This is a genomic window from Nocardia tengchongensis (assembly GCF_054781395.1).
Genome location: NZ_BAAGUM010000006.1, coordinates 1,423,920 through 1,649,135, shown reverse-complemented (window position 1 = coordinate 1,649,135; position 225,216 = coordinate 1,423,920). Strand labels below are relative to the sequence as shown.

General features: G+C 69.1%; 227 protein-coding genes (1 of these 227 cut by a window edge). 137 read left to right on the top strand and 90 right to left on the bottom strand.

Annotated features, from left to right (window positions below):
* Positions 1–111 precede the first annotated feature (111 nt).
* Positions 112–1,584 (bottom strand): amidase, encoded by a 1,473-nt coding sequence (locus tag ACYVKL_RS18555; RefSeq protein WP_379164927.1) that lies wholly within the window; start codon positions 1,582–1,584, stop codon positions 112–114.
* Between the two features lie 192 nt (positions 1,585–1,776).
* On the opposite strand from ACYVKL_RS18555, the gene ACYVKL_RS18550 reads away from it, so the two are divergent.
* From ACYVKL_RS18550 to ACYVKL_RS18540, 3 genes are read left to right on the top strand one after another with little or no spacing between them, the layout of a single operon-like run.
* Positions 1,777–4,323 (top strand): serine/threonine-protein kinase, encoded by a 2,547-nt coding sequence (locus ACYVKL_RS18550; RefSeq protein ID WP_379165783.1) that lies wholly within the window; start codon positions 1,777–1,779, stop codon positions 4,321–4,323.
* Positions 4,320–6,608 carry a protein kinase domain-containing protein gene (locus ACYVKL_RS18545; RefSeq protein WP_379164925.1) on the top strand — a complete coding sequence of 763 codons (2,289 nt, stop codon included), beginning with the start codon at positions 4,320–4,322 and terminating at the stop codon, positions 6,606–6,608. Before ACYVKL_RS18550 ends, ACYVKL_RS18545 begins: the two co-directional genes overlap by 4 nt.
* 19 nt (positions 6,609–6,627) lie before the next feature.
* Complete coding sequence (locus tag ACYVKL_RS18540) at positions 6,628–7,305, top strand: nucleoside/nucleotide kinase family protein (protein WP_343223307.1); 678 nt, start codon at positions 6,628–6,630, stop codon at positions 7,303–7,305.
* On the opposite strand, the gene ACYVKL_RS18535 is transcribed toward ACYVKL_RS18540, so the two are convergent.
* From ACYVKL_RS18535 to ACYVKL_RS18525, 3 genes are read right to left on the bottom strand one after another with little or no spacing between them, the layout of a single operon-like run.
* Positions 7,290–8,183 carry a PfkB family carbohydrate kinase gene (locus ACYVKL_RS18535; protein WP_379164922.1) on the bottom strand — a complete coding sequence of 298 codons (894 nt, stop codon included), beginning with the start codon at positions 8,181–8,183 and terminating at the stop codon, positions 7,290–7,292. The two genes, ACYVKL_RS18540 and ACYVKL_RS18535, sit on opposite strands and share 16 nt — an antisense overlap.
* A 20-nt stretch (positions 8,184–8,203) precedes the next feature.
* On the bottom strand, positions 8,204–9,034 hold the full coding sequence (locus ACYVKL_RS18530; RefSeq protein WP_213559019.1) for an SDR family oxidoreductase: 831 nt from the start codon (positions 9,032–9,034) through the stop codon (positions 8,204–8,206).
* Positions 9,034–10,647: an aldehyde dehydrogenase family protein gene (locus tag ACYVKL_RS18525; protein ID WP_379164920.1), complete on the bottom strand. Its 1,614-nt coding sequence runs from the start codon at positions 10,645–10,647 to the stop codon at positions 9,034–9,036. The genes ACYVKL_RS18530 and ACYVKL_RS18525 overlap by 1 nt, the downstream gene beginning before the upstream one ends.
* Positions 10,648–10,802: 155 nt before the next feature.
* Between ACYVKL_RS18525 and ACYVKL_RS18520 the strand changes: the two genes are divergently transcribed.
* Positions 10,803–12,071: a PucR family transcriptional regulator gene (locus ACYVKL_RS18520; RefSeq protein ID WP_379164918.1), complete on the top strand. Its 1,269-nt coding sequence runs from the start codon at positions 10,803–10,805 to the stop codon at positions 12,069–12,071.
* 11 nt (positions 12,072–12,082) lie between these two features.
* Here ACYVKL_RS18520 and ACYVKL_RS18515 read toward each other — a convergent pair whose 3' ends face one another.
* The gene (locus ACYVKL_RS18515) at positions 12,083–12,352 is read right to left on the bottom strand and encodes a DUF2277 family protein (protein ID WP_213559021.1); all 270 of its coding nucleotides are present in this window, start codon (positions 12,350–12,352) and stop codon (positions 12,083–12,085) included.
* A gap of 194 nt (positions 12,353–12,546) precedes the next feature.
* Here ACYVKL_RS18515 and ACYVKL_RS18510 point away from each other — a divergent pair, with 194 nt between their 5' ends.
* The gene (locus tag ACYVKL_RS18510; protein ID WP_379164915.1) at positions 12,547–13,371 is read left to right on the top strand and encodes a DUF1266 domain-containing protein; all 825 of its coding nucleotides are present in this window, start codon (positions 12,547–12,549) and stop codon (positions 13,369–13,371) included.
* A gap of 45 nt (positions 13,372–13,416) precedes the next feature.
* On the opposite strand, the gene ACYVKL_RS18505 is transcribed toward ACYVKL_RS18510, so the two are convergent.
* Complete coding sequence (locus tag ACYVKL_RS18505; protein ID WP_379164913.1) at positions 13,417–14,283, bottom strand: hypothetical protein; 867 nt, start codon at positions 14,281–14,283, stop codon at positions 13,417–13,419.
* Between the two features lie 366 nt (positions 14,284–14,649).
* On the opposite strand from ACYVKL_RS18505, the gene ftsH reads away from it, so the two are divergent.
* The 22 genes from ftsH (at position 14,650) to ACYVKL_RS18395 (ending at position 35,989) form a co-directional block, all read left to right on the top strand.
* Positions 14,650–17,010, top strand: a complete 2,361-nt coding sequence (gene ftsH, locus ACYVKL_RS18500) for an ATP-dependent zinc metalloprotease FtsH (protein WP_379164911.1) — start codon at positions 14,650–14,652, stop codon at positions 17,008–17,010.
* Positions 17,011–17,186: 176 nt separating this feature from the next.
* Positions 17,187–17,786 (top strand): GTP cyclohydrolase I FolE, encoded by a 600-nt coding sequence (gene folE / locus ACYVKL_RS18495; RefSeq protein WP_213559025.1) that lies wholly within the window; start codon positions 17,187–17,189, stop codon positions 17,784–17,786.
* Between the two features lie 202 nt (positions 17,787–17,988).
* The gene (gene folP / locus ACYVKL_RS18490) at positions 17,989–18,846 is read left to right on the top strand and encodes a dihydropteroate synthase (protein WP_379164909.1); all 858 of its coding nucleotides are present in this window, start codon (positions 17,989–17,991) and stop codon (positions 18,844–18,846) included.
* A complete protein-coding gene (gene folB / locus ACYVKL_RS18485) occupies positions 18,843–19,259 on the top strand; it encodes a dihydroneopterin aldolase (protein ID WP_379164907.1) in 417 nt (138 codons plus the stop codon). Before folP ends, folB begins: the two co-directional genes overlap by 4 nt.
* Positions 19,260–19,261: 2 nt before the next feature.
* Positions 19,262–19,798: a 2-amino-4-hydroxy-6-hydroxymethyldihydropteridine diphosphokinase gene (folK, locus tag ACYVKL_RS18480; RefSeq protein WP_213560794.1), complete on the top strand. Its 537-nt coding sequence runs from the start codon at positions 19,262–19,264 to the stop codon at positions 19,796–19,798.
* Entirely contained in the window at positions 19,795–20,262 is a 468-nt protein-coding gene (locus ACYVKL_RS18475) for a DUF3180 domain-containing protein (RefSeq protein ID WP_213559026.1), read from the top strand. The genes folK and ACYVKL_RS18475 overlap by 4 nt, the downstream gene beginning before the upstream one ends.
* A 69-nt stretch (positions 20,263–20,331) precedes the next feature.
* On the top strand, positions 20,332–21,357 hold the full coding sequence (locus ACYVKL_RS18470) for a DUF6779 domain-containing protein (protein ID WP_379164904.1): 1,026 nt from the start codon (positions 20,332–20,334) through the stop codon (positions 21,355–21,357).
* 191 nt (positions 21,358–21,548) lie between these two features.
* Positions 21,549–22,478, top strand: coding sequence for a Rossmann-like and DUF2520 domain-containing protein (locus ACYVKL_RS18465; RefSeq protein WP_379164902.1), 930 nt, complete (start codon positions 21,549–21,551; stop codon positions 22,476–22,478).
* Positions 22,479–23,405 (top strand): pantoate--beta-alanine ligase, encoded by a 927-nt coding sequence (panC, locus tag ACYVKL_RS18460; RefSeq protein WP_379164900.1) that lies wholly within the window; start codon positions 22,479–22,481, stop codon positions 23,403–23,405.
* Positions 23,406–23,418: 13 nt separating this feature from the next.
* Positions 23,419–23,838 (top strand): aspartate 1-decarboxylase, encoded by a 420-nt coding sequence (gene panD / locus ACYVKL_RS18455; RefSeq protein ID WP_040854277.1) that lies wholly within the window; start codon positions 23,419–23,421, stop codon positions 23,836–23,838.
* A gap of 10 nt (positions 23,839–23,848) precedes the next feature.
* Entirely contained in the window at positions 23,849–24,661 is an 813-nt protein-coding gene (locus tag ACYVKL_RS18450; RefSeq protein WP_213559028.1) for a type III pantothenate kinase, read from the top strand.
* Positions 24,662–24,836: 175 nt separating this feature from the next.
* Complete coding sequence (locus ACYVKL_RS18445; RefSeq protein ID WP_379164897.1) at positions 24,837–25,448, top strand: cysteine dioxygenase; 612 nt, start codon at positions 24,837–24,839, stop codon at positions 25,446–25,448.
* Positions 25,445–25,876 carry a rhodanese-like domain-containing protein gene (locus ACYVKL_RS18440; protein ID WP_213559030.1) on the top strand — a complete coding sequence of 144 codons (432 nt, stop codon included), beginning with the start codon at positions 25,445–25,447 and terminating at the stop codon, positions 25,874–25,876. Before ACYVKL_RS18445 ends, ACYVKL_RS18440 begins: the two co-directional genes overlap by 4 nt.
* Positions 25,877–26,034: 158 nt before the next feature.
* The gene (gene lysS, locus ACYVKL_RS18435) at positions 26,035–27,501 is read left to right on the top strand and encodes a lysine--tRNA ligase (protein WP_379165782.1); all 1,467 of its coding nucleotides are present in this window, start codon (positions 26,035–26,037) and stop codon (positions 27,499–27,501) included.
* A gap of 116 nt (positions 27,502–27,617) precedes the next feature.
* Positions 27,618–27,980 (top strand): histone-like nucleoid-structuring protein Lsr2, encoded by a 363-nt coding sequence (locus ACYVKL_RS18430; protein ID WP_379164895.1) that lies wholly within the window; start codon positions 27,618–27,620, stop codon positions 27,978–27,980.
* Between the two features lie 188 nt (positions 27,981–28,168).
* Complete coding sequence (locus ACYVKL_RS18425) at positions 28,169–28,792, top strand: FHA domain-containing protein (RefSeq protein ID WP_379164893.1); 624 nt, start codon at positions 28,169–28,171, stop codon at positions 28,790–28,792.
* Between the two features lie 151 nt (positions 28,793–28,943).
* Positions 28,944–29,540 (top strand): anthrone oxygenase family protein, encoded by a 597-nt coding sequence (locus ACYVKL_RS18420; RefSeq protein WP_379164891.1) that lies wholly within the window; start codon positions 28,944–28,946, stop codon positions 29,538–29,540.
* 190 nt (positions 29,541–29,730) lie between these two features.
* On the top strand, positions 29,731–30,684 hold the full coding sequence (locus tag ACYVKL_RS18415; protein ID WP_357190203.1) for an esterase/lipase family protein: 954 nt from the start codon (positions 29,731–29,733) through the stop codon (positions 30,682–30,684).
* Positions 30,685–30,734: 50 nt separating this feature from the next.
* Positions 30,735–31,685, top strand: a complete 951-nt coding sequence (locus ACYVKL_RS18410; RefSeq protein WP_379164889.1) for an esterase/lipase family protein — start codon at positions 30,735–30,737, stop codon at positions 31,683–31,685.
* A 273-nt stretch (positions 31,686–31,958) separates the two neighbouring features.
* The gene (locus ACYVKL_RS18405; protein WP_379164887.1) at positions 31,959–34,517 is read left to right on the top strand and encodes an ATP-dependent Clp protease ATP-binding subunit; all 2,559 of its coding nucleotides are present in this window, start codon (positions 31,959–31,961) and stop codon (positions 34,515–34,517) included.
* 114 nt (positions 34,518–34,631) lie between these two features.
* Positions 34,632–35,420: a phytanoyl-CoA dioxygenase family protein gene (locus ACYVKL_RS18400; protein WP_379164885.1), complete on the top strand. Its 789-nt coding sequence runs from the start codon at positions 34,632–34,634 to the stop codon at positions 35,418–35,420.
* Positions 35,421–35,476: 56 nt separating this feature from the next.
* The gene (locus ACYVKL_RS18395; protein ID WP_379164883.1) at positions 35,477–35,989 is read left to right on the top strand and encodes a hypothetical protein; all 513 of its coding nucleotides are present in this window, start codon (positions 35,477–35,479) and stop codon (positions 35,987–35,989) included.
* On the opposite strand, the gene ACYVKL_RS18390 is transcribed toward ACYVKL_RS18395, so the two are convergent.
* Positions 35,990–36,652, bottom strand: coding sequence for a response regulator transcription factor (locus ACYVKL_RS18390; RefSeq protein ID WP_213559037.1), 663 nt, complete (start codon positions 36,650–36,652; stop codon positions 35,990–35,992).
* A gap of 22 nt (positions 36,653–36,674) precedes the next feature.
* Positions 36,675–37,901, bottom strand: coding sequence for a sensor histidine kinase (locus ACYVKL_RS18385; protein WP_379164880.1), 1,227 nt, complete (start codon positions 37,899–37,901; stop codon positions 36,675–36,677).
* A gap of 148 nt (positions 37,902–38,049) precedes the next feature.
* Between ACYVKL_RS18385 and ACYVKL_RS18380 the strand changes: the two genes are divergently transcribed.
* Positions 38,050–38,946 (top strand): ABC transporter ATP-binding protein, encoded by an 897-nt coding sequence (locus tag ACYVKL_RS18380; protein WP_379164878.1) that lies wholly within the window; start codon positions 38,050–38,052, stop codon positions 38,944–38,946.
* Entirely contained in the window at positions 38,943–39,818 is an 876-nt protein-coding gene (locus tag ACYVKL_RS18375) for an ABC transporter permease (RefSeq protein WP_379164876.1), read from the top strand. Before ACYVKL_RS18380 ends, ACYVKL_RS18375 begins: the two co-directional genes overlap by 4 nt.
* A 61-nt stretch (positions 39,819–39,879) precedes the next feature.
* Here the strand turns inward: ACYVKL_RS18375 and ACYVKL_RS18370 are convergent, their stop codons facing one another.
* Positions 39,880–40,485: a TetR/AcrR family transcriptional regulator gene (locus ACYVKL_RS18370; protein WP_379164874.1), complete on the bottom strand. Its 606-nt coding sequence runs from the start codon at positions 40,483–40,485 to the stop codon at positions 39,880–39,882.
* 105 nt (positions 40,486–40,590) lie between these two features.
* Between ACYVKL_RS18370 and ACYVKL_RS18365 the strand changes: the two genes are divergently transcribed.
* The 5 genes from ACYVKL_RS18365 (at position 40,591) to ACYVKL_RS18345 (ending at position 43,945) form a co-directional block, all read left to right on the top strand.
* On the top strand, positions 40,591–41,238 hold the full coding sequence (locus ACYVKL_RS18365) for an FMN-dependent NADH-azoreductase (RefSeq protein WP_379164872.1): 648 nt from the start codon (positions 40,591–40,593) through the stop codon (positions 41,236–41,238).
* A 1-nt stretch (position 41,239) separates the two neighbouring features.
* A complete protein-coding gene (locus tag ACYVKL_RS18360) occupies positions 41,240–41,560 on the top strand; it encodes a DMT family transporter (protein WP_379164870.1) in 321 nt (106 codons plus the stop codon).
* Between the two features lie 30 nt (positions 41,561–41,590).
* Positions 41,591–42,031: an SRPBCC family protein gene (locus tag ACYVKL_RS18355; protein ID WP_379164868.1), complete on the top strand. Its 441-nt coding sequence runs from the start codon at positions 41,591–41,593 to the stop codon at positions 42,029–42,031.
* A 71-nt stretch (positions 42,032–42,102) separates the two neighbouring features.
* On the top strand, positions 42,103–42,546 hold the full coding sequence (locus ACYVKL_RS18350; protein ID WP_379164867.1) for an OsmC family peroxiredoxin: 444 nt from the start codon (positions 42,103–42,105) through the stop codon (positions 42,544–42,546).
* Between the two features lie 151 nt (positions 42,547–42,697).
* Positions 42,698–43,945, top strand: coding sequence for a DUF418 domain-containing protein (locus tag ACYVKL_RS18345; protein ID WP_379164865.1), 1,248 nt, complete (start codon positions 42,698–42,700; stop codon positions 43,943–43,945).
* Positions 43,946–43,963: 18 nt separating this feature from the next.
* Here the strand turns inward: ACYVKL_RS18345 and ACYVKL_RS18340 are convergent, their stop codons facing one another.
* A complete protein-coding gene (locus ACYVKL_RS18340) occupies positions 43,964–44,275 on the bottom strand; it encodes an antibiotic biosynthesis monooxygenase family protein (protein WP_213559045.1) in 312 nt (103 codons plus the stop codon).
* Positions 44,276–44,372: 97 nt separating this feature from the next.
* Here ACYVKL_RS18340 and ACYVKL_RS18335 point away from each other — a divergent pair, with 97 nt between their 5' ends.
* From ACYVKL_RS18335 to ACYVKL_RS18325, 3 genes are all read left to right on the top strand, one after another.
* Positions 44,373–45,137 carry an alpha/beta fold hydrolase gene (locus ACYVKL_RS18335; protein ID WP_379164862.1) on the top strand — a complete coding sequence of 255 codons (765 nt, stop codon included), beginning with the start codon at positions 44,373–44,375 and terminating at the stop codon, positions 45,135–45,137.
* Between the two features lie 77 nt (positions 45,138–45,214).
* The gene (locus ACYVKL_RS18330; protein WP_379164861.1) at positions 45,215–46,393 is read left to right on the top strand and encodes an acyl-CoA dehydrogenase family protein; all 1,179 of its coding nucleotides are present in this window, start codon (positions 45,215–45,217) and stop codon (positions 46,391–46,393) included.
* Positions 46,394–46,432: 39 nt separating this feature from the next.
* Entirely contained in the window at positions 46,433–47,245 is an 813-nt protein-coding gene (locus tag ACYVKL_RS18325) for an enoyl-CoA hydratase/isomerase family protein (RefSeq protein WP_379164859.1), read from the top strand.
* Positions 47,246–47,291: 46 nt separating this feature from the next.
* On the opposite strand, the gene ACYVKL_RS18320 is transcribed toward ACYVKL_RS18325, so the two are convergent.
* The 6 genes from ACYVKL_RS18320 to carD all read right to left on the bottom strand — a co-directional run bounded on the left by ACYVKL_RS18320 (position 47,292) and on the right by carD (position 52,199).
* Positions 47,292–47,570: a DUF4190 domain-containing protein gene (locus ACYVKL_RS18320; RefSeq protein ID WP_213559048.1), complete on the bottom strand. Its 279-nt coding sequence runs from the start codon at positions 47,568–47,570 to the stop codon at positions 47,292–47,294.
* A gap of 153 nt (positions 47,571–47,723) precedes the next feature.
* Complete coding sequence (rlmB, locus tag ACYVKL_RS18315) at positions 47,724–48,707, bottom strand: 23S rRNA (guanosine(2251)-2'-O)-methyltransferase RlmB (RefSeq protein WP_379164856.1); 984 nt, start codon at positions 48,705–48,707, stop codon at positions 47,724–47,726.
* Positions 48,708–49,033: 326 nt separating this feature from the next.
* Complete coding sequence (gene cysS, locus ACYVKL_RS18310) at positions 49,034–50,434, bottom strand: cysteine--tRNA ligase (RefSeq protein WP_379164854.1); 1,401 nt, start codon at positions 50,432–50,434, stop codon at positions 49,034–49,036.
* A 45-nt stretch (positions 50,435–50,479) separates the two neighbouring features.
* Positions 50,480–50,947 (bottom strand): 2-C-methyl-D-erythritol 2,4-cyclodiphosphate synthase, encoded by a 468-nt coding sequence (ispF, locus tag ACYVKL_RS18305; protein ID WP_379165781.1) that lies wholly within the window; start codon positions 50,945–50,947, stop codon positions 50,480–50,482.
* Between the two features lie 14 nt (positions 50,948–50,961).
* The gene (ispD, locus tag ACYVKL_RS18300) at positions 50,962–51,708 is read right to left on the bottom strand and encodes a 2-C-methyl-D-erythritol 4-phosphate cytidylyltransferase (protein ID WP_379164852.1); all 747 of its coding nucleotides are present in this window, start codon (positions 51,706–51,708) and stop codon (positions 50,962–50,964) included.
* A 2-nt stretch (positions 51,709–51,710) separates the two neighbouring features.
* On the bottom strand, positions 51,711–52,199 hold the full coding sequence (gene carD, locus ACYVKL_RS18295; RefSeq protein ID WP_025346809.1) for an RNA polymerase-binding transcription factor CarD: 489 nt from the start codon (positions 52,197–52,199) through the stop codon (positions 51,711–51,713).
* A 452-nt stretch (positions 52,200–52,651) separates the two neighbouring features.
* Here carD and ACYVKL_RS18290 point away from each other — a divergent pair, with 452 nt between their 5' ends.
* Both ACYVKL_RS18290 and radA read left to right on the top strand, forming a co-directional pair.
* Positions 52,652–53,299 (top strand): copper chaperone PCu(A)C domain-containing protein, encoded by a 648-nt coding sequence (locus ACYVKL_RS18290; RefSeq protein WP_379164850.1) that lies wholly within the window; start codon positions 52,652–52,654, stop codon positions 53,297–53,299.
* Positions 53,300–53,387: 88 nt separating this feature from the next.
* Positions 53,388–54,803, top strand: a complete 1,416-nt coding sequence (gene radA, locus ACYVKL_RS18285; RefSeq protein WP_379164848.1) for a DNA repair protein RadA — start codon at positions 53,388–53,390, stop codon at positions 54,801–54,803.
* Positions 54,804–54,941: 138 nt separating this feature from the next.
* Here radA and ACYVKL_RS18280 read toward each other — a convergent pair whose 3' ends face one another.
* A complete protein-coding gene (locus ACYVKL_RS18280) occupies positions 54,942–55,607 on the bottom strand; it encodes a hypothetical protein (protein WP_379164846.1) in 666 nt (221 codons plus the stop codon).
* Positions 55,608–55,743: 136 nt separating this feature from the next.
* Positions 55,744–56,367 (bottom strand): carbonic anhydrase, encoded by a 624-nt coding sequence (locus ACYVKL_RS18275; protein ID WP_213559051.1) that lies wholly within the window; start codon positions 56,365–56,367, stop codon positions 55,744–55,746.
* Between the two features lie 326 nt (positions 56,368–56,693).
* Between ACYVKL_RS18275 and ACYVKL_RS18270 the strand changes: the two genes are divergently transcribed.
* On the top strand, positions 56,694–57,560 hold the full coding sequence (locus ACYVKL_RS18270; RefSeq protein ID WP_379164844.1) for an HhH-GPD family protein: 867 nt from the start codon (positions 56,694–56,696) through the stop codon (positions 57,558–57,560).
* Between the two features lie 126 nt (positions 57,561–57,686).
* Here ACYVKL_RS18270 and ACYVKL_RS18265 read toward each other — a convergent pair whose 3' ends face one another.
* From ACYVKL_RS18265 to kstR, 5 genes are all read right to left on the bottom strand, one after another.
* A complete protein-coding gene (locus ACYVKL_RS18265; RefSeq protein ID WP_379164842.1) occupies positions 57,687–58,562 on the bottom strand; it encodes a metal ABC transporter permease in 876 nt (291 codons plus the stop codon).
* Complete coding sequence (locus tag ACYVKL_RS18260) at positions 58,562–59,419, bottom strand: metal ABC transporter ATP-binding protein (RefSeq protein WP_379165779.1); 858 nt, start codon at positions 59,417–59,419, stop codon at positions 58,562–58,564. The genes ACYVKL_RS18265 and ACYVKL_RS18260 overlap by 1 nt, the downstream gene beginning before the upstream one ends.
* Before the next feature lie 200 nt (positions 59,420–59,619).
* Positions 59,620–60,567: a metal ABC transporter solute-binding protein, Zn/Mn family gene (locus ACYVKL_RS18255; protein ID WP_379164840.1), complete on the bottom strand. Its 948-nt coding sequence runs from the start codon at positions 60,565–60,567 to the stop codon at positions 59,620–59,622.
* A gap of 186 nt (positions 60,568–60,753) precedes the next feature.
* Entirely contained in the window at positions 60,754–63,324 is a 2,571-nt protein-coding gene (gene otsB / locus ACYVKL_RS18250; protein WP_379164838.1) for a trehalose-phosphatase, read from the bottom strand.
* Positions 63,325–63,594: 270 nt separating this feature from the next.
* Complete coding sequence (kstR, locus tag ACYVKL_RS18245; protein WP_213559056.1) at positions 63,595–64,248, bottom strand: cholesterol catabolism transcriptional regulator KstR; 654 nt, start codon at positions 64,246–64,248, stop codon at positions 63,595–63,597.
* A 167-nt stretch (positions 64,249–64,415) separates the two neighbouring features.
* Between kstR and ACYVKL_RS18240 the strand changes: the two genes are divergently transcribed.
* From ACYVKL_RS18240 to ACYVKL_RS18210, 7 genes are all read left to right on the top strand, one after another.
* Complete coding sequence (locus ACYVKL_RS18240) at positions 64,416–66,566, top strand: acyl-CoA dehydrogenase family protein (protein WP_379164835.1); 2,151 nt, start codon at positions 64,416–64,418, stop codon at positions 66,564–66,566.
* A 25-nt stretch (positions 66,567–66,591) separates the two neighbouring features.
* Complete coding sequence (locus ACYVKL_RS18235; protein ID WP_379164833.1) at positions 66,592–67,659, top strand: acyl-CoA dehydrogenase family protein; 1,068 nt, start codon at positions 66,592–66,594, stop codon at positions 67,657–67,659.
* Entirely contained in the window at positions 67,644–68,813 is a 1,170-nt protein-coding gene (locus tag ACYVKL_RS18230) for an acyl-CoA dehydrogenase family protein (RefSeq protein ID WP_357190250.1), read from the top strand. Before ACYVKL_RS18235 ends, ACYVKL_RS18230 begins: the two co-directional genes overlap by 16 nt.
* An 18-nt stretch (positions 68,814–68,831) precedes the next feature.
* Positions 68,832–69,797, top strand: coding sequence for a bifunctional MaoC family dehydratase N-terminal/OB-fold nucleic acid binding domain-containing protein (locus ACYVKL_RS18225; RefSeq protein ID WP_379164831.1), 966 nt, complete (start codon positions 68,832–68,834; stop codon positions 69,795–69,797).
* Positions 69,794–70,207, top strand: a complete 414-nt coding sequence (locus ACYVKL_RS18220) for a MaoC family dehydratase (RefSeq protein WP_379164829.1) — start codon at positions 69,794–69,796, stop codon at positions 70,205–70,207. Before ACYVKL_RS18225 ends, ACYVKL_RS18220 begins: the two co-directional genes overlap by 4 nt.
* Complete coding sequence (locus ACYVKL_RS18215; RefSeq protein WP_213559060.1) at positions 70,204–71,379, top strand: lipid-transfer protein; 1,176 nt, start codon at positions 70,204–70,206, stop codon at positions 71,377–71,379. Before ACYVKL_RS18220 ends, ACYVKL_RS18215 begins: the two co-directional genes overlap by 4 nt.
* A gap of 129 nt (positions 71,380–71,508) precedes the next feature.
* Positions 71,509–71,820: a hypothetical protein gene (locus ACYVKL_RS18210; protein ID WP_379164827.1), complete on the top strand. Its 312-nt coding sequence runs from the start codon at positions 71,509–71,511 to the stop codon at positions 71,818–71,820.
* Here ACYVKL_RS18210 and ACYVKL_RS18205 read toward each other — a convergent pair.
* Positions 71,813–72,430, bottom strand: coding sequence for a TetR/AcrR family transcriptional regulator (locus tag ACYVKL_RS18205; RefSeq protein ID WP_379164825.1), 618 nt, complete (start codon positions 72,428–72,430; stop codon positions 71,813–71,815). The two genes, ACYVKL_RS18210 and ACYVKL_RS18205, sit on opposite strands and share 8 nt — an antisense overlap.
* Positions 72,431–72,509: 79 nt before the next feature.
* Between ACYVKL_RS18205 and zapE the strand changes: the two genes are divergently transcribed.
* The 9 genes from zapE to ACYVKL_RS18160 all read left to right on the top strand — a co-directional run bounded on the left by zapE (position 72,510) and on the right by ACYVKL_RS18160 (position 81,420).
* Complete coding sequence (zapE, locus tag ACYVKL_RS18200; protein WP_379164823.1) at positions 72,510–73,478, top strand: cell division protein ZapE; 969 nt, start codon at positions 72,510–72,512, stop codon at positions 73,476–73,478.
* A gap of 221 nt (positions 73,479–73,699) precedes the next feature.
* Entirely contained in the window at positions 73,700–74,866 is a 1,167-nt protein-coding gene (locus tag ACYVKL_RS18195) for a glycosyltransferase family 4 protein (protein ID WP_379164821.1), read from the top strand.
* On the top strand, positions 74,866–76,326 hold the full coding sequence (locus ACYVKL_RS18190; protein WP_379164819.1) for a UDP-glucose dehydrogenase family protein: 1,461 nt from the start codon (positions 74,866–74,868) through the stop codon (positions 76,324–76,326). Before ACYVKL_RS18195 ends, ACYVKL_RS18190 begins: the two co-directional genes overlap by 1 nt.
* Positions 76,327–76,639: 313 nt before the next feature.
* A complete protein-coding gene (locus ACYVKL_RS18185; protein WP_379164817.1) occupies positions 76,640–77,581 on the top strand; it encodes a DUF4129 domain-containing protein in 942 nt (313 codons plus the stop codon).
* Between the two features lie 49 nt (positions 77,582–77,630).
* A complete protein-coding gene (locus ACYVKL_RS18180) occupies positions 77,631–78,131 on the top strand; it encodes a hypothetical protein (RefSeq protein ID WP_213559065.1) in 501 nt (166 codons plus the stop codon).
* A 20-nt stretch (positions 78,132–78,151) separates the two neighbouring features.
* Positions 78,152–79,114 (top strand): AAA family ATPase, encoded by a 963-nt coding sequence (locus ACYVKL_RS18175; RefSeq protein ID WP_213559066.1) that lies wholly within the window; start codon positions 78,152–78,154, stop codon positions 79,112–79,114.
* Positions 79,115–79,121: 7 nt separating this feature from the next.
* A complete protein-coding gene (locus ACYVKL_RS18170; RefSeq protein ID WP_379164814.1) occupies positions 79,122–80,396 on the top strand; it encodes a DUF58 domain-containing protein in 1,275 nt (424 codons plus the stop codon).
* Complete coding sequence (locus tag ACYVKL_RS18165) at positions 80,393–80,818, top strand: hypothetical protein (protein WP_379164812.1); 426 nt, start codon at positions 80,393–80,395, stop codon at positions 80,816–80,818. The genes ACYVKL_RS18170 and ACYVKL_RS18165 overlap by 4 nt, the downstream gene beginning before the upstream one ends.
* Positions 80,819–80,874: 56 nt before the next feature.
* Complete coding sequence (locus ACYVKL_RS18160; protein ID WP_357190272.1) at positions 80,875–81,420, top strand: RNA 2'-phosphotransferase; 546 nt, start codon at positions 80,875–80,877, stop codon at positions 81,418–81,420.
* A 58-nt stretch (positions 81,421–81,478) separates the two neighbouring features.
* On the opposite strand, the gene ACYVKL_RS18155 is transcribed toward ACYVKL_RS18160, so the two are convergent.
* Positions 81,479–81,826, bottom strand: a complete 348-nt coding sequence (locus ACYVKL_RS18155; RefSeq protein WP_357190273.1) for a hypothetical protein — start codon at positions 81,824–81,826, stop codon at positions 81,479–81,481.
* A 193-nt stretch (positions 81,827–82,019) separates the two neighbouring features.
* Between ACYVKL_RS18155 and ACYVKL_RS18150 the strand changes: the two genes are divergently transcribed.
* Together ACYVKL_RS18150 and ACYVKL_RS18145 are read left to right on the top strand one after the other, a co-directional pair.
* Positions 82,020–83,057, top strand: coding sequence for an AraC family transcriptional regulator (locus ACYVKL_RS18150; RefSeq protein ID WP_379164810.1), 1,038 nt, complete (start codon positions 82,020–82,022; stop codon positions 83,055–83,057).
* A 109-nt stretch (positions 83,058–83,166) separates the two neighbouring features.
* On the top strand, positions 83,167–83,835 hold the full coding sequence (locus ACYVKL_RS18145; protein WP_357190277.1) for a GNAT family N-acetyltransferase: 669 nt from the start codon (positions 83,167–83,169) through the stop codon (positions 83,833–83,835).
* 24 nt (positions 83,836–83,859) lie between these two features.
* Here ACYVKL_RS18145 and ACYVKL_RS18140 read toward each other — a convergent pair whose 3' ends face one another.
* The 8 genes from ACYVKL_RS18140 to ramB all read right to left on the bottom strand — a co-directional run bounded on the left by ACYVKL_RS18140 (position 83,860) and on the right by ramB (position 91,948).
* Positions 83,860–84,399: a carboxymuconolactone decarboxylase family protein gene (locus tag ACYVKL_RS18140; protein WP_357190279.1), complete on the bottom strand. Its 540-nt coding sequence runs from the start codon at positions 84,397–84,399 to the stop codon at positions 83,860–83,862.
* A 55-nt stretch (positions 84,400–84,454) separates the two neighbouring features.
* Complete coding sequence (locus ACYVKL_RS18135; protein WP_379164807.1) at positions 84,455–85,207, bottom strand: GntR family transcriptional regulator; 753 nt, start codon at positions 85,205–85,207, stop codon at positions 84,455–84,457.
* Positions 85,208–85,219: 12 nt separating this feature from the next.
* Complete coding sequence (gene urtE, locus ACYVKL_RS18130; RefSeq protein ID WP_379164805.1) at positions 85,220–85,912, bottom strand: urea ABC transporter ATP-binding subunit UrtE; 693 nt, start codon at positions 85,910–85,912, stop codon at positions 85,220–85,222.
* Positions 85,896–86,762, bottom strand: coding sequence for an urea ABC transporter ATP-binding protein UrtD (gene urtD / locus ACYVKL_RS18125; RefSeq protein WP_379164803.1), 867 nt, complete (start codon positions 86,760–86,762; stop codon positions 85,896–85,898). Before urtD ends, urtE begins: the two co-directional genes overlap by 17 nt.
* Complete coding sequence (urtC, locus tag ACYVKL_RS18120) at positions 86,759–87,946, bottom strand: urea ABC transporter permease subunit UrtC (RefSeq protein WP_379164801.1); 1,188 nt, start codon at positions 87,944–87,946, stop codon at positions 86,759–86,761. The genes urtD and urtC overlap by 4 nt, the downstream gene beginning before the upstream one ends.
* The gene (gene urtB, locus ACYVKL_RS18115) at positions 87,943–88,827 is read right to left on the bottom strand and encodes an urea ABC transporter permease subunit UrtB (RefSeq protein ID WP_379164799.1); all 885 of its coding nucleotides are present in this window, start codon (positions 88,825–88,827) and stop codon (positions 87,943–87,945) included. The genes urtC and urtB overlap by 4 nt, the downstream gene beginning before the upstream one ends.
* A 115-nt stretch (positions 88,828–88,942) precedes the next feature.
* The gene (urtA, locus tag ACYVKL_RS18110; protein WP_379165778.1) at positions 88,943–90,178 is read right to left on the bottom strand and encodes an urea ABC transporter substrate-binding protein; all 1,236 of its coding nucleotides are present in this window, start codon (positions 90,176–90,178) and stop codon (positions 88,943–88,945) included.
* A 360-nt stretch (positions 90,179–90,538) separates the two neighbouring features.
* Positions 90,539–91,948 (bottom strand): acetate metabolism transcriptional regulator RamB, encoded by a 1,410-nt coding sequence (ramB, locus tag ACYVKL_RS18105; protein ID WP_379164797.1) that lies wholly within the window; start codon positions 91,946–91,948, stop codon positions 90,539–90,541.
* A 106-nt stretch (positions 91,949–92,054) separates the two neighbouring features.
* Here ramB and ACYVKL_RS18100 point away from each other — a divergent pair, with 106 nt between their 5' ends.
* Positions 92,055–93,572, top strand: coding sequence for an ATP-dependent DNA ligase (locus ACYVKL_RS18100; RefSeq protein ID WP_379164795.1), 1,518 nt, complete (start codon positions 92,055–92,057; stop codon positions 93,570–93,572).
* 401 nt (positions 93,573–93,973) lie between these two features.
* Here ACYVKL_RS18100 and ACYVKL_RS18095 read toward each other — a convergent pair whose 3' ends face one another.
* Positions 93,974–94,420 (bottom strand): DUF4254 domain-containing protein, encoded by a 447-nt coding sequence (locus ACYVKL_RS18095; RefSeq protein WP_379164793.1) that lies wholly within the window; start codon positions 94,418–94,420, stop codon positions 93,974–93,976.
* A gap of 74 nt (positions 94,421–94,494) precedes the next feature.
* On the opposite strand from ACYVKL_RS18095, the gene ACYVKL_RS18090 reads away from it, so the two are divergent.
* The 6 genes from ACYVKL_RS18090 (at position 94,495) to ACYVKL_RS18065 (ending at position 99,686) form a co-directional block, all read left to right on the top strand.
* A complete protein-coding gene (locus tag ACYVKL_RS18090; protein WP_379164791.1) occupies positions 94,495–95,460 on the top strand; it encodes a hexose kinase in 966 nt (321 codons plus the stop codon).
* 217 nt (positions 95,461–95,677) lie between these two features.
* The gene (locus ACYVKL_RS18085; protein WP_379164789.1) at positions 95,678–96,031 is read left to right on the top strand and encodes a hypothetical protein; all 354 of its coding nucleotides are present in this window, start codon (positions 95,678–95,680) and stop codon (positions 96,029–96,031) included.
* A gap of 98 nt (positions 96,032–96,129) precedes the next feature.
* Positions 96,130–96,933 (top strand): ABC transporter ATP-binding protein, encoded by an 804-nt coding sequence (locus ACYVKL_RS18080; protein WP_379164787.1) that lies wholly within the window; start codon positions 96,130–96,132, stop codon positions 96,931–96,933.
* A complete protein-coding gene (locus tag ACYVKL_RS18075) occupies positions 96,930–97,682 on the top strand; it encodes an ABC transporter permease (protein ID WP_379164785.1) in 753 nt (250 codons plus the stop codon). The genes ACYVKL_RS18080 and ACYVKL_RS18075 overlap by 4 nt, the downstream gene beginning before the upstream one ends.
* Before the next feature lie 17 nt (positions 97,683–97,699).
* Complete coding sequence (locus tag ACYVKL_RS18070; protein WP_379164783.1) at positions 97,700–98,506, top strand: ABC transporter permease; 807 nt, start codon at positions 97,700–97,702, stop codon at positions 98,504–98,506.
* Between the two features lie 79 nt (positions 98,507–98,585).
* Entirely contained in the window at positions 98,586–99,686 is a 1,101-nt protein-coding gene (locus ACYVKL_RS18065) for an ABC transporter substrate-binding protein (RefSeq protein WP_379164781.1), read from the top strand.
* Position 99,687: 1 nt separating this feature from the next.
* Here ACYVKL_RS18065 and ACYVKL_RS18060 read toward each other — a convergent pair whose 3' ends face one another.
* From ACYVKL_RS18060 to ACYVKL_RS18050, 3 genes are all read right to left on the bottom strand, one after another.
* Positions 99,688–100,713, bottom strand: a complete 1,026-nt coding sequence (locus ACYVKL_RS18060; RefSeq protein WP_357190303.1) for an XdhC family protein — start codon at positions 100,711–100,713, stop codon at positions 99,688–99,690.
* Between the two features lie 13 nt (positions 100,714–100,726).
* Positions 100,727–101,434 (bottom strand): nucleotidyltransferase family protein, encoded by a 708-nt coding sequence (locus tag ACYVKL_RS18055; protein ID WP_379165777.1) that lies wholly within the window; start codon positions 101,432–101,434, stop codon positions 100,727–100,729.
* Between the two features lie 327 nt (positions 101,435–101,761).
* Positions 101,762–104,389 carry a tetratricopeptide repeat protein gene (locus ACYVKL_RS18050; protein WP_379164778.1) on the bottom strand — a complete coding sequence of 876 codons (2,628 nt, stop codon included), beginning with the start codon at positions 104,387–104,389 and terminating at the stop codon, positions 101,762–101,764.
* 281 nt (positions 104,390–104,670) lie between these two features.
* Here ACYVKL_RS18050 and ACYVKL_RS18045 point away from each other — a divergent pair, with 281 nt between their 5' ends.
* From ACYVKL_RS18045 to ACYVKL_RS18035, 3 genes are all read left to right on the top strand, one after another.
* Positions 104,671–105,084, top strand: a complete 414-nt coding sequence (locus ACYVKL_RS18045; RefSeq protein WP_357190309.1) for a hypothetical protein — start codon at positions 104,671–104,673, stop codon at positions 105,082–105,084.
* Between the two features lie 145 nt (positions 105,085–105,229).
* Positions 105,230–105,952 (top strand): 2OG-Fe dioxygenase family protein, encoded by a 723-nt coding sequence (locus ACYVKL_RS18040; RefSeq protein ID WP_379164776.1) that lies wholly within the window; start codon positions 105,230–105,232, stop codon positions 105,950–105,952.
* Positions 105,949–107,175: a M20 family metallopeptidase gene (locus ACYVKL_RS18035; RefSeq protein ID WP_379164774.1), complete on the top strand. Its 1,227-nt coding sequence runs from the start codon at positions 105,949–105,951 to the stop codon at positions 107,173–107,175. The genes ACYVKL_RS18040 and ACYVKL_RS18035 overlap by 4 nt, the downstream gene beginning before the upstream one ends.
* Before the next feature lie 3 nt (positions 107,176–107,178).
* Here ACYVKL_RS18035 and ACYVKL_RS18030 read toward each other — a convergent pair whose 3' ends face one another.
* Entirely contained in the window at positions 107,179–110,058 is a 2,880-nt protein-coding gene (locus ACYVKL_RS18030) for a tetratricopeptide repeat protein (protein WP_379164772.1), read from the bottom strand.
* Positions 110,059–110,273: 215 nt separating this feature from the next.
* Between ACYVKL_RS18030 and ACYVKL_RS18025 the strand changes: the two genes are divergently transcribed.
* The 8 genes from ACYVKL_RS18025 (at position 110,274) to ACYVKL_RS17990 (ending at position 117,748) form a co-directional block, all read left to right on the top strand.
* A complete protein-coding gene (locus ACYVKL_RS18025) occupies positions 110,274–110,591 on the top strand; it encodes a hypothetical protein (RefSeq protein WP_379164770.1) in 318 nt (105 codons plus the stop codon).
* Positions 110,588–110,896: a hypothetical protein gene (locus tag ACYVKL_RS18020; protein ID WP_379164768.1), complete on the top strand. Its 309-nt coding sequence runs from the start codon at positions 110,588–110,590 to the stop codon at positions 110,894–110,896. Before ACYVKL_RS18025 ends, ACYVKL_RS18020 begins: the two co-directional genes overlap by 4 nt.
* 344 nt (positions 110,897–111,240) lie before the next feature.
* Positions 111,241–112,530, top strand: coding sequence for an isocitrate lyase (gene aceA / locus ACYVKL_RS18015; protein WP_357190319.1), 1,290 nt, complete (start codon positions 111,241–111,243; stop codon positions 112,528–112,530).
* 267 nt (positions 112,531–112,797) lie between these two features.
* Positions 112,798–113,670, top strand: coding sequence for a 3-hydroxybutyryl-CoA dehydrogenase (locus ACYVKL_RS18010; RefSeq protein WP_379092010.1), 873 nt, complete (start codon positions 112,798–112,800; stop codon positions 113,668–113,670).
* A gap of 261 nt (positions 113,671–113,931) precedes the next feature.
* Positions 113,932–116,247, top strand: coding sequence for a 5-methyltetrahydropteroyltriglutamate--homocysteine S-methyltransferase (gene metE, locus ACYVKL_RS18005; RefSeq protein WP_379164765.1), 2,316 nt, complete (start codon positions 113,932–113,934; stop codon positions 116,245–116,247).
* A 134-nt stretch (positions 116,248–116,381) separates the two neighbouring features.
* Positions 116,382–116,507 carry a hypothetical protein gene (locus ACYVKL_RS18000; protein ID WP_379164763.1) on the top strand — a complete coding sequence of 42 codons (126 nt, stop codon included), beginning with the start codon at positions 116,382–116,384 and terminating at the stop codon, positions 116,505–116,507.
* Positions 116,508–116,551: 44 nt separating this feature from the next.
* Entirely contained in the window at positions 116,552–117,256 is a 705-nt protein-coding gene (locus ACYVKL_RS17995) for a helix-turn-helix transcriptional regulator (RefSeq protein WP_379164761.1), read from the top strand.
* Between the two features lie 111 nt (positions 117,257–117,367).
* Positions 117,368–117,748, top strand: a complete 381-nt coding sequence (locus tag ACYVKL_RS17990) for a VOC family protein (RefSeq protein WP_213559095.1) — start codon at positions 117,368–117,370, stop codon at positions 117,746–117,748.
* A 74-nt stretch (positions 117,749–117,822) separates the two neighbouring features.
* On the opposite strand, the gene ACYVKL_RS17985 is transcribed toward ACYVKL_RS17990, so the two are convergent.
* The gene (locus ACYVKL_RS17985) at positions 117,823–118,875 is read right to left on the bottom strand and encodes an NAD(P)-dependent alcohol dehydrogenase (protein ID WP_379164759.1); all 1,053 of its coding nucleotides are present in this window, start codon (positions 118,873–118,875) and stop codon (positions 117,823–117,825) included.
* 130 nt (positions 118,876–119,005) lie between these two features.
* Between ACYVKL_RS17985 and ACYVKL_RS17980 the strand changes: the two genes are divergently transcribed.
* Positions 119,006–119,743: a ZIP family metal transporter gene (locus tag ACYVKL_RS17980; protein ID WP_379164757.1), complete on the top strand. Its 738-nt coding sequence runs from the start codon at positions 119,006–119,008 to the stop codon at positions 119,741–119,743.
* A gap of 85 nt (positions 119,744–119,828) precedes the next feature.
* Positions 119,829–120,941, top strand: coding sequence for a S1C family serine protease (locus ACYVKL_RS17975; RefSeq protein ID WP_379164755.1), 1,113 nt, complete (start codon positions 119,829–119,831; stop codon positions 120,939–120,941).
* A gap of 1 nt (position 120,942) precedes the next feature.
* Here the strand turns inward: ACYVKL_RS17975 and ACYVKL_RS17970 are convergent, their stop codons facing one another.
* The 5 genes from ACYVKL_RS17970 to ACYVKL_RS17950 form a co-directional block, all read right to left on the bottom strand.
* Complete coding sequence (locus ACYVKL_RS17970; protein ID WP_379164753.1) at positions 120,943–121,509, bottom strand: vitamin K epoxide reductase family protein; 567 nt, start codon at positions 121,507–121,509, stop codon at positions 120,943–120,945.
* Positions 121,509–122,303, bottom strand: coding sequence for a DsbA family protein (locus tag ACYVKL_RS17965; RefSeq protein ID WP_379164751.1), 795 nt, complete (start codon positions 122,301–122,303; stop codon positions 121,509–121,511). The genes ACYVKL_RS17970 and ACYVKL_RS17965 overlap by 1 nt, the downstream gene beginning before the upstream one ends.
* Positions 122,304–122,402: 99 nt before the next feature.
* Positions 122,403–123,254 (bottom strand): polyphosphate kinase 2 family protein, encoded by an 852-nt coding sequence (locus ACYVKL_RS17960; RefSeq protein ID WP_379164749.1) that lies wholly within the window; start codon positions 123,252–123,254, stop codon positions 122,403–122,405.
* 68 nt (positions 123,255–123,322) lie between these two features.
* Positions 123,323–124,030 (bottom strand): ESX secretion-associated protein EspG, encoded by a 708-nt coding sequence (locus tag ACYVKL_RS17955; RefSeq protein WP_379164747.1) that lies wholly within the window; start codon positions 124,028–124,030, stop codon positions 123,323–123,325.
* Between the two features lie 98 nt (positions 124,031–124,128).
* A complete protein-coding gene (locus tag ACYVKL_RS17950) occupies positions 124,129–125,067 on the bottom strand; it encodes an esterase/lipase family protein (protein WP_379164745.1) in 939 nt (312 codons plus the stop codon).
* Between the two features lie 132 nt (positions 125,068–125,199).
* On the opposite strand from ACYVKL_RS17950, the gene ACYVKL_RS17945 reads away from it, so the two are divergent.
* Positions 125,200–125,748, top strand: a complete 549-nt coding sequence (locus ACYVKL_RS17945) for a TetR/AcrR family transcriptional regulator (protein WP_379164743.1) — start codon at positions 125,200–125,202, stop codon at positions 125,746–125,748.
* Between the two features lie 27 nt (positions 125,749–125,775).
* Here ACYVKL_RS17945 and ACYVKL_RS17940 read toward each other — a convergent pair whose 3' ends face one another.
* From ACYVKL_RS17940 to ACYVKL_RS17930, 3 genes are all read right to left on the bottom strand, one after another.
* A complete protein-coding gene (locus ACYVKL_RS17940; RefSeq protein ID WP_379165776.1) occupies positions 125,776–127,017 on the bottom strand; it encodes a saccharopine dehydrogenase family protein in 1,242 nt (413 codons plus the stop codon).
* Between the two features lie 64 nt (positions 127,018–127,081).
* Positions 127,082–128,515: an ABC1 kinase family protein gene (locus ACYVKL_RS17935; RefSeq protein WP_379164741.1), complete on the bottom strand. Its 1,434-nt coding sequence runs from the start codon at positions 128,513–128,515 to the stop codon at positions 127,082–127,084.
* Between the two features lie 131 nt (positions 128,516–128,646).
* Positions 128,647–129,387 (bottom strand): TetR/AcrR family transcriptional regulator, encoded by a 741-nt coding sequence (locus ACYVKL_RS17930; RefSeq protein WP_213559105.1) that lies wholly within the window; start codon positions 129,385–129,387, stop codon positions 128,647–128,649.
* A 186-nt stretch (positions 129,388–129,573) separates the two neighbouring features.
* Between ACYVKL_RS17930 and ACYVKL_RS17925 the strand changes: the two genes are divergently transcribed.
* The 6 genes from ACYVKL_RS17925 (at position 129,574) to ACYVKL_RS17900 (ending at position 134,956) form a co-directional block, all read left to right on the top strand.
* Positions 129,574–130,869 (top strand): DUF445 domain-containing protein, encoded by a 1,296-nt coding sequence (locus ACYVKL_RS17925; protein ID WP_246598598.1) that lies wholly within the window; start codon positions 129,574–129,576, stop codon positions 130,867–130,869.
* 137 nt (positions 130,870–131,006) lie between these two features.
* Positions 131,007–131,543: a helix-turn-helix domain-containing protein gene (locus tag ACYVKL_RS17920; RefSeq protein ID WP_379164739.1), complete on the top strand. Its 537-nt coding sequence runs from the start codon at positions 131,007–131,009 to the stop codon at positions 131,541–131,543.
* Positions 131,540–132,193: a heparin-binding hemagglutinin gene (locus ACYVKL_RS17915; RefSeq protein WP_379164737.1), complete on the top strand. Its 654-nt coding sequence runs from the start codon at positions 131,540–131,542 to the stop codon at positions 132,191–132,193. The genes ACYVKL_RS17920 and ACYVKL_RS17915 overlap by 4 nt, the downstream gene beginning before the upstream one ends.
* A gap of 149 nt (positions 132,194–132,342) precedes the next feature.
* Entirely contained in the window at positions 132,343–132,627 is a 285-nt protein-coding gene (locus ACYVKL_RS17910; RefSeq protein ID WP_379164735.1) for a DUF2516 family protein, read from the top strand.
* 153 nt (positions 132,628–132,780) lie between these two features.
* Positions 132,781–133,803 carry an alpha/beta fold hydrolase gene (locus ACYVKL_RS17905; RefSeq protein ID WP_379164733.1) on the top strand — a complete coding sequence of 341 codons (1,023 nt, stop codon included), beginning with the start codon at positions 132,781–132,783 and terminating at the stop codon, positions 133,801–133,803.
* A 148-nt stretch (positions 133,804–133,951) separates the two neighbouring features.
* Positions 133,952–134,956: an alpha/beta fold hydrolase gene (locus ACYVKL_RS17900; RefSeq protein WP_379164731.1), complete on the top strand. Its 1,005-nt coding sequence runs from the start codon at positions 133,952–133,954 to the stop codon at positions 134,954–134,956.
* Between the two features lie 57 nt (positions 134,957–135,013).
* Here ACYVKL_RS17900 and purU read toward each other — a convergent pair whose 3' ends face one another.
* Together purU and ACYVKL_RS17890 are read right to left on the bottom strand one after the other, a co-directional pair.
* The gene (gene purU, locus ACYVKL_RS17895) at positions 135,014–135,904 is read right to left on the bottom strand and encodes a formyltetrahydrofolate deformylase (RefSeq protein WP_379164729.1); all 891 of its coding nucleotides are present in this window, start codon (positions 135,902–135,904) and stop codon (positions 135,014–135,016) included.
* A gap of 68 nt (positions 135,905–135,972) precedes the next feature.
* Positions 135,973–136,533 carry a GNAT family N-acetyltransferase gene (locus ACYVKL_RS17890; RefSeq protein ID WP_379164727.1) on the bottom strand — a complete coding sequence of 187 codons (561 nt, stop codon included), beginning with the start codon at positions 136,531–136,533 and terminating at the stop codon, positions 135,973–135,975.
* A gap of 95 nt (positions 136,534–136,628) precedes the next feature.
* On the opposite strand from ACYVKL_RS17890, the gene deoC reads away from it, so the two are divergent.
* The gene (gene deoC / locus ACYVKL_RS17885; protein WP_379164725.1) at positions 136,629–137,255 is read left to right on the top strand and encodes a deoxyribose-phosphate aldolase; all 627 of its coding nucleotides are present in this window, start codon (positions 136,629–136,631) and stop codon (positions 137,253–137,255) included.
* On the opposite strand, the gene ACYVKL_RS17880 is transcribed toward deoC, so the two are convergent.
* Positions 137,252–138,427 (bottom strand): LmeA family phospholipid-binding protein, encoded by a 1,176-nt coding sequence (locus tag ACYVKL_RS17880; RefSeq protein WP_379164723.1) that lies wholly within the window; start codon positions 138,425–138,427, stop codon positions 137,252–137,254. The genes deoC and ACYVKL_RS17880 overlap by 4 nt on opposite strands.
* Positions 138,428–138,540: 113 nt before the next feature.
* On the opposite strand from ACYVKL_RS17880, the gene ACYVKL_RS17875 reads away from it, so the two are divergent.
* Together ACYVKL_RS17875 and ACYVKL_RS17870 are read left to right on the top strand one after the other, a co-directional pair.
* Positions 138,541–139,158: a hypothetical protein gene (locus ACYVKL_RS17875; RefSeq protein WP_379164721.1), complete on the top strand. Its 618-nt coding sequence runs from the start codon at positions 138,541–138,543 to the stop codon at positions 139,156–139,158.
* Between the two features lie 61 nt (positions 139,159–139,219).
* Positions 139,220–140,707 (top strand): hypothetical protein, encoded by a 1,488-nt coding sequence (locus ACYVKL_RS17870; protein WP_379164719.1) that lies wholly within the window; start codon positions 139,220–139,222, stop codon positions 140,705–140,707.
* A gap of 108 nt (positions 140,708–140,815) precedes the next feature.
* On the opposite strand, the gene ACYVKL_RS17865 is transcribed toward ACYVKL_RS17870, so the two are convergent.
* The 3 genes from ACYVKL_RS17865 to ACYVKL_RS17855 are packed head-to-tail and all read right to left on the bottom strand — an operon-like array spanning position 140,816 to position 142,618.
* The gene (locus tag ACYVKL_RS17865) at positions 140,816–141,589 is read right to left on the bottom strand and encodes a class I SAM-dependent methyltransferase (protein ID WP_379164717.1); all 774 of its coding nucleotides are present in this window, start codon (positions 141,587–141,589) and stop codon (positions 140,816–140,818) included.
* The gene (locus tag ACYVKL_RS17860) at positions 141,586–142,101 is read right to left on the bottom strand and encodes a DUF2505 domain-containing protein (RefSeq protein ID WP_379164715.1); all 516 of its coding nucleotides are present in this window, start codon (positions 142,099–142,101) and stop codon (positions 141,586–141,588) included. The genes ACYVKL_RS17865 and ACYVKL_RS17860 overlap by 4 nt, the downstream gene beginning before the upstream one ends.
* A gap of 31 nt (positions 142,102–142,132) precedes the next feature.
* Positions 142,133–142,618 (bottom strand): DUF2505 domain-containing protein, encoded by a 486-nt coding sequence (locus tag ACYVKL_RS17855; RefSeq protein WP_379164713.1) that lies wholly within the window; start codon positions 142,616–142,618, stop codon positions 142,133–142,135.
* A 44-nt stretch (positions 142,619–142,662) separates the two neighbouring features.
* On the opposite strand from ACYVKL_RS17855, the gene ACYVKL_RS17850 reads away from it, so the two are divergent.
* From ACYVKL_RS17850 to ACYVKL_RS17840, 3 genes are all read left to right on the top strand, one after another.
* On the top strand, positions 142,663–143,754 hold the full coding sequence (locus tag ACYVKL_RS17850; protein WP_379165774.1) for a UDP-N-acetylmuramate dehydrogenase: 1,092 nt from the start codon (positions 142,663–142,665) through the stop codon (positions 143,752–143,754).
* Between the two features lie 97 nt (positions 143,755–143,851).
* Positions 143,852–145,054, top strand: coding sequence for a L,D-transpeptidase (locus ACYVKL_RS17845; RefSeq protein WP_379165773.1), 1,203 nt, complete (start codon positions 143,852–143,854; stop codon positions 145,052–145,054).
* Between the two features lie 40 nt (positions 145,055–145,094).
* Complete coding sequence (locus tag ACYVKL_RS17840; protein ID WP_379164711.1) at positions 145,095–146,429, top strand: phthiocerol/phthiodiolone dimycocerosyl transferase family protein; 1,335 nt, start codon at positions 145,095–145,097, stop codon at positions 146,427–146,429.
* A 56-nt stretch (positions 146,430–146,485) separates the two neighbouring features.
* Here the strand turns inward: ACYVKL_RS17840 and ACYVKL_RS17835 are convergent, their stop codons facing one another.
* The 5 genes from ACYVKL_RS17835 to ACYVKL_RS17815 form a co-directional block, all read right to left on the bottom strand.
* Positions 146,486–148,072: a class I adenylate-forming enzyme family protein gene (locus ACYVKL_RS17835; RefSeq protein ID WP_379164709.1), complete on the bottom strand. Its 1,587-nt coding sequence runs from the start codon at positions 148,070–148,072 to the stop codon at positions 146,486–146,488.
* Positions 148,069–148,821, bottom strand: coding sequence for a glycosyltransferase family 2 protein (locus ACYVKL_RS17830; RefSeq protein ID WP_246598315.1), 753 nt, complete (start codon positions 148,819–148,821; stop codon positions 148,069–148,071). Before ACYVKL_RS17830 ends, ACYVKL_RS17835 begins: the two co-directional genes overlap by 4 nt.
* Positions 148,822–148,852: 31 nt before the next feature.
* Complete coding sequence (locus ACYVKL_RS17825) at positions 148,853–149,734, bottom strand: hypothetical protein (protein ID WP_379164707.1); 882 nt, start codon at positions 149,732–149,734, stop codon at positions 148,853–148,855.
* Between the two features lie 6 nt (positions 149,735–149,740).
* Complete coding sequence (locus ACYVKL_RS17820) at positions 149,741–150,775, bottom strand: 3-oxoacyl-ACP synthase III family protein (RefSeq protein WP_379164705.1); 1,035 nt, start codon at positions 150,773–150,775, stop codon at positions 149,741–149,743.
* A gap of 133 nt (positions 150,776–150,908) precedes the next feature.
* Complete coding sequence (locus tag ACYVKL_RS17815; RefSeq protein WP_379164703.1) at positions 150,909–151,643, bottom strand: SDR family NAD(P)-dependent oxidoreductase; 735 nt, start codon at positions 151,641–151,643, stop codon at positions 150,909–150,911.
* A 59-nt stretch (positions 151,644–151,702) separates the two neighbouring features.
* Here ACYVKL_RS17815 and ACYVKL_RS17810 point away from each other — a divergent pair, with 59 nt between their 5' ends.
* The 6 genes from ACYVKL_RS17810 to ACYVKL_RS17785 all read left to right on the top strand — a co-directional run bounded on the left by ACYVKL_RS17810 (position 151,703) and on the right by ACYVKL_RS17785 (position 158,677).
* Complete coding sequence (locus ACYVKL_RS17810) at positions 151,703–152,530, top strand: alpha/beta fold hydrolase (RefSeq protein ID WP_379164701.1); 828 nt, start codon at positions 151,703–151,705, stop codon at positions 152,528–152,530.
* A gap of 83 nt (positions 152,531–152,613) precedes the next feature.
* Complete coding sequence (gene mshA, locus ACYVKL_RS17805) at positions 152,614–153,996, top strand: D-inositol-3-phosphate glycosyltransferase (protein ID WP_379164699.1); 1,383 nt, start codon at positions 152,614–152,616, stop codon at positions 153,994–153,996.
* A complete protein-coding gene (locus tag ACYVKL_RS17800) occupies positions 153,993–154,571 on the top strand; it encodes a type III secretion system chaperone family protein (RefSeq protein WP_379164697.1) in 579 nt (192 codons plus the stop codon). Before mshA ends, ACYVKL_RS17800 begins: the two co-directional genes overlap by 4 nt.
* A gap of 135 nt (positions 154,572–154,706) precedes the next feature.
* Positions 154,707–155,594, top strand: a complete 888-nt coding sequence (locus ACYVKL_RS17795; protein ID WP_379164695.1) for an ROK family protein — start codon at positions 154,707–154,709, stop codon at positions 155,592–155,594.
* A gap of 54 nt (positions 155,595–155,648) precedes the next feature.
* Positions 155,649–156,386, top strand: coding sequence for a phosphoglyceromutase (locus ACYVKL_RS17790; protein WP_379164693.1), 738 nt, complete (start codon positions 155,649–155,651; stop codon positions 156,384–156,386).
* A 242-nt stretch (positions 156,387–156,628) separates the two neighbouring features.
* On the top strand, positions 156,629–158,677 hold the full coding sequence (locus ACYVKL_RS17785) for a CocE/NonD family hydrolase (RefSeq protein ID WP_379164691.1): 2,049 nt from the start codon (positions 156,629–156,631) through the stop codon (positions 158,675–158,677).
* 79 nt (positions 158,678–158,756) lie between these two features.
* On the opposite strand, the gene ACYVKL_RS17780 is transcribed toward ACYVKL_RS17785, so the two are convergent.
* The 3 genes from ACYVKL_RS17780 to ACYVKL_RS17770 all read right to left on the bottom strand — a co-directional run bounded on the left by ACYVKL_RS17780 (position 158,757) and on the right by ACYVKL_RS17770 (position 161,133).
* The gene (locus ACYVKL_RS17780) at positions 158,757–159,794 is read right to left on the bottom strand and encodes a medium chain dehydrogenase/reductase family protein (protein WP_379164689.1); all 1,038 of its coding nucleotides are present in this window, start codon (positions 159,792–159,794) and stop codon (positions 158,757–158,759) included.
* An 81-nt stretch (positions 159,795–159,875) separates the two neighbouring features.
* A complete protein-coding gene (locus ACYVKL_RS17775; RefSeq protein WP_379164687.1) occupies positions 159,876–160,439 on the bottom strand; it encodes a TetR/AcrR family transcriptional regulator in 564 nt (187 codons plus the stop codon).
* Positions 160,440–160,455: 16 nt separating this feature from the next.
* Complete coding sequence (locus ACYVKL_RS17770; RefSeq protein ID WP_379164685.1) at positions 160,456–161,133, bottom strand: NADPH-dependent F420 reductase; 678 nt, start codon at positions 161,131–161,133, stop codon at positions 160,456–160,458.
* 90 nt (positions 161,134–161,223) lie between these two features.
* Between ACYVKL_RS17770 and ACYVKL_RS17765 the strand changes: the two genes are divergently transcribed.
* The 3 genes from ACYVKL_RS17765 to ACYVKL_RS17755 all read left to right on the top strand — a co-directional run bounded on the left by ACYVKL_RS17765 (position 161,224) and on the right by ACYVKL_RS17755 (position 163,712).
* The gene (locus ACYVKL_RS17765) at positions 161,224–161,610 is read left to right on the top strand and encodes a winged helix-turn-helix transcriptional regulator (protein ID WP_379164683.1); all 387 of its coding nucleotides are present in this window, start codon (positions 161,224–161,226) and stop codon (positions 161,608–161,610) included.
* A gap of 165 nt (positions 161,611–161,775) precedes the next feature.
* Positions 161,776–163,026, top strand: a complete 1,251-nt coding sequence (locus ACYVKL_RS17760) for a sensor histidine kinase (protein WP_213559132.1) — start codon at positions 161,776–161,778, stop codon at positions 163,024–163,026.
* Positions 163,023–163,712: a response regulator transcription factor gene (locus tag ACYVKL_RS17755; RefSeq protein WP_213559133.1), complete on the top strand. Its 690-nt coding sequence runs from the start codon at positions 163,023–163,025 to the stop codon at positions 163,710–163,712. The genes ACYVKL_RS17760 and ACYVKL_RS17755 overlap by 4 nt, the downstream gene beginning before the upstream one ends.
* 101 nt (positions 163,713–163,813) lie before the next feature.
* Here the strand turns inward: ACYVKL_RS17755 and ACYVKL_RS17750 are convergent, their stop codons facing one another.
* The 6 genes from ACYVKL_RS17750 to ACYVKL_RS17725 all read right to left on the bottom strand — a co-directional run bounded on the left by ACYVKL_RS17750 (position 163,814) and on the right by ACYVKL_RS17725 (position 168,845).
* Entirely contained in the window at positions 163,814–164,170 is a 357-nt protein-coding gene (locus ACYVKL_RS17750; RefSeq protein WP_379164681.1) for a hypothetical protein, read from the bottom strand.
* Between the two features lie 247 nt (positions 164,171–164,417).
* A complete protein-coding gene (locus tag ACYVKL_RS17745; RefSeq protein ID WP_379164679.1) occupies positions 164,418–164,948 on the bottom strand; it encodes a hypothetical protein in 531 nt (176 codons plus the stop codon).
* 54 nt (positions 164,949–165,002) lie between these two features.
* Positions 165,003–165,641: a hypothetical protein gene (locus ACYVKL_RS17740; RefSeq protein WP_379164677.1), complete on the bottom strand. Its 639-nt coding sequence runs from the start codon at positions 165,639–165,641 to the stop codon at positions 165,003–165,005.
* A 38-nt stretch (positions 165,642–165,679) separates the two neighbouring features.
* Positions 165,680–166,459 (bottom strand): hypothetical protein, encoded by a 780-nt coding sequence (locus tag ACYVKL_RS17735; protein WP_379164675.1) that lies wholly within the window; start codon positions 166,457–166,459, stop codon positions 165,680–165,682.
* 216 nt (positions 166,460–166,675) lie between these two features.
* The gene (locus ACYVKL_RS17730) at positions 166,676–167,809 is read right to left on the bottom strand and encodes a hypothetical protein (protein WP_379164673.1); all 1,134 of its coding nucleotides are present in this window, start codon (positions 167,807–167,809) and stop codon (positions 166,676–166,678) included.
* 106 nt (positions 167,810–167,915) lie between these two features.
* Positions 167,916–168,845, bottom strand: a complete 930-nt coding sequence (locus ACYVKL_RS17725; protein WP_379164671.1) for a DUF3109 family protein — start codon at positions 168,843–168,845, stop codon at positions 167,916–167,918.
* A 65-nt stretch (positions 168,846–168,910) separates the two neighbouring features.
* Here ACYVKL_RS17725 and ACYVKL_RS17720 point away from each other — a divergent pair, with 65 nt between their 5' ends.
* The 9 genes from ACYVKL_RS17720 (at position 168,911) to ACYVKL_RS17680 (ending at position 177,485) form a co-directional block, all read left to right on the top strand.
* Positions 168,911–169,903, top strand: a complete 993-nt coding sequence (locus ACYVKL_RS17720) for a Ppx/GppA family phosphatase (RefSeq protein ID WP_357190402.1) — start codon at positions 168,911–168,913, stop codon at positions 169,901–169,903.
* Positions 169,900–171,678: a hypothetical protein gene (locus ACYVKL_RS17715; protein WP_379164669.1), complete on the top strand. Its 1,779-nt coding sequence runs from the start codon at positions 169,900–169,902 to the stop codon at positions 171,676–171,678. The genes ACYVKL_RS17720 and ACYVKL_RS17715 overlap by 4 nt, the downstream gene beginning before the upstream one ends.
* Positions 171,679–171,700: 22 nt before the next feature.
* On the top strand, positions 171,701–172,621 hold the full coding sequence (locus ACYVKL_RS17710) for a sugar phosphate isomerase/epimerase family protein (RefSeq protein ID WP_379165771.1): 921 nt from the start codon (positions 171,701–171,703) through the stop codon (positions 172,619–172,621).
* A gap of 100 nt (positions 172,622–172,721) precedes the next feature.
* Positions 172,722–173,618, top strand: a complete 897-nt coding sequence (locus ACYVKL_RS17705; protein ID WP_379164667.1) for a thioesterase family protein — start codon at positions 172,722–172,724, stop codon at positions 173,616–173,618.
* A gap of 26 nt (positions 173,619–173,644) precedes the next feature.
* Positions 173,645–174,463, top strand: a complete 819-nt coding sequence (gene proC / locus ACYVKL_RS17700) for a pyrroline-5-carboxylate reductase (RefSeq protein WP_379164665.1) — start codon at positions 173,645–173,647, stop codon at positions 174,461–174,463.
* A gap of 210 nt (positions 174,464–174,673) precedes the next feature.
* The gene (locus ACYVKL_RS17695; protein WP_154790969.1) at positions 174,674–174,919 is read left to right on the top strand and encodes a helix-turn-helix domain-containing protein; all 246 of its coding nucleotides are present in this window, start codon (positions 174,674–174,676) and stop codon (positions 174,917–174,919) included.
* A 195-nt stretch (positions 174,920–175,114) separates the two neighbouring features.
* Positions 175,115–175,216, top strand: coding sequence for a 30S ribosomal protein bS22 (locus ACYVKL_RS17690; RefSeq protein ID WP_003402602.1), 102 nt, complete (start codon positions 175,115–175,117; stop codon positions 175,214–175,216).
* Positions 175,217–175,437: 221 nt separating this feature from the next.
* Positions 175,438–176,469: an NAD-dependent epimerase/dehydratase family protein gene (locus ACYVKL_RS17685; RefSeq protein ID WP_379165770.1), complete on the top strand. Its 1,032-nt coding sequence runs from the start codon at positions 175,438–175,440 to the stop codon at positions 176,467–176,469.
* Complete coding sequence (locus ACYVKL_RS17680) at positions 176,466–177,485, top strand: lysophospholipid acyltransferase family protein (RefSeq protein WP_357190408.1); 1,020 nt, start codon at positions 176,466–176,468, stop codon at positions 177,483–177,485. The genes ACYVKL_RS17685 and ACYVKL_RS17680 overlap by 4 nt, the downstream gene beginning before the upstream one ends.
* 174 nt (positions 177,486–177,659) lie before the next feature.
* Here the strand turns inward: ACYVKL_RS17680 and ACYVKL_RS17675 are convergent, their stop codons facing one another.
* Positions 177,660–178,694: an HAD family hydrolase gene (locus tag ACYVKL_RS17675; RefSeq protein ID WP_379164660.1), complete on the bottom strand. Its 1,035-nt coding sequence runs from the start codon at positions 178,692–178,694 to the stop codon at positions 177,660–177,662.
* 102 nt (positions 178,695–178,796) lie between these two features.
* Here ACYVKL_RS17675 and ACYVKL_RS17670 point away from each other — a divergent pair, with 102 nt between their 5' ends.
* The 6 genes from ACYVKL_RS17670 (at position 178,797) to ACYVKL_RS17645 (ending at position 184,692) form a co-directional block, all read left to right on the top strand.
* On the top strand, positions 178,797–179,075 hold the full coding sequence (locus ACYVKL_RS17670) for a glutaredoxin family protein (RefSeq protein ID WP_379164658.1): 279 nt from the start codon (positions 178,797–178,799) through the stop codon (positions 179,073–179,075).
* Between the two features lie 291 nt (positions 179,076–179,366).
* Entirely contained in the window at positions 179,367–180,131 is a 765-nt protein-coding gene (locus ACYVKL_RS17665; protein WP_357190411.1) for a redox-sensing transcriptional repressor Rex, read from the top strand.
* Positions 180,128–181,516: a glutamyl-tRNA reductase gene (locus ACYVKL_RS17660; RefSeq protein ID WP_379164655.1), complete on the top strand. Its 1,389-nt coding sequence runs from the start codon at positions 180,128–180,130 to the stop codon at positions 181,514–181,516. Before ACYVKL_RS17665 ends, ACYVKL_RS17660 begins: the two co-directional genes overlap by 4 nt.
* 8 nt (positions 181,517–181,524) lie before the next feature.
* Positions 181,525–182,553, top strand: a complete 1,029-nt coding sequence (hemC, locus tag ACYVKL_RS17655) for a hydroxymethylbilane synthase (protein WP_379165769.1) — start codon at positions 181,525–181,527, stop codon at positions 182,551–182,553.
* On the top strand, positions 182,550–184,112 hold the full coding sequence (locus ACYVKL_RS17650) for a bifunctional uroporphyrinogen-III C-methyltransferase/uroporphyrinogen-III synthase (protein ID WP_379164653.1): 1,563 nt from the start codon (positions 182,550–182,552) through the stop codon (positions 184,110–184,112). Before hemC ends, ACYVKL_RS17650 begins: the two co-directional genes overlap by 4 nt.
* Before the next feature lie 340 nt (positions 184,113–184,452).
* Positions 184,453–184,692, top strand: coding sequence for a hypothetical protein (locus ACYVKL_RS17645; protein ID WP_379164651.1), 240 nt, complete (start codon positions 184,453–184,455; stop codon positions 184,690–184,692).
* Between the two features lie 86 nt (positions 184,693–184,778).
* On the opposite strand, the gene ACYVKL_RS17640 is transcribed toward ACYVKL_RS17645, so the two are convergent.
* Positions 184,779–185,099 carry a hypothetical protein gene (locus tag ACYVKL_RS17640; protein WP_379164649.1) on the bottom strand — a complete coding sequence of 107 codons (321 nt, stop codon included), beginning with the start codon at positions 185,097–185,099 and terminating at the stop codon, positions 184,779–184,781.
* Between the two features lie 184 nt (positions 185,100–185,283).
* Between ACYVKL_RS17640 and hemB the strand changes: the two genes are divergently transcribed.
* The 5 genes from hemB (at position 185,284) to ACYVKL_RS17615 (ending at position 188,208) form a co-directional block, all read left to right on the top strand.
* On the top strand, positions 185,284–186,261 hold the full coding sequence (hemB, locus tag ACYVKL_RS17635; RefSeq protein ID WP_379164647.1) for a porphobilinogen synthase: 978 nt from the start codon (positions 185,284–185,286) through the stop codon (positions 186,259–186,261).
* A gap of 44 nt (positions 186,262–186,305) precedes the next feature.
* Positions 186,306–186,821 carry a hypothetical protein gene (locus ACYVKL_RS17630; RefSeq protein ID WP_379164645.1) on the top strand — a complete coding sequence of 172 codons (516 nt, stop codon included), beginning with the start codon at positions 186,306–186,308 and terminating at the stop codon, positions 186,819–186,821.
* Between the two features lie 277 nt (positions 186,822–187,098).
* A complete protein-coding gene (locus ACYVKL_RS17625) occupies positions 187,099–187,611 on the top strand; it encodes a hypothetical protein (protein ID WP_379164643.1) in 513 nt (170 codons plus the stop codon).
* Positions 187,611–187,847, top strand: a complete 237-nt coding sequence (locus ACYVKL_RS17620) for a hypothetical protein (protein ID WP_379164641.1) — start codon at positions 187,611–187,613, stop codon at positions 187,845–187,847. The genes ACYVKL_RS17625 and ACYVKL_RS17620 overlap by 1 nt, the downstream gene beginning before the upstream one ends.
* 136 nt (positions 187,848–187,983) lie before the next feature.
* The gene (locus ACYVKL_RS17615) at positions 187,984–188,208 is read left to right on the top strand and encodes a hypothetical protein (protein ID WP_379164639.1); all 225 of its coding nucleotides are present in this window, start codon (positions 187,984–187,986) and stop codon (positions 188,206–188,208) included.
* An 85-nt stretch (positions 188,209–188,293) separates the two neighbouring features.
* On the opposite strand, the gene ACYVKL_RS17610 is transcribed toward ACYVKL_RS17615, so the two are convergent.
* On the bottom strand, positions 188,294–188,644 hold the full coding sequence (locus tag ACYVKL_RS17610) for a hypothetical protein (RefSeq protein ID WP_379164637.1): 351 nt from the start codon (positions 188,642–188,644) through the stop codon (positions 188,294–188,296).
* A 281-nt stretch (positions 188,645–188,925) separates the two neighbouring features.
* On the opposite strand from ACYVKL_RS17610, the gene hemL reads away from it, so the two are divergent.
* The 7 genes from hemL to ACYVKL_RS17575 all read left to right on the top strand — a co-directional run bounded on the left by hemL (position 188,926) and on the right by ACYVKL_RS17575 (position 196,851).
* Positions 188,926–190,263 (top strand): glutamate-1-semialdehyde 2,1-aminomutase, encoded by a 1,338-nt coding sequence (gene hemL / locus ACYVKL_RS17605; protein ID WP_357190431.1) that lies wholly within the window; start codon positions 188,926–188,928, stop codon positions 190,261–190,263.
* A gap of 536 nt (positions 190,264–190,799) precedes the next feature.
* Positions 190,800–191,444: a histidine phosphatase family protein gene (locus ACYVKL_RS17600; RefSeq protein ID WP_357192368.1), complete on the top strand. Its 645-nt coding sequence runs from the start codon at positions 190,800–190,802 to the stop codon at positions 191,442–191,444.
* Positions 191,441–192,079: a TlpA family protein disulfide reductase gene (locus tag ACYVKL_RS17595; protein ID WP_379164635.1), complete on the top strand. Its 639-nt coding sequence runs from the start codon at positions 191,441–191,443 to the stop codon at positions 192,077–192,079. Before ACYVKL_RS17600 ends, ACYVKL_RS17595 begins: the two co-directional genes overlap by 4 nt.
* Before the next feature lie 5 nt (positions 192,080–192,084).
* Complete coding sequence (locus tag ACYVKL_RS17590; protein ID WP_379164633.1) at positions 192,085–192,909, top strand: cytochrome c biogenesis CcdA family protein; 825 nt, start codon at positions 192,085–192,087, stop codon at positions 192,907–192,909.
* Position 192,910: 1 nt separating this feature from the next.
* Positions 192,911–194,530 carry a cytochrome c biogenesis protein ResB gene (gene resB, locus ACYVKL_RS17585; protein WP_379164631.1) on the top strand — a complete coding sequence of 540 codons (1,620 nt, stop codon included), beginning with the start codon at positions 192,911–192,913 and terminating at the stop codon, positions 194,528–194,530.
* The gene (gene ccsB / locus ACYVKL_RS17580; protein ID WP_213559156.1) at positions 194,530–195,519 is read left to right on the top strand and encodes a c-type cytochrome biogenesis protein CcsB; all 990 of its coding nucleotides are present in this window, start codon (positions 194,530–194,532) and stop codon (positions 195,517–195,519) included. Before resB ends, ccsB begins: the two co-directional genes overlap by 1 nt.
* A 141-nt stretch (positions 195,520–195,660) precedes the next feature.
* Positions 195,661–196,851, top strand: a complete 1,191-nt coding sequence (locus tag ACYVKL_RS17575; protein ID WP_379164629.1) for a 3-ketosteroid-9-alpha-monooxygenase, oxygenase component — start codon at positions 195,661–195,663, stop codon at positions 196,849–196,851.
* Positions 196,852–196,930: 79 nt separating this feature from the next.
* Here ACYVKL_RS17575 and ACYVKL_RS17570 read toward each other — a convergent pair whose 3' ends face one another.
* The 3 genes from ACYVKL_RS17570 to ACYVKL_RS17560 all read right to left on the bottom strand — a co-directional run bounded on the left by ACYVKL_RS17570 (position 196,931) and on the right by ACYVKL_RS17560 (position 197,814).
* Positions 196,931–197,131: a hypothetical protein gene (locus tag ACYVKL_RS17570; RefSeq protein WP_357190438.1), complete on the bottom strand. Its 201-nt coding sequence runs from the start codon at positions 197,129–197,131 to the stop codon at positions 196,931–196,933.
* Positions 197,132–197,312: 181 nt separating this feature from the next.
* Entirely contained in the window at positions 197,313–197,510 is a 198-nt protein-coding gene (locus ACYVKL_RS17565) for a hypothetical protein (RefSeq protein WP_379164627.1), read from the bottom strand.
* Between the two features lie 73 nt (positions 197,511–197,583).
* Positions 197,584–197,814 carry a BldC family transcriptional regulator gene (locus tag ACYVKL_RS17560; protein ID WP_213559159.1) on the bottom strand — a complete coding sequence of 77 codons (231 nt, stop codon included), beginning with the start codon at positions 197,812–197,814 and terminating at the stop codon, positions 197,584–197,586.
* 252 nt (positions 197,815–198,066) lie between these two features.
* Between ACYVKL_RS17560 and ACYVKL_RS17555 the strand changes: the two genes are divergently transcribed.
* Both ACYVKL_RS17555 and cds1 read left to right on the top strand, forming a co-directional pair.
* Positions 198,067–198,378 carry a DUF4229 domain-containing protein gene (locus tag ACYVKL_RS17555; protein WP_379164625.1) on the top strand — a complete coding sequence of 104 codons (312 nt, stop codon included), beginning with the start codon at positions 198,067–198,069 and terminating at the stop codon, positions 198,376–198,378.
* Positions 198,375–199,460 carry an L-cysteine desulfhydrase Cds1 gene (gene cds1 / locus ACYVKL_RS17550; protein WP_379164623.1) on the top strand — a complete coding sequence of 362 codons (1,086 nt, stop codon included), beginning with the start codon at positions 198,375–198,377 and terminating at the stop codon, positions 199,458–199,460. The genes ACYVKL_RS17555 and cds1 overlap by 4 nt, the downstream gene beginning before the upstream one ends.
* A gap of 53 nt (positions 199,461–199,513) precedes the next feature.
* Here cds1 and ACYVKL_RS17545 read toward each other — a convergent pair whose 3' ends face one another.
* Positions 199,514–200,383 (bottom strand): helix-turn-helix domain-containing protein, encoded by an 870-nt coding sequence (locus ACYVKL_RS17545; RefSeq protein ID WP_379164621.1) that lies wholly within the window; start codon positions 200,381–200,383, stop codon positions 199,514–199,516.
* A gap of 195 nt (positions 200,384–200,578) precedes the next feature.
* Here ACYVKL_RS17545 and ACYVKL_RS17540 point away from each other — a divergent pair, with 195 nt between their 5' ends.
* The 4 genes from ACYVKL_RS17540 to ACYVKL_RS17525 all read left to right on the top strand — a co-directional run bounded on the left by ACYVKL_RS17540 (position 200,579) and on the right by ACYVKL_RS17525 (position 202,177).
* Positions 200,579–200,812, top strand: a complete 234-nt coding sequence (locus ACYVKL_RS17540) for a hypothetical protein (RefSeq protein WP_379164619.1) — start codon at positions 200,579–200,581, stop codon at positions 200,810–200,812.
* Positions 200,813–200,916: 104 nt separating this feature from the next.
* Positions 200,917–201,138, top strand: coding sequence for a helix-turn-helix domain-containing protein (locus ACYVKL_RS17535; protein WP_033089567.1), 222 nt, complete (start codon positions 200,917–200,919; stop codon positions 201,136–201,138).
* Entirely contained in the window at positions 201,138–201,728 is a 591-nt protein-coding gene (locus ACYVKL_RS17530; RefSeq protein WP_379164616.1) for a Clp protease N-terminal domain-containing protein, read from the top strand. The genes ACYVKL_RS17535 and ACYVKL_RS17530 overlap by 1 nt, the downstream gene beginning before the upstream one ends.
* A 68-nt stretch (positions 201,729–201,796) precedes the next feature.
* Positions 201,797–202,177, top strand: coding sequence for a phage holin family protein (locus tag ACYVKL_RS17525; protein WP_379164614.1), 381 nt, complete (start codon positions 201,797–201,799; stop codon positions 202,175–202,177).
* Positions 202,178–202,200: 23 nt separating this feature from the next.
* On the opposite strand, the gene ACYVKL_RS17520 is transcribed toward ACYVKL_RS17525, so the two are convergent.
* A complete protein-coding gene (locus ACYVKL_RS17520; protein ID WP_213559166.1) occupies positions 202,201–203,070 on the bottom strand; it encodes a 1,4-dihydroxy-2-naphthoate polyprenyltransferase in 870 nt (289 codons plus the stop codon).
* Positions 203,071–203,121: 51 nt separating this feature from the next.
* Entirely contained in the window at positions 203,122–203,577 is a 456-nt protein-coding gene (locus tag ACYVKL_RS17515; RefSeq protein ID WP_379164611.1) for an SRPBCC family protein, read from the bottom strand.
* Positions 203,578–203,802: 225 nt separating this feature from the next.
* Here ACYVKL_RS17515 and ACYVKL_RS17510 point away from each other — a divergent pair, with 225 nt between their 5' ends.
* Complete coding sequence (locus ACYVKL_RS17510; RefSeq protein ID WP_379164609.1) at positions 203,803–207,264, top strand: AfsR/SARP family transcriptional regulator; 3,462 nt, start codon at positions 203,803–203,805, stop codon at positions 207,262–207,264.
* 79 nt (positions 207,265–207,343) lie between these two features.
* On the opposite strand, the gene ACYVKL_RS17505 is transcribed toward ACYVKL_RS17510, so the two are convergent.
* The 8 genes from ACYVKL_RS17505 to ACYVKL_RS17470 form a co-directional block, all read right to left on the bottom strand.
* On the bottom strand, positions 207,344–208,183 hold the full coding sequence (locus tag ACYVKL_RS17505; RefSeq protein WP_379164607.1) for an ABC transporter permease: 840 nt from the start codon (positions 208,181–208,183) through the stop codon (positions 207,344–207,346).
* The gene (locus tag ACYVKL_RS17500; protein WP_357190453.1) at positions 208,180–209,193 is read right to left on the bottom strand and encodes an ATP-binding cassette domain-containing protein; all 1,014 of its coding nucleotides are present in this window, start codon (positions 209,191–209,193) and stop codon (positions 208,180–208,182) included. Before ACYVKL_RS17500 ends, ACYVKL_RS17505 begins: the two co-directional genes overlap by 4 nt.
* A 147-nt stretch (positions 209,194–209,340) precedes the next feature.
* Positions 209,341–210,480, bottom strand: a complete 1,140-nt coding sequence (gene menE, locus ACYVKL_RS17495; RefSeq protein ID WP_379165768.1) for an o-succinylbenzoate--CoA ligase — start codon at positions 210,478–210,480, stop codon at positions 209,341–209,343.
* 108 nt (positions 210,481–210,588) lie between these two features.
* The gene (locus ACYVKL_RS17490; protein ID WP_379164605.1) at positions 210,589–210,969 is read right to left on the bottom strand and encodes a DUF3349 domain-containing protein; all 381 of its coding nucleotides are present in this window, start codon (positions 210,967–210,969) and stop codon (positions 210,589–210,591) included.
* Between the two features lie 25 nt (positions 210,970–210,994).
* A complete protein-coding gene (locus ACYVKL_RS17485) occupies positions 210,995–211,264 on the bottom strand; it encodes a hypothetical protein (RefSeq protein WP_213559172.1) in 270 nt (89 codons plus the stop codon).
* Positions 211,265–211,275: 11 nt separating this feature from the next.
* Complete coding sequence (locus ACYVKL_RS17480) at positions 211,276–212,487, bottom strand: inorganic phosphate transporter (RefSeq protein WP_379164603.1); 1,212 nt, start codon at positions 212,485–212,487, stop codon at positions 211,276–211,278.
* A gap of 93 nt (positions 212,488–212,580) precedes the next feature.
* Positions 212,581–212,973 carry a VOC family protein gene (locus ACYVKL_RS17475; protein ID WP_379164601.1) on the bottom strand — a complete coding sequence of 131 codons (393 nt, stop codon included), beginning with the start codon at positions 212,971–212,973 and terminating at the stop codon, positions 212,581–212,583.
* A 74-nt stretch (positions 212,974–213,047) separates the two neighbouring features.
* Entirely contained in the window at positions 213,048–213,941 is an 894-nt protein-coding gene (locus tag ACYVKL_RS17470; RefSeq protein ID WP_379164599.1) for a 1,4-dihydroxy-2-naphthoyl-CoA synthase, read from the bottom strand.
* A gap of 352 nt (positions 213,942–214,293) precedes the next feature.
* Here ACYVKL_RS17470 and ACYVKL_RS17465 point away from each other — a divergent pair, with 352 nt between their 5' ends.
* Entirely contained in the window at positions 214,294–214,740 is a 447-nt protein-coding gene (locus ACYVKL_RS17465) for a DUF6918 family protein (RefSeq protein ID WP_357190463.1), read from the top strand.
* Between the two features lie 50 nt (positions 214,741–214,790).
* Here the strand turns inward: ACYVKL_RS17465 and ACYVKL_RS17460 are convergent, their stop codons facing one another.
* Positions 214,791–215,618: a siderophore-interacting protein gene (locus ACYVKL_RS17460; protein WP_379164597.1), complete on the bottom strand. Its 828-nt coding sequence runs from the start codon at positions 215,616–215,618 to the stop codon at positions 214,791–214,793.
* Positions 215,619–215,706: 88 nt separating this feature from the next.
* Here ACYVKL_RS17460 and menD point away from each other — a divergent pair, with 88 nt between their 5' ends.
* The gene (menD, locus tag ACYVKL_RS17455) at positions 215,707–217,341 is read left to right on the top strand and encodes a 2-succinyl-5-enolpyruvyl-6-hydroxy-3-cyclohexene-1-carboxylic-acid synthase (RefSeq protein ID WP_357190467.1); all 1,635 of its coding nucleotides are present in this window, start codon (positions 215,707–215,709) and stop codon (positions 217,339–217,341) included.
* Here menD and ACYVKL_RS17450 read toward each other — a convergent pair.
* From ACYVKL_RS17450 to ACYVKL_RS17440, 3 genes are all read right to left on the bottom strand, one after another.
* The gene (locus ACYVKL_RS17450; protein ID WP_379164595.1) at positions 217,338–217,589 is read right to left on the bottom strand and encodes a hypothetical protein; all 252 of its coding nucleotides are present in this window, start codon (positions 217,587–217,589) and stop codon (positions 217,338–217,340) included. The two genes, menD and ACYVKL_RS17450, sit on opposite strands and share 4 nt — an antisense overlap.
* Positions 217,590–217,671: 82 nt before the next feature.
* Positions 217,672–217,890: a hypothetical protein gene (locus ACYVKL_RS17445; RefSeq protein ID WP_379164593.1), complete on the bottom strand. Its 219-nt coding sequence runs from the start codon at positions 217,888–217,890 to the stop codon at positions 217,672–217,674.
* 90 nt (positions 217,891–217,980) lie between these two features.
* Positions 217,981–218,610: a TetR/AcrR family transcriptional regulator gene (locus tag ACYVKL_RS17440; protein ID WP_379164591.1), complete on the bottom strand. Its 630-nt coding sequence runs from the start codon at positions 218,608–218,610 to the stop codon at positions 217,981–217,983.
* A gap of 85 nt (positions 218,611–218,695) precedes the next feature.
* Here ACYVKL_RS17440 and ACYVKL_RS17435 point away from each other — a divergent pair, with 85 nt between their 5' ends.
* Positions 218,696–219,730 (top strand): aldo/keto reductase, encoded by a 1,035-nt coding sequence (locus ACYVKL_RS17435; protein ID WP_379164589.1) that lies wholly within the window; start codon positions 218,696–218,698, stop codon positions 219,728–219,730.
* 4 nt (positions 219,731–219,734) lie between these two features.
* Here ACYVKL_RS17435 and ACYVKL_RS17430 read toward each other — a convergent pair whose 3' ends face one another.
* On the bottom strand, positions 219,735–220,811 hold the full coding sequence (locus tag ACYVKL_RS17430) for an alpha/beta hydrolase (RefSeq protein WP_379164587.1): 1,077 nt from the start codon (positions 220,809–220,811) through the stop codon (positions 219,735–219,737).
* A gap of 116 nt (positions 220,812–220,927) precedes the next feature.
* Positions 220,928–225,216: the 3' portion of a bifunctional nitrate reductase/sulfite reductase flavoprotein subunit alpha gene (locus tag ACYVKL_RS17425; protein WP_379164585.1), read on the bottom strand. It continues 118 nt past the right edge of the window; 4,289 of the gene's 4,407 nt are visible here — the last part of the coding sequence; its start codon lies beyond the right edge, outside the window; the stop codon is at positions 220,928–220,930.

The window sequence follows — 225,216 nt, the reverse complement described above, 5'->3', positions numbered from 1 at the left end:
CCCGTGCGGGGCAGTGTGCGATCGGGCACAACGAGGTGCGGGATCGACACGAAAGAACAGCGCCGCGTCACTCGGTGACGCGGCGCTGCTCTGCGTCCGGGGACGGTCGGGTCAGGAGACGACGCGCTGCCAGGGGTGCGCGGCCTCGATCTGCGCGGCCAGCCGCAGGATGGTGGACTCGCTTCCGGGCGGTCCCGCGATCTGCGCCGCGACCGGCGTGCCGGAACGCGGGTGCAGGCCCATCGGAATGGAGATGGCCGGCCAGCCGACCAGATTCCACAGCGGCGTGAACGGCGAGAACTTCACGTTGGCAAGCACATTCGCCGGCCACGGGCGCGAATGCCAGCGGCGGGCGCGCGGCGCCGAGGTGGCCAGGGTGGGTGTGATGACCACGTCGTAGCGCTCGAAGTAGTCCAGCAGCCGGGCCTCGACCCGGTCGACCTGCGACGCGCGCAGCAGCCCGGACTTCAGCACCGCGTTGCCCAGCGCGACGTGCGTCCGGGTGCGCCGCTGCAGCCGCTCCGGGTGCGCGACGATCGCGGCCTCGCGGGCGGCATTGGCCAGCCAGCGCAGCAGCAGCGCGAAAGTCACGCCCTGGTAAGGGAGTTCGGCCACGCCGATGATGTGCCCGGCCAGCGACGCGGCCGCCGCGGCCTTGTCGGCGGCGGCGGTCCAGGCCAGGTCGACGTGGGTGAGCGGCACCGGCGCCCCGGTCGCCAGACCGATGCGCAGCGTCTGCGGCGTGTCCAGGTCGGCCAGATCGGGACGGTCCGCGAGCACCGACAGCATGAGCGCGGTGTCGGCGACAGTCGTTGCGAGAACGCCGTTTTCGGTCATTCCGCCCCAGGCGTCGAGACCCACCTCGGCGGGCACCAGACCGCGGCCGGGCTTGAGACCGACCACGCCGCAGCAGGCGGCCGGAATGCGCACCGAGCCGAGCCCGTCGTTGCCGTGCGCGATCGGCACCATGCCCGAGCCGACGGCCGCGCCGGAACCGCCCGACGAACCGCCCGCCGAGTAGCGGGTGTTCCACGGGCTGCGGGTGATGCTGCCCGGCTCGTCGGTGACGCCCCACAGCCCGAACTCCGGCATGTGGGTGAGGCCGACGACCACCGCGCCCGCGGCCCGCAGCCGCCGCACGACGGGGTGATCGTCGCCGGCGGCCTCGTCGGACCCGGCCAGCGAGCCGCCGCGGGTCACCTCGCCGGCCACGTCGATGTTGTTCTTGACCGCGATCGGCACCCCCGCCAGCGGCAGCATGTCCAGATCGGCGCGTTCGGCGACGGCGCGGGCCTCGGCGCGGGCGGCTTCCTCGCGAACCAGGCTGAAGGCGTTCAGCTTCCGGTCCCGCCCGCGGATCCGGGTCAGGGCGGCTTCGACGGCGTCCTCGGGGGATAGCGAGCCGTTCTGCACGGCGGTGGCGACGCCGATGGCCGTGGTCAGGTCCACGGCGGGACGCTCGGGTGCATTGTCGGAATCGGCCACTTTGTCTCCCCTGTCCCGCCCGGTGACTGCCACCGCCACGTCCTCGGTGGTGCCGGCGTCGGCGATCCCAGCCGCCAAGGCCGTGCCCTCGTCGTACATGCTGGTCTTCCCCCGTCGCGTCGTATCGAAATCGGGTGATCCGCTCGTGAGCCGCAAGTTATCATTCCGGCTATTGGTCGGGGATGATGGTGTCGGGTGTGGCGGTTTCTTTGTCCGAATCTCAGAATCCACGACATCCTGGGATCGACCGTGCGGATCGACGAATCCGCGCCGAGCCAGATGGGTGCGGACATGGCTTCTGGTTCCGACCACCGTTCCGGCGCGTTCTCTGCCGGAACCGAATCGACTGCGGTCGCCGCGTTCGCGGCCGCGTGGGATACCGCTGCAGCTCCACCCCTGATCGCCGACTATCTGCCCGATGCCGGCACCCTGCGCCGCGGCGCGCTGATCGAGCTCATTCGCGTCGACATGCGGCATCGATGGCTGCGCCGTTCGGACGCGGACGCGTCCCCGCCGAAACGGCTGGCCGACTACAGCGCCGAATTCCCCGAGCTCACCGTGCGCGACCTGCCCGCCGGGCTGGTCTACGAGGAGTTCGTCATCCGCCGCCACAGCGGGGAGCGGGTGGACCCGCGCGACTGCCTGCGCGAGTACCCGGATCAGGCGGGCGCCCTGCGGCAGCTGCTCATCGACGACGACGAGGACCAGAGCACCCGCCGGGCCGGGCCGGACGAATCCACCCGCGGTGACTTCGAGTTCGACGAGTCCACCCGCGGCGTCTGGCTCGACGACTCCGAATCGACCCGGATCGACGCCACCACCCGCACCCCGCCGCCGCTCGAGGGCGACACCACCCGGGTGCCCGACAGCGGCGAGCTGACCCAGTACGAGGACCCCTCGCAGCTGATCTCCGACCCGGCCGACCCCACCCGGGTCACCGGCGGCGGCATCACCACGCCCGATACCGGCACGCTGCTCGACCGCATCGAGATCGGCCAGCGCATCGACGATTTCGATCTGCTGACCAGTCTCGGCTCCGGCGCGTTCGCCCGCGTCTTCCTGGCCCGGCAGCGCTCGCTGCAACGCCTGGTCGCGGTGAAGATCTCCGCCGACCACGGCACCGAGCCGCAGACTCTGGCCCAGCTCGACCACGACTACATCGTGCGCGTCTTCGACCAGCGGCTGCTGTCGGACCTGCGCACCGAATCCGGGCGCCGGCTGCGGCTGCTGTACATGCAGTTCCTGCCCGGTGGCACCCTGCTCGGCGTGCTGCGCTGGGTGCGGGCCACCCCGCCCGCGGAACGCAGCGGGAAACTGCTGCTGGACGCGGTGGACGCCGCCATGGAGCAGAAGGGCGAGATCCGGCCCACCGACTCCAGCGTGCGCGCCGAACTGGCCGGACTGAGCTGGCCGGAAACCGTGGCGTGGCTGGGCCGTCGGCTGGCCGAGGCGCTGGACTACGCGGACTCGCACGGGGTGCTGCACCGCGACGTGAAGCCCGCCAATGTGCTGCTCACCGCCGAGGCGGTACCGAAGCTGGCTGATTTCAATATCAGTTTCAGCCGCAATCTGGACAGTTCCAGCCCGGTCTCCTACTTCGGTGGTTCGCTGTCCTACATGTCCCCGGAACAGCTGGAAGCCTGCCATCCGGCGGCCCCCACCAGTGCCGCCGACCTGGACACCCGCGCCGACATCTTCTCCCTCGGCGTGGTGCTGTGGGAGCTGCTGACCGGCGCGAAACCCTTCGACGACACCACCGCCGGACCCGGCGACCACGGCGACCGCACCACCCTCGAGGCCATGCTGGCCCGCCGCCGCAGCGGCGTCGACACCGCCGCCCTGGAACGGGTGCCGCCCGACTGCCCGGCCGCGCTGCGCCGGGTGCTGCTCACCTGCCTCGAACCCGACCGCGACCAACGCTGGAGCAGCGGCGCGATCCTGGCCACCCAGCTCGACATGTGCCTGGACGAACGCGCCCGCGACCTGGTCGACCCGCCGCCGCACAGCTGGCGGATGCGCCTGCGGCCGTGGCTGATTCCACTGGTCACGCTGGCCGTGGTGGTGCCGAACACGCTCTCCTCGCTGTACAACATCGCGCACAACCGGGCCTTCATCATCAGCCACCTGCCCGACGAGGCCATGCGCACCTTCTTCCTCACCACCTCGGGTGTGAACATCGTGTTCTTCCCGCTCGGTACCGCCCTCATCGCCTATCTGTGCCGGTATGTGCTCTTCGTGCCACGCGGACTGCGCAAAGGCCGCGAGTACAGCGCGGCGACGCTACGCAGAGCGCGCAAGGACGTGCTGCTGGCCGGGGAACGCATCTCGCTGGTGGTGTTCTCGCTGTGGGTGGTCGCGAGCTTCACCTTCCCGCTGGTGCTGCGCATGACCGCCACCGACCTACCGGCGCGCGGCGTCGTGCACTTCCTGGTGTCGCTGGTGGTGTGCGGGGCGATGGCGGTGGCGTATCCGTTCTTCCTGGTCGCCTTCTATCTGGTGCGGTGCATCTATCCGATGTTCCTGCGGCACGGCGACATCAGCGCCGAGGACGCGGTCTGGCTGCACCGGCTCGGCCGCCGCTGCACCACCTATCTGGCGGTGGCGGCGTCGGTGCCGCTGCTGGCGGTGGCGGGCGTGACCTTCCTGCCGCCCGACGACATTCCGCACGTGATCGTCGCGGTGCGGGTGCTCAGCGTCGGCGGCATCGCGGCCTTCGTCCTGATCTACGGCATCTTCCGGGCGCTCGAAGCCGACCTGGCGGCCCTGGAACGGGTGGTGGCGCCGGCCCGGTCGGCGCAGGAGAACGGTCCCGGCCCGGATACGGGTGCGGAATCGTGAGTGAACTCTCGGCCCGAGCGCTCGCCCGCTTTTCCGCCGACTGGGAATCCACCCTGCGCGGCGACCGCCGCGAACCCCCGCCCCTGGCCGGTTACCTGCCCGACGGGCGCGCGGTCCGGCTCGAGGTCCTCACCGACCTGGTGCGGGTGGACATGCGGCAGCGCTGGCGGCGCGCCGGCCTGGAGAAGCGGATCGCGGAGTACCGCAAGGAATTCCCGGAGATGGAAGCCAGCCCGGACTTCGCCGACCTGGTGTGCGAGGAATACGTTGCGCGCAGTCGCCGCCGGCCGCTCGACATGGACACCTTCACCGCCGAATACCCGGAGATCGCCTCCGAGATCCGCGCCCGCTTCACCGCCGAGAACCCGCCGCAGCCGCCCCCGGTACTGCCCGAGGGCATCGAGACCGGTCGCCGTCTCGACGATTTCGACCTGCTCACCTACCTCGGCGGCACCGAGCACAGCCGCATGTTCCTCGCGCGCCAGCGCTCCATGCAACGACTGGTCGCGGTGCGGGTGGAGGCGGGTGCGGACAGCGACACCGACACCGTCGCCCAGCTCGACCACCAGTACATCGTGCGCGTCTTCGACCAGCGGCTGATCGCGGACGGCACCACCGGGAAACCGTTGCGGCTGCTGTACATGCAGTACGTGCCCGGCGGCACCGCCGAGGGCGTGCTGGCCCAGTTGCACCGGGAAGCCCCGACGGCCGGGAACGGCCACAAGCCCGGCCGGGTGATCCATCGCGGTACCGCCGCGAACGGCGGGCCCGATGGCGGCCTGCTGCTGCGGGCCATCGATTCCGCCATGGAGGCCAAGGGCGAGAGCCGCGTCTCCGGGTCTTCGGTGCGCACCGAGATCGCCGCTCTGAGCTGGCCGGAAACCGTCGCCTGGGTGGGGCGGCGGCTGGCCGAGGCACTCGAATACGGAGAGCGCCAAGGGGTGCTGCACCACGACATCCGGCCCGCCAAAGTGCTGTTCACGGCCGAGGGCGTGCCGAAACTCGCGGATTTCGCACTGGGACCGATGTATTGGAGCGCCGGGGTCATCGGTGTACCCGGCGCGGGCGCGAATGATGCCGGGGCACTGCGATATCGATCCCCCGAGGCGCTGGCGGCGCTGCTGAATCCGGCCGCGCCGGCGCCGGAATCTCCGAGCGACATCTACTCGCTCGGTATGGTGCTGTGGGAAATGCTCACCGGCACATTGCCATTCGACGACCCCGAGGTGGTCGAGGCCGAGCAGGCCGAGCCGGGGGCGGCGCCGAACCGGGCCGAGGTGGTGCGGGCCCTGCTGGCCCGCCGGATGGCCGGTGTCCCGCCGGAAGCGCTGGACGACCTCCCGCCCGACACCCCGGCCACACTGCGCCGGGTGCTGCTGGAATGCCTGCGCCCCGACGCCGCCCGGCGCTGGCAGAGCGGCGCTCAGCTGGCCGGGCAGCTGGACCTGTGCCTGGACCCCGACGCCCGGGACCTGGTGGACCCGCCCGCGCACACGCTCTGGGCGCGGTTGCGGGCCTGGCCGGTGCCGATCGCGATGCTGTGCGTCGGCCTGCCGAACGCGCTGGCCAGTTGGTACAACATCCAGATCAACCAGAGCCTCATCGTGAACGAGCTGTCGGCGGCGGATCAGCACCGGTTCGAGCAGGTGGCGCTGGTTACCAATCTGGCGGCCTTCCCGGTGGCGGCGCTGCTGCTGTTGTGGCTGGCGCGGCGGCCGCTGACCGTGTCGTATCGGCTGGGGCGCGGGCACGACTACACACCGGATCAGCTGGCCCGGGCGCGCTCCGACACCCTGCTGATCGGGGAGCGGGTGGTGTGGGTGCCGTTCGTGATGTGGCTGATCGCCGGGATCGTGTGGCCGCTGGCGCTGGCGTGGGAGGGAGCGAACCTGCCGCAGATGGCGTTCGCGCATTTCTTCACCGCGCAGGTGGTGTGCGCGACCATCGCGCTGGCCTATCCGTTCTTCCTCATCATGGTGTACGCGGTGCGGTCGCTGTATCCGCAGTTGCTGGCGCGCGGTTCGGTCGGGCACGCGGACCGGCGGCAGCTGGCGGCGCTGGCGCGGCGCAGCAATTTCTATCTGGCCGCGGCGGCCTCGGTGCCGCTGCTCGGCGTGGCCAGCGTGACCTTCGTGTCGACCGCGGATCTGGGGCTGGTGATCGTGCCGCTGCGGATCCTCAGCGTGGGCGGGGTGCTGGCGTTCGTGGTGATCTACCGGTTGTCGCGGATGCTGGAGGCCGATCTGGCGGCGCTGGTTCGCGCCATTCCCGAAGGCGGGCACTGATTCCCCGTAGGCTCGGGGGGTGGCGATACGCGGCAGTGTCGAAACCTCCCTGGCGGAGTTGGCGGCGCGTGTCCGCCGCCGCGCCGAAGGTCATTCCGGTCGGTTTCTGCTGGGGATCGCGGGCCCGCCCGGCGCGGGCAAATCCACCCTCGCCCGCGGCATCCGCGACGAACTGAACCTCGCCGCCGGCGCCGCCATCGCCGACGTCGCACCCATGGACGGCTTCCACCTCACCAACGCGCAACTCCGCGCCGCCGGCATCCTCGACCGCAAGGGCGAACCCGAGACCTTCGACGCCGCAGGCTATGTGGCCCTGCTGCGCACACTGCGCGACACCACCCCGGGCGCGCCGGTCCCCTGGCCCACCTACGACCGCGACATCCACGAACCGGTCCCCGGCGGCGTCGTCTTCGACCACCACACCATCGTGATCACCGAGGGCAACTACCTGCTCCTCGACGACCCCGCCTGGGCCGCCGTCCGCCCCCAGCTCGACGAGGCCTGGTACCTGGACGTGCCGCGCCCCATCATCGAACAACGACTGCTGCGCCGACATATTCGCGGCGGCCGCACCCCGGAAGCCGCCCGCAGCAAGGTGACCCACAGCGACCTGCGCAACGCCGTCCTGGTCGAATCCACCCGCACCCGAGCCGATCTGGTGCTGCGCAAAGCGGGCCGCGGCTACCGCATCGACTGAGCATCGAAGTGCCGCATCCACTCCCGGGTGCCGACGAACCGGCAGGAGGCGCCCGCCACCGCGGCCGCCAGCCGCAGGGCGTCCGGAAAATCCGCGCCGCGCTCGTGGAAATGACAGAACGCGCCGTGCAGGATGTCGCCCGCGCCGAGGGTGTCGATCGCGGTCACGACGGGGACGGGGATCTCACCGCGTCCACCCGGCATCGAATAGCGGATCGGGCCGCCGCCACCGGTGATCGCCACCAGCCGCGGGCCCGCCGCGTGCAGGTGGTCGAACACCGCATCGGCCGAATCAGCCGGTACCCCAGGGGGAACGAAGACACTCGAACAGACGGCGATGTCCACCACCGGCAGCAGGTCGGCGTGCACCGGCCGCCAGCGACCCGCATCCAGCACCACCGGCACGCCCGCGGCCCGCGCGGCCGTCGCCAGCCGCAGGGCATGGTCGGGATAGTGCCCGTCGACCAGCAGCAGCGAAGCGCCCGCGAGCACGTCGGCCGCCGTATCGTCCAGGCCCGGGTGGATGCGGGATCCGTCCAGCGACACGATGGTGCGGGTGGCCGCCCCGGTGGCCACGATGATCGAGGAGACCGGCGGCTGCTGAGTGCCGTCAGGGGTGAGATCCACGGCGGTGACTCCGTGCCGGTGCAGATCGCCGCGAATCAGTTCCGCCAGTGGATGTTTGCCCAGTGCGGTGACCAGAGCGGGAGTTGTGCCCGACAGGAACGCGTAGGTGATCGCGGCATTCGCCGCGGGTCCGCCCGCGCCCAGGAACAGGTCGGCGGCCTGGGTCTTGGAGTCCTCGGCGGGATACCGGTCGACGGCATAGGCGAGATCCAATGTCGACAATCCGGCGAAAACCGCTCTCCTGCTACCCATGCCGCCGACCCTACGACGAGCTAGTCGCGCACCCGATGCTCGTACGCCTTGCGCGCGTCGCCGTCCACGTCGTCGAGGAACGCCGTCTGCGAGCCGAGCGCCCGACCGATGGCGTCACCCACCGACTGTGGCAGCAGACCGACGGCCTGCGCGATGACACCCGCGACGGCCGTGACCCGCGCCTTCGCCTTGGGCTTCACGATCAGCTCGGCGATGGCGTCGGCGATCTCCTCCGGCTCGGCCGGTCGCATCAGCTTGGGCAGCGAAACCCCAGCGCCCAGTTCGGTTTTGGTGAGCGTCGGCAGCACCGAGGAGAACGCGAGCCCGGTGCCCCGGTACTCCTCGCGCAGCGTGTCGGTGAAGCCGAGTACCGCGTGCTTGCTCGCGTTGTAGGTGGCCAGACCCGGAATGTGGCTCTCGCCCGCCAGCGACGCGATATTGATGACGTGCCCGCGCCCGCGCGGCAGCATCCGCGCGATGGCCAGCTTGGAGCCGAGGATCACGCCGTACACGTTGATGTCGAGAATGCGGCGGGTGATCTGGTCCGGCTCGTCCACCAGGCGCCCGGTGGGCATGATCCCGGCATTGTTGATCAGTACGTCGATCGGGCCGAGGCGGCGTTCCACCTCGTCGAGGAAGCCCTCGAAGGACTGCTGGTCGGTGACGTCCAGCTTGCCGTAGACATCGAAATCCCGTGCGGTGCCGGACTCTTTGACGGTGGTCTCGTCGATGTCGCCGATGGCGATCTTCGCGCCGAGGGCCTGCAGGGCGGTCGCGGTGGCCAGGCCGATGCCGCGCGCGCCGCCGGTGATCACGACGACCTTGCCGGCGATGGTTCCGAAGTCGGTCATCACAGCCCCCGCACGGTCTTGACGATGGCGGGCACGTTGAACCGCCGCAGTCCGCGGGTGCCCGCGGCCCGCATGGCGCTCATCGCGAACATCAGCTTGGGCGGCGAATACGGGAACCACAGCGGCTCTTTGGCCAGCGTCGGCAGGATCGGCTTGGTGATGGCCTGCTGGCGGCAGTACTTGCGGACGCCGTTGGGGCCGCCCCAGCGCGCGCCGGTGCCGGACTGGCCCCAGCCGCCCATGGGCAGCGCGAAGCTGAACATGTTGGCGAACACGTCGTTGATGTTTACGGCGCCCGCATTCAGCTGGCGCGCAACGCGTTCGGCGCGATCATTGTCGCCCGACCACACCGAGGCGGACAGGCCGTAGATCGAATCATTGGCCAGCCGAATGGCTTCCGCCTCGTTCGCCACCTTCATGACCGGCAGGGTGGGTCCGAAGGTCTCTTCGGTCATGCAGGTCATGGTGTGGTCGACGTCGGCGAGCACGGTCGGCTCGAACAGGGTGCCGACGCCGGTTCGCTTGCCGCCGGTGGTGATTCGCGCCCCGGCCTTGACGGCTTCCTCCACATGCCGCTGCACGATCTGCGCCTGGTTCTCGTTGGCCAGCGCGCCCATGTCGTACTGCGGCTTGCGGCCGTCCACGCCTTGGCGGACCTCCTTGACCGCGGCGGTCAGCTTCGCCAGGAACTCGTCGTAGACAGCGGCTTCCACGTACACGCGCTCCACCGAGATGCACACCTGCCCGGCATTGAACAGCCCGCCGAAGGCGATGCCGTGCGCGGCGCGGTCCAGGTCGGCGTCGGCCAGCACGATGGCCGGGTCCTTGCCGCCCAGTTCCAGGCTGAACGGGATCATCCGCTCGGTGCAGGCCGCGGCGATCTTGCGGCCGGTGGCGGTGGAGCCGGTGAACTGGATGTAGTCGGCATTGCCGACCACGGCGGCGCCGGTCTCGCCCGCGCCGGTGACGATGTCGAACACCGGGGGAGCGCCGATCTCACGCCAGCCGCGGGCCAGTTCGACGGCCGAGAGCGGAGTCACCTCGGACGGCTTGAGGATGACCGCCGCGCCCGCGGCCAGCGCCGGGATGACGTCGATGACCGGCATGGCCAGCGGGAAGTTCCACGGGGTGATCACACCGACCACCGGGTAGGGCCGGAACACGGTGGTCAGCTGCTTGACCCGGGCCAGCGGGCTGTGCGGCGAAGGGTGTTCGTCGGCAAGGAATCTCGCGGCGCGGCGGGCGTAGTAGCCGGTGAGGTCGACCGAGAACGCCGGGTCGATGAGCGAGTCCACGCGGGCCTTGCCGGTCTCGGACTGCAGCACGTCGGCCAGGTGATCGGTGTTGTCGACCAACCAGTCCTGCAGCTTGAGCAGCCACTCCTTGCGGCCGTCGGCGCCCAGGGCTTCCCACGCGGGCTGGTGGGCGCGCAGTTCGCGGACCTTGGCTGCCACGGTGTCGGCCGAGTCGATCGGGACGGTGCCCGCCAGCGCGCCGGTCGCGGGATTACGGACCTCGAGTTCGGTGGCCGGGGCGGCCTTGACGGCGGTCCCGGCGGTCTTGCGGGTGCCGGTCTTGCGAGCGGTGCCCGCGGCCGGTTCGGTATTGGTCACGATGTGCCTCTCCCCGTGCGCTACGTTGCGATGGCGAGCTGTGTTCCAGTTCACCGGACTATGATCGTGACACAATTTTGCGAGCCCATGCTTGGCCAATCGGGTCAATTGTTCCGGTCGGTTTTGTGCTCTGAGTACAACCCGGGGAGACACCCGTGACCACCACCGTGAACAGCGCCGAGATCCGGCAGTGGATCGCCGACTTCGTCGCCGAAACCCTGCCCGCCGCCACCCTCGAAGAGGTCGTCACCCGGCTCGACAACGCCATCATCGCCCGCATCCCGGAACTGCGGGACCGCGACATGCGCCGCGACCTGGCCGCCAGCAGCCGCGCCCACGCGGTCGCCGTGCTCAGCGGCCTCACCCAGGACCGTTTCGACTACCCGGTTCCCGAGGAGGCGCACGCCTTCGCCCGCACCGTCGCCCGCCGCGGCTACGACGTGCGCCTGCTGCTGCGCGTCTACCATCTCGGCCAGGAAGCCTGCATCGACTACATGACCGAGGTGCTCGAACAGCGGCAGCTGCCCCGCGACATCGAAAGATCGCTGCTGCTTCGGCTTTTCGACCGCACCACACGCTGGGTCAGCACCTCGGTCGAAACCCTCACCGACACCTACATGGCCGAACGGGAACGCGGCCTGCGCGCCGCCCTCACCCAGCGCGCCGAGATCGTGCGCACCCTGCTCGACGGCGCCGAGGTGGACACCGAAAGCGCTTCCGCCCGGCTCGGATACCGGCTCACCCAGCGGCACCTGGCGCTGGTGGTGTGGACCGACGAGGACGCCGCACCGCTGCCGCCGGACGGCAGCGGCGAAGCCGTGGGCCGGCTCGACCGGATCGTGGCCCGCTACGCGGGCACCCTCGGCAACGGCAGCCTGCTCACCGTCCCCTCGGGCGCGTCCGCGTTGTGGGCCTGGATCGGGGTGGACGGCGACCTGCCGGAGCCGGGCGATCCGGTCTGGTCGGTGGACGCGCCCGTGCGGGTGGCTGTCGGCGTGCCCGCCGCGCACACCGCCGGGTTCCGGGACAGCCACCGCGAGGCGGTCGCGGCCCGGCAGGTCGCCGAGCGCGCCCGGCCGCTTCGGACGAGGAACGGGGACAGCACCGCGCGGGTGCTGCACTACTCGGAGGTGGAGGTCGCCTACCTGGCGGGAACCGACGAGGCCGCCATGCGCTCGCTCATCGAACGGGAACTGGGCGCGCTCGCCGCACCCGACCCGCAGTCGGCGCGATTGCGCGAAACCTTGCATGCCTACCTGCGAGCCCGGCGCAGCCCCGACGCGGCCGCGAAAACGCTCGGCGTGCACAAGAACACGGTGCGATACCGCGTTCAGCGCATAGAAGAACTACTCGGTCACTCTCTCGACCAGCGCGGTCCCCGCCTGGAGATCGCACTCGACTGCGTGCGGGTGTACGGCGTGTGAGCCCGCGTGGCTCAGCTGGCCTCCTCCGCGACGGCTTCCCGGGCGGCGCGGCGCCGGGTCGGCGGCTCGCCCTCCGAGGCCCGGCGTTCGGGTAATTCGGCCAGCAATTGGGTGGTGGCCGCAGCGATCGCGGCGACCGCCTTGTCCACCGCGGTCTTGGTAGTAGTCGTCAATCCGGACACCCCGCCGACTTTCCGCACGTATTCCTGTGCGGCGGCATAGATTTCCTGCTCTGTGGCGGCTGGTGTCAGCCCGCGCAGCAGGGTGATGTTCCCACTCATGCCAGCAGAGGTTAGCGCCCGATTACCCGCTGTGACAGGGCAAGATTCAGACAATTGCGTGACTGGGCCGCGAACGGCGCGCCGGAAATTCGGACCGAATGGTTTGCCGATTATTCGCACCCGGCGCGATCGGTGTGGCAGACGCGATCGGCGAATAGTCGGCCACTCCAAGATCGATGGGGAACAATCGGGTTATGCCCGCCCGCGACGTACCGACGCTGACCACATTTCCCTATCCGGAGCTGGACCAGCGCGAGGACGATCACTGGTCCGGTGCGCAGGTCTCCGACGACGAACTGCGCGCGCTCGCGCTCGGCGGGTTCTATTCCGCCCGGTGGGACGCCTTCCACGACGCCCTGCTGCTCGGACCCGAACGCGAGCATCCGCTGGGCGATCGCCGCGAACTTGCCATCGACACCCTCACCGGCGCCTGGGGCATCACCGACGGCACCGAGGCGATGGCCTCGATGGAACAACTCCTCGACGGCATGCACGGCCCGCTCTACGCCCTCGTCCACCCGCTCGTCATGGCGGCCATCAACTCCCCTGAACGCGATCGCTTCGGCGAACGCGCCGACCGGCACCGCGCCTTCCTACGTCAGGTCGGATCCTTCCGCGGCATGGAGAACCCCGAAGCCCTGGTCCGCGACTACGACATCTGGTCCCAGGCCATCAAGCTCGGCCTGACCGATCACCTGGTCCGCCCACTACCCACCGACATTCAGGCTTGGGATCTGGCCCGTGTGGTCGCCGTGGCCCGGATGGCGTACACCGCCGGCTACCTCGACGCCGACGTGGCGTGGGACTACCTGATGCGAGCCCTGCCGCCGGCGCAGCGCAAATACCGCAACTGGCGGCAATTCGGCGACGCCTACCTGGCCGGGTGGACCTACTGGCAGGCGTGCGAGGACCTGGCGGAACTGAAATCCGGTGGCGTGGATCGGCGCATGGAATTACTACGCCTATGGATGCGGCCCACCAGCCCGTGGCGGCGCATCACCCTGCAGCCGGGCGAATAATCCGCGAGGTTTGGGGGTCGCGGCCCCCAAACCCTTCGGTTCGCGTCAATCCGGCAGGGACCGGAGAATTCCGCGTCCGTACCGCTGGAACTGCGCGTCGTCGACCATGCCGAGCGAATGCCGCTCGACCAGCAATTCCCACTCCGAGTACAGCTTCGCCACACCCGGATCCGCGGGCCCGGCCGCGCCGTCGGCGACCTCCCGCTGAATGGCGAAATTCAACGCACCGCAGACCCGATCGGTGTCGGCGCGATCCGTGCCGACGAAATACCAGACCAGATTTCCGTCACTGACCTCGAACCCGTATTCGCCGGGCGCGAAATCCGTCGCTTCGTCGTCGTCGGTGTCGCGCGCCCACAGCAGGGTGGCGATCGGCAGCTCGTGAGCGAAACGCTTGCCCGAGCCGAGCGCCACGAAGATCAGCCGCGTGGTGGTGACCGCGAGCAGACCGGTGGCCTTGGGCGCGGGCGGGAGTGCGGTGACCAGGGCCGTCTCCAGCACGTACTCGTCCGGGGTGACGAAGCGCTGCAGCGCGGCCACCGCGGGCTTGGCGTCCCGCTTGGGGGCCATCCGCCGCACCGCGCGGTCCACGTCGGCGCGGGCCGGGCCGCTGCGACCCCAGGAGGGCACGGGCGCGCTCAGATCGGGGGCGGCCACGTCCAGTCGCTGCGTGGCCAGGATCTGATTGTTGATCCGCTCGACGATGACGGTGGCGGCGGGCACATCGTGTTCGGCGATGAGCACCGGCAGCGGCGTCCGGTCGGCGGGCACCCCGGTCAGAACCGGGGTGGGATATCGCAGATAGATCTCGATGACGACGGCGTCATCGGCGCGCCGGTTCAAGCGGACCTTGAGCAGGTCGCTCACCGGCACGTCGAGCACGCGCTCGCCGTCGGTTCCAGGTCGCAGCACCGTCAACCGCCCGTTGCCATGACGCACAATCGCCGTGGGTGTCCGTAGCTCGACTATGTCCATACCCCCTGCGCTCTGTTGTGTCGCCACTCACGATGTAACGACCATGCCATGATTGTGACCACGAGGTCCGACACCAGGGGGTGATCGACCCGACGTGTTGCCGCAAGTGGTCGGGGAACCACCCGCGTTCTCCAGCCGTTTACTTCTTGAACTGCACTAGCTGCCGAACTGCGCGATGTAACGACTAGACCGTACGCGGTACCGTGGCATGTCCGCATCCGTTCGCCGGAACGGGCGTGCCTCGAAGCATCGCAGGCAACCGGATACACCCCCCGGAAAGGACTGGCCTCCGGCCGACGCTCTATGACCCGCAAGAATGTGTTCCGCAACCTGGCCATAGTCGCGGGCTTTCTGCTCGTGATCTGGTTGGTCAGCTATTTCAGCAACGACACGCGCGGCTGGCATAGCGTCGATACTTCGGTGGCGCTCTCCCAGCTGCAGGACAAGTCGAATGTCGAGTCGGTTCAGATCGACGACAAAGAACAGCAGCTGCGCATCACGCTGAAGAACGGCAACGATGCGACCAAGAACGAGACCAAGCTCATCGCCAAGTACCCGGGCGGCGGTGAAGTGTCCGCGCAGGTGTTCAAGGCCGCGCAGGATTCCGGCGCCAAGGTCAACACCTCGGTCAAGCAGGACTCGTGGCTGAGCCAGATCCTGCTGTTCATGCTGCCCATGGTGATCCTGCTGGGCCTGTTCATCTTCGTGATGTCGCGCATGCAGGGCGGCGGCCGCGGCGGCATGATGGGTTTCGGCAAGTCCAAGGCCAAGCTGCTCTCGAAGGACATGCCCAAGACCACGTTCCAGGATGTGGCGGGCGCCGACGAGGCCATCGAAGAGCTCGAGGAGATCAAGGACTTCCTGCAGCAGCCGGCGCGCTACCAGGCGCTGGGCGCGAAGATCCCCAAGGGCGTGCTGCTCTACGGTCCGCCCGGCACCGGTAAGACGTTGCTGGCCAAGGCCGTTGCCGGTGAGGCGGGCGTCCCGTTCTTCACCATCTCCGGTTCGGACTTCGTCGAAATGTTCGTCGGTGTCGGCGCGTCCCGCGTGCGCGACCTGTTCGATCAGGCCAAGCAGAACAGCCCCTGCATCATCTTCGTGGACGAGATCGACGCGGTCGGCCGCCAGCGCGGCGCCGGCCTGGGCGGCGGTCACGACGAGCGTGAGCAGACGCTGAACCAGCTGCTGGTCGAGATGGACGGCTTCGGTGAGCGCACCGGCGTCATCATCATGGCGGCCACCAACCGGCCCGACATCCTGGACCCGGCGCTGCTGCGCCCGGGCCGTTTCGACCGGCAGATCCCGGTCGGCAACCCCGACCTGAAGGGTCGTCGCGCGATCCTGGCGGTGCACTCGCGGGGCAAGCCGATCTCGCCCGAGGCGGACCTGGACGGTCTGGCCAAGCGCACCGTCGGCATGTCCGGCGCGGATCTGGCGAACGTCATCAACGAGGCCGCGCTGCTCACCGCGCGTGAGCACGGCACCATGATCACCGGTGCGGCACTGGAGGAGTCGGTCGACCGCGTCATCGGTGGCCCCCGCCGCAAGTCGCGGGTGATCAGTGAGCACGAGAAGAAGATCACCGCCTATCACGAGGCCGGCCACACCCTGGCCGCCTGGGCGATGCCCGACATCGAGCCCGTCTACAAGGTCACCATCCTGGCCCGCGGCCGCACCGGCGGCCACGCCATGACGGTGCCCGAGGACGACAAGGGCTTGATGACCCGTTCGGAGATGATCGCCCGCCTGGTGTTCGCCATGGGTGGTCGCGCGGCCGAGGAACTGGTGTTCCACGAGCCGACCACGGGCGCCTCGTCCGATATCGACCAGGCCACCAAGACCGCCAAGGCCATGGTCACCGAGTACGGCATGAGCGCCCGGCTGGGTGCCGTCCGCTACGGCCAGGAGCAGGGCGACCCGTTCCTGGGCCGGTCCATGGGCATGGGTTCGGACTACTCGCACGAGGTGGCCCGCGAGATCGACGAGGAGGTGCGCAACCTCATCGAGGCCGCGCACACCGAGGCCTGGTCGGTGCTCAGCGACTACCGCGACGAACTGGACTCGCTGGCCACCGCGTTGCTGGAACGCGAGACCCTGCACCGCAAGGACCTCGAGACCATCCTCGCGACCGTCGAGAAGCGCCCGCGCATCACGGCTTTCAACGATTTCGGTGAGCGCAAGCCGTCGGACCGCCCGCCGGTGAAGACACCGCGCGAGCTGGCCGCCGAGCGTGGCGAGCCGTGGCCGGAGGAGGAGTCGCGCCCGGCGGCGCAGCCCGCCAACGGCTACCCGGATCCCGCCTACGCGGGCGCTCCGCAGCCGCAGTACGGCGGCTATCCGGCGCCCGCGCCGCAGGGATACCCGGTGCCGCAGGCTCCGTCCTATCCGCGGCAGGGTGCTCCGACGCACGGTTCGCGCCCGGATTACGGCGCTCCGGCCGGCTGGTCCGCGCCGGGCTGGCCGCCGCAGGAGGACGAGGGTCAGTCGCCGCAGCCGCGCGGCGCGTACGGCGGCTGGGCGCCCGCGGGTAACCAGCGGTATCAGCCGGGCGCCCAGTATCAGCCGGGCTACCCGCAGCCGGAACCGCCGGCCGCGCCGCAGCCGGCGACCGGGAATGACGAGGACGACAAGAATGGTTGGGACGGACCGAACGGTCGTCGCTGACCGCGGTCCCGATATTCTCTAGGGGTTCGCGGCCCGGCTCGGGCGAGTTCGGTCGCGGGGTGTACATCCCGCGACCGAACTCGCCCGAGTGGCACGGCGACCGCGTCCGAGCCGCGTGTGCATGTGCGGCAAGTCAACACAGGAGGTGTCGATTGTCGGCCACCAACAATCGTGTCGTGTCCGGCCCGATCGCACTCGGCACCGGTCGGCCGTTCGATCAGGATCGCGCTGAGGCAGCTGTCCGTGATCTGCTGATCGCGGTCGGCGAGGACCCGGATCGTCCCGGGCTCGCCGATACCCCGGCCCGGGTGGCGCGGGCCTATCGCGAGATGTTCGCCGGGTTGTTCACCGACCCGTCCGACGTGCTCAACACCACCTTCGAAGAAGGCCATCAGGAACTGGTGCTGGTGCGCGACATTCCGATGTACTCGACCTGTGAACACCACCTGGTGGCGTTCCACGGCGTCGCGCACGTCGGCTACATTCCCGGCCCGCACGGCCGGGTGACCGGACTGTCCAAGCTGGCCCGCCTGGTCGACCTCTACGCCAAGCGCCCGCAGGTGCAGGAGCGGCTCACCTCCCAGATCGCCGACGCGGTGATGGAGAAGCTGGATCCGCGCGGCGCCATCGTGGTGATCGAGGCCGAGCACCTGTGCATGGCGATGCGCGGTATTCGCAAGCCGGGCGCCTCCACCACCACCTCGGCGGTGCGCGGCATGCTGCAGAGCAATGCCTCCTCGCGTGCCGAGGCCCTGGACCTCATCCTCCGAAAGTGAGTGCTGTGTCTAATTTGCCTCCGCTTCGCTCCGGCGGGTTCGCGGCCCCGAGGTCTCGATTCTTCCCTCCTCCGCTCCTCCGCTTCGCTCCCCCGCTCCGTCAGTCCAGAATCGAGACGGCCGCGAACCATGGGGGCAGGAGCCTGGAGGCGTTGTGACTACACGCCTGTTGGAGCCGCGTGGGGGGCGTTCCTGTGTGGTGATGGGCGTCGTCAATGTCACCAGCGACTCGTTCTCCGATGGCGGTCGCTATCTGGATCCGGGCCTGGCCGTCGCGCACGGGCTCGAGTTGTACGAGCTGGGTGCGGACATCGTCGATGTCGGCGGGGAGTCGACGCGGCCTGGTGCGATCCGCATCGACCCGGAAACCGAAGCGGCGCGGGTGGTTCCGGTGATCCGGCAGCTGGCCGCGGCCGGGGTGCCGACCAGTGTGGACACCATGCGGGCCGATGTGGCCGAGGCGGCGATCGCGGCGGGCGTGTCCATGGTCAACGACGTGTCGGGCGGGCGGGCCGACCCGAACATGGTGAAAGTGGTTGCGGAGTCCGGGATTCCGTGGATCCTCATGCACTGGCGGGCCGAGGCCGACTACCGGCACGCCGGGCCCGCCGAGCAGTACGACGACGTGGTGTCGAAGGTGTGGGAGGAGCTCAACGCGCAGGTCGAGTTCGCGCTCGCCGCCGGTGTCGGCTTCGATCAGCTGGTGCTGGATCCGGGTCTGGGCTTCGCCAAGAACGCCGACCACAACTGGGAGTTGCTGGGCGGCTTGTTCTATCGCATGACCGAGATGATGGACGCCGGGATCCCGATCCTGATCGGGGCCTCCCGCAAGCGTTTCCTCGGCGCGCTGCTCGCCGACGGCGAGACTCCGCGCCCGCCCGACGGCCGCGAGGCCGCCACGGCAACGATTTCCGCGCTGGCCGCCGAGCACGGCGCGTGGGGTGTGCGGGTGCACGACGTCCGGTCGTCGCTGGACGCCATCTCGGTGGTGGACGCCACCACCCGGGCCGCGCGGCGACTGCGGGAACGGTATCGGCGGGAAGCGGGGCAGCGGTCGTGAACGGTGCGGTGCGAGACGGCGGATTGCCCGGGGACCGTATCGAATTGCGCGGCCTGCGCGTGTTCGGTCACCACGGGGTCTTCGACTTCGAGAAGCGCGACGGCCAGGAGTTCGTCGTGGATCTCACGCTGTGGACCGATTTCTCGGCCGCCGCGAAATCCGACGACATCGCCGACACCGTCCACTACGGCGAGCTCGCCGAGCAGGTGGTCGCGATCGTGGCGGGCGAGCCGAAGGACCTGATCGAGACGGTGGTCTCCAATATCGCCGACGAGGTGATGGCCGACCTCCGCATCCAGGCGCTGGAAGTGGTGCTGCACAAGCCTTTCGCGCCGATTCCGCATACCTTCGAAGACGTCCGGGTGGTCACGTCCCGCCGGCGCGCAGCAGACCATCAGGGAGCGGAGGAGTAGCGGTGACCCGCGTAGTCCTGTCGATCGGATCCAATCTCGGCGACCGGCTGGCGCACCTGCGCAGCGTCGTGGAGGCGTTGGGCCCGCGCCTGGTCGCGGTCTCGTCGGTGTATTCGACGCCGCCCTGGGGCGGGGTGCCGCAGCAGGACTATCTGAATGCCGTGCTGGTGGCCGACGATCCGGCGCTGGAGCCCTCGGACTGGTTGCGCCTGGGCCAGGAGTTGGAGCAGGCGGCGGGCCGGATCCGGGAAGTCCGGTGGGGCGCGCGCACTCTCGATGTGGACGTGGTGTCGGCCGAGCAGCGCCGCCGCGAGGGGCCGACCGTGGTGCGCAGCCTGGACCCGGTGCTGACGCTGCCGCATCCGCAGGCGCATCATCGGGCGTTCGTGCTGGTGCCGTGGCTGGAGGTGGAGCCGGACGCCCAGTTGGAGGCGGCCGGTGCGCTGCGCTCGCTGCGAGAGTGGCTGGCCGCCTTGGACGGCGCCGAGGTGCTGGGCGTGCGCCGCACCGAGCTGACGCTGGGCTGGACGCCGCGATGAAGCCGACCCGCGTTCTGGACCTGTGCGCGAATGTCCTGCTGGCGGCGGTGGTGGCGTGGGTGGCCACCAATCTCGCGTATTCCAGCTTCCCGCCGATCTCGGTGTTCTCGGGCGCCTCGCTGCTGCCGGTGGCGCTGTTGGAGGTGGTGCTGGCCTTCGTGATTCGGCAGCGCAAGGACAATCACGGGATCGGTCCCGGTTCCGGGCAGCTGCATCCGATCACGGCGGCTCGCGCGGTGGCGCTGGCCAAGGCGTCGGCCCAGGTGGGTTCGCTGGTGGGCGGTATCTGGCTGGGGTTCCTGGTGTGGCTGGCCATGCATTCGGACCTGCGTGCGGCGTCGGCGGATACGCCGGGGGCGATCGTGGGTCTGGTCAGTGGTGCGGCGCTGGTGGCGGCGGCATTGTGGCTGGAGTATTGCTGTCGCGCGCCCATCGAGCCGCCCGATGAGGCGGCTACTTCATAGCTAACGGATTGTGGCTGATCATCGCCAAGGCCGAGGACGTGCCCGGAAGATCACGCTACGCTGGCGGACATGGTTTCACCCTCCCGTAGCAGTGCTTCCCGTCGCCGCCGGGAGGATGCGGGAAAGTTCTTCACCGGCTTTCTGCTTCTCCTCGGACTGGTTGCCAGCGTTTTCCTGGTCTTCAGTGACAACCTCCACCTGATCCGGGTGGGCCTGGTCGCGGCGCTGTGGGCGGCCGCCATCGGCGCCCTCGCCGCAACCCGTTATCGCAGGGAGGCGGCCGTCGACAAGGCGAAAGTGGGTGACCTTCAGAAGGTCTACCAACTCCAGCTGGAACGCGAGGTTGCTGCCCGCCGCGAGTACGAGCTGGGCGTGGAGACCCGGGTCCGCCACGAGGTCGGCGCGGACGCCGCGGAGATGGCCGCGCTGCGCGCCGAACTGACGGTCCTGCGCGAGAGTCTGCAGCGCCTCTTCGACGGTGACCTGCCCTCCGAACGCCCCGCCCTGCGTGCGGATGCCGTTCGGGTCCAAGAACTTCCGGTCGGCGACGCCGGCCCGGCTCCGGAGACGGCGAACGATAACTGGCCGAACGCGGATCCGTGGGACCCGTGGTCGTCCCCCGACCAGGCCGAAGACGAGGACGACCCGCGCGCCCGCATCGCCCCCAAATTCGACCCCTCGCACCCCGAGCCGCCGGCCTTCGCCACCCCCTTCGACGACCCGGTCACCGCGGAAACCTCGATCATCACCGACGCCATGCGCCAGGACTACGAGGCCGAGCGCGCCGCCGCCGAACCGGCCTCCGACACCCCGGACCCGAAGCCGGAAACCCCGGCCGAGCCCACCCCCGAAGCCGCCCCGTCCGCCAACGGCAACGGCAACGGCAACGAGACAGGCAACGCAACCGGCAACGGCAACGGAACCGCCCCCGCCCCCGCCGCCCCGCGCCTGACTCCAGAGCCCGCCCCGGTCACGGTCGGCCGCGCCACCTCCCGTCGCCGCCGCCGCAATGACGGCAACGCCGACGACGAAGGCACCCAGCGCCTCTCGGTCGCCGAAATCATGGCCAACCTCAAGTCGGAGAGCAGCAACTAGGGCGTTCCTTTGCGGGGGTGTGGGGGCGCGGCCCCCGCAAATCCCGAGGAGGTTCGGGGGCGAAGCCCCTGAGAGCCGCGAGAGTTGCCTATCCCACAGTGGGTAGCTCTGGCGAATCGGCGGCGATATCCTCGCTCTCGTACCGTCCGGTACCCGCATGGCGGGACTGGAACGACTTTCGAGAGGACGAAGTGACCTCGGACAAGGATGTCTGCGGGACCGATCCTGCGCCTGCACGGTTGACGGTGGGAATCGTCTCGGCGGGACGCGTCGGCTCGGCGCTGGGTGTGGCACTGGAGCGTGTCGGCCATGTCGTTTTCGGGGTGTCCGCGATTTCGGATGCCTCGGTGCGGCGTGCCACCACGCGGCTGCCGGATTCCCGGATTCTGCCCGCGGAGGAGGTGGCGGCCCGCAGTGAGCTGCTGATTCTCGCGGTGCCGGACAGCGAGTTGTCCGGCCTGGTCTCGGGTTTGGCGGCGGCGGGCGCGGTGCGTCCGGGCACGATTGTGGTGCACACCTCGGGTGCGAACGGTGTCGGTGTGCTGGCGCCGTTGACCGCGTCGGGTGCGCTGCCGCTGGCGATTCATCCGGCGATGACGTTCACCGGGCACGACGAGGATGTGGCCCGGCTGGCGAATGCCTGCTTCGGGGTGACCGCCGCGGACGACATCGGTTATGCCATCGCGCAGTCGCTGGTGATCGAGATGGGCGGCGAGCCGGTGCGGGTGGCGGAGGAGAACCGCACCCTCTATCACGCGGCTCTGGCGCATGGCAGCAACCATCTGGTGACCCTGATTGTGGACGCCGTGGAGGCGTTGCGCGCGGCGCTGGCCGGTCCGGGTCTGCTGGGTCAGCAGAGCGTCGACGATCAGCCCAACGGTCTGGCCGAGCGCGTGCTCGCCCCGCTGGCCTCGGCGGCTCTGGACAATGCGCTGCGGCGCGGCCCGGCCGCGTTGACCGGCCCGGTGGCGCGCGGTGATGTGGCCGCGGTCGCCGCGCACCTGGATGCCTTCGAAGCCTTGGATCCGCGGCTGGCCGCCGGCTATCGCGCCCAGTCGTTGCGCGCGGCGGAGCGCGCCCGCACCAATCCCGACCTCATCGATCTGTTGGAAGGACGCTGAATGGACCCCAAGCTGATCGGTTCGTACAAGCGCGGCGAGCTGACCGTGCACCACGATCCGGCTGTCATGACCAAGGTCGTGAAGGCGTTGCGTTCGGTGGGCCGCCGGGTGGCGCTGGTGCCGACGATGGGCGCGCTGCACGAGGGTCATCTGGAGCTGGTGCGACTGGCCAGGGTCACCAACACCACGGTCATCGTGTCGATTTTCGTGAATCCGCTGCAGTTCGGCGCGAACGAGGATCTCGACAAGTACCCGCGCACCCTGGACGCGGACGTGGAGCTGTTGCGCGGCGAGGGCGTGGAGCTGGTGTTCGCGCCGAGCGCGCAGGACATGTACCCGTTCGGTCCCCGCACCACGGTGCAGGCCGGTCCCTACGGCGACATTCTCGAGGGCGCGACCCGTCCGGGTCATTTCTCCGGGGTGCTGACCGTGGTGTCGAAGCTGCTGAACATCTGTCAGCCGCACGAGGCGTTCTTCGGTGAGAAGGACTATCAGCAGCTGGCGTTGATCCGGCAGATGGTGGTGGACCTGAACATGGACGTGAAGGTGGTGCCGGCGGCGACGATTCGTGAGGCCGACGGTCTGGCGTTGTCTTCGCGCAACCGCTACCTGAGCGCCGAGGAGCGCGAGCTGGCGACCACGCTGTCGGCGGCGCTGCTGGCCGGCCGGCACTCGTCGGGTCGCGGCCCGGAGGCGGTGTTGGAGACCGCGCGGGCGGTGCTGGATACCGCGCCCGGCATCGAGGTCGACTATCTGGCCCTGCGCGGGTCCGATTTCTCCGATGAGTGGCCGACCGGCAATGCCCGGCTGCTGGTCGCGGCCCGGATCGGCAACACCCGCCTGATCGACAATATGCACGTTCCCATCGGCAAGGCCCTCGACGGCCTGCCCTCTGTTCCCGATCAGCCTGCCCAGGCGACCCTCTAGGAAGGCGACGACGATGTTGCGCACCATGATGACGTCGAAGATCCACCGTGCCACGGTGACTCACGCCGATCTGCACTACGTGGGTTCGGTGACGGTGGACCAGGACCTGCTCGATGCCGCCGACCTGCTCGAGGGCGAGAAGGTCAGCATTGTCGACATCACCAACGGGGCCCGCCTCGAGACCTATGTGATCGCCGGTGAGCGCGGTTCCGGTGTGATCGGAATCAACGGCGCCGCAGCGCATCTCGTGCACCCGGGCGATCTGGTGATTCTGATCGCCTACGGCATGATGGACGCGAAGGAGCTCGAAAACTACGCTCCGCATGTGGTTTTCGTGGACGAGCGCAATCGCCCCATCGAGTTGGGCACGGATCCGGCGCATGCGCCCGAGGGCTCGGATCTGATCTCCCCGCGCTCGTTGTCGCTGGCCTGAGCGGCCGGCCATGCTGCTGACCATCGACGTCCGCAACACCAGTATCGAGCTGGGCTTGTTCTCCGGCAGCGGGGAGCACGCGAAGCTGGCGCGGCACTGGCGGATGCACACCAACCCGCTGCTGACGGCCGACGAGTTCGCGTTGCAGGTGCGCGGTCTGATCGGTGCGGACGCCGATCAGGTGGTGGGCGTCTCGGCGCTGTCCACGGTGCCGCCGGTGTTGCGTGAACTGCGTGAGATGCTGTCCCGCTATTGGGGGCATGTGCCACACGTGCTCGTGGAACCCGGCGTGCGCACCGGTATTCCGTTGTTGGTCGACAATCCGAAAGAGGTCGGCGCGGATCGGATCGTGAATTGTCTTGCGGCATATCACCGTTTCCAATCCCCGGCCATCGTGGTGGATTTCGGGACGGCCATCTGTGTGGATCTGGTCTCGGGTAAGGGCGAATTCCTGGGCGGCAGTATCGCGCCCGGTGTGGAGATTTCCACCGAGGCGCTGATCTCCCGGAGCGCGCTGCGTCGCGCCGAGTTGACCCGGCCGCGGTCGGTGGTGGGCAAGAACAGCATGGAGTGCCTGCAGTCGGGGGCGATCTTCGGTTTCGCGGGCCTGGTGGACGGCCTGATCGACCGGATTCGCGATATCGACGCGTTCTCCGGTGACGATGTGGCCGTGGTGGCGACGGGCGCGACCGCGCCGTTGATCGTGCCGGAGTCGGAGACCATCGAGCATCACGAGCCGAATCTGACGCTGGACGGGCTGCGGCTGGTGTACGAGCGCAATCAGCAGCGTCGCGCCCGCACCGGTACAGACCGGCCGGAATAAAAGTGACGCAGTCGTCGCCGGGAGGCGCTGGTGATTCCCGGCGACGCGCTGTTAGACTCGCCCTCGTGTCGTTCCGTGTGAGCACCCAGGAGTGTTGTCGAGGCTGATTCGCCTCGACGGTCGTCGAGGCTTCGTATAGCCCCCGACCACTTTCACATTCCTTGGAGACACGCTCATGCGTTCCTCTGTTCTTTCCTTACCTGTCGACTCTCGTGCCGCCGCGTCGAGCCTCCTGCCGGAGGTCACCGAGCGCGCCACCGCCTCCGCTCTCCCGACCCGGCTGCGTCCGGCCGACCTGCTGCGCCTGACCGATGAGGGCGCCCAGGACGTGCTGGAGGGCCGCTACGATCACCTGCTGCCGGATGACGGCCTGTGGCCCACCGAGAACCGCTGGGCCGCAAGGCTTGTCGCGGACGACGAGGTGGATGTCTGGCTGATCAGCTGGGTGGAGGGCAAGTACACCGAACTGCACGATCACGCCGGCTCGCTGGGCGCGCTGACCGTGCTGTCGGGCGCGCTCGCGGAATACCGCTGGAATGGCCGCGACCTGCGCCGCCGCATTCTCACCGCCGGTGATCAGGCGTCTTTCCCGCTCGGCTGGGTGCACGACGTGGTGCGGGCCCCTGAATCCGAAGCCGGGATCACCGGCCCGCTGAATCCGACCTTGAGCGTGCACGCCTATTCCCCGCCGCTGACGGCCATGTCCTATTACGAGGTCACCGGCCACGGCACCCTGCGGCGCACCCGTTCCGTCCTCACCGACCAGCCCGAAGGCGAACTCGAATGACCAACTTGACGATCGACGGCATGCTCGCCCAGGCGCGGCAGCAGTTGCGTCGCCTGCTCCCGATCGAATTGCCGCAGGCCATCGCGCGCGGCGCGATTCTGGTGGATATTCGCCCGCAGGCGCAGCGCCTGCGCGAGGGCACGCTGCCGGGCGCGCTGGTCATCGAGCGCAATGTCCTGGAATGGCGTTTGGATCCGTCCAGTTCCGCGCGCTTGGCGATGGCCGAACACCACGACGTGGAATGGATCGTCGTCTGCTCGGAGGGCTACACCTCGAGCCTGGCCGCGGCCTCGTTGCAGCAGCTGGGCCTGCGTCGCGCCACCGACCTCGAGGGCGGATATCAGGCCTTGAAAGCGGCCGGTCTGCTGACCGTCGCGTCCTCGGCGCCGCACTTCGAACGTGAGGTCGCGACCCTCGCCTGGCTGTAGGCGAAGTTGCGGGAGGCGGCGGAAAAAAGGAATTCCGCCGCACGATAGGCTTTGGTTCCGTGAGCACCCCCACCCCCTCTTCTTCTGCAAGCACCACCGTTCCTGCTGGGCAAAAGCGTGCCGCGGCGGCTGTCGTGGAGCATGACGTCCCCGAGCAGATGCGGATTCGCCAGGAGAAGCGGGCGCGGTTGCTGGAGGAGGGCCGCGAGGCTTATCCGGTGGTCGTGGACCGCACCCACACGCTCGCCGAAATTCGGGCGGCGTACCCGGAGCTGGCCGCGGATACCCAGACCGGTCAGACGGTCGGGATTGCGGGGCGCGTCATTTTCGTCCGTAATACCGGCAAGTTGTGTTTCGCCACCCTGCAGGAGGGCGACGGCACCAAGCTGCAGGCGATGATCAGCCTCAACGGGGTCGGCGCGGACGCGCTGGCGGCCTGGAAGGCCGACGTCGACCTGGGTGACTTCGTGTTCGTGCACGGTGAGGTGATCGCCTCGCGCAGTGGCGAATTGAGCGTCATGGCCGACGCGTGGGAGATGGCGGCGAAGTCGCTGCGTCCGCTGCCGGTGGCGCACAAGGAGATGAGCGAGGAGTCCCGGGTCCGGCAGCGCTATGTCGACCTGATCCTGCGCCCGGAGGCCCGCGAGATGGCCCGCACCCGCGTCGCGGCCGTGCGCGCGCTGCGAAACGCGTTGGAGCGCAGGGGATTCCTCGAGGTCGAGACCCCGATGCTGCAGACCATCCACGGTGGCGCGGCGGCCCGCCCGTTCGCCACCCACTCGAACGCGCTCGACATGGAGCTGTTCCTGCGCATCGCGCCGGAGCTGTTCCTGAAGCGTTGCGTGGTGGGCGGCATCGAGCAGGTCTTCGAGATCAACCGGAACTTCCGCAACGAGGGCGCGGACTCCACCCATTCGCCCGAGTTCGCAATGCTGGAAACCTACGAGGCGTACGGCACCTACGACGATTCCGCAACCATGATGCGTGAATTGATCCAGGAAGTCGCGCAGGAGGTCTACGGCACGCAGGTCGTGACGCTGGCCGACGGCACCGAATACGATCTGTCGGGCGAGTGGGCGACGGTCGAGATGTACCCGTCGCTGTCGGAGCAGATCGGTACCGAGGTCACCCCGGAAACTTCCGTCGAGGAATTGCTGGCGCTCGCGGATCAGGTCGGTCTGGAAATTCCGCAGGGTAAGGGCTACGGTCACGGCAAACTGGTCGAGGAACTGTGGGAGCATGTCTACGGGGACAAGCTCTACGCGCCGACTTTCGTACGCGACTTCCCGGTGGAGACCTCGCCGCTGACTCGCCAGCATCGGAGCAAGCCCGGGGTTACCGAGAAGTGGGACCTGTACGTGCGCGGCTTCGAACTCGCCACCGGCTATTCGGAACTGGTGGATCCGGTGATCCAGCGGGAACGTTTCATGGATCAAGCGCGTTTGGCGGCTGCCGGTGACGACGAGGCCATGCGCCTGGACGAGGACTTCCTCGCGGCGATGGAGCACGGTATGCCCCCCACTACGGGAACCGGTATGGGTATCGACCGTTTGCTGATGGCCCTGACTGGCCACGGAATCCGGGAAACGATACTCTTTCCAATTGTGCGTCCAGCCGCCCGTTAGTTCTCCGGATTGCATTTTCGGGGCCTGTTCTGGGACTATCGGAATTAGCGGTATTCTGGCGTCGGGTAATCGGCCTGACTATGCGGGTCGCACGATTTCGAGAGGACGTTCATCTCATGGCAAAGAAGGTCACCGTTAGCTTGATCGACGATGTCGACGGTGAGTCCATCGCGGAGGAGACCATCGAGTTCGCTATCGATGGAGTGTCCTACGAGATCGACTTGTCGACGGAGAATGCGGCCAAGCTTCGGGAGGGTCTGGAGAGCTGGGTTTCCGCCGCTCGCCGTACGAGTGGCCGCCGTCGCACCAAGGTGGCCGGTGCTCCGGCCGCGGGCCCGAAGAACCGGGTGTCGATCGATCGTGAGCAAAGCGCGGCCATTCGTGAATGGGCTCGCCGGAATGGGCACAAGGTGTCCGCTCGTGGTCGTATCTCCGCTGACATCACCGAGGCCTACAACAAGGCTGCTGCTAAGAACTAGTGTCCGACTAGTCGCCGATTCGACTGCCGTCCGGGTGTTCGTGCGACCCGGGCGGCAGTGGTTTATTCATACGCTTTGCGTATAACCAGAGGATCAACTGCGATCTTGCTACTGCCCGGGGTGGCCAGGCACCATTGAAACGTGCGGACGACGTCACTGGCTGGGTGTAGAGAAGAGGTATCGGCACAGTGACCGCTTTTCACGGTTCCTTCCTCCGGGTCAAGGATCAAGAGGGACGCCAGCACGAGCTGATGCTGACGCCTGACCAGTCCCGGATCACCATCGGCCGCTCCCCGCAGGCCGATCTTTCGCTGTTCTGGGACGTCGAGGTGTCGCGGCTACACGCCACCGTCGAGCACCTGGGCGCGCACTGGACCATCGTGGACGACGGCCTGTCCCGCAACGGCACCTTCATCAATGGTGATCGCCTGGTGGGGCGGCATCGGCTGCAGCCGGGGGATGTCATCCGGATGGGGACCTCGCGGGTCACCTTCCACGATTTCAGCGGCGCCGCAGGCGATGTCACGCAGACGTCGACGGGTGGGCTGCCCACGCTGCGCTCGCTCACCGAAACCCAGCGGTCGGTATTGATCGCGCTCTGCCGCCCGCTCCGCGGCAACGACGGCTTCGCCTCGCCCGCCTCGAATCAGCAGATCGCGGCCGAACTCTTCCTCAGCGTCGACGCCATCAAGACGCACCTGCGCGCGCTGTTCGCCAAGTTCGGCGTCGAGGACCTGCCGCAGAACCAGAAGCGCGTCCGGCTCGCCAACCTGGCCATGCAGTCCGGCGTCATCTCCGAACGCGATCTCTGATTCTGGTACCCCCGCACAACCGGGGGCTGATGGAGCGTCACGCATGCGTGAGAGCTTCTGAGCCATGGGTTTCCGTGCCCGCAGGCGGTTGACTGAAGGAAGTTGATCGCCCGGGACCGAAGCGGGTGGCAGATCCAGTCAGGAGAGCTCCATGTTCGCACTTCGCACGGCCGCGCTGGTGGCGGCGACGCTGACCACCGGCCTCACCGCCGGCATCTTCTTCGCCTACGCGACCTCGGTGATGACGGCGCTGGGGCAGTCCGACGACCGGACCTTCATCGATGTCATGCAGAAGATCAACGTGGTCATCATCAACCCGGCGTTCATGCTCGCCTTCATGGGTTCGGTCGGCTTCACCGTGCTGGCCGCCGCCCTGCACCTGGGCAAGGACGCCCGCACCACGCTGATCTGGGTCGGCGTCGCGCTGCTGCTCAATGTGGTCGCTTTCGGCATCACCTCCGGCCTGAACGTGCCCCTCAACAACCAGCTGGCCAATGCCGGTGACGTCGCCCAGATCCCGGACCTGGCCGCGGTCCGCGCCCAGTTCGAAAGCTCCTGGGTCACTTGGAACATCGTCCGCGCGGTGGTCCACACCCTGGCCTTCCTGGTCCTGACCGGCGCCCTGTTCGTGGCCGGCATGCAGCACGCCAAGGCGGACCGGAACCCGGCCGCGGCCCCGGCTTCGATGTCGGCCCCGATGTACCCGCAGTACGCCCCGCAGCCCGGATTCCCTTCCGTCCGGCACTGATCGGCCCGCAATTCCGGCGGAGGCCGGGACCCGATATGTGGCAGCACAAGCCGCCTGCGGGTCCCGGCCTTCGCCGTTTTCCTGCATAGGAACAGGTTCCAGAACTTACTCGCCGGTAAGCCATCCCTCGTGCTTGTTTTCTGGCTAGGTTGTCGGAACGCGTTCTAATTTGGGAGGGAACATGCAGAGGATGCCCAAGCGTGGAACGCCAGGATCACTGCTGATCATGGCGTTTCTAGCGATCCTAGGGATCACGACGACCGGAACCGCGCACGCGGAATACCCAGTCACATTCAACTTCTTCGCGGGTATCCCGAATGAACTCCTCGATCCGGGTGGCTCGCTGCCCGGGGCCAACGACTGGTCCTGCAAAACCACTGCCGCGCATCCGGATCCGGTGGTGCTGATCCATGGCACGGCCGGCGGCGCGCAGACCAACTGGGGCGCCTACGCGCCGCTGCTCGCCAACGAGGGCTACTGCGTGTTCGCCCTGACCTACGGCGCTCTCGACGTCCCGTGGCCGCTGAACGCGCTGGGCGGCATGAAGCCGATTCCGGAGAGCGCCGCTCAGCTGGCCGCCTTCGTGGACCGGGTGCGGTCGGCGACCGGCGCCGCGCAGGTCGACTTCATCGCCCACTCGCAGGGCAACACCGTCGGCAACTACTACATCAAGCGGCTCGGCGGCGCGGGCAAGGTCAATCGTTTCGCGGCCATCGCGCCCCCGTGGCTGGGTATCTTCGGTGACCAGATGAATGTGGTGCGGGCCTTCGGCGAGCGGCTCGGCGCCACCCCCGACCAGATCGACAACCTGGCCACCATGGGTGTGATCTGCCAGGCTTGCCCCGAGATGCTCGGCAACTCCTCGTTCATGAACGCCTTGAACGCCGACGGCGTGTACGACCCGTCGGTCACCTACACGAACCTGGCCTCCAACTTCGACGAGGCGGTCTGGCCGTCGATCGCCCTGGTCGCGGGCCCGAACGTGACCAACGATCTGATGCAGGACGGTTGCGCGACCGACTTCTCCGATCACATGGCCATCGCCGGCAGTCGCCGCGCGGCCATGATGACGCTCAACGCCCTCGATCCGGCGCACCCCCGTCCGGTGCCGTGTGAGTTCGTTCCGCCCATCACGGGCGCCTGACCGGCGGGTCCGCCATGGGATTTCGCGCATCGGGAGGGATGATGGGACGGATGCGAGGGCGAGGGACATCGAGTTCGCTGCTGGTACTGACGGTGCTGGCGATCCTGGGCATCACCGCGAGCGGCGCCGCCCGCGCGGAGTACCCGGTGTCGTTCAACTTCTTCGCGGGCATACCGTACGAGCTCACCGATCCCGGCGGTTCGCTGCCGGGATCGAACGACTGGAACTGCAAGCCGACGGCGGCGCATCCGGATCCGGTGGTGCTGGTGCACGGCACCGCCGGTGGCGCACAGACCAATTGGGGCGCCTACGTCCCACTGCTGGCCAATGAGGGCTATTGCGTCTACGCCCTCACCTACGGCGCGCTCGACGTGCCGTGGCCTTTGTCGGCGATGGGCGGTTTGCGGACCATCGAGGACAGTTCCGCGCAACTGGCCGCCTTCGTGGCCCGGGTGCGGTCGGCGACCGGCGCGGGCAAGGTGGATCTGATCGCCCATTCGCAGGGCAATATCGTCGGCCAGTACTTCGTCAAGCGGCTCGGCGGTTCCGGTCAGGTGGACAAGTTCGTGGCCATCGCGGCGCCGTGGCTCGGCACCTACGGCGACAATATGGCCACGATCCGCGCCTTCGCCGCGCCGTTGGGCGCCGACACCGCGACCGTGGACGCCGCGGTCGGCGTGGGGCTGTGCCCGGCCTGCTCGGAGATGCTGGGCGGGGATCCCTTCATGACGGCCCTGAACGCCGACGGCGTCTACGACCCGGCCGTCACGTACACCAATCTGGACACCCGCTACGACGAGCTGATCGTGCCGTACACGATCGGCCTGGTGCCCGGCCCGAACGTCACCAACTTCTTCATGCAGGACGGTTGTCCCGTCGACTACTCCGACCACCTCGCGATCGCGGGTAGTCGTCGGGGAGCGATGATCGCGCTCAACGCTCTCGATCCGGCGCATCCGCGACCGGTGCCGTGCGAGTTCGTCCCGCCGCTCACCGGATAGCTGACGCGCGCGGTTCCGGCGACTGACCGGCTTGTTCGCTGTGGGCGTAGCGCGTTCGGAAACGGACTGCGCAACTGCCCCGTTATGACTGAATGAGTCGTACTGTCGCCGGTTCGCAATAGGGTGGACGGACGACGTGCGTGACCCCCGGCAACTAGAGTGGAGTCGGGGGATGCAACCCCAGGGCTTCATGGCAGGCTGGCGACCAGAAGGGCAGCACAGGGTCTGAAGCGCCGGATGCCAGTGATGGCGGAGCAGGAGAGTGAGGGAGCGATGTTCGAGAGGTTCACCGACCGCGCGCGGCGGGTCGTTGTCCTGGCCCAAGAAGAGGCCCGGATGCTCAACCACAACTACATCGGCACCGAGCACATCCTGCTGGGACTGATTCACGAGGGCGAGGGTGTCGCGGCGAAGTCGCTGGAGTCCCTTGGCATCTCGCTGGAGGGTGTGCGCTCGCAGGTCGAGGAGATCATCGGCCAGGGCCAGCAGGCGCCGTCCGGTCACATTCCTTTCACCCCGCGCGCCAAGAAGGTGCTCGAGCTGTCGTTGCGTGAGGCGCTGCAGCTCGGCCACAACTACATCGGCACCGAGCACATTCTGCTCGGCCTGATCCGCGAGGGTGAGGGCGTCGCGGCGCAGGTGCTGGTCAAGTTGGGCGCGGATCTCAACCGGGTGCGTCAGCAGGTCATCCAGCTGCTGTCCGGATACCAGGGCAAGGAGCCGGTCGAGGGCTCGGGCACGCGTGGCGAGCAGGGCACTCCGTCCACCTCGCTGGTGCTCGACCAGTTCGGTCGCAACCTGACCCAGGCCGCCCTCGAGGGCAAGCTCGACCCGGTCATCGGCCGCTCGAAGGAAATCGAGCGCGTGATGCAGGTGCTGAGCCGCCGTACCAAGAACAACCCGGTCCTGATCGGTGAGCCCGGCGTCGGTAAGACCGCCGTCGTGGAGGGTCTCGCCCAGGCCATCGTCAACGGCGAAGTGCCGGAGACGCTGAAGGACAAGCAGCTGTACACCCTCGACCTGGGTTCCCTGGTCGCGGGCAGCCGCTACCGCGGTGATTTCGAGGAGCGCCTGAAGAAGGTGCTCAAGGAGATCAACACCCGCGGCGACATCATCCTGTTCATCGACGAGCTGCACACCCTGGTGGGTGCGGGCGCGGCCGAGGGCGCTATCGACGCGGCCTCGATCCTGAAGCCCAAGCTGGCTCGCGGTGAGCTGCAGACCATCGGCGCCACCACCCTCGACGAGTACCGCAAGTACATCGAGAAGGACGCCGCCCTGGAGCGCCGGTTCCAGCCGGTCCAGGTGGGCGAGCCGACGGTCGAGCACACCATCAACATCCTCAAGGGTCTGCGCGACCGCTACGAGGCGCACCACCGGGTCTCCATCACCGATGGCGCTCTCGTCGCCGCGGCCACGCTGGCCGACCGCTACATCAACGACCGCTTCCTGCCGGACAAGGCGATCGACCTCATCGACGAGGCGGGCGCGCGCATGCGCATCCGCCGGATGACCGCGCCGCCGGACCTGCGCGAATTCGACGACAAGATCGCCGAGGCGCGCCGGGAGAAGGAGTCCGCGATCGACGCGCAGGACTTCGAGAAGGCCGCGCGGCTGCGCGACAAGGAGAAGCAGCTCGTCGCCAAGCGGGCCGAGCGCGAAAAGCAGTGGCGTTCCGGTGATCTGGATGTCGTGGCCGAGGTCGACGACGAGCAGATCGCGGAGGTGCTGGCCAACTGGACCGGTATTCCGGTGTTCAAGCTCACCGAGGAGGAGACCACCCGTCTGCTCCGCATGGAGGACGAGCTGCACAAGCGGATCATCGGCCAGGAGGACGCGGTCAAGGCCGTGTCCAAGGCGATCCGCCGTACGCGCGCCGGTCTGAAGGACCCCAAGCGTCCGTCGGGCTCGTTCATCTTCGCCGGCCCGTCCGGTGTCGGTAAGACCGAGCTGTCGAAGGCGCTGGCGAACTTCCTGTTCGGCGAGGACGACGCGCTCATCCAGATCGACATGGGCGAGTTCCACGACCGCTTCACCGCCTCGCGTCTGTTCGGTGCCCCTCCGGGCTACGTCGGTTACGAGGAGGGCGGCCAGCTCACCGAGAAGGTGCGGCGCAAGCCGTTCTCGGTGGTGCTGTTCGACGAGATCGAGAAGGCGCACCAGGAGATCTACAACACCCTGTTGCAGGTCCTCGAGGACGGCCGTCTGACCGACGGTCAGGGTCGTACGGTCGACTTCAAGAACACCGTGCTGATCTTCACCTCGAACCTGGGTACTTCGGACATCTCGAAGGCCGTGGGCCTGGGCTTCGCCCAGTCCAACGCCGAGGGCTCGAACTACGAGCGGATGAAGCTCAAGGTCAACGACGAGCTGAAGAAGCACTTCCGCCCGGAGTTCCTCAACCGCATCGACGACGTGATCGTGTTCCACCAGCTGACTCAGGACCAGATCATCCAGATGGTCGACCTGATGATCGGCCGCGTCGCCAAGCAGCTGAAGAACAAGGACATGGAGATCGAGCTGGCTCCGCAGGCCAAGAGCCTGCTGGCCAAGCGCGGCTTCGACCCGGTGCTCGGCGCTCGCCCGCTGCGTCGCACCATCCAGCGTGAGATCGAGGACCAGCTGTCGGAGAAGATCCTCTTCGGCGAACTGGGCGCCGGTCAGATCGTGGTGGTGGACGTCGAGGGCTGGGACGGCGAAGGCCAGGGCGACAAGGCCAAGTTCACCTTCACCGCCAAGCCCAAGCTGACCAAGCAGGCGGACGAGTCCGCCGAGGACAAGCCGGTCGCCGCCCTCGCGGGTGAGACCCCGGCCGGCGCCTCGGGCGAGTAAGGCTCAGCGAGACAACGGAAGCCCCGTCCTCCTTCGGGAGGGCGGGGCTTCCGCCTTGTCCGGGGCCGAAATTCGGTGGCGGTGCGATCCCGCTATGGCGGATGCTCGGATGCGATGCTCACCGACGCACAGATAGCCGCTTTCATCGCCGACGGTTTCGTGAAGATCGACGGCGCCTTCCCGGCCGAGACCGCCGCCGCGGGCCGGTCGATCCTCTGGGCCGAAACCGGATGTGACCCCGATGATCCCGCGACCTGGACTCAGCCGGTCATTCGGCTCTGGGACCACGCCGAGGAGCCGTTCGCCGCGGCGGTCACCGCCGCGCCCCTGCTCGAGGCGTTCGACCAGTTGGCCGGCCCCGGCCGCTGGATCCCGCGCCGCAGCCTGGGCAGTTGGCCGATTCGCTTTCCCAGCCCGGAGCCGCCGGGCGATGCCGGCTGGCATGTGGATGTCAGCTTTCCCGGCGACGCCGCGCCCGACGACTATCTGAGCTGGCGGTTGAACGTCTTCTCCCGGGGGCGCAGCCTGCTCATGCTGTTCCTGTTCTCCGACATCGGCGTCGACGACGCCCCCACCCGTATCCGCGTGGGTTCGCACCTGCGCCTGGCCCGGGAGCTGGAACCGTTCGGCGAGGCGGGTACCACGATGTTCGATCTGGCCGATTTCTACACCGCCACAGGCGATCTCCCCGAGGCGCTCGCCACCGGCGCGGCGGGCGATGTCTACCTCTGCCATCCGTTCCTGATCCACGCCGCCCAGCCCAATCGCACCGGCCGTCCGAGGTTCCTGGCGCAGCCCCCGCTGCTGTCCCGCGAACCCTGTGTCCTGGACCGGCTGGACGGCGCGTATTCGCCGGTGGAACAGGCGATTCGACGGGGCCTGGGCCTGGGTCCGGCGCATTGACCACGACCGAATCGGCGACCGATTCAAGAGGTTCGGGTGATTGCTACCCTGCCCGGATGTTCGCGGTTCGTTCCTGTCTTCCGGCGTTGACCGGGCTCGCACTCCTGGCCTCGACGGCGGCCTGCTCGGGGACGGAGTCGGCGGCGCCGGCGACGTCCGCGGCGCCGGCCGGGACGACGACGGCCACGCCGACGCCGTCGGTTCCGGCCACCTCCGGCGCCCTGCCGCCCGCCGCGGACGCGCAGGGCTGGCGGGATTCGTCCGCCCGTTGCGGTGCGGATGAACGCCTGGTCCTGCTGATCGGGTCCCGGCTCGAGACGATGCAGCGGTTGGCGGTGTGCGAGGAGCCGGGCGGTCCGCGGGTGTTGCGCGCCGATGTGCCGCAGTTGCGGGCGCAGCCGTTCGAGGCCAGGTTCTTCACGTTCACCGCCAACAGTCAGCAGTTCCTGGCCGCGGACGGCATGAAGCTGGATCTGTCGCGTCAGATGGTGACCGTCGCCGATGATCCGCAGGTGAAACGCGGTGTGGTGCAGAGCTTCACGGTGGGGGAGTACTGGAGCAGCTTCTGATCACTGCCAGCCGGGTCGGACCAGCCCGGACTCGTAGGCCAGGACGACGAGCTGGGTGCGGTCGCGGGCGCCGAGTTTGATCAGGATCCGGCTGACGTGGGTGCGGGCGGTGGCGGGGCTGAGGTAGAGGCGTTCGGCGATCTCGGCGTTGGTGAGGCCCTCGGCGACGAGGGTCATGACTTCGCGTTCGCGGTCGGTGAGTTCGGAGAATTGGGCGGTGGGGGCGGGTTTCGCGTGGGTGGCGAATTCGGCGACCAGGCGGCGGGTGACGCTGGGGGAGAGCAGGGCGTCGCCGCCGGCGACCACCCGGACCGCTTTCACCAGGTCGGCGGGCTCGGTGTGTTTGACCAGGAAGCCGGTGGCGCCCGAGCGCATCGCCTCGAAGACGTATTCGTCGAGTTCGAAGGTGGTCAGTACGACCACTTTCACGGCTTCCAGGTCGGGGTCGGCGGCGATGGCGCGGGTGGCGGCCAGGCCGTCCAGGACGGGCATCCGGATGTCCATGAGGACGACGTCGGGGTGGAGCGCGCGGGCCAGGTCGACGGCTTGCCCGCCGTGGTCGGCCTCGCCCACCACCTCGATGTCGTCCTGGGCGTCGAGCAGCGCGACGAAGCCCGCGCGGACCAGCGCCTGGTCGTCGGCGATCACTACCCGGATCGGCATCTGTCCTCCTCGAATTGCCAGGTTACGCAGCCGGTTCGGGCAGGGCCAGGTGGGTGGGCAGGCGCGCCTTGACCCGGAATCCGCCGTCGGCCTTGGGTTCGGCGGACAGCTGCCCGCCGAGCGCGTGGGCGCGTTCGGTCATGCCGGTGATGCCGTGGCCGCCGCTCGGTGACTGCGGCGCGGGCTGCCGGGTGGGCCGGGTGTTGTCGATGGTGAGTTGCAGTCGTTCGGCCGAATAGTGCACGGTGACCAGCACACTCGCGCCGGGTGCGTGCCGCACCACGTTGGTGAGCGATTCCTGCACGATGCGGGCGGCGGCCACGTCGACGACGGCGGGCAGTCGGCGCGGCCCGCCGGTGACCATGGCGTGCACCTCCAGTCCGGCGGCGCGGGCCGGGCCGGTGAGCTTGCCGAGGTCGGTGATGCCGATGGTGGGTGTGGTGGGTGCGGCCACGGTGGCGGTGCCGCCGCGGATGGATCGCAGCAGGGCGTTGACCTCGCCGAGCGCGTCCTTGCTGGCGGTCTTGATGGCGGCCAGCGCGGTGGCGGCCTGTTCGGGTTTGCGGTCGAACAGTTCCAGGGCGACGGAGGACTGCACGTTGATCAGCGAAAGGCTGTGTGCGAGTACGTCGTGCAGTTCGCGGGCGATGGCGAGGCGTTCCTCGGTGACCCGCTGTTCGCGTTCGGCGGTTTCGAGGGCGTGCTGGGCGCGGGCCCGTTCGCGTTCGGCTTGTTCCTCGCGTTCGGCGGCTTCGGCGCGTTGGCGCCGGGCGACGAGCGCGACGCGGCGTTGCCGCAGGCCTTCGGCGGCGGCCGCGAGCAGGAAAAGCCAAGCGAGTAAACCGAATTCCTGCCAGGCGCTGGTGTGGTAGCCGCGCCAGCCGGGGACCGGCCACACCATGAGCAGGTAGCCGAGGGCCACGAATGGGTAGGTGTACCAACGGGATCCGCGGACGGCGGCGGTCATGAAGGCGACGATGAGCGAGGCGAAGACCGGCCCGTAGCCATAACCGAACAGTAGGTATGCAACGGTGACGATCATCGTCCCGTAGAACACCGCCAACGGCTGCCACCGGCGGAGCAGCAGAAGCGCCGGACCCGCCGCGAGCAGCAGGTATCCGAGCGTGTCGAGCTCACGCACCACGGTCTGGTGATGGTTGGCCAGGGTACCCAGGCCCAGCTGTATCGCCCCCACCGCCAAAGCCGGGAGCGCATCGCGCCGACCCAGCGTTCCCCCGCGTGTGTCCATAGCTGCACCGTAGCGCCGTCGGCGGGCAGTGGCACGGTGTCGCACCGAAATACGTCCGGAAGCGATGCCGGAATACGTCCGGATACGTACGGCCGATCACGCGCCGGGACGGATTACTTTCCGCGCCCGGAATCGGATCGTGGAGGGCATGAACGAAGCGATCGCCGTCACCGACCGGTTGACCAAGCGCTACGGCTCCCACCTGGCGGTGGACGCCGTCGGCATGACCGTCCACCGCGGTGAGATCTACGGCTTCCTGGGCCCGAACGGCGCGGGCAAGACCACCACCCTGCGCATGCTGACCGGTCTCATTCGCCCGTCCTCGGGCAGCGCGACCGTGCTCGGCTGCGCGCCCGGCGATCCGGATGCGTTGCGCCGCATGGGGGTTCTCATCGAGGGCCCCGGTTTCTACCCCTACCTCTCGGGCCGTGACAACCTGCGCGTCCTGGCCCGCTATCGGGGTGTCGGCGACGACGCGGTCGCCGACGCCCTGGACCGGGTGGCCCTGTCCGCGCGCGGCGGGGACCGCTTCCGCACCTACTCCCTCGGCATGAAGCAGCGTCTCGGCGTCGCGGCCGCCCTGCTCGGCCGCCCGGATCTGCTGATCCTCGACGAACCCACCAACGGCCTGGACCCGGCCGGCATGGCCGACATGCGGGAACTCATCACCGGACTCGCCGCCGACGGGCACACCGTCGTGCTGTCCAGTCACCTGCTCAGCGAAGTGCAGGAGATCTGTGACCGGGTCGGCGTCATCTCCGGTGGACGGCTGCTCACCGAATCGACGGTGCGGGAACTGCGCGGCCAGGCCTCGCTGCTGGTCCGCGCCGAGCCGATGGCGGTGGCGCTCCCGGCCGTGCGCGCGGCGGTGGGGGAGCGGTCGGCGCTGCTGACCGCCGCCGGGATCCGGGTCGACGCCGGCGCCGCCCAGGCCCCCGTGGTGGCGCGCGCGGTCATCGAGTCGGGCGCGGACCTGCTCGAGCTGCGCAGTGATGAAAAGACCTTGGAAGAAGTGTTTTTCGAGATGACGGAGACGGCGAAATGACCGATCTGCAGACCCACGGCGCATTCGGAGATCTGGTGGCCAGCACGCGCGCCGAACTGCTGCGGCTGCGCAAGTGGCCCGCCTTCTGGATCGTGCTGGGCACCTGGATCCTGTTGAACCTCACCTTCGCGTACCTGTTCAACTACCTCGCCTACACGACCGGCAGCAGCACACGCATGTCCAACGGCCTGCCCCGCGAGGCGCTGCTGCAGCAGATGCTGCCCGCGGCGGTGCCGGAGGTGTTCACACAGGGCATGGCGCTGTTCGGGGGCGCGCTCATGCTGGTGCTGGGGGCGCTGGCGACGGGCAGCGGTTACGGCTGGGGCAGCTGGAAAACCGCACTCGCGCAGGGGCCTTCGCGGGTGAGCGTGATCGGCGCGGTGGTGCTGAGCCTGGCCGTGACGGTGGTCGCGCTGGTGCTGGTCGCGTTCGTGGTCGACACCGGCGTGGCGGCGCTCATCGCGGGGACCCAGGGGCAATCGTTGGCGCTGCCGTCGCTGGGACGGATGCTGCTCGGAATCGGTTCGGGCGCCGCAATTCTGGGTATGTGGACGCTGGCGGGCGCGCTGATCGGGACGGCGGCTCGCGGGCCCGCGCTGGCGGTCGGCCTGGGCCTGGTGTGGGTATTGGTGGTGGAGAACCTGCTGCGCGGGGTCGGTGCGATCTTCTCACCTGTCAAGGCGATCACCGATCACCTGCCCGGCACGGCGGCCGGTTCCCTGGCGGGTTCGATGCGCACGGTGAGCGGCCCGGCCACGCCCGGTGTTCTGAATGTGCTCTCGCGCGGGGAATCCCTGCTGTTCCTGGCGGGTTACGTGATCCTGTTCGTGGCCGGGACGGTGTGGCTGATCCGCCGCCGCGACATGGTCTGAGGCGCAACCGAACACGTCGATCCGGCCGCTCATCCTTCCGATGGGCGGTCGTGTCGCCGTGTCAGGGCCGGGCCGGATCCAGCACGCGGTGTGCGAGTTTCGCCAGCCCGGCGGCGATCTGGTCGGAGTCGAGCCCGCGGTTCCGCTGCTGCCGGAACACCTCGGCGGCGAGCGGGGCGAGCAGGGTGTCGACGAGTGAATCCGGTTCGGCCACACCGGCTTCGGTCAGCAGCATGCGGACGTGGACGGCCCAGAACTGATAGGCGCCGGTCTGGAATCGCGCGCCCCCGGTCTCCGCGCCGAGCACCAGATGGGCGTGGGTGTCGAGCAATTCGATCATGGCGGCGTAGAACGCGGCGAGCCGTTCGGCGGGTGGCGCGCCCGGCCCGAGTGGCGGTTCCCCGCGCAGCAGCTGTTCCTGAATCGCGCGCTCGTGTTCGTCCAGCAGGGCCACCGCGATCGAGCCGACATCCGGGTAGCGCCGGTACAGCGTGCCGCGTCCGACCCCGGCCGCCTTGGCGATGTCGTCCATGGTGACGGTGCGCGGATCGTGGTCGGCGAACAGCCGGGCGGCGGCGGCCAGCACCTTGGCTCGGTTGCGGGCCGCGTCGGCGCGTTCGGCGGGCGCGGGCGGGTCGTTGAGCAACGGTAGGCCGCGGGTGTTCATGCAGCTCACTGTAGCCGTCGAGAAATAAGTGGACAACATGTCCGGTTAGTGGTTACCGTCGTGGAAGTAACCGGACATACCGTCCACTTGATCGGAGACCCGCACATGACCGCCCTGCTGCACCTCGACGCCAGCGCCCGCCGCACCTCCATCAGCCGTCTGCTGGGCGCGGAATTCGCCGCCGCCTGGCGCGCCGAACACCCCGACGGCCACTACGTCCACCGGGACCTGGCCGCCGACCCGATCCCCTTCATCGAGGAGGGCTGGACCGAACTGTGCGACCGCGTCCTGGCCCACGGCAGCACCGATCTCGACCGGCTGGCCGACCTGGTGAATTCACCCACGCAGCAGGCGGCCTGGGAGATCGTCGAACCGCTGCTGGCGGAGGTCCGCGCCGCCGACGTGGTGCTGATCGGCACCCCGATGTACAACTACTCGATCCCGGCGAGCCTCAAGGCCTGGCTGGACCAGATCACCTTCCCGCGAATGTCGCTGGCCCCCACCCGTTTCGTGGTGGTGACCGCGCGCGGCGGCGCGTACTCCCCGGGCGCCCCGAAGGCGATCTACGACTACCAGGAGCGCTACCTGCGCGACTTCTTCGCCGGCCATTTCGCGGTCCAGGACCCGGCTTTCGTCAGTGCCGAGCTGGTGAACGCCCGGCACGACCCGGCCTTGGCGCACCTGCGCGACAAGCACGACGCCTCGTACGCCGCTGCCCTCGACGCGGTGCGCGCGCTCGGTAAGGAGTACTGAAATGAACTGGCTGGTCCTGGGTTTGGCCGGCGTGGTGGAGATCGCGTGGTCGCAGTCCATCAAGCCGACCCAGAATTTCACCAAGCCGCTGCCCACCCTGGTGTGCTTCCTGCTCGCGGCGGTCGCGGTGTACCTGCTGTCGCATGCCATGCAGTCACTGCCGGTGGGCACCGCGTACGCGATCTTCACCGGCATCGGCGCGGTCGGCGCGATCGTGCTGGGCGTGGTGGTGCAGAAGGATCCGCTGAGCGTGGGCCGGGTGCTGGCACTGTCCATGATCATCGGCGGCATCGTGCTGGCTCGGGTCACCAATCCCGGGTGAGAGCGGGCGGGGGCGGTATCGTCGCGGCCCATGGACGTTGCGCCCCTGCGGCCACCCGACCTCGCCGCGCGACCGTTCTTCCTGGTCGCCGAACGCATCATGGCCGCCTCCCCGACCGAGCTCTACCGGATGGCCACCAGACAGTTCGGCACCTGGTTCGCGGACCCGGGCTCGGTGCGCATGCGGCCCGCGGTGAACGAACCGTTCTACTTCACCGCGGGCGGCGGCCACCCCCACTACGGGCGTTTCCTGAGCCTGGTCCCCGACCGCCTGGTGGAACTCACCTGGGTCACCGGCGGCACCGACGGCGCGGAAACCGTGCTCACGGTGGAACTCTCGGCACACGGCGCGGGCACCGCCCTGCGGCTCACCCACGCCGGCTTCCCCGACGAGCACGCCCGCGACCGCCACGAGAAGTCCTGGCCGAGCATCCTGGAACGCTGGGACCACAGCGCCGCGGTCGCCGTCTGATTCGTTGTCGGTGGGCCTGCGTTCGGTCCGGGGTAGGTTCGAGACGTCTTCCCTCCAACGAAAGGACAGTGATGCCTACACGTAGCGCGCGCACCTCGTGGTCCGGTGGTCTGCAGGACGGTTCCGGCCAGGTCGAGCTGGTCAGCTCGGGCGTCGGCAAGTACGACGTCTCGTTCCCCAAGCGCGCCGCCGACGCGGCCGACGGCACCACCAGCCCCGAAGAACTGATCGCGGCCGCGCACTCCTCCTGCTACGCCATGGCCCTGTCGGGTGAGATCGGCAAGGCGGGCGGCACCGTGCAGAGCCTCGACATCACCGCCGACGTGACCCTGGGCCCGGATCCGGCCGGCGGCTTCCGCATTTCCAAGATCAAGCTGACCCTGGTCGGCAAGGCGTCGGGCATCGACGAGGCCGGCTTCCTGGCCGCCGCCGAGGGCGCCAAGGCGGGCTGCCCGGTGTCGAAGGCGCTGACCGGTGTCGACACCATCGAACTGGACGCCACCTTCGAGGCGTAGTGCGTGAAGTCCCGGCTGACACTTTTGTCGGCCGGGACTAAATCTTTCGGTCAGACCTGGCCCGGAATCGGGCAACGAGCTCGAAATCGGCGCTGCCACACCGCTAGCCTCGCTGTCACTGACGGTCGAGATCTGGAGGTGAGCAGTGGTCATGGGGTCACCGGTCGCGGTTGATGCGGCGCGGGAATCGAATGTCGCGGACTCGCTCCCGCGCGTGCTCGCGCTGGACGCGGCCCGCGGAATCGCGGTGCTCGGCATGTTCGCGGTCCACGTCGGACCGTCGCGGAAAAGCCCCGGCGCGGCCTGGCTGACGGTCTTCGAGGGCCGTTCGGCGGCCCTGTTCGCGGTGCTGGCGGGCGTCTCGCTGGCCCTGCTGTCCGGTGGGGCGCAACCCGCCACCGGTCTCGCCGCCCGCCGCGCGCTGGTGCGTATCGCGGCCCGCGCGGTACTGGTCGCCCTGCTGGGTCTGGCCCTGACGCAATTGCATTCCGGGATCGGAATCGCGCTGATCCTGACCTATTACGGCCTGTTCTTCCTGCTGGCCCTGCCCGCCCTGTGGCTGAGTGCGCGCGGGCTCGCGCTGCTGGCGGTGATCTGGGCGATCGCGGGACCGATCGAGTCGTTCTCGCTGCGAAGTCAGCTGGAGCAGAACGCTTTCGGTGGCGAACCGGATTTCGGCATGTTCACCTCCTGGGCCGGCGCGAAGCAGGCGTTCCAGATGCTCGTGCTCACCGGCACCTACCCGGCTCTGACCTGGATGCCGTTCATCTTCGCCGGTATGGCGCTGGGCCGCTGCGGAATTCGCTCGCTGCGCCCGCTGCCGGTGATCGGGGTCGGTGCGGCTCTCGCCCTGGTCGGCTACGGCGGTTCGTGGCTGGTGCAGCATCCGTTCGGCGGTCGCGCGCACCTGGTGGAACTGCTCGCCGGGAGTCTGTCGGAGGCGGGTCTCACCGATTTCGAACCGGGGCAGCTCATCGACGCGCCCGGATACGGCGTGGTGTCCACGGCGAGCCCGTGGTGGCTGACTGTCGCGACCCCGCACAGCGGCACCCCGTTCGAGGTGTTCGGCGCGACCGGCGTCGCCTTCCTGGTGATCGGCGTACTGATCGCGCTGGTCCCGCGCACCGGAATCGCGTTGCGGCCCTTGATCGCCGCGGGTTCCTGCGCCCTGAGCCTCTACGTCCTGCAGGTCGTCGCGGTCACCGTGCTGGTGCCGGTCCCGGATCGGGAGGCGACGGCACTGCCCGGCGGCGTGCACGGGCCGGGCTGGGAACTGCTGGCGCTGCTGGCGATCGGTGCGCTGGTGGCGGCCACCCTGTGGCGCCTCCGGTTCCGCCGTGGTCCGGCGGAATGGCTGCTCCACAGGGTCACCCGGGGTCTCGCCGACCGCGTGCGGTGACGGCTGGAACGCCTGTGATCAGGCGTTCTTGCCCGCCACGTCCAGCACGACCTCGAATTCCAGCAGGGACGCGCCGGTCGAGACCGGCTTGCGGGCCTCGCCCGCGTGCGCCTCACGCGCCGGGCCATCCCGCCACGCGGTGAAGGAGTCTTCCGAATCCCACTGCGTGACAACGAAGTACCGGTTGTCGCCGGCGACGGGGCGGAGCAGCTGGAAGCCCAGGAAGCCGGGCGAGTTCTCCACCGCGTGCGCGCGCTGCGCGAAACGCTTCTCCAGTTCGGGGCCCGCGCCCTCGGGGACCTCGATTGCGTTGATCTTGACGACTGCCATGGGCCCGAGGCTACGCCTCACCGCCACCGGCTCGGGGCGACGCCCCGCCGGGCGGGGGCGGCAGCGGCCCGCGCGCCGCGCGCCCTACATTGGTGGCGTGTTGGAAGACGAGGCGAGCCCGCTGCACGACGAGGGCGGGACGGGAGTCCCAATCCTGTTGCTGCACGGGCTGATGGGCAGTGCGTACACCTGGAACCGGCAACTCGACTGGCTGCGGCCGTTCGGGCACGTGTACACCTTCGACGCGGCGGGCCACGGCCGGACCGCGCCGCCGCGGCTCACCACCGAGGCCTTCGTGGCCGATCTCGCGGCGGCCACCTCGGCCATCACCGAGCCGATGGTGGTGATCGGGCATTCCATGGGCGGACTGCACGGCTGGATGTTCACCGCGGCGCACCCGGACCGGGTCCGGGGATTGGTGGTGGAGGACATGGCCCCCGACTTCCAGGGCCGCACCGCGGCCGACTGGGCGGCCATGGTCGAGGCGTGGCCGGTCCCGTTCGAGACCGAAGCGGCCGTGCTGGAGTTCTTCGGACCGGTCGCGGGCCGCTACTTCCTGGACTCGTTCCGCCGCGAACCCGACGGCTACCACCTGCACGGCGAGGTGCCGACCTTCCGGGACATCTCCGAGGAGTGGGGTACCCGCGACTTCTGGGCGCAGTGGAAATCGATCACCGTGCCGTCGCTGCTGATCGAGGGCGAGTACACCATCACCCCGCCGGGGCAGATGCGGGAGATGGCCGCGCTGCATCCGGACGCCCGGCATGTGGTCATCGCAGACGCGGGGCACCTGGTGCACGACGATCAACCGGCCGCCTACCGGGCCGAAGTCGAGGATTTCCTGCGTCGCGTCCTCGTTTGAGGGCGGGTGCCTTCAGTCGGGTGGGGGAGTCGTCGTATGCTCGGCTCGACCGCGACTCCTGACGGATGGTGACCACGATGATCGACTTCTCGATTCCCGCCGACCTCGCTGCCGAACGCGACCGCGTTCGCCAGTTCGTCATCGACAAGATCGTGCCCTTCGAACGCGACCCGCGCCTGACCGCGCACGGCCCCAACGACGACCTGCGCCAGGAAATGGTGGAGCTGGCGCGCGCCGAGAAGCTGCTCACCATCCAGGCCCCCGTCGAGTTGGGCGGGCGCGGCCTCACCCACGTCGAGCAGGCCGTGCTGTACGAGGCCGCGGGTTGGTCCACCCTCGGCCCGGTCGCCCTGAACTGCGCCGCCCCCGACGAGGGCAATATGTTCCTGCTCTCCAAGATCGCGAATCCGGAACAGACGCAACGCTTCCTGCAGCCGGTGATCGACGGCCACCAGCGTTCGGTGTTCGCCATGACCGAGCCGGGCGGCGCCGGCTCCGACCCCAACCAGCTGACCACCGAAGCCGTCTTCGACGGCGAGAACTTCACCATCAACGGCCGCAAATGGCTGATCACCGGTGCGGACGGCGCCAAGACCTGGATCATCATGGCGCGCTTGGCCGCCAACCCGCACCTGCCCGAGGGCCCCACCCTGTTCCTCTGTGAGGGCGACACCGACGGCATCGTCATCGAGCGCGTCATGAACACCATGGACCGCAACTATGTCGGCGGCCACGCGGTGGTGAACTTCGAAAACCTGGTGCTGCCCAGGGAATCCGTGCTCGGCGAGACCGGCCAGGCGCTGCGCTACGCCCAGCTGCGGCTGGCGCCCGCCCGCCTCACCCACTGCATGCGCTGGCTGGGCGCGGCCGAGCGGGCGCAGGCCATCGCCGTCGACTACGCCAAGACCCGCACCGCCTTCGGCAAGCCGATCGGCGAGCACCAGGGCGTGTCGTTCATGCTGGCGGACAACGAGATCGCGCTGCACCAGTGCCGGCTCACCATCTGGCACGCCTGCTGGCTGATGGATCAGGGCCACAAGGCCCGCCACGAATCCTCCGTCGCCAAGTCCTACGTCTCCGAGGAACTGTTCAAGGTCACCGATCGCTGCGTCCAGGTCCTCGGCGGCATCGGCATCTCCGACGAGACCGTGGTCGAGATGATCTTCCGCGACATGCGCGCCTTCCGCCTCTACGACGGCCCCACCGAGGTCCACAAGTACGCCATCGGCCGCCAGATCCTGCGCGGCGGACGGTGAAGCCGACCGCAGCGCAGCGCAGGGCCTAATATTCAGCCCATGAGTTCGGAATTGCTTGTGGACGTCTCCGGGGGCGTTGCGGTACTGACGCTCAACCGGCCGGCCCAGCAGAACGCACTGACTCCGGCCATGGCGTCGGAGATCGGTGCGTCCTTGCGCCGCTGCGACAATGACGACGCCATCGGGGCGGTCGTCATCACCGGCACCCCGCCCGCGTTCTGCGCGGGCGCGGATCTGTCGCTCAAGGTCGGCGAGGTCAACGGCCTCATCGACCCGGCGCCGTTCCGCATCCGAAAGCCGGTCATCGCCGCCGTGAACGGGCATGCCGTCGGCATCGGCCTGGAGATCGCGCTGCAGTGCGACCTGCGCTATGTCGCCCGTGACGCGGTGTATGCGCTCAATCAGGTCCGCCGCGGCGCGCTGGCCGACGGTTTCGCGCACTGGACGCTGCCCCGCCTGATCGGCAGCGCCCGCGCCGCCGACCTGCTGCTCACCGGCCGCACCTTCGACGGCGACGAGGCGTACTCGCTCGGCATCGCCAATTCCTGCCTGCACGCCGCCGAGGTGCTGCCCACCGCGCTCGAGGTGGCGCACGACATCGCCCACGGCTCGGCCCCGCTCCCGGTGGCCCTGTCCAAGCGTCTGCTCTGGGAAGCCCCGACCATGGACCCGGACACCGTGGGCCGCTTGGAAACCGAGCTCAACGACTACGTCTCCAAGAGCGCCGACGGCGGCGAAGGTGTGGCGGCCCTGAAGGATCGTCGCCCGCCCAAGTGGTCGGGCAGCGTCAGCGGCGAATGGCCCGCCTGGGATGGCATTACCGGCGGCAAAGAGCGACCCGGTCTGGACTGACGCAGGCTTCTTTCGCGGGGGTTCGGGGCGGACCCCTGAGAGCTGCCTACGCCCGTCCGCTGAGGGCCATCATCAGGAAGATGCCGCCGAAGACCACCATCAGGCAGGTTCCGATGACGCCGAGGACGTAGCCGACCACGACCTGTACCCGGCCGCCGAAGCGGCCCTCGCCCGCCTCGATGTCGTTGAGCGCGCGGCGGCCGAGGGCCCACGCGATCGGTCCCAGCGCGCCGCAGCAGAACACGCTGAGCGCGCCCAGTAGCAGGACGGCGGTAGCGTGCTCGTGCTCGACGGGGGACCCGAGGGGCGGCTGATCGAAGACCACCGCCCGAGTTTACGGCGGATGCCACCGCGCGGCAGGGGGACGCGCGGTGTTCGCTTGGGCCACTTGGTCATCGAGGCCGAACCGGACCCCGATTCGTGATGGTCGAGCGACCGATTCGGAAGCGGCCCCGCTCGATTCGAGGTACGGCTCGATTCAGAGGCGCCGCTGCCGCGCGACGTCGGCCAGCACCACGCCCGCCGCCACCGACGCGTTGAGCGACTCCACCGGACCCGCCATCGGGATGCTCAGAATCGAGTCGCAGGTCTCGCGCACCAGTCGCGACAGTCCCTTGCCCTCGGAGCCGACCACGATGACCGTCGGTGCGCTGCCGTCGAATTCGTCGAGAGTGGTGTCGCCGCCCGCGTCGAGCCCGACGATCTGGTAACCCTTGTTCGCCCAATCCTTCAGCGTGCGAGTCAGATTCGTGGCCCGCGCGACCGGAAGCCGCGCCGCCGCACCGGCACTGGTGCGCCACGCCACCGCGGTGACGCTGGCGCTGCGCCGCTGCGGGATCAGCACGCCCTGCCCGCCGAAGGCCGCCACCGAACGGATGACCGCGCCCAGGTTGCGGGGATCGGTGATGTTGTCCAGGGCCACCAGCAGCGCCGGCTCGCCCGAGTTGTGCACCCGGTCGACCAGGTCGTCGGGGTGCGCGTACTTGTAGGGCGGCACCTGCAGCGCCATGCCCTGGTGCATGCCGTTGTGGCTCATCTTGTCCAGGTCGGTGCGCGGCACCTCCAGGATCGAGATCCCGATCTCGGCGGCCGTCTTCACCGCCTCGGAGAGCCGGTCGTCGTTCTCGGTGCCGTTGGCCACGTACAGGGCGGTGGCGGGCACACCCGCGCGCAGGCACTCCACCACCGGGTTGCGGCCGAGCACGAGCTCGGGGCCCTCGTTGTCCTTGCGGCCGGCGATGGGCCGGCCGGCGTTGCGCGAGCGGACGGTGGCGGCCGACGCCTCGGCCTTGGCCTTCGCCTTGGCCCGCTTGGCGGCGGCGTGATAGACGCGGTCCTCGGCCTTGGGGGTCGCGCCCTTGCCTTCGAGTCCGCGGCGGCGCTGGCCGCCGGAACCGACGGTCTGCCCCTTCTTGCTGCCGGTCTTTCGCGTCGCCCCGCGTCGCTGGGAATTGCCTGCCATCACTTCGCCTTCCGTATCACGCGGGTAACCCGCATCGAGCCGGGCGCGGGACGAACCCGCTCACGGTCGATCATGCGGGAAACCTGCCTCCGGTCGGCGCAGCGTGGGGCTGCGCCCATGTCAAACTTCGCGCTGCGCGTACGCAGCGCCTCCGGATCGGCCACCAGCCGCGCGGCAATTCTGGTCGCGGGGCGTGGGCATAGCCGGAGGGACGCTAAGAATTGTGCCCTACGCTGGACCGCCACCCCGAATTCGGTGCGCTCCGCCACACCGCGTGGGCCATCCCACGCGGTCACCGGGCGAGTTCGTTCCGCCGGGGCGGAGCGCTACTTCTTGTCCTTGGCCAAGGACCACTCGGCGCCCTGCGCCGTATCGGTGACCTCGACCCCGGCGGCCTGCAGCCGGTCGCGGACCGCGTCGGCGGTGGCCCAGTCCTTGTCGGCGCGCGCCTGCTGCCGCCGCTGCAATTCCGCGCCGATGAGCACGTCGAGGGCGGCGATGGCGGCGGAATTGTCGGTGGGCGCGGCCCAGTGCGCGTCGAGCGGATCCACGCCGAGAATGCCGAGCATGGCCCGGACCTGACCGGCGAGCATGCGCGCGCCCGTGCGGTCACCGGCGTCGAAGGCCTTGTTGCCCTCGTTGACCACGCTGTGAATCTCGGCCAGCGCCTTGGGCACTCCGAGGTCGTCGTTCAGCGCGTCGGCGAAGCCGGGGGTCCAGCTGCCGACCGGCACGTCGCCGGCCCGCTCCAGCACCCGCAGCACGAACGCCTCGATGCGCTGGTAGCTGGTCGCGGCCTCGGTGAGCGCCTGATCGGAATATTCGATCTGCGACCGGTAGCTCACGCTGCCCAGGTAGTAGCGCAATTCGACCGCGCGCACCCCGACCCGTTCCAGCACATTCGGAATGGACAGCACATTGCCCAGCGACTTGGACATCTTCTCGCCGCCCATGGTCACCCAGCCGTTGTGCAGCCAGTAGCGGGCGAATCCGTCTCCGGCGGCGCGGGATTGGGCGATCTCGTTTTCGTGGTGCGGGAAAACCAGATCCATTCCACCGCAGTGAATATCGAATTCCGCGCCGAGATAGAACTCGGCCATGGCGGAGCATTCCAAATGCCAGCCGGGACGGCCGGGACCCCACGGCGAGGGCCAGCTCGGCTCACCGGGTTTGGCCGCCTTCCACAGCGTGAAATCGCGCGGATCCTTCTTGCCCTGGCCGGCGCTCTCACCCTGGTGCACGTCATCGAGCTTGTGCCCGGACAGTTTTCCGTAATCCGGGAAGCTCAGCACATCGAAATAGACATTGCCCGCGGAGGCGTAGGCGTGGCCGCGCTCGATGAGTCGCTCCATCATCCCGACCATCTGGGTGATGTGCCCGGTGGCGCGCGGCTCCCCGGACGGCGGCAGCACGCCGAGCGTCTCGTAGGCGCGGTCGAAGGCGCGCTCGTGCGTGGCGGCCCACTCCCACCAGGGGCGGCCGTGTTCGGCGGCCTTGTTCAGAATCTTGTCGTCGATATCGGTGACATTGCGAATGAACGCGACGTCGAAACCGTTGGCGCCCAGCCACCGTCGCAGCACGTCGAAGGCGACGCCGCTGCGCACGTGGCCGATGTGGGGTTCGCCCTGAACGGTCGCGCCGCACAGGTACACCGAGGCTTTGCCAGGGACCAGCGGCGTGAAGTCACGCAGGGTCCGCGTCTCGGTGTCGAAAAGGCGCAGAGTCACGACAGAGCATCCTAGCTGTTGGGAAGTGGGCGGATTACGGGTGCGTCAGGCGCGGCAACACAGCAGGGCGGTGGCGACCGCCGCCACGCCCTCGCCGCGGCCGGTGAGGCCCAAACCGTCGGTCGTGGTGCCCGACACCGAGATCGGCGCACCCAGAATCTCACCCAGCACCTGTTGCGCCTCGGCCCGCCGGGGACCGATCTTGGGCCGATTTCCGATGACCTGTACAGCCGCATTGACAATCGAGAATCCGGCCTCGTCGAGCAGTCGCCGGACTTCTTTCAGCATGGCCGCGCCCGACACGCCGTGCCATTCGGGCCGGCCGGTGCCGAAGACCGCGCCAACATCGCCGAGTCCGGCGGCCGAGAGCAAGGCGTCGCACAGCGCGTGCGCGGCGACATCGCCGTCGGAGTGACCCTCGCAGCCGCTGTCGCCCTCGAACAACAGGCCCGCCATCCAGCAGGGGCGGCCGGGTTCGATGGGGTGGACGTCGCTGCCGATACCGGTGCGCAGCATCATCGGATCGATCACGAGGCGGTTACCCCCGCGCGTGTCGTGTCCAGCCCGCCTGCGGTGTCGGGGGTATCACGCCGGGCGGCCAGGGTATTGGCCAGCACCAGGTCCAACGGTGAGGTGATCTTGAAGGCCAGGGCGTCGCCGAGCACCGTGTGAACGGTCGTCCCCAGCATCTCCACCAACCCCGCGTCATCGGTCGCCTGTGTACCGACAGCGTAGGCGGCGCGCAGCAGCTCGGCGTCGAAGCCCTGCGGAGTCTGGATGGCGCGCAGCCCGGAACGGTCCGGCGTACCGGTCACCGCGCCGGCGTCGTCCACGGATTTGATGGTGTCGGCGACCGGCAGGGCGGGCACCACGGCCCGCGCGCCCGCGCGCAGCGCGTCCACGACGCGGGCGATCAGGGCGGGGGGAGTCAGGGCCCGGGCGGCATCGTGCACCAGCACCAGGGTGGCGTCGGGGGCGGCCGCGAGGCCGGCGCGCACCGAATCGGTCCGCTCGGCGCCGCCGGCGACCACGTGCACGGGGACGGTCGAGACCGGGAGCAGGGCCTGGGTTTCGGCGACGAGTTCGGCGGGCACCATAACCACAACATCGTCGACCGACCCGGAATCGATCAGCCCCTGGACCGCGAGAGTGAGCATGGGACTGCCGCCGACGTGGACGAAGGCCTTCGGCTTGTTCTCACCGAGACGCACGCCCATGCCGGCGGCAGGAACCAGGGCGACGACACGAGGGCCGTCGCCGGGTGTTGTTTTCACGGTCAGGAAGCCGCTGCGAGAACCTCGTCGAGCAGGGTCTCCGCCTTGACGTCGTCGGTGCCTTCCGCGAGCGCGAGCTCACCGACGAGAATCTGACGGGCCTTGGCCAGCATCCGCTTCTCTCCGGCGGACAGGCCGCGGTCCTGCTCACGACGCCACAGGTCGCGAACGACCTCGGCCACCTTGTTCACATCGCCGGAGGCGAGCTTCTCGAGGTTGGCCTTGTAGCGGCGGGACCAGTTGGTCGGCTCTTCGGTGTGCGGAGCCCGCAGGACCTGGAAAACCTTGTCCAAGCCCTCCTGGCCGACGACGTCGCGGACGCCGACGTACTCCGCATTCTCTGCGGGAACCCGAACGGTCAGGTCGCCCTGTGCGACCTTCAGGACCAGATACTCCTTTTGTACACCCTTGATGGTGCGGGTTTCGATAGCTTCGATCAGCGCCGCTCCGTGGTGGGGGTAAACGACGGTGTCTCCGACCTTAAAAATCATGTGTCCCGTGCCCCTTTCGATGTTCACAGTTTAACATGCGACTCGGTAACGGCGCGATCAACGGCGCAGGTCAGGGCCACAACGGAGCGGCGGCGGGGGTTGACAGATGGCGAATCGTGTGCATCCCGTTGTGGCATAAGGGGATAGCGCATCGCGCTGTTCGAGCGCATATGCGAGTGCGTATGTCGCATACGCGACCGGGCACCCTCGCATAAACGGCATTGCTTCTCTCGAGAACTCGTCTCGGAATCTCTGTCAGGTCCCCTGACACATCCAACCCGGTCGCTCCGTGTCCCTTGCCACCCATCGCGTGCGTCTCTCCGCGCGCGTACTCGAGTCTCACGCCACGCGCACACGACACCGCCCGCGTGTAGCACGGGGGAAGCGACGCACTACTCTCTTTGACTACTACTCTCCATAGTGGAGTGAGCCCGGTCGACATGGAGGACCCCGTGACTGCCCTGAAAGCCACCACTGCGTCGAAATCGCGGCGGCGTGCCGTGACAGTTGCTGCACTCGCTGCGGGTGCGGTGCTCGCGCTGTCGGGTTGCGGCGCCGGTCAGGTCTCGCAGACCGCCACCCAGGTCGCGGCCGTGAACGGCAACAGCGCCAATGTCGGGACCATCGCGCTGCGCGACGTCCGCTTCCTGCTGCCGCAGGGCGAGGAATTCAACAACACCAAGGGCGGCAAGGCCGTGCTGGCCTTCACCGCCGTCAACATGAGCGACAGCAAGACCGACGAGCTGGTCAGCATCAGCACCGAGCTGGGCCAGGTCAAGCTCGCCGAGAAGATCGAGATCAAGCCGTCCTCCGCCGTCGTCGCCGACAAGCCGACCGCCAAGGACTCGGCCACCGCGGCCGCCGTGCACGAGCAGAACGCCGGCCAGCCCGCCTCCGACAAGGTCGCGGACCCGAACGCCAAGCCGGTCCTGATCGAGGTCACGGGCCTCACCAAGGACGTCAACCCGGGCCTGACCTACCCGCTGACCTTCAACTTCAAGGAGGGCGGCACCGTCGTCGTCACCACTCCGGTCGACGCGGGCCCGAACAACCCGCGCCAGGAGCCCGCGAAGGCGGAGCACAAGGGTGGCGAGCACTGAGCTCGCGCTGATCCTCCGACGGTGCCCGTCCCGGAACTCCCGGGGCGGGCACCGTCGTTTTGTCACCCCGGCTGATTAGGCTGCCCGCGTGGCCAAGGTGAAATCGGTGTACCGATGCTCGGAGTGCACGTGCGAGGTCGCCAAATGGGTTGGGCGCTGCCCGGATTGCGGCGCCTGGGGCAGTGTGGAAGAGGTGGTGGCGTCCTCGGCCGCGGTGGCGGTGGGGCGGCGGGCGATGCTGCCGAGCACCGCGGCGAGCCCGATCTCGAGCATCGACTCCAAGGCGACGCAGTCCCGATCGACGGGGGTGTCGGAGCTGGATCGGGTGCTGGGCGGCGGGATCATTCCCGGGTCGGTGGTGCTGTTGTCGGGGGAGCCGGGGGTCGGCAAGTCGACGCTGCTGCTCGAGGTGGCGCACCGGTGGGCGCGGGCGCGGGGCGAGATCGCGCTGTACGTGACCGCGGAGGAGTCGGCGGGGCAGGTGCGGCTGCGGGCGGACCGGACCGGCGCGGTGCACGACAAGGTGTACCTGGCCGCGGAATCCGATCTGGCGACCATTCTCGGGCACGTGGAGCAGGTGAAACCCACACTGCTGGTGGTGGACTCGGTACAGACCATGCTGGCCGCCGACGCCGACGGCGTGATCGGCGGTGTCACCCAGGTGAAGTCGGTGACGGCGGCGCTGACCTCGCTGGCCAAGGCGAGCGGGATCGCGGTGCTGCTGGTCGGCCACGTCACCAAGGACGGCGCGGTGGCCGGTCCACGCACGCTCGAGCACCTGGTGGACGTGGTGCTGCAGTTCGAGGGCGACAAGCACTCCGCGCTGCGCATGGTGCGCGGCATCAAGAACCGTTTCGGCAGTACCGACGAGGTCGGCTGCTTCGAGATGGTGGAGGCGGGAATCCGTTGCGTGGACGACCCTTCGGGGCTGTTCCTGCACCACCGCACCGAGTCGGTGTCCGGTACCGCGGTGACGGTGGCCATGGACGGCAAGCGGCCCATGCTGGGGGAGGTGCAGGGCCTGACCGTGGACACCCAGGCGCCCGCGCCGCGGCGCGCGGTGAGCGGGCTGGACTACAACCGCGTTTCCATGGTCCTGGCGGTCCTGCAGAGCCGCGGTGGCGTGTATGTGGGCAAGCAGGACGTCTACGCGGCCACCGTGGGCGGTATGCGGCTCACGGAGCCCGCGGCGGATCTGGCTGTCGCGCTTGCCATCGCGAGCGCCAGCCAGGATCTGGCGCTGCCGACCGGCATGGTGGTGCTGGGCGAGGTCGGCCTGGCGGGCGAGGTGCGGCAGGTGACCGGTCTGACCCGGCGGCTGGCGGAGGCGGAGCGGCTGGGCTTCACCGAGGCCCTGGTGCCGCCGGGCGTGGACCGCACCGGCCGCACCATGACTTTGCGCGAGGTGGCCGATATCCGTGCGGCGCTTGCGGTTACCGGACTGCGCCGGCGGCGGCGCGATCAGGAACCCATCGCTGCGTTTGATGAAAGAGCGGCCGAGTGAGAGCCGAAATCGAATAGTGGCCGGACGCGAATTCCGATCGGAGCGGAATTCGATCCGGCCGATATCGGGAATTCGCCGAAAACGCCGAAGGCCGGATCCGATGGATCGGATCCGGCCTTCGTGGCGGGTGCTGGATGCTCAGGCGATATTGAACGGTTCGGGCTGACTGCGGACCGAACCGAGTTGGGCCACAACGGTGTAGGGGCCGGCCGGAACCGGCAGGCGCTCGCCCGCGCAGCCGGGCTGGGAGCTGGCCCCGGACCAGGTGACGGTGAACGCGGCCTGCTGGCCGGGGGCCAGGGTGCGCATGTCGGGGGTGCCGTCGGGGTAGCAGTCGGTGCTGGACCACAGCTTGCGCTGGCCGTCGAGGGACTGCACCTGGACCAGCTGCAGGCCCGAACCCATGTCGCGTTCGCAGACGCCGCTGGAGATGTTGGTGATGATGATGCCGAACTGCGGCTGCTCACCGGTCTTGTAGGTGGCCTGTCCGACGGTGACCTTCACGGCCAGCGACTGGTCGGTGCACACGCTGTGGGCGGCCGGGGCGGCGGCGCCCGAGGAGGTGGCGGAAGGCTTGGCCGAGCTCGGGTCTGGGGTGCTCGAGGCGCTGCTCGAGGGCTTGCCGGTGGCTCCAGCGCTGGAGCCGGCGGCTGCCTTGGTGTCGGACTTGTTGTCGCCGCCGCCCTTCAGCAGCGCGAAGCCGACCCAGAGCACCAGGGCGAGTCCGAGCACCATCGCGCCGATCGCGACCGCGCGACGGCGCCAGTAGATCTCCGGTGGAAGGGGTCCGTTCGGTTCCAGCACGCTGACAACGGTAAGGGCACCGCCCGGATCATCCCGAGCAGGGTGTCGGCGTGTCGGTCGCGAAAGCGCCTCCGGGGCCGGTAAATTCCGGCGCTCCCGGAGGCGCTGCGCTGATATCGGAGGATCGGAGGTTGGGTCAGACCACTTCGCCGATGTTGCCGATGACCCGCCGCAGCTTGATCTCGCCGTCGCCGAGGTTGTAGGTGACGCAGGCGATGGCGCATTCGCCGGTGGCCACCCGCTGGGAGATGATCATCGACCGCTGCATGAGCAGGCGGGCGGTCTCCTCGACGTGGCGGGCCTCGAGGTCGTCGACCGATTCCAGGCCTTCGCGGCGGCCGATCAGGATGGACGGGGTGACCCGCTCGACGACCGAGCGGATGAATCCGCCGGGGACATTGCCGTGGTCGAGGGCGTCGATGGTGGCGCGGACCGCGCCGCAGCTGTCGTGTCCGAGCACCACGATGAGCGGCACGTTGAGGACGTGCACGCCGTATTCGATGGAGCCGAGGACCGAGGAGTCGATGACGTGCCCGGCGGTGCGGACCACGAACATGTCGCCGAGGCCCTGATCGAAGATGATCTCGGCGGCCACCCGGGAGTCGCCGCAGCCGAACAGCACCGCCCCGGGCTGCTGCCCGGCAAGCAGTTTGGTCCGATCGATCGCCCCCTGGCTGGGGTGCTGCAACGTGCCGTTGACGAAGCGCTCGTTGCCTTCACGCAGAGCTTTCCACGCACTGATCGGATTGTTATGCGGCATAGATCCTATTTTCCATGGGCCCTCGGTTACCGGCGAGTCCGCGGCGTTACGGTCCGGCAAAGACGCGCTGGCCACGCCGCCGCGAGCTCGGTGAGCCGCTCGACGCGCCGGGGTGGCGCTCGAACGCACGCCGGGTGGCGGACCCCGGCTCACCGCACATGGATACCATCGCCGGTGGCGGTACGCGGAGTCTTCCAATGTCCCGCCCTCGGTTCGCGGCCCGGCTCGGTCTGGACTGACGGAGCGGGGGAGCGAAGCGGAGGAGCGGAGGAGGGAAGACCGAGCTTGCAGGGCCGCGAACCCGCCCGGAGCGAAGCGGAGGGCAAATGGATACGGACGCGCTCATCGACTGGTATCGCGATACCGCGCGGGATTTGCCGTGGCGGCGGCCAGGGGTTACCGCGTGGCAGATCCTGATGAGCGAGATCATGCTGCAGCAGACCCCCGTCGTGCGGGTGGAGCCGATCTGGCGGGAGTGGGTGGCGCGCTGGCCGGTGCCCTCCGCGATGGCGGCCGCGCCGCAGGGTGACGTGCTGCGGGCGTGGGGCAAGCTCGGCTATCCGCGGCGGGCGCTGCGGCTGCACGAGTGTGCGCAGGTGCTGGCCGCCGAGCACGGCGACGAGGTGCCCGCCGATGTGGACGTGTTGCTGGGCTTGCCCGGTATCGGGGCGTACACCGCCCGCGCCGTCGCCTGTTTCGCGTATGGGCAGCGGGTTCCGGTGGTGGACACCAATGTTCGGCGGGTGGTGGCGCGGGCCGTGCACGGTCGCGCCGAGGCCGGGAATCCGGCCGCCCGGGATCTGGCCGAGACCGAGGAGTTGCTGCCGGCCCGTGTCGATCGGGCCGCGGTGATGTCGGCCGCCCTGATGGAGTTGGGTGCGCTGGTCTGCACCGCCCGCACTCCGGACTGCGAGCGTTGCCCGCTGCCGGCGTGCGCGTGGGTGTCGGCGGGCCGCCCGGTCTCCGAGGTGGTGCGCAAGGTGCAGAAGTACGAGGGCACCGATCGTCAGGCGCGGGGCCGGCTGCTGGATGTGCTGCGGGGTTCATCGGGGCCGGTGGAGCGGGTTCGCTTGGACCTGGCCTGGACTCGCGATCCGGGGCAGCGGGATCGCGCGCTGGATTCGCTGCTGGTCGACGGCCTCATCGAGCAGACGACCGACGGCTTGTTCGCGCTGGCCGGTGAGGGCAGCTGAACCTGGAACGCCCCCGCTCGGGCCGAGGGTGACGGTCCGGGCGGGGGCGTGCGAGGACGATCTGCCGCCCCTCATGCGGTAGATCGTGGTGTCGCAACCGGTTTCGCGGGATCGACCGCGAAAGACTCAGGCGGCGACCAGGACTCTGCGGCGATTGCGGGTGCGGGCACCCACCACCCGGCAGATCAGATAGATCGTGAACGAGATGGTGGTGACGAAGGTCGAGATCGGGACGCCGGGGGCCAGCGACAGCAGAATGCCGCCGACCGCGGCGATCTCGGCGAACACGATCGACAGCACCGCCACCCGGGCCGGGCTCGCGGTGAGCTGGGCGGCCGCGGCGGCGGGGGTGATGAGCAGCGACAGCACCAGCAGCGCGCCCACGATCTGCACGCCGAAGGCGGCCGTCACGCCGAGCAGCACCGCGAACACGATCGACAGGGCTCGCACCGGAACCCCGCGCGCCACCGCCACTTCCGGGTCGGAGCTGGCGAACAGCAGCGGCCGGTAGACGGCGGCCAGTACCACCAGCACCGCCGCGGTGCACGTGGCCAGCAGGCCGAGGCCGGAGTTGCCGACGCTCACCACCTGGCCGGTGAGCAGCGAGAATTTGGAGCCCGCGCGTTCCGGGCCGAGCCATAGGAACAACACCGAGAGTCCGAGGCCGAAGGACAGCACCACCGCGATCACCGAATCGCGTTCGCGGGCACGGGAACCGAGCACGCCGAACAGCACGGCCGCCACCACCGAACCGATGATCGCGCCGGCGCCGACGCCGATCCCGGCCAGCAGGGCGGCGGCCGCGCCGGTCAGTGACAGCTCACTGGTGCCGTGCACGGCGAACGACATCTGGCGGCTGATGATGAGCGGGCCGATGGCCCCGGCCAGCAGGCCGAGCAGCGCGGCGGCGATGACCGCCTGCTGCACGAAGTCGTAGGACATCAGGTGCGCGGTCGTCGACACGTCGAACAGCTGCGAGAACAGCTTGGACAGCTTCTCCATTACGCCCGCGCCTCCCGCTCGCCGTGGTTCTTGCCGGTGCTGCCGTGGCAGTGGGCCGCGCCGGATTCGCCGAGCGCGTCCATGGCGTCGCCGGTGCCGACGACGACCAGGCGTCCCCGCACCCGCAGCACGTCCACCTCGGTGCCGTACAGCTCGGACAGGGTCTCCGAGGTCATCACCTCGTCGGGCGTGCCGATCCGGAACTGCCCGTCGACCAGGTACAGCACCCGATCGACCAGCGGCAGAATGGGATTGATCTCGTGGGTCACGAACAGCACGGCGGTGTCGTGGGTGCGGCGCCGCCGGTCGATCAGTTCGGATACCAGCCGCTGATTCGCCAGATCCAGGGACAGCAGCGGTTCGTCGCACAGCAGCACCCGGGGGTCTCCCGCCAGCGCCTGCGCGACCCGCAGCCGCTGCTGTTCGCCACCGGACAGCGCGTCCAGCGGCGCGTAGGCGAACTGCTCGGCGCCGACGGCCGAGATGGCTTCCGCGACTCTACGTTTCCGCTCCTTGCGGCCCCGGAATCCGATTCCCCAGCGATGTCCGTCCACCCCGAGCCCCACCAGATCGACGCCCCGCAGCTGCGCCCCGCCCTCGATGGTCTTCTGCTGCGGCACATATCCGATGGCCGGATTGCCCAGCCGCGCGGGCGATCCCGCCACCTCGGCGGTTCCCGCGCTCAATGCCACCTGTCCCAGCAGCATCCGCAGCATCGAGGTCTTCCCGGACCCGTTGGGCCCCAGCACCGCGATGAATTCCCCGGCCGCGACCTCGAGATCCAGCCCTTCCCACAGGGTCCGTTCCCCGAACGACAGCCGTGCACCCGATAGTCGCACCGCGGGCGTTTCGGCGATGGTCTTCGTGTTCGTCTGTGCCGCACCGATTGTCGCCGGGTCGAGGCTCGCCGTGGCGGCGTTGTCGGTGCGGGTCGCGCGGCCGGACGGGGTGCGTGGGCGCGCGCCGGTGAGCGCACAGCCGGGTTTCGGCGTGGTGACGCCGGGGGTGGCCGGGGCGTCGGGCGTGGCGGACATGGTGGTGCTCCCGGGTGTGGAGGTCAGGCCAGGGCCTTGGCGAGGGATTGCGCGTTCTCGGTCATCCAGGTGACGTAGTCCTTGCCCTTGGGCAGGGTTTCGGTGACCTCGACGACGGTGACGCCGGCCTTGTCGGCGGCGGCGCGGAGGTCCTTGGTGAGCTTGTCCTCGGTCTGGATGTTGTATACGAGGGCGCGAACCTGCTTGGCGTTCAGCAGGTCCCGGACGATCGCCACGTCCTGCGGGGACGGGTCGGTGCCCTGTTCGATGGCTTCCTGGAAGGCGTGCGGGGTCTTGTCGTCGGCCTTGGCGGCGGTGAGCAGGTAGGCGGCGATCGGCTCGGTCTGCAGCACCGGCTGGTTCGGGTGCGCGGCGGCGATCGAGGCGGTGACGGCCTCGACGGGGGCCAGTTTCGCGGCGAAGGCGGCGGCGCGGTCGGTGTAGGCCTGCTTGTGGGCGGGGTCGATCTCGCCGAGGGCGTCGGCGATGTGCTCGGCGATGTGGCCGACCTGGTGGACGTCGTACCAGACGTGCTCGTTGGCCTCGTGGTCGTGCGCGGCGGCCTCGGTCTTGGCGGAAGTCGGTGCGGCCGAGGCGTTCTCGTGGGCGTGCCCGCTCTCGGATGCGATGTCGAAGGCGTTGACCGTCTTGGTGTTGCGGCCCGCGACGGCCTTGTCGATGAACTCGTCGTAGTGGCCGCCGTTGTAGACGACCAGTTTGGCGTCGGTGATCTTGGCGGCGTCGGCGGGGGAGAGTTCGAACGAGTGCGGGTCGACGCTCGGATCGCTGATGATCGAGTCGACCGTGATGTCGGGTCCGGCCACGGCCTTGGTGATATCGCCCCAGACGTTGGTGGAGGCGACGACGGTGGGTGCGTCGGAGTTCTTGGTGCTGCCGCAGGCGGTCAGGGTGGCGACGGTCGCGAGTCCTGCGGTGAACACGGCGAATCCTCGGGCGAAGCTTTTGGTCACGCGGGGTACTCCTGGCACTACGGCTTATCAATAACGAAAACGATTGCCATTTGAATGTAGCGCACGGGAGCGGCGGGTCCCTAGCCCCGATCCGGAGATGTGGCCCGCGACACGAAAGACCCGGAGAGCGATTTGCTCTCCGGGTCTTTCAGAACTATCGAATCCCCAGGTCGGGGTCGTGAATCTCTAGGTGAAGGCGGCTACCGGCTGGCTCAGCAGCTGGGCGCAGCGGAGCAGGCCGAGGTGGCTGTACGCCTGCGGGTGGTTGCCCAGCGAGCGTTCGGCAACTGGGTCGTACTCCTCGGACAGCAGACCGGTCGGTCCGGCCACGTCCACCAGCTGCGCGAACAACGCCTCCGCGTCCTCCCGCTTGCCGATCAGCAGATACGCCTCGACCAGCCAGGCCGCACACAGGTGGAACCCGCCCTCGCCGCCGGGCAGCCCGTCGTCGTGGTGGTACCGATACACGGTCGACCCGCTGCGCAGCTCGGCCTCGGTGGCGACCACGGTCGCCGCGAACCGGGGATCCGACGGCTCGATCAGCCCGCTGAGCCCGATGTGCAGGGTGGCGGCGTCCAGGTCGGTGCCGTCGTAAGCCGCTGTGTAGGACTGGACTTCGTCGTTCCAGCCCTCGGTCTTGACCTCGTCGGCGATGGTGTCGCGCAGCGGCGCCCACTCCGGGTCGGCGGGCCGGCCGAACTGCTTGGCCAGGGTGAGCGCCCGGTCGACGGTGAGCCAGCCCATGACCTTGGAGTACACGTGGTGGCGCGGATTGCCGCGGATCTCCCAGATGCCGTGGTCGGCCTCGCGCCAGCGCCGCTGCACCGCGGACACCATGGCGTGCACCAACTCCCAGTCCGCGTCGGGCAGTGCCTTGGCGGGATCGTTGAACCCCTTGCGTTCCCGCGTGTGCGCGAGCTGCGAGATGAGGTCCACGATGGGCCCGAACACGTCCAGCTGCACCTGCATGTTCGCCGCGTTGCCGACGCGGACCGGCCGCGAGCCGGCGTAGCCGGGCAGCTGGTCGATGACGGCCTCGGGCGGCAGGGTCTCGCCGTAGAGGGTGTACAGCGGGTGCAGCCGCTCGGGTCCGGGCAGCGTCTCCAGCACCCGGTGCACCCAGGCCAGCAGTTCCTCGGCTTCGCCGATGGAGCCCAGGGAGACCAGCGCGGACGCGGTGAGCGACGCGTCGCGCAGCCAGCAGTAGCGGTAGTCCCAGTTGCGCACGCCGCCGATGTCCTCGGGCAGCGAGGTGGTGGCCGCGGCCAGGATGGATCCCGACGGCGCGTGCACCAGCCCGCGCAGGGTCAGCGCGGAGCGCTTCATGAGATCTGGCTTGAGCGGCGGCAGTTCCAGGGTGCCGACCCATTCCGACCAGTGGCGTTCGGCCTCGCGGCGGCGGTCCGCCTCGGGTCGCATGGCGGGCGCGAGATCGGAAGTGCCGCAGCGCAGCTCGAGCACGATCGGGCCCTGGGAGGGGTCCACGACGGCGCGGGCGGTGTGGTGGTTGCCCTCGTCGATGATCTCCCACTCCACGCCGGGGGAGCGCAGCACCATCGGATCGTTGGTGCCCTCCAGTTTGAGCCCGCCGGTGGCGTGCACCAGCCGCACCGGCACCTGCCCGAATTCGGGGCGGGGCGCGAAGGTGATGACCGCCTTGGCATCACCGGTGATGACGCGGGTGAGGTCGGTGCGTTCGGGGACCACGTCGTGCGGCAGGTAGTCGACGACCTGCAAACTGGACCAACGGGTTTCGACGGTCATGGTGCCGTCGACGTACCGCTGCGACAGCGGCAGGCCGGCGCGCTCGGGCTGAATGGTGAAGTGCCCCGCGCCCGGTCCGCCCAGCAGGTGGGCGAAGACGGCGGCGGAGTCGGGTTCGGGGTGGCACAGCCAGGTGACGGTGCCGTCCGGTGTGACAAGGGCTTTCGAGCGCGGGCTGGCCAGCATGGTCAGCCGCTCGATTCGAGGGGCCGAGGCACCTGCCAACCACGTGCGGCGCTCCTCGAGTAGGAACGCCAGCGCCTTCGACACCTCCTCGGTGCTGGCCACATGGTATTTCGCGAGCGATTCACCGTCACCGACCTTGATGCCGACGTCGGGTCCGGAGAGGCGTTTGAAGGCCTTCTCGTCGGTGACGTCGTCGCCGATGAACAGGGCCGCCGAGGCGCCCTGCTGGTGCCGGACGATGTCGAGGGCCGCGCCCTTGTCGGTCTCGACGACCGCGAGCTCGATGACTTCCTTGCCTTCGGTGGTCTGCACGCCGACCCAGCTGGCCGGGCCCTGGCGCACCTGAACCAGTGCGCGACGGCCGATTTCGGGGCTGGCGTTGCGGACGTGCAGGGCCACGCTGGCGGGTTTGATCTCCACCGAAGCGCCCGGGTTGTCCTGAGCGATCTGCGTCAGGGTCGAAGTGACCTCTTGCAGTAGCTGTTTCGCGTCGTTGTCGATGGCGTGCACGAAGCCGACATCGAATTCCGAACCGTGACTACCGATCAGCTGTACTTCGACGGGCAGCCGGGACAACGCCGCGAGATCTCGCAGCGCCCGGCCGGAGATGACGGCAGCCGTGGTGCCGCTGAGACCGGCGAGAGCGCGTAAGGCGTTCACCGATTCTCGATGGGGATAGGCCTTGGCCGGGTCGGAGACGATGGGCGCGATGGTCCCGTCGTAGTCCGAAGCGACCAGCAACCGTGGCACGCGGGCGATAGCCGACAGGGCACGGCGCAGTTCGAGTGACAAATCCTGTGCGCTCACGCATCCAACCTAGTGATCGGAGGAGATTTTTCAGGGCGCGAGTGATGCTACTGGGTCTTGATTGCCCGCTCGTGTGTGCGGTGATACATAGCGTTTACAAGACACTTCCGGTTCGTTCACCGGGTTTGTGAGACGCGCGCGGGTTGCTCGGTGTTCACCCTGGTTGACCAGCGCTGTTCCAGCAAACCGGGCGGCATGAAAATGCGGCGGGCTGCCCGGCTCTCCGGACCGGGCAGCCCGCCGCACCGCGCGAACGCACGAATGCGTTTGCTACTCCTTGTCGCCGCTGCCGATGAGCAGATCGACGGTCAGCTCCAGTCGCTCGGTCACATCGGTGGCGGAGGCGCGACGGGTCAGCCAGGCCACCAGATTCGACAGCCACACGTCCGAGATGACGCGGGCGATGGCGAGCTGGCGGTCGCTGGGGATCTCGTCGGACAGGGCGCGCGCGAAGAAGCGGTCCATCACCTTGCCGACCCGATCGACCTCCGCGGCCGCCGACGCGTCGGCGAACATGAAGGCGCGGGTCATCGCCTCGGTGAGCAGCGGGTCGCGCTGCATGGCCCGGGTGACCTGGGTCAGCAGCAGGTGCATGCGCTCCTGCGCGGTGGCCCCGGCGAGCGGCTTGCGGCGGCCCTCGAAGGACTCGAATTCCCGGGCCAGCGCGGACACCAGCAGGTGCACCTTGGACGGGAAGTACCGGTAGAGCGTGCCGACGGCGACATCCGCGCGTTCGGCCACGGCCCGCATCTGGACGGCGTCGTAGCCACCCTTCGAGGCGAGGGCCAGGGTGGCGTCGAGGATGCGTTTACGCCGGTCGCGCTGCGCCGCCGAGCTCAGATCCTCCTCGCTGAGGGTGGTGACGGGCGCGGTGCGTCCACCGGGCGCCCCGTCGGCGGCCTGCGATCGGGAGGGACTGGCCATCGGTTGAAAGTCCTTTCGCACGAATCGTTCGGTTCATCTCACCCGGCCAGACGTGCGCCGGGCACGAGTTCGTACCGCGTCGTCGGGACGGCGCTTGACTTCCGCCCGGCTCGAACATTAGAACATGTTCTAGGAGTGGAAGTCACGCCGGGAAGAAGGTAGGGGTTGTGACCATAGCCACCACTGACGAGCATAAAGCCGTCCAGGAGTCGATGCGCGGATGGGCGTCGGCGGTGCAGCCAATTGCAACAATGCGCTCCGGCGCGCCAGATTTCTGGCGCGAATACTGGTCGCGCCTGGCCGATCTCGGGGTTTTCCGGGTCGCGGTTCCGGAAGAGGCCGGGGGCGCGGGTGGCACCGTCGGGGACCTGGCCGTCCTGGTCGAACAGGCGGCGCATGACCTCGTCGGCGGACCGGTTCTCGCGACGGCGTTGGCAGGTCTCGTCGTCGGCGAGGCGCTCGACGAGACTACGCCATGTGGCGTCGCGCTCGAGGGCGAAATCGCGATCTCGGCGAGCGCCGAGGGCGCCGTGGTGTCCGGTGAGTGGAACTCGGTTCCGGGCGCCGCGCCGGGAACCGCAGTGCTGGTTCCGGTGCGCGACGGCGACCGTCACCTGTGGGCGCTGATCGACGCCGACGCCGCCGGGCTGACCGTCGAGCCGCTGGACGCGATCGACCAGAGCGTGCCGCTGTCCCGCGTGGTCGTCACCGATGTCGCCGTGGCCGCGGACCGGCTGTTCGAGCCCGGCTTCGCGGTGCTGGACCTGGCCGCCGCCCTGGTCGCCGCCGAGCTGGCCGGCATCGCGGGCTGGGCCCTGGAGACCGCCACCGAATACGCGAAGGTGCGCGAGCAGTTCGGCCGTCGGATCGGCGAATTCCAGGCCGTGAAGCACATCTGCGCGTGGATGCTGTGCCGCGTCGAGCAGATTCGCGCGGTGGCCGCCGACGCTGCCGCCGCCGCGGATTCCGGTAGTGCGGAACTGCCGCTGGCCGCCGCGGTCGCGCTGTCGATGTCGCTGGACGCCGCGGTCGAGAACGCGAAGGACTGCATCCAGGTCCTGGGCGGCATCGGCTTCACCTGGGAACACGACGCGCACCTGTACCTGCGCCGCGCCACCGCGCTGCGGCAGCTGCTGGGCGGCACCGCGCGCTGGCGGGCCCGGGTCACCGAGCTCACCCTGGCGGGCGTGCGCCGCACGGTCGGCATCGACCTCGGCGGCGACGCCGAATCGGCGTGGGCGACAGCCGGATTGAACGACGCCGAGGCCGCGGTGCTGGAGGCCGACCTGGCCAAGATCGCGGCCCTGCCGGAGGCGGAGCAGCGGATCGCGCTGGCCGAGTCCGGTCTGCTGGCCTCGCACTGGCCCGCGCCCTATGGTCGCGGCGCCGGGCCCGTCCTGCGCACCCGGCTCGACGATCAGGTCCGCAAGGCCGGGATCACGCTGCCGGACATCGCGATCGCCAACTGGGCGATCCCGACCCTGCTGCAGTGGGGCACCCCCGAGCAGATCGAGCGCTACGCCATGCCGACGCTGACCGGTGAGGTCATCTGGTGCCAGCTGTTCTCCGAGCCGGGCGCCGGTTCGGATCTGGCGGCGCTGCGCACGGTGGCCGAGCGGGTCGAGGGCGGCTGGAAGCTGCGCGGCCAGAAGGTGTGGACCTCGCTGGCCGATCGCGCCACCTGGGGTATCTGCCTGGCCCGCACCGACGCGTCCGCGCCGAAGCACAAGGGCATCAGCTACTTCCTGGTCGACATGAAGAGCGCGGGGCTGGACATCCGGCCGCTGGTGGAGATCACCGGTGAGGCGCGCTTCAACGAGGTGTTCCTCGACGACGTCTTCGTGCCGGACGACTGCCTGGTCGGCGAGCTCGGCAATGGCTGGAAGATCGCGCGGTCGACGCTGTCGGCGGAGCGGGTGGCCATGGGCGGCAAGGGAATCGGTGACGAGCTGGAGGCGTTGATCGCCGCCGCGCCGGTCTCGGGCCCGGGTGCCGAATTGGTCGCGGATCGGCTCGGCGGACTCGTCGCGGAGTCGGTTGCGGGAACACTGGTGGAGGCCCGTGCGGCCCGGAAACTGCTGACCGGCGGGGACCCCGCCGCGGAGAGCAGTGTGCGCAAACTGGTCGGTGTCAGGCACCGGCAGGCGGTGGCCGAGTTCGCCGTCGAATTGTCCGGTGTCGCGGGCGCTCTGGAAACCCCTGTGGTGAAGGAATTCCTGCTCACACGCTGTTTGTCGATTGCTGGCGGTACCGAACAGATTCTGTTGACCGTCGCCGGTGAACGGATTCTCGGGTTGCCTCGCGAGTCGAGCAGCTAGCCCACACACAACCGGGAGCATTGAATTGGACTTCACCAGGGACGAGAGCCAGGACGCTGTCGCCGAGGTTGTCGTAAGTTTGCTGGAGCGTGAAAGCGCACGCGATGCCGCGCTCTGGCCCATCATCGCGGAAAGCGGTCTGCTGGCCGTGCCACTGCCCGAGCGTTTCGGCGGCGACGATATGGGTCTGCTCGAGGTCTCGGCCATGCTCACCGAGCTGGCCACCGACGCCGCGCAGGTGCCCGCCCTGGCCACCCTCGCGTTCGGGGTGCTGCCGCTGAAGGCGATCGGTCTGCCGGATGCCTTGGCGGAGAAGGTGTTCCCGGCCGTGGCCGAGGGCGCGGTGCTGACCGCCGCCCTGCACGAGGCCGGCGCGCCGTTCACGGTGAAGCCCGAGACCACCGCGGTGTCCGACGGCGCCACCGTGCGCGTCACCGGCGCCAAGGTGGCGGTGCCCTACGCGGACACCGCGCGCTGGATCCTGGTGCCCACCGACAACGGCCTAGCCGTGGTCGATGGTGACGCCGCCGGCATCACCCGCACCGCGAGCCCGACGTCCGATGGCGTGCCGGAGTTCTCGGTCCGCTTCGACGGCGTCGCGATTCCGGCCGGGCAGCTGCTGCCGGGCGGCCTGACCGAGCTGCACCGGTTCGCGCTGGCGGGCCTGGGCTCGGTGGCCGACGGCCTGCTCAAGGGCGTGGTCGCGCTGACCGCCGAGCACGTCCGCACCCGTCAGCAGTTCGGCCGCGCACTGGCCGAATTCCAGGCGGTCGCCCAGCAGATCGCGGATGTGTACGTGGTCTCGCGGACCCTGCACGCGGTCGCGCTGTCGGCGGCGTGGGCGCTTTCCCAGGAAGACCCCAGCGTGGAGCATCTGGAGCGTATCGACGACGATCTCGACGTGCTGGCGTACACGGTGGCCTCGGAACTGCCCGCGGCCATGCAGCAGTGTCACCACCTGCACGGCGGTCTCGGTGTCGATATCACCCACCCGCTGCACCGCTACTACTCACAGGCCAAGGACATCGCCCGCTGGCTCGGCGGCGAATCGTTCCGGCTGGACCGTTTGGGAGCCAGATGTTCATCGAACTGACCGCGGAACAGCGGCAACTGCGCGACGAATTGCGCTCGTACTTCACCGGTCTCGTGACTCCCGAAGAGGAGGCCGAGATGCTGGTGAACCGGCACGGTGACGCCTACCGCGCGGTGGTCAAGCGCATGGGCCGCGACGGCAAGCTCGGCGTCGGCTGGCCCAAGGAGTACGGCGGCCAGGGCTTCGGTCCGCTGGAACAGCAGATCTTCTACAACGAGGCGGTCCGGGCCGACGTGCCCGTGCCCCTGGTGACCCTGCTGACCGTGGGCCCGGCGCTGCAGTCGTTCGGCACCGAGGAACAGAAGCAGAAGTTCCTGCCCGGAATCCTCACCGGTGACGTGCATTTCGCCATCGGCTACTCCGAGCCGGACGCCGGCACCGACCTGGCGGCGCTGCGCACCTCCGCGGTGCGCGACGCCAATGGCGACTGGATCGTCAACGGGCAGAAGATCTTCACCACCGGTGCGCACGAGGCCGACTACGTCTGGCTGGCCGTCCGCACCGGCACCGTGGAGTCCCGGCACAAGGGCATCACGATCCTGATCGTGGACACCAAGGACCCGGGCTACTCCTGGACGCCGATCATCACCGCCGACGGCGCGCACCACACCAACGCCACCTACTTCGACAATGTCCGCGTGCCCGCGAGCATGGTGGTCGGCGAGGTCGACGGCGGCTGGAAGCTGATCACCACCCAGCTCAACCACGAGCGGGTCAGCCTGGGCCCGTCCGGCAAGATCGAGCAGCTCTACCAGCGGGTGCGCGAGTGGGCGCAGAAGCAGGGCGTGCTCGGCCAGGCCGAGGTGCGCCGCTCGCTGGGCCGGCTGCACGCCATGACCCGGCTGAACGAACTGCTGAACTGGCAGGTGGCCTCCAATATGGAACGCCCCGACGCCGATCCGCGTGACGTGATCGCCGACGCCTCCGCGACCAAGGTGTTCTCCACCGAGGCGCTGCAGGAAGCCGGCCGCCTGGCCGAGGAGATCGTGGGCCGCTTCGGCGATCCCGCCGACCCGGCCACCGCCGAACTGCTGGTCTGGCTGGACCGCCGCACCAAGCAGAACCTGGTGGTGACCTTCGGTGGCGGTGTCAACGAGGTGATGCGTGAGCTGATCGCCCAGATGGGCCTGCGGCTGCCGCGGGTGCCGCGCTAGATCGCAGAGGAGTAGAGCGTGACGAAGAGTTTCACGGCCGACGAGATCCGCGACGGCCTGGAGAAGATCAAGGCCGCCGGCGAGTCCGCGCCCCGCGCGGGCCGCGACCCGATCAACCAGCCGATGATCAACAACTGGGTCGAGGCCCTCGGCGACGCCAACCCGATCTACGTGGACGAGGCCGCCGCGCAGGCGGCCGGGCACCCCGGCATCGTGGCCCCGCCGGCCATGGCGCAGGTGTGGACCATGCTGGGCCTGGGCGGCGTCCGCGCCGACGACGACCCGATGACCCGCACCAACGAGCTGTTCGACGCGGCCGGGTTCACCTCGGTGGTCGCCACCAACTGCGAGCAGGTCTACCACCGCTACCTGCAGCTCGGCGAGCAGGTGACGGTGCGGTCCAGCATCGGCGACATCGTGGGCCCCAAGCAGACCGGGCTCGGCGACGGCTGGTTCACCACCTACCTCACCAACTGGTACGTGGGCGACGAGCTGGTCACCGAGATGAAGTTCCGGATGCTGAAGTTCGCGCCCGGGACCGGAAAGACCGCGGCTCCCAAGGAATCCGGAGCCGTCTCGGCCGAGGATCTCGCCAAGCGGGTGCGGCCGACCGTCTCCAAGGACACCGAATTCTTCTGGGACGGAGTTAGAGCCGGTGAGCTGCGCATCCAGCAGCGCCCCGACGGTTCGCTGCAGCACCCGCCGGTTCCGGCGCTGTGGAAGGACCACGCGGAGCAGTCCGACTACGTCGTGGCCTCGGGTCGCGGCACCGTCTTCAGCTTCGTGGTGCACCACGCGCCGCGCGTGCCCGGACGGCAGCTGCCGTACGTGGTCGCCCTGGTCGAGCTCGAGGAGGGCGTCCGCATGCTCGGCGAGCTGACCGGCGTCGACCCGTCCGAGGTCGAGATCGGGATGCCGGTCGAGGCGGGCTTCCTGAAGCTCGACGACGACAACACCGTGCCCTACTGGAAGGCCGTCAAATGACAACTGTCGAACTGTCGGCCGTGCAGGTCGGAACCACGCTGCCGGAGTTGGTGATTCACGCCGACACCACGTTCATCGTGTCGACGGCGCTGGCCACCCGCGACTTCCAGGACGTGCACCACGACCGGGACAAGGCGCTGGCGCGCGGCTCCAAGGACATCTTCGTCAACATCCTCACCGACACCGGTCTGGTGCAGCGGTTCGTGACCGACTGGGCGGGGCCGAGCGCCGTCGTCAAGTCGCTGTCGCTGCGCCTGGGCGTGCCGCTGTACGCGGGTGACACCCTCACCCTGTCCGGCACCGTCTCGGCCGTCGAGGGCTCGACCGTCACCATCGACGTGGTCGGCAAGGATTCGCTCGGCGACCACATCACGGCGAAAGCCGTTATCTCCCTGCAGGAGGCACAGTGACCGGGCTGAGCCGCGAAGCCGCGATCGTCGGCATCGGCGCGACCGACTTCTCCAAGGACTCCGGCCGCAGTGAACTGCGTCTGGCCGCCGAGGCGGTCACCGCCGCCCTCGCCGACGCGGGCCTGACCCCCGCCGACGTGGACGGCCTGACGACCTTCACCATGGACACCAATACCCAGGCCGCCGTCGCGCGCGCCGCGGGCATCCCGTCCCTGAAGTTCTTCTCCAACATCCCCTTCGGCGGTGGCGCGGCCGCCGCGACCGTGCAGCAGGCGGCCATGGCCGTCGCGACCGGTGTCGCGGATGTCGTTGTCGCGTACCGCGCTTTCAACGAGCGCTCCGGAAACCGCTTCGGCCAGTTCGCCACTCACCTGGCGACCGGCAACCCGAGCTCCTCGGGCGTGGACAACGGGTTCTCCTACACCCACGGCCTGGGCACCCCGGCCGCGCAGGTGGCCATGGTGGCCCGCCGCTACATGCACGTGTACGGCGCGCGCAGTGAGGATTTCGGTCGCATCGCGGTGGCCGACCGCAAGCACGCGGCGGTGAACCCGGCGGCGCACTTCTACGGCAAGCCGATCACCCTCGAGGAGCACCAGGCCTCGCGCTGGATCGCGGAGCCGCTGCACCTGCTGGACTGCTGCCAGGAGACCGACGGCGGCGTGGCCATCGTGGTCACCTCGGCGGAGCGGGCCAAGGATCTGCCCAACAAGCCGGCGCTGATCGCCGGCGCCGCGCAGGGTTCGGGCGCCGACCAGTACGTCATGACCAGTTACTACCGCGACGGCATGTCGGGTCTGCCCGAGATGAAGCTGGTCGGCGACCAGCTGTGGGCGCAGAGCGGGCTGCGGCCGGAGGACATGCAGGCCGGCATCCTCTACGACCACTTCACTCCGTTCGTGTTGATGCAGCTGGAGGAGCTCGGCTTCTGCGGCCGCGGCGAGGCCAAGGACTTCATCGCCGACGGCGCCATCGAGATCGGCGGCCGGCTGCCGCTGAACACCCACGGCGGCCAGCTGGGTGAGGCCTACATCCACGGCATGAACGGCATCGCCGAGGGCGTCCGCCAGATCCGCGGCACCTCGGTCAACCAGGTCGAGGGCCTGGAGAACATCGTGGTGACGGCCGGTACCGGCGTCCCGACCTCGGGACTGGTGCTGACCACCAACTGACCTCGGTATCGAGGACGACCTCGCAAGAGGGGACAAGAAGTCCACCGGCGCGAATTGTGTCGGTGGACTTCTGCTTTCGGGGCGGCGGCGTACATTGGGACGCGATTCGCCTGTGGGGAAGGGGTCGTCATGACTTTGCTGGAACGGTTGAACGAGCTGTCGGCGACCGGTGGACCGGTCTTCGGGGAACCTTTCGAGACCGCGGACGGGACGACCGTCATCACCGCCGCCGGTCCCGGATTGCGGGGGGCCCGGCCGATCGGGGTGTTCGTGATCCGTCAGGGTGAGGTGACGTGGGAAGCGGCCTCCGACAGTTCGCGGATCGCGATCCTGGGCGTGCTCACCGGTCTGTTCGCCGCGACGCTGGGTTGCCTGGCCGTGCTCCGGCAGCCGCCGTGGCCGAATCTGCGCTTCTGGGACATTCGCACCCGATTCAACTGACTGACTTCAGCTGGACCGCCAGCACCGTCGTCAGTTGGTGCACGCTGTCGGCGGTGCCCGGCCGGAGTTCGGTGCGGGCGCCCGCGAAGCGGTCGAACACCAGCCCCTCGATGACCGCGATGAAATCGGCTGCGGCCGTGGCGGGTTCGGTCGCGCCGAGCGTCTCGAACAGGGCGGTGGCGCGCTGGTGGGAGAACAGGCAGCTGGTCAGCCGGACCCGCAGCTCGGTGTCGGCGAGTAGTTCGAGGATCAGGGCCTGGCGGGCGATCAGGTGGTTGCGGCGTTGTGCCAGTAGGTGATCCAGCCAGCCCGCGATCCCGGTCGCGAGCGCGTCCCGGTCGATGTCGGCGCGGCTGTCCGGCACGGCCGCCGGGGTGACCAGGCCCCCCTTGCCGCCGAGGAAGTCGGTGCGGGAGCGGGTGGTGATGCGGTCCACGATGGCTTCGATGAGTGCCCGTTTGGTGCGGAAGTAGTACGACGTCGAGCCGGCGGGCAGTTCCAGGGCGGTGTCGAGGGCGCGATGGGTGAGCGCCCGGAGGCCCTGGGCGGCAATGAGATCGATGGCGCTGTCCACGATGAGGGTGCGCCGGTCGGTTGTGTGGGTGGTCACTTTCGCTCCTCTATCGCTGCCTGATCCTCTACAACTATAGAGGAAGCTCTACAGAAGTAGAGGACGCAGGGAGGCAGTCATGGAAACGCTGGAGATCGTGCTCGATGCGGACCAGCGCGTCGCCGCCGAACGGCTGGACGCCATCGCCGCGCGGCTCGGCAAGCGCAGGTTGTTCCACTTCGGGCAGCGGGCGCCGCGCGGCCTGTACCTGTACGGCGGGCCCGGGCGCGGGAAGACCATGCTGATGAACCGCTTCCTCGACTCGGTGCACACGGACCGCAAGCGGCGCTACCACTTCCACGAGTTCTTCGCCCGCCTCAATGCCGGCATCCACGAATACGGGACCATCGACGCCTCGGCCGACGCGCTGATCGGGGACGCCGAGCTGATCTGCTTCGACGAGTTCCACGTGCACGACTCGGGTGACGCCCGGCTGGTCGCCCGGCTGCTGGACCACCTGTTCGCGCGGCCCGTCACGCTGGTGGTGACCTCGAACTACCCGCCGCAGGGGCTGCTGCCCAACCCACTCATGCACGACCTGTTCGTGCCGACCATCGACCGCATCCTCGAGCACCTGGACGTGGTGTCGGTGAACGGCCCGACGGACTACCGCTCGCTCGGCGGCCGGCACACCGGTTTCGCCGCCGGACACTACGTGGTCGGTGACTGCACCACCGCCGGAGCGGTGGACCTGCCGGTCGCGCACCGGCAGCTGCACGCCCGCGCCCTCGAGAACGGGCAGCTGACAGTCGATTTCGCGGAACTGTGCGGCATCCCGGTGTCGGCGGCCGACTATTTGGAACTGACCCGGACGGTGCACAGCTGGGTGCTGTGCGATGTTCCGCCCATGGGCACGGTGCCGGAGGACTGGGCGATGCGTTTCGTGAACCTGGTCGACGTGCTCTACGACGCCGACCTGGAACTGTCGATCTTCGCGCAGGCGCCACTGGCCGAGCTGGGCAGCGAGATCAAGCGGGTCCCCGACCTCTACCGCACCCTCAGCCGGCTCGGGGAGCTGCGGGAACCGGCGAACCTCGAGGCTCGATAGCCGTTCGGCGAAGCCCCGGTGAACTGGCCGACTTGATCGACGCGCACGGTTCACGTGCCGTCAACGCGGAGGGGGGCTGGTGTTGCGGGCCGCTTCCTACCGTGGCGTCAGGAGCTGCACCGAACCGGAGGGGACCGATGCGAATCCGCGAGCAGGCAAGGGATTCCGCGCCGCGGAACCCGAGCATACCGAGTAGCCCCCATAACCGGAAAAGCGCCCGCTTGCGGGTGCTGGTGGTCGCCGAGTCATTCCTTCCCCAGGTCAACGGCGTCACCAATTCCGTCCGCAGGGTGCTGGACCATCTGGCCGCCAAGGGCCACGAGGCCGCCCTGGTGGCCCCGACCGGGCCGGCCAAATACGCCGGGTTCCGCGTGCATGTGGTGCGCGGGGCCCGGCTGCCTTTTTATCGGGACTTCCGGATCGGACTGGAGACCCGCCGCCGGCTGCGCAAGATCATGCGCGAGCTCGAGCCCGACGTCGTGCACATCGCCTCCCCGGCGACGCTGGGCTATCAGGCGGCCAAGGTGGCGGGCGAACTGGGGATTCCGACGGTCGCCATCTATCAGACCGATCTGGTGGGTTTCGCGCTGCGCTACGACCTGCCGGGCGGCGTCCGCGCCATGACCGCGCTGACCCGGCGCATCCACCTGCGGGTGGATCGCACCCTCGCGCCGTCCACGGCCAGCCTGCGCCAGCTCGAGCTGATGGGCGTGCCGGGTCTGGGTCGCTGGCCGCGCGGGGTCGACCTGCAGCAGTTCGGTCCCTTCCGCCGCTCGGAGGAGCTGCGGAAGCGCTTGGCCCCCAACGGGGAAGCCCTCGTCGGCTATATCGGGCGGCTGGCTCCGGAGAAGGAGCTGGAGCTGCTGGCCGCGTTGCGGCCGCTGCCGGGTGTGCGCCTGGTCGTGGTCGGCGGCGGCCCGGAGGAGAAGCGGCTGCGCAAGCTGCTGCCGGACGCGGAGTTCCTCGGAGTGCTGCACGGTGAGGAACTCGCCGCCGCCTACGCCTCCCTGGACGTCTTCGTGCACACCGGCCGCCACGAAACCTATTGCCAGGCAGCGCAGGAGGCCCTGGCTTCGGGCGTGCCCGTGGTCGCGCCCAAGTCGGGCGGGCCGATCGACGTGGTCACGCCCGGCGCCGGCTTCCTCTACCCGCCCGGCGACGCCGACGCCATGACCGAGCTGGTGCGCCGCCTGGTCGAGGACCCGCTCCTGCGCGAGCAGACCGCGGCCACCGCGGTGCGCAGCGTCCGCGACCGGTCCTGGTCGGCCGTCAACGATCTGCTCATCCGCCACTACCGCGAGGTGATCGCGGAACGCCTGCAGCCCGATTCGGCGCTGTCATCCGATCCGGTGCCGGGCGAGGTCCCGGCTGCCAAGGAGGCATCCTGATGCTCCGCATCTCCGTCATCGGCACCGGCTACCTGGGTGCGACCCACGCCGCGGGCATGGCCGAACTCGGTTTCGACGTCCTCGGGGTGGACAACAATCCGGCCAAGGCGGCGGCGCTGTCGGCCGGGCGGGTGCCCTTCCACGAGCCCGGGCTGCCGGACCTGCTGGCCGGGCACGTGGCGGGCGGCCGGCTGCGGTTCGGCACCTCGCTGGTGGAGGCCGCCGAATTCGCCGACGTCCATTTCCTGTGTGTGGGAACCCCGCCCGGAGTGAACGGGGCCGCGGACCTGTCGCAGCTGTACAGCGCGCTCGACGGGCTGGTGCCGCACCTGACCCGCAACTGCCTCATCGTCGGCAAGTCCACGGTGCCGGTGGGCACCGCCGAGGCGCTGACCGCGCGGATCGCCGAGCTGGCGCCGGCCGGGATCTCGGTCGATCTGGCCTGGAACCCGGAGTTCCTGCGCGAGGGGCACGCCGTCTACGACACCCTGCACCCGAACCGGCTGGTCTTCGGTGTGACGACGCCCGACGCCGAATGGGCGCTGCGGCAGGTCTACGCGACGCCGATCGCGTCCGGATCGCCGGTGGTGATCACCAACCTGCCCACCGCGGAACTGATCAAGGTGTCCGCCAATGCCTTTCTGGCGACCAAGATCTCGTTCATCAACGCGATGGCCGAACTGTGCGATCTGACCGGAGCGGATGTCACGCTGCTGGCCGACGCGCTCGGCCACGACGACCGGATCGGCCGCAAGTTCCTGGGCGCGGGCCTGGGCTACGGCGGCGGCTGCCTGCCGAAGGACGTGCGCGCCCTGATCGCCCGCGCCACCGAACTCGGCGCGGGGGAGTCGGTGGCCTTCCTGCGCGATGTCGACGCGGTGAACCTGCGCCGCCGCGAGCGGGTGGTGCGCGAGACGCTGGAGCTGCTCGGCGGCTCCGGCCGGGTGGGCATCCTGGGCGCGGCCTTCAAGCCGCTCTCCGACGACGTACGCGACTCCCCGGCCCTGGACGTGGCGCGCAAGCTGCACGCGGCGGGCGTCGAGGTGACCGTGTTCGACCCGGCCGCAACGGTTCCCGCGCGGGCGGTGGCCCCGCAGCTGGTGTTCGCGGCCACCCCGGCCGCGGCCATCCACGAGGCGGACGTGGTGCTGCATCTGACCGAGTGGCGGGAATTCCGGGAGCTGGACCCGGGCTTCCTGCGCACGGTGGCGCGCGGGCGCGTGATCATCGACGCCCGCAACACGCTGGACCCGGAGCCGTGGCTGGCCGCGGGCTGGGACTTCCGCGCCCTGGGCCGCCTGGTGGAGCCGCGCACCGCGGCCGGCGCCGTGGGCGCTCCGGCCGGGACCACGTATCCGGGTGCGGCGGCGGCGCGCGGTGCGGCCGCCGACCCGGCCGGGGTGCTGGCCCAGCCGTCGCCGTTGACGCGGCTGCGCGCGCGGGTCCGTCGTACGGCCTGAGCGCCGGCGTCCGGTCCGGTCTCGCTCCGGGGCGTTCCCCCGCCCCGGAGCGGTCTCCGGCTGCCCTGTTGCGATCGTGACGGCCGGTCCGCCGGACCCGTGATCCACCACGGATGGTGATAAGTGGGGTTGCGCGGCGGGTGCCCGCGTTGGGGCGGATGACCTGGGTTTTCGGGGCCAGGGGCGGTTGCCGCGCAGGTTGGGGATTTATGCGCGGCGGGTATGTGATTCCAGGTTCCCGATTTTGGTCCTGACGGACCGCTCGGCATGTAACTATGTGCCTGTTTCTGCTGGACTCTGGTTAGGAGTGTTCGTGACTGGGGTGGGGACGGTGGCAACGCGGGCGGTCGCACTGATCGGCCTCGTCATGCTGGCTGTCGTCGCACTGCGCGGGTACGTTCCGGGAACCGGAGGACCTGCATCGCCGCATCCGTCGTCGGCGGTCTCACTGGCGTTGATGCCGGTGCTGCTGCTGGTCTCGATGGTGATCCTGGTGGCGGGTGTGATCAACAGCCGGCACCGGCTGCCGCTGGCCATGCCCGAACCCGATCGCGAGGACCTGGTCCGCGGGCCGGGCCTGCGGCGGCTGGGTCTCGCGGTGGTGATCGGCGTCGCGGCGCTGGCGCTGATCGTGACCGCGGTGCTGTCGATCTACCTGGTGATGCCGGCCCGGCAGGACGGGACCGGCGCGCAGTCGACGATCGCGCCCACCGGAACCGCGCAACAGCCGCTGGAGACCGCCGCGCCGACCCCGGACTCGGTGCCCGAGCCGTCGCTGAGCGGGACCGCGCTGCTGCTGGTCGGCATCACCGCGACGGTCCTGGTGCTGATCGCCATGACCGGTCTGGTCGTGGTGGCGGTGAGCTCCAATCGCCGTCCCGCGTTGAGTCGTACGCCGCTGCCGCAGCCCACCCCCACCGAGGCGGTGTCGCTGGCCAAGGTGGCGGAGATGGGCCTGGCGGCCATGATCGCGCCGGGTCAGGATCCGCGCACCGCCATCATCGCCTGCTACGTGGCCATGGAAAGCGGCCTGGCGCAGGCCCGGGAGGTCGCGCCGCTGGCCTCCGACACCCCGTCCGAGGTGCTGGCGCGCGCCTTCGATCGCGGCTTCCTGCACGACGCGTCGGCGCGGGAACTGGTGTCGCTGTTCGAGGAGGCCCGCTTCAGCCCGCACTCCATGCTGGAGTGGCAGCGGATGCGGGCCGAGCAGCTGCTGCGTATCGTATTGGCAGATCTGCAGGGGTTGGCGGCATGAGAGTTGTTGTCGCGGTGGGGCTCCCATGGCGCAGGGCGGGGGGTCTGCCATGAATCGAAGCGCGATCGTGGTGGGCGCGGTGCTGCTGGCCGTTCTGTTGGAACTCATCGCCCTCGGCAACCAGCGCGACAGTCTGCTGCTCCTCACCGGGATTCCGGTGGCCGGTGCGCTGGGCCTGCTGGTGTGGTCGCTCGTGGAGCGCGCGCGGCGGCTCGCCCCGGTCGCCGAGGACAACGACATCGACAACGGACCCGTCGAGATGCTGCGCCGCTGGCAGGCGCGCGCCACTATGCTGGCCGACCGGTCCGAGGGCACCCGCGCCGACTGGGACCGCCACCTGCGGCCCTTGCTGGCCAAGGAGTTCGAGCTGACCAGCGGGCATCGGATGAACAAGAACCGCCGTGCCCTCGAAGTGGCGGGACAGCTGCAGTTCGGCCCCGAACTGTGGCGCTGGGTGGACCCGGCGAACTCGGCGCTGCGCGACGAAGTCAATCGCGCACCGGGCCGCCCCGCCCTCGACGAGATCCTGCGTCGGCTACAAGACATGTGAGATGAGATGCGAGAGTTGCCATGACATCACCGATGGACGTGACCATCAAGCGCACCGACGCCGTACTGCGCGAAGTATCCCGGATCGTGGTCGGCAAGCGGGACGAGCTGCAGCTGATCATGATCGCGGTGCTGTCGGGCGGCCATATCCTGATCGAGGACCTGCCCGGACTGGGCAAGACCCTGATCGCGCGCTCTTTCGCGACCGCGCTCGGGCTGAACTTCACCCGCGTGCAGTTCACCCCGGACCTGCTGCCGGCCGATCTCATCGGCTCCACGATCTACGACATGCATTCGGGCCGTTTCAGTTTCCGGCGCGGCCCGGTGTTCACCAACATGCTGCTGGCCGACGAGATCAACCGCACCCCGCCCAAGACCCAGGCCGCCCTGCTGGAGGCCATGGCCGAGGGCCAGGTCTCCATCGACGGTGAGACCTTCCCGCTGCCGAACCCGTTCGTCGTCTTCGCCACCGACAACCCGATCGAGTACGAGGGCACCTACCCGCTGCCCGAGGCCCAGCTCGACCGCTTCGCCATGCAGCTGCGGCTCGGGTACCTGTCGGAGAGCGACGAGATGAGCATGATCCGCCGCCGCCTGGAACGCGGTTCGCAACCGGCCCAGATCGGCCAGGTGGTCGATGCCGAGGGCCTGCTCGAGATGCGGCAGGCCGTCGAATTCGTGACCGTGCACCCGGATGTGGTGGGCTACGTCGTCGCGCTGGCCGCCGCCACCCGCGGGCACCCGCAGGTGGAGGTCGGCGCCAGTCCCCGCGCCGAACTGGACCTGGTGCAGATGGCCCGCGCCCGCGCCCTGCTGCACGGCCGCGACTACGTGGTCCCCGAGGACGTGAAGGCACTGGCCATTCCGACCATGGCGCACCGCATCACGCTGCGCCCCGAGATGTGGGTGCGCCGCATCCGCGGCGAGGACGTCATCTCCGAACTGCTGCGCCGCCTGCCCGTCCCGCGCGCCACCCCGGCCTGAGGCGCGCATGAGGCATCGCGACACCAGCGCCTCCGTCGAGGCCGAATTGCGCTGGCGGCCCGCGCCGCTGGTGTTCATGCTGGCCGCCGTGTCCGCGCCCGCGCTGGTGCTGGCGGTGATCCTGGGCAAATGGCAGCTGGTGGTGTTCGCCGCGCCCATGCTCGGGGTGCTGGCCTCCGCGCCGCTGCAGCAGTCGCGCACCCGCATCCAGATCGACGGGTCCGGGGTGCTGCGCTGCTTCGAGACCGAAGAGGTGGTGCTGACCGCCGCCGCCTTCGTGGAGAGCGGGCACGCGCTGCTGCGCCTGCATCCGGAACCGTTGCCGGACATGGACATCCATGTCGAGGAGACGGTGGACTCCGGCGCCTCCCCGGCCGGGCTGCGGCTGGCGCTGTCCGCCGCGCGGTGGGGACGCTATCCGGTGCCCATGCGGGTGTCGGCGCTGAGTCCGGCCGGGCTGGCGGTGGCCTCGGTGCGGCTGCCCGCGGGGGAGCTGTTCATCTACCCGATCACCGATCCGCAGCGCATGCGGTTGCCGCGCACCGAACTTCCCGAGCGCATGGGTTCGCACCTGACCCGGCGGCACGGGCCCGGCGTGGAGTACGCCGATATCCGCCCCTACACCCCGGGCGATCAGCTGCGCACGGTCAACTGGCCGGTGAGCGCGCGCCGCGGGCAACTGTTCGTGACCGAACGCTTCACCAACCGGGCCGCGGATGTGGTTGTGCTGGTGGACACGTCGATGCAGGCCCCGGGGCCCGCCTCGGACTCGCTGGAGCTGTCGGTGCGTGGCGCGGCGCAGGTGGCGCAGTCCGCGCTGCAGGCCGGCGACCGGACCGCGGTGGTCTGCCTGGGCCGGAATCCGCGCTGGCTGCGACCCGATATCGGCCGCCGCCAGTTCTATCGGATCGTGGACGCGGTGCTCGACGTCGGCGACGAGCACATCCTCACCCAGGGCACGCTGGCGCCGCACTCCGCGGTCCCGATCGGCGCGGTCATCGTCGCCTTCTCCACCCTGCTCGACACCCAGTTCGCCTTGGCCCTGATCGATCTGCGCAAGCGCGGCCATGTCGTGGTGGTGGTCGACGTGCTGCGCGGCCCGCCGTTCGACGACGGCCTGGACAACACCCTGGCCCGCATGTGGCAGCTGGAACGCACCTCCATGTACCGCGACATGGGCACCGTCGGCGTCGACATCGTGCCCTGGCCCGCGGACACCCGGCTCGATCAGGTCATGCGGCTGCTGCCCGCCCACCGCCGTACCGTGAGGGTTCGCCGATGACGAAGTTCCTGGCCGTGCTGTCCGGAGTGCTGCTCGCGGGCGCGGTGGCCGTCGTGCTGCCCTGGGCCGCGCTGCCGGTGGCCGTGCTGGCCGCGGCGGGCTGGCGGTGGCGGGTGGCCGCGGTGCTGGCCGCGCTGGCGGCTATGTCGGCCGTGGCCTGGATCGGGACCGGGGCGCTGGTGGCGGGCGGGATCGGGCTCGTCGCGACCACCTACCTGCTGAACACGGCGACCGTGTCGGCCCCGGCGGGCGTGGTGCCGACCACCATTCCGTCGGTGACCGGCGCCCTGGTGTTCACGGTGGCCGCGGGTGCGGCGACCGTGCTGCCGGCCGGGCTCACCTGGGTGCCGATCCTGGCGCCGTTCGCCGTGATCGTGTTGTACGCCATGCTGGTTCGCGGGCTGTCCGACGACCGGGTCTGACCGGCGGCGTCGAAAAATCGCTTCGCGCCGGGGCGGCGGACTGCTTCACTCGCGGCATGAACGAAGAACAGATGGTCCGAACCTCGAAGCGATTGTCGCGGCATCTGCGGCACGCGCCCGAGGCGATCGGCCTCACACTGGACTCCGCCGGGTGGGTGGAGGTCGACGCCCTGCTCGCGGCCCTGGCCGCGCACGGGCGCCGGGTCACGCGACCCGAACTGGACGAGGTGGTGGCGCGGAACAACAAGCGCCGCTTCGAATTCGATGCGACAGGGACCCGGATCCGCGCGAGTCAGGGGCACAGTGTCGACGTTGACCTGGAGTACCGGGCGACCACGCCGCCCGGAACGCTCTACCACGGCACCGTTGCCGCGGCCCTGCCCGGAATTCGCGCCGAAGGGCTGCTGCCCATGCGCCGCCACGACGTCCATCTGTCGGCGGATACCGAGACCGCCGTCAAGGTGGGGTCGCGTCGTGGCCGACCCATCGTGCTGACCGTGGACGCCGCCGCGATGCATCGCGACGGACACGAGTTCCGGGTCAGCGCCAATGGGGTCTGGCTGGTGGCTGCCGTCCCGCCCGGTTACCTGACCGGACTCTGATCCGACAGGCAGCGGCCTTCGAAGCGCCGGGCAGGACGGAATCCACTGTGGGCCAAGGCTATTGGAGGGCGGGTGGCATTCGGGTCGGCTTGATGCGGCCGGCGTCGATGAGCGCCCGGAATGCCGCGGCTTTGCGCGCGCACTCCGCGACCGGGCAGCGACGGTGCTGCTGCATGGTGCGGTGGGCTTCCTGGACGCCCAGCGGATGATCGGGGGCGAGGTGCGACCAGGAGGATGGGGCGGTGGAGACCAACGCCAACGCGTTGTGCTCCTTGCTGATTCGATCTCGGATCCGCTCGACCGAGAGCCGGTCCGGATCCTGGTGTGGGTGGTGCAGGCTCATGATGGCGATTGCCGTGACCACGAGCGTTGCGAGGGTGGCCGTGAACACTTGCCAGGCGGCCATTCGTTCACCTTCTCCGTGTCTATCGGATGTAGTCAACAAGATATTCAGTTGGTAGCTAGATATTCACCCTATGCCCCAAGACGTTACGCCTCCAGCGTGTCGTAGGTCAGAACCAATCGAATTTCGGCCGCTTTCAGCAACTTCCCCGCTCGTTCCGCCGCGCGGCACGCTGGATGTTTGCGACTATTTCGAGGTGACGGACGGTCAGGCCCAGCTGCGCTCCATCACCAGTGCGGCACTCCTCGTCGAGTTCGCGGTCGGCCGCGGCCTCGGCACCGCTGATCTGCTGCGGCACACCGGAATTCGGGAACGCGAACTGATGGACTCGACCGCCGAGATCACGCTCACACAGGAGCTGGCCCTGATGCGCAATGTGGTGGCCGGTGTCGGAGACGCGCCCGGTATGGGGCTTATGGCCGGATCGCTCTGTCACCCACCGAGTCTCGGCGTGCTCGGCTTCGCCCTGATGAGCTGTCCCACCGTGCGTGACGCCGTGGATCTGGCCCTGCGCTACGCCGATCTGTCGTTCACCGTGGCTCGCCACCACCTCGTCGTCACCGGTGACGACGTCTCCGTCGTCCGCGACGACAGCGGGGTGCCCGCCGAGGTGCGCCGCTTCGCGGTGGAGCGGGATGTGGCGGCCATCTGGACGATTCAGCAGGACGTGATGCCGATGCGCCCGCCCATCACGCGCGTGGCCGTGGCCTTCCCGCCGCATCCGGTCTACGAGATGTTCGGGGCCATGTTCGGGGTCGAGGAGGTGGTGTACAACGCGCAGCGCTCGGTTCTCACCGGACCGTCCAGTATTCAGTATCTGCCACTGCCCCAGGCGAATACGGCCACCGCGCGCTTTTACGAACAGCAATGCGCGGATCTGTTGCAACGCCGGAAACGCCGGCAGGGCGTCAGCGGCCGGGTCCGGCAACTCCTCATCTCTCGCGTGGGAATAGCCGACCAATCGCGCATAGCCGCCGAATTGGACATCAGCGTCCGAACTCTCCGCCGCCGCCTGGCCGACGAGGGCACCACCTTCCGCGAACTATCGTCCGAAACGGTCGGTTTGCTGGCCGAGGAATTCCTCGTGGCGGGAATGACCGTCGAACAATCCGCATTGCGCCTCGGCTACGCCAGCGTCTCCGCCTTCACCTCCGCCTTCCGGGCGTGGAAAGGCCAGTCGCCCGGGCAATTCGCCAGGGAGAACCGGGGCCGGGTCGCCGCCCGCGGGGCCTGACCAGGAAGTCGCGGCGATCTGTCCGATTCCACGCTGACAGGACAGACCGACCGGGACGATGGTCTCAATTTCGCCGCGCAGTCCGGGAGCGGGCGGCAGAATTTCAGCTATGCCCCGATCGGCCCCGCCAATCGTTGCCGCCGAGACCTTCACCCGCGCGGTGCAGCCGGTGCTCCCGGTGGGCGACGGCCTGGTGCTGCGGCCGTGGCTGCGGCGGGACGGACCGGAGGTCTACGCGGCCTTCCAGGATCCGGCCATCGCCCGCTGGCATGTGCGCACGGCCGACACCGTGGAGGAGGTCGGCGACTGGGTGGACGCCTGGGCGCGGTCGTGGAGCAGTGGGACCGCGGCCAATTGGGCGGTCGCGGACAGCCGGAGCGGCCGGTTGATGGGTCGCGCCTCACTCCATCACATGGAGCTGTGGCACGGCGAGGCGGCAGTCGCCTACTGGGTGGTGCCGGCGGCGCGCGGGCGCGGCATCGCGCCGCGGGCGGTGGAGGCGCTGGTCGGCTGGGCCTTCGAGGTGGCCGGATTCCATCGCATCGAACTGCGCCACTCCGTGCACAACATCCAATCCTGCAGCGTGGCCCACAAATCCGGCTTCGTCCTCGAAGGCATCAACCGCAGCGCGGGCCTGCACACCGACGGCTGGCACGACATGCACCTGCACGCCCGCATCCAGCCGGCCCGCGCCGCCGAACCGGCCTGCGCGCACCACCTTCCGTACGACGCGGTCCCTGAGGCCGCCACCCAGCCGGTCCACCGACTGCGGCGCTGACCTTGCCGGGACGCCGGCGCGGTATCAGTGGTCGGTTTCGATCCGCAGCGCGGTGATGGTGCTCGCCAGACCCTCGTACTGGTTGGTGAGCAGGACGATCTCGATCAGCCGCTGCTCGTCGTAGTGCGCGGCCAGCGCTTTCCAGGTCTCGTCGTCGAGGTCGCGAGTGGCGACCAGCTGGTCCACGGCGGTGAGCAGCGCGCGTTCCTTGTCCGACCAGCCCGCGGCCGCGGGCCCCTCCCGGAGCCGGTCCAGGATCTCGGGGGTGACGCCCGCCCGGCGACCCAGCCGGATGTGGTGGTCGGTCTCGTATTCGCATTGGCGCAGATGCGCGACGCGCAGGATGACCAGTTCGGATTCGTAGCGGCGCAGCTTGCCCCCGGGCATCAGCCGCCCCGAGAAGTGCAGCCAGCCGCGGAACAATCCGCCGGTCCGGCCCAGGGTGCTGAACAGGTGGGCGTCATCCGTCCCGGCGGCGCGGGAAAGCGCCTGCCAGACAACCCAGTTGACCGGACCGAGCTCCCGCAGCCGGCCGGGAGCGATGCGTGGCTTCGTCGACACCATGTCACCAGTCAACACCCTGTCTGGGCCACCCGCCAGAGCAGCGGGTGACGGCGCGTCATTCCCGCACCGCTCGAGCCAGTCTGGTGAGCTCCAGGGCGCGGCGGGCACGGGTCAGCACGTGCGCGCGGGAGCTGGCCAGGTGGGCGAGCAGGGCCCGCAACGCGGTCTCCAGGTCCCCGGCGAGCAGGTGCTCGGCGATGGCGATGTGGTCCTCGGCCATCGCGGCGATGCGGCCGGGGGTGGGCATGTCCAGGGAGCGCACCGGACGCACCCGCGCCTGCACCGTGGACAGTGCGTCGGCCAGCGCGGAATTGCCCGCCGCCAGCAACAGTGTGGTGTGAAAGCGTTCGTCGGCGCTGATGAGTTCCGCGTCCGGCTCGGGCGGGTGCTCGCGCAGCCGCCGCCAGAATTCGAGTTCGCGGCGCACCGCGGCGGTGTCGAACGGCTCGACGGGCCGCGGCGTTTCGGCCCGGCTGACCGGAGCCACGAATTCCGGGAGACCCGCCGCGGTGGACTGCAGCCGCTGGATTCCCCTGGCCTCCAGCACGATCCGCAGTTCGTACAGGTCGCCCAGATCGTCCACCCGCGGCCGATACGGGTAGAGGCCGTCCGTGTGACGTTCCAGCAGCCCGTCGGACAGCAGCCGCGCCAGCGCCTCACGGACCGGGGTGCGGGAGACGCCGTAGGTCTCGGCGAGACGTTCCTCGCCGAGCCGTTCGGTCGGCACCAGCACCCCGGCCGCGAGATCGCGCTGCAGGGCCCGGTAGACCCGCTCGGACAACGGAATGCGCCCCCTGCGCGCGTTCACGCCGGTGTCCGATCAGATCGCCATGGCCAGGCGCACGGCGGATTCCGCGCCCGCGCCGCCCTCCCCGGAGGAGGTGACGCGGCCCGAGCGCAGCACGTAGAACTGCTGCGCGGCCTGCAACGCGAAACCGATGTGCTGCTCCACCAGCAGCACGCTCAACCCGCCGCGGGCGGTGAGATCGATGATGGTGCGCTCGATCTCGGCGACCACCGACGGCTGGATGCCCTCGGTCGGCTCGTCCAGGATCAGCAGTTTCGGTTCGGTGATCAGGGCGCGGGCGATGGCCAGCTGCTGACGCTGGCCGCCGGAGAGCAGCCCGGCCTTGCGGGTCAACAGCTCCCGCAGCGCCGGGAACAGGTCCAGCGCCTCGGCGACCCGTTCCTTGCCGCGTTTGCGGCCGTCCGCCACCACCTGCAGGTTCTCCATTGTGGACAACTGTGGAAAACTCTGCTGCCCCTGCGGCACGTAGGCGATGCCGCGCTTGACCCGCCGTGACGGTGACAGCTTGGTGATGTCCTCGCCGCCGAAGCGGATTCGCCCGGACTTGGCGGGCAGCAGTCCGACCGCGGCGCGCAGCAGCGACGTCTTCCCGGCCCCGTTGTGGCCCATGATGGCGGCCACGCTGTTGTCCGGAACCGTCAGGGACACACCGTGAATCACCTCGGTCCGGCCGTAGCCGGTGTGTAGATCAACGAGTTCCAGCATTCGTGGCCTCCTTCGCCTCGTCCGATTCGGGCTCCGTACCGGTGGCCGCGGTGTCCGCGGTGGGCGGCAGTTCGCCGGCCGCGGCGGTACCGAGGTAGACCTCCTGCACCTTCGGATCGGCCTGCACTTGCTCCACCGTGCCCTCGCTGAGCACGCGGCCGCTCGCCAGCACGGTCACCGACGTGGCGAACGCGCGCATGAAGTCCATGTCGTGCTCGACCACGATGACCACCCGCTCGCCGCCGATGCGGCGCAACAGGTTTCCGGTCTCCTCGCGTTCCTCGGCGCTCATGCCCGCCACCGGTTCGTCCAGCAGCAGCACCGACGCGTTCTGTACCAGCAGCATGCCGATCTCGAGCCACTGCTTCTGACCGTGCGCGAGCACCCCGGCAGGCTTGTCGCGCAGCGCGGTGAGGCCGATGGTTTCCAGTGCCTCCTCGATGGCGGGCAGCACCGACTTGCGGCGGCGCAGCAGGGTGAGCGCGGACCGCCCCGCGCCCGCCGCGATATCCAGGTTCTGCAGCACGGTGAGCTGTTCGAAGACGCTCGCGGTCTGGAAGGTGCGGCCCACGCCCAGGCGCGCGATCTGATGCACCTTGCGGCCGATCAGTTCGGCGCCGGTCTTCTGCGCCGAGCCGGTCGCCGGGACCAGGCCGGTGATGGCGTCGATGAGGGTCGTCTTGCCCGCGCCATTGGGTCCGATCAGGAACCGCAGATCGCCTTGCAGGACGGTGAGGTCCACGCCGGAGACGGCCTTGAAGCCGTCGAAACTCACCGAGAGGCCGCGGATCTCGAGGTACTCGCTGTCCATGCCGGCATTGCCGCCGAGCTTCGGTTCGGGTGCGGTCATCGGGCTTCCACCTTCTGCTCGGCCGCTGCGGCGGGCTGCTCGGGCTCCGGCGAGGTCGCGGCCGGGGTCTCGGCGGTCTCGGTGCCGGCGTCCGGTTCCGGTGCGGAGTCGGCACTCTGGCCGCGCAACCGCTCCAGCAGCTGCTTGGCCATGGGCCCGAAACCGGCCAGTCCGGCCGGAATGAACCCGACCACCACGATGAACAGCGCACCCTGGAAGTAGGTCCACGCCGACGGGAAATGCTCGGAGAAGGTGGTCTGCGCCCAGGCCACGCCGATCGCGCCCAGCACCGGCCCGAGCAGGGTGGTGCGGCCGCCGATCGCGACGCCGATCAGGAAGGCGATGGACGGCACCACGCCGATGTCGGCGGGGGAGATGATGCCGACGATCGGGGTGAACAGCGCGCCCGCGATGCCCGCGAAGAAGGCGGCCACCACGTAGGCGACGATCTTGATATTGGCGGGGTCATAGCCGAGGAAGCGGACCCGCTCCTCCTGATCCCGCACGGCGACGAGGAGTTCCCCGTACCGGCTGCGCATGAGCTGCCGCGCCACCGCCACCACCGCGAGCAGGGTGGCCGCCGCGATGAAGAACAGCATGCGCCGGTTCACCGGATCGTCGAGGCGGAAGCCGAAGAACGACCGGAAGTCGCTCAAGCCGGTGAAGCCACCGATGGTCTGCTGCCCGGTGAGCAGGATCGCCAGCGCCGCAGCCAGCGCCTGACTCAGGATCGCGAAGTACGCGCCCTTCACCCGGCGCTTGAAGACCCCGAAACCGAGCACCGCCGCCAGCGCCGCGGGCAGGATCGCGATCGCCAGGATCGCCACCGGCGCGGACTCGAAAGGCCGCCAATACGACGGCAATTCGGGCACACCCGCGATGGTCATGAACTCCGGCACGTCCTCGTGCGCCTTGGCGGCGTCGGCCATCTGCAGATGCATGGCCATGATGTACGCGCCGAGGCCGAAGAACACGCCCTGCCCGAGGGTGAGCATGCCGCCGCGACCCCACGCCAGGCCGATGCCGACCGCGACGATCGCGAAACACAGGAACTTGGCCAGCAGGCTCAACCGGAAATCGGTGAGCACCGCGGGCGCCACCCCGAACAGCACGATGGCGGCGATGGCGAAGCCGCCCAGGGTTTTCAGAGACGATTGCGCGCCGAGACGCCCGATGACGGTCATGCCAGACTCCTCGTCCGGACGGTGAACAGACCCTGCGGGCGCACCTGCAGGAAGATCACGACCACGATGAAGACGATCACCTTGGCGACCGTCGCGGTGGTCGAGTATTCGACGAACGAATTCAGCAGGCCCATCGCGAAGGCCGCGATGACGGTGCCCTTGATCTGCCCCAGGCCGCCGATCACGACCACCAGGAAGGCGTCCACCAGATACGACTGCCCGATGGTGGGGCTGGTGGAACCGATCAGGGTCAGCGCCACCCCGGCCACGGCCGCCAGGCCCGAGCCGATGAAGAACGTGCTGACATCCGTGAGACGCGAAGAGACGCCGGAGGTTTCGGCCAGACTGCGGTTCTGCACCACCGCCCGGATCCGACGGCCCATCGGGGTCGTCTTCATCGCGGTGGCCAGCGCGATCACCGCCGCCACGGCCAGCACCATGATGAAGATGCGGGTCTTGGGCACCACGGTGCCCGCGATCCCGATGCCGCCGGTCAGCCAGTCGGGCGCGACCACGTTCTTGGCGGGCGCGCCGAAGATGTCGCGCACCGCCTGCTGCAACACCAGGCCGACACCGAAGGTGACCAGCAGGGTGTCGAGCGGACGGTCGTACATCCAGCGGATGAGCCCCATTTCCAGCGCGGCGCCCAGCAGACCGCCGACCAGGAAGCCGGCGAACAGCGACACGATCAACGCCACGCCGGTCGCCGAGATCAATTGCTCGACCACGTAGGTCGTGTAGCAACCGGCCATGATGAATTCGCCGTGCGCCATGTTGATGACGCCCATCTGACCGAAGGTCAGTGACAGGCCCAGCGCGGCGAGCAGCAGGATCGAGCCCAGACTCAGCCCCGTGAACAGCTGTCCGACAGCGACGTCCATGTGAGATACCTCGTGAGTTCTATTGGTGGAGAACGCCGTAACGGCTGGTGCGGCGCGCGGGGCAGGAGTCCCGCGACAACCGCACCAGCCGCCCCTCATCGGCGGCCGCCGACAGTTACTTGAGGCCCTTGGCCCAGTCGTAGTTCTTCAGGTACGGGTCCGGCTGGATCGCCTTGCCCGAGTCCCACACGGTGTAGATGAGCCCGTCGGGGTGGATCTCGCCGATCCGCGCCGTCTTGGTGATGTGGTGGTTGGAGCCGTCGATGGTGACGGTGCCCTCCGGGGCGTCGAAGCTGACGCCGTCCGCGGCCTTCTGAATGTCGGCCACCGCGAACGACTTCGCCTTCTCCACGGTCGCCTTCCACAGGAACACCGAGGTGTAGGCGGCCTCCATCGGGTCCGAGGTGGGCTTGTTCGCGCCGTAGGCGGCCTTGTACGCCGAGACGAACGCCTTGTTCTGCGGGGTGTCGACGGTCTGGTAGTAGTTCCACGCGGTCAGCTGGCCCGCGACGTTCTGCACGCCGACGCCGCCGACCTCCTCCTCGGCGATCGACACCGAGACCACCGGCATCTCAGCGGCTTTCAGGCCGGCGTTCGCGTACTCGCGGAAGAACGCCACATTCGAGTCGCCGTTGAGGGTGTTGAACACCGCGCCCGCCTTGGCGCTGCGCACCTTGTTGACGATGGTGGAGAAATCGGTGGAGCCCAGCGGCGCGTAGTCCTCGCCCTTGATCTCGATGCCGTTGGCCTTGGCGTAGGCCTTGATCTCGCGGTTGGCGGTCTGCGGGAACACGTAGTCCGAACCCACCAGGTAGAGCGAGGTGACGCCCTTCTGCTTCAGGTAGTCCAGCGCCGGAATGATCTGCTGGTTGGTGGTGGCGCCGGTGTAGAAGATGTTCTTCGAATCCTCCAGGCCCTCGTACTGGACCGGGTAGTACAGCAGCGAATTCAGCGACTCGAACTTGGGCTTCATGGCCTTGCGCGACGCCGAGGTCCAGCCGCCGAACACCGCGGCCACACAGTCGGAGCTGACCAGCTTCTCGGCCTTCTCGGCGAAGGTCTTCGGGTCGGACGCGCCGTCCTCCAGCACCACCTCGACCTTCTTGCCCAGCACGCCGCCCGCGGCATTGATCTGGTCCACCGCCAGCTTGGTGGCATTGGCGACGGTGACCTCGCTGATCGCCATGGTGCCGGTCAGCGAGTGCAGCGAACCGATCTTGATGGTGTCCTTCGAGGTGTCCACGCAGGACTTGGCATTGGAGCCGGAGGCGGTGTCGCTGTCACGCGACCCACAGCCGGCGATCATGACGGCGGACAGTGCCAGCGCGGTCGGAATGGTGATCGCCTTCATCAGGCGGGAAGCCCTGTCCCGGCGGGAAGAGTCGTGCATGGGGCGGATCCTTCGCTTCACTTGTTCGGCGACGTCGGCTGCGTCGCTTGCGAATACCGGCGCGTATACAGCGGCTGTATTCGTGGAACGAAAGGTAAACGGGAAGTGTTGCGCCGGAATGACTCTCGATTAATGTCCGATTTCCTATGTTGCCGCGTCGTGAATTTATGCTCACGGCAAGCGGATTCGGATCATGCGTCAGAGGTATCGGCGCAGATCAAGGGGTATTTTGGGCAACCGCCCGGGTATTTTGACAGCTGACACCGGCTCGATGTGAGCAGTGAGGAGCCGCGCTGCCGGCTCCCCGGTGATGTGGAAGTGCTATTGAATGATGTACGGCGAGATGGAACTTCGGTGCTCGCTGATGTCGAGCGATTTGCCGAGCGGGGGGAAGGCGCGCTGGGGGCAGTTGGAGCGTTCGCACACCCGGCAGCCCGCGCCGATCGGAGTCGCCTTGGGCTCGTTGAGATCCAGCCCGTCCGCGTAGACGGTGCGGCCGGCATGGCGCAACTCGCAACCCAGGCCGATCGCGAAGGTCTTGCTCGGCTCGCCGTACCGGGTGGCGCGGCGTTCCACCGTGCGGGCCACCCACAGGTATTTGCGGCCGTCGGGCATCTGGGCGATCTGGGTCATGATCTTCGCGGGGTAGGCGAAGGTCTCGTAGACATTCCACAGGGGGCAGGTGCCGCCGCTGGAGGAGAAGTGGAAACCGGTCGCGGACTGGCGTTTCGACATATTGCCGGCGCGGTCCACGCGGACGAAGGAGAACGGGACGCCGCGCAGTTTGGGCCGCTGCAGGGTGGACAGGCGGTGGCAGATGGTCTCGTAGCTCTGGGTGAAGAAGGCCGACAGGCGCTCGATGTCGTAGCGGAAGTCCTCGGCCACCTCGTGGAAATGGGTGTACGGGAGGACGGTCGCGGCCGCGAAATAGTTGGCCAGACCCAATTTCGCCAGCACGATCGACTCCTGGCTGGAGAAATTGCCCTCCGCCACCAGCTTCTCGATGAGATCGCCGCATTCCAGATAGGCGAGTTCGGCGGCCAGCTTGAACACCCGCTGCCCGCCCGACAGATGCGGCGCGATTTCCAGCCGCCGGCCGACCGGATCGAAACGGTGCAGCAGGCCGTCGCCCAGATCGATGCGTTCCACGATGTGCACGCCGTGCGCGTCGGACATGCGGCGCGGGATCTCACGTTTCAGGTCGCCGCCGTGCAAACGCATCCGGTGGGTGAGTTCCTCGGCCGCGGTATCCAATTCGTGAATGTAGTTCTGCCGCTGATAGAAGTAGTCGCGCACTTCCTCGTGCGGTTTGGAGATGGCGGCCGAACCGCTGCCGTCGGCGAAACGGTCCTCGGTGGCGGCGGCCAGCTGGGCGGTCGTATTCCGATAGCGGCGATGCATATTCACCATGGCGCGCGCCAAACCCGGATGCGCGGACACCATTTCGGCGATCTCCTGCGCGTCCGCCTCCACCCCGAGCTCCTGATCCATCACGACTTCCTGGAGTTCGGCGATCAGCCGGGTGTCGTCCTGGGAGGAGAAGAAGCCGGCGTCGACGCCGAAGACTTCGCTGATACGCAGCAGTACCGGTACGGTGAGCGGGCGTACGTCGTGTTCGATCTGATTGAGATAGCTAGCCGAGATCTCGAGCTTCTTGGCCAATGAGACCTGACTCAAACCGCGCTCGGTGCGCAGCTGCCGGAGCCGCCCTCCGACGTAAGTCTTGGCCATGCGCCCAAGTTTATTGGCGAATTCGCATCCCTGCCAATGGCAGAATTAGCAAACCCGCTGAGCCGTGCGTCACACCGATGTCGGTGCGCCCGGCTACCGTCGGGAAATGCTCTTGTCCGAGGTGGTCGAAGCGTCAGCCGGGGTACGGGCGACATCGTCGCGCAAAAACAAGATCAATATCCTTGCCGAGCTGCTGAAACACGCCGAACCACAGGAATTGGCGCAGGTCGTGGCCTGGCTGTCGGGAGAGCTCATCCAGGGCCGGATCGGCACCGGATGGCGGACGCTGACCGCGCTCGAGGTGGTATCCACAGGATCGCCCGGCCTGACCGTGGAAACTGTGGACAACTTTTTCGACCAGCTCGCCGGAGTCGGCGGCAGCGGGTCGGCCGCGCGGCGGCAGGAATTGCTGGCCGACCTGTTCGGGGCCGCGACCGGCGCCGAACACGATTTCCTGATCCGCCTGCTGACCGGGGAGATGCGGCAGGGCGCCCTCACCGCCATCGTCGCCGAGGCCGTGGCCGCCGCCTACGACGTGCCGATCGCCGCGGTCCGGCGGGCGCACATGCTGTCCGGGCGACTGCCGGTCACCGCGGTCGCGGCCCGCACCGGCGGGGCAGCGGCGCTGGCCGCGTTCCGGCTCGAGCTCGGGCGGCCCGTCCAGCCCATGCTGGCCTCGCCCGGCGCCACCCTCGAGGAAGCGGTCGCCGAATTCGACGGGCAGGTCAGCGTCGAGCACAAGATGGACGGCGCCCGCATTCAGGTGCATCGCGACGGCGACAGCGTGTGGGTGTTCACCCGTACCCTGCGTGACATCACCGCGAGCGTGCCCGAATTGGTGGAACTGGTCCGGAAATTGGACTGCACCAGCGTGGTGCTCGACGGCGAGACCCTGGCGCTCGAGGATTCCGGCCGGCCCCGCCCGTTCCAGGAGACCATGAGCCGCTTCGGCGCGACCGTCGCCCAGGAACTGCTGCTGCACCCCTACTTCTTCGACTGCCTGCACCTGAACGGTGACGACCTGCTCGACGTTCCGCTGCGGGATCGCCGGCGCGCGCTCGGCGAGGTGGCCGGGGGCCTGGCCATCCCGGCGCTCATCGCCCCCGATCCCGAGGCCGCCGCCGAATACTTCGACGGCGCGCTCGCCGCCGGCCACGAGGGCATCATGATCAAATCCCTCGACGCGCCCTACGCCGCGGGCCGTCGCGGCCGCGCCTGGCAGAAGATCAAACCCACCCACACCCTCGACCTGGTCGTACTCGGCGCGGAATGGGGCTACGGCCGCCGCACCGGTTACCTGTCCAATCTGCATCTGGGCGCGCGGGATCCGGACGGCGGCCCGCCGATCATGGTCGGCAAGACCTTCAAGGGCCTCACCGACGCCCTGTTGCAGTGGCAGACCAGCGAATTCCCCCGCCACGAACGCGACCGCGACGCGGGCACGATGTACCTGCATCCGGAACTGGTGGTCGAGATCGCCCTCGACGGCGTCCAGACCAGCCCCCGCTACCCCGGCGGCGTCGCCCTCCGCTTCGCCCGCGTCGTCCGCTACCGCCCCGACAAGGAACCGCACCAGGCCGACACCATCGACACCATCCGCGCCCTGCTGCCCGGGGCGAAGTAGCGGTCACGGGCGACCGAATGCCGCGGGGGCGCGGGGAGAAGCCCCCGACTACCCAGGTGCGTGGGAACGGCCCCCGACTACCCCGGGGGTGCTGGGGGCGGAGCCCCCAACTGGCCCTGGGGGTTCGGGGGCGAAGCCCCTGAGAGCCCCGAGAGTTGGCCCCCCCTCACAGCCGATTCACAGCTGGAAAAGGGCACGTTCCGAGATTCGTCACGCAGGATTCAGGTGTCGAACTTCGGCGGATGGTTGTCAGGTGACGGGTTGCAGGGAACTGCCACCGCATCTCCCACGCGGATTCCCCTGTGGCCCGTGCTCTCCGCCGGGATCGACGGTGGATTGCGCATGGTCCACCTCGGTGGCCGGTGGTGCCCCGCCCCCTCGCCGGGCACCGCCGGCCGCGGTCACTCGTAGTCGTGGGTCCCGGTCAGATTCGGCAGTCTGCGGCGGCCCGCCGCCAGTTCGCCCGCGAGATCCTCGTAGGCGATGGCCAATTCGGTGAGCCGCCCGGCGGCGTCCTGCACGGCGGCGTCGGGTGACATGGCCAGGGTCAGGTAGGCCAGTGCGGAGAACTGGGCGAGCCGATCCACCACCGTCCCCACGGTCTCGGTGTGCAGGTGCGCGTCGCGGGCGGCCTTGGGCATCTCGGCCGCGACCCAGCAGTCGATGTCGTGCACCAGGCGGGCCCGGTCGTGGTCGATCCGGTCGAGGCCGCGTGCCGTGGTGAGTCTCCGCTCGTGCAGGTCCGCCAGTAAGCCGGCGCAACGCAGCACCGGGTGATCGTCGGGGGGCAGGCCGCGGCAGGCCTGCAGCAAAAGGTGTTTCGGCGGGAGCGGATGCACGGCCGACATCCTGCCCCTCCAATGTCTCCGAACGGCAACGACATTCGGTGCCACATTGCCCTCCAGGGGTTGCATCCGGTGCCGTGACGTGCCGTGATGGTGGGGTGATCGTCACCGTGACCATGAACCCCGCCTACGACATGACCTACCGGGTGGAGCATTTCGAGCGCGGTCGCGCGCATCGGGTGCGCTCGGTGGACCAGCGGCTGGGCGGGCGCGGCATCAATGTCACGCGGGTGCTCAACCAGCTCGGCAAGTACGCGCGGGCCACCGGCTTCTCCGATCACTCCTTCGCGGCCGCCGCGGAACTGGAGATGCCGGTCGACTTCGTGCACGCGCTGCCCTGGGTGCGGCGCACGGTGGTGATCAGCGAATCCGACGACGGCACCGCGACCGCGCTGTGGGAGCCGGGGCCGCGGGTCACCGAACCGCGGGCGGTGGACCAATTGCGGGTGCGGGTGGCGGGCATGATGTCCGACATGAGCGGCCTGGTCATCTCCGGGTCGTTGCCCGGCGGCGTCAGCGCGGGCCTGCCCGCCGAGCTGGCCCGCACCGCCATCGCCCGCGGCATACCCACGATCTGCGATTGCGACGGCCAGACCCTGGAACTGGCGGCGCGGGTGCCGGGCATCGTGCTCACGCCCAATGTCGAGGAGCTGGAACGACTCACAGGCCGCCCGGCGGGCACCATCGCGGAGATCCTGGCCGCCGTGGATCCGCTCATCGCCGACGGTGTGGGCGCGGTGGTGGTGACCCGCGGCGGCGCGGGCCTGGTGGCGGTGACCCCGACCCGGGCCTGGACGGCCGCGCTGCCGAAGCCGCTGGCGGGCAACCCGACCGGGGCCGGGGACGCGGCGGTGGCGGCCATCATCGCCGCGCTGGCCGTCGACGCCGCCCCGGACTGGCCGGTCCTGCTCGCCGACGCCGTCGCCACCTCGGCTGCCGCCGTGGTGATCCCGGTCGCCGGCGAGATCGACCGAGCGCTGCGAGACCGGTTGCTGCCCACCGTGCGAGTGCGCGAACTCGAGTCGGTGGCCGCCCGCCCCTGAGTCCACGTCCGGCCTGAGTACACGAGCCGTCCGATGCGCGGCGCGGTCCGAGCGCTGCCTGGTTCGGGCGCGCGGCCAGGGGTGGGTGGTGGCCCGGTGCGGAAACAGACCGGCGGCGTGGTGGCCGGGCTGGGGGAACGCTCGGGGTTACGTTGGGGGAGTGTCGGACCTGGAGACTCAACCCGATCGAGGGTCGGGTGTCGGGAATGGTTATCGGATGCCGCGGCTGGTGCGCGCGGCGCAGGTGCTGGCGCTGGGCATGGGCGGGCTGGGCCTGGCGTGCGTAGCGTCTTCGGGCTGGCTGCTGGGCTCGCGGGCCGCCATCGCGACCGCGGTGCCGTTCGTGCCGGCACTGCTGCTCGCGCTGATCGCCCTCACCTTCAATTCCGAGGGCCAGTCGATCCGGATCGGCGCGATTCTGGTGGCGGTCCTGAACATGTTGTGGACGGTGCCGTCGATCATCGACGGGCGGCCGCCCGGTCCGCTGGGACCTTTGGTGTCGCTGGCGGTGATCGTGCTGCTGTTCCGCCGCGAGGCGCGCGACTGGTTCGAGCCGCCGAGCCTGTGGTGAGCGCCCGGGCCGCAGCACGCCCGCAGGCGTAACAAGTCGGTCATCTCCTCTGTTCATTCGCAATCCGCCCGCAATTGCGGGCCCTTACCGTGAGCCCTATGAGTTCGGAAGTGGCCGCGGGGACGGGCATTCACATCAGCGGGCTGAGCAAGACCTTCCGCGCGGGGCGGCGGCTGGTGCCCGCCCTGGACGCGGTGGATCTGCACACCGAGCAGGGCGCCTTCCTGTCGCTGCTCGGGCCCTCGGGCTGCGGCAAGTCCACCATCCTGCGCATCCTCGCGGATCTGGAGACGCCGACGGCGGGGACCGCGAAGATCAACGGCGAGACCCCCGCCGAGCTGCGGCGCCGCCACCAGTTCGGCATCGCCTTCCAGGATTCGGCGCTGTTGCCCTGGCGCAGTGTGGAATCCAATATCAAGCTGCCGCTGCAGGTGGCGGGGCTGCCGGTGGACAAGGAGCTGATCGCGGACCTGATCGCGCTGGTCGGCCTGGACGGTTTCGAGAAGAGCAAACCCGCGCAGCTGTCCGGCGGTATGCGGCAACGGGTTTCGATCGCCCGCGCGCTGGTGGTGAAGCCGAGCATCCTGCTGCTCGACGAACCCTTCGGCGCGCTCGACGACATGACCCGGCAGCGGCTGAACCTGGAACTGCTGCGCATCTGGACCGAGAAGCCCGCCACCACCCTGATGGTCACCCACGGCATCGCCGAGGCCGTCTTCCTGTCCGACGTGGTGGCGGTGATGAGCCCGCGGCCCGGGCGGGTGGTGGAACTGGTCGAGATCGACCTGCCGCGCCCGCGCACGCCGGAGATGATGCGCACCCCCGAATTCCACAAGCTGCACGACTACCTGTCGGAGCTGCTGTTCGGGCGCAGCGGACACGGCGGGGTGGTGACGGAATGACCCGCGTATCCCGGATGGGTGGCGCGGCGGGCATTCTCATCCTGCTGGCGCTGTGGACCCTGCTGGCCGAACTGCGCGTCGCGGGCGGCACCGTGCCCAGTCCGTGGACCGTGGTCCACACCATGTACACCGACGGCTGGGCGCTCTACGGCCCCAACTTCCGGATCACGGCCTGGGGTGCGCTGCAAGGCTTCGCGTGGGGCAACGGGCTCGCCATCGCGCTCGCGGTGCTGGTGGTGCTGATCCCGCCGATCGAAATGCTGGTCACCCAGCTGGCGATCCTCAGCTATTGCACGCCGCTGCTGGCGTTGGGGCCGATCATCCTGGTGGTGTTCGGCGGCCGCACGCCCACGGTGTTCCTGGCCGCCATGTACTGCTTCTTCACCACCATGGTCGGCACGGTGTCGGGCCTGCGGTCGGCGGACCGCACCGGCCTGGATCTGGTGCGGGCCTACGGGGGCGGCCGCTGGCAGCGGCTGTACCGGGTGCAGCTGATCGCGGCGCTGCCGAACACCTTGGCCGCCTTGAAGATCGCCGCGCCGTCCGCGGTGCTGGGCGCCATCATCGGCGAATACCTGGGCGGCGTGGACAGCGGCATCGGGGTGGCGTTGACGGCCGCGCAGACCGCCTACAACGTGCCCCGCACCTGGGGGATGGCGTTGGCCGCGGCCGCGCTGGCCGGGCTCGGCTACGCGGTCGTGGCGCTGGTGGCGCGGATCGCGGTGCCGTGGACGCGAGCGGAGGCATGATGCGGGCGAGTACCGGCGTGACGAGAACCGTGAACGTGCTGCGGCCGATCGGCAGATTCCTGCTGCCGCTGCTGGTTTCGCTGATTCTGCTGGTGGCCCTGTGGTACGGCTTCCTGAAGCTGTACCCGCAGGTCGGGCTGGTCGGCAAGAGCCCGGGCGAGGTCTGGCACTACCTGGTCACCGGGCCCACCTCCGACACCGCCCGCCGCGCGATCTTCGGCGAACTGCGAATCACGCTGCGGGACGCCGTCATCGGGTTCGGTTCCGGGATGGGTGCGGCGCTGGCGGTGGCCGCGCTGTTCGTGGGCGTGCCCGCGGTGGCGCAGGCCTTCATGCCGGTAGCCATGCTGCTGCGGTCGGTGCCGCTGGTGGCGATCACCCCGATCATCGTGCTGGTCTTGGGCCGCGGCGTGCTGGGTGTCACGGTGATGGCCGCCATCGTGGTGTTCTTCCCGGCGCTGGTGATGATCATGACCGGCTTGCGGTCCGCGCCCCGGCAGGCCACCGAACTCGTGGTGGCCTACGGGGGTTCGCATTGGACGGCCCTGCGGATGGTGGCCTTGCCCGCCGCGCTGCCCTCGGTGTTCGCGGCGGCTCGAATCTCGGTGCCGGGCGCGCTGATCGGCGCACTGCTCGGCGAATGGCTGGGCAGTGGAACAGGTTTGGGCGCGGGACTGATCCGTGCCATCCCCACCTTCCAGTACAACCGGCTGTGGGCTTCGATCGCGCTGGTGACGGTGGTGTCGGTGGTCGCTTACGCGGTGGTCGGCGTGCTGGAGAATCTGGTGCTGGCGCGCTTCTCGCCGCGGGCCGGACGGGATTGAGCACACGAGTTAACGCGCCGCATACAAATACCTCGGTCAAAGCAAAAAATCGGAAATCGAAACGGCCTACATTCGCGGCATGAGTGGTTTGTTCCGGCCGGTTCCGGCCCCGCAGTTGTCCATGGGTCGTCGATCCTTCTTCCGCTACGCCGGGCTGGCCGGTGCGGCGGTGAGCGGGGCCGGCCTGCTCGCCGCCTGCGGAAAGGACTCGTCGGGCGGCGGGAACGGCAGTGTCGCCGACGGTTCCAAATTCGGGACCGTGGCGGTGCAGTTGTCCTGGCTGAAGAACATCGAATTCGCGGGCGAGTATTTCGCCGACTCCAAGGGCTATTTCAAGGACGCCGGATTCGGGTCGGTGAATCTGATCGCGGGCGGCGCGGCCAGCACCTCGGTGGAGGCGGGGCTCGGCACCGGCAAGATCTGGATCGGCCTGTCCGCCCCGCAGACCACCGCGCCCGCCATCCTGGAGGGTCTGCCCGCCAAGATCGTCGGCACCACCTATCAGAAGAACCCCTTCTGCATCGTGAGCTCGGCGGGCAAGCCGATCCGCAATCCGCAGGACATGAAGGGCCGCAAGATCGGTGTGCAGGACACCAATCAGCTCATCTTCAACGCCCTGCTCACCGCCAACGGTATGACACCGGCCGACGTGACCATCGTGCCCGCGCAATACGATCCGACGCCGCTGGCCAACGGCGAGGTGGACGGCTGGGTCAGCTACGCCACCAACGAGCCGATCACCTTGGCGTCCAAGGGTTTCCAGAACTTCAACTTCCTGTTCGCCGACTACGGGCTGCCGCTGGTCGCGGAAACGCTGACCGTGCACCAGAAGACCATCGACTCCGAGCGCGACAAGCTCAAGGCATTCCTGATGGCCGAGGTCAAGGGCTGGAAGGACGCGGTCGCCAATTCCAGCGAGGCCGCGCGCCTGGCCGTCGAGGTGTACGGCAAGGATCAGCGGCTGGACCTGCGCGAGCAGGGCATGGAGGCGATGGCGCAGAACGGGCTGGTGGTCTCGGCCGACACCAAGGCCAACGGCCTGCTCACCATGACCGACGACCTGATCGCGCAGAACATCGCCGCGCTGGGCAAGGCCAAGATCGATATCAAAGCGGACAAGCTGTTCGACCTGTCGGTGCTCAAAGAGGTCTTTGCCGAGCACCCGGAGTTGAAGCAGTAGTTCAGCGGGCCATGTGCACGTGCCGCCGCCCCGCGCCCGGGGAGGTGGACAGCGGCTCGGCCGAGGTGCCGTTGCGAACCGCCAGCAGTTCCGCGGCGATCGAGACGGCGGTCTCGGCCGGGGTGCGCGCACCCACGTCCAGACCGGCCGGCGAATGCAGGCGGGACAGGGTTTCGTCGCTGAAGCCACCCGCCTGCAGGGCCTCCAGCCGATGCCCGTGCGACGCCGGGGTACCCAGGGCGGCCAGGTACCCCAGCTCGGGTAGTCGCAAAGCCACGGTGAGCAAAGGGATTTCGAACTTCGGGTCGTGCGAGAGCACCACCATGGCGGTATTGCCGTCGATCTCACCGGCGGAGGCCAGGGTGTTGAGGTAGCGGTGCGGCCAGTCGACCACCACCTCGCAGCCCGGATAGGCCGTCGCGTTGGCGAAGGTCGGGCGCGCGTCGACGATGGTGATCCGATAGCCGAGCAGCCGGGCCTGGGTGGCCAGCGCGCTCGCGAAAGCGTTGGCCCCCACCAGAATCAGATGCGGCGGGCGGGCGAACGAGGACACGAACACGTCGGAGTCGGGGAGCGAGACCAGCTCGGTGCCGTGCTTGCGATCGGTGATGAGGTGCTGCCCGATCACGTCCGGGTCGGAATGCCACACCACGGTGAACAGGGTGACCTGACGCTGGGCCTCGATATCCGCGGCGATGTCCGGGAACTCCGGAAAATGCCTGCGCGAGAACGGCTCTGTGAACACGTCCAGGGTGCCGACGCAGTCCATCTGGGCGTCCAGCCCGCTGCCCGGGCCGAACCGCTGCAGGCCGCGCCGCCCGGTGCGCGCCGACTCGGCGGCGGCCTCGTACGCGGCGGCCTCGGCGCAGCCCGCCGAGATGGATCCGAAGGCCCGGCCGTCGGCGTCCACCACCATGGCCGATCCGATCGGCACCGGCGTGGCGCCCTGTGCCCGAACGAGAGTGGCCAGTCCTCCGGTCCGCCCGCTGTGCCATACCCGAAGAAGGTCGTCGATGATTTCCCGCATCACATGCTCCCGCTCACAGTGCGCTGCCCGCCGGATAATCCCGATCGATCCCCGTAGCGAGGTCGTCGCACGTGACGCACACCATATCCGCTCGTTGTCGTAAATAAGTGCCTGCCCCCGAATTTCCCTCCGCGCTCGCGCGGACCCCCGCCCAGTGCTGCCGCCCCAGCACCACCGGATGCCCCGGGGTGGACCCGAAGAACGCCCGCGCCAGCCCGCTCTCGCTCGCCCGCGCCGCCGCGATCACCCGTGCCACCACCTCGGGCCCGACGTCGGGGGTGTCCACCGGCATGATGGCCACGAACTCCGCGGGGGAGCGGTTCGCGTCGTCGCCGACAGTCCGCGCATCGGAATTCCCCGGCAAGGCATTCCCTGCCACGGCAGTCCGCACCGCAGCATTCGGATCCACTGTGCGACTGGCGGTTTCGGATGTCGGCGGGGCCATCGTCGGGTTCGCGCCGATGCCCGGCGCGGCCGCGGCCGCCAGCCCCGCCCGGGTGGAGGCGCTCAATCCTTCGTCCCAATCCGACGCCCAAATCGGTTGCACGCCTACGGGAATGGCGATGCCCGAGGTTTGCGACACCAGCCAGCCGCCGTTCGCTGCCTGGTACGCCGGCCCGGTCGCGCCGAGCACCACGAAGATCCGCTCGCACCCGCCGGCCCGCAGCGCCGTCACCGCCCCGCGCAGCCACGCACCACCCTCGGCCAGCACTTTCGGCATGCCATATCGCCGACCGGCACCGGCCGCGAGCAGAATTCCATCGCAGCGTTCGGGACTCACGCGAGCAGGGTAATCCCGTCCGCGCAGGTTCGCTGGCCAAGCGACCAGAAGGATAGCCCGACCGGCCGACCGCACATTGCCCGCCGAGCAGCGGTGCGCGAAGCGGTGCGAACCCCGAGAACCGCCGCCCGTTGTGCGCGAGCGCGCGACACGGCTTCGCTGTGCGGCGAGGCCGTGATCGCAGCGGCCGGAGGTGCCCGAGGGCGCGACTGCGGCCCCTGCGCGAACGCGGGCGCGCGATGGCGCGATCGCGGTCGTCGCGCCCACTCAGGCGCCGAGGGCTGTCAGCGTCTGCTGGACTTTCAGCAGGCGGGCGGGGTCGATGCCTTCGCAGAGGGTGCGGGCCTTCTCCAGGTAGACCTGGGCGAGGGCGGGGTTGTCGGCGCGGCGTTCGAGTTCGCCGAGCGCCCACCAGGCGGCGGCCTCACCGCCGGCGTCGGACATGCCGCGGGTGAGGGCGCGCGATTCCTCGTATTTGATGCGGGCGGCGTCGAATTCGCCGCGATTGCGGTGGATGTGGCCGAAGCCGCGCAGGGTGTCTATCTGGAGCAGGGTGTCGGGGATCTCCTTGCTGATCCGGTACGCCTCCTCGAACAGGGTCCAGGATTCGTCCAGGTCGCCGCGCAGGCCGGCGATGCCGCCCAGCCCCCAGACCGACCAGCCCTCGCAGTAGCGGTCGCCGATGCGCAGCGCGATGGCGTGCGCCCGGCGGTAGTACTCGTCACCCGCCGCGTACTGCTCGCTGAGCCGCTCGATATGGCCCAGTTCGCGCAGGGCATCGCATTCCAGGTGCGGGTCCCCGATCGAGTGCGCGATGCGCAACACCTGGCGCACCGCGGCGCGGGCCGCGTCGCGGCGATCCTGGTGGCGCAGCGCCGCGGCATGCCACAGCAGGGTGCGCGCGGTGCGGGCGTGGTCCCCGATCTCCTCGGCCAGCAGGCGAGCGTGTTCGTAACAGGCTGCGGCCCTGGCGTATTCGCGGACCGTGCGGAGCAGGTGGCCGAGCCCGTACCAGGCGTCGCATTCGGCGGTCCGGTCCCCGATGGCGTGATTGATCGTGGTGGCCAGCTCGAACATGGCGCGGCTCTCCGCGACATACCCGAGCGTGGCCAGCTGCCCGGCCAGCAGATCGGCGAATCGCGCGGTGTCCGAGGTCCGCTCGGCGGTCCGGGCACACGCGATCATGGTGCCCAGGCGTTCCTCGAACCACGGCCGGGCCTGCATGACGGCCATGTTCGGATTGCGGGAGTCGCGCCCCGCGTGCTGGTGCACGGTGTCGAACGGCCGCGGCTTGCCGATGGCGTGCGCCGTCTCCAGGTAGTGCCGCAGCAGCCGCCCCAGCGCCGCGCCGTGCTCCCCGGGCAGGCTCTCCGCGTCGGCGCGGCAGCGCGCGTACAGGTGCAGCAGATTGTGCATCCGATAGCGCTGATGCCCCGGCCGGCTGGCCAGCTGATCGATCATGCCGTCCTCGAAAACCCGCTGCAGCAGGCGTTTCGCCGCGGAATCCTCGGCCTGCGCCAGGGCCGCGAAGTCGTCGGAGGACACCGTGGCGCTCGGGAACCAGCCCAGCAGCCGCACCGCCCGCCGCGCCTCCTCGTCCCGCAGCCGCGCGTAGGACAGCGTGAAGGCGTCCCGGGTGGACTCGTCCTCGGCGGCGAACTTGTCGAGAATCAGCTCGGCCGGGCACAGTCCCGCGCGCGGATCGGTCGCGGGCAGGGTCACCAGCGTGGTCAACGTGTCCAGGTCGTCGCGCAGGTCCGCGAGCAGCCCCGGCGTCCGGCTGATCCGGCCTGCCACCAGGCGGATCGGCAGCGGCAGCCCGCCCGCCACCGCCACGATCCGGCGGGCCGCCCCGGAGTCGTAGCCGGGGCCCAGATTGCCCAGCGTGGCCAGCATCTCCTCGGCCTCGTCCAGGCCCAGCGGTTCCAACTCCAGCTGATTGACCCGCACCATGCCGGTCAGCGGCCGCCGGCTGGTGATCACCACGAAACAGCCCGCCGACCGCGGCAGCAGCGGCCGAATCTGCTTGCTCTCCAGCACATCGTCGAACACCACGATCAGCCGCCGACCGCCCGTCTCGCGCTGCCACAGTTGCAGCAACCGGCCCGGTTCGGCGTGCAGCGGCGCTTGCACGCCCAGCTGATTCAGCCCCGCCGCGAGCAAGCGCGCCCCCGCGTCCCGATCCTGGCCCTCCGCCCGCGCCTCCCGATCGTGGCTGCGCATGCTCAGCCACACCGCGCCGTCGGGGAAGCGGTCGGCGAACTTCGCGACCAGCTGCCGGGCGAACGCGGTCTTGCCGACCCCCGCGACCCCCGTGATCAGTTGCGCGCGTGAGTCACCCAGGAAATGCAGATCGACGCGGCGGCGCATCTCCTCCATCGCCCGCCGCCGCCCGACGAAGGTGACCGTGTCAACGGAGGGCACGTAGTGCAGCCCGGCCGCGGTCCGGTTCAGCCCCAGCCGTTCCCGCGCCGATTGATACGCCCGGCGATCACCCGGCGACAACTGTGCGAGGTCGTCGAGGTCGATCAGTCGATCCCAGGTGGTGTTGTACACCAGCGCGAGCAACTCCAGCGTGTGCAGCCCCGGCGCGCGATAGCCGTAGCCCTCCGGGGTGCGGGCGGGCCACTTCTCGATCTCGCAGAGCCGGCTGTTCTTCATGCGCGGCTCCCGGTGACCGTCCGGATCCACCAGGGGCGCAAGCTGATTGAACCGATCGGCGGCCTGCCGCTGATTGAGGCCGTTGGCCTTGCGCCAGGCCGTGCGCGGCCGCAGCCCGCGCCGCACCAGTTCCAGCGCCAGCGGCTCGATCAGCGTGGACTCGCTCAACCCGAGCGCCCGCAGCGAGCGGGCCAGCCGGGTGATCTCGGGCGCGGTCGCGTCGGACCCCGTCATCACAGGCCTCCTCGTCCGCCCGCCATTCCCCGGCAATCGATCACGGGACGTATTCACTTGGCGGACAGCTGTATTCGTTATCGACGGTAGCGAAGAAATCCGGGCCTGGGCGCGAAACAACCGCCGCCGCCCGGCGCTCCCGCCCAGGTCGAGGCCCCGGAAAGCCGGGAAGAAATCGACGTCGAACGAGGTAGCGGAGCCGCCGCCCCCGGCGGGTGTACTGAAATCATCGGGCGATGCCGGGACGGGCGGGGGTCCGAATCGAACGGAGGATCGGATCGATGGCAATTATCGAACTCGAGTGGCTGCTCACCTCGGACGTCGCCCACGAAGTGGCGTTCCGGGTCGACGTCCCCGAGCGGAACCGCGGGCAGTGGGTGCTGTCCTACCTGCCCACCACGCGGCGCCTGACCCGCGAACAAGCCCTGGCCGGCCTCGGCCTCGCCGAACTGATCCTGATCGGATTACGGAGTCCCGGAGGCGAATTCGACGCCGACATCGCCGCCCTGCACGCCGCGGTGATCGGACTCACCGTCACCGAGGCCATGTGCCTGCTCGCCCTGCGCGACACCGGCACACCGGACGGCGACGAGCCTCCCGAGGAGGACGAGACACCCGGGGCCGGGCGCGCCGTTCTGCTTCGGCCCCACCACAACCGGGGAATCGCCGGCGAGCTGAGGGGTGCTCGCCGGTAGCGCCGGAGACGGGTGCGCGCGGTGGGCGATTCGTCCCGCGAGCCGTACCGAGAGGGTCGGCCCGGAACGGGCTAATGTGGGCCGCGTCTGTGGGTTCGGCCCGTCCCCTGGAGGTGTCGCCATTCTCGTCCACGAGGGTTCCGCCATGCGGAGCGCGGATGCGCGACACGTTCCGGACAGTCCGGGCTCCTGGCTGCTGACGGCGACCGACCTGGCCGTCACGCCCGCCGAACACGGTGTGCTGGCCGCCGCGTTCCACGCGGACACCCGGCTCGACACCTGCATGCCGCCCGGCGACGACTACCGGCATCGCGCCTATCAGTGTTTCGAGTTGTCGGTGGCCGAGCGCGACCTGCGGATCGTGCCCGACCCGCCCCCGTATTGGCAGTCGACCGAGGTGAATCCGCTGGTCGGCGGCATCGAACGGCGCTTCGCGCTGATCCCGGGCGAGCATCCCGCGACCCCGGTGGTCGCCAAGATCATCGGGGGCGTGACCGAGCTGCTGGGCGCCGCCGGGGTGCTCGACACACGGCGGACTCCGCGCTGCCTGGTCGACGCCCACTACATCCGGATCCTGGCCCCGGGCAAACCCGCACCCGAAGGAATCCACCGGGACGGCCTGCTCGCGGGGTCGGCGCACCTGATCGCCCGCGAGAACATCACCGGCGGCGTGTCGGAGATCTACGATCCACCCGTGGACCCCGCATCGCAGCCGAAGTTGTTGCGCCGCTTCACCCTTACCGAACCACTCGACTCCTACGCGTTCGACGACGAACGCGTGCTCCACTACGCCGGACCGATCACCGCGCAGGCGCCCGGCCGGACCGCCTACCGCGACGTCCTCCTGATCGGGTTCCGGCCGGCGTGAGGGTGTCACTGTCGCCCGCGGAACTCGATCAGCTGCTCCCGGAGGACGAGCTGCTCGGCATCGCGGCCGGGCTGACCGCCATCGCCTCGCCGACCGGCCACGAGACCGCACTGGCCAGGCATGTGCGAAAGCTGTTGCGCGCACACAAGATCGGGGCCGTGCTGCACCGCGTGCAGCCGGGGCGCTATCAGGCCGTCGGCCGGCTCGGCCCCACCGACGGAACCCCGGCCCTGCTGTTGAACGGCCACCTCGACATGGACCCGCTCGGCCGCGACGCGACCGCGGACCAGCTCATCGCCGCCCGCGACGGAGACCGGCTCTACGGGGCCGGACTGCACAACATGAAGAGCGGCCTGGCCGCCATGCTCGGAGCCGCGATCATGGTGCAGCGCAGCGGGACCCGGCTCCGGCGTGGACTGCTGCTGGAATTCGTCGCCGGTGAACTGCAAGGGGGCATCGGCACCCTGGACGCCCTGCGCCGCGGATTGCGCGCCGACGCGGCGGTGGTACCCGAACCGTATTCGGTGCGGCGCGTGCTGACCCGGACCGCGGGCGTGCAGAAGTGCGCGATCGTGGTGCGCGGCCGCAAGGCCCACACCAGCCGCCACCGCGAGGGCGTCGACGCCATCGCGGTGCTCAGGCAGACGCTCGACCTGCTGGACTCCACGCACCTCGGGCTGGTCAACCACGACTTCCCGACCCTGCCGCGGGTGCAGATCGCCGGTCTGATCGGCGGCCGCGGCGAAGGCCACGTGCTGTCCGGCATCAGCTATCTGGCCGACAAGGCGACCGCGCTGATCGATGTGCGCTATCCGCCGCCCTACGAACCGCACGACGTCATCGCGGCGCTCGAAGAACTCGTGGAGCGGGCGAACAAGCGGAACCCCGAGGCCGTGATCACTCTGGACCACCCGCCCGACCCGGCCTTCGAAGTCGGCGGCGCCGACATGCCGCCCATGGACGAATCACCCGATTCGCTACTGGTACAGGACATTGCGGAAATCCTGCGGCAGGTCTCGAACTACGCCGTCACCGAAACCGGTCTGGCACTGCCGTTCTCGTTCTGCGGCAACGACACCACCCACCTCAGCCGCGCCGGCATCGAATGCTGCCTGTTCGGCCCGCGCGGCGCCGGACCCGACACCGAGGAACACGTGCTGATCAGCGAAATGGTGGCGTGTGCGCGCACGCTCGCGGTGCTGGCGCTGCGCCGGTGCGGGTGACGGTCAGCAGCCCAGCTCCGCGCGCTCGGCGCGCAGGATCTCCGCGCGCGGCGACTCGATCTCCTCGTAGAACTCCAGCGCCCGGCCCAGCAGCTCGCACGCCGTCTCCGGGTCGCCGATCCGGACGGCGAGCTTGCTCAACGCGCGCAGCCCGTCCGCCTGGCCCAGCTGGTCGCCGATCTCCCGGGCCACCCGCAACGACTCCTCGTAATGCTCGCGGGCGCGCAGGTAGTTCTCGGTCGCCGCGCCGCCCGCGTCCCGGCGATAGCTGTGCCCGAGCCCGCGCTGGGTGTCGATCCGACCCAGCGGATCGTCGATCAGCTTCGCGATCTCGTAGGCCTCGGTGAAGTAGCCCCGCGCCTGCTCGTGCTCCTCGTTCGCCCGCGCCAGATTCCCCAGCCCCCACAGCGACCACTCCTCGCTGTACTGGTCACCGATGCGGCGGGCGATCTGCAGCGCCGCGTCGTACCGCTTGCGCGCCACCTCGGCATTGCCCATCATCCGCTCGACGTGCCCGAGGCCGCGCAGCGCGTCACCCTCCAGCTTCCGATGCTCGATGCTGCGGGCGATGCGCTGCACCATCAGATACAGCGGACGCGCCATCTCGAACCGCCCCCACAGCCGCACCACCTCGGCATAGCCCCACTGCGCGGTCCCCAGCCGTTCCAGATCGCTCAACTCCGAGGCGATCGCCTGCGCCTCCTGCGAATGCCGCACCGCCTCCCGATACCGGCTCGCCATCCGCTCGGCCTGACTGAGCCCCTCCAGCGCATCGCATTCGGTCTGCCGATACCCGATCTCCCGCGAAATCTGCAGCGCCTCCTGGAAATGCGTCCGCGCCCAACGGTAGTCACCCGTCACCCACTCGGATTGACCACGCTCACACAGCAACTCGACCTGGATCCGGCGATCGGACAGTTCCACCGCGATGCGGTAGGCGGCGTCGAAGGTGGCCGCCGCCTGATCGTGCTGCCCGCGCAGCCGCTGGATCCGGCCCCGCCCCAACAGCGCCCACGCCCGGCCCACCCGATCGTCGAGCCGATGCGCGATCCGCAACGCCCGGTCGTAGAGCCGATCGGCGTCCGACCAATGCCCGAGACTGCACAGATGACAGGCCATCAGCCGCGCCAACTCCGCGGTGTCGGCGGTCATTCCGGCCAGCGGCAGACAGCCCAGCAGCAGTTCCCGCTCCCGATTGAGCCAGTCCCGGGCATGCGTGGCGGCATCCAGCGAACCGGGCGCGGTGTAGGGGCTGCCCGCGGCGTCGAAGGGACGCACCGTCGCCGCCTGCCGCGCCACCGTCAAACCGTGCCCCACGATCCGATCCACCGCGGCCCGCCGATCATCGGGCTGATTCTCCAGATCAGCCTGCAACTGCGCCCACAACCGATTCAGATCGTGCATCCGATACCGCGACTGCTGATTCAACCCGCCCACCGCGTCCAGCAGACCCGCCTCGGACAGGCGGTTGATCAGCGTCTTCGCCTCGTCCAGCGAGATCGCGGCCAGCGCGCCCAGGGTCTCGGCGGTGATCTCGTTGCCCGGCAGCCAGCCCAGCAGCCGCACCAGCCGCTGCAGATCCGCATCGCCCAGACGACGGTAGGACATCTCGAAAGCCGAACGCACCGACTCCTTCTCGGCGCGGAAGCGATCCAGGATGTGGCGTGCCGGGGAATCGCCGACCCGGCTGGGCGACTGCTTGTTGCGTTCGGTCAGCTCGGTGAAATCGGCCGCGCACTCGGCCAGCATGCCCTCACCGTGATAGGCGATGTGACCCGCGATCAGCTTGACGGCCAACGGCAGCCCGGCCGCGGTCCGCACGATCTGGCGGGCGGCGTCGCGGTCGTAACCCGGCGGCAGCCCGGCCAGCCGGACCAGCAGCTGCTCGGCCTCCACCTCGTTCATCGCCGCGAGGTGCAGCGGATCGGCTCCGGCCAGCCCGGTCAACCGCGTCCGGCTGGTGATCACCACCAGGGTGCCGGGCGTCAACGGCAGCAGATCCCGCACATGGTCGCTGTCGGGTGCGTTGTCGAAGGTGATCAGCATCTGCTTCTTATCCATCGCGGTCCGCCACTGCTCCGCCCGCCGCCCCCGATCGGCGGCGATCAGCTCGCGCGGCATCCCGATCTCCAGCAGCAGCTGTTCCAGCACGTCGGCCGGCTCCCGCGGCTCCCGGCCCGGCGTGTATCCGTGCAGGTCCACCCAGATCCGGCCGTCCGGATACCGCGGCGCGAACACGGCTTCCGCGAAATGCGCCAGCGCGGTCTTGCCCACCCCGGGATGGCCGTGGATCACGTGCACCGACGGCGCCCGGTGATCGCGCCGATGCGCCGTGATCCGGGCGTTCAACTCCTCGACCGCGGCCTTGCGCCCGATGAAATTCGGTTCCCGCGGCGGCAGATCCGCGGCCGGGACACCGGCTCGAACGGTGGAACGCCGGGCCACCGCGTCCCGGAAACGCTCCACCTCCTCGGTGCTCAGCCGTTGCAGATCCGCGGTGTCGACCAGCTGATCCCAGGTGGTGCCGTAGATGTCGGCCAGCACCTCGAGCACCTCGACGGTGAGTCGCGGACCGCCCTTCACCCCCGGCCAGCGTTCGAATTGCGAAATCTGGTTGCCCTGAACGGTTCTGCGCCGATCCGGCCGGCGCTCGGTGAACTCCGCGGCGACGTCGTCGAGCGTCAGTTCGGCGATCTCGCGGCGGTTGTTGGTGCGCGCCAGGCCCGCCGCGTACCGCCACGCCACCCGCGGCCGCAGACCCTGCTGCCGCAGCTCGCCCACCAGCAGCGGCAGCAGCTGCGCGTCGGTCAATCCGCTCTGCGCCAAGCGGTCTCGCAGCCGCCGCCGTTCCGCCTTGGTCGTAGGATGATGAGGACCGCTCATCCCTGCCTCCGGTGCCATGGCCCGGCCGCGCCAGCGCGAAACCCGCCCCCGTTACTGACATTTCCTTGGTAGCAGCGGCTGTTTCCCCAGGTCAAGACTCATCACGTAATTGCGGAACTTCTCCGTCAACAGTTCGGGATTCGGCGGCCCGGCTTCTGGATGCTCGAAGTATGTCGACCGAGGCGACGGTCGATGGGGCAGAAGGGAGTTCGCACATGGCGATTCAGGTGCCGTCGGACTGGTTGATCACCAGTGACCTGGTACAAGAGGTCGCATTCCGCATCGATGTTCCGGAACCGGATCGGGGCAGCTGGATGCTGTCCTATCTGCCCACGCATCGGCGGCTCAGCCGCGACCAAGCCCTGGTCGGGGTGCGGCTCGCGGAGTTGATCCTGGCCGAATCGGATTGCCCGGCAAGCGAATCCGATCTGCTGCTGGCCCGCCTGCACGCCGAGGAGCTGGAACTGGAACTGACCGACGCGATGTGCCTGCTGGCGCTGCGCTGCGGCGCGCTGGAGGAGTCGGTCCGATGATCGTGGAAATCGGCGGGATCGCGTTTCTGCTGGGGTTCCCGCGCCGGGTGCATCCGGGCCGGTTCCTGATCGGGTTCGCGGCGGTACTGGCATTCGGGCTCGTGGTCATGCTGGTGGTCGCGGCCGGGTGCAGTACCGATCAGGTGGCCACCGACCCCGGTCCGGTCGGCGGTTCGCGCCCGGCGGCGACGGGGTCGTGCGAGCCGTTCTGCCTGGTGCGGACGGGCGCGGTGGGGGTGCGATATGCCCGAATTGGGCACCCCGGTGGCTTGCCTCACAACCTTCAAGATCACACTGTGCTGTGAAGGTGCTCACATCTGGACGGCCATCGGCGCGTCATGCACCGGTGGCCCGCATCACCCAAACAGTACGGGCGTTATGCAAAACTGCACGTCAGCGCTACTGGCAAGTAGATTTCCGCGCTGCTATTAACAGGCAAATTTTGCAGGCTTAGCAAGATGCCGGTGAAAGCTAGCGGGGATTCACACTTGCAACAGGTAGACGGACATTTTTTCCTGTGCCATCGTGTGGAAGTACACCTCGCGGGCCTAGCAAGTCTGCAAATTGCCGCTCCAGCAGTGGTCGAACATCCACCTCGGAAGTTCGACTCGCGGGGCTACCGAGACCGAACGAAGAAGTGGAGTCAGAGATGTCGAAGGTCGGCACCCCGAAGACCGCTGCGGAACTTCAGCAGGATTGGGACACCAACCCCCGCTGGAAGGGCATCACCCGTAGCTACACCGCCGAGCAGGTCGTGAAGCTGCAGGGCACCGTCGTCGAGGAGCACACCCTCGCGCGCCGTGGTGCCGAGATCCTCTGGGACCTCGTGAACAACGAGGACTACATCAACTCGCTGGGCGCCCTCACCGGCAACCAGGCCGTGCAGCAGGTTCGCGCCGGCCTGAAGGCCATCTACCTGTCCGGTTGGCAGGTCGCCGGTGACGCCAACCTGTCCGGCCACACCTACCCGGACCAGTCGCTGTACCCGGCCAACTCGGTTCCGGCCGTGGTCCGCCGCATCAACAACGCGCTGCTGCGCGCCGACGAGATCGCCAAGGTCGAGGGTGACACCTCGGTCGCCAACTGGCTGGCCCCGATCGTCGCCGACGCCGAGGCCGGCTTCGGTGGCGCGCTGAACGCCTACGAGCTGCAGAAGGCCATGATCGCCTCCGGCGCGGCCGGCGTGCACTGGGAGGACCAGCTGGCCTCCGAGAAGAAGTGCGGCCACCTGGGCGGCAAGGTGCTGATCCCCACCCAGCAGCACATCCGCACCCTGACCTCCGCGCGTCTGGCCGCCGACGTCGCCGACGTGCCGTCGGTGATCATCGCCCGCACCGACGCCGAGGCCGCCACCCTCATCACCTCCGATGTGGACGAGCGCGACCGCGAGTTCCTGGACGGCACCCGCACCGCCGAGGGCTTCTTCGGTGTGAAGAACGGCATCGAGCCCTGCATCGCGCGTGCCAAGGCCTACGCCCCCTACTCCGACCTCATCTGGATGGAGACCGGCGTGCCGGACCTCGAGGTCGCGCGCAAGTTCGCCGAGGCCGTCCGTGGCGAGTTCCCGGACCAGCTGCTGGCCTACAACTGCTCGCCGTCCTTCAACTGGAAGGCGCACCTGGACGACGCGACCATCGCGAAGTTCCAGCGTGAGCTCGGCGCCATGGGCTTCAAGTTCCAGTTCATCACCCTGGCCGGCTTCCACTCGCTGAACTACGGCATGTTCGACCTGGCGCACGGCTACGCCCGCGAGGGCATGACCGCGTTCGTCGACCTGCAGGAGCGCGAGTTCAAGGCCGCCGCCGAGCGTGGCTTCACCGCCGTCAAGCACCAGCGTGAGGTCGGCGCCGGCTACTTCGACACCATCGCCACCACCGTTGACCCCAACACCAGCACCGCTGCGCTGAAGGGCTCGACCGAAGAGGGCCAGTTCCACTGAGCCACAACAGGTTCTGAGAACCTGTGCCCGGGGCGGTAGTCGCATCACAACCTCCGCCGCCCCGGGAACCCCGAACCCCCGTCGGGAGGGATGGCAAGCCTCTCCCGGCGGGTGTTCACCCGCCCTTCCCGTCGACAGCCCCGGCGGGGAGGGCATTTCCCTATAACGTGTTTTTCGAGTGCATTTCAAGACCTTAAGAAGGCGCAGGGTCGTTCGGTACGACGCCTTCATCCATAGCCACGACGGCCAAAACAGCAGGAGCGGGACGTGAGCAGCGAAAAGATTCAGCGCGTCGGCATTATCGGTGCCGGACAGATGGGCGCGGGCATCGCAGAGGTCTGCGCCCGAGCACACGTCGATGTGCTCGTCTTCGAACAGACCCGTGAATTGGCTGCCGCCGGTCGCGCCCGCATTCTGCGGTCGCTGGACCGCGGGGTGTCCAGCGGCAAGATCACCGAGCGCGAGCGCGAACAGGCCGCCTGGCGCCTGCGCTTCACCAGCGACCTCGGCGACTTCGCCGACCGCCAGCTGGTGGTCGAGGCCGTCGTGGAGAACGAGGACGTGAAGACCGCGATCTTCAGCGAACTCGACAAGGTCGTCACCGACCCCAACGCGGTGCTGGCCTCCAACACCTCCTCCATCCCGATCATGAAGATCGCCGTGGCCACCAACAACCCCGAGCGGGTCGTGGGCATGCACTTCTTCAACCCGGTGCCGGTGCTGCCGCTGGTCGAGCTGGTCACCACCCTCAAGACCACCGAGACCGTCACCAAGCGCGCCGAGCAGTTCGCCGCCGACGTGCTGGGCAAGCAGGTCGTGCGCTCCGCCGACCGCTCCGGTTTCGTGGTCAACGCGCTGCTGGTGCCGTACCTGCTCTCGGCCATCCGGATGGTCGAATCCGGTTTCGCCACCAAGGAAGACGTCGACAAGGCCATGGTGCTGGGCTGCGCCCACCCGATGGGCCCGCTGGCGCTGACCGACCTGGTCGGCCTCGACACCGTGAAGTCCATCGCCGACTCGATGTACAGCGAGTTCAAGGAGCCGCTGTACTCCGCGCCGCCGCTGCTGATGCGCATGGTCGAGGCGGGTCTGCTGGGTAAGAAGGCCGGAGCGGGCTTCTACCAGTACAACCGCGGCTAGCCCGCCTCTCCGCGTACTCAGCGGGCGGCTGAGAGCCGTCGCCGTCGGCAACCCGTGCCGGCGGTTGGGTGCCGAACCGATTGTGGACGTCCCCGGTGAGTTACCCGCATCTCGCGAGATCAGTCGTCGCGGGGGCGGGGCTCGCCGCTCGTCAGTTTTCCAAGGTGCGCGTCGCCGGGCATGTGGCGGCGTCCGCCTTCACCGGGCATAAGCTGCAAACAGGTCGATTCCGGCCCGCAGCTCGGAAGGAGTGTCCTTCTCATGGTCAACGTCGCCGACGGATTCGGGTCCAGCATTCTGGGGTACCCGCGGATCGGGCAACACCGCGAACTCAAGCGTGCACTCGAGTCGTATTGGCACGGCACGCTCTCTCGTGACGAACTGCTCGCGGTCGGACGCGAGATTCAGGAGAGTCAGTATCTGGAGCTGGCCGCCACCGGGTTGACCCAGGTCCCCGGCAACACCTTCTCCTTCTACGACCACATCCTCGACAACGCGCTGCTGTTCGGTGCGGTCCCCAAGCGGTTCGAGCCGTTCCGCGAAGGCTCGGACCCGTTGGACTTCTACTTCCTGATGGCGCGCGGCCGCCCCGACCTGCCGCCGCTCGAGCTGGTCAAGCTGCTGAACACGCCGTACCACTACCGTCAGCCCGAACTCGCGACCGATACCGAGTTCTCGCTGCACCCCGAAGCGCTGCTCGACGAATTCGACCGCGCCAAGGCGGTCGGCATCGAACTGCGGCCGGTGGTGCTCGGCCCGCTGTCGCTGCTGCTGCTGTCCAAGACCGGTTCCGTCCCCGGCGAGACCGAATTCGACAAGCTGGTGCTGCTCGACAAGCTGCTACCGGTGTACGAGGAACTGTTCGAGCTGCTCGCCAAGCGCGGCGCCACCTGTGTGCAGCTCGACGAGCCCTGCTTCACCAGCGACCGCTCGCCCTCCACCATGGAGCTGTTCGAGAAGACCTACCAGCGCCTGTCCAAGGCCCCGCTGCGCCCGCGGATGCTGGTCACCGGCCCCTACGGCGACTTCGGTGAGGCCGTCGAGATCCTGTGCCGCACCGCGGTCGAGGCCATCGGCCTGGACCTGGCCGGCCACCGCGTCCGGCCCGAGGACCTGGCCGCGATCCCCGGCATCAAGCGCAAGCGCCTCTACGCCGGCGTCATCAGCGGCACCAATGTGTGGCGCGCCGACCGGTACGTGACACTGGAATACCTCAACGCGCTCGCCCAGGTCTGTCCCGACATGGTGGTGTCCACCGGCGCCTCGCTGCTGCACGTGCCCTACGACGTGCTGCGCGAATACGACCTCGAGGGTCCCGTCGCCGACCGCCTCGCCTTCGCCAAACAGAAGGTGCTGGAAGTGGTTTCGCTGGCCAAGGCGCTCACCGAGGGCCCGTCGGAGAAGTGGCGCAAGAAGCCGACCTCGGTGCACTTCAAGCAGAAGCACGCGGTGCGCCAGCGCGTCTACGCCGTCACCCCGCAGATGCGGGTGCGCGAACCCTACGAGCTGCGAAAGCTCGCCCAGCAGGCCAAACTTCGGCTGCCGCTGGTGCCCGCCACCACGCTCGGCTCGTTCCCGCAGACCGCCACCGCCCGCCAGGCGCGCCACGACCTCGGTCAGGGCCGGCTGTCCTACGACGAGTACCGCAAGCGCATCGAAGCCGAGATCGAGGCCAGCATCCGCCTGCAGGAGGACATCGGCCTGGACGTGCTGGTGCACGGCGAGCACGAGCGCAACGACATGATCCAGTTCTTCGCCGAACAGCTGGACGGCTTCGCCACCACCCACTACGGCTGGGTGCAGGTGTACGGATCCCGTTGCGTGCGACCGCCGATCGTGTACGGCGACGTGGCCCGCCCCGAAGCCATGTCGGTGTCCTGGACCGCGTACGCGCAGTCGCTCACCGACAAGCCGGTCAAGGGCATGGTCACCGGCCCGGTCACCATGCTGGCCCGCTCCTTCGTGCGCCAGGATCAGCCGCTCTACGAGACCGCCGACCAGGTGGCGCTGGCCATCCGCGACGAGGTCGCGGACCTGGAGAAGGCGGGCATCGCCATCATCCAGGTGGACGAGCCGTCGATCCGCGAACTGCTCCCGCTGCGCAAGAAGGGGCAGGCCGAATACCTGCGCTGGGCGGTCGGCGCGTTCCGGCTGGCGACCTCGGGCATCAAGCCCGAGACCCAGATCCACACGCACATCGGCTATTCCAGCCGCGGTGACGTGGTGGCGGCCATCGAGGAACTCGACGCCGACGTCACCGCCATCGTCGCCACCCGCTCCATCGAATGGGTGCTGGAGGCGCTGAAGGAGGACTGCGCCGAGGGCCGCGGCCTCACCCACGGCGTCGGCCCGGGTGTGTACGAGTCCCGCTCCGCGCGCATCCCGGACATCGACGAGCTGGACGAATTGCTCACCGCCGCAGCCGAAGCCGTCACCCCGGAACGCCTGTGGGCCAACCCGGACGGCGGTCTGAAGACCCGCCACCACTGGCAGCTGGACCCGTCGCTGCGCAACCTGGTCGCCGCGGCCCGCCGCGTCCGCCGGCGCGCGGAGGCGGCCGCGGGCGAAACCGCCTGAGGCCGTAGCGCTCTCACTCGGAACCCCGGTTCGATCCGCCGATCGGACCGGGGTTTTTCGGGTCCGGTGTCACGAATCGGTCATGAATCGGCGATTACCTTGTGACCATCGATCGTCGAAACGAGGGAGTGAGCATGGATCCGACAGGCAAGGGTGATCAGCCGGTGGACGATCCCGAAACGAGCAAGCAGCACCACGACTCGTATGACCAGAAGGGTGATCAGGTGCCGCCGGACCAGGAGTGGAAGCCGGGCAGCTGAATCGCGGAGCCGGAATTGTCGGTGGGGGTCGCTACGGTGTGGGCGTGAACCGCACCGACCGGCTCTACGCGATCGTCGAGGAGTTGCGGGCGGTGTCGCCGCGCCTGCGCACCGCACGGGAGCTGGCCGCGCGCCACGGGGTCAGCGTGCGCACGGTCGAGCGGGATATCAGTGCGCTCCAGCAGTCGGGGGTGCCCATCTACGCCGATGTGGGGCGGCGGGGCGGGTACGCGCTGGAGAAGAGCATGTCGTTGCCGCCGTTGAACTTCACCGCGGCCGAGGCGGTGGCGCTCGCGGTGGCGGTGGCCCGGGCCGACGGCGGGCCGTTCGCGGCGGCCGGGCAGAGCGCATTGCGCAAGATCCTGGCGGCCATGTCGCGCCAGAACGCCGACGCCGCACGGCAATTGGCGCAGCGGGTGCGCCTGCTGGAGGGGCCGGAAGAGGTCGCGCCGATGCCGGTGCCGCCGGAGGTGGAGCTGGCCGTGGTGGCGCGGCGGGTGCTGCGCATCGAATACCTGGACCGGGCGGGCGTGCTCAGTGAACGCGAGGTGGAACCGGTGGCCCTGCTGCACGGCAGTAAAGGCTGGTACCTGCTGGCTTGGTGCCTGCTGCGGGACGAGCCGCGCAATTTCCGGCTCGATCGGATGAAGGGGATCGTGCTGACCGAGCGGATCGGTCCGGAACGTTCCATCGAGATGTGCAGCCGCGACGAGCCGGTGTACGAGGTGCGGATGGTTTCGCTCGGCTAGGTCGGACGGAAAACCGTGGAAAAGGTCCGGAAACACCGACAGGGGGTTGTCGCCGGGTGGCGAGATCGTGGTGGGGCAAGGGAATCCACCACGACCTCACGGGAGGCAGCAATGACCACTCCACCCTTCGACACCGTCGCCTGGTTCCAGATCGGCAGCGATCAGCCCGATTCGGTGAAGGCGTTCTACCGGGAACTGTTCGGCTGGAACTTCGCCGCCGACCCGGACGAGGACGGCGGCTACGACCTGATCACCTACCCCGGCAACGAGATGCCGGCGGGCGGTGTCGCCCATGTCGGCGATGCCTCGGACAACCACGCCATCTTCTACGTCCTGGTCCAGGACGTTCCCGCGGTGCTGTCCGCGGCGGAGCGGCAGGGCGGCAAGGTGGATCAGCAGCCCGTCACCGCCAAGAACGGACTGGTCTTCGCGAAGATCCTCGACACCTCGGGCAACGCCTTCGGCGTCTTCAGCCCGCCGCCCGCGAACTGATCAGCACGGGGTAGTGGGGACCGGCGGCAATTGCCGCCGGTTCCACCACTGCCGCACGGGTTCTCGCGTCACGGTCACATGGTCGCGATGTCGATGACGAAGCGGTAGCGCACATCCGAGGCGATGACGCGCTCGTAGGCGTCGTCGATGCGGTCGGCGGAGATCACCTCGATTTCCGCGCCGATGCCGTGCTCGGCGCAGAAGTCCAGCATCTCCTGGGTCTGCGCGATGCCGCCGATCATGGAGCCCGACAGCGAACGCCGGAAACCGGACAGCGCGGAAGCCCGCACCGAGTACGGCTGATCGGGCAGGCCGAGGGCCACCAGGCTGCCGTCCAGGCGCAGCAGCTTGAGGTAGTTCTCGATCGGCAGATCGGCGGAGACGGTGTTGATGATGAGGTCGAAGTGCCCGCGCAGCTGCTTGAAGGTGTCGCGGTCGCCGGTGGCGTAATAGTGGTGAGCGCCGAAGCGGCGGCCGTCCTCCTCCTTGGACAGCGAGTGGCTGAGCACGGTCACCTCGGCGCCCATGGCCGCGGCGATCTTCACGCCGACGTGCCCGAGCCCGCCCATGCCGATGATGGCGACCCGCTTGCCCGGCCCGGCGTTCCAGTGCCGCAGCGGCGAGAACAGGGTGATGCCCGCGCACAGCAGCGGCGCGGCCACATCCAGTCCGATGCCCTCGGGGATCGCCAGCACGAAGTCCTCGGTCACCACGATCTGCGTGGAGTAGCCGCCGAGGGTGCGCCCGCCCGCCTGCAGCTCGGCGGGGACCGGGCTGTTGTAGGTCCAGGTCGCGCCGTTCTCGCAGTACTGCTGCTCCCCGGCGAGGCAGGGTTCACAGTGCCCGCAGGAGCCGACCAGGCAGCCCACGCCGACCCGATCGCCGACCTGGTGCCGGGTCACCTCGGAGCCGACCGCGGCCACCAGGCCGGCGATCTCGTGGCCGGGCACACACGGGTAGGCGGTCCCGTGCCATTCGTCGCGGGCGGTGTGGATGTCGGAGTGGCAGATGCCCGCGTACTTCACGTCGATCAGCACGTCGTGGGGGCCGAGTTCGCGGCGCTCGATGGCGACCTTCTCGAAAGCCCCGTCCGGAGCGTTGACGGCATAAGCGGTGGCGGTGGTCATGAGTCATGCCTACTCCGGCCCGACTTGGAGCTCAAACCCATTCGCCCGATTTCCCGCCTGTGGTGTGGCGTAGCGGACACCCTCGGCGCGGCATGCCGTGCGCCCGCCGGACGGTCGGCATGCTGGCGGAATGGCGATTCTGCTGTCCCTGTTGTCGATGTGCTCGACCCTGGTGGGCGGGCTGCTGGCGGTGCGCATCGGCGAGCGCAAGCGGCTGGTGCTCGGCCTGGCCGCGGGCGTCATGCTCGGCGTGGTGGCGTTCGATCTGATGCCGGAGGCGCTGGAGCTGGACGAGAGTGAGGCGCTCGGCGTGCCGGTGCCGCTGCTGGCCGCGGTGGTCGGGTTCTTCACGGTGCACGTGATCGAGCGGTCGATGGCGATCCACACCGGCTACGAGGACGAATTCGTCGCGCACCAGCACAATCACGACTTCAGTTCGCTGGGGTTGCTGGCCGCGGGCGGTCTGGTTTTCCACAGCACCCTCGACGGCCTGAGCATCGGCTTCGGTTTCCAGGCGGGGGTGGCGACCGGAGCGGCGGTGGCGATCGCGGTCATCTGCCACGATTTCGCCGACGGTTTCAATACTTTCACCCTGACCACGCTGTACGGCAATGCGCGCAAGCGCGCTCTGGTCATGCTCGGCCTGGATGCGGTGGCCCCGGTGGTGGGCGCGGTGATCGGTACCGTGGTCAAGGTTCCATCAGGACTGGTCGGACTGTTCTTGGGCTATTTCGCGGGCTTCCTGCTGTATCTCGCCACGGCCGATATCCTGCCCGAGGCACACGCGGGCAAACCCGCGCGCGGACCGCTCTTCTGCACGCTGGCAGGGGTGCTGTTCATGTTGGGTGTTGCGGCACTGAGTCATTGAATACCCACTGGGCCGGGGAAATGCTGGTACACCGGTAGAGAGACAACTGCTCGAGCCGGCGGGTGAACCGCAATCGGGAGGGTCCGTGAACAGCGACAGACGCGGTGGCGGCGGACGTGTGCTCGCGCTGTTCGTCGTGGTCGTGCTCGGCATCACCGGATTCCTCGGCTACCGCGGCGAACTGCCCCGCTGGCCCTTCGGCGACGACTACACCACCGCCGGCCTGATCGGCCCGCCGCTGCCGCCGCTCGACCCCGCCCTGGTCTCGCGGGTGGCCGAACCGGCGCTGGTGAACATCACCGCCGGCATCCGCCCCTACGGGATGGGCGCGGCCGGATCCGGCATCGTGCTGAGCGCCCAGGGCGAGGTGCTCACCAGCCACCACGTCATCAAAGGCGCAGACACCGTGACGGTTTCCGATGTCGGCACCGGCGCCGTCTACACCGCCACCATCGCCGGCTACGACTCGATGGCCGATATCGCGCTGCTGGATCTGCAGGGCGCGGACGGTCTGCCGGTCGCCCGGATAGGCAGCTCCGCCCCGCTGCACGTGGGTGACGACGTGCTGGCCATCGGCAATGCCGGCGGCACCGGGTCGCCGACCGCGGTGGGCGGGCCCATCACCAATCTGGATTCGGCCATCGTGGCCCGCAATGCCGCCGACCTGTCCCGGAAGTCGTTGCGCGGCATGATCGAGGTCGCGGCCGCGGTGGCCGCCGGGCAGTCCGGCGGCGCGCTGGTGGACCGCTACGGCTCGGTGATCGGCGTGGTCACCGCCGCCTCGGGCGAGGCGCAGAAGACCCTGGGCAAGGGCCCCAACGGGTATGCGGTGCCGATCGACACCGCCATGGGCGTGGTCCGCCAGATCCGTTCCGGCACACCGACCGACACCGTGCACATCGGGCCCACCGCCACCCTCGGCATCCTGACCTCCGACGCGCAACCCGCCGCCCAGTCGGCGGTACCCGCCGGCGCGCGCATCGACGTCGCCATCTACGGACTGCCCGCCTACGAGGCCGGACTCGCCGACGGCGAGATCATCACCGCCCTCGACGACCGCCCCATCACCGGCTCACAAATGCTGAAAGCCGCACTCAACGCCCATAAACCCGACGATGTGGTGCGGCTCGAACTCAGCGATCCGGGTGGTGCGCGCCGGACGGTCAGCGTGACGCTCACCGTCGGCCCGCCCAACTAGGTCAGAACTTGTCGTTCCAATACGACTGGAACTGGATGTAGACGATCAGGATGATCACCGCGTAGGCGATGGCGACCAGCGTCCACCGCCACTCCGCGACGATCTGCGCGACGCCGCGGGAACGGCCGAACAGCAGGCCGGTCACGATGGCGAACATGGCCGGGGTCACCGCCCAGACCACCATGCACCACGGGCACAGCGCGTGGATCCGGAACGTCGCGTCCCAGACCAGCCAGCCGATGGCCGCCACGCCCGCCAGCAGTCCGGCCCACATGCCGCCGACGAACCAGCGCGGCAACGAGATTCCGCAGACCAGTAGCACCCCGATGGTGACGAAGGCCGAGAATCCGACCACGCCGATGATCGGGTTGGGGAACCCGAACAGCGACGCGGTCTTGTCCGCCATCACCGTGGTGCACGAAAGCGTCGAGTCGATCGTGCACGACGGCCGGTAGCCGGGTTCGGTGAGCGACTTGAACTTCTCGACCAGCAGCGTGACCGATGCCCCCCAGCCGATCAGCGCGGCCAGCAGCAGCGGCCACGCCGATCGGGGTCCTGCCGAGATCATCACTTGCTCGCGTTCTCGATCACCGAGGTCATGCCGCCCGCGGACATGAGCGCCTGGGCGTCGGCCACCTGGGTGCCGTTCACGTAGACGGTCGGGGTGGACTTCACACCGGTGGCGAACACCTTGTCGGTCTGGGTCTTCACCCAGGTGGTGTACTTGCCGTCCTTGATGGCCTGGGCCACGGCCGGATCGGTGTACCCGGCGTCCTCGGCGATCTTGATGAGCTGATCGTCGGTCATGCCGTTGCCGCCCTCCTTGGGCTGCTTCTCGTACATGGCGGCCAGCCAGCCCTGGAACTTCGACGGGTCGGCCTCGTACATGACGTAGGCGGCCGCGGATCCGCGGGTGGAGAACTGATTGCCGTTGGAGGCCCGGTCCAGGAAGGTGATGATGTTGTAGTCCACCACCGCCTGGCCGCTCTGGACGGCCTTCTTCAGGGCGTCGGCATTGGACTTCTCGAACATGTCGCAGGCCGGGCACTGCATGTCGGCGACCACGCGGACCGACACCTTCTGCTTGCCCGCGGGCGCGGGCGCGGCGGCGTTGTCGATCCGGATCGCGCCCTCGGGGGTCAGGTTCGGCGGCACCAGCGCGGCCTGCTCGGCATTCCAGTGGAACGTGTTCGAGCCCTCGGCGGCCTTGTCGTCGTTGTGCTTGCGCGTCGCCAAGGTGATGCCGATGCCCGCGATCAGACCGAGCAGGACGACGGCCACCGCCACTTGAATGAGGATCTTCCGATTGCGGTCGGCCTTCGCCGCCTGCGCCAGCGGGTTCCGACCCGGTTTGTTGCTCACCTCTGCGCTCACACACCTTCCGTTGTCACGACACGTGCGGGCCCATTTTCACCCGAGAACCTGAGAGAAACCTGCAACCGGGCGCACAACGGATGAGGATCACGCCCGGGCGAGTCGCTTCTTCTGTTCGGCGATGTCGAAATCGGCGGCCGGCCAGTCCAGTTTCAGGCCCTGTAGGGCGTCGATGAGCAGCTCGGTGACGGCCAGGCGGGCGAACCATTTGGAGTCGCAGGGCAGCACGTACCAGGGCGCGTATTCGGTGTTGGTGCGGTCCAGCACGGCCTGGTACGCCTCTTGATACTGCGGCCAGTAGGCGCGCTCGTCGATGTCGGCCGGATTGAACTTCCAGTACTTGTCGGGGCGATCCAGCCGCTGCATGAGCCGCTTCTTCTGCTCGTCGAGGGAGACGAACATGGCCACCTTGATCACGGTGGTGCCGTCGTCGGCCAGTTTGCGCTCGAACTTGTTGATCTCGTCGTAGCGCTTGCCCCACACCTCCGGCGGAACCAGCTCGTGCACCCGCACCACCAGCACGTCCTCGTAGTGCGAGCGGTCGAACACCCCGATCTGGCCGCCGCGCGGCAGCTGCTTGCGGATGCGCCACAGGTAGTGGTGTTTGCGTTCCTCGGCGGTCGGCACCCCGAAGGCGGCGTGGTCCACGCCCTGCGGGTCGACCGAGCCGATCACGTGCCGGACGATGCCGCCCTTGCCGGCGGTGTCCATGCCCTGCAGCACCAGCAGCACGCTGCGCTGGTCGCCGGACCGGCCGTTGGCGTAGAGCCGCTCCTGCAGATCGGACAGCACCGCGCGGCGTTCCTCGAGCAGGGCCTCGCCGGCGCGCTTGTCGCCCTTGAAGCCGGGGGTCGCGGATGGGTCCAGGTCCTTGACCGAGATGCCGTCGGCGCGTAGCGCCTTGGTGACCGGTTTCGACCAGGTTGTCGCCTTCGCCATTCGTCATGCGTAGCACGCGGTGCGTTTCCCCGCAGGCAACCGCGCCGAATCGAACCGGCCGTACAGAATCAGACGCGGGCCAGTCGGACCAGCTGCGCGGCCAGTTCCTCGTCGGTGACGGGAGCCAGGGTCAGATCGGCGGCGGTGGTGAGCAGGTAGCGGCCGTCGCCCGAGAAATCCATCCAGGTCCGATGCCGGGTCGGCGGCGACAGCGGATTCGCCGGTTCCACGGTGACGGTGATGAATCCGCGCCCGTCCACCGGTTCCCGCAGTTTGCGGCGGAATCGATCGGCTTCCTCCCCGGCGCCGGAGGCATCGGGATACAGCACGGCCTGCTGCGGTTCCCGCAACGCCGCCAACCGGCCCGGCGGCGCCGACCCGATGATCTCCACCAGTTCCCGCCCCAAATGTTCGGCGGGACACAGCGATACCGTCACCGCGTCCGGCAAGGAGACCAGGATCCCGGCCCGCTGCTGACCCACCGCCGCGAAGGCGAGGATGCGGCGGGCGCCGGGGCGGGCGGTGCGCTCGCCGTAGAGGGTGACGGTGGTGGTGTCGGTGCGGGCGCACAGGGCCAGCGCCGAGGCCAGATCCGGATCGGTGCGGCGCAGGTTGCGCGACGACGCCCCGCCGAGTTGCAACGGCCCGAATCGCGATGCGCCGGCCGGGTTCTCGGATACCGCCGGGCTCGTGTCGAGCGGGTAGGGACGGCGTGCCAGATCGGTTTCGCGGGTCCAGACGATCGCGAACTCGTCCGGGGTCAGGATCCATTTCACGTGGCCGACCCCCCTTTCTCGGTAACCACCTCCGTCCCGCCCGCGACCCTACCGGAGAGATTCTGCGGGTGCTGGCCGTCACCGCGGAGGCAGGATTTCTATCGGTTGGGCGGTCCCGCGAAAGGCAGGACGACGGTGCAGGACACGGGTTGGGCGTGCGCGGGATCGAGGGCATTGAGGACCACCCGCACCGCCACCGGATCCGCGGGCAGTTCGAAGTGCTCGGTGTAGTCGGTCGCGCACAGATCCTGCAGCACCACATTGTCGGCGTTCGGGCCGTCCAGCAGGCCGGTGGTCCAGGGCGTGGCGATCTCGTCGTAGCGGGACACCACCGTGGTGAACCGGATCCGCGGGGCGATCGCCGGATCCGGGTTCAGATCGACGGCCACCCGGGAACCGGGCGAGAGCTGGCACGGACCGCACTGCGCCGCCAGTTCCGTTCCGGCCGGGCTGGATTCGAGCAGCGGCTGCAGGTTCGCCAGGCCGCTGACGGTGGAGCCGTGCAGCGGCGCGCCCAGCGCCACGTAGTGGTCGATCTTCGGTGCGGCGCCGAGATGGTTCAGGGCATAGAAGGGGACCGCGCCGCCCATCGAGTGCCCGACGAGATCGACCTGGTCCGAACCGGTTTCGGCGCGCACCCGGTCGATGAAGTCGGAGATCTGCCGCGCGCTGGTCGCCACCGGCGTCACCGCGCCCATGATCGGTCCGAGCGCGCCGATGCCGTAGGTCGTGGTGAACACGCAGTATCCGGCGTTCGCGAGCACCGGCGACAGGGTGTTCCAGCCGACGGTGTCATTGCCCAGCCCGTGCAGCAGCACCACCGGATTCGGGTGCGCCGCGGTCGGTTTGCAGGACCAGTCGTTCGCGCCGGGCGGCGGCTGCCCGGGTGCGGTGAGTTCGGCGGCCAGTCCGCCGAAGTAGCTGTAGGACGGGTCCGGCTGGTCGGCGGCGGCCGGGCTCGCGGTGAGCGCGGCGGCGCACAGGGCGGCGGCGCACGCGGCGGCGCGGGTGGAACGGCGGATGGCCGATCGCGACATGGATGCTCCCGGTGTTCGTGCCGGTCGTACGCCCGGCGCCCCCAGCGCGCCGGGCATGACCGACCGGTCGGTCATAGGCTAGCCCGCTGTGTACCCTCAGGGAAAGCATCGACCCAGGAAAGGATTTCGGTCATGCCCCGTCCCGCGGAACCCGGCCGCAACGCCCTGCTCGCCGCCGGCGCCGACGTCGCCGCCCGCGCGGGTCTGGCCGGTCTGTCGGTCAATGCCGTGGTGCAGGCGGCGGGCATGGCGAAAGGCAGCTTCTACCACCACTTTCCGGACCGGCGCAGCTACGTGGTCGCGTTGCACCGCCGGTATCACGAGGAGCTGACCGGCCTGGTGCTCGCCGCCATCGGCGAGCTCGGAACCGGGCGCGCCCGCCTGCACGCGGGGCTCACCGCCTACTTGGACGCCTGCCTGGCCACCCGGGGCACGAAAGCCTTTCTGGCCCAGTCCCGCACCGACGCCGACCTGCTCGACGAGGTGACCGGCCGCAATCAGCTGGTGGCCGCGATGATCGCGCCCGACCTCGAAACGCTGGGCTGGGCCGACCCGACCGCGGTGGCGCAGCTGGTCATCGCCATGGTGGCCGAAATCGCCCTGGCCGAACTGTATTCCTGCGCGGCCCGCCCGGAACTGCGGGCCGCGCTCACCGCGATGATCGAACGAACTCCGGCCTGACCGCGGCAGCGGCCGGGCCGGGATCGATCAGGCGGGGGTGACCTCGATGGTCATGTCCGCGGCGCGCAGCCGCTCGGTCAGCGCGTCGCCCATGGCCGAGGCCGGGGTGAGGATGCCCGCCAGCTCGGGGAGCTCGTCGAAGGCCAGGCACAGGCCGGACTGGCCGAGCATGACCGCGGTGGCCTGGTAGCCGGGATCGCCCTGGCCCGCGAACTTGCACTCGTACTTCGCGCCCGAGGTGGTGTGGGCGAAGGTGCGCATGGTGAACCAGCCACTGCGGCGGGCCTGCTCGCTCGGACCGGTGCCCGGGGCGGGCACGATGCGGTCGAGGAGCTTGCGGCCCAGGGCGACTCGCGACAGCAGCGCGCCGGTTGCCATGGTGGCCACCAGGCCGCCCGCGATACCGGCGGCGATCAGCGGCGAGGTGGCCGAGGAACCCGCGCTCATCACCTCGCGGTAGCGGAAGTTCTTGCCGTACGGCCAGCCCAGCAGGCCGTTCGAGCGGCGCACGATCTTGCTGTTGTGCGCGCCCATGATGAAGGTCGCCACCCAGCCGTGCAGGCTCGGGTCGATCTCGGAGGCGCGGGAGAGCGCCTGGTCGGACTGGCGGCCGACATCGGGTTCCATCGTTTTGTCGGGGCTCAGCGAATAGGGGTGCGACATGACCGACGCCTTGGCCGGCTCCTCGGCGATGGCCTCCATCATGGCGCGCCCGGAATCGATGGTGCCGCCGCTCATTCCGCCCTTGAGGAACGCCACCAGGGTGACGTCGGTGAGCTCGCCGGTGTTGTCGGCGACGCTGCGCTTGTACAACTGGTACACGCTCAGATCCGACGGAATCGAGTCGTAGCCACACGAATTCACGATCTTCGCGCCGGACGCGGCGGCCTGCTCGCCGAACCGGTCGATGCACTCGCGAACGAACAGCTGCTCACCGGTGAGATCGGCATAATGCGTGCCGTTCTCGGCGCACGCCTGCACCAGTGGGTACCCGTAACGCAGGTACGGACCCACCGTGCTGACGACCACCTTGGTCCGCGCCGCCAGCGCTTCCAGGCTGGCCTGATCGGTCGAATCCGCCTGCACCAGCGGCCAATCCGCCGCCCGTGGGCCCAGTTCCGCGCGCACGGCGAACAGCTTCTCCAGCGAGCGGCCCGCCAGCGCGATGCGCGCACCCGCGGGCGCGGCCTCGATCAGATACTGCGCGGTCAGCTTGCCGACGAAGCCGGTCGCCCCGAATAAGGCGATATCGAATTCCCTTGCGGCCACAGGTCTCACCAATCTGTTCCTGGGGTTTCGGGGCGCAGCCCCGGAGAGCCCGAGAGTGGGGTTGTCACGCCTTCGCGGCGCGTTTGCGGGGCTTCTTGGTCGAGCCCCCGGTGGTGGGCGTGGGAGCCGGTCGGCTCGCCAGCCAGGCGTGATGGGCGCGGCCGAGTTCGGTGACCGGGTCGTCCCCGTACAGCCACTCCCGCGCGATGCGATGCCAATTGCCGGTCGCTTCCAGCTGCCCGAGCATGCCGAAGGTGAGGAAGTCGGCACGGCGGGAGAACAGGTGCTCGGGCGGCAGATTCTGCTGCTTCATGCCCTCGAAGTCGGTGGCCCGCGGATCCACTGCGAGCACGAAGGCGCCGGAAGCCAATTCGGGGGTGATGGTGAGTTCCTCGTCCACCAGCGCCCACTCGCAGGCCGCGAGCACGTATTCCAGGCACTCCTCGGGCGTGATCTCGTCGGGCGATTCGATGACGCCGCGCTCCACCATGAGATCGCGCAGCTCCTCGGCGCGCTCCTCGGCGGCGGCCCGGATGCAGACGGCCTCGAAGCGCACGTGCTCGGGATCCATCCGGTTGTAGAGCCCGAAGTCCAGGAACGCCACCCGCCCGTCCGGGCCGAGCAGCAGATTGCCCGGGTGCGGGTCGCCGCAGAACTCGTTGAAGGTGAACAGCGAGCCCACGTAGAACCGGTAGATGATCTCCCCGATCCGATCGCGTTCGGCCGCGGGCATTTCCCGGATCTCCTCGAAGCCGAGGCCGGGGAAGTACTCGCTCACCAGCACCCGGGTGGTGGACAGCTCCGGGTAGGTGGTCGGCACCACGATGAACGGGTGCCCGGTGAACAGCTCCGAGATCTGCTTCTGGGTGGTGGCCTCGGCGACGTAGTCGAGTTCGCTCTCCAGGTTCAGCCGCAGCTCGTCCAGCACGGCCGGGGTCACCCACGGCATGGCGGACTGCAGGATGCGCCGGAACATGGCCAGGTTCTTCAGGTCCGCGCGCACGGCCGAGTCGATGCCCGGGTACTGCACCTTGACCGCGACCTCGCGGCCGTCGTGCAGGGTGGCCTTGTAGACCTGCCCGATCGAGGCGGCCGCCACCGGTTCGGGGTTGAAGTCGGCGAACACTTTTTCCAAGGGCTGCCCGAAGTCCTCTTCGATGACCGCCCGCATCACCTCGAACGACACCGAGGGCGCGCTGTCGCGCAGCACCGCCAGCCGCCGCTGGAACCGCTCCCGATGCTCGGGCGGGACCAGGTCCAGGTCCAGCACCGACAGCATCTGCCCGAGCTTCATGGCCACGCCCTTCATGGTGCCCAGCACCATGACCATCTGTTCGGTGGCGCGGATCATGGATTCCTCGGCCATCCGGGCTCTGACCGCCTCGGATCTGCCGCGCATGGAGCGTCGAGTCTTCTGGGCGCGCAAGGCATTACCGGCCACGGCGATTCCCAGCTTCGTCCCCCGCGCGAGCCTGGATGTGGGCAGCTCTTTCGCCATCAGTGACCCTCCATGGGAGCCAACACCCCCGTTGGTGCCGACGTCGCGGAAACCCCCCGTGTTGCAAGCCTCTCGACGGGGGCGCTCCGCCGACCTCAGACTAACCACACTGCGAACTCGAGTGCTAGCCGTCAGCTAGCACCTTTTTCGGTGTTTTCCGCATCGGGTAGCACGTGGGGGCGGGAGTTGAAGTAGTGCCGGTCGCCGCCCGCGCGGACCATGCCCTCGATGGCGCTCCAGGCCATCATGGTGAGGTAGTCGAGCATTTCCTCGCTGGACATGGTGCGGTTGGAGATCCACCAGTCCGTCGCCAGCTGCACGCCGCCGACCAGCACGTAGGACCACAGCATGGCGCCTTCGGTCTGCAGGCCGCGGTCGAAGGACTTGTCGATGATGACCGCGGAGACGACCTGCGCGAACAGCTTCTCGAAGTCGGCGAGGGTGGATGTGTCGGTCGCCGAGCCGTTGCCCATGATGAACCGGTACACGTCGGTGTCGGAATCGACGGTGTGCACGTACGCCGCCAGCGTGTTGCGGACCAGTTGATACTCGTCGAGGTCGTCGCTGATGGCGCCGTAGATGCGCGGCATCAGAGTGGTCTCGATGAACCGCTCCATGGTGGCGCGGGTGAGGTCCTGCTTATCCGAGAAGTACCGGTACAGCACGGTTTTCGAGACGCCGATCTCGGCGGCGATCTCGTCCATCCCGGCGTCGCCGCCGCGCTTGCGGATGGCCGCGAGGGTGCCGTCCACGAGTTCTTCGCGGCGATCGATCTTGTGTTGTTGCCAGCGTCGTTTGCGGCCGTCGACGCGACCCCCGCGCGGACCGGTGGCCGCCTCGACGGCGGCACTCACGCTGCCTTTGGTGGTCACGCTGCGTTGGCTCCTTGTTCGTGTCCTGGGCCTGGGCCTATTCAGCTTAAGCCTCCCATGCTGTGGATCGCCGCCGTTCGGGAAGGGCCCGGTGGCGGGGAGTTCGTCACACCACGCGCCAGAATGGAAGTTATGGAGCAACCTGCCGGCAGTGCCGCGGTACTCGAGACGACCGAGCCGAAGCCGATGAAGACCACACCCACCGGCGGCGGAGCGTTCGCCGATCTCCTGGACGAAGAGGGCAAGAAGCGCGAGCTGTGGCGTATGAAGGCCATCGCCACCGGCTTCCTGGCCGCGGCCACGGTCATCTACATCGTGTGCGCCTGGATCAGTTCGCGCGGCGAGGGCGGCGCCTGGGTCGGCTATGTGAAGGCCGCCTCCGAGGCCGGCATGGTCGGTGCGCTGGCCGACTGGTTCGCCGTCACCGCGCTGTTCCGGCATCCGCTGGGCCTGCCGATCCCGCACACCGCCATCATCCGCAAGAAGAAGGATCAGGTCGGGGAGGGGCTGGGCGAGTTCGTGCGCACCAATTTCCTCTCGCCCGACGCGGTCGCCGTCAAGGTGAATTCCGCGCAGATTCCGCTGCGGCTGGGCCGCTGGATGGCGGAACCCGGAAACGCCGAACGCATCTCCGACGAGAGTGCGACGATCCTGCGCGCGGTGATCGGCGTGCTGCGCGACGAGGACGTCGAGCAGATCATCGACCAGACCATCGTCAAGCGGATCGCCGAGCCGCTTTGGGGTCCGCCCATCGGCAAGGTGCTCAACGAGCTGATCGCCGACAACCGGCAAGCCCCGCTGCTGGACCTGCTGGCCGAGCGGGCGCACCAGTGGGCGCTGGACTCGCAGGACACCCTGGATCGCATCGTGAACCGGGACGCCCCCTCGTGGGCGCCGAAATTCGTGAATTCGCTGCTGGCCGAGCGCATTTATCGGGAGCTGGTGGAATTCACCTGGAAGGTGCGCACCCAGCCCGATCACGAGGTGCGGCTGGCGGCGAATCGCTTCCTCGAGGAATTCGCGCACGATCTGCAATTCGACGAGGCGATGATCGAGAAGGCGGAAAAGATCAAGACCGAGCTCATGGGCCGGCGCGAGGTCACCGGGATGGCGCAGGCCACCTGGCGGGCGGCCAAGCGCATGATCCTGGAATCGGCCGACGATCCGAATTCCACCTTGCGGCGCAAGGTGTCGGAGAACGTGCTGCAACTGGGTGAGCGGTTGTCCACCGACGCGGCGATGCGCGACCAGGTCGACGGCTGGCTGGAGCGGGGCGTCCGGTACCTGGTGACCAACTACGGCGCCGAGTTCGCGGGTCTGGTCAGCGACACCGTCGCGCGCTGGGATGCCGAGGAGGCTTCGCGCAAGATCGAATTGGCGGCCGGCAAGGACCTGCAATTCATTCGCATCAACGGTACGGTCGTGGGTTCGCTTGCGGGCCTTGTGATCTATGCCGTTTCGCATTTGCTGTTCAATGGCTGAACAAACGACCAATTAGCGCTTCGGTTGAAGCGCTGACTGTTTGCCGACATGCCGTGTCAGGCGTGGTGCTAACAGAGCGCTTGCAAGAGCTAGCACCCCGTCCTAGAATTGGCCCCACAACCACCGGAAGGTGAGTGATGAAGCACGATCCCGAGGTTCCCGAACCGATCGATGGCGACGCAGCGGAGACGTCCGCCGCCGGAGACCGGTCGGGCCGCGTAGCCAACGCGGCGCACGACATCGGGGGTTTCATCCGGTCGCAACGCGAGGCCGCCCAGGTCTCGCTGCGGCAGCTCGCCACGCTGGCGGGGGTGAGCAATCCGTACTTGAGTCAGATCGAGCGCGGACTGCGCAACCCGTCCGCCGAGGTACTCGCCCAGATCGCCAAGGGTCTGCGGGTCTCCTCGGAGGTCTTGTACATGCGGGCCGGGTACCTCGAGCAGAGGCCGCACGGCCCCGTCCGGGATGCCCTGCTGGCAGACAACGGTCTGACCGAACGTCAGAAGCAGGTGCTCCTGGACATCTATGAATCGTTTTGCCGGGAGAACCAGGCTAACGAGGACAGAGGGGACGCAACGGAGCTAATGGGGGGCGTTCCCGGGGGAAACAGGGACAACGAGGTTCCGCACCGCACAACCGAAGTTCCGCCACGCCAGGAGACCGAACCATCATGACCGAATCGAATTTGACCGCCACCGTCACCAAGCCGATCTACGCCACCGTCGGCGCCGGCGACGCCCTCTACGCCGTCGTGACCGACGCCGTCTCGCAGATCCGTGAGCGCGCCAACTCCGCCGACGTGCAGGGTCGCATCGAAGAGGCTCGCGAGCGCTTCGCCAACCTCCCGGCCGACCTGCAGGAGCAGGCCGAGACCCTGCGCCAGCGCGTGCAGGCGCTGCCCTCCGAGCTGCCCGAGGACCTGGCCGAGCTGCGCGAGAAGGCCACCCCCGAGGAGCTGCGCAAGCTGGTCGACCAGTACTACCACCAGCTGCTCGACTTCTACGCCGACCTGGCCGCCCGCGGCGAGGAGACCGTCGAGAAGCTGCGCGCCAACCCGGCTTTCGAGGACCGCTTCGAGCAGGTCGAGTCCCGCTACAACGACCTGCTGGCCCAGACCCAGGACGTGCTGGGCAAGGTCACCGACCGTTTCACCGCCAAGGACGAGGCCGAGGCCGAGGAGGCCGTCGACGCCGAGGTCGTGGAAGTGACCACCGAGACCGCCCCGGTCGTCGAGGAGGCCCCGGTCGCCAAGGCCGCACCGGCCAAGAAGGCCGCTCCGGCCAAGAAGGCTCCGGCCAAGAAGGCCGCTCCGGCCAAGAAGTAGGTCTTTCGCGTCTCGCGAAAAAGCTTGTCGCCCTCGCACACTCGGGTGTGCGGGGGCGACGTCGTTTGCGGGCCGAGGGCTTCCGCTGAAACGTGTCGTGCCGTGAAGTCGCGGTGTGGCGGGCTGTGCTCCGTATGATTGGCGGGGTGATGGGTATTCCCGGACTGATTCTGTGGGTCTTGTGGCTGTGTGCGATGGGCATGACGGTGTTCGCGCTCGTGCACGCGATTCGCCAGCGTCCGGACGCCTTCACGGCCGTGGACAAGTTGACCAAGCCGGTGTGGATCGCGATTCTGCTGGCGTCACTCGGCGGGCTGCTGCTGGGCCGGACCGCGGTCGGGTTCCTCGGCATCGCCGCGGTCGTCGCGACCGGCGTCTATCTGGCCGACGTGCGGCCCAAGGTCGACGAGATCCAGCGCGGGCCGCGCTGGTAGCAGGCCCTCGAACTGCAGGCCGTCATCCGGTTCACCGGGTGGCGGCCTTTCTTGTGCGCTGAATTCCGACTCGGGAACTTTCTGGGTGCTTGCACTAGCTAGCAGGTGTGTCCGCAGGTTACTGTATCTGTCAGTAACACAAAGGAGTGTCCAATGCGGGCAACGCTGCCTCATCCTGCGGACCTCGGCCGGAAGGTCCGTGACCTGGTGCGCGAGCACCGAGCCGACCTGCGCACCCGGACCTACGGCACCGCGGATCTGAATCCGCCGGCCGGGCCCTACCGGGTCGTTCCGGTCACCGCGTCCGACGGCGCCCGGCTCCGGGTGCACGCCTACGGTCCCGCCGACGGCGATGTGATCGTGCTGGTGCACGGCTGGACCTGCTGCCTCGAATACTGGAACCCGCAGATCAACGCGTTCGCGGGCGAATACCGCGTGGTCGCCTACGACGTACGCGGGCACGGTGAGAGCGACGCGGGCACCGCTCCGCTCACCACCGATCAGCTCGCCGACGATCTCGCCGAGGTCCTCGACGCCGTGCTGCAGCCCGGGCAGCGGGCCGTGCTGGTGGGCCACAGTTTGGGCGGCATGACCGTGCAGGCCTGGGCGGGCCGGTATCCGCAGCGCGTCCGCAAGCAGTTGCACGCGGTGCTGCTCACCAATACCGCGGCTGGTGACCTGATCGCCGAGACCACGGTGGTTCCGTTCTTCAACCGCGGCGTGGCCGCGCTGCCGTTCCGGGTCGGGCTGCTCGGGTTGAGCGCGCCGATCCTGTTCCCGCCGGTCGCGCCCGTGCGCTGGGTGTTCCGGCGGCAGATCATGAGCCTGGCGTCGGTGGGTGACGTCGCCGAGTTCGGTTTGAACATCGTGCGGTCCTGCCCGGCGCGGGTGCGCGGCAGGTTCGGAACCCTGCTGTCCTACCTGGATGTCGGCCGGGGCGCGGCGAATCTGACCGTGCCGACCACCGTCATCGCCGGCTCGGCCGACGACATGACGCCGCCGGTGCACGCCGAGCGGATCGTCGAGATGCTCACCGAGGCGGGCAGTCTGGACGGTTTCCGGATCCTGTCGACCGGGCACCTGGGCAACGTGGAGGCCTACCGCGAGTTCAACGCCGAGCTCGCGCGTGTCGCCAACGCCGCCTTCGGGATTCCCGCGCAGGTGGTGGGCGCCTGAGGGGGTGGGCTCGCCCACCCCTGGGGGACCTTATCCGCGACGGCTCCGGCCGCGAACATTGTTGTGGAGCAAGAAGATATATCCAGCGCTTGCAGTTGCAAGCACTCGGTTAGCGCGATAGTGTGGTCTGGAACACAAAGGAGTGCTCATGCTGGTGAAACTGCCGCAGGCGGGCGTCGGCGCGGACGCGCTGACCGCACCTTTCCGCTCCGGGCTCCGGTCCCGGCGCTACCGGACCAATTCGCTCAATTCCCCGCGTCCGACCGAGGTCATTCCGGTCACCACGCGCGACGGCGCGGCACTGCGCGTGCACGCCTACGGTCCCGTCGACGGCGAGGTCATCGTGCTGGCGCACGGCTGGTCCTGCGCCATCGAATACTGGAACCCGCAGATCAACGCCTTCTCCGGCGAATACCGCGTGATCGCTTTCGATCAGCGCGGCCACGGTGAAAGCGCCACCGGCACCCGGCCTTTCAGCGCCGATCAGCTCGCGGACGACTTCTCCGATCTGCTCGACGCGGTGTTGGGGCCCGGTCAGCGGGCCGTGCTGGTGGGCCACAGCATGGGCGGCATGACCATCCAGGCGTGGGCGTCCCGCTACCCGCACGAGGTTCAGCGGCGGGCGTCCGCGGTACTGCTGGCCACCACGGCCGCACGCCAGATTCCCAACCGCGCCACCGTGATTCCGCTGATCAACGACGTGATCCCGGGTCCGGACTGGCTGGCGCTGGCCTTGTTCGGCACCCCGGTGCCGCTGCCCGGCGGTGCGGCGGTCAACCTGGTCGCCAAGCATCGGCTGATGACTCCGTCGGCCACCCGGGACCAGATCCTGTTCGGCACCTCGATCGTCCGCTCCTGCCGCCCCTCGGTGCGGGCGGCGGTCGCGCGCGGCCTGCTCGAACTCGATCTGCACGGCGCCGCAGCGCATTTGACGGTCCCGACCAGTGTGGTCGCCGGCTCGCACGATCGGCTGCTGCCGGAGGTGCATTCCCGCGAGATCGCCGACACCCTCGCCGCCGCCGGACATCTCGACCGCTACACCATCCTGCCCACCGGGCACCTGGTGAACGTCGAGGCCGAGAAGGCCTTCAATGTGGAACTGCACCGCGTGATCCGCCGCTCCCGGCGCGACCCGGTCGCCGCCGCCGGCTGACCCCGCAACGACAAACGCCCGCCCCGGAGAACCGGGGCGGGCGTTGGCTTTTCGGGCCTACTCGAAGACGACCGTGCGGCGGCCGTGCACCAGCACCCGGCCCTCCAGATGCCAGCGCAGTCCGCGGGCCAGCACCACCCGCTCGATGTCGCGGCCCTGACGGACCATGTCGCGCACCGTGTCCGCGTGGTCGATGCGGGTGACGTCCTGCTCCAGGATCGGGCCCGCGTCCAGCTCGGCGGTGACGTAGTGGCAGGTCGCGCCGATCAGCTTCACGCCGCGCGCGAACGCCTGGTGGTAGGGGCGCGCGCCGACGAAGGACGGCAGGAAGCTGTGGTGGATGTTGATGGCCTTGCCCGCCCAGTGCTCGCACAGTTCGGCGGGCAGCACCTGCATGAAGCGGGCCAGCACCACGGCGTGCGGATCGTGCGCGTCGACCAGTTCCCGCATCTGCTCGAAGGCGGGCCCGCGCTCGGCGGGGTCCTTCGGGAACGGGATGTAGTGGAATTTGATGCCGTGCGCCTCGGTCATCCCGGCCAGGTCCGGGTGATTGCCGATGACGGCCTCGATGGTGGCGGGCAGCTCGCCCGAGGCGGCCCGGCCGAGCAGGTCGTGCAGGCAGTGGCCGTCCTTGGAGACCAGCAGCACCGCGCGGCGGCGTTCCCCGGAGTCGTGCACCTGCCAGTCGGTCTCCGGGCCCAGCTCGGCGGCGACGGTGGTGAACCGTTCGCGCAGCTCGTCCAGGTCGAACGGCACGGTGGCGGCCTTGATGGCCTGCCGGGTGAAGAACCACCCGGTCTCCAGGTCGGAGTGATAGCCCGCCTCCACGATCGACCCGCCGAAGTCGGCGATGAACGAGGTGATGCGGGCGATGATGCCGGGACGGTCCGGGCAGCCCAGGGTGAGCACGAAGCGGCGGTCGTCCGGGGTGGAACTCATACCCGACATACTCCCAGCAACCACCCGGACCCGAGCACAGGGGTGAAGCAGCGGCCGTCAGGGCTCGCGGCGGCCCGTCACAGTTTGTAGAAGGGCTCGGCGTAGCGGAAGTCGCCCTTGATCTCGAGTTCGTAGGCGGTGAGGGTGCGGACCTGGAAGTGGGTGGCCCAGTCCGGCTGGTCGGGAACGATGCCCAGGCGGGCGCCGGGGACGAAGCCGAAGCGCGGGTAGTACTCGAGGCTGCCGAGCAGACCCACCACCGGCTCGTCGAGGGCGTCCGCGGCGCCCAGGGCGGCGTGCATGAGCGCGGAGCCGATCCCATTGCCCTGCTGGTCGGCCCGGATGCCGAGCGGGCCCAGGGCCAGCACCGGGAACGGGCCGATGCTCGCGCGGGTCAGGCAGACGTGGCCGACCACCTGGTCGTGGACCTCCGCCACCAGGGCCAGGGTGGGGATCCAGACCGAGGCGTCGTCGCGCAGCGTGTGCACGAGACCGACTTCGACAGGGTCGCTCACCGGTTGGGGGGAGGGGGAATCGTCATGGGCAGCCGCGGGGCCGTCGGGGGTTTCTCCGAAGGCGCTGCGGTGCACCGCGTCGATCGCGGCGGCATCGCCGGTACGTTCTCGACGGATCAGCACGCCTACAAGTCTGCGTGACAGCTGCGGCGGGCCGCAACAAAGATGTGCCAAACTCGGTGCTCATGCCGAAGATTTCCCGCTCTGACGTGGCGGAGATGATCGATCACACACTTTTGTCACCCGATGCCACACCCGCGGCGGTGACCGCGCTGGTGGCCGAGGCGCGTGAACTCGGGGTGTTCGCGATCTGCGTGTCGCCGTCCATGCTGCCGGTGCGGGCGCCGGGTCTGGTGGTGGCCACGGTCGCGGGTTTCCCGTCGGGCAAACATCATTCGCTGGTGAAGGGGGCCGAGGCGCGGCTGGCGGTGGAGCAGGGCGCGGCCGAGGTGGACATGGTCATCGATGTCGGCGCCGCGCTGCAGGGTGACTACAGCGCGGTGCTGGCCGACATCATCACCGTGCGGGAAGCGGTGGGGGAGCGCGCATTGCTCAAGGTGATCATCGAATCCGCGGCGCTGGGCGACGCGGCGATCGTGGAGGTGTGCCGGGCCGCCGAACGCGCGGGCGCGGATTTCGTGAAGACGTCCACCGGTTTTCACCCCGCGGGCGGAGCGAGCGCGCACGCCGTGCGGTTGATGGCGGAGACGGTCGGTGGCCGGCTCGGGGTGAAGGCCAGCGGCGGCATCCGGACTGCGGCGCAGGCGGTGGAATTGATCGCCGCCGGCGCCACCCGGCTGGGACTGTCGCGGTCTCGTGAAGTGCTGGAAGGGTTTCCGGCCTAGCAGTTGAGCGGCTGCTGCTGCGGGTTGTTCGGATCCGCCTGCAGCACCGTGTTTCCGCCCGACAGGCTGATGTGCAGGCCGTCCTGGGTGATGTCGATCTTGGTGGGCTTCAACCCCATCGGATAGGTCTGCAGGCTCTCGGTCATCAATTGCACGATGCCCGAGACCAGATCGGTGGGCAGGCCGATGCCGAGCAGCGAGGCCTGCAGCGTGTCCACCTCGATCTTGTCGTCCACGATCTTCGGCTTGACCTGCAGTTGGGCCAGGCCGCCCAGCACCGCGAAGCTCAGCGTGCCGGTGTTCGGGTCGGAGGTGGTGGCGGAGACCAGGCCGGCCATGGTCTTGGTGATGCCGTCGTTGCTCCAGGTGACGTCGGCGCTGGACTTGCCGATGGTGATCTGCTTGCCGCCGTCCTTGGTCTCCAGGTCGTCGAACGCGGCGTGCACGACCATGCCCTGGGCGGGCCCGAACTTGGAGTCGTCGCTGTCGACGGTCACATGTCCGATCTTGTTGTCGAACATGGTCAGCAGCACCGGTTTCCAGCCGAACGAGACGTCGATCTTGGAGCCCATCTGCGCCTGGAACTGCGAGCTGATGCACTTCTCGGCCTTGTTGCGGGCGTAGGCCTCACCGCCCGCGAGCCCGCCCGCCACCAGCATCGCGGCGACCAGGCCGACGATCAGCACGGTCTTCTTGCGGCTGCGGCGGGGACGGGACGGCCCGCCCGGTGCGGCGCCGAAGCTCGCGGGGGGCGGCGGGGTGCCGGGCGGCTGCTGGGCGCCGCCGGGCGGGGTGATCGGACCCGAGCCGCCGGCCGGATGGCCGGGGCCGCCGGGCAGCACCGCGGTCGCGCCGTTGCCGTTGGCGGGGAAGGCCGTGGTGGTCGCGGTCGGTCCGGTGGTGTGGTTCGGGGCGGGCGCGCCGGGCGCGTAGGCGGCTTCACCGGGGTGCAGTACCGCGGTGGGCTGCGCGCCGGGATCGGCGGTCGGCTGGTCGCCCGGGGAGGTGGGATCGTTCCACCATTCGGTGGGCGCCGCCGGTCCCGTGCCTAGCACTTCGGTGGGCGTGCTGTCCGGTTTACCGAGGTCAACCGGCTGTGCGGTGGCTTCGCCCGGTTGCGCGTCGGGGGTGTCGCGCTTGGTCGCGTCGTCCGAGGTGGGTTCCGAACTCATGGGGGCGATTCTTCCCGAGCTTTCTGTGTGAGCTCTGTGCTTCCCGTGAGGGTGTCGGCACACGGGTGCGGATTGTGACATAACACACACGGGTGCGGCTTATCCTGAATGTCATGGCTGGGAACCCGGCACCGGTGCCGGATCCGGAGAACGGCTGGCACGTGTTGCGCGAGCAGGCCGGGCGCCACGCGGGGTATTTCACCACCCGGCAGGTGTTGCGCACCGGATGCGAGGTCCGGATTCGGGACGGTTTGCGCGACGGCAGCGTGCTGCGTTCGGGGGTGGGGTTGCTGCGGATGGCCGACTGGCCGGACGGGCCGCTCGACGAGTACGCCATGTGGTCGGCCTGGTTCGACGGGGCGGCGGCGGTCTCCCATCACAGTGCGGCCGAACTGCACGGGCTCGGGCGGTTGCGGCCGCGGTTCGTGCACCTGTCGGCGCGGGTCGGGCGGTTTCCGCTGTCGCCGCGCCTGGTGGTGCTGCGGCGCAGTTTCGCGCGCAAGGATGTGGAGTCGGCGGGCGCGTTCCTGGTGACGACGCCGCTGCGCACCGTGCTGGATCTGGCCGAGGCCGGGATCGGGCAGGCCGCGCTGGACGAGGTGGTGTCCGACGCGGTGGCCATCCACCGCTGCGCGCGGGCCGAGATCCGTTCCGCCAGTGCGGCTCTGGAACCCGCCACCGCGGCCCGGCTGCATCGCGCGCTGTCCCGCGCCCAGGAAGACTCACGGTAGGGATCGCATGCGGCGGGTTTCGAGTTTTGCGGGAACCGGATTCGTGGCAGGGTGACTGTCCATGGGGACCGGTGCTGGCGTGTGGGATCTGGTGTTTCCGCCGGGCCCGCCCGAACGGATCGCGGACATGTTCTCGGCGGCCGTGGTCGCCGACGCGATCCGGCCCTACGACGCCGATCTGGCGCAATCGGTGGAGACCTGCCGGGACTGGCGGCACGGCTACCACCGGGTGTTCCGGGGGATGACGGCGCTGGCGATCAGCGCGCCCGAGATCTCGATCGGCATGGCCGAGGCCGGGTTGCGTTCGGTGCGGCACATGCTGCGGTTCACGGTCGGCCGGACGGTGGCGGCGCTGGACACCGTGGACGTGGACGCCGAAGCCGATGGCAACGGGCTGGAGACCGGCACCGTGGTCGGCGAGGCCGCGGCGGTGAAGCGACTCGAAGTGCCGTGGCGGGGAAAGCTCCTGACCGGAGACGCACTGCGGCTGCGACTGGCCGACTGGCAGACCCACGGCATCCTGGAAGCGGATTTCGTGGCCGCGATCGAGCGGGTCATCGACCACCCGGAATGGCTGGCGCTGCCCGGTTTCCGGGTGACCGTGATCGGCGCGGGCGCGGAGCTCGGGCCGCTGCGGCCGCTGCTGAGCTGGGGCGCGGAGGTGCTCGCGGTCGACAAGCCCGGACACGTGCGCTGGGAGCGCTTGCGGGCGGCCGCGCTGGCCCGGGCGGGCGTGCTGCGCTACCCGGTGGCGGACGGGGAACCCGGCGTCGACATCGCCAGAAGCTTTCCGGCGCTGACCCATTGGATAACCGGGCACGGTGATCGGCGGCTGGTGCTCGGGCTGTACGCCGGGCTGCCCGGTGCGGCCGGGGTCCGGCTGGCGGTGGCCTCGGATGTGCTCGCCGAGGCGGTGCTGCGGCATCACCCCGACGCGGCCCTCGCGCTGCTCGGCTCGCCGACCGACACCTACGCGGTTCCCGCGTCCGTGGTGGCCGCGGCCCGGGATCACCTGGCGCAGCGCGGTTTCCGCGGCAATGCCCAGGATCTGCTGCATCGGGTCGCGCCGCACTCGCTGTACCGCCTCAACTACGCGCGCCCGATCTTCGATACCGAGGGCGGCGCGTGGGGTCTGTTCGACAATCTGCCCGCCCTGGCCGGACCGGATTACGCACTGGCCCAACGGCTGCCGCGCTGGCGTGCGGTGCTGGCCCGATCGGCGGGCCACCCGGTGTCGTTCACGGTGGCCCCGCCCGCCTGGACCCGCAGTCTCACGCGCGAGAGCGGCTGGCGCGCGGCGGCGTACCGCGCCTCCTCGCGTTTCGGCATCGAGATCTTCGACCCGGCGACCGCGCGGACGCTGCTCGCGGCCAAGCTGGTCGCCGATCTGCACGCGACCGGCGAACCTCGAATGTCCAACCCGGAAGCCCTGTTCGCGGAGGGTTCGGCCCATGGAGGTCTCTGGCGTCAGCCCTTCGCGCCGCGTTCGCTGCTCGCCCCGGCCGCGATCTCCGGCACGGTCCAGGAGTTGATCCACAAGCTCCACTGATCCGCGCGTTTCCACGCGGATCAGTGCAGCCTGCGGTCGGCCGCTGGTGCCTCACGAGGAGGCCGGGGTGCGGGGACCGTAGGGGGACAGGGTAACTCGTGGAGCCGCTCAGGGCAGGGGTGCGACGGCGGACCACGGCACCGTCAGCAGGTTGTCGCGCAGGCGGCGGCGGTAGGGGCGGAGCGGAAAACCCTGCTCGCGCAGCAGGTTCGCGGCGTGCCGCCAGCGCACCCGGGGGCCGTACGGGGCCAGGGGCGCGGCGACGGCCCAGGCGCGGTCGGCGGCGGTGAGCAGGGCGTGGATGGGTTCGCCGGGGATATTGCGGTGGATCAGGGCCTTGGGCAGGCGTTCGGCGATGTCGGAGGGGGTGTCGACGGTGAACGGGTTCCAGGCCAGGGTGAGTGAGAGCGGGCCGGTGCGGTCGAGCAGGATCCAGGCGCAGCGGCGGCCCAGTTCGTCGCAGGTGCCGTCGAGCAGGAGGCCGTCGGGAGCGAGACCGGATTGGATGGTCGACCAGGCTTCGGGGACAGCGGATTCCGGGTATTGGCGCAGTACGTTGAAGGCGCGCACCAGGGTCGGGCGCAGACCTGCGAGTTCGAAACCGCCGCGGGCGAACACCACCCCGTCGCGGCCGGGGACCACGCGTTCGGGATCGATCTCCAGGCCGACCACCCGCAGATCGGGCCGCACGGTCCGCAGCCGGGCCGCCATTTCCAGCGTGGTGACCGGGCTGGCCCCGTAACCGAGATCCACCACGAGCGGATCCGCGGCGGCCAGCAATCTCTGGGCGACGAGCGGGTCGTACATCATCCACCGATCCCCGCGGCGCAGCCTGTTGATCCCGGTGGTGCCGCGGGTGATGGTCCCGATGGGCTTGGTCACCCGGCGGGGTGCTGCTGATCCAGCCAAACCTTCGTCACCTCGGCTTCGGCGCGGAACAGGTCCACCAGATTCACCAGCATCAGCTGTTCGAGCCTGCGCCCGAAGAACGGAACATTGACCTGGGCCCGCGAGGAGGTGCGCAGGGTGCAGCCGGTCTCGGTGGGGAACAGCCGCATGCTGCCGCCGAGAGTGCCGGGGCTGCCGGGGATTTCGGCGGTGTATTCGCCGGTCACCTCGGGTCCGTAGGGCCCGTAGGTTTCGCGGCGGGTGATCACCATGTCCTTGTGCACGACCATCTGCGCCATCTCGGGCAGGGTGTCGCGGGGGAGCACGTGCCGCAGCTCGACGGTGATGCCGTCGGCGCCGGAGGCGAGACTGACGATGTCGTTCGGGGAGTGCTTGCGCAGTTCCTCGATGCGGGCATCCCAGTGCTCGCGGTTGGTCATCGCGGCGTACACCTCATGGGTGGTACGCAACGGATACCGCGCGGAGTAGTCGAGTCGGCGGGCCACGATCGCTCAGGTTACTGCCGGGCGACTCCGGTCAGTGTGAACTCAGCCAATTGTCGGTGAACTCGGCTTCGCGCTCCAGCAGTTCGGTGAGGTGCTGCTGGATGGCCGCCTCGATCTTCTTGCCGAAGAGCGGGATCTTCACGTCGATGGTCGCGTCCACCACGAAGGTGGAGCCGGACCCGTCCTCGGTGACGGTCAGGCTGCCGGTGATGGTCGCGGGCGCGCCGTCCACGTACGCCTCGACGGTGCCGCCGCTGCCGTGCCAGATCTCGGTGCGCGGAATGGTCAGGCCGTCCGGCTTGATCGCGGTGATCTGCGCGGGCAGCTCGGAGGCCGGGATGGTCTGCACCATGTCCACGCGCACCTGGTCACCGTTGATCGCGAGGCTGTCGATGCGGGCGTTGGGGCCGCCGACCGCCTCGATGCGGTCCTTCCAGTACTGCTCGTTCGCGAACGCAGCGCGCACCGCGGCCATGGGATGAGTCGAGTGCCCAGTGAAGGCCAGAGGTGTCGCCATGGTCGGACAGGCTACCGTCTGTGCCTGTGCGTACTTCTCGGGTGGTGTCCTTCGACGACCTGCGGGACCTGCTGGCGGCGACCGGCGCGCGACTGCGTGCGGGCGTGCCGCTGGCGGAGCTGACGACCCTGCGGGTCGGCGGCCCGGCCACGGTCGCGGACTGCGCGACCACCGAAGCACTGGTGGCGACGGTCCGGGAACTGGACGCGGCCGGCATCCCGCTGCTGCTCATCGCGGGCGGCTCCAACCTGCTGATCGGTGACGACGGCTTCGACGGGGTCGTGGTCCGGATCGCGACTGAGGGCGTCGAGATCGGCGCGGACTCCGTCATCGCCGAGGCGGGCGCGAATTGGGACGCGGTGGTGGCCGCGACCGTGGCCGCCGGGTTCGGCGGCCTCGAATGCCTGTCCGGCATCCCGGGTTCCGCGGGCGCCACGCCGGTGCAGAATGTCGGCGCGTACGGCGTTGAGGTGGCGAGTTTGCTGCGCCGGGTGCGGTTGCTGGACCGCGCGACCGGCGAGATCCGCTGGGTCGAGCCGGGGGAGCTCGGATTCGGTTACCGCACTTCGATTCTCAAGCACAGCGACGCCGCGGTGGTGCTGGCCGTCGAATTCGCGCTGCGTGCGGACGGTTCCAGTGCGCCGCTGGGCTATCGGGAGCTGGCGAGCGCGCTGGGCGCAGCCGAGGGCGAGTCCCGGCCGGCGGCCGATGTGCGCGAAGTGGTGCTGCGGTTGCGGGCGGGCAAGGGCATGGTGCTGGACCCCGCCGATCACGACACCTGGAGTGCTGGTTCGTTTTTCACCAATCCCGTCATCCCGGAGGAGCGGGTCGCGGCGGTGCGCGCCGCGATCGCGTCACATCTGGGCGCGGATGTGGCCGTGCCCACCTACCCGGCCGAGGGCGGGGTAAAGTTCTCGGCGGGCTGGCTCATCGAGCGCGCCGGCTTCGCCAAGGGCTTTCCGGGCGACGGGTCTCCGGCGCGGTTGTCGACCAAACACACGCTGGCGCTGACCAATCGGGGCGCGGCTACCGCGACCGATCTGGCGACCCTCGCCCGCACGGTTCGCGAAGGGGTAGCTGAGCGCTTCGGCATTCATCTGGAACCCGAACCCGTGACCGTGGGAGTGAGCCTGTAGCGGGTGGCTTCGGCCAGCAGAACAGCGTCCGGGATACACGGTTTGCGGGGGTAGGGTCGAACAAGTGAGTAATCGAGGACTGTCCCGCCGGTCGGCCATGCGGGCCGCACTGGTGGCGTCGACAGCGGTCATCGCGGCGGCGTGTTCGTCGTCCGGCAAGGGCGGCGGAACGGCAAAACCGGCTGAACCCGTCGCGACCGTGAAATTGGAACCGGCCGCCGGAACCGAGCACGTCAACCCGACTGTGCCGGTGTCGGTCACCGTCACCAACGGCCGCATCGACCAGCTGGCGCTGACCAACGCCAACGGCAAACAGGTAACCGGCACCTTCGATGCCGCTCGCAGCAAGTTCACGGTGAACGAGCCGCTCGGGTACGGCGTCACCTACACCTGGTCGGGCACCGCCATCGGCACCGACAACAAGCCGGTCGCCATCGACGGCAAGTTCAGCACCGTCAGCCCCAAGAACACCGCCCCCGCCACCGTCAATATCGGTGACGGTCAGGAGGTCGGCATCGCGGCCTCGATCATGCTCCAGTTCAAGGGGCACATCGAGAACAAGGCCGCCGTCGAGAAGGCGCTCACCGTCACCGCCACCCCGGCCACCGAAGGTTCGTGGGCCTGGCTGCAGGACGACAACGGCGGTTCCCGCGTGCACTGGCGGCCCCGCGAGTACTGGCTGCCCGGCACCACCGTGCACCTGGGCGCCAAGCTCTACGGCCTGGACATGGGCGGCGGCCTGTTCGGCGACTCCGACCTCACCTCCGACTTCCGCATCGGCCGCTCCCAGATCGTGAAGGCGGCCGCGCCCACCCACCGCGTGCAGGTGGTGCGCGACGGCGCGATCCTGTTCGACTTCGCGTGCAGCTACGGCGAAGGCAATGAGGATCGCAATGTCACGCGCTCCGGCATCCACGTGGTGACCGAGAAGTACGAGGACTTCATGATGTCGAACCCGCCGTTCTACACGAATGTGCGGGAACGCTGGGCGGTGCGCATCTCCAACAATGGCGAGTTCATTCACGCCAATCCGCAATCGGCCTCCGCCCAGGGCAATTCGAATGTCACCAACGGCTGCATCAACCTCAGCACCGCCGACGCCCAGGCCTACTTCCCGACCGCCCTCTACGGCGACCCGGTCGAGGTCACCGGAACCCGCATCCAGCTGTCCGCGGCCGACGGCGACATCTACGACTGGACCATGGACTGGGAAACCTGGAAGGGTCTGTCGGCCCTGCAGGGCGAGCCGCACCAGATCTCGGCCACCCCGCTCCCGCCGCAGCCCGTCGGCGGTCGCTGAAAACCTTTGCGCTGGCTGCCGACCCGGATAGGGTCGGCGGGTGCGCGCGCTGAGCCCTTCCGAGCGATGGTTCTGGATCATCGACCGGCTGTCCCCGGCGAATTGCAGCGCGCGCATTCGCGTACACGGGTGTGTTCCCGCCGGGCGGCTGGAATCCGCCGCGGCGGCCCTGGTCGCGGAATATCCGTTGCTGCGCATGGGGATTTCCGACAACGCCGGCCGTGATCCGTGGTTTCGGCCGCTCCCGGAGCCCGGAATTCCGGTGCGGCGGATGGAATCCCGCGATTCCGAGGCGTGGGAGCGGGTACTCGACGCCGAAATGGCGGAGCCGATCGATTCCCGGAACGGGCCGGCGCGCATCACCGATATCGCTGTCGGGGCCGGGACCGGCGACGAATTCCACGACATCGTTCTCACGGTCTCCCACATCATCGCCGATGGCCGCTCCCTGATCGCGTTGCTGCGCAAGCTGATCGACCACGCGGCTGCGGAAACGCCCACCCCGGCACCGCCGCGGGCTCCGGTACCGCCCGCGGACGACCTGATTCCCGCCGGGGCGCGTGGACTCCGGAGGTGGGCGTATACGACGCTGGCCGACCAGATCGCGGGCATGGTGCACCGTCCCGTGCTGCTGTCGGGTGTGGAAGCGCCGCTACCGGTGCGACGGACCCGGGTCGTGCATCGGGTGCTGGGCCGGGAGGCCTTGGCGCACTTGGTGGCCGATTGCCGCAGTGCCGGGGTGACCGTGCACGGGGCGCTGGCCGCCGCAGTGGCCGACGTGGTCGGCCGCACGCGCTCCGATGGCCCAGGTGCCGGGGCACGCGGCGTCGTGGGCGTCGGGTCGCCGGTGGACTTCCGGGAATCGCTCACTCCGCGACCGGATTCCGAGGAGTTGGGGGTCTACGCACCGGTTCTGGTGGGATTCGTGCCGTTCGGGCCGGGCGTCTCGCTCTGGGATGCGGCGCGGGCGGCGAAGCGGCAACTGGAGCGTGGGGTGCGGCAGCGGCGGCACCTGGCCACGGTGGCGGGGATGCGGTTCGGGACGCCGCGGGCGCTGGAATCCGGTCGGCGGCTGGCGGAAATGGTGGATCGCCGGGCGCCGTGGAATGTGTCGGTCACCAATCTGGGGCGGGTGGAGGTCGCGGAAACGGCCGGGGCGTGGCGGCTTTCGGGGTTGCGGGTGGTCGCGTCGAATTCGTGCGTGAGCGTGCTGACGGTCGCGGTCACGACGGCGCACGACGAAATGCACCTCGGGTTCTGTTATGCGGAGCCGGTGCTGTCCGAGTCGCGGGCAACGGAATTCGCGGACACCGTGCTGGCCGTCCTGCGGCAGCGCCCCGATCCGTCGGGTGAGCCGCGCGGGACGAGTGGGTAGACAACGCCGTTCCGCGGGCCCGCCTCGCGCTGGGTGAGGGGCTGCTCCGGGAGCGCTCAGGCGAGCTCGCGCAGGCGGGCGCGGAGCTCGGCGCGGTCCGGCTTGCTGGTGCGGCCGCTGACCGGGATCTCGCTGACCAGCACGATGTCGTCGGGTAGCGCGGAAACGTCGATGAGGGTGGGTAATTCGCGGCGAAGCCGGGCCTCGATGCCGGTGGCGTGCGGGTCGGCGACCACGGCCAGCACGATGCGCTCGTCGCCGATCTCGTTCGGCAGGCCGATCATGACGGCGTCCCGCACGCCCTCGACGCCCGCGATCACCGGTTCGTACAGGCCCGGATAGATATTGGTCTTGCCGCGGATCATCATGTCCTTCTTGCGGCCCATCAGCACCAGGGTGCCGCCCTCGAAGCGGGCCAGGTCGCCGGTGGCGATCTCCTTCAGCGGTGGTTCGCCGAGGTAGCCGCGGCACAGGTTGGGGCCGGAGAGGATGAGTTCGCCGTCGTCGGCGAGACGCGCGTCCACGCCCTCGACGGGGAAGCCGAGCGGGTCGCCCGGGCCGTCGAAGTCGAGTTTGTCGGCGGCGGAAGTGATTGCCACCGGCAGGATCTCGGTCATGCCGTAGACGGCCAGGAACTCGGTGTCCGGGAGGGCGGCGCGAGCCCGGCGCAGCAGCGCGGTGGTGACGGGTGCGCCGCCGAGGGAGATCTCCTCGAGGTGCTTCGGCGCGGTCAGCCGTCCGGCCTCGATGGCGTCGAGGACCACCGCCAGGTCGGCGGGGGTGAAGAAGGCGTGGGTGGCGGAGTCGGCGCCGCCCGCGGGTCCGAGGGTGCGCGCGAAACCGATCGGATCGATGTGGGTGCTGAAACGCGGATAGCGCGGCAGCGACCAGCGGGCCCCTTCCAGCACCGCGGGCAGGCCCATCATCAGCTGTTCGGTGTGCAGGTGCGAGCCGGGCATCAAGGTGGTGCAGCCGGCCATGGCGGCCAGACCCGCGCCCAGCGAACCGCGAGTGTGCACCACGGCTTTCGGGTCCGCGGTGGTGCCGGAGGTGAAGACGATGAGCGCCTCGGCGTCGGGATCGTCGACGGGCGCGTCGACGGTGGCGGCGGTGGCGGGTCCGGACCAGCCCGGTTCGGAGCCGATCAGCCGGCCCAGCGGAATGGAGCCGCGCGGCGTGCCGGGCAGCCGCGGCCCGCTGTGGATGTGCCGCACCGGCAGCCGCCCGAATTCGGGCAACGACAGGCCGAGGCGGCGGCCGTACCGTTGCAGCGGGCCGCTGAGCAGGTACAGCACCGATTCGGTGGCGGCCCACGTGGGCCGCACCGATTCGAGTCGGCGCGCGAACAATTCGGGGCCGACGCCCGGGTCCACGAACACGATGGTGCCGCCCGCCGCGACGGTCCCGAACACCAGCACCACCGCGTCCACGCACGGCCGGATGGAGAACAGCATCCGGTCCCCGGGCCGGAAGCCCTGGCTGTGCAGCCGTTTCACCACCAGCCGGATGCGGGCGTCGAGTTCGGCGAAGGACAGCGGCTGTTCGCCGATCATGCCGAGGGCGGGGGCGTCGGGGCTGCGCAGCACCTGGTCGCGCAGCAGGGTGACGAAATCCTCGCCCGCCGAGTGGTATCCAGCGGTCACCGGATGTCCACCAGCTCCGGTTTGTAGCGGTGGTCGGCGTACCAGGCGAGGGTCTTGCGCACACCCCAGGCTCGCACGCGCCGATTCGAGCCGTACACCCGCACGTCCCGTCGCAGTCCGTAGTCGGTGGTGAGCATGCGGACCGCGTTCACCAGGGCCCGGTCTTCGTGCAGTTCTTCGATGGCGGTGCGCGGGAAGCCGCCGGCGGCCTCGTACAGTTCGGCGGTGATGGCCATATTGCAGCCGGGCGTCATGACGTACGGGCCGAGGTAGCGCGGATCCTGGTTGCCGGGCCGGAGTTTCCCGAATTGCGTCGCCACCTCGAGCGCGACCCGGATGATGGTGCGGTCCAGCAGGCGTACGCCCTCGTCGGTGCGGGGGATGAGCTGTCCGCTGACCAGCCGCAGTCCGGAGTCGAAGGCGGCGCGGATCCGCGCGGTCCAGTCGGGTGCGGGCAGGCAGTCGGCGTCGGTGCGGGCGAGCAGGCGCGCCCCGGCCGCGATGGCGTGGCGCATGCCGGTGTCGGCGGCCGCGCCGGTGCCCTTGCGGTCCTCGGTGACGATCTCGATGCGCGGGTCCGGGTGGGCCGCGGCGAAGTCGCGCACCACTTTCGCGGTGGCGTCGGTGGAGTTGTTGTCCACCACCAGCAGGGTGAAGTCGCGGTCGTGCTGGCCGGCGAGGGCGGCCAGGGTGGCGGTGATGCCGTGTTCCTCGTTGTAGGCGGGCACGATCACCCACAGGTCGTTCATGGCCACTCCCTGCTGAATTACTTACCGCTGCTTATGGTTTCGGTAGGCGGTACGCGATGGCGGCGGCCGAGGGGCCCGCTCCCGCGGCCACGAACAAGGCTACGTCGGCGTGCTCGAGCTTGCCGCTGTCGCGGGCTGCCAGGTAGGCGACGGGCAGCGCCGAGGTGTGCGCGTCGCCGTCGGTGTCGTCGGCGCTGATCGCGTCGGGGGCGATGCCCAGGCGCTCGGCGAGCCGGGCGGGGAAGCCGGGGGTGGGCCGCCCGCAGATGAGGACGGTGCGGTCCAAGGGTGCGTCGGCGACTTCGAGGGCTTCGGTGGCGGCCGAGATCGCGTGGTGCAGTAGCGCTTCGATGTCGCCGGGGCGGTCGACGGTGATCGAGGACCGGCCGGTCGTGCCCATCTCGGGTAGTCGCACGAACCCCTCCGCCGCGGGCCGCCCGTCGGTGGCGCTGATGTGCAGCGCCCCGAATCCGGCCGCGCCGGGCGTCTGCTCCAGCAGCATCGCCGCGCCCACCGGCTTGATCGGGAATCCCGGCTGCGGCGCCGGCGATTTCGACGGATGCGCGTCACCGGACACCAGCAACACCCGGTGCACGGTCGGCGCCTCCAGCAGCGCCTGACTGACCTGGATGGCATTGAGGATGCCGCAGGCCCCGTTCATCAGGTCGAAGGACAGGCACGGCACATCACCGCTGCGATACTCCAGCCCGATGCCCGCCTGCTGCTGAATCAGCGCGGACATGGCCGGTTCCACCATGTTCGAATCACGGTAGACGCCGGTATTGATCAACGCGTCGATCTGCTCGGGCGTACTGCCCGCCTCCGCGATGGCCCGGCGCGCCGCGGCCGCCGCCTGCTCGATCGAGCTGCCGCCGCCGATTTCGGTGGCAATGGCAGAAATAACGATTCCCATGCTGCCTCACACCCGCAGATCGCCGAGCGTCACCGACAGGAACCCGGCCACTACACCGGAGGCCGCGGGCACCATCAGTACTTTCGCCCCGGACGCTATCCGCTGTTGTTTGAGCGCGTCGTGCAAAACCACGAAATGCGAGGTCGACGCGGTGTTGCCGTACCGATCGAGCACCATGAGCGCGGGCGGCACCGGGGCGTCGAATTCGCGTTCGGCGATCTTCGACACCAATTCGACAGCGGGCGCGCTGAATTGATGATGAATCACGTGGTCGTAGCCTTCAGCCGCGAAACTGCTGCCCTGCGCGGCGAGGACATCGCGCTGCCGGGTGGTCCACAGCAGGTAGCGGGCTTCGTTGTGCATGGCCCGGTTGTCGGTGTAGAGCGCGATGCCGGAACTGCGGTCACTCGGCATGCCCAGGCACAGCTGCGCGAAACCGGCGCTGGTATTGAGTTCGATGTGGTCGATGCCTTCGTCCGCACTGCCCTCGCCGTCCAGCACGACCGCGGCCGCGCCGTCGCCGACGGTCAGGGAGGCGAACTGCGGATCGTATTTCTCCGACATCTCGCGCACCGCGGTATCGGAGATGGGGGTGATGTACTCGCCCGAGACCACCAGGCCGCGTTTCACGATGCCCGCGCGAATCATGCGGTCCAGCACCAAAACTCCGCTCATCATGCCCGCGCAGGCATTGGAGACGTCGAAGTGGATGGCCCCGGTGGCGCCGAGTTCATTGCGCAGCAGGAGCGCGAACGAGGGCTCCACCCAGAATTCGTCACCGTGAATTCGCGTGATGGAGCAGGAGATGACGATATCCAGATCGGCGGCGTCGTAGCGCGAATTGTCCAGCGCGGTCCGGGCCGCGGCCATCGCCACGGTGAACGAATCCTCGTCCGCCGCGCAGCGGCGGCGGTGCCGCACGCCGCTGATGCGTTCCAGGTCGATGGGGGAGTCGACGGCCAGTTGGGCCAGCAGCTCCGCGGTCGATGTCTCGGTGGCGGGCAGGTAGGAACCGACCGCCTCGATTCGTGATCTCACCATCTGCATCGCTCCAAGCCGCCCTCGGTTGCGGGGGACGCTAGCAGTGCGCGGTGCTCGGAATCCGGTTTTGAAAAATCAGTGATTCAGATCATGGGAGGTGAACCGCGAAGCGGCACAACACAACTGCGACCGGTCAGGAACGACGCGCGAAACGACCCGGTCCGGCCTGATCCCGCGGGGTGACCGTGATGGTGTCCAGATTGACGTGCGGCGGGCGCGACGCCACGAAACCCACCACCTCCGCGATGTCCTGCGCCACCAGCGGATCGATGCCCTGATAGACGCTCGCCGCCCGGTCCGCGTCACCGGCGAAACGCACCAGCGAGAACTCCGTCTCCACCGCGCCCGGCGCGATCTCGGTCAACCGCACCGGCTGACCGAGCAGCTCACCGCGCAACGTCCGATGCAGCACCGCCTGCGCGTGCTTGGCCGAGGTGTAGCCGGAACCGTTGTCGTAGGCGTGGAAGGCGGCGATCGAGGTGATGGTGACGATCAGGCCGTTCCCCGACGCGATCAGCTTGGGCAGCAGCGCCTTGGTGAGCCGCAGCGTGCCCAGCACATTGGTCTCCCACATCCAGCGCCAGTCGTCCAGATCGGCCTCCGACACCGGCGCCAGGCCCTTCGCGCCGCCGGCATTGTTGACCAGCACCTCGCAGTGCTCCACCGCGTCGGTGAACGCGCGCACCGACGCCTCGTCGGTCACGTCCAGCGCCAGCGCGGTGCCGCCGATCTCCTCGGCCAGCTTCTCCAGCCGCTCGACCCGCCGGGCTCCCACATAGACGTGATACCCCTGCTTGGCGAGTTCACGGGCGGTTGCCTCGCCGATACCCGAACTGGCTCCGGTCACCACAGCGGTACGAGTGCTCATGCCTCTGAGCTTAGGCAGGGCGTGTCGCCGGTGGGTCGCGGGTGGTTAGCCTCACTGCTATGGCTATTCGGGAAGCAGTGAGCGCGGACGGCACGACCATCGTCTACCGGGTGACGGGCCCGGAAGGGGCGCGGCCCCTGGTCCTGCTGCACGGCTGGTCCGGAAACCTGCTCTGCTGGGGACGGGCCGCGGACCTGCTCGCCGAGCAGTTCCGGGTGATCGCGGTCGACCTGCGCGGGCACGGCTACTCCGACGCCCCCGAGACCGGCTACGACGACCCGAAGAACTGGGCCGCCGACATCGCCGCCGTACTGGCCGCCGAGGACATCACCGCGGGCGCGCTGCTGCTCGGCTGGTCCTACGGCGGCATCGTCGTCTCCGACTACCTCACCGCCCACGGCACCGGCGCCCTCGCTGGCGTCGTCTACACCGGTTCACAGGCGAATATCGGCCGCGGCGTGCCGGGCGCGGAAACCGGCCCCGGCATGGGCAAGGCCATTCCCGACGTCTTCGACGAGAGCGCCGGCAAGGCTATGCGCGGTTTCGCCGCCTTCGGCAACGCCAACACCGGCCCCGGCCGCGACAAGGGCCCCGACGCCCAGCGGCTCTTCGGCGGCAGCATCGCCACCCTGCCGCGGGTGCGCAAGGCGCTGTTCTATCGGACCGTCGACAACACCGACACCCTGCGCGGCCTCGACATCCCGGTGCTGGTCCTGCACGGCACCGCCGATCCGGTGGTCCCGATCGAGAACGGCCGCCACATCGCCGCCAGCGCTCCTGAGGTGCGGACCTCCTATTGGGAGGGCGCCCAGCACGGGCTGTTCATCGAGGATCCGGAGCGATTCGTCGCCGAGATCACCGCCTTCGCGACGGACCTGCGTCGATAGCGGAGTTGCATTCACCCTGACGAATATCCTTGTGAGTCAGGTCACTTGGGAAGGTAACCCGTGCATGAGGCGTTGTATACCCCGTGCACACTGAAGTGGTGAGTCAACGCGGAGACCTACGGCCGAATCGGATTGCCGTGCTATCCGTGCACACCTCGCCCCTGGCGCAGCCCGGCACCGGCGACGCGGGCGGCATGAACGTCTACGTCCTGCAGACGGCCGTCGAACTCGCCCGCCGCGGCACCGAGGTGGAGATCTTCACCCGCGCCACCTCCTCCAATGACGAACCCGTCGTCGAGGCCGCACCCGGCGTGCTGGTCCGCAATGTGGTCGCCGGGCCCTTCGAAGGGCTCGACAAGTTCGACCTGCCGACCCAGCTGTGCCCGTTCGCGGCCGAGGTGCTGCGCACCGAGGCCCGCAACCTGCCCGGCCACTACGACCTGATCCACTCGCACTACTGGCTGTCCGGCCAGGTCGGGTGGCTCGCGCGGGACCGCTGGCGGGTGCCGATGGTGCACACCGCGCATACCCTGGCCGCGGTCAAGAACGCCTTCCTGGCCGAGGGCGACTGTCCCGAGCCCGCTGTCCGCGAGATCGGCGAGAAGCAGATCGTCGCCGAGGCCGACCGGCTGGTCGCCAACACCGGGGAGGAAGCCCGCCAGCTCGTCGAGCTGTACGGCGCCGACCCCGACCACATCGACGTGGTGCTGCCCGGCGCCGACCTCACTCGCTACCACCCCGGCGACAAGCTCGCCGCCCGTGCCGAGTTCGGTCTGCGCGCCGATGAGCGCATCGTCGCCTTCATCGGCCGCATCCAGCCGCTCAAGGCCCCCGACGTGCTGGTCCGCGCCGCCGCGCAGCTGCTCGCGCAGGAGGCCGCGCAACCGGTCCCGCCGGCGCGCCCGCTGCGCGTGGTGATCGTCGGCGGACCTTCCGGCAGCGGCCTGGAGCGACCCAACGCGCTCATCGAACTCGCTGCGGCCCTGGGCATTTCGGATCGCGTCACCTTCCTGCCGCCGCAGCCCGCGCACCGGCTGGTGCAGGTGTACCGCGCCGCCGACCTGGTCGCGGTGCCCAGCTACAACGAGTCCTTCGGACTGGTCGCCATCGAGGCGCAGGCCAGCGGCACCCCGGTGCTCGCCGCCGACGTGGGCGGGCTCGGCACCGCCGTCCGGGACGGAATCTCCGGCCTGCTGGTCCCCGGCCACCGCACCGACGACTGGGCCGACGCGCTCGGCTCCATGCTCGCCGACCCGGTCCGGCTCGAACTCATGGGCGCGGCCGCGGTGGAACACGCCGCCAACTTCTCCTGGGCCCACACCGCCGACGGGCTGCTCGACAGCTACTCCGCCGCGCTGTCCCAGGCTCGGGGCAACCGGGTTCGCACCGGTAACCTGCATACCGACAGCAATCAGGCCAGATCGCAGTCGCTGTGGCGGCGGCGGACGGGAGCGGTACGCAGATGAGTGAGGCCGAGCGCGACTGGACGCCGCGCCCGCACGCCAGCAGCGGCGGTCTGAACGACGAAACCGCCCGTGCCACGGCACAACTCATCGACGAGACGCTGCGCGAACGCGAGATCGAGTACAGCCGCGAGGCCCCCGACCTGTTCGTGGTGGTGCTGCCCGGGGAGCGCAAGCTCAAGACCGTCATCGGCGTCAACGTCGGCAAGCACGGCGTGCGCCTGGAGTCCTTCGTCTGCCGCAAGCCCGACGAGAACTTCGAGGGCGTCTACAAATTCCTGCTCCGCCGCAACCGCCGCCTCTACGGCGTGGCCTACACCATCGACCGGGTCGGCGACATCTACCTGGTCGGGCGCATGTCCAACGACCGCGTCACCCCCGACGAACTCGACCGCTGGCTCGGCCAGATCCTCGAGGCCGTCGACGCCGACTTCAACACCCTGCTCGAACTCGGCTTCGCCGAATCCATTCGCAAGGAATGGAAATGGCGGGTGTCGCGCGGCGAATCGCTGCAGAACCTCCGCGCCTTCGAACACCTGATTGACGGCGCCGACACGATGCCTCGTATGCCAAGCTGAGCGCTGATTTCGTAACGGTCGAGGTAACTTCTCGGGGACGTCCAAGATTGTTTCGGCTCCCAGCCGCCGGCCCGCAATGCCAACGCTGACGAATCTGAGCCGTGCGCTGAAGGCGCGGAGAGGCGGGGGAGGCCCGTGGTTGCGATTGCGCTGGATATCGGAGCGACCAAATTCGCGGCGGCGACCGTGGATTCGAATGGAGTACCCGAAAATCCGCAACGGATCGCGGTGCCCGAATCCGGCGTATGGGCGGCCTGTCATGAATTGCTGACCGCCGTGGCCGCCGGGCAGCGCGTGACCTCCGTCGGGATCGGGTCGGCCGGACCGGTCGATATCGCCGCCGGCGTCAGCGGGCCGCTCAATATTCCGGAATGGGCCGCCGGGTTCCCACTGGTGGAATCCGTCCGGAAACTGTTTCCGGAGGCCGAGATTCGATTCGCGATCGACGGGGCCTGCCTGGCGCTCGCCGAACAACGGCTGGGCGCGGCGCGCGGCGCGGACAACGCGCTCTGCATGACCGTGTCCTCGGGCATCGGCGGCGGTGTCATCAGTGACGGCCGAGTCGTCATGGGCCGCACCGGCAATGCCGGACATGTGGGCCACATCGTGGTGCCCGGCAATGAAGAGCCCTGCGCCTGCGGCGGATTCGGCTGCGTGGAGGCCGTCGCCAGCGGCAAGTCCGCGGTGCGCTGGGCCCGGCGGCAGGGCTGGACCGGCACCACCGGGGTGGAACTGGCCGCGGCCGCGCGGGCGGGCACACCGATCGCCGTCGCCGCGCTGGAGCGGGCCGGCACCGCCATCGGGGCGGCCGTCGCCTCGGCGGCCGCGCTGCTCGACACCGACCTGGTGGTCATCGGCGGCGGCTTCGCGCAATCCGGGGAACCGCTCTGGGGTCCGCTGCGGGCCGCGGCCGCCGCACACGCCCGGCTGGCCTTCTTGCGCGAACTGCGGGTGACTCCGTCCGAACTGACCGATCAAGCCACCCTGCGGGGGGCCGCGATTCTCGCGCTCCCGGGCGCATAACCGCAGCCCGAGGGCAGCGAATGGGGTCGCGGCCCCACGTGGGAAGATGACCCCATGACGTACACCCTCGTGCTTCTGCGCCACGGCGAGAGCGAATGGAATGCCCTCAACCTGTTCACCGGCTGGGTGGACGTTCGCCTCACCGACAAGGGTGTCGCCGAAGGCAAGCGCGCCGGCGAACTGCTCGCCGAGCACGGGATTCTGCCCGACATCGTCTACACCTCGCTGCTGCGCCGCGCGATCAGCACCGCCAACAACGCCCTCGACGCCTGCGACCGGCACTGGATTCCGGTGGTCCGCGACTGGCGTCTGAACGAGCGCCACTACGGCGCCCTGCAGGGCAAGAACAAGGCGGAGATCAAGGAGCAGTACGGCAACGACCAGTTCATGCTGTGGCGTCGCAGCTACGACACCCCGCCGCCGCCGATCGAGGCCGACAGCGAATACAGCCAGGACGGCGACCCGCGCTACGCGGGCATCGAGGTCCCGGCCACCGAGTGCCTCAAGGACGTCGTCGCCCGCATGGTCCCGTACTGGGAGGACACCATCGCGAACGACGTTCGCGGCGGCAAGACCGTTCTCGTTGCCGCGCACGGTAATTCGCTGCGCGCGCTGGTGAAGCACCTGGAGAACATCTCCGACGAGGAGATCGCCGAACTCAACATTCCCACCGGCATTCCGCTGAAGTACGAGCTGGACGAGAACCTGCGCCCCATCGGCCCGGGCGTCTACCTGGACCCGGAGGCCGCCGCGGCCGGCGCCGCCGCCGTCGCGAACCAGGGCGGAAAATAGTTTCACCCTGAAATACTCGAAATAATGCCCCGCCCAAAGTGATTGGGCGGGGCATTATTGTTTTCGGATTTCAATGTGATACGCATCTCACTACGCGTCCGTAGGGTATTCCCAACGCTCACACAACAATTTGCCGTTTCTTCGGCTGGTCGAATCAGTACCTGTAACCGGGGTTTGCAACTTACTTCTCAGTAGATATGCTGCTGGGCGTTCGACCATCCGCGAGAGGTAGATCACGTTCGATGAAGCACGCGCTACGGGCCACGGTGTTAGCCGCCACGGCCGCTCTGCTCCTGCCTTTGACCGGCATCACAGCCGATGCCATCACCCCCACCGGACCCGACGGCGGCGCCGCCGGAGTCGCGTGGACCAACACCCAGGACGGGGCACAGCAGTACCCCAACGTCTTCATCGAGTGGGACGTCCCGATCACCATGAGTGACGGCACCGTCCTCAAGGGCAACGTCTACCACCCGGCCGACGCCGCGGGCCGTCCCATCGACACCCCGACGCCGACCGTGCTCAACATGACGCCCTACACCAAGCTGGTGTCGAACGTCGCCGACAGCGCCTTCTCCATCCCCGGGCTGTCCGACGCGCTCCTGAACGTCTTCCGCAACATCCACCTCGACGGCACTCCGCTCACCGGCTTCGGTGAACTGCTGAACGCGGCGGGCAACGGCGAACTCCGCAACTTCTCCGTCGACCGTCAGCTCATCAAGTCCGGCTACACGCAGGTCGTCGTGGACGTGCGCGGCACCGGATTCTCGCAGGGCGAATGGGACATGCTGCGCGGCCGCGAACAGCAGGACACCATCGAGACCATCGACTGGGCGTCCAAGCAGCGCTGGTCCAATGGCCGCATCGGCATGAGCGGCCTGTCCTACAGCGCCATCAACCAGGTGCAGGCCGCCGAGAAGCAGCCGCCCGCGCTGAAGGCCATCTTCCCGATCGTGCCCGGCAGCGACCTTATCGACGACGTGCTCGCGCCCGGCGGCGGCTTCGGCTTCAACTTCATTCCACTGTGGCTGTCGGCCATCAACGGCCTCAAGTGGGTGCCGGACCTGGCCTCGATCGCCGCGGGCACCTTCGACTTCAAGTGGCTGCAGGATCGCGTGGACGATCCCTTCGGCTACCTTGACGTGCTCATGTCGGCCTACACCTCCACCACCATGGAGAGCCTCGACCCGCGCGTGAAGGACATGCTCAACGGCCTCACCCAGGACCGCCAGGAATGGCTGGGCGACCCGAGCAGGATTCAGATCCCGACCTTCGTGACCGGCGGCTGGCACGACCTGTTCACCTACTCGGAATCCAAGATCTACAACCAGATTCCGCTGCCGCCCGGCCAGAAGCAGCTGCTCATGGGCAACACCTACCACGTCACCTCCGGCGCGGACGTCAACCGCGTGGGCGCACCGCCGCGCCTGGACGTGCTGCAGCGCGCCTGGTTCGACAAGTGGCTCAAGGGCATCGACAACGGCATCGACCAGTACGGCCCGGTGACGCTCAAGACGCAGGGCGGCGGCTGGGACACCCAGGGCGGATTCGGGCCCACCGCACCGGCTTCCGAGGCGGCCGAATACCGCCGCATGTACTTCTCCGCGCAGTCCTCCGGCACCGCGAACAGCCTGCACGACGGCTCGCTCACCGCGGCCGCCAACGGCGACGCCGACCGGCTCACCGTCGCGCCCGGCCTGACCACCGTCTGCTCCAACGACGCCGCCCAGGCCAGCGCGGGCATCCTGAACCTGATCGACGGCTGCTCCAAGGACTCTCGGGTCGCCGAGACCAACGCGCTCACCTTCACCAGCGCGCCGGTCGCCGAGGCCACCACCATCTCGGGCCCGATCGCGGTGCACCTCAACACCGTTCAGGACGCCGCCGACGGCTACTGGACCGTCACCGTCAACGACGTCGCCCCCGACGGCCAGTCCACCGTGCTCACCTCCGGCGAGCTCATGGCCTCGCTGCGCCAGGTCGACGAGGCCCGCAGCACCCGGTCCCCGAACGGCGACTACACCGACCCGCGCGCCTTCACCTCCCTGGACAAGCGCCAGGAGACGGTGCCCGGCGAGGCCACCACCCTCGACATCGCGCTCGGCGGCACCCAGGCCGTTCTGCAGCCCGGACACCGGCTGCGCGTGGACGTCTTCGCCGGCAACTTCCCCAAGGGCCTGCCCATCCTGCCCATGCTCATCGACACCGGCCTGAAGCCGCAACACCTGCAGCTCGACGCCGACCGCCCGAGCTTCGTGAACATCCCGGTCCGCGGCGACACCGGCTGGTGACCCCGTCCCACCGGGACTGAATCCCCGAGCGTGCACAACGGCGTGCACGCCCGGGGTTTTTCTTTTGGGCCACGGTATTTCAGGATTCCGTGTCGCCGATCAGGACGACTTTGCCGGTGACGGTGCCGGATTCGGCGAGCGTGAGCGCACGAGCCGCCTCCCGCAACGGGATTCGAGCCGCGATCTGCGGGTGCAGCGCGCCGCGTTCGGCGAGTTCGAGCACCGCGCCGAGGTCCTCGGCGATCCGCGAGCGGAACCGGGCGAGCCGGCGGCGGCCGGCCCAGATGTTGTAGAACGACGCATTCCGCTTGTTGGGCAGCACGTTCCACCACAACAGCCGCGCGAACAGCTTCAGCACCGGCAGGCGGGAATCGCCCTCGTCGTTCTTGGTGGACGCGGTGCCGTAGGAGACGAGGCTGCCACCGGGGGCCAGCAGCTCGAACGAATCCACGATGCCGGGACCGCCGACGTGATCGAAGACCGCGTCCACCCCGCCGGGCGCGAGCGCCCGCACCTGGGCGGTCACGTCCCCGCGATAGTCCACCGGCTGCGCGCCGAGCGCGGCCACCGCGTCGGCGTTGCGTGCCGACGCCGTCCCGATCACCCGGATCCCCGCCGCGCGCGCCAGCTGCACCAGTGTCGAGCCGACACCGCCGTTCGCGCCGTGCACCAGAATGGTCTGCCCGGCACGGACTTTCGCCGTCCGGTGCAGCATCTGCCAGGCGGTGATGCCGTTGACGACGAAGGTCTCGGCCGCGTCGGCGGCCAGCCCGTCCGGCACCGGCACCAGATCGCCGGCGGGGACCGTGAGGTGACTGCTCCAGCCGCCGATCTTGGTCAGCGCCGCCACCCGGCGGCCGATCAGCGCCGGATCGACCCCGGCCCCCACCGCCAGCACGGTGCCGACGATGTCGTAGCCGGGCACGAACGGGAACGGCGGCTGGTCGTAGTACTTGCCGCGGCGCATCTGCTGCTCGGCGAAGGACACGCCCGTCGCCTCCATGCGCACCAGTGCGTCGCCGGCTCCGGGCGGCGGCAGTTCGCGGTCGGTGACGGTCAGGCCGGCCGGCTCGACCCGGCCCGGCAGTACGACCTCGGTAGCGGTGATGTTCGACATCGGACTCTCCCTTCGGGATGAGTGATCGGTCAATCACTCTGTGGTCAAAAGAAAGCGCCCTCGGGCAAGGGCGCGGGAAGCTCAGTTGAAGTGGCGGATACCGGCGGTCAAGGTGGCCGCCCAGGGGCCTTCGCTCGCGTCCAGGCCGAGGGTGGTGATCAGGTGGCACAGCTGGCCGTAGGCCATGAAGTGCTGCACCTGCTCACCCGTCCCGCCGGAACGCCGCTCGGCGAACTCGGTGACCCGTTGCAGGCCGCGGCGCACGGCCTCGGCGATATCGGGCACGTCGGCCGCCGAGAGGGCGTGGACCTGCAGCATGAGCAGGGACTTGTCGACGATCAATTCGGCGTAGGCCCCGCCCATTTCGTGCAGGACCTGCTCCGGATCACCGCCCGGCGTCCGGGCGGCTCCGGCGGCCAGCGCCCCCTCGACCCGCTCGAAACACCGGTCCAGCGCGGCGACGAACAGCTCCACCTTGCTGGGAAACAGCTTGAACACGTACGCGGGGGAGATCCCGGCCGTCGCGGCGACGGTATTGATCGGGGTTCCGTGGAATCCGGTCTTGGCGAATTCGGCGATGGCCGCGTCCAGTACGGCCTCCCGCCGAACATCCGATGTGGAGAGTGCGACCCCGCGCCTGTTCATGTGAGTGACCGTACACTCACTCTCGGTTCATCGGCAACCCCTCCGAGTCGTCGGGCACGGCGAAAGCCGACTCGAGCGGCGGGAACATGGCCCGCGCGTCGTACCCCGTGAACCACAGCCCGACCACGAAAGCCGCGGTGGCTTCCAGGTATCGGGCCCGGGCCAGGCCGCCCGCGGGAACCGGGCGCAGTTTCAGGTCCTCGGCCAGGCCCGCCACGGCCGCCACCGCCGCCGCGTCGTCGCCGCACAACGCGACCGTCAGGGGGCGGCCCTCGAACTCGCGATCCGGGCCCGCCCACACCTCGGCGGCGAGCAGATTGAACGCCTTGACCACCCGGGCTCCCGGCGCGGCCGCCGAGATGCGTTCGGCCACCGCGGGTTCGGACAGGCCGAAGCCGCCGGTATCCGGTGCGAAGGCATTGGTGCAGTCGATCAGGATGCGGTCCGCGAAGGTTTCGCGGTGCGCGGTCAGGATCTCGTCCAACGCCGGGACCGGGACCGCGAGCAGGGTGGCGTCGCCGAAACTCGCCGCCTCGGCGATGGTGGCGGGCCGCGCGCCGGGCCCGATATCGGCGGCGGCCGCGGCCGCCGCGGTGGAAGTCCGTGCGCCGACGGCGATCTCGTGACCGGCCGCGGCCCAGCCGCCGCCGAGAGCGCGGGCCATCTGCCCCGCGCCGAGGATTCCGATTCGCATGTCATCTCCTTGGTTGTGGCTTGCACCGTCGACGCTAGGAATTCCGAAGCGCACTCCCGGGTGCCCAACGGCGGTGGCAGGCTGGATGTCATGACGGTCGAGAGGGCCGAACCGGTGCGGTTCACCGAATACGGCGGCTACGAATCCGACTGCCCGGCGCGCCTGGCGGTGGACATCTTCGGCAATTCGTGGCTGACAGTGATCGTTTACACACTGCGGGAGGGTCCGATGCGGCCCGTGGAATTGCGGCGGGCCATCGGTGGCATCAGCCAGAAGATGCTCACCCAGACCCTGCGGCGCATGCAGACGATGGGGTTGCTGGAACATCGCCGGTATGCGGAAGCTCCACCGCGCGTTGAGTATTCGCTGACCGCCGCGGGCCGGGATCTGCTCGGGCCGATCTTCGCGCTGGGGGAGTGGGCGGACCGCCACGGGGACGCCGTCCGGGCGTCGCTCTACGGCGATCAGGAGGACTGAACGGCCGCCCCGAAAGTGGTTGCCGCAAGGGCGCTCACCTGCCGCGACACGCTGACCGAACATTGTGTGAACACCCGGCTAACGAGGGTGGAAGGACCCATGACCTGCGTGAAACTTCCTGCACCCGGGGTTTGACCTCGCGTCGGCGACCGTACGATTCAAAGTGTGAGCGTTCCACAGGCCGTGCTTTTGGCAGTCCTGGCGGCCGTAGTCGGACTGGCCGTCGGAGGACTGCTCATCCCGTATGTGAACGCTCGCCAGGAACAGCGCCGAGCCGCCACCGACACCGGGCTGACCATGTCGCAGGTCCTCGACCTGATCGTGCTCGCCTCCGAATCCGGCATCGCCGTGGTCGACCAGTACCGCGACGTGGTGCTGGTGAACCCGCGCGCCGAGGAACTGGGCGTCGTCCACGACCGCCTGCTCGACGAACGCGCCTGGACCGCGGTCGAACAGGTGCTGGCCGGCGGCCAGGACGTGGAGTTCGAACTGACCGCCAAGATCCCCATGCCCGGCCGCGCCCGCCTCGCTGTCCGAGGAGTTGCCCGGCCGCTCTCCCAGGAGAACCCGAACTTCGTGGTCCTGTTCGCGGACGACGACTCCGAGCAGGCCCGCATGGAGGCCACCCGCCGCGACTTCGTCGCCAACGTGAGCCACGAACTCAAGACCCCCGTCGGCGCCATGAGCCTGTTGGCCGAGGCGTTGCTGGAATCCGCGGACGACCCCGACTCGGTGCGGCACTTCGGTGAACGCCTGCACGGCGAGGCCCGCCGCATGGGCAAGATGGTGACCGAGCTGATCGCGCTGTCCCGCCTGCAGGGCGCCGAACGGCTGCCCGACCTCGAGGCCGTCGACGTCGACACCGTCGTCACCCAGGCCATCGAGCGCTCCCGCACCACCGCCGAAGCCGCCGGCATCACCGTCTCCACCGACGCCGGCAGCGGCCTCGAGGTGCTCGGCGACCAGACCCTGCTGGTGACCGCGCTGTCCAACCTGGTCGAGAACGCCATCGCGTACTCGCCGCGCGGCTCGCACGTGTCGGTGAGCCGGGCGCTGCGCGGCGGCTACATCAATATCGCCGTCACCGACCGCGGCATCGGCATCTCCAAGGAAGACCAGGAACGCGTCTTCGAACGCTTCTTCCGGGCCGACAAGGCGCGCTCGCGTGCCACCGGCGGTACCGGCCTCGGGCTGGCTATCGTCAAACACGTGGCGGCCAACCACAACGGTGAGATCACCCTGTGGAGCAAACTGGGCACCGGATCCACGTTCACCCTGCGTGTCCCGGCCCACCCTGCCGATTCCAACGGGCAGGTCGACAAGAGACTTGCCGCCGGGGTTCCGGCGGCCAAGAAGGAAATCGGCCAGCGCCCCCTCGGGCGGGCCAGAACCAACGGTGTGGAGGCAACCCGATGACGAGTGTGCTGATCGTCGAGGACGAGGAGTCGCTGGCCGATCCGCTCGCGTTCCTGCTGCGCAAAGAGGGGTTCGAGGTCACCGTGGTGGGCGACGGCCCGTCCGCGCTGGCCGAATTCGATCGCTCCGGCGCGGACATCGTCTTGCTCGACCTGATGCTGCCCGGCATGAGCGGCACCGACGTGTGCAAGCAGCTGCGGGTGCGCGGCAGCGTGCCGGTCATCATGGTGACCGCGCGCGACAGCGAGATCGACAAGGTGGTCGGCCTGGAACTGGGCGCCGACGACTACGTCACCAAGCCCTACTCCTCGCGTGAGCTGATCGCCCGCATCCGGGCCGTGCTGCGCCGCGGCGTCGGCGACGAACCCGACAACGGCAACGAGACCAGCGTGCTCGAGGCCGGCCCGGTGCGCATGGACGTGGACCGCCACACCGTGCAGGTCAACGGCAAGGCGGTGACGCTGCCGCTCAAGGAATTCGACCTGCTCGAATACCTGCTGCGCAACTCCGGTCGCGTGCTCACCCGCGGGCAGCTCATCGACCGCGTCTGGGGAGCGGACTACGTCGGCGACACCAAGACCCTCGACGTCCACGTCAAGCGTCTGCGCTCGAAGATCGAATCCGACCCGGCCAAGCCCGAGCACCTGGTCACCGTGCGCGGCCTGGGCTACAAGCTCGAGGCGTAGCACCCACTCGTACGAAAACCCGCCCGCTTCGAATTCGTGAAGCGGGCGGGTTTCGTCGTTCTCCCCGACCAGTTTCCGGGCTTACCCGTTCGGCCGGCGAATCAGGCGTTCGGGTCCGACTTCATGGTGTAGACCCACGCCGGGCCGAGGCCGGGCAGTTCCTGCTTCTCCAGGATCATCCAGCCCAGGCCCGGGTTGTCCTGCTGCATGCAGTCGTACCAGGCCACGTCCGCGCCATTGCCGCGGCAGGCGATGGTGTGGCTGGTGCCGTACGGGCTCACCACGATCTGCTTGCCGGCATCCTTGGCGCTCAGCACGGCCGGGTCGTTGTACACCACGAAATCGGCGGTGCGATCGGAGAACGCGGTCGGATCGGTGTTATCGGCGAACGCCTGCGGTGCAATGGCGATAACGGCACCGGCGGCCAGAGCGGAGACGGCGAGGATTTTCTTGATCATGGCCACGATGTTTAACACGCTCCGGTGAATTCGCAATAGCGGAACGATGTCCGGCGCACTTCCGGCCATTCACAACGCGAGGTCACCGGACCGGCGGAAATGCGAAATATACTTCTGTGCAGCCTGATTCGATTGCCGCCGACCGGCACCCGTTGTTCACCTGCCGGACACCATGGGTACCGTCACAACGCGAACGGGCGTGACAGGTTCCGGAGCACCCGTCACGCCCGATCGATCGAAGCGGTTGCTAGCTGCTGCCGAGCAGGCCGCGCAGCAGGCTGCCGACCAGGGTGCCCGCGCTGCCGGTCGCACTGCCGCTGCCACCGCTGCCGGTCGACGGCTTGGTGGTGGTCGGGGCGGTCGTGGTCGGCGTCGTGGTGGCGGGCGGCGTCGTGGTCGGCGGCGTGGTGGTGCCGCCGGCCACGTTGACGATCAGGGTCTGCGTGCTGCTGCCCTGCGAGGCCGTGATGACGTGCTGGCCCGGGGTGGTGGGCGTCCAGTCGAGGCTCGCGTTGTACGGCGGCCACGGCATCTTGCCGGCCGGGGTGAGCGCGGTGCCGTTGTCGTTCCAGTACACCAGCAGACCGAAGGACGCGCCCGACAGATCGGCGTGCAGCGAGTAGGTGCTGCCGACCGTCGGAGCGCTGTCGGAAATGGTGATGTTGTCGACGGTGGCGTTCGCCGCCGGCGCCATGACGACCGCGACCGCGGTCGCCGAGGCGACGGCTAGACCGGCCATCCCGGCCCCGAGCACACGGCCCGGAGAATTGCTGCGCATAGGTACTCCTCTGTCGTTACTAGCGCTTGTGCCCCAAGGGAATTGGGGAATCGGTCAGAGACCGAAGGGCAGACCGTTGGCGCTACCCGTGCCGCCACCGCTCGGGGGGTTGGTGGTCGTGGTGGGCGGCGTCGTGGTGGTGGTCGGGGGAGCCGTCGTGGTGGTCGGATCCGTGGTGGTCGTGGTCGGCGGCACCGTGGTGGTGGTAGTCGGCGGGACCGTGGTGGTCGTGGTCGGCGGCACCGTGGTCGTGGTGGTCGGCGGGACCGTCGTCGTGGTGGTCGGCGGGACCGTCGTCGTGGTGGTCGGCGGCGTCGTGGTGCCGCTGCCCACGTTCACGACCAGGGACTTGGTCGAGCTGCCCTGGGACAGGGTGATGACGTGCTGACCCGCGCTGGACGGTGTCCAGTCGGTGCTGGAGTGGTACGGCGGCCACGGCACCTTGGAGGCCGGCGAGGTGATCGGGCTGCCGTTGTCCTCCCAGTAGACGAGCAGGCCGAAGGAGGCGCCGGAGAGGTCGGCGCTGAGGGTGTAGGTCTGGCCGACGGTCCAGTTCGAGCCCGAGATGGTGATCGAGTCGACGGTCGCGTGGGCTTCGGGGGCCTCGTGGGCCTGCATGGCCAGGGCGCCGCCGGTGACGATGGCGAGGCCCGCCAACCCGGCGCCGAGACGGCGGGCGGTGGTGGTGCGCATGTGTACTCCTGTGTGTACCAAGGTAATTCGGAGAAGAATCAGAGGCCGAAGGGCAGGCCGTTGGCGCTACCGGTACCGCCGCCGCTCGGCGCGGGCGTGGTGGTGGTCGGCGGAGTCGTCGTCGTGGTGGGCGGCGCCGTCGTGGTGGTCGGATCCGTGGTGGTCGTCGTCGGCGGCACCGTGGTGGTCGTCGTCGGATCCGTCGTGGTGGTCGGGGGGACCGTGGTCGTCGTCGGCGGGACCGTGGTGGTCGTCGGCGGCTCGGTCGTGGTGGTGGGCGGAACCGTCGTCGTGGTGGTGGGCGGTTCGGTGGTGGTGGTCGGCGGGACCGTGGTGGTGGTCGTCGGCGGGACCGTGGTGGTCGTGGTCGGCGGGACCGTCGTGGTCGTCGTCGGGGGGACCGTGGTCGTGGTGGTCGGCGGCGCGGTCGTGGTGGTGACGCCGCTGCTGACGTTCACGACCAGGGATTTGGTCGAGCTGCCCTGCTTCAGCGTGATGTTGTGCTGGCCCGGGGTGGTGGGGGTCCAGTCGGTGCTGGAGTGGTACGGCGGCCACGGTACTTTGGAGGCCGGGGAGGTGATGGCGTTGCCGTTGTCTTCCCAGTAGACGAGGAGGCCGAAGGAGGCGCCGGAGAGGTCGGCGCTGAGGGTGTAGGTCTGGCCGACGGTCCAGTTCGAGCCCGAGATGGTGATCGAGTCGACGGTCGCGTGGGCTTCGGGCGCCTGATGCGTGGCCAGGACCGAGGCGGCGCCGGTCGCGATGGCCAGAACGGCCAGTCCGGCGCCGAGGTGGCGGCCGCCCAAGGGGATTTTGCTCACTATTGCGTTCTCCTGTGCTGCAACCCGGCTGGGGTAGGGGTCCGACGCACAGTAAGTGAACAGGGGTGTGAAATCGATACTTTTCAGAAAATTACTGGCAAGTATTCCGCAATTTTCTTCAGCGCCGCGCCCTCTTGGGCGCATTAACGCTGGTCACAGGATCGGCCACGGCCCGAGCGGCGGCGGATAGCCACTCGGGCCGAGGGCCGGTCTCGGTCAGAGCCCGCGGGGCAGACCGTTGGCGCTACCGGTACCGCCGCCGCTCGGCGCGGGCGTCGTGGTGGTCGGCGGAGTCGTGGTCGTGGTGGGCGGAGCAGTGGTGGTGGTCGGCGGAGTCGTGGTCGTGGTGGGCGGAGCAGTGGTGGTGGTCGTCGGGTCCGTGGTGGTGGTCGGCGGGACCGTGGTCGTCGTGGGCGGGACCGTGGTGGTCGTCGTCGGATCGGTGGTGGTCGGGGGAACCGTTGTGGTGGTGGGCGGTTCGGTGGTGGTGGTCGGCGGGACCGTTGTCGTGGTGGTGGGCGGAACCGTTGTGGTGGTGGGCGGAACCGTTGTGGTGGTGGGCGGTTCAGTGGTGGTGGTCGGGGGAACCGTTGTGGTGGTGGGCGGTTCGGTGGTGGTGGTGGGCGGAACCGTTGTGGTGGTGGGCGGTTCAGTGGTGGTGATTGGGGGAACCGTTGTGGTGGTGGGCGGTTCGGTGGTGGTGGTCGGCGGGACCGTTGTCGTGGTGGTGGGCGGAACCGTCGTGGTGGTCGGCGGTTCAGTGGTGGTGATTGGGGGAACCGTTGTGGTGGTGGGCGGTTCGGTGGTGGTGGTCGGCGGGACGGTCGTCGTGGTGGTCGGCGGGACCGTGGTCGTTGTGGTGGGCGGGACGGTCGTTGTGGTGGTGGGCGGGACCGTGGTCGTGGGCGGGACGGTCGTCGTGGTGGTGGGCGGGACCGTCGTCGTGGTGGTCGGGGGAACCGTGGTGGTGGTGGGGCTGGCCACGTTCACGACCAGGGTGTTGGAGGAGCCGCCCTGTTTGAGGGTGATGGTGTGCTTGCCCGGGGTGGTGGGGGTCCAGTCGGTGCTCGAGTGATACGCCGGCCACGGCACCTTGGAGGGTGGGTTGGTGATGGCGCTGCCGTTGTCCTGCCAGTAGCAGAGGAGACCGAATTCCCAGCCGCTCAGGTTGGCGCTGAGGGTGTAGGTGTGGCCGACAACGGGGTTCTGGTCGGAAATCGTGATCGAGTCGACCGTGGCGTTGGCGGCGGGGGCCTCATGCGTGACGAGGACCGAGACGGTCCCGGTAGCGATGGCCAGAGCGGACAGTCCGACACCGAGGTGGCGGCCGCCCGTGGGGATTTTGCTCACTTTGCGTACTCCTGTGCTGCGACCCGTGGGGGTGGGGCCGGACGCACAGTAAGCGAGCAGCAATGTGAAATTTTGAGTTTTCAGAAAATTACCGGCAAGTAATCCGCTACCTCTTTGCGGGCCGTGCCTTCTTCGCCGGCTTCGCGCTGGTCGCCGGGCTGTTCTCGGCGGCCGCGCGGGCGTCGGCGGCCTTCTCCTGGGCGATGGCCGTGGCCGGGTGCACCGCCACGATGCCCAGACCCTGTCGCCGCCGGCAATGGTGGGCCAACTCGTCGTAGGCGGGCTTGCCGATCAGCTCGATCAATTCGGGCGCGTAGGCCTCCCACACCGGCCGGGTGCCGACGTGCGCGTCGGGTGAGCCGGTGCAGTACCAGTTCAGGTCCAGACCGCCGGGTCCCCAGCCGCGCCGGTCGTACTCGCCGATCGAGGTGCGCAGGATCTCCACCCCGTCGGGGCGGTCCACCCACTCCTGGGTCCGGCGGATCGGCAACTGCCAGCACACCTCCGGTTTCACGGTGAGCGGCTCCAGGCCCTTGCGCAACGCCATGGTGTGCAGCGCGCAGCCGATGCCCTCGCTGAAACCGGGGCGGTTGAGGAAGATGCAGGCGCCGTCGAAACGCCGGGTGCGCAGCGCGGGCTCGTCGTCGAGGTCGTCCTCTTCGAGGTACAGCTTCTTGCGGACTCGGCCCTGGTCGTCGGTCGCCTCGCCCATCAGCTGCCAGTCCTCGGGTGTGAGCATTTTCACAGCCCGGTGCAGCTTCTTGCCGTCCTCCTCGTCGGAGAGAAACGCGCCGTGCGAGCAGCAGCCGTCGTTCTCGCGGCCGTCGATGATGCCCTGACATGCCGGTGTGCCGAAAACACAGGTCCAGCGCGAGAGCAGCCAGGTCAGATCGGCCGCGATCAGATGCTCGTCATTTGCTGGATCGACGAATTCGATCCACTCGCGCGGGAAGTCGAGATCCACTTCGGGCGCCGGGTCGATCTTCGCCGCTGGTCGCAGCCCGGTCGGTCCGCTCGCCGATGCCCCTGTCGTCACAACGCGGAACGCTAACAGCTCAGTCGCCTGGCCAGAAGTCCTGACTCACCCAGTACCGTGTTCTTGTGCGGCTCGGTGTACTCGATGTGGGAAGCAATACCGTCCACCTGCTCGTGGTGGACGCGCATCGTGGTGGACACCCGATGCCTATGAGTTCGACGAAGTCGGCCCTGCGGCTGTCCGAGAGCATGGACGACCTGGGTCGCATCACCCCTGCCGGGGCGGCTCGACTGACCGCCACGGTATCCGAATTCGCAAGTATCGCAAAGACTTCCGGTTGCGTGGAGCTGATGGCGTTCGCCACCTCCGCAGTCCGCGAGGCCACCAACTCCGACGAGGTGCTGGCTCGGGTCCGCAGTGAGACCGGTATCAAGCTGCAGGTGCTCTCCGGTGTCGACGAGGCCCGGCACACCTTCCTCGCGGTCCGCCGCTGGTACGGCTGGAGCCCCGGGCGGATCCTGAATCTGGATATCGGCGGCGGCTCGCTCGAGATGAGCAACGGCGCGGACGAGGACCCGGATATGGCGCTGTCGCTGCAATTGGGCGCAGGCCGGCTCACCCGCGATTGGCTGCGCCACGATCCGCCGGGCAAGCGCCGGGTGGCGGTGCTGCGCGACTGGCTCGACGCCGAACTGGTGCTGCCCAGCAAGCAGCTGCTCGAGGTGGGCCGCCCGGATCTGGCGGTCGGCACCTCCAAGACCTTCCGTTCACTGGCCCGCCTGACCGGAGCCGCCCCCTCTGTTGCGGGACCCCGGGTGCGGCGTACCCTGACCAGTTCCGGCCTGCGGCAGCTGATTGCGTTCATTTCCAGAATGACAGCCGCCGACCGGGCAGAATTGGAAGGCGTGAGTTCTGATCGGTCACAGCAACTCGTGGCCGGTGCGCTGGTCGCGGAGGCGAGCATGCGCGCGCTGTCCCTGGACACGCTCGATATCTGTCCCTGGGCGCTGCGAGAGGGATTGATCTTGCGCAAATTGGATACCGACCTGGATAGCGAACCGATAGCCGACGGCCCCGATAATGGCCTGTCGGGCCCGATCGAAACGGTGTCTCGATGACCGAGGATTCAAGTCAGCTGTCCGTTGCCGAGCTACTCGCGCGGAACGGGCAGCAAAATGGTGGCTCCGCGGGCGGCGGCGGACGCCGGCGCCGCAGCGGTCGCGGTATCTCCGTTGCGGAACTGACCGGTGACATTCCGATCGTGCCGGGATCGTCCTCCCATGCCGCGCCGGACGAGGACGCCGCCGCGCCCGAGCCCGCCGCCAGTGAATCGGACTATTCCAACTATTCGAACTTCCCGAATTACGCTGATTCCTCGAACTTCTCGGACTATTCGAACTACCCCGCGCCCGAGGCGCCCGCGCAGCCGGACTATTCGTCCTATTCGGTAGCCGAACCGGAACCCGCCTATTCGCCGCTCTCCGGGCCGATCTCGTACTACGACCCGCTGGCCCCCGCCCCGCAGCCGCCGTCCCTACCCGAGCCGTCCGGCCAGAGCTGGTCCGCCGGGCTGGACTGGCCGCCGGCCGAGACCCCGCCCGCACCCCGCGAAGGCGGTCGCCGCCGCAAGCCGGATCCGCTGGACGCCGATATCTCGCTCGACCGCCTGCAGAGCGCCGAGCCCGCCGCCCCGGCCGCACCCCGCGAGGGCGGTCGCCGCCGCCGCTACGACCCCGAGGACGACACCACCGACGAGGTGCGCCCCTTCCGCGGCGACACCGGCGCGGCCCAGAGCGACAGCGGCGCCACCCGCGACGCGGCCTCGGACGCCATGCGCGACATCACCGCCCGCGCCGGCCGCGACACCCCGGCGCGCACCCAGTTCAACCCCGCGGTGCGCCCGCCCTTCGAGGACCACACCCAGTTCAACCCGGCCACGCCCGCCTGGTCGCCCGAGCCGGCACCCGAGCCCCTACCTCGGAATCCGCGCCCGGACCGCCCCGCCTTCGAGCCGCCGCAGGCCGCCGCCGCGCCGCCGATGTCGCGCTCGGCCCGCCGGCACGCGGAGGCCCAGCGCCAGGCCGCCCCGGAACTCCAGCCGCCGAACCCGCCGCAGTTCGGCGAGCGCCGCGGCGGCGTCGATCACGGCGCGGCCACCGGACTCCCGGAATGGTCGGCGCGAAGACGGCCGGGACCGGACCCCGAGTCCGGCCGCGGCGATCAGGCCGCGGTGCCGACCGCCGCCTGGTCCTCGCTCGCCGACGACGATCAGCAGCTGCTGTCGGGTCAGTCGGTCGCGGGGGATCTGCTCCGCGACGCCCAGCAACGCGAGGACGCCCGCGCGGAACGGGATTCGCGCAACGCCGGCAAACGCCGCGGCTTCGGTTCGCGCGGTCGCACGGCGGTCGCGCCGGAGCCCGAACCCGACGACCATCTCACCGACTTCTACGAGCCGCTCGACGACGACGAGTACGACGACTACGACGACGAGCCCGAGACCTCGATGGGCGCGCGGTTCTCCGCGCTCACCCAGAAGGCGGGCGCCCTCACCCGCAAGGCCGGTCGCGGCGCCGCCGCGAAGCCCGCGCGGTCGCGCGGCGCGCGGTCGGCGGACCGGTCCGAGGAGGACGAGCATCGCCGGCAGTGGCTGATGATCGCGGGCCAGAGTGTGGGCGCCGCGGTCGCGGGCATGTTGCTGTTCAAGGGTTTCGAACGCATGTGGGAAGTGCTCCCGTGGGTTGCCCTGGCCCTGGCCATGGTCGTGATTCTGGGCCTGGTCGCTTTGGTGCGGGTGCTGCGCCGGACCGATGACATTTTCAGCACTGTGATTGCCGTCGTCGTAGGCGTCTTCGTGACGCTCGGACCGCTAGCCTTTCTACTCAGTACGAACTGAGCAGGGAGCGGCAGTGGGGAATATCGTGCAAGCGCAGGGGGCGAGCACCGAGGGCCGGGCGGGGCGCGGGGATGTCCGGGTCGGGCTCTCGTCGGCGTCGGTGTATCCGGAGAACACCGAGGCGGCGTTCCGGTACGCGGCCGAACTCGGTTACGACGGTGTGGAACTCATGGTCTGGGCCGAACCGGCGAGCCAGTCCATTTCCACCGTGCAGCATCTCGCGCACAAATACGACGTGCCGGTGCTGGCCGTGCACGCGCCGTGTCTGCTGATCTCGCAACGGGTCTGGGGGTCGGACCCGATCGCGAAACTCACCCGCAGCGTGCACACCGCAGAAGCGCTGGGCGCGGCCACCGTGGTGGTGCACCCGCCCTTCCGCTGGCAGCGCCGCTACGCCGAGGGTTTCGCGAAACAGGTTGCGGAGCTGGAGAATTCGTCTCCGGTGGCGGTGGCCGTGGAGAACATGTTCCCGATGCGGGCCGACACCCTGCTGCGCGGCAGTTCGATCGACCGGCTGCGCCGCCGCGGCGGTCCCGGACCGTCCATCACCACCTTCAGCCCCTCCTACGACCCGACCGAGACCGGGTACCGCCACTACACGCTGGACACCTCGCACACCGCGACCGCGGGCGTGGATCCACTGGCGCTGGCGCAGCGCATGGGTTCGGGCCTCACCCATCTGCATCTCGCGGACGGCCGCGGCGCCGCCACCGACGAGCATCTGATTCCGGGGGAGGGCACGCAGCCGGTGGCCGAGCTGTGTGACATGTTGGTGCGCAACGGTTTCGACGGTCAGGCCGTGATCGAGGTGAATACCCAGATGGCCCGCACCACCATGGACCGGGCCGCCATGCTCGATCGGGCGCTGTCCTTCGCGCGCGAGCATCTGAACGGGTTCACGCCCGCGCCGACGCCGGAGCCGACGGCCGCGCATCGCGGCTGAGGTCATTCGTTCGGTGGCCGGGGGTGATTCATCCCACCACCGGTCCGGAATCGACCGGCCTCCCGTTTACGCTGTACAAACGACAGCGGAAGGACAGCGGATGACAACGGAACTGACCGTCGACCTGGAGTCGGCGAGCGAATTGACCGACGCGCCGTTCAGTCGCGTCTGCACGTTGACCGAGCTCGATTCGCCGGCACCCGGCACCGGTCGCTACGCCGGCTCGATCGAGTCCACCTGGACCATCGGCGACAAGCTGCACGGCGGCACCATGGTCGCCGGCACCGCGGCCGCCGCCACCGAATGGCTGCGCCGCACGGCCCCCGAGCAGGCCGCCATGTTCCCGATCTCGGCCAGCACCGACTTCCTCGGCGCGCCCGTCCCCGGCCCGGTCGAGTACGAGGTCCGCACCCGCAAGGTGGGCCGCCAGATCGCCCTCATCGACGCGAGCCTGATCCAGGACGGCCGCACCCTGGTGCACACCGCCTGCACGTTCAGCCACCTCGATGACGCGAGCCCGAAGTACGCCGCCGACCACGTCGGCGACATGCCCGCCGAACCGCCCGCCGACGCGCTGCACTACGACGAGCACAACCCGATGGGCAAGATCGTGCACGTGGCCCAGGGTTCCTCGGTCGCCCTCGACCCGGCCTGGGCCCGCTTCCTGGCCGGCGAGAAGTCCGAACCCCGCCTGCGCCTGTGGATCCGCCCCTTCGCCGGCGACGAGCAGGACCCCGACGTGGCCGCCTTCTTCGCCCTCATGGCCGCCGACATGAGCCCGCCGGTCACGATGAACCTGGGCCACTTCGGCTGGGCCCCCACCGTGCAGCTCACCACCTACCTGCGCCGTCGCCCGGCCGCGGGCTGGCTGCGCGTCATCGCGCACAGCCGCGAGGTCGGCAACCGCATGTTCGACGAAGATCAACTCGTCATCGACTCCACCGGCGCCATCGTCGCCCAGAGCCGCCAGCTAGCGCTGATCCCCCAGCCGAGGTAATCGCCTGCCCCGCTAGCCTTGAAGGTATGACGAGGATTGCGGTAATCGGTGGGGGTCGGATCGGGGAGGCGCTGATCGCGGGCCTGCTCGAGGCCGGGCGGGCGAACAAGGATCTGGTGGTGGTGGAGCCGGTGCCGGCGCGGGCCGAGTTGCTGGCCGACCGGTTCGGGATTCGCGCAACCAGCGACATCGCCGATGCCACCAAGGCCGCTCATCTCATCGTGATCGCGGTGAAGCCCAACGATGTGGACGGGGTGCTCGGCGAGCTCAGCAAGGCGGAGCTCGGCGGCGACCAGGATCAGGTGCTGGTGTCGCTGGCCGCCGGGGTGCCGACCGCGCGGATGGAGGCCAAGCTGCCCGCCGGATTCCCGGTCGTGCGCGTCATGTCGAACACCCCGATGCTGGTGGGCCAGGGCATGAGCGCCATCGCGCCGGGCCGCTACGCCCGCAAGGAGCAGCTGGGTCTGGTCACCGAGATGCTGGATTCGGTGGGCAAGACCGTGACCGTCGCCGAGTCGCAGATGGATGCCGTGACCGCGGTGTCGGGTTCGGGTCCGGCGTACTTCTTCCTGATCGTCGAGGCCATGATCGACGCCTCGGTGGGCCTGGGCCTGACCCGCGATGTGGCGAGCCAGTTGGTGACCCAGACCATGCTCGGTTCGGCGGCGCTGCTCGAGGAGTCGGGTCAGGCTGCCCCGGAGTTGCGCGCGGCCGTCACCTCGCCCGCGGGGACCACCGCGGCGGGTCTGCGGGAGTTGGAGCGGGGCGCGGTGCGTTCGGCTTTCCACGATGCGCTGGAGGCCGCAAAACGCCGTTCCGCGGAACTCGGTGCGGCCGGAGACTAACGTTGACGGTGCGGTTCGTGTACTCGCCGCATTATCAATACTGCTCAGTTGCTAGTTTGCTGCCGTAGGCCGACGCGCCCCAGCAAAGGCTGATTTCTCACACCCGTCGCAGCAATCCCACTGGTCCCGCTAAGCTTCAAGGAGCACGTGCGTGTCTGTTCCGCCGGTGGGGAAGCCGGCGGCGCGGACGTGCCGGAGGTCAGTGGCGCAATGATGTCTGGAAACAGCCAAGCGAGGTCCGGAAACAGCCCAATCACCGCGGGATCCGTCATCGGCGGAGGAACGCAGTTCCTCACCGTAGCCGAGGTCGCGAATCTGATGCGGGTGTCCAAAATGACGGTGTACCGGCTGGTGCATTCGGGAGAGCTGCCCGCGGTGCGGGTGGGGCGTTCCTTCCGGGTGCACGCCAAGGCGGTGCACGACTATCTGGAGACGTCCTACTTCGATGCGGGGTAGTACGCCCGGATAACCGATCGGCCCCACCCGTTTCGTTCGCCCGAGAGTGGCCCGGTAGCATGGACCGGCATCCTGTACGTGCCGGTGGTGCCGCCGGGTCCATCTCGGCCCGTATCGGGTAGGGACTGTGCAGGGTCAGACAGTGTGCACCCCGCGAAAGCGGGGATGACCCGAGAGAACGCGAGGAACAACCCTATGGGTTCTGTGATCAAGAAGCGCCGCAAGCGCATGTCGAAGAAGAAGCACCGCAAGCTGCTTCGCCGCACGCGCGTGCAGCGCAGAAAACTCGGCAAGTAAGCCGCTGCGTCGTAGCTGGAGGCCCGTCACCGTCGGTGGCGGGCTTTCGTTTTTCCCAGGTGATCGAACTCATCGTTAGATCCTGGTTAATACTCTTCGAATGCCCCCTACTCGCCGGTTACTCTGGGAGCGGGAAAACGCCCGATGACAATTCAAGGCATGGGGGCTCAGTGGGATCCGGAGTGGCAGGGACTCGGGACGGGCAGGCGCCAAGGGTGGTGATGGTGACCGGTGCGAGCCGGTTCTTCGGCGGCAATGTGGTGGCGCGTTTGGCGGCCGACCCGGCCGTCGAACGCATCATCGCCGTGGACGCCAAACAGCCCAGCCGCGAGCTGCTGCGCCGCATGGGCCGCGCCGAATTCGTGCGCGCCGATATTCGTAATCCGTTGATCCGCAAGGTTATCGACGGCAATCAGGTCGATACGGTGGTGCATCCGGCCGCGCTGTCGCGCCCGCCCTCGGGCGGCGGCCGCGCCGCCATGAAGGACATGAACGTCCTGGGCGCCATGCAGTTGTTCGCGGTGTGCCGCAAGGCTTCCAGCGTGCGGCGGGTGGTGGTGCGGTCCTCGTCGGCCGTCTACGGGTGCAGTGCCAAGGACCCGGTGAAGTTCACCGAGGAGATGGGCGCCCGCACGCCCCCGCACGGCTGGTTCGCCCGGGACATGATCGAGGTCGAGGGTTTCGTGCGCGGGCTGGCCCGGCGGCGGCCCGACATCTCGGCGGCCATCCTGCGTTTCCCGCCGATCGTGGGCCCGCAGCTGGCCAAACGCGGTGTGCAGTACTTCCGTTCGCCGATCACGCCGACCATCCTCGGCCGGGATCCGCGCATGCAGCTGCTGCACGAGGAGGACGGCATCGCCGCCCTGGTGCACGGGGCCATGACGGCCCCGGGCGGTACCTACAACGTGGCCGGGGACGGCGCGATGGCGCTGTCGCAGGCGATCCGCCGGGCCGGGCGGGTCGAGCTGCCGGTCCCGTACGCGGTCTTCCGCAGTGTCGGGCGCACCGTGATGGGCCCGGTCATGCGGGAGTTCACCGCGGAGCAGATCGACTACTTCCATTTCGGTTGTGGCTTGGACACCACCCGGATGCGCACCGAACTGGGTTTCGGCCCGCGCTGGACAACGGTCCAGGCTTTCGACGACTTCATAGGGGGCGCAGCGTTGCGGCCCGTGATCGATCCCGCGTGGATCGATGCCGCAGAGAACAAACTTCTCGGCCTGCTCGGGGCCGGGACGGGAGCGCACCAATGAGTGACGTAGCAAAGGTGATTCGGCTTCACGACGTGGACTTCGAGGCGCGGCACAGTCGCCCGTCGCGAGTGTGGCCGGCGGGGGAGCCGACCCTCACCCCGGTGACCTCCCTGACCGATCGGCTCGCCGAAGTCGAAGCGCGTCAGCCCAAGTCGCTGGGCGAGATGATCCGGGGGACGGTGGCGGACGGCGTCCGCTACACCGCCGATTTCGCCCGCCGCCGCCTCACCGGCGACTACCAGGTCGACGAGTTCGGCCTGGACGAGCACCTGCTGGAATCGGTGATCCTGCCGATGCTGCGGCCGCTGTCGGAGCTATGGTTCCGGGTCGAGGTGTCGGGTATCGAGAACGTGCCGGAGGTGGGCGGCGCGCTGATCGTGGCCAATCACGCGGGCACGGTGCCGCTGGACGGGCTGATGCTGCAGCTGGCCGTGCACGACCGGCATCCCAAGCAGCGCGCGCTGCGGCTGCTGGCCGCCGACCTGGTCTTCGAGACGCCGCTGATCGGCGGGCTGGCCCGCAAGGCCGGGCACACCCTGGCCTGCCCCGCGGACGCCGAAAGGCTGTTGCGCGCGGGTGAAGTCGCGGGTGTCTTCCCCGAGGGCTACAAGGGCGTCGGCAAGCCGTATTCGGACCGGTACAAGTTGCAGCGTTTCGGCCGTGGCGGTTTCGTGTCGGCGGCGGTGCGCACCGGTGTGCCGATCATTCCGTGCTCGATTGTGGGTTCGGAGGAGATCTATCCGAAGCTGGCCGATCTGAAGCCGCTGGCCCGGCTGCTCGGAATTCCGTATTTCCCTGTGACGCCGCTGTTTCCGCATCTGGGACCGCTGGGCGCGATTCCGTTCCCGTCGAAGTGGTACATCGAATTCGGCGAGCCGATTTCGACCGCCGGATACGAGCCCGCGGACGCCGATGATCCGATGACCATGTTCGAAATCACAGATCAGGTCCGGGAAACCATTCAGGGCACCCTGTACAAGAATCTGATCAAGCGCCGGAACCCGTTCACCGGCTGAACAATTCGCGGTGACGACACCCCGGCCCGTATGCCAAGTCGACAACTGATTTGGTGGCGGCCGGGGTAACTCGTCGGGTACATCCAAAATTGGTTCGGCACCCAGCCGCAAGCGCGCGTGCACAGCGCTCACGGCTCTCAGCCGTGCGCTGAAGTCTCGGGGAGGCGGGGGGCGCTAGCTGGCTTTGGCTTCGCGTTTCCGGGAAAGCACCGCCGCGGCCGCGCCGCCGGCCGCGCCGAGCGCGAGGGCCGTGGGCACACCGACTTTCGCGGCCTTGCGGCCGGTGCGGAAGTCGCGTACCTCCCAGCCGCGGTTCTTGGCGACTTCGCGCAGGTCCGCGTCCGGGTTGATGGCCACCGCGGTGCCCACCAGCGAGAGCATCGGGACGTCGTTGTGGCTGTCGGAATAGGCGGTGCAGCGCTTGAGGTTCAGGCCCTCGCGGATGGCCAGGGTGCGCACCGCGTGCGCCTTGCCGAGGCCGTGCAGGATGTCGCCGACCAGGCGGCCGGTGAACACGCCGTCCTCGCTCTCGGCGACGGTGCCCAGCGCCCCGGTCAGGCCCAGTCGCTTGGCGATGACCTGGGCGAGTTCCACCGGCGTGGCGGTGACCAGCCACACCTGCTGGCCCGCGTCCAGGTGCATCTGCGCGAGCGCACGGGTGCCGGGCCAGATCTTGTCGGCGATGATCTCGTCGTAGATCTCCTCGCCGAGCGCGGCGAGTTCGGCGGTCGGGCGGCCCGCGATGAAGGAGAGCGCTTTCTCCTTGCCGGAGGCCATGTCCGAGTGGCTCTCCTTGCCGGTGACCCGGAATTTGACCTGCTTCCAGGCCATGTCGACCAGGTCGGAGGTCTTGAAGTACTTGCGCGAGGCCAGCCCGCGGGCGAAATGCACGATCGACGCGCCCTGCACCATGGTGTTGTCGACGTCGAAGAAGGCCGCGGCGGTGAGATCCCGCGCGATGGCCGGCATCGGCGTGTCGTCATCGATCCGCAGGGCCAGTTCGGCGTCGTGCAGGGCGATGGCCGCGTCGGCGCTGGCCTCGCCGGCCAGGTTGGCGCGGACCTCTTCCTCGGTGGGACCGAAGGGGCTGCGGGTGATGCGGGTGAACTGATCCTGCAGGTCAGCCAGCCCCTGGCCCCAACGCGCCGGGAATTCACCGAAGCGTCCCGCGATGAAGCTCGTCCCCTGCTCTTTCGAACGTTCCGGCACCGGTACCTCCGCCTGTTAGCGCGAACAAGTCCACAGTAACGCTCGGGGATGGCCGGAACGTAGACGGTGAACGACATAACGGAGAGTTGTTAGATGGAGGCTATGAGCCATCCGTTCGAAAGCCACCCGACCGCGCATGCCGTGACGCTGTTGACCCGCGACGGTTGCGGTCTGTGCCACACCGCGTTGGCGCAATTGCGGCCGCTGTGCGCCGAGTTCGGCATCGAGGTCCAGACGGTGGACGTGGACGTGGCCGCGGCCACCGATCCGGGCCTGCGCGCCGAATACGGGGACCGGCTGCCGGTGGTGTTGCTGGACGGTCGTGAGCACAGCTATTTCGACGTGGACGAGCCGCGCTTGCGCGCCGACCTCGCGAAATAGCGGCGTCGACCTCAGGCCGTCCGCTCCGGTGTGTTGCGTAGCGGGTTAGCGCTGATGAGGGTTGAATGAACGCGGGGCCGGAGCCCGCCGCAAAGTGACTGAATTCACCGACTTTGTGCAGGGCTTCACAAGCGGTTACGGTGGTGGCACGCGACCCGCCTTCTCGGGCAGCGGAAGCGACCCCCTGAACCTGACTCGACCTCGCCTGCAAGGACCGCGACGGTCTCCCGGCGTCGGGTCGACAAAAGAACCCGGACACTCACCCCCGGCCGGACGAGGAGCGCAAGCGACGTGACAGAGCAGCAAGAGACGCCGCCTACTGGCGTCTCCAAGGCTCTGCAGAAAGACATCCCGCAGGCCACGGTGGCCCGACTGGCCACCTACCTCCGGGTCCTCGCCGTACTCGCCGACGAAGCTGTAGCCATCGTATCGAGTGAGGAACTGGCTGTCGCGGCGGGTGTCGGTTCTGCCAAGTTACGCAAGGATCTTTCCTTCCTCGGACCCAACGGCGTTCGCGGCGTGGGCTACGACGTGATCAAGCTGCGCGACCGCATCGAGGATGTGCTCGGCTTGTCCGAGGGGCACCGGGTGGTGCTGGTCGGAGCGGGTCACCTGGGTCGCGCGCTGGTCGGCTACGGCGGTTTCCGGCGGCGTGGCTTCGCCATGGTCGGGCTGTTCGACAACGATCCCGCGGTCATCGGCACCTCGGTGACCGGGCTGATCGTCCGCGATGTGGCCGAATTGACCGATGCGGTGGCCGCGCTCGAGCCCACCATCGCCGTCATCACCGTGCCCGACGCCGCCGCCCAGGGCGTGTGCGACCTGCTGGTCGCCGCCGGGCTGCAGTGCGTCCTGAGTTTCTCCGCCCTGGCCCTGGAGGCCCCGGCGACCGTCGAGGTGCGGCGAGTGGATCTCGCGGTGGAGATGCAGCTGCTGTCGTTCGAGCGGGCCCGCAACGCGGAATCGGCCGCGGAGGAAGCGATGAGCGCCGCGGCCGGGGCCCTGCTGCCCCGGGTGCCCATGACAACCAGCAAGGGAGCGGTGGTCCAGCCATGAGTGTGCTTCTGGTAGGCATCTCGCATCGCAGTGCACCGGTGGCGGTGCTGGAGAAGATCGCCATCACCGAGACCGACCGGCCCAAGCTGACCGACATGATGCTGGCCTCCACGCACGTGTCCGAGGCGATGATCGTCTCCACCTGCAACCGCATCGAGGTCTACGCGGTCGTCGACGCCTTCCACCCGGCGCTGGGCGAGATCGGCGAACTGCTCACCAAGCATTCGGGTCTGCCGCTGCCGGAGCTCACCAAGCACGCCTACGTGCGCTATGCCGAGGCCGCGGCCGAGCACCTGTTCGCGGTGTCCTCGGGCCTGGATTCGATGGTGGTCGGCGAGCAGCAGATCCTCAGCCAGATCCGCGCCGCCTACGCCGCCTCCGACGCCCAGCAGGCCTCCGGGCGCACCCTGCACGAGCTGGCCCAGCATGCGCTGCGGGTCGGCAAGCGGGTGCACTCCGAGACCGGGATCGACCGGGCGGGCGCCTCCGTGGTGTCGGTGGCGCTGGATCGCGCGGCCGCCGTGCACGGTCCGCTGGACGGGCGTACGGCGCTGGTGCTGGGCGCGGGCGCCATGGGCGGGCTCGCGGTGGCGCAGCTGGCGCGCGGCGGGGCCGCGAAGATCATCGTGGTGAACCGGACGCTGGAGAAGGCGCAGCGGCTGGCCACCACCGCGACCACCATGCACGGTGTCGCGGCCGAGGCCATCGAGATGGACCGGCTGGCCGAGGCGATGGCCGCCGCCGACGTGGTGATCACCTGTACCGGCGCGGTCGGCACCGTGGTCACCCTCGCCGACGTGCACCGGGCGCTGTCGGCCAAGCCGGGCGCCGAGGAACTGGTCATCTGCGACCTGGGCCTGCCCCGCGACGTGGACCACGCGGTCGCCGGGCTGCCGGGCGTCACCGTCATCGACATCGAGACGCTGCAGCGCGATCCGTCGGCCGGCGCGGCCGCCGACGACACCGCCGCCGCGCGCGCCATCGTCGCCGACGAACTCTCGAAATACCTTGCCGGACAGCGCATGGCCGAGGTCACCCCGACCGTCGCCGCGCTGCGCCAGATGGCCGCCGACGTGGTCGAAGCCGAACTGCTGCGCCTGGATTCCCGACTACCGGGACTCGAATCCACCGAACGCGACGAGGTCGCCCGTACCGTGCGACGGGTGGTCGACAAGCTGCTGCACGCACCGACGGTGCGGGTCAAGCAGCTGGCCTCCACGCCGGGCGGGGACAGCTACGCCGAGGCGTTGCGTGAACTGTTCGAACTCAAACCCGGTGCGGCACAAGCGGTTGCCGCGCCGATGGAGATGTCCACACTGCAGGGCGAACTGGCCGACGATTTCACCGCCGCTCACCCGGGCGACGAACAGGGGCACACCGCATGACCGGAGCAATGGTGCACGAGAACGAGACAACCGCACGCGGAACGGTCGAGGCGCCCTGGCGCATCGGCACCCGCGGCAGTCTGCTGGCCCTCACCCAGGCCGGGCATGTGCGCGACGCCCTGGTCGCCAATGGCCAGCAGGCCGAGCTGGTGATCGTGAAGACCGCCGGTGACCAGAACGCCGTCGATCCCGTGCAGAAGATCGGTGTGGGTGTCTTCACCGCCGCGCTGCGCGACGAACTGGCCGCGGGCACGGTCGACATCGCGGTCCACTCCTACAAGGATCTGCCGACCGCGCAGGATCCGCGCTTCGAGATCGCCGCCATCCCGCCCCGGCAGGATCCGCGCGACGCGCTGGTGGCGCGGGACGGCCTGGTGCTGGGCGAGCTGCCCGCCGGCGCGAAGGTCGGCACCTCGGCGCCGCGGCGCGCCGCGCAGCTGAAGGCGCTGGGTCTCGGCATCGAGATCGTGCCGCTGCGCGGCAATCTCGACACCAGAATCTCCAAGGTCTCCTCCGGTGCACTGGATGCCGTGGTGGTGGCGCGGGCCGGGCTGGCTCGCATCGACCGCCTGGACGTCGTCACCGAATCGCTGGAACCGGTGCAGATGCTGCCCGCCCCGTCACAGGGTGCGCTGGCGGTCGAATGCCGCAGCGAGGACACCGAACTCGTGACCATCCTGTCCGCCCTCGACGATCCCGGCACCCGTGCCGCGATCACCGCGGAGCGGTCGCTGCTGGCCGAATTGGAGGCCGGTTGCACCGCGCCCATCGGCGCGCTGGCCGAGGTCGTCGAATCACTCGACGACGACGGCCGGGTGGTGGAGGAGTTGTCGCTGCGCGCCTGCGCGGCGGCGATCGACGGCTCGGATGTGATCCGGGCCTCGGTGGTCGGACCGGTCGCGGATGCCGCGGACCTGGGCCGGGCACTGGCGCGCGAGCTCTTGGAGCTGGGGGCGCGCGAACTGCTCAGCGTCACAGAGGAATCCGCTGAGGTCACCGACGACAAGAATCCCAGCCCAATGGAGAACAGCCGATGAGCCGCGTGACGAAGAAGAATCCCGGTCGGATCCTTTTTGTGGGGTCCGGACCTGGTGACCCGGCGTTGCTCACCGTGCGGGCCCGCGAGGTGCTCGGCCGGGCGACGCTGGCGTTCACCGATCCCGATGTCGACAAGGGCGTGCTCGCCCTGATCGGCTCCGCGGTCGAGGAGAACCCCGACGGGACCCGTCCCGTCGACACCCGCCCCGCCCTGGGCGACGCCGCCGAGGTGGCCAAGACCCTGATCGCGGAGGCGCGCAACGGGTCCGACGTGGTGCGCCTGGTCTCCGGCGACCCGATGACCACTGACTCGGTCATCCAGGAGATCAACGCGGTCACCCGCTCGCACCTGAACTTCGAGGTGCTGCCGGGCCTGTCGGCCGGCACCACGGTGCCCGCCTACGCCGGTATCGAGCTGGGCTCCAGCCACACCGTGGTGGATGTGCGCGGCGAGGTGGACTGGGCGGCCGTCGCGGCCGCGCCGGGTCCGCTGGTGCTGCACGCCACCTCCGGGCACCTGGCCGAGACCGCTTCGGCGCTGGTGGAGCACGGCCTGGCGCCGCAGACCCCGGTCGCGGTGACGGTGCGCGGCACCACCCGCCAGCAGCGCACCATCGACGCCACGCTGGCGACCCTGAACAATGCCGCGTCCGAACTGGTCGGCCCGCTGGTGGTCACGGTCGGCAAGGAAGTGGACAAGCGCGCCAAGACCTCCTGGTGGGAGTCGCGGGCGCTCTACGGCTGGACGGTCCTGGTACCGCGCACCAAGGAGCAGGCCGGCGAGATGAGCGAGAAGCTCGTCAACCACGGCGCCATCCCGATGGAGGTCCCGACCATCGCGGTCGAGCCGCCGCGCAGCCCCGCCCAGATGGAGCGCGCGGTCAAGGGCCTGGTCGACGGCCGCTACCAGTGGGTCGTCTTCACCTCCACCAACGCGGTCCGCGCGGTGTGGGAGAAGTTCGGCGAATTCGGCCTGGACGCCCGCGCCTTCAGCGGCGTCAAGATCGCCTGCGTCGGCGAGGCCACCGCGGAGAAGGTGCGCTCCTTCGGCATCAACCCCGAGCTGGTGCCGTCCGGTGAGCAGTCCTCCGAGGGCCTGCTGGCCGACTTCCCGCCCTACGACGACGTTTTCGACCCGGTCAACCGGGTGCTGCTGCCCCGCGCGGACATCGCCACCGAGACCCTCGCCGAGGGCCTGCGCGACCGCGGCTGGGAGATCGACGACGTCACCGCCTACCGCACCGTCCGGGCCTCCCCGCCGCCCGCGGAGACCCGCGAGATGATCAAGACCGGCGGCTTCGACGCCGTGCTGTTCACCTCGTCCTCCACGGTCCGGAACCTGGTCGGCATCGCGGGCAAGCCGCACGCCCGCACCATCGTGGCGTGCATCGGTCCCAAGACCGCCGAGACGGCCATCGAATTCGGCCTGCGCGTGGACGTGCAGCCCGAGACCGCCCAGGTCGGCCCGCTGGTCGAGGCGCTCGCCGAGCATGCCGCGCACCTGCGCGCCGAGGGCCTGCTGCCCCCGCCCCGCAAGAAGAGCCGCCGCAGCCGCTAGCTTCGGCACGAACAACGGCCACCCCGGCCCCGCGTCTCGGCGACGCGGGGCCGGTGTCGTATCGGCCTGGGCAAGGTCGGGAAACCCGATGGCGCGGCCGTGGGTCGGATGGCCCGGCATGCCGATTCCTGGGTCGGCTCGCGCTGTTACCCGGCGATCGCGAGTTGCCGATCGGCCGGCGTCCGAGCCTGGAACCGGTGCGGGCATGCCTCTCCGATCATGGTGAATCCGTTGGTTTCTCGCGTTCGCTGGGTGGATGCCCATGGAACTGTCGTCGTTTCATCCGGAAGCGAAATGCCTACGCTGCATGAGGTATTCGATCTTCGAGAGGTGAACATTCATGAAGCGCGCAACTGTCGGTCTGATCGCGATGTGTGGAATCGCGCTGGGTGCGGGCCTGTCCCCGACGGCGCTCGCCGAGGCCCCGAGCGTCGCGGCGCCGGTCGCCGACGCGCCGGGGGTCAGCTCGTCCGGCATTCCCGCCGTGACCGTGCTGCAGACCCTGCTGAAGTGCCTGACCAGCGGTTCCGCCGATCCCGGCACGCCGGGATCGACCCACACCGGCTGCCTGAACTCCTAGCGCCGCCGCGTGCCGCGGAGGCGTGCCGACGTCCGGTCGTGCGGACGTCGGCACGCCTCGCCACGGTCAGCGGCTCCGCGTGGTGATCAGCGTTGCGCCGCCATCAGGCGGCGAACCATGCGGCAGGTGGCATCCGAGGGCCGGTGCACACCGACGACTTCGGCTGTCTCGCGGATCTTCTCGTTGGTTGCCTGGTCCGGGGCGAAGGCGCCGGAGTCCAGCAGGGCGATGGCCAGGCGCATCGCCTTCAACCGGCGGTTGTGCGAGACGTACCACGTGCGTGGTTGCCCTGCCGGCAGCGGCTGCTTGGCCAGCGGCCGCCACGCGTGATCGATGACCTCCCCCTTCTTCGGAACCCCGGCACCCCGGTTCACCTTGCCGGACATGCTGGTAACGGCTGCGAGCACGGCCAATCCTCCCGTCGCGATCCGGAATCGCGCCTTCGAACGCGGCGCGATCCCTTCGAACACATCTTCGATTCTACTCGGACCCACCGACAAAATCCGCTGCTCACAATGACTTTGGCGTCCCACCCGGCCCGGCCCCGGAGGCGCGCGCACCCCGGCCGCGAGGCGGGCATATCATGCGAGCATGACCGGAATGGACCGCCCTCGGCGGTTGCGCCGCACTCCCGCCATGCGTCGGCTCGTCGCCGAGACCAGCCTGGAGCCGCGGCATCTGATTCTGCCCATGTTCGTCGCCGACGGGATCGACGAGCCGCGTGAGATCTCTTCCATGCCAGGCGTTTTCCAGCATTCGATGGACTCGCTGCGGAAGGCGGCCGCGGAGGCGGTGACCGCGGGCGTCGGCGGGCTCATGCTCTTCGGGGTGCCCAAGCCGGAGGACAAGGACGCGCAGGGGAGCGGGGCCAGCGATCCGGACGGCATCCTGAACCGCGGACTCTCCGCCCTGGTCTCGGAGGTCGGCGGCTCCACCGTCGTCATGGCCGACACCTGCCTCGACGAGTTCACCGACCACGGCCACTGCGGAGTGCTGGACGACAACGGCGCCGTCGACAACGACGCCACCCTCACCCGCTATGTCGAGATGGCGCTGGCGCAGGCCGCGACCGGCGCCGATCTGCTCGGCACCAGCGGCATGATGGACGGCCAGGTGGGCGCGATCCGTGCGGGCCTGGACGCCGCCGGCTACACCGACACCGGCATTCTCGCCTACGCCGCCAAGTACGCCTCGGCGTTCTACGGCCCGTTCCGGGAGGCCGTCGGCTCCTCGCTGCAGGGCGATCGCCGCACCTACCAGCAGGACCCGGCCAACCGCCGCGAGGCGATCCGCGAGCTGGAACTCGATCTGCTGGAGGGTGCGGACATCGTCATGGTGAAGCCCGCCATGTCGTATCTGGATATCCTGCGCGACGTTTCGGACCGCTCCACGGTGCCGGTGGCGGCGTATCAGATCTCCGGGGAGTACGCCATGATCACCGCGGCCGCCGAGCGCGGCTGGATCGACCGCCGGGGCGCGATTCTGGAATCGCTGCTCGGCATCCGGCGCGCGGGCGCGGACATGGTGCTCACCTACTGGGCCACCGAGGCCGCGCACTGGCTGTCGTGAGCGGGGCAGCGGCCGGCGGGCGTGGTATCGGATAATTCGTGATCGTGAATCCTATGGTCCCGCCGAATGTTTCGGCGCGCCCGGCCCCGGAGGACGTGGGCACGGCCTGTCAGCTCTGGTACGTCGCGCTCGGTGTCGGCCTGGTGCAGTTGATCGCGTCGCTGATCTCGCAGTTCGGGCAGCGGAACGAGTTGGCGCAGCAGATGTTCGACGAGGTGCACGAGCAGCAGCCGGCCGTCACGCTGGCGCAGGTGCAGGTCTGGACGGCCGTGGTGTTCGTGCTGGTCGCGGTGTTCTGGCTGGTGCTGTCCGGGGCCGCGGTGGCGGTGGTGTGGCAGTTGGGTCGCGGAAAGAACTGGGCCCGAGCGGTTCTCACCGGATTCGGGATCTTCCTGGTGCTCGGTGCGGCGGGCACGTTGTTCGGGGTCGGCGCCAAGGACGGGGTGGCCGCGCTGGTCGCGGGCGGCGCCGGGATCGTGCAGGCGGTGGCGGCGGCCGGGGCCGTGTTCCTGTGCTACCGAAGCGAATCCGAGGCCTACTTCCGGCCCGGACCGGGTTAGCAAGCCCGAGTTTGTCGCCGGGCTACCAACGGGTATGGTGAGGGCTGTCACAACTATTTCGGGAACCGGAAGTCGGCCGTCGCGCGTTAGACAATGGCGCGTCGAGCCCCCCGGGAAGGCGGAGCAACGATGCGAGTGGTGATCCAGCAGCCGCACAGCCTGCGGCGCGATGTGCTGGTACTGAGTCTGTTGTTCGTCTTCGGACTGCTGACCCTTGCCGTACTGCTGATTCCGGGCCTGGCCCACTGAGTCGTTCCGCGATCTTTACGCTCGACCTATGAGTGAGGCCCTCCACGCCCCCGGACCCGTGCTGTTCTCCGAGCCGGGCGCGCGCTGGCGAACCATTGCCTACGGGCCCGCGATGTGCGCGATCATCCTGGTGATCGAGCTGTTCCGCGGCGGCGACATCCACTGGTTCGGACTGGCCTTCTGTGCCGTGCTGCTGGCCGGCTTCGTCTGGTTGCAGGTGATCGCGGGCAAGCGCCACATCAGTGTCGAGCTGACGCCGGAGCATTTGCGCGAGGGCACCGAGGTGGTGCCGCTGCGCGAGATCGCCGCGGTGCTGCCCGAAGAGGACGAAGAATCCTGGGACTACGAGGATTGGCAGTCCGCGCGGGCGCTGGGCGAGCTGACCGGAGTGCCGCGGCGGCGCAAGGGAATCGGCCTGAAGCTGACCGACGGCCGGCTGGTGCAGGCGTGGGCGCGCGACCATGTCACGCTGCGCGCGGCGCTGAACGATGCGCTGGAGCCGCCGCGCGGGACCGACGACGAGGCCCAGGAGGCACTGTGATGCGGTGGCTGACCGCGATCGCCGAGATCGTGCTGGTGCCGGTGCTGCTGGTCGCGGCGGTGTGGTGCTGGCGCAACGGCGTGCAGACCACGGTGTTCAAGCCACAGGGCGAGGTGCCCGCGTTCACCGCGACCCGCTATGTCGGGCCGTGGCTGGCGGGGTGCGCGCTGCTGGCGATCATGTCCGGATCGGTGCTGATCGACGGGGCCGCGCGGGCGGTTCGGCTCGCCCGCTGACCCTTTCACCGAAGCTGACCGTTTTGTCTGATCAGCCGATTCGTGCTCGGCGAGCCCGGCGCGACACACCGTGCTGAAGGGTGCGAAGTCTGGTTTGGCCTAGGCCCGGTCCGGGCGGGCGCGGAGAATCATGGCCATGAAGCGCACAGATCTCGTGAAACGCATCGCCCCCGCGGTGCTGGCCGCGGGGCTCGTCGGCGCTGTGGCCGTGGCACCGGCGGCCGCGGCACCCGTCGATTCCGTCGCGGATTACCGGCCACCATCGGTGGCGTCGTCCTGGGTAGACCTACTACCACCCCAGCTGAACTGCCTGCTGTCCACCGGATGGGCGGCGTTCTGCCTGGGGGTTCCGCTCTTGTAGCGGGGGGTGCGGCGGCGCGCCCGCAGACCGCGCCGCCGTCTCCGCTCGACTGGATCAGGCGAGGGATGAAACCGGTGAAAAGGGCTCAGCCCCAGTTCTGGTAAACATCCAGCACTCGACCGCCCTTGCTCGGCACGTTCACGAAGAGGGTGACACTGCCGTCGGGGTGATCCGCGGCCTCCGACATCACCTGCCGCAGCGAGGCGTGCACGCCGCCCTTGTCGTCCTTGTAGATGGTGGTATCCGGCTGCAGGCCCGCGCCCATCCGGCTCAGCGGCACGAACATGCTGATCACCGCCGGTAATGGGCCATCGGCGAGCGCGGCCGTCTCCTGGTGCGACAGCGCCACCCCCACCCGGCCCTGATCGATCTGGACCACCGGCACCGCGGCCTGTGCCGCTCCGGCCCCGGCGGCCAGCCCCGCCGCCACCGCCATGATCCCAACCCCGTACCGAACGACCCGCATACGTCCCGCCCTCTCTCCGAAGCCGCTTCCTGCATCGAGACATTACGCACCAGCAATCGAGTAGCGAATCACGTTGTCCGAATCGCACTCCGGCGTGTTGCTCGACCGTCCGCTCTCCAGGATCTCAGCCGTTGGTCTCCGGGATGCGGTGTTCGGTGCAGAGTGCGAAGATGACGGGTTGGCTGTGGGAAGAGCCACTCGACTACACCCTGTCGTCGACGAGGGCCGGGGCGGCTGAGAGACTGGGTGCCGTGAGTTCTTCTCCGCGTGTGAGCCAGGTGTCGGTCCCGGTCTCAGCTCAACTTTTCGAACGCGCCGCGGCGGTCATCCCCGGTGGCGTGAATTCGCCGGTGCGGGCCTTCAATTCCGTGGGCGGCACGCCGCGGTTCATCGCCTCCGCGCGCGGGTGCACGCTGACCGACGCCGACGGCAACGACTACGTGGACCTGGTGTGCTCGTGGGGTCCGATGATCCTCGGGCACGCGCACCCGGCGGTCGTCGAGGCCGTGCAGCGGGCGGCCACCGGCGGACTGTCCTTCGGCGCGCCGACCGAGGCGGAAATCGAACTCGCCGAGGCCATCGCGGGCCGGGTCGCTCCGGTCGAGCGCGTGCGCCTGGTGAACTCGGGCACCGAGGCCACCATGAGCGCGGTCCGGCTGGCCCGCGGCTTCACCGGCCGCACCAAGATCGTGAAGTTCAGCGGCTGCTACCACGGTCACGTGGACGCGCTGCTGGCCGACGCCGGATCCGGCGTGGCCACCCTGGGTCTGCCGACCTCGCCGGGCGTCACCGGTGCGCAGGCGGCCGACACCCTGGTGCTGCCCTACAACGACCTGGAGGCCGTGGCCGCCGCCTTCGCCGCCCACCCGGGCGAGATCGCGTGCGTCATCACCGAGGCCGCGGCGGGCAATATGGGCGCGGTCGCGCCGGTCCCCGGTTTCAACGAGGGCCTGCGCCGGCTCACCACCGAGCACGGCGCGCTGCTCATCATGGACGAGGTCATGACCGGGTTCCGGGTCAGCCACTCCGGCTGGTTCGGGATCGACGGCGTGGCCGGCGACCTGTACACCTTCGGCAAGGTGATGAGCGGTGGCCTGCCGGCCGCCGCCTTCGGCGGGCGCGCCGACATCATGAATCACCTGGCCCCGCTGGGCCCGGTCTATCAGGCGGGCACCCTGTCCGGTAACCCGGTGGCGGTGGCGGCGGGCCTGGCCACGCTGCGCGCCGCCGACGAGTCGGTGTACGCGACCTTGAACAAGAACTCGGAGCGCCTGGGCGGGCTGCTGACCGAGGCGCTGACCGCCGAAGGCGTCGCGCACCGGGTGCAATTCGCGGGCAATATGGTGAGCGTGTTCTTCGCCGAGAACCCGGTCACCGACTACGCCGCCGCCAAGGCCGCCGAGACCTGGCGTTTCCCAGCCTTCTTCCACGCGCTGCTGGATGCCGGCGTGTACGCGCCGCCGAGCGCTTTCGAAGCCTGGTTCGTTTCGGCCGCTCTCGACGAGGACGCTTTCGACCGCATCGCCGCCGCCCTCCCCGCCGCCGCGCGCGCCGCGGCGGCCGCCACTCCCGAAGGATCCGCCGCGTGAGCTCGTCCCACCCCGATTCGGGCCTACCCGCCCCCGCCCAGCACGAGGCCCCGCTGTCCGCCGACGAGGCGACCCGCCTGCTGGACTCCATCCGCCAGGCCGAAGGCGAACTCGCCGAGACCGGCGAGCAGATCGCCGTCGTCGCGGTGGCCGAATCCGCCTCCGCCGCAACGGAATCGCAGGTTTCCGAGGCGGCCACCGACCGCGCTGATCAGGATGTCGCGGAGGTCGCCGGAAGTGGCGCCGCCGCCACCGAATCCGAGAGCCGTTACGACGACCCGACCCCGGTGTTCGAGGCTGCCGTGTCCGCGGCGGAGGAGTTCGCCGCCCCGGTCGTCGAGACCCCGGCCGCGTCGTTCGTTGCCGCTGACGTCGATGACGCCGTGGAATCTCCCGCCGATGTCGCTTCGTTCTCGTCCGAAATCGTGGTCGAGGTCGATCCCGACGCCGACGAATCCGCTGAATTGGACACGGAATTCGTTGCCGCGGAAGAGATCGACCCGATCCAGGTGACCGGCGTCGGCAGCGGATTGATCCTGCCCGGTGACGTGGCCGGTGACGTCGAGACGATCGTCCACGTGCTGCGGCACGGCGAGGTGCACAACCCGAACGGTGTGCTGTACGGGCGCCTGCCCGGCTTCCAGCTGTCGGTGACGGGCCGCGCGCAGGCGCAGGCCGTGGCGCGCTCGCTGGCCGACCACGACATCGCGCTGGTGGTGGCGTCGCCGCTGCAGCGGGCGCAGGAGACCGCGAATCCGATCGCGACCGGGCACGGCCTGGTCATCCGCACCGACGACAACCTGATCGAGGCGGGCAACACCTTCGAGGGCCTGCGGGTCACGGCCGGTGCTCTGCGTAAGCCCCGGCACTGGTGGAAGCTGCGCGACCCGTTCTCCCCGTCGTGGGGCGAGCCGTATCTGCAGATCGCGCACCGCATGCTGGCCGCGGTGAACAAGGCGCGGGTGGAGGCCGCCGGCCGCGAGGCCGTGCTGGTGTCGCATCAGCTGCCGGTGTGGACCCTGCGCCGTTTCCTGCAGGGCCAGCGCCTGTGGCACGACCCGCGCAACCGCCAGTGTTCGCTGGCGTCGCTGACTTCCCTGGTCTACCAGGGCGATACGTTGATCGACATCGTCTACTCGGAGCCCGCGGGCGCGTCCGATCCCTCGGTGACCGGGGCATGAGCCGCGCCATCGCGTCCCGGCCCGGATCCGCCCGCCGCCCGCTGCGGCGGGTGGCGGCCGTGCTGGCGGGACTGACCGTGGTGGCTGTGCTCGCCGGATGCACGACGGCGGGCAAGGACGCGGTGGCCCAAGGCGGCACCTTCGACTTCGTCTCGCCGGGCGGCAAGACCGAGATCTTCTACGATCCGCCGGCCGCGCGCGGCACCATCGGCAAGCTGTCCGGCCCGGATCTGATGCACGACGGCAAGACCGCGTCGGTGGACGATTTCCCGGGCAAGGTCGTGGTCCTCAATATCTGGGGTCAGTGGTGCGGCCCGTGTCGCGCGGAAGTGTCTGCGCTGGAACAGGTTTACGAGGCGAGCAAGGACAAGGGCGTCGCCTTCCTGGGCATCGATGTCCGGGACAACCAGAAGGACAAGGCCCAGGATTTCGTGACCGACAACAAGGTCGGTTACCCCTCCGTCTACGACCCGTCCATGCGCAGCCTGCTGGCGCTCGGCGGCAAGTTCCCCACCAGCGTCATTCCCACCACCATCGTGCTGGACAAGCAGCATCGGGTGGCGGCGGTGTTCCTGCGCAGCCTGCTGGTCGAGGACCTGCAGCCGGTGGTGGATCGACTGGCGGCCGAGCAGTGAATCACGTGACCTACCTGGCGAGCGTGGGGGATTCGTTCCAGCAGACCGCCGCGACCGGCCCGCTGCTGCTGGCCCTGGGCGCGTGCGTGCTGGCCGGTCTGGTGTCGTTCGCGTCGCCGTGCGTGGTGCCGCTGGTGCCGGGCTACCTGTCGTATCTGGCCGGGGTGGTCGGTGCGGAGGCCCCGCCGGTGACGGTGGAGTCGGCGCGCAACGCGAGCACCACGGTGGCGAGCCGTGGTTCGGCGCGCCTGCGGGTGGCGGGCGCGGCAGCCCTGTTCGTGGCAGGTTTCACCGTCGTGTTCGTGCTGGCCGCCACCACCGTGTTCGGCACCATGCAGGCGCTGGACGTCAATCGTGAACTGCTGCAACGGGTCGGCGGCGTGGTGACCATCGTGATGGGCCTGGCCTTCATCGGCCTGATCCCGGTGCTGCAGCGCGACACCCGGATGGAGCCGCGCCGGTTCAGCGGCATCATCGGGGCGCCGTTGCTGGGCGCGGTGTTCGCGCTGGGCTGGACTCCGTGCCTGGGCCCGACGCTGTCGGGCGTGATCTCGGTGTCGGTCGGCACCCAGGGCGCCACCGCGGTCCGCGGCGTGGCCCTGATCGTGGCCTACTGCCTGGGCCTGGGCCTGCCGTTCATCATCCTGGCCTTCGGTTCGGCGACCGCGCTGCGCGGCGTTGGCTGGTTGCGCCGTAATTCCCGCACCATCCAGGTGATCGGCGGACTGCTGTTGGTGGCCGTCGGCATCGCCCTGGTGACCGGATCGTGGGACCTGTTCGTCTCCTGGGTCCGCGACGCCTTCGTCTCGAATGTGACCCTGCCGATCTGACATGACTGCCACCATCGAAACCCCCAGCGCCCCCACCCGTCCGCCGCGTCCGTCGCTGCCGCGCCGCGCCTTCGGCCTGCTGCGCAATACCTGGCGCGGCCTGACCAGCATGCGCACCGCGCTCATGCTGCTGTTCCTGCTGGCCCTGGCCGCCTTTCCGGGCGCGCTGCTGCCGCAGCGCAGCCTGAACGCGGGCAAGGTCGACGACTACATCCGCAATCGCGAGACCCTGGGTCCGTGGATGGACCGGTTGCAGCTGTTCGACGTGTTCTCCAGTTTCTGGTTCACGGCCGTCTACGTGCTGCTGTTCGTTTCGCTGGTGGGCTGCATCCTGCCGCGCTGCGTGGACCACTACCGCGCGTTGCGCGCCCCGCTGACCAAGGCGCCGCGCAATCTGTCGCGGCTGCCGCATCACTGGTCCGGCGCCGATGCGGCCACCCCGGAGCAGGTGCTGGATCGGGCTAGCGGCCAGATGCGCGGCTGGCGCACGGTGGTGCAGCCCGGCGAGCGCGAGGGGGAGCTGACCCTCTCGGCGGAGAAGGGCTACACCCGCGAGCTCGGCAACCTGGTCTTCCACTTGGCCCTGGTGTGCCTGCTGGCCGCGATCGCGATCGGCAAGCTGTTCGGCTACGAGGGCAATGTGGTGGTGCTGGCCAACGACGGGCCGGGTTTCTGCACGACGTCGCCCGCGGTGTTCGACTCGTTCAAGGCCGGCAATGTCAACGACGGCACCGGGCTGACCCCGATGTGCGTGCGGGTCAAGGACTTCAAGGCCGACTACCTGAAGAACGGTCAGGCGGCGATGTTCACCTCGAACATCCAGTATCAGACCGGTTCGGATCTGGCCGACGGCAAGTGGAACGACACCACCATTCAGGTGAACCATCCGCTGCGTGTCGCCGGGGACCGGGTGTACCTGCAGGGCCACGGTTTCGCGCCCAAGTTCACGGTGACCTTCCCGAACGGGCAGACCCGCACCGAGGCCATCCAGTGGAAGCCGGACGACGGCACCACCTTCCTGTCCTCGGGTGTGCTGCGCATCGATCCGCCGGGCGGCATGTATCCGAACGAGGACGAGCGCCGCAAGCATCAGGTCGCGATCCAGGGCCTGTTCGCGCCGACCGCGTTGATGCACGGGCAGTTGCTGACCTCCCGCTATCCGGCGATGACCGATCCGGCCGTCGCGATCGACATCTACCAGGGCGATACCGGTCTGGACACCGGTCGCGCGCAGTCGTTGTTCTCGCTGGATCCGGAGATGATCAAGCAGGGCCGGCTGGTGAAGGCGCAGCGGGTGAACCTGAAGCCGGGGGAGACCTCGACGCTGGCCGACGGCACCAAGGTGACCTTCGACGGTGCGGAAGAGTTCGTGAACCTGCAGGTTTCGCATGATCCGGCGCAGCAGTGGGTGCTGGTGTCGGCGCTGACCATGATGGCGGGCCTGCTGGTGTCGCTGCTGGTGAAGCGCCGCCGCATCTGGCTGCGCGTGTACCCGGACACCGCGACGGACGGTGTACGACGTACCGTAGTAGAAATGGGCGGATTGGCCCGCACCGACCAGGCCGGTTGGGGCGGCGAGTTCGACCGCCTGCGCGAGCGGCTGCTGACGGGAGAGAAGTAATGCCGATCGACGAGAACCTCGCCTCCTACAGCGACCTCGGGTTCAAATCGGCCATCGTGATCTACGCGCTGGTCTGGATCATGCTGGTCTGGCAGTTCGCGCTCACCCGCACGGTGCCGACCACCACCCGCGAATTGGTCACCGCCGGAGGCGGTTCCGAGCCGGTCGCCGAACCGCCCGCACCGAACGTGCCCGGCAAGGTGGAGCCCCGCGGCGCCGGTCGCCCGTTCTCCGAGCGGCTCGGCAATATGGGCTTCGCGGTGCTGTTCGTCGGCTTCGGCGTGCACGTGGCCTCGATCGTGTTGCGCGGCTTCGCGACCCACCGTTTCCCGCTGGGCAATATGTTCGAGTTCATCTCGATGGCCTGCGCGGCCGCGGTGCTGCTCGGCCTGATCCTGCTGAACGACCAGCGCTATCGCGGCATGTGGTCGTTCCTGCTGACCCCGGTGCTGATCCTGCTGTTCCTGGCGGGCACCAAGCTGCACGTGGACGCGGCCCCCGTGGTTCCCGCCCTGAAGTCCTACTGGCTGCCGATCCACGTCACCGTGATCTCGATCGGTTCGGGCGTCTTCCTGGTCTCGGGTATCGCGAGCCTGCTGTTCCTGTTCCGCATCTGGCAGCCCGCCGGCGCGGAGGCCGACAACATCTGGGGCCAGCTGGCCCGTCGTCTCCCCGACGCCCAGCTGCTGGACCGACTCGCCTACCGCACCACCATCATCGGCTTCCCGATCTTCGGTTCGGGCGTCATCCTGGGCGCGATCTGGGCCGAGGCGGCGTGGGGTCGTTTCTGGGGCTGGGATCCCAAGGAGACCTGTTCGTTCATCGCCTGGGTCCTCTACGCCGCCTACCTGCACGCCCGTGCCACCTCCGGCTGGCGTGACACCAAGGCCGCGTGGATCAACATCGCCGGTTTCGTCGCGATGCTGTTCAACCTCTTCATCATCAACATCGTGGTCAGCGGCCTGCACTCGTATGCCGGACTGAACTGATCCAGCGGTTTTCGAAGGCCCCGGCGCGGTAGCGCCGGGGCCTTCTTCGTGCCGGCACTACCCCTGAACGCTGTTGCGCTGTACGGTATTAAGCGACAGTGATTAGAACACGTTCTAGTTTTCAAGTGAGGGGACCTCGACATGGCAGTGTCGCCGGAAGGCCGCGTTCGCAAGGTTCGGGAGATCGATGTGGGCGAGGCGCCCTCGCGGTATGCGCGGGGATGGCATTGCCTCGGGCTGGCCGGCCCGTTCCGTGACGGCAAGCCGCATCAGATCTCGGCTTTCGGGACCAAGCTGGTGGTCTTCGCCGACAGCAAGAACGAGCTGCACGTGCTCGACTCCTACTGCCGGCACCTCGGCGGCGACCTCTCCATGGGTGAGGTCAAGGGCGACTCCATCGCGTGCCCGTTCCACGACTGGCGCTGGGGCGGCAACGGCAAGTGCACCGGGATTCCCTACGCCCGGCGGGTGCCGCCGCTGGCGCGGACCCGGTCCTGGACCACGCTCGAGCGCAACGGCCAGCTGTTCGTGTGGCACGACCACGAGGGCAACCCGCCCACCGACGAGGTGACGATCCCCTACATCGAGGGCCCGTTCACCGACGCCGAGGGCAACGGCCTGGAGACGATCGGCGACGGCTGGACCGACTGGACCTGGGAGTCCATGGTCATCGAGGGCTCCAACTGCCGCGAGATCATCGACAACGTCGTGGACATGGCCCACTTCTTCTACATCCACTACGCGTACCCGACGTTCTTCAAGAACGTCTTCGAGGGTCACGTCGCGACCCAGTACCTGGACTCCACGGCCCGCCCGGACAAGGGCATGGCCACCCAGTACGGCGGCGACTCGACCCTGAAGTCGGTGGCCTCCTACTTCGGCCCGTCGTACATGGTGAACCCGCTGATCAACAACTACAGCGGGTTCGAGCTCGAGACCGTGCTGATCAACTGCCACTACCCGATCTCGCAGGACGCGTTCGTGCTGCAGTACGGCATGTCGGTGCGCAAGCCGCAGGGTGTGAACGACGAGCAGGCCGACAAGATCGCCAAGAAGATGACCAAGGGCATCGGCGACGGCTTCCTGCAGGACGTCGAGATCTGGAAGCACAAGTCCAAGATCGAGAACCCGCTGCTGACCGAGGAGGACGGCCCGGTCTACCAGCTGCGCCGCTGGTACGAGCAGTTCTATGTGGACGTCGCCGATATCGACCCGAAGTCGGTGCAGCGCTTCGAGTTCGAGGTCGACACCACCAAGGCCAACGAGGCCTGGCAGGCGGAGGTCGCGGACAACCTGCGCCGCAAGGCGGAAGAGGAAGCCGTCAGCCACTGACGGCGGAATCCGCTGCCGCGCAAGGGCCCCGCGCCGGTCTCGGTCACCCGAGGCGAGGCGTGTGGGCCCTTCGGCCCTTTCACTCGGGCTCGTGCTCCCCGAGTTCGACGTCGGCCATGCGTACTTCGCCGCGGGTCAGCGGTTCGTAGTCCGAGCCGGTTTCCTCCCGGATCAGGTGCATTTCCGATAGTTGCCCGTGCCGCTCGGCCCGCCGGGCGGCCGCTCGCTCGTCCCCGGCCTTGCGCCGCGCGTCCTGCGACAGGTTCTGTTCACGCTCCATCGAGGCACCTCCACATGGGACCCGCTGTGGAACCAGTCTGGCTCAGTATGCGCGCGACGGCGGCGCGGGGCGATGGGCTCGGCCCGGAAAACGACCGTCCCCCGTGGGCTGCGCCGAGGCGGTTCCACGGGGGACGGTCACATATATCGCTATGGCTACTTCGTTGGCGAGCTTCGGTAATTCATTTGGATTCGCCATCACGATGCTCGCGGGCGAGCTTGGCGAGGAAATCCGGATCGTCTTCTGGACCGATGATGCGGTTGCGCCGAGCGGGTGCTGGGCCGGTGCCGGCCGATCGCTGGGGTCCGAAGGCCTTCCAGCACAGCATCGCGACGGTCACCACCGCGATGAGTGCCAACAGATACGTCACGTCGCTCACCTCCTGAGATCGAGGGTAATCCGAGTGCGTACCCGCAGCACGTGAAGCGGGCGGTTATCCGTGAAAATCGGTATTACACGCGGGCCTCGGTGGTGAGGGACCGCAAGAGTTGCAGAACTTCCGACTCCCGGAACCGGCGGTGACCGCCCGGAGTCCGGAGGGAGCCGAGCCGACCCGCGTGAGCCCATCGGGTCACGGTCTTCGGATCGACGTGGAACATGGCAGCGACTTGGCCTGGGGTGAGCAGGGTGTCCTGACCGGTGACGGAACCCAATGCGCGGCTCGCCGCGGTGAACGCAGTCATTCGCAAACCTTTCCGTTTCGACAGATCCCTCATCAGTAGCGACATCGTTGCACTGCAACCCCCGGGTGTTCGAACGGTCTCGCTTTAGTAAAGAGGAAGTAATAGACAAAACGGATATCCGTTATGTGTTTACGGTCACGTTTGGCCGTGACGCAGCGAACCGCCAGCGACATACGGGGCGGTTGGCTTTCTGACCTGGGCGGACGAGGGCCGCGGCGGTTTCCAGTTCCGCCGTCACCTAGGCTGGGCGGCGTGAGTGAAGCAACCCGACCCGACGGTGCGGGCCGCAGCCTGGCCCGCAATCTGGCCCTCTACACCGTGGCCCGGCTCGGGCTGGTCGTCATCATCACCGCGGTCATCATGGGTGTGGCCGCCCTGGTGAAGGTGTCCATTCCGCTCATCGTCGCCCTGCTGTTCGGCCTGCTCATCGCCATGCCGCTGTCGCTGGTGCTGTTCAAGAAGCTGCGGACCCAGGTCAACAAGGACATCGCGGCGGTGGACGCCAAGCGCCGCGCGGACCGCGATCAGCTGCGCTCACGGCTGCAGGGCAAGGGCGAGCAGTGAAACGCTGCGATCGCAGCGCACCCCGCGACTGGGTGGACAACGCCGTCCGGCTCATCGACGCAGACTCCCAGCGCAGCGCGGACACGCATTTGCTGCGCTACCCGCTGCCCCCGGAGTGGGGCGTTCAGCTTTATCTGAAGGATGAATCCACCCATCCGACCGGCAGTCTCAAGCACCGCCTGGCGCGATCGCTGTTCCTGTACGCCATTTGCAACGGCTGGGTCACCGAGGGCACCACGGTGGTGGAGGCTTCGTCCGGATCGACCGCGATCAGCGAGGCGTACTTCGCGAAGATGCTGGGCCTGGACTTCGTCGCCGTGGTCCCGGCCAAGACGTCTCCGGAGAAATTGGCCCTCATCGAGGCCCAGGGCGGACGCTGTCACCTGGTCGAACGCGCCCCCGACATCTACGCCGAGGCGGCGCGCTTGGCGGCCGAGACCGGCGGCCACTATATGGACCAGTTCACCAATGCCGAGCGCGCCACCGACTGGCGCGGCAACAACAACATCGCGGAATCCATCTTCCAGCAGATGAAGCTGGAGACCCATCCGGTGCCGGACTGGGTGGTGGTGGGCGCGGGGACCGGCGGCACCGGTGCGACCATCGGCCGCTATCTCCGCTACAAGCGGCACGCCACGCGGCTGGCCGTGGTGGACCCGGAGAATTCGGCCTTCTACGGCGGCTACGAGCTGGGGGATCCGGGGTTCGAGACCGGGATGCCGTCGCGGATCGAGGGTATCGGGCGGCCGCGGGTGGAACCGTCGTTCGTGCCGACGGTGGTGGACTGCATGATCGAGGTGCCGGACGCGGCCTCGGTGGCGGCTACCCGGCATGCCGGCACGGTGCTGGGCCGGCGGGTGGGCGGCTCCACGGGCACCAATCTGTGGGGGGCCTTTGCCCTGATTGCCGAGATGATCGCGGAGAACCGTACCGGCAGTGTGGTGACGCTGCTCTGTGACGGCGGAGACCGTTATGCCGGAACCTATTTCAATGACGAATGGGTTGCCGACCAGGGGCTGAGCTTGGCCGAGCCCACCGCGACACTGACCGAATTCATCGCCACCGGTACTTGGTCGGGCTAGTTTCCGCACGGCACGACGGGTCGGCTGATATCGGTTGGTCACTCATCGGAAAGTTAGCTATCAAGTTGCCGCAAGGGGGTTGTCGGCATCGGATCTTTGCCTTGCGCAACGTTTTTCGGGCGTATCGGCGGGGTCGCAGTGCCCTCGGGGCTGTTAATAGCCCTTGACGTTTCGGGGCGCTGCCGCATCACCGGACGGGTCACCGCGGTGGGTCGATCCACGACGGTGCCCATCACCAGAAGCCACGATTGCAGCGTCGATTGGGTGCGCCACAGATTGATCCGGAGCTCAGTGATGGCCAGTGTCCTCGGGTTGCGCACCAACTTGGTGAGATCGCCGCGTTCGACCGCCACCGTGTCGGAATGCCACAGCAGTGCGAAATCCGGGTCGACCAGGCAGCGTTCGAGGATCTCGGCCCCGCGCTCGTCCTCGCCGGCGCGCGCGAGCTGCATGCGGAACCGGCTGACCGCCATGCGAGTCTCGTTGTCCCAGTTCACCATCACGGTGCGCGAGATCGGATTGAAGAACAGCCATTCCAGGTAGTTCGCGCCGGCCACCATCTCGGGGAAGAACTCGTGGTGCGCGGCATTGACGGCGACGATGTCCCACAGTCCGGTGATGTAGGCGCCGATGGCGGGGTTGAGCAGGTCCAGGTATTCCAGATCCGCCGCGGTCGGCTGGTCCGGTTCGATGCGCGGCAGCGGTCCCTCGGCGAGCACGAGCGCATACTCGAAATCGACCGGTGTCAGCTTGAGTGCGGTGGTGAGGGATTCGATCACCCGTCGGGACGGATTGGCGCCGCCTTCGATCTTGGTCAGGTAGGGCACCGAGAGGTTGGCCAGCCAGGCCAATTGTGGGCGCGTGAGATTCGCTGTGGTGCGGCGCTGGCGAATGTACTCGCCGAACGTAGGAACTCCATCCATTTACTTAGGCAGACCTTACTTGTATGGCCGTCAGGTACACACGCGGTTGCCGACGGATACCCGTGCGGTTCTTGCTGGACGGGGGCTCGGGCGATCCGTTCTGCTCCAATAGTTTGAAACAACAACAAATGGGGAGTCGAGTTGGGGCAGCAACCACGGGCAGCCGGAGATATGAATGTCACATTCGGGCCATGGGTGATCTCGAGGGCGCACGGTCGCGCCGTCACCACGCAGCGCGGCACGATCGGCAACGCCTGGGAGCCGACCGCACTCGGCCTGTATCGGGATCGCGACGGCGATCTCTGGGAGAAGGAAGCCGGCGGCTGGCGGCTCCGGCTGCAGGACGGTGTCCCGGTGGATCCCGACGCGCTGTGGGACTGGACCGACGGCTGCGTGCGCGACTACGCCCCGTTCGTCCCCTGTAGCTGAGGCGGCGCTCCATGCCGTCCGCGGGGTTCCGCCGACGGTGAACATCCCTTCCGGATTGTCAATTTTCGTTGACGCGCCGCGAGTGTCAACGTAAATTGACACTCATGAGTGAAGCAACGACTCTGGCGGCCGCCGCCGGCAGCCCCGACCCCCAGGTCGGGCTCCGCGCGGTGCTCGCGCTGCGTCGGCTGCTCGAGCGACTCGAGGCCATCCAGGTCACCAATGCCCGCAAACAGGGCTGGTCCTGGCAGGCCATCGCCGACGCGCTCGAGGTCAGCCGGCAGGCGGTCCACCAGAAGTACAACCGGAAGGGCGGTATCCGCTGATGTTCGAACGATTCGCCAAACCCGCCCGCACCGCGGTCGTCCTGGCCCAGGAGGAAGCGCGCGACCTGTGCTCCTCGACCATCGAGGTCGAGCACATGCTGCTCGGACTGCTCGCCTGCCCGGACGGCGGCCTGCGGGAAATCCTTGCGGCGCACGGCCTCGCCGCCGACGACGTGCGAGAGGCGCTGGCCCGCAAGCGGACCGGGGAACCGCTCGGCGCCGAGGACGCGGAGGCCCTGCGTTCCATCGGCATCGATCTCGACGCCGTCCGGGAGAGCCTCGAGGCGACCTTCGGCGAGAACGCCCTCGACGAGGCGGCCGTACCCCCCGAGGGATCGCGCTGGCGCAAGTACTGGGGGGCGGAAGGCGGCCCGCGCGGCCACATCCCCTTCACCTCGGATTCGAAGAAGATCGTCGAGCTCTCCCTGCGGGAGGCGTTGGCCCGCAAGGACGACCGCATCGAGGCCGGGCACATGGTGCTGGCCGTGCTGCGCGCGCCCAACCCGGTCACCCGGCGGCTGCTCGGCGACGACGACGCGGTCCGCACCCTGCGTGACGCGGTGACGGGGTACCTGGATCGCGCGGCCTGATCCGGTGCCACGGTCGGGCAGGTCCGGGATATCCGGCCCCGGCGGCGATCTCGCCCTACGATCGGGGCATGACGCTACTGATACGTCTGCTGATCAACGGGGTGGCCATCTGGTTGGCCGCCGCCTGGGTGAACGGCATCGAGATCAAGACCCCCGAGGACACCACCCAGAGCAAGATCCTGGTGATCGCTGCCATCACAGTGGTGTTCGCGATCGTGAACACGCTCGTGAAACCGATCGTGAAGGTGCTCTCGTTCCCCTTCATCGTGGTGTCGCTGGGCCTGTTCCTGCTGGTGATCAACGCGCTCATGCTGTGGCTGACCGCGAAGATCACCGGCACCACCGATTACGGCCTGCGGGTGGACGGCTTCTGGGCGGCGGTGCTCGGCGGTCTGATCATCTCGCTGGTGAACTGGGTGCTCGGCGTCCTGGTCCCCGACGAGGACTGAGCCCGGCCGGCCGGCCGCGCGGGCTAACCGATGGCCAGCGCGGCGGCCACCACGATCGACCAGACCAGCATCGCCTGACCGGTACCGGCAAGGGCGGGAATCAGACCCGGCCCGTTCTTGCCGGTCCGGACCGGCTCGTTGGCCTTCACCGCGAGCGGCAGCGCCACCAGCGCGGCCAGCGTCCACGGACTGCGCCAGGCCAGCAGGGCCAGGGCCAGGAACGGGATCAGGATCAGCACCTGGTGCAGGGTGCGGGTGCGGGCGTCGCCCAGCCGCACGGCCAGGGTGAGCTTGCCCGATTCGGTGTCGGTGGGAATGTCGCGCAGATTGTTGGTGACCAGCACCGCGCTGGAGAACGCGCCGACCGACACCGCACACACCAGCCCGGCCCAGTCGACCCGTCCGGCCTGCACGAACTCGGTGCCCAACACCGCCACCAGGCCGAAGAACACGAAGACCGCGATCTCACCGAAGCCGCTGTAGCCGTACGGGTTCCGGCCGCCGGTATAGAACCAGGCCCCCGCCAGGCAGGCCGCGCCGACCAGGATCAGCCACCAGGCGGTGGTGAACACCAGCACCAGCCCGACCGCCGCGCCGACCGTCAGGCAGGCGATGGCGGCATTGCGCACCGCGGCCGGGGACGCGAGCTTGGAGCCGACCAATCGCAGCGGGCCGACCCGCTCGTCGTCGGTGCCGCGGATGCCGTCGGAGTAGTCGTTGGCGTAGTTGACGCCGATGATCAGCGCCACCGAAAGCAGCAGGCACAGCACCGCTTTCCACCACACGAACCCGTCGATCGAGGCCGCGGCGCCGGTGCCCGCGAGCACCGGGGCGATGGCGTTCGGAAGGGTGCGCGGCCGCGCGCCCTCGATCCACTGTGCTGCTGTAGCCATGCACCGCAGCCTAGTGCGACAGTCGTCCGTCGTGCCCCCGCGCGGGCCCGGTCAGGCTTCGGCGGCGGCCTTGAGCTGGGCCAGGCCCTTCTCGAAGTCCTTACCCACCAGGCGATCCATCGGCATCAGCTTGCCGAACAGGGCCATGAAGCCGTTCTGCTCGCCGGTCATGCGCCAGGTCACCGCGGTGGTGTCGCCCTGCGGCCGGAATTCGAAGGTGACCCGGTTGGTCGCCTTGAACGGCTTCTCGAAGTGCAGCGCGATGCCGATGCTGTCGGCGGTGGCGGAGGTGATCTCCATGTCGCCGCGCCCGGCCTTGCGGTTGCCGTTCCAGGCGTAGCGGGCGCCGATGCCGCGATCGGCGCCGCTGTAGACGCGTTCCATGGCGGGGTCGGCGTCCTCCCACGGCGACCACGTGCGCCACTGGTGGAAGTCGTCGACGAGCTCTTGGACCCGGGCGGGAGCGGCCTTGATGACCGTTTCCCGGTGAATGTCGAATTCGGCCATGCCCTGAGCCTAAGCGCTGCCCGGGCGCTGATGGCCGACCCGCGCAAATCCGGTTGAACCGAGTCCGGTCCTCCGGGTAAGCCGATACCCGCGCGCCGGTGCGGGTGACATCGCGCACCGGGCTCGGCGGAACCGGCGGCCAGGTGGCCGCTCGCCTACGATTGGCAAGGAATGAATTCGGAAAAAGGCAGTTCGAGCAGCGCACGAGGCGCGCGGGTGGCGACGATGGGCGACTCGACCCTGATAGCCCTGCTGGGCGAGATCGCATTGCGCCGCGACGGCGCGCTCGCCGCCGTACCCGGCGCCCGGGCCCGGCTGCTGGTGGCGGCCCTGGCCGTGCACCCCGGCCGCAGCCGCAGCGCGCAGGCCCTGATCGACGACGTGTGGGGTGAGGATCCGCCCCGCGCCCCGATGAACGCCCTGCACACCCAGGTTTCGCGACTGCGTTCCGCGCTGCCCGAGGGCGTGCTCGAGATCGGCCCCGCCGGCTACCGGCTGATGCTGACCCCCGAACAGGTCGACCTGAGTCTGGCCCACCAGCTGGAAAGGCAAGCCCGCCAAGCCCATACCGCCGGCCACCACGCCGCCTGCCTGGACCTGCTGGCCGCCGCCCGCGCCCTGTGGCGCGGCGAACCCGCCGCGGACCTGCCGCCCGGACCGGTCGCCGAGGAACTCGCGACCCTCGCCGCCGCCCGCCGCCGCGCCCTGGATGTCCTGGAACTGGCCGCCCGCGAAGCCGCCGGCGACCTGCCCGCCGCCATCGACCTGGCCCAGCAGGCCGTGGCCGCCGACCCGTTCGACGAACCCGCGCACGGGACCCTGATGCGGCTGCTCGCCGCCGCGGGCCGCACCAACGAGGCCCTCGACGTGTTCGCGACCCTGCGCACCCGGCTGGTGGATCAGCTCGGCGCGGATCCGGGTCCGGCGCTGGTGGCCTTGAACACCGCCATCCTGCGCGGTGAACCGCTCCCCGGCGCCGCCCCTGGCTCACCGCCGAAAACTCTTGTGCGGCTCGATCCGCCGGCCGTCGAATCGGCCGCGGCGAACGGCCGCACCGGTCACGGAGACCCCGTGGGAGCGGTCTCCGGTTCCGGCTCTCTCGGATCCGGCCACGTCCCGGGCTCCGCCGCGGCTCCGGCGAACTCGCTGGGAGCCGGTCGCGCACAGCAGGCGGCTGGGGCGCGGGAACCGGTGGGGGAGAAGGCCATCGGTCTGCGGGTCGCTCCGAATCCTTTGCTGGGCCGTGAATCCGACCTGGAGCGGCTGGAGAAGCTGGTCCGGATCTCCCGGGTGACCACCGTGCTCGGCCCCGGCGGCACCGGGAAGACCCGCGTCGCCAATGAACTCGGTGCGCGCCTGGCCCACGACACCGCTGTGGCGCTGGTCGAATTGGCCTCGCTGCGTGCGGATCCGGAGAGTGTGGCCGATACCCGCGCCGAGATCGAGGTCGCCATCGCCGCCACGCTCGGCGTCACCGACGTCGGCCGCGAGACGAATGTGCTGCGCCAGCAGCGCGGCCGCGACATCGGGCAACGACTGCGCGAGGCCCTCGCGGTGCGGCCTACCCTGCTCATCCTCGACAACTGCGAGCATCTGATCGAGCCGGTCGCCGAGCTGGTCGCGGATCTGGTCGGGGCCAGCGATCAGCTGACGGTGCTCACCACCAGCCGAGCGCCATTGGAGATCACCGCCGAGGCCGTCTACCCGTTGCCGCCGTTGACCATCGACCCCGCCGGTTCACCCGCCACCGAACTGTTCGAGGCCCGCGCCCGCTCGGTGCGGCCGTCGGTGCGGCTCGACCCCGAGGTGGTGGCCCGCCTCTGCCGCACGCTGGACGGCTTGCCGCTGGCCATCGAACTGGCGGCGGCCCGGGTGCGCACCATGAGCGTGGAGGAGATCGACTCTCGTCTCGATCACCGTTTCGCTCTGCTGCGCAGCGGGGATCGCAGTTCGCCGCAGCGGCATCGCACCCTGTACGCGGTGATCGAGTGGAGCTGGAACCTGCTCGACGAGCCGCAGCGGGTCGCCCTGCGCCGACTGTGCCGATTCCCGGCGGGATTCACCCTCGCCGCGGCCGAGACCGTGCTGGCGGGTTCCGAAATCCGCGATGTCCCAACGGCTGTCGATGGTCTCGTGAGCCAGTCCTTGCTGACTGTGCTGGAAGACGAACAGGGCGGCACCCGCTACCGGATGCTGGAAACGGTGCGCGAATTCGGTGACGAGCAGCTCACCCTCACCGGTGAGGCCGACGCGGTGATGGACCGGATGTCGCAGTGGGCCAGGGAGTTCGCGCTGGCGACCGTGGCGGGATACCAAACGCCCGAGCAGATTGCCACCGTGCTGGCGCTCGGCGAGGAACAGGACAACCTGGTCGCCGTGCTCCGCTACGCCCTCGACCGCCGGGATGCGGCCGTGGTGCACACGGTCTTCCCGGTCCTGGCGGGCCTGTGGGTGTTGCGGGGCGCGCACATGGAACTGATCAGCTGGTCGCGGCGGATGATGACGGTACCGGCCCGGGTTCGTCCGGCGGTCGCGGCGGAGACCGATCTTCAGGTGCTGGGCAATCTGATGCTGGGCCTGCACATGCTGTTCGGTAATCCCGACCTGCGCGAGGTGGCGACGGTCCGCGGCTGGATCCGGCGCACCCTGAGCTCCGGTGCGCCGATGAGCCCGGTGTTCCGCTTTCTCGGCGAACTGGTGACGCGGTCGCGCACCACCATGCAGCTGGCCCGGCGGCTCGCCTACGGTGCCCGGTCCGGTGATCAGCAGATCCAGGTCACGGCATTGTTGTTGCGCGCCAACCTGTGTGAGAACAACGGCATCGTCTACGGTTCGATCCGCGACGGTGAGACCGCCATGCGCATCAATGCCGGGCGCGATGTCTGGAACACGGCGATGACCAGCCAGCACTTGGGCAGCCTGTACGGACAGTCGGGCCGTTACCCGGTGGCGGTCGACTACTACCGCCGGACCGTCGAGCTCATGGAGGAATACCGGGCCTGGGACGAAAGCGTCGAGATGCGCAGCTATCTGGCGGTGGCGCTGGCCGGTTCGGGAGAACCCGAGGCGGCGCGGCGGGCGCTGGAGCCGGTGCTGGGCTCGTACGGTGGCGTTCCCACGGTCGGCGCCGCGGTGATCCAGCCGAATCATCGGCTGGCCGTGGTGGCGGCCGCGCTCGCGGAAATCGAACTCGCCGAAGGCGATACCGAGACCGGATTGCGCCGGTTCCGGCAGGTGCTGCCGTTGCTGGACTGGCCGAACAGCGTCACCGTGCCCGGCCCCGGTGACATGATCCTGGCCTCGGTGACGATCGACGCGCATGTCCTGAACGGCCGTGCGGACCAGGTCCGCGGGGTTGCCGCCGAGCTGGTCGGCATCGCGGTGGTCAAGCTGGGCCAGTATTGGGATCTGCCGCAGCTGGGCTCGGTGGCCTGTGCGATCGGCAGCTGCTTGCTCGCCACGGGCTCGCACGTCGACCTCGGTCTGGATCTGCTGGCGTTGTCGCAGCGGGTCTTCGGCCGCCAGGACTATCCGTCCATGCGCTGGACCAGCCATGTCGACCTGCACTGGGCCGCGGTGGGTGGTGAGCGCATGGATGCCGCGTCGCACGCGGTGGCGGGGCTGGGTCGTCGCGAGGCCGCCGAGCGCATCATCGGACATCTGGGCGCGCTCGACGGCCTGCTCTGATACGGCTGTCGGAGGTACGAAAAACGCCCGCCCACCGGATGTTCCGGTGGGCGGGCGTTCGTCTCGGGCGCCGATCGGGTCAGGCGCGGCGCATGTACGCCCGCACCGCGAGCGGCGCGAAGATGGCGATCACCACGACCGAGCCGATCAGCGACCAGGCCAGGTTGGAGCTGTAGACGTTGCCGTTCATCAGTTCACGGGCGGCCTCGACCATGTAGTAGATGGGATTTGCCTTGTTGATGCCCTGCAGCCAGCCCGGCATGGTCGACGCCGGGGCGAACGCGCCGGACATGAACGTCAGCGGGAACATGATCATCATCGACATGCCTTGCACCGCAGGGGCGCTCTTGCCGGTGATGCCGATCAGCGCCCAGATCCAGCTGATGGCGAAGGAGCAGAACACCACCAGCAGCCCGGCGACCATCACGGCGACGAAACCGCCGTGCGGCCGGTAGCCCAGGATCAGGCCCATGCCCAGGGTCAGCGAGGTGGCCAGCGCGTAGCGCACCATGTCGGCGATCAGCGCACCGGCCAGCGCCGAGATGCGGGCGATGGGCAGGGATTTGAAGCGATCGAACACGCCCTTGTCCATGTCCTCACGCAGCTGGGTGCCGGTGACGACGGAGGTCAGCACCACGGTCTGGACCAGGATGCCGGGGATCAGGATGGGCAGGTAGTCGTGGACGTTGCCGCCGATCGCGCCGCCGAAGATGTAGGCGAACAGCGCGGTGAACAGGATCGGCTGCACGGTCACGTCGAACAGCTGCTCGGGATTGTGCTTGATCTTGACGATCCCGCGGTAGGCCATGGTGAGCGAATTCGCCACGGTCTGCTTGAACGGGATGTGGTTGGAGACTTCGGGAATGGGGGCGGCGGTGGCCGCGTGCCGCCCCGCGGGGGCGGTGAGAGTCGTGGTCATGCCGCGCTCCGTTCGGTGTCGGTGGTGTCGTCGTCCTCGGCGCCGTGCCCGGTGAGTGCGAAGAACACTTCGTCCAGGCTGGGCTTGGCGACATTGATCTCGTCGACCCGGATGTCGCTCTCGCGCAACCGGATCAGGATGTCGGTGGTGATGGCGGGGTCGGGCAGGGGCGCGGTGATGCGGCCCGCCTCGGGGGTGATGGTGGCGTCGACGACGCGGCCCGCGGCGCGGGACAGATACTCGCCCACCAGGATCCGGGCCTCGTCGATGCGGTCGCGGTCGGCCAGGGTCAGCTGCAGCGTGGACAGTCCGACCGAGGACTTGAGCTGGTCGGAGGTGCCGTCGGCGATGACCTTGCCGCGGTCGATGACCGCTATCCGGTCGGCGAGCTGATCGGCCTCGTCCAGGTACTGCGTGGTGAGCAGCACCGTGGAGCCGTCGCGCACCAGCCGCCGGATGGTGTCCCACATCTGGGCGCGGGTGCGCGGGTCGAGGCCGGTGGTCGGCTCGTCGAGGAACAGCAGCGGCGGGCGGGCGATCAGGCTGGCGGCCAGATCCAGGCGCCGCCGCATGCCGCCGGAGAAGTTCTCCAGCGCCTTGTCGGAGGCTTCGGTGAGGCCGAACTCCTCGAGCAGTTCGGCGGACTTGCGCCGCGACTCGGCCCGGGACAGGCCGAGCAGCCGCGAGAAGATCACCAGATTCTCGGTGGCCGTGAGCTTTTCGTCGACGGACGCGTACTGGCCGGTCACGCCGATCAGTGAGCGGACCGCGGTCGGTTCGGCCACCACGTCGCGGCCGAAGATGCGGGCGCTGCCGCCGTCGGGGCGGAGCAGGGTGGCGAGCATGCGGATGGTGGTGGTCTTGCCGGCTCCGTTCGGACCCAGCACGCCGTAGACGGCCCCCCGCGGCACCGCGAGACTCACGCCGTCCACGGCCCGCTGCTCCCCGAAGACCTTGACCAGGCCGTCCGCCTCGATGGCGAGCGTCTCAGCAGGTGTGTAAGAAGTCATGGCACTACCTTGGCGGCCGCCCCTTGCACCCCCCTTGCACAGCGATTGCATGCCCCACGCAAGCGGCTCTTGCGCGGGCGGCGAGCCGGTCCCGGGACGCGAAAAGGCCCGTTCACCTGCCGATGAACGGGCCGTGGTCGATCGTGCTCAGTGGGGTGACGCGGCCAACAGGACTTCGCGGAGCTTGGCGCGATCGGGCTTGCCGGGGCCGCGCAAGGGCAGCTCGTCGAGGACGGCGAGTTCGCGCGGGGCGGCGATGGCGTCGAGTTCGGCGACCACGTGGTCGCGCAGTTCGTCGAGGGTCGGGGCGGTCGCGCCGGGCGCGGGGACGATGGCGGTGACCACCCGCTGGCCGAGGCGGTCGTCGGGCAGGCCGAGGACCACGCATTCGGCGACGGCGGGGTGGGTGATCAGGACGGCCTCGACGACCTGGGGGATGACCAGCAGGCCGCCGGTCATGATGGCCTCGTCGAGGCGGCCCGTGATGGTGAGCACGCCGTTCTCGTCGAGGTGGCCCGCGTCCTCGGTCCGGAACCAGCCGGGTTCGGCGAAGGCGGGGTGGTCGGGGATGTTGCGGTAACCCCTGGCGATGGTGTCGCCGCCGAGCATGACCCGGCCGTCCTCGATGCGTACCTTCGTGCCCGTCAGCGGTACTCCCTCGTACACGCACCCGCCGCAGGTCTCGCTCATGCCGTAGGTGCGGAAGACCTTGATGCCCGCGGCGCGGGCCCGGTCCAGCACCGGCTTCGGGGTGGCGGCGCCGCCGACGAGCACGCCGTCGAGTCCGGCCAGGGCCGCGGTGGCGGCGGGTTCGTCGAGGGCCTTGATCAGCTGGGTGGGGACCAGCGAGGTGTAGCGACGCGGGCCGCGCATGCTCGCGATCGCGCCGACCAGGGCTTCGGGCAGGAAGCCACCGGACACGTCCAGGAAGGTCGGTTCGGTGCCGGCCAGAATGCTGCGCAGCAGCACCTGGATACCGGCGATGTGATGGGTGGGCAGCGCCAGCAGCCACTGGCCGGGCCCGCCCAGCCGTTCGTGGGTGGCGTCGCCGCTGGCCCGCAGATTGGCCGCGGTGAGCATGGCGCCCTTGGGATTTCCGGTGGTGCCGGAGGTGGTGACCACCAGGGCCACCTCGTCGTCGATGTCCTCGCCGGGCCGCAGGCTGCCGCTCAGGCGCTGGGTCTCGCGGCGGTCGGCGGTGGGGACGGGGAGCCAGGCGGGGCCGTTGCCCTCCAAGGCTTCCCGCAGATGCGGCAATACATCGCCCACCGCTGCGCCGGTGGGCATGGGGAGGATTCGGAGGGTATTGCTCACGTTCGCGATCGTGTCATTCCGTGGAGTGGCGGCGCGCGGTGGGGTCAGCGGCCGCGTATCGATGCTGCGGGGCTCGTGCGGTCAGTCGGACGTCGGTGTCGCCAGCGGCCATCCACCGGCTGCGAGCCTGGATGCCACTCGAGCGATATCGTCCTCGCCGGGCTGCTCCTTGGCAACTCGGGCGATGGCCGCCTCGATGTCGGCGCGTTCGATGTCGGTCCGCTCGATATCGGTGCCGGCCACCCGGTCCCGGACCAGCCGCTCCACCACGAGCTGCACCTCGTAGTCGGTGAGCCGCCGGTGCAGGACGGCGAGCAGCGCCACGTAGTCGGATTGCGGAATGCCCTGCGGGTATCCCGCTTTGAGCCAGTCCAGCACCTTCTGCAGCACGTTCTGCCGCGGCGGCGCGGCGACGGGGGCCGGGTCGGCGACGGGCTGGGCGGGGGTTTCCGGGGTACTCACGAGCGTGCCTTTCGATCAGGCGGCGTCACGCGCCGAGCAGGTGAATTCCGAGTCGGGTGGCGAGGAAGCCCTTTGCGATGAAGAGCACACCGACCACCACCGCGATCATGACCACCGCGAAGCAGAGTGTCGAGGCGACCAGCGCGGCGGTGCGGGTGACGCCGGTCGCACCGTCGTCCACCCGGGCGCGGCAGCGGATGCCGACGGCGAAGACGGTGGGCAGCCCGGCGCCGAAGAGCATGGCCGCCAGCATGACTCGCCACAGGTCGGAGAGGTTGTGCAGCAGGGTGTGCATCGCGGTCTCTCCTACCCGATTCCGACGGTGTCGTCGTTGCGGTGGTTCGGGGCGGGCGTCGCGGCCGGGGCAACGGGGGCCTCGGCGCCTTCCCATTCGGCGGTGACGTTGTGCGAGTTGACCACGGCGCGCTTGGACCGGAACCAGATCAGCGCGGCCATCGCGATCAGCAGCGCGAACACCACGAGCACGCCCACGGTGCCGCCGATGCCGTGCAGGATGGCCCAGCAGATCGCGCCCACCACGCCGGCCAGCGGCAGCGTCAGCACCCAGGCCACCACCATGCGGCCGAGCACGTTCCAGCGCACTTCCGCGCCGGGGCGGCCGATGCCGGAGCCGAGGATGGATCCGGTGACCACCTGCGTGGTGGACAGCGGCAGGCCGAAGTGGGCCGAGGTGAGAATGATCGCCGCGCTGGTGGATTCGGCGGCGAAGCCCTGCGGCGGCGCGATGTCGACCAGGCCCTTGCCCAGGGTGCGGATGATGCGCCAGCCGCCGAGGCAGGTGCCGGCGGCCATGGCGACGGCGCAGGACACGATCACCCACAGCGGCAGCGGGTCGGTGGCTTTGGCCGAACCGTGCGCGATGAGCGCCAGGAAGATGATGCCCATGGTCTTCTGCGCGTCGTTGGTGCCGTGCGCGAGCGAGACCAGGGAGGAGGTGCCGATCTGTCCCCAGCGGAAGCCGCGGGACACGGTCTTCTCGTTGCTGCCGCGGGTGATCCGGTACACCAGCCAGGAGGCGGCGGACGCGACCAGCGCGGCCACGACGGGGGAGAGCACGGCCGGGATGATGATCTTGGCGATGACGCCCTTGCTGCCCGCGGTCCAGATCACTCCGTGCAGGCCGAGCGCCGCCAGTGTCGAGCCGATGATGCCGCCGAACAAGGCGTGCGAGGAACTCGACGGCAAACCCAACAGCCAGGTGAACAGATTCCACAGGATGCCGCCGACCAGACCGGCGAAGACGATGTCGAGCAGGGCCCGTCCGCTCACCTCCGAGAGGTCGACGATGCCCGAGGCCACCGTCGCCGCGACGGCCACACTGAGGAAAGCACCGATGAGATTCAACGCCCCGGACAGGAGTACGGCGGTACGCGGCCGCAACGCCCCGGTGGCGATGGAGGTAGCCATCGCGTTCGCGGTGTCATGGAATCCGTTGGTGAAGTCGAACGCCAAGGCTGTGCAAACAACGATCAGCAGAACGAGCAGTTCGGCAGACACACCGATCAGTTTGCGTCATACCCTTTACGCTCTGTTAACCGGTGCCCCCGGACGTATTTCACAGTTACCTTCGTGCTAAGGACTGCGGCGACCTCAATCGTCGCCCCGGATGTCCCGGCGGATCGGGTGATTCGCCGGGATTTCCACCAGGACCAGCGGCACTTCGTCGGGGTCGCGGATCCACATCTCGATGAGCCCCCACGGTTCGCGCACGGGTGCGCGGTCGATGGCGATCCCGCGCAGCGCGAGTTCCGTGGCGGCGTCGGCGCAGTCGCGCACCTGCAGCCAGATCGCCCCCGCGAATCCGCTCGGGGCGTCGTCCGCGCGTCCGTGCCCGGCCACCTCGAGCAGCGCTTGCCCCGCGAAAAAGACCGTCCCGCCCGGATACTCGCGGGCGATGGCCAGGCCCAGCGCGTCGCGATAGAACGCGAGCGTCTTTTCGTAGTCGCGGGGCCGCAGGATTACCCGACTGCTCAGTATCTCCATGAGTGCAGCATGACAGCTTGCTGTTTGCTGCACCTGCGGGTTCGGCGGCGCGGCCCCCGGCGGATTTCCGAAGGTCAGAAGTAGTACGGGTACGGCTTCCAGTCCGGGTCGCGCTTCTCGAGGAACGCGTCACGTCCTTCGACGGCCTCATCGGTCATGTAGGCCAGCCGGGTCGCCTCGCCGGCGAAGAGCTGCTGACCGACCAGTCCGTCGTCCTGAAGGTTGAAGGCGTACTTCAGCATCCGGATGGCCTGCGGCGACTTGCCCAGAATGTCGGCCGTCCACTCCAGTGCGACGTCTTCGAGCTGCTCGTGATCCACGACCGCATTGACCGCGCCCATGGCGTGCATCTCCTCGGCGGTGTAGGGCCGCCCCAGGAAGAAGATCTCGCGGGCGAACTTCTGCCCCACCATCTTCGCCAGGTAGGCGCTGCCGTAGCCGCCGTCGAAGCTGCCCACGTCGGCGTCGGTCTGCTTGAACCGCGCGTGCTCGCGCGAGGCGAGGGTGAGGTCGCAGACCACGTGCAGGGAGTGCCCGCCGCCCGCCGCCCAGCCGTTGACCAGGGCGATGACCACCTTGGGCATGAAGCGGATGAGTCGCTGCACCTCGAGGATGTGCAGTCGGCCGGCGCGGGCCGCGTCCACGGTGTCGGCGGTCTCACCGGAGGCGTACTGGTAGCCGCTGCGCCCGCGGATGCGCTGGTCGCCGCCGGAGCAGAAGGCCCAGCCGCCGTCCTTGGGGCTGGGTCCGTTGCCGGTGATCAGGACGGCGCCGACATCGGAGGTCATGCGGGCGTGGTCGAGGGCGCGGTAGAGCTCGTCGACGGTGTGCGGCCGGAACGCGTTGCGGACCTCGGGGCGATCGAAGGCGATCCGTACCGTGCCCTGCTCGATGTGCCGGTGGTACGTGATGTCGGTGAGGTTCTCGAAGCCCGGAACGGGTCGCCACAGCGTCGCATTGAAGGTCACGGGAGTTGAACATACTGTTCCGGCTCTTCGCGTGGTGAAGACCCACCGCAGTTCGGCGCGGTGTTTCGCGCCTCACCCCGGAATGGCGGCGGCGGAATTCGGCCATCGGACAAGCGCGCTGATCGTTAGCCGGAAGGCTGCCCGAAGTGTTAACCGGTCGCTTGTTACTCGCGAGAAATGAACGAGCGGCGAACTGTCGTCGAAAGTGAAACGCTGCCAATCGATTGCGGAGGGCTTACAGTGCTGTTGCTGCTGTGGCAGTAGCAGCGCATTGGCATCGTGTGTGTGGGGGCACCGGTGCGTATAGTTGCGTGCGCTCGTTCATCGAAAAACTATCCGGAGGAACCTGAAAGTGGTTGCAGCACTGTCTGAATCCCTGCTCGATGACGCCAAGCGTCCCGCCTTCATCGCGGATGCGGAGAAGGTTCTGGACGAGGAGGTGTCGGACAAGGGCGGCGCGTCGGGCCTCGTCGTCAAGGGCGGCTACGCCGCGATCAAGAAGGTCAGCCCCTCGATCGTGGGTGACGCGCTGGAGTCCTTCGTGCCCAAGTTCGTCGAGCAGCTCGAGCCGTTCTGGGCCGAGTACAAGAGCAGCGGCGCGGGTTCGTTCGCCGATCTGCTGGTCGCCAAGCAGGACCAGGTCGCCGACGCTCTGCTGTCGGTCACCGACGCGCGGGCCGAGGCGTCGTCGCGTCCGGCGCTGACCAAGGTCTACAACTCCATGCGCTCGTCGGCGAAGAAGCATGTCGCCGAGGCTCTTCCGCGCCTGGGTGAGTTGGTCCAGCGTCACGCTGGTTAGTCAGCCGACCGGTTCGCGGCCCGGCGAGGGGCCGCGAACAGGTCAGTGTTTCATCCCTGGGACTTGCCGACCCGCCAGTAGCCGGTGAAAGTGATGTCCGCCTTGGGGATTTCGCGCTCCTGCGCGAGGTGCCGCCGCACGCCGGCGGCCAACTTCTGCTCGCCCGCCACGAAGGCGTAGACGCCCGTCGCGGGCAGGTCCGCCGCCCGCACGGCCTCGGCCGCCAGCGCGCCCACCTCGCCGTGCGTCTCGGTGCGGACCAGCCAGTTCACCTGCACGCCTGCGGGTTCGCCCAGTTCCTGCGCGTCCTCGGCGGCCGGAATCTCGATATAGGCCGCGCCCTTCGCGTCGCGCGGCAGCGACCGCAGCACGCCCGCGATGCCGGGCAGCGCGCTCTCGTCGCCGACCAGCAGGGTCCATTCACTGTGGTCGGGCGCCTGATAGGTGATGCCCTCGTCCAGCAGTCCGGCCTTGCAGCCCGGGGTGACGGTGTTCGCCCAGGCGGCGGCGGGGGTGTCGTCGCCGTGGATGGCGAAGTCGATGTCGATCTCGGCGGTGGAGCCGTACTCGCCGAAGCCGGCGGCCCGGTAGTCGCGGACGGTGTAGTTGCGGGCCAGCGGCCGGTGTTCCTTGCCCATCATCAGGTACTGCGCGTACCAGCCGAGGTTGGTGGCCGAGGTGGGCAGGCGCAGTTCGCCGTCGCGGCCGGGCATGAACAGCCGGAACCACTGGTCGAAGCCCATGGCGGTGAAGCCCGCCAGGCCGGGTCCGCCCAGGGTGACGCGCACGAAGTGCGGGCTGATCCGTTTGCTGGCCAGTACTTCGGCGGTGAGGATTTCCCGGTGCTCGGGCTTGACATGCTTAGTGCGCTTCGCCATTCGCTTAGGTTAGCAAACCCTAACTTTCCAGTATAGGTGTGATCGGGCCGACGCAGCGCCCGACCCGGCTGTCTGAGAGGCTGGAGGCGTGAATCCATCGACAGCACAGGCGCACGTCGTCGTCGACGAGCTCGCGCGCGGCGGAGTGCGAGACGTGGTCCTGTGCCCGGGATCGCGAAACGCACCGCTGGCCTTCGCCTTACAGGCCGCCGACCAGGCCGGTCGGATCCGGCTGCACATGCGCATCGACGAACGCAGCGCCGGATTCCTCGCCGTCGGCCTGGCCCTCGCCAGTGGCCGCCCGGTGCCCGTCGTCATGACCTCCGGCACCGCCGTGGCCAATCTCGGCCCCGCCGTGCTCGAAGCCAACTACGCCCGCGTCCCGTTGATCGTGCTCAGCGCCAACCGGCCCTACGAGATGCTCGGCACCGGCGCGAACCAGACGGTCGAGCAGTTCGGGCTCTTCGGTAGCCAGGTGCGCGCGAACATCAGCCTCGGCCTGGCCGAGAGCGAGCCGGGCGCCGAGCTCTACCCGGCCCAGAACAGTGTGTGGCGCTCGGCGGTGTGCCGGGTGCTGGCCGCCGCCCGCGGCACCCGCTCCGGCAATGCCGGTCCCGTGCACTTCGACATTCCGCTGCGCGAACCGCTGGTCCCCGACCTGGTCGCCGGCGACCCGCTGCCCCTCGGCAGGGACGGCGAACTGCCCTGGACCGCAACGCAATACGCCACCCTGGACGTGCCGCTCGACATCGACCTGACCCCGGACACCGTGGTCATCTCCGGGCACGGCGCGGGCCATCGCCCCGAACTGGCGGCCCTGCCGACCGTGGCCGAGCCGACCGCGCCCATGCACGGCCCGGCGCTGCACCCGCTGGCGCTGCCGTTGCTGCGGCCCAAGCAGGCCATCATCACCGGGCGGCCGACGCTGCACCGGCAGGTGTCGAAGGTGCTGGCGGACCCCGAGGTCACGGTGTTCGCACTGACCACCGGCCCGCGCTGGCCCGACGTGTCGGGCAATGTGGTCGGCACCGGCACCCGGGCGGTGACGCACGGCGCGCCGCGGCCGGAGTGGCTGGAGCTGTGCCGGGATCTGAACGAGAAGGCGGTCGGGGTGGTGCGGGCCGAGTTGGCCGGCCACCCGAAGCCGACCGGCCTGCATGTCGCGGCGGTGGTCCTGGACGCCCTGCGCGACGGCGATCAACTGCTGCTCGGCGCCTCGAACCCGGTCCGCGACGCCGCGCTGGTCGCGCAACCGCGCCCCGGCATCCGGGTGCTGTCCAACCGTGGCGTGGCCGGTATCGACGGCACCGTCTCGGCCGCGGTCGGCGCGGCCCTCACCCACCCGGGCCGCACAGTCGCGCTGATGGGCGACCTGACCTTCCTGCACGACGCCTCCGGCCTGCTCATCGGCCCGGGCGAACCGCGGCCGGAGGACCTCACCATCGTGGTCGCCAACGACGACGGCGGCGGCATCTTCGAACTGCTCGAACAGGGCGACCCGCAGTACGCGGGCGTGTTCGAGCGGGTCTTCGGCACCCCGCACGGCATGGATCTGGCCGCGCTGTGCGCCGCCTACCGGGTCCCGCACCGCCAGGTCGACCCGTCCCAGCTGGCCGACGCGCTGACCGGCAACGCGCACGGCATCCGCGTGCTCGAGGTCGCGACCGAACGCTCGAGCCTGCGCGAACTGCACGCCACCGTGCGCGCGGGGGTGTCGAACTAACTGGGCGACGATTCCCAGTCGTCACCCATCGGGACGGGAATCGCCTGCTCCACGAGGTCGCCCTCGGAAGCCGACCAGCCGTTGTCGTCGGTCGGCAGCGGCGTGATCTCGGAATCGGATTCGAGGACGCGGTCCGTGAGTACGTCGTCCTCCGGATAGATCTCGGGGTAGGGCTCGTCCGCCGGGTAGGCGGGGATGTGCTGTTCGACGTAATCGGCCTCGGGCACCGCGTCGATACGATCGATCATCGGGGGCTCCTTTCTGCCGGGTGTAGCCGTCCAGTCGGGCACCTTCGAGGATGCTCCGGTTCCACCCCGTCGGCAACCGGCGTCACTCGCCGGGGAGTGCCGGGTCCTCGGCCGGGTATTCGACGAGGGCCAGCACCCGTCCGGCCATGAACCGCGCGGTGCGAACCGGTCCTCCGGTTCTTGTCACTTCGCTGACTTCCACGATGCCGCGCGCGATGCGCGTCTCGATCCTGCGGCCGGCTCTGGTCGCGACGATTTCGTAGTTCCGAGACCCGTCGCCGGTATCGACGACGATCTCCACTCGATCACCCTTCATCTATCAATTCTCCTCCCCACCAGCGCTTTTCGCCGCTGATCGCGCCTAACGAACCGGTTGCGACCGGGAGCTGGATCAGGTGGACGGCGTTGCGCCGGAGACGAATACGCCTTGTTCGGCGGCGATCGCGGCCGCCCGCGCCGCGGCGGCGATCGCGGCCTCGTCGACCGGGTCGCCGCTGACCAGCAGGCGGTAGTAGAGCGGGGCCGAGACGGCGGAGAGCACCGCGCGCGGGTCGGTTCCGGCCGGGACCTCGCCGCGGGCGACGGCCGCTTCGACGCACGGCGACCATTCGGCGAGCCGGGTGTCGTAGAAGCCGCGCAGGGCCGCGGCGGCGGTGTCGTCGCCGGTGGCCGCGGCGATGACGGCCCGGAACAGGCGGCCTTGACGGGTGTCGGTGAGGGTCTTGCCGACCAGCCGCGCATTGTCGAGCAGGTCGCCGCGCAGGCTGCCGGTATCGCTGTGGGGGAGTGAGGTTTCGGCCATCTCGGCGAGCAGGTCGGCGACCAGTCCGGCGGGGGTGCGCCAGCGCCGGTAGACGGTGGTCTTGCCGACTTCGGCGCGGGCGGCGACCTCGGCCAGGTCGAGGGTGGCGAAGCCGCGTTCGGCGAGCAGGTCGCCGGCGGCCCGCAGCACGGAGTCGCGGACGCGGGCGGTGCGTCCGCCGGGGCGGACCGAGCCGGGGTTCGCTGTGTCCTGATTCATAACGGGTCTCCAGTTCCGTTTGTGGCGAGACGAGTGTAGCGTCGATGGCGTTAATGAAACTATAGTTCCGTTAGGAGTGATGGTCATGGAATACCGCCGGCTCGGCGCTTCCGGTCTGCTGGTTCCCGCCCTGAGTTTCGGCGCGGGCACCTTCGGCGGCCGCGGCGAACTCTTCTCCGCCTGGGGCGATACCGACGCCCGCCAGGCCCGCCGCCTGGTGGACATCGGTCTCGAGGCGGGCGTCACCCTCTTCGACACCGCCGACGTCTACTCCGACGGCGCCTCGGAAGAGGTACTGGGCGAGGCGATCCGGGGCCGGCGCGACCGGGTGCTCATCTCGACCAAGGCCACCCTGCCGACCGGGCCGGGCCCCGCCGACGCGGGATCCGGTCGCGGCCGGTTGATCTCGGCGGTCGAGGGTTCGCTGCGCCGACTCGGCATCGATCACATCGACCTGTTCCAGCTGCACGCATTCGATGCCGGCACACCGGTCGAGGAGGTGCTCTCCGCCCTCGACGCGCTGGTGCGCGCCGGAAAGATCCGTTATGTCGGCGCCTCCAACTTCGCGGGCTGGCAGCTGATGAAATCGCTGGCCGCCGCGGACCGGCACGGCCTGCCGCGCTATGTCGCGCACCAGGTCTACTACTCGCTGGTCGGCCGCGACTACGAATGGGAGCTGATGCCGCTGGGCCTGGACCAGGGTGTCGGCGCGGTGGTCTGGAGCCCGCTCGGCTGGGGGCGGCTCACCGGGAAGATCCGTCGCGGCCAACCACTTCCGGCCGGCAGCCGCCTGCACCAGACCGCCGAGGCCGGGCCGCCCGTCGACGACGAGGTGCTCTACGACGTGGTCGACGTGCTCGACGAGATCGCCGCGGAGACCGGCCGCACCGTCCCGCAGATCGCCCTGAACTGGCTGTTGCGCCGCCCGACCGTGGCCACCGTCATCGTCGGCGCCCGGGACGAGGAGCAGCTGCGCCAGAATCTCGGTGCGGTCGGCTGGAGCCTCGACGCCGATCAGATCGCCCGGCTGGACAAGGCGAGCGCGGTCACCCCGCCCTACCCCTATTACCCGTACTACCGGCTCGGGGACTTCGCCCGCGTCAATCCGCCTGCCGTGTAGGGGATTACGCGTCCGGGAACAAGCCCTTGGCGAGGACCGGCCAGGAGGCCTTCAGGTCGTCCTGCCAGTAGCCCCAGATGTGGGTGCCGCTGCTGCGGAATTCGAAGGTCGCGGGAATGTTCATCGATTCCAGGCGCTTCTGCAGGATCACCGTGGACAGCTCGCAGTTGGCCTCGATGATCGAGCCCAGCGCCACGGTCTTGGCGGTGTCCTCGGGCTTCTCCATGCGGCCGCGCGCGCCGGGCATGTCGAACGTGCCGGGGATGCCGTTGCCGGTGGAGATGAAAAGGTTGGTGCCGCGCAGTTTCTCGGCATTGAGGGTGGGGTCGTTGGCGGCCCACACCGGGCCGCCCTCGGGGCCCCACATGTTCTCGACCTTGCCGCCGCCGTACAGCTCGGTGACCATCTTGATCGCCTCGCGGGCGAGCGGCGTGGTGGTCTGGAAGAAGCCGCTGTACACGGCCGCACTCTTGAACAGGCCGGGGTTGAAGATCACCGAATTCAGCACGGGCAGACCGGCCATGGAGATGCCGGCGATGGCGTTGTTGCCATTGCTGCCCAGCGCCGCGTCCATCAGCGGCGGCAGTTCCTTGCCCAGGTAGGTGGACCACTTGTTGACGCCGAGCGACTTGTCGGCCTGCATCCAGTCGGTGTACCAGCTGAACGCACCGCCGATGATCTGCACGACATTGATGTTCTTGTCGGACAGGAAACTCAGTGCGTCGGTGCGCAATTGCCAGGTGGCGGCGTCCACGCCGCCACCCGCGCCGTTGAGCAGGTACAGGGTGGAGCGGGCCTCGGAGGTGTCCTCGGGGCGCTGCACGTCGACCGGGAAGGTCTGGTTCATGGCCGCGGAGTAGACGGTGAAGACGACGTGACGGCTGTCGGTGGCGGCGACGCTCTGGATGTAGGAGCCGTCGTCGGTCTTCAGGTCCGGGACGGTGACGCCCGGGGCGACCGGGGCGGCGGGGGAGTTCGCGGGATCCGCGCCGGCGGGCACGCCGCCCAGGCTCAGGGTCGCGGCGGCCGCGAGGGCGGCCACGGCGATTCGTCCGGTGATTCGACTGATCCGACCGTTCACGCTCCCGGCCCTCCGTGCTGCTGGCAGCCGTCGGGTGACGGCTCGCCCGCCTGTGAGACTGGACGGGCGAGTTACAAATACCACAGTTTCACATTCGAGGGTCCCGAATCGGATGATCAGTACACGTCGCGCACGTACCGCTTCTCCGCCACCAGCTGCTTCTTGAACGCCAGCGCACCGTCCTCGCTCAACTTGCCGTGAATCCGCGCGATCCGCAGCAGGGTGTCGTCCACGTCCTTCGCCATCCGCGCCGCGTCCCCGCACACGTAGAAGTGCCCGCCCTCGCGCAGCCACGCCCACAACTCCGCGCCGTGCTCGATCATGCGGTGCTGTACATAGATCCGCTCGCGCTGATCCCGCGAGAACGCCAGATCCAACCGGGTCAGGAAACCGGAGCGGAACATGTCCTCGAGCTCGGCCCGGTAATAGAAATTGTCCTTGGCGTGCTGATCGCCGAAGAACAGCCAATTGCGGCCCGTGCACCCCAGGGCGCGGCGCTCCTGCAGGAAGCCCCGGAACGGTGCGATCCCGGTGCCCGGCCCCACCATGATCATCGGCGCGGCCGGGTCCAGCGGCGGCCGGAAATGCGGGGCCCGCTGCAGGAAGATCGGCACCTCGGCATGGGCGCGATCGGCCAGGAACGTCGAGCTCACCCCGCCGCGCCGGGCCGCCGAACCGATGGCGGCCGGATCGCCGTAGCGCACCACGCCGACGGTCAGCTGCACCTCGTCCGGACTCACCAGCGGACTCGACGAGATCGAATACTGGCGCGGCTGCAGCTTCTTCAACGCGCCCAGCCACTCCACCAGATCGGCCCGCACCGGGAAATCGCGCAGCACGTCCACCGCCTGCCGATCCCACAGGTAGCCGTCCAGCTCATTGCGATTGTCGCGGCGCAACAGCTTGGCCAGCCGCGGGCTCGCATTGCGCTCACCCACGAACGACAGCAGATCCGTGCTCACCCGCGTGATGTCGTACTGCGTGCGCAGCGCCTCGGCGAGCGGCATCTCGCCATTGTCGATCTCGATGAGCCGGCGACCCTCGAGCCCGGTCGCCGCCAGCCATTCCTGGACCAGCGACTCGCAATTCGAGGGCCGAATACCCAGCGAATCCCCGACCTCGTACGTGGTTTCCGGATCGCTCAGATCGAACCCGAACTGCCGCACCTCTTTCCCGGAACCATCGCGGGAAAGCAATTCATTGCGAACCAGTTTCGAGAGCACCGGCGAATTCCGCGTGAAGGGCGCGGCGACGCGGGACCGGACCGGCGCGACAGCCGTGGTGCCCCGCGCGCTTCCGGGGCCGCCGTCCGCGCCGCGTCCGAGCGGACTCGCCACGCCGTTTCGCACGTCGTATCCGGTGCCGTTCCGAATCGCCGGGTCGTCCACCGACCCCCGGCCGCCGGGAGCGCCGAACGGCGCAGGCGGCGTGGGGCTTCCGGGGCGCGCGCCCCCACCCCGATTCGTGGCATCGGTCCCCGGATCGCCCGCGCCCTCGGCCAGTGCGCCGGTCACGGCGTCGAACCAGGCCGCCGACAGGTCCTCGTGGTCGGGTTCGCTGTCCACGCGCGGCAGCAGGCGGGTCGCGCCGCGCTGGGCGAGCAGTTCGTCCAGTTTGCGGCCGTGGCCGCAGAAGTCGTCGTAGGAGGAGTCACCGAGCGCGAAGACCGCGTAGCGCACGCTCGGCAGCCGGATCGCGCTGTCGTTCAGGCGTTCCCAGAAGTCCGCGCCATTGTCGGGCGGACCGCCGTCGCCGAAGGTGCTGCTGATGACCAGCACATCGCCGGTGAGGTCGGACAGTTCGGCGGAATCCATGTCGAGCAGTCGCGGCGCGAAGCCCGACTCCACCAGGTGGGTCGTCAGCGCGGCGGCCAGATCTTCGGCGGTCCCGGTCTGCGAGGCCCACAGGATGGTCACCGTCCGCGCGGGCGCACCCGCGGTGTCCGCGCCGCCGGCGGACCCGGTGACATCGACGGCGGTCGCGATCGCCGGTGAAACCACCTGCGCCCCGCGCGAATACATCCCGCCCAGCAGTCCGTCGATCCAGGCCCGGCTGCGCTCGGAGATCGGCGCGGTCACCGGCAGCACGGGCACGCCGTGCACCGGCAGGGTCTGCAGGGCGGCGAGATATCCACCGAGGTAGATCCGCTCGACCTCGCTCAGCGTGGGCGCGGTGGCGCCGTCCAGGCCGAGCATCACAGCCAGCGGATGCGGCCCGTCGACGCCGATGCTCGCGCCGCCGATCGCCTCCGCCGCCAGGGCCGTGCCGCTGTCCGTGGGCGCGACGGGAATCGGTGCGGCGACAGCGGCTTCCGAGTCGGGGCCGTCGAGCGCGTTGGCGCTCAGCGTCGCGACCTTGCGCAGCCGCACGGCGCACGCCTTGAACTCCGGTTGCAACGAGATCGGGTCCACGGCGTCGTTGGTGACGGCGTTGATGGTCAGGTATTCGCCCTGTTCGTCGTTCCAGTGGAAGGGCGCGAAGCAGCTGCCGGGCAGCACCCGGTCGCTGAGCTGGGCGGGCAGCACGGCGCGGCCGCGGCGGGAGGCGATCTCGAGCTGGTCGCCGTCGCGCACTTGGAGCCGGGCGGCGTCGTCGGGGTGGATCTCCAGGAACGGCTTGCCGTTGAGCTTGTTCAGTTTCGCCACCTTCCCGGTCTTGGTCATGGTGTGCCACTGGTGTTGCAGGCGACCGGTATTGAGGACGAACGGGTGGTCGTCGTCGGGCATCTCGTCGGGCAGCAGATGCGGGCGCGCCCAGAACACGGCCTTGCGGCTCGGGGTGGCGAAAGCGAGGCGGGGGGTATGGCCGAGTGCGTCGGTGAACAGCGTCTGGCTGACGCCGTCGTTGCGGTAGCGGATCGGGTTGCGCCGCTGGGCCGGATCGGGGCACGGCCACTGCGCGGGCCCGGCCCGCAGCCCGTCGTAGTCGATGCCGCGCAGGTCGTAGCCGGTGGCCGGGTTGGCGAAGCGGCGGATCTCGTCGAAGATCTCGGCGCTGGAGGCGTAGTCGAAGCCCGCGAATCCGAGCGCCGTCGCCATTTGCGCGATCAGCTGCCAGTCCGGTCGCGCGTCGCCGACCGGCTCCACCGAGCGCTGCAGCAGCGTCAGGTTGCGTTCGGAATTCACCTGCACCCCGTCGGCCTCGGCCCACAGCGTGGCGGGCAGCAGCAGGTCGGCGTAGGCGTTGGTGGCGGTGTCGGTGTACACGTCCTGCGCGATGACCAGGTCCGCGGCTTCCAGCCCGGCGATCACGGTGCGCCGATTGGCCATGGAGGCAACGGGATTGCTGCACAGGATCCAGCAGGCCTTGATGCGCCCGTCGGCGAGGCCGCGGAACATCTCGATGGATCCGGGCCCGGCCTCGGCGCGAATGGTTCCGGGTGCCAGGCCCCATTCGGCTTCCACGAAGGCCCGGTCGCCGTCGGCGAGCACGCTGCGCTGTCCCGGCAGTCCCGGTCCCATGTAGCCCATGTCGCGCCCGCCCATGGCGTTGGGCTGCCCGGTGAGCGAGAACGGCCCGCTGCCGGTGCGGCAGATGGCGCCGGTGGCCAGGTGCAGGTTGATGATGGCGTTGGACGACCAGGTGCCGTGTGTGGACTGGTTGATGCCCATGGTCCACAGCGACATCCATTCGCCGGCCGCGCCGATCCAGGCGGCGGCGGTGCGGATGTCGGCCTCGGCGAGGCCGGTCACCTGGGCGACCAGTTCCGGGGTGTAGGACGCCAGGAATTCGGGCAGCCCGTCGAAGCCCTCGGTGTGCTCGGCGATGAAGCCGGCGTCGATGTCACCGTTCTCGATCAGCAGGTGCAGCAGCCCGTTCAGCAGTGCCAGGTCGGTACCGGGCTTGATCTGCAGGAACAGATCGGCGCGGGCCGCGGTGTCGGTGCGCCGCGGGTCCACCACGATGAGTTTCGCGCCCGCCTTGAGCCGATCGGCCATGCGCAGGAACAGGATCGGGTGGCAGTCGGCCATATTGGCGCCGATGACGAAGAACAGGTCGGCGTGGTCGAGGTCGTCGTAGGAGCCGGGCGGCCCGTCCGCGCCCAGCGACAGCTTGTAGCCGCTGGCCGCGCTGGCCATGCACAGCCGCGAATTGGCCTCCATGTGCACGGTGCGCAGGTGGCCCTTGGCGAGTTTGGTAGCCAGGTACTGGGCTTCGAGCGACAGCTGGCCGGACACGTAGAGCGCGATGGCGTCCGGTCCGTCAGTGTCGAGGATCACGCGAAGCCGTTGGGCGGCTTCGTGAATCGCCTCGTCGACCGGCATCGGGACCGGCGGTTGACCGCGTTCGGGACGGCGGTAGGCGGTCTCCATGCGACCGGGCGCGGCCATCAGCTCGGCGTGCGTATTGCCCTTGGTGCACAGTCGCCCGGCATTGACCGGGTGTTCCTTGTCGCCCTTGACCT

Bases quoted from the DNA above. Each gene is read 5' to 3' on its own strand.
- ACYVKL_RS18365 (WP_379164872.1), top strand. From the start codon at position 40,591: ATGACCGCCCTGCTGCACCTCGACGCCAGCGCCCGCCGCACCTCCATC.
- ACYVKL_RS17830 (WP_246598315.1), bottom strand. From the start codon at position 148,821: ATGAACGACCTGTGGGTGATCGTGCCCGCCTACAACGAGGAACACGGC.
- ACYVKL_RS18530 (WP_213559019.1), bottom strand. From the start codon at position 9,034: ATGACCGACTTCGGAACCATCGCCGGCAAGGTCGTCGTGATCACCGGC.
- ACYVKL_RS18420 (WP_379164891.1), top strand. From the start codon at position 28,944: ATGTTCGCACTTCGCACGGCCGCGCTGGTGGCGGCGACGCTGACCACC.
- ACYVKL_RS17440 (WP_379164591.1), bottom strand. From the start codon at position 218,610: ATGAATCAGGACACAGCGAACCCCGGCTCGGTCCGCCCCGGCGGACGC.
- ACYVKL_RS17475 (WP_379164601.1), bottom strand. From the start codon at position 212,973: ATGGAGATACTGAGCAGTCGGGTAATCCTGCGGCCCCGCGACTACGAA.
- ACYVKL_RS17980 (WP_379164757.1), top strand. From the start codon at position 119,006: ATGGCGATTCTGCTGTCCCTGTTGTCGATGTGCTCGACCCTGGTGGGC.
- ACYVKL_RS17545 (WP_379164621.1), bottom strand. From the start codon at position 200,383: ATGGATGGAGTTCCTACGTTCGGCGAGTACATTCGCCAGCGCCGCACC.
- ACYVKL_RS18440 (WP_213559030.1), top strand. From the start codon at position 25,445: ATGACCAACTTGACGATCGACGGCATGCTCGCCCAGGCGCGGCAGCAG.
- ACYVKL_RS17560 (WP_213559159.1), bottom strand. From the start codon at position 197,814: ATGACTGCGTTCACCGCGGCGAGCCGCGCATTGGGTTCCGTCACCGGT.
- ACYVKL_RS17595 (WP_379164635.1), top strand. From the start codon at position 191,441: ATGAGCCGCGCCATCGCGTCCCGGCCCGGATCCGCCCGCCGCCCGCTG.
- ACYVKL_RS17450 (WP_379164595.1), bottom strand. From the start codon at position 217,589: ATGATCGATCGTATCGACGCGGTGCCCGAGGCCGATTACGTCGAACAG.
- ACYVKL_RS17500 (WP_357190453.1), bottom strand. From the start codon at position 209,193: ATGACTTCTTACACACCTGCTGAGACGCTCGCCATCGAGGCGGACGGC.
- ACYVKL_RS17770 (WP_379164685.1), bottom strand. From the start codon at position 161,133: ATGCGAATCGGAATCCTCGGCGCGGGGCAGATGGCCCGCGCTCTCGGC.
- ACYVKL_RS18555 (WP_379164927.1), bottom strand. From the start codon at position 1,584: ATGTACGACGAGGGCACGGCCTTGGCGGCTGGGATCGCCGACGCCGGC.
- ACYVKL_RS17575 (WP_379164629.1), top strand. From the start codon at position 195,661: ATGGCAGTGTCGCCGGAAGGCCGCGTTCGCAAGGTTCGGGAGATCGAT.
- ACYVKL_RS17435 (WP_379164589.1), top strand. From the start codon at position 218,696: ATGGAATACCGCCGGCTCGGCGCTTCCGGTCTGCTGGTTCCCGCCCTG.
- ACYVKL_RS18395 (WP_379164883.1), top strand. From the start codon at position 35,477: ATGTTCGCGGTTCGTTCCTGTCTTCCGGCGTTGACCGGGCTCGCACTC.
- urtB (WP_379164799.1), bottom strand. From the start codon at position 88,827: ATGGACGTCGCTGTCGGACAGCTGTTCACGGGGCTGAGTCTGGGCTCG.
- ACYVKL_RS17615 (WP_379164639.1), top strand. From the start codon at position 187,984: ATGAAGCGCACAGATCTCGTGAAACGCATCGCCCCCGCGGTGCTGGCC.
- ACYVKL_RS18065 (WP_379164781.1), top strand. From the start codon at position 98,586: ATGAGTGGTTTGTTCCGGCCGGTTCCGGCCCCGCAGTTGTCCATGGGT.
- deoC (WP_379164725.1), top strand. From the start codon at position 136,629: ATGATCGATCACACACTTTTGTCACCCGATGCCACACCCGCGGCGGTG.
- ACYVKL_RS18160 (WP_357190272.1), top strand. From the start codon at position 80,875: ATGAACGAAGAACAGATGGTCCGAACCTCGAAGCGATTGTCGCGGCAT.
- ACYVKL_RS18155 (WP_357190273.1), bottom strand. From the start codon at position 81,826: ATGGCCGCCTGGCAAGTGTTCACGGCCACCCTCGCAACGCTCGTGGTC.
- ACYVKL_RS17530 (WP_379164616.1), top strand. From the start codon at position 201,138: ATGTTCGAACGATTCGCCAAACCCGCCCGCACCGCGGTCGTCCTGGCC.
- hemC (WP_379165769.1), top strand. From the start codon at position 181,525: ATGGTGCACGAGAACGAGACAACCGCACGCGGAACGGTCGAGGCGCCC.
- ACYVKL_RS17660 (WP_379164655.1), top strand. From the start codon at position 180,128: ATGAGTGTGCTTCTGGTAGGCATCTCGCATCGCAGTGCACCGGTGGCG.
- ACYVKL_RS18450 (WP_213559028.1), top strand. From the start codon at position 23,849: ATGCTGCTGACCATCGACGTCCGCAACACCAGTATCGAGCTGGGCTTG.
- ACYVKL_RS17705 (WP_379164667.1), top strand. From the start codon at position 172,722: ATGACAACGGAACTGACCGTCGACCTGGAGTCGGCGAGCGAATTGACC.
- ACYVKL_RS18175 (WP_213559066.1), top strand. From the start codon at position 78,152: ATGACATCACCGATGGACGTGACCATCAAGCGCACCGACGCCGTACTG.
- kstR (WP_213559056.1), bottom strand. From the start codon at position 64,248: ATGGCCAGTCCCTCCCGATCGCAGGCCGCCGACGGGGCGCCCGGTGGA.
- ACYVKL_RS18020 (WP_379164768.1), top strand. From the start codon at position 110,588: ATGATCGTGGAAATCGGCGGGATCGCGTTTCTGCTGGGGTTCCCGCGC.
- ACYVKL_RS17900 (WP_379164731.1), top strand. From the start codon at position 133,952: ATGCTGGTGAAACTGCCGCAGGCGGGCGTCGGCGCGGACGCGCTGACC.
- ACYVKL_RS18510 (WP_379164915.1), top strand. From the start codon at position 12,547: ATGCCCGCCCGCGACGTACCGACGCTGACCACATTTCCCTATCCGGAG.
- ftsH (WP_379164911.1), top strand. From the start codon at position 14,650: ATGACCCGCAAGAATGTGTTCCGCAACCTGGCCATAGTCGCGGGCTTT.
- ACYVKL_RS17685 (WP_379165770.1), top strand. From the start codon at position 175,438: ATGGTGACCGGTGCGAGCCGGTTCTTCGGCGGCAATGTGGTGGCGCGT.
- ACYVKL_RS17775 (WP_379164687.1), bottom strand. From the start codon at position 160,439: ATGAACAGGCGCGGGGTCGCACTCTCCACATCGGATGTTCGGCGGGAG.
- ACYVKL_RS18060 (WP_357190303.1), bottom strand. From the start codon at position 100,713: ATGCGGGAAATCATCGACGACCTTCTTCGGGTATGGCACAGCGGGCGG.
- ACYVKL_RS18190 (WP_379164819.1), top strand. From the start codon at position 74,866: ATGCTCCGCATCTCCGTCATCGGCACCGGCTACCTGGGTGCGACCCAC.
- ACYVKL_RS17680 (WP_357190408.1), top strand. From the start codon at position 176,466: ATGAGTGACGTAGCAAAGGTGATTCGGCTTCACGACGTGGACTTCGAG.
- ACYVKL_RS17570 (WP_357190438.1), bottom strand. From the start codon at position 197,131: ATGGAGCGTGAACAGAACCTGTCGCAGGACGCGCGGCGCAAGGCCGGG.
- zapE (WP_379164823.1), top strand. From the start codon at position 72,510: ATGGAAACGCTGGAGATCGTGCTCGATGCGGACCAGCGCGTCGCCGCC.
- ACYVKL_RS18050 (WP_379164778.1), bottom strand. From the start codon at position 104,389: ATGACGGGGTCCGACGCGACCGCGCCCGAGATCACCCGGCTGGCCCGC.
- ACYVKL_RS17620 (WP_379164641.1), top strand. From the start codon at position 187,611: ATGCGGTGGCTGACCGCGATCGCCGAGATCGTGCTGGTGCCGGTGCTG.
- ACYVKL_RS17460 (WP_379164597.1), bottom strand. From the start codon at position 215,618: ATGGCGAAGCGCACTAAGCATGTCAAGCCCGAGCACCGGGAAATCCTC.
- ACYVKL_RS18360 (WP_379164870.1), top strand. From the start codon at position 41,240: ATGAACTGGCTGGTCCTGGGTTTGGCCGGCGTGGTGGAGATCGCGTGG.
- folP (WP_379164909.1), top strand. From the start codon at position 17,989: ATGGGCGTCGTCAATGTCACCAGCGACTCGTTCTCCGATGGCGGTCGC.
- ACYVKL_RS18180 (WP_213559065.1), top strand. From the start codon at position 77,631: ATGAATCGAAGCGCGATCGTGGTGGGCGCGGTGCTGCTGGCCGTTCTG.
- ACYVKL_RS18040 (WP_379164776.1), top strand. From the start codon at position 105,230: ATGCGGAGCGCGGATGCGCGACACGTTCCGGACAGTCCGGGCTCCTGG.
- ccsB (WP_213559156.1), top strand. From the start codon at position 194,530: ATGCCGATCGACGAGAACCTCGCCTCCTACAGCGACCTCGGGTTCAAA.
- ACYVKL_RS18470 (WP_379164904.1), top strand. From the start codon at position 20,332: ATGGTTTCACCCTCCCGTAGCAGTGCTTCCCGTCGCCGCCGGGAGGAT.
- ACYVKL_RS17915 (WP_379164737.1), top strand. From the start codon at position 131,540: ATGACCGAATCGAATTTGACCGCCACCGTCACCAAGCCGATCTACGCC.
- ACYVKL_RS17670 (WP_379164658.1), top strand. From the start codon at position 178,797: ATGAGCCATCCGTTCGAAAGCCACCCGACCGCGCATGCCGTGACGCTG.
- ACYVKL_RS18265 (WP_379164842.1), bottom strand. From the start codon at position 58,562: ATGGAGAAGCTGTCCAAGCTGTTCTCGCAGCTGTTCGACGTGTCGACG.
- ACYVKL_RS18030 (WP_379164772.1), bottom strand. From the start codon at position 110,058: ATGAGCGGTCCTCATCATCCTACGACCAAGGCGGAACGGCGGCGGCTG.
- ACYVKL_RS17745 (WP_379164679.1), bottom strand. From the start codon at position 164,948: ATGCGCAGCAATTCTCCGGGCCGTGTGCTCGGGGCCGGGATGGCCGGT.
- ACYVKL_RS18380 (WP_379164878.1), top strand. From the start codon at position 38,050: ATGAACGAAGCGATCGCCGTCACCGACCGGTTGACCAAGCGCTACGGC.
- ACYVKL_RS17880 (WP_379164723.1), bottom strand. From the start codon at position 138,427: ATGAGTTCGGAACCCACCTCGGACGACGCGACCAAGCGCGACACCCCC.
- ACYVKL_RS17920 (WP_379164739.1), top strand. From the start codon at position 131,007: ATGAAGCACGATCCCGAGGTTCCCGAACCGATCGATGGCGACGCAGCG.
- ACYVKL_RS17510 (WP_379164609.1), top strand. From the start codon at position 203,803: ATGGGCGACTCGACCCTGATAGCCCTGCTGGGCGAGATCGCATTGCGC.
- ACYVKL_RS18385 (WP_379164880.1), bottom strand. From the start codon at position 37,901: ATGGACACACGCGGGGGAACGCTGGGTCGGCGCGATGCGCTCCCGGCT.
- hemB (WP_379164647.1), top strand. From the start codon at position 185,284: ATGACCGGAATGGACCGCCCTCGGCGGTTGCGCCGCACTCCCGCCATG.
- ACYVKL_RS18325 (WP_379164859.1), top strand. From the start codon at position 46,433: ATGAGTTCGGAATTGCTTGTGGACGTCTCCGGGGGCGTTGCGGTACTG.
- ACYVKL_RS18095 (WP_379164793.1), bottom strand. From the start codon at position 94,420: ATGTCGGCCGTGCATCCGCTCCCGCCGAAACACCTTTTGCTGCAGGCC.
- ACYVKL_RS17690 (WP_003402602.1), top strand. From the start codon at position 175,115: ATGGGTTCTGTGATCAAGAAGCGCCGCAAGCGCATGTCGAAGAAGAAG.
- ACYVKL_RS18550 (WP_379165783.1), top strand. From the start codon at position 1,777: ATGGCTTCTGGTTCCGACCACCGTTCCGGCGCGTTCTCTGCCGGAACC.
- ACYVKL_RS17990 (WP_213559095.1), top strand. From the start codon at position 117,368: ATGACCACTCCACCCTTCGACACCGTCGCCTGGTTCCAGATCGGCAGC.
- ACYVKL_RS17815 (WP_379164703.1), bottom strand. From the start codon at position 151,643: ATGAGCACTCGTACCGCTGTGGTGACCGGAGCCAGTTCGGGTATCGGC.
- ACYVKL_RS17905 (WP_379164733.1), top strand. From the start codon at position 132,781: ATGCGGGCAACGCTGCCTCATCCTGCGGACCTCGGCCGGAAGGTCCGT.
- ACYVKL_RS18230 (WP_357190250.1), top strand. From the start codon at position 67,644: ATGTTCATCGAACTGACCGCGGAACAGCGGCAACTGCGCGACGAATTG.
- ACYVKL_RS18355 (WP_379164868.1), top strand. From the start codon at position 41,591: ATGGACGTTGCGCCCCTGCGGCCACCCGACCTCGCCGCGCGACCGTTC.
- urtD (WP_379164803.1), bottom strand. From the start codon at position 86,762: ATGACCGCACCCGAACCGAAGCTCGGCGGCAATGCCGGCATGGACAGC.
- ACYVKL_RS18085 (WP_379164789.1), top strand. From the start codon at position 95,678: ATGCCGCGGCTGGTGCGCGCGGCGCAGGTGCTGGCGCTGGGCATGGGC.
- resB (WP_379164631.1), top strand. From the start codon at position 192,911: ATGACTGCCACCATCGAAACCCCCAGCGCCCCCACCCGTCCGCCGCGT.
- ACYVKL_RS18535 (WP_379164922.1), bottom strand. From the start codon at position 8,183: ATGGGTAGCAGGAGAGCGGTTTTCGCCGGATTGTCGACATTGGATCTC.
- carD (WP_025346809.1), bottom strand. From the start codon at position 52,199: ATGATTTTTAAGGTCGGAGACACCGTCGTTTACCCCCACCACGGAGCG.
- ACYVKL_RS18400 (WP_379164885.1), top strand. From the start codon at position 34,632: ATGCTCACCGACGCACAGATAGCCGCTTTCATCGCCGACGGTTTCGTG.
- ACYVKL_RS17485 (WP_213559172.1), bottom strand. From the start codon at position 211,264: ATGCACACCCTGCTGCACAACCTCTCCGACCTGTGGCGAGTCATGCTG.
- ACYVKL_RS17785 (WP_379164691.1), top strand. From the start codon at position 156,629: ATGAAGCACGCGCTACGGGCCACGGTGTTAGCCGCCACGGCCGCTCTG.
- ACYVKL_RS17515 (WP_379164611.1), bottom strand. From the start codon at position 203,577: ATGGCCGAATTCGACATTCACCGGGAAACGGTCATCAAGGCCGCTCCC.
- ACYVKL_RS17695 (WP_154790969.1), top strand. From the start codon at position 174,674: ATGATGTCTGGAAACAGCCAAGCGAGGTCCGGAAACAGCCCAATCACC.
- ACYVKL_RS17800 (WP_379164697.1), top strand. From the start codon at position 153,993: ATGAGTGAGGCCGAGCGCGACTGGACGCCGCGCCCGCACGCCAGCAGC.
- ACYVKL_RS17525 (WP_379164614.1), top strand. From the start codon at position 201,797: ATGACGCTACTGATACGTCTGCTGATCAACGGGGTGGCCATCTGGTTG.
- purU (WP_379164729.1), bottom strand. From the start codon at position 135,904: ATGTCGGGTATGAGTTCCACCCCGGACGACCGCCGCTTCGTGCTCACC.
- ACYVKL_RS18025 (WP_379164770.1), top strand. From the start codon at position 110,274: ATGGCGATTCAGGTGCCGTCGGACTGGTTGATCACCAGTGACCTGGTA.
- menE (WP_379165768.1), bottom strand. From the start codon at position 210,480: ATGCCCACCGGCGCAGCGGTGGGCGATGTATTGCCGCATCTGCGGGAA.
- ACYVKL_RS18370 (WP_379164874.1), bottom strand. From the start codon at position 40,485: ATGAACACCCGCGGCCTACCGTTGCTCAACGACCCGCCCGCGCCCGCC.
- ACYVKL_RS18220 (WP_379164829.1), top strand. From the start codon at position 69,794: ATGACAACTGTCGAACTGTCGGCCGTGCAGGTCGGAACCACGCTGCCG.
- ACYVKL_RS18350 (WP_379164867.1), top strand. From the start codon at position 42,103: ATGCCTACACGTAGCGCGCGCACCTCGTGGTCCGGTGGTCTGCAGGAC.
- ACYVKL_RS17535 (WP_033089567.1), top strand. From the start codon at position 200,917: ATGAGTGAAGCAACGACTCTGGCGGCCGCCGCCGGCAGCCCCGACCCC.
- ACYVKL_RS17870 (WP_379164719.1), top strand. From the start codon at position 139,220: ATGGGGACCGGTGCTGGCGTGTGGGATCTGGTGTTTCCGCCGGGCCCG.
- ACYVKL_RS18170 (WP_379164814.1), top strand. From the start codon at position 79,122: ATGAGGCATCGCGACACCAGCGCCTCCGTCGAGGCCGAATTGCGCTGG.
- ramB (WP_379164797.1), bottom strand. From the start codon at position 91,948: ATGGCCAAGACTTACGTCGGAGGGCGGCTCCGGCAGCTGCGCACCGAG.
- ACYVKL_RS17945 (WP_379164743.1), top strand. From the start codon at position 125,200: ATGCCCCGTCCCGCGGAACCCGGCCGCAACGCCCTGCTCGCCGCCGGC.
- ACYVKL_RS18055 (WP_379165777.1), bottom strand. From the start codon at position 101,434: ATGCCGAAAGTGCTGGCCGAGGGTGGTGCGTGGCTGCGCGGGGCGGTG.
- ACYVKL_RS17910 (WP_379164735.1), top strand. From the start codon at position 132,343: ATGGGTATTCCCGGACTGATTCTGTGGGTCTTGTGGCTGTGTGCGATG.
- ACYVKL_RS18045 (WP_357190309.1), top strand. From the start codon at position 104,671: ATGGCAATTATCGAACTCGAGTGGCTGCTCACCTCGGACGTCGCCCAC.
- metE (WP_379164765.1), top strand. From the start codon at position 113,932: ATGGTCAACGTCGCCGACGGATTCGGGTCCAGCATTCTGGGGTACCCG.
- ACYVKL_RS18405 (WP_379164887.1), top strand. From the start codon at position 31,959: ATGTTCGAGAGGTTCACCGACCGCGCGCGGCGGGTCGTTGTCCTGGCC.
- ACYVKL_RS17985 (WP_379164759.1), bottom strand. From the start codon at position 118,875: ATGACCACCGCCACCGCTTATGCCGTCAACGCTCCGGACGGGGCTTTC.
- ACYVKL_RS17935 (WP_379164741.1), bottom strand. From the start codon at position 128,515: ATGGCGAAAGAGCTGCCCACATCCAGGCTCGCGCGGGGGACGAAGCTG.
- ACYVKL_RS18475 (WP_213559026.1), top strand. From the start codon at position 19,795: ATGAAGCCGACCCGCGTTCTGGACCTGTGCGCGAATGTCCTGCTGGCG.
- aceA (WP_357190319.1), top strand. From the start codon at position 111,241: ATGTCGAAGGTCGGCACCCCGAAGACCGCTGCGGAACTTCAGCAGGAT.
- ACYVKL_RS18270 (WP_379164844.1), top strand. From the start codon at position 56,694: ATGGATACGGACGCGCTCATCGACTGGTATCGCGATACCGCGCGGGAT.
- ACYVKL_RS17810 (WP_379164701.1), top strand. From the start codon at position 151,703: ATGGCTATTCGGGAAGCAGTGAGCGCGGACGGCACGACCATCGTCTAC.
- ACYVKL_RS17855 (WP_379164713.1), bottom strand. From the start codon at position 142,618: ATGGCGACACCTCTGGCCTTCACTGGGCACTCGACTCATCCCATGGCC.
- rlmB (WP_379164856.1), bottom strand. From the start codon at position 48,707: ATGGCAGGCAATTCCCAGCGACGCGGGGCGACGCGAAAGACCGGCAGC.
- ACYVKL_RS18080 (WP_379164787.1), top strand. From the start codon at position 96,130: ATGAGTTCGGAAGTGGCCGCGGGGACGGGCATTCACATCAGCGGGCTG.
- urtE (WP_379164805.1), bottom strand. From the start codon at position 85,912: ATGCTGGAACTCGTTGATCTACACACCGGCTACGGCCGGACCGAGGTG.
- ACYVKL_RS18340 (WP_213559045.1), bottom strand. From the start codon at position 44,275: ATGGCAGTCGTCAAGATCAACGCAATCGAGGTCCCCGAGGGCGCGGGC.
- ACYVKL_RS17740 (WP_379164677.1), bottom strand. From the start codon at position 165,641: ATGCGCACCACCACCGCCCGCCGTCTCGGCGCCGGGTTGGCGGGCCTC.
- ACYVKL_RS17925 (WP_246598598.1), top strand. From the start codon at position 129,574: ATGAAGACCACACCCACCGGCGGCGGAGCGTTCGCCGATCTCCTGGAC.
- ACYVKL_RS18410 (WP_379164889.1), top strand. From the start codon at position 30,735: ATGCGAGGGCGAGGGACATCGAGTTCGCTGCTGGTACTGACGGTGCTG.
- ACYVKL_RS17625 (WP_379164643.1), top strand. From the start codon at position 187,099: ATGAGTGAGGCCCTCCACGCCCCCGGACCCGTGCTGTTCTCCGAGCCG.
- ACYVKL_RS18000 (WP_379164763.1), top strand. From the start codon at position 116,382: ATGGATCCGACAGGCAAGGGTGATCAGCCGGTGGACGATCCCGAAACG.
- ACYVKL_RS18375 (WP_379164876.1), top strand. From the start codon at position 38,943: ATGACCGATCTGCAGACCCACGGCGCATTCGGAGATCTGGTGGCCAGC.
- ACYVKL_RS17820 (WP_379164705.1), bottom strand. From the start codon at position 150,775: ATGGTGAGATCACGAATCGAGGCGGTCGGTTCCTACCTGCCCGCCACC.
- ACYVKL_RS17750 (WP_379164681.1), bottom strand. From the start codon at position 164,170: ATGATCAAGAAAATCCTCGCCGTCTCCGCTCTGGCCGCCGGTGCCGTT.
- lysS (WP_379165782.1), top strand. From the start codon at position 26,035: ATGCGGATTCGCCAGGAGAAGCGGGCGCGGTTGCTGGAGGAGGGCCGC.
- panC (WP_379164900.1), top strand. From the start codon at position 22,479: ATGGACCCCAAGCTGATCGGTTCGTACAAGCGCGGCGAGCTGACCGTG.
- ACYVKL_RS18330 (WP_379164861.1), top strand. From the start codon at position 45,215: ATGATCGACTTCTCGATTCCCGCCGACCTCGCTGCCGAACGCGACCGC.
- ACYVKL_RS17825 (WP_379164707.1), bottom strand. From the start codon at position 149,734: ATGGGAATCGTTATTTCTGCCATTGCCACCGAAATCGGCGGCGGCAGC.
- ACYVKL_RS18390 (WP_213559037.1), bottom strand. From the start codon at position 36,652: ATGCCGATCCGGGTAGTGATCGCCGACGACCAGGCGCTGGTCCGCGCG.
- ACYVKL_RS18275 (WP_213559051.1), bottom strand. From the start codon at position 56,367: ATGCCGCATAACAATCCGATCAGTGCGTGGAAAGCTCTGCGTGAAGGC.
- ACYVKL_RS18345 (WP_379164865.1), top strand. From the start codon at position 42,698: ATGGGGTCACCGGTCGCGGTTGATGCGGCGCGGGAATCGAATGTCGCG.
- urtC (WP_379164801.1), bottom strand. From the start codon at position 87,946: ATGACCGTCATCGGGCGTCTCGGCGCGCAATCGTCTCTGAAAACCCTG.
- panD (WP_040854277.1), top strand. From the start codon at position 23,419: ATGTTGCGCACCATGATGACGTCGAAGATCCACCGTGCCACGGTGACT.
- ACYVKL_RS18445 (WP_379164897.1), top strand. From the start codon at position 24,837: ATGCGTTCCTCTGTTCTTTCCTTACCTGTCGACTCTCGTGCCGCCGCG.
- ACYVKL_RS18210 (WP_379164827.1), top strand. From the start codon at position 71,509: ATGACTTTGCTGGAACGGTTGAACGAGCTGTCGGCGACCGGTGGACCG.
- ACYVKL_RS18100 (WP_379164795.1), top strand. From the start codon at position 92,055: ATGCTCTTGTCCGAGGTGGTCGAAGCGTCAGCCGGGGTACGGGCGACA.
- ACYVKL_RS17960 (WP_379164749.1), bottom strand. From the start codon at position 123,254: ATGGCGAAGGCGACAACCTGGTCGAAACCGGTCACCAAGGCGCTACGC.
- ACYVKL_RS17505 (WP_379164607.1), bottom strand. From the start codon at position 208,183: ATGACCACGACTCTCACCGCCCCCGCGGGGCGGCACGCGGCCACCGCC.
- ACYVKL_RS18145 (WP_357190277.1), top strand. From the start codon at position 83,167: ATGCCCCGATCGGCCCCGCCAATCGTTGCCGCCGAGACCTTCACCCGC.
- ACYVKL_RS17715 (WP_379164669.1), top strand. From the start codon at position 169,900: ATGACCGAGGATTCAAGTCAGCTGTCCGTTGCCGAGCTACTCGCGCGG.
- ACYVKL_RS17970 (WP_379164753.1), bottom strand. From the start codon at position 121,509: ATGATCTCGGCAGGACCCCGATCGGCGTGGCCGCTGCTGCTGGCCGCG.
- ACYVKL_RS17845 (WP_379165773.1), top strand. From the start codon at position 143,852: ATGCGGGCCGCACTGGTGGCGTCGACAGCGGTCATCGCGGCGGCGTGT.
- ACYVKL_RS17520 (WP_213559166.1), bottom strand. From the start codon at position 203,070: ATGGCTACAGCAGCACAGTGGATCGAGGGCGCGCGGCCGCGCACCCTT.
- ACYVKL_RS17875 (WP_379164721.1), top strand. From the start codon at position 138,541: ATGGCTGGGAACCCGGCACCGGTGCCGGATCCGGAGAACGGCTGGCAC.
- ACYVKL_RS17780 (WP_379164689.1), bottom strand. From the start codon at position 159,794: ATGTCGAACATCACCGCTACCGAGGTCGTACTGCCGGGCCGGGTCGAG.
- ACYVKL_RS18430 (WP_379164895.1), top strand. From the start codon at position 27,618: ATGGCAAAGAAGGTCACCGTTAGCTTGATCGACGATGTCGACGGTGAG.
- proC (WP_379164665.1), top strand. From the start codon at position 173,645: ATGACGAGGATTGCGGTAATCGGTGGGGGTCGGATCGGGGAGGCGCTG.
- urtA (WP_379165778.1), bottom strand. From the start codon at position 90,178: ATGAAGGCGATCACCATTCCGACCGCGCTGGCACTGTCCGCCGTCATG.
- ACYVKL_RS17610 (WP_379164637.1), bottom strand. From the start codon at position 188,644: ATGGCGGTGGCGGCGGGGCTGGCCGCCGGGGCCGGAGCGGCACAGGCC.
- ACYVKL_RS17765 (WP_379164683.1), top strand. From the start codon at position 161,224: ATGACGGTCGAGAGGGCCGAACCGGTGCGGTTCACCGAATACGGCGGC.
- ACYVKL_RS18075 (WP_379164785.1), top strand. From the start codon at position 96,930: ATGACCCGCGTATCCCGGATGGGTGGCGCGGCGGGCATTCTCATCCTG.
- ACYVKL_RS17790 (WP_379164693.1), top strand. From the start codon at position 155,649: ATGACGTACACCCTCGTGCTTCTGCGCCACGGCGAGAGCGAATGGAAT.
- ACYVKL_RS17645 (WP_379164651.1), top strand. From the start codon at position 184,453: ATGAAGCGCGCAACTGTCGGTCTGATCGCGATGTGTGGAATCGCGCTG.
- ACYVKL_RS17650 (WP_379164653.1), top strand. From the start codon at position 182,550: ATGAGCCGCGTGACGAAGAAGAATCCCGGTCGGATCCTTTTTGTGGGG.
- ACYVKL_RS18165 (WP_379164812.1), top strand. From the start codon at position 80,393: ATGACGAAGTTCCTGGCCGTGCTGTCCGGAGTGCTGCTCGCGGGCGCG.
- ACYVKL_RS17755 (WP_213559133.1), top strand. From the start codon at position 163,023: ATGACGAGTGTGCTGATCGTCGAGGACGAGGAGTCGCTGGCCGATCCG.
- ACYVKL_RS18140 (WP_357190279.1), bottom strand. From the start codon at position 84,399: ATGGTGTCGACGAAGCCACGCATCGCTCCCGGCCGGCTGCGGGAGCTC.
- ACYVKL_RS18415 (WP_357190203.1), top strand. From the start codon at position 29,731: ATGCCCAAGCGTGGAACGCCAGGATCACTGCTGATCATGGCGTTTCTA.
- ACYVKL_RS18515 (WP_213559021.1), bottom strand. From the start codon at position 12,352: ATGAGTGGGAACATCACCCTGCTGCGCGGGCTGACACCAGCCGCCACA.
- ACYVKL_RS17950 (WP_379164745.1), bottom strand. From the start codon at position 125,067: ATGTCGCGATCGGCCATCCGCCGTTCCACCCGCGCCGCCGCGTGCGCC.